The sequence below is a fragment of the Nocardia asteroides genome (assembly GCF_900637185.1).
GTDB classification, from domain to species: Bacteria; Actinomycetota; Actinomycetes; order Mycobacteriales; family Mycobacteriaceae; genus Nocardia; species Nocardia asteroides.
This window is the reverse complement of record NZ_LR134352.1, coordinates 3,187,898-3,417,624: the sequence shown is the minus strand read 5'-3', so window position 1 is coordinate 3,417,624 and position 229,727 is coordinate 3,187,898. Positions and strand designations below refer to the sequence as shown.

Here is a 229,727-nt window from a genome sequence, read left to right as displayed (position 1 = left end):
CCACCCTCGAGATCGACGACCTGGCGTCGGGCCTGCTCGGCTTCTGATCCCGCGCCTCAGGAAAGGACCAGCCATGAACGCTCCCGATCCCCGCCGCGACGATCGTTTCCCCGACGACGCGCGCACCACCCGTGCCCACGCGGGCGAGTCCATCGAGGACACCCGCAACTGGCCGGGACTCATCCTCATCGCCCTCGGGCTCATCCTGGTCGGCCTCACCCTGACCGCCGCGGGCTACGGCTTCGGCGGCTGGGCGGCGATCGCCGCGACACTGGCCGCGGTGTCGCTGCTCGGCGGTGTGCTGATCGTGTTCGCCGAGCATCGCCGGGTCAAGGCGAAGGAAGGCCGCGAGCTGACCGACCCGCGGGGGCACTGAGAATCAGCCGCAGCCCTCCAGCGTCGCGGCGGCCAGTTCGTCGACCACGTCGCCGATGTCGTGGCGGGACCGCAGGGCGGTGAGTTGCCTGCGGGCACCGTTGCCGCGCTCGATCAGCGCCGCGATCGCCTCCGCCACGAAGGCGTCGTCCCCGGCGGTCACCAGGGCGGGTTCGATCGTGCGGACGAGCTGGGCCAGCAGTTCCCGGTGCGGGACCACCCGACCGTCGGTGAGGTCGACGCCGTTGCCGTCCAGGCCCGAATGCGCGGCATTCCAATAGGCGGCGCGCAGTACCTCGCCGGTCACCGGTGCGGCCGGTTGGCCGTCGGCGATCGCGTGCAGACCGGTGTCGACGATGCCGCGGATCAACGCGGCCAGCAGCGCCGACTCCTCGGCGGTGGCGGGCACGTCGCTGACCCGGATCTCCACCGTGGGAAACGACTCCGACAGTCGGACGTCCCAGTACACCATCTTGTTGTCCAGGATGCTGCCGCTGGCGCGCATCATCGCCACGATCGACTCGTAGTCCTCCAGCGAGGAGAAATACGGCGGCGGGCCCGCGCTGGGCCACCGCCGCCACATGATGCTGCGCCAGCTCGCGTAGCCGGTGGGCGTGCCCTGGTAGACCGCCGAGTTGGCGGTGGTGGCCAGCAGGACCGGCAGCCAGGGGCGCACATGATTGGACACCAGTACCGCGGTCTCCCGATCGGGCACCCCGACGTGCACGTGACAACCGCACAGGCCCTGTTCGTGGGCGAGCATGCCGAAGGTGCGCGCGATGCGCTGATAGCGCGGGGTCGCGGTGACCGGGTAGCCCTGCGGGACGGTCGGCGGGACGGCGACCGCGAGCAGCCGCGCGCCGTGCTCGAGCGCGCATTCGGCGACCCGGCGCCGGGACGTGCGCAGTTCGGTCAGCAGCTCGCCGATGTCGGAGTGCACGCCGGTGCTGGTCTCCACCTGACAGCTGGTCAGTTCCAGCTGCAGATCGAGTCCCGCGCGCCGCGCGGTCGCGGCGACCTGGGTGTTCTTCGGCGCCGGCGCGCCGGAGTCGGGGTCGGTCAACAGGAATTCCTCTTCGACACCGACAGTCAGCCCGTGCCTGCTCACAGCCCCGCCTCCTTACCGAGCCGTCACCGCGCAGGGAGTATTCCCCGGATTCCGCACCAGACTCACCCTACGCCGAATTGATTGCGCCGCCGCGGTACGGGCATACGCCGGACAAGACCATATCGGCGGAGCGCAAGGAGTATTCGCGATGCGAAATCGACTGCTCGACCACCGGGGCCCGCGATGCGCGTGATCCGCGCACCCGGGGTGTATCGACCCCAGGCCGACACCTGGATGCTGTGTCGCGCCCTCCGTGAACTGGCACCGGCGCACGGTGCGCGTGTCCTGGACGCGTGCGCAGGCACCGGGGCGCTGACCGTCGCCGCGGCCGCGGCCGGCGCGCACAGTCTCACCGCGATCGACCTGTCCCGGCGGGCCTTGCTGTCGACGTGGCTGAACTGCCGGCTGCGCGGCATCGCGGTGGATCTGCTGCACGGCGACTTCTCCGCCGCGCTGCACCTGCCGCGTTTCGACCTGGTGCTGGCCAACCCGCCCTATGTGCCCGCGGCCGCGTCCCGGCCGCGCGGCGCGGCGCTGGCCTGGGACGCCGGACCGGACGGGCGCAGCGTGCTCGACCGGCTCTGCGCGACCCTGCCCGATCTGCTCACCGAGCGCGGGGTGGGCCTGATCGTGCACTCCGCGATCAGCGACCCCGACCGGAGCCTGACCCAGCTGCGCGAGCGCGGGGTCGACGCCCAGGTGGTCGCCACGGGCACGGTGCCGTTCGGGCCCGTGCTCCGCGCCCGCGCCGGATGGCTCACCGGGCAGGGCTATCTCGCGCCCGGGCAACGTGACGAGGAATTGGTGGTGATCCGTGTCGACCGAACAGTGTCCCCCGTCGTCGGCGACCGGCGCTGATCCGCGCCGGGTCGTGCTGGTGGACGGCGGTCCGGCCCTCATCGACGGTCCCGTCGACCTGGTGACCGCCGACGGGACCGTGCTGCACTGCGACCGGTTCCGGGTGGCGCTGTGCCTGTGCCGCCGCTCGTCGATCTACCCCCTCTGCGACACCAGCCACCGGCGCAGGCACCGCCGTCGAGAGGAGACGTCATGAGCCACGCCGCCGTCGTCGCGCCACGCCGCGCGCTGCCGGTCCCCCGCGGCGACCTGTCGGCCGCGATCGTCGACGTGCTGGCCGGCACGCCCGGGGCGGCCGTGCCGGCCGGCACCGGCCTCGACCCCTACGGCGAAGACCTGCTCCTGGCCCTGCACACCTGCTACGAGCTGCACTATCAGGGCTTCGCCGGGGTCGACGAGGACTGGGAGTGGGATCCGGACCTGCTGCGGCTGCGCGCGGGCCTGGAGCGGGATCTGCTGGCGGCCCTGCGCGCCGACGTGCCCGGGGGCGACGATGTCACCGCCGAACTCGACCAGCTGCTCGAACCCGGCGACGACTCCGCGGGCATCGCCGGTTTCCTCGCCGACCGCGGCAGCGCGGACCACCTGCGCGAGTACTTCGTCCACCGCTCGATCTATCACCACATCGAGGCCGACCCCTACGCGTGGGTGATCCCCCGCCTGCGCGGGACGGCGAAGGCGGCGCTGGTGGCCGTGGAGTTCGACGAGTTCGGCGGCGGTCGCGGCGACCGGGTCCACGCGCAGCTGTACGCGGACCTGCTGGCAGGCGCCGGACTGGATCCGGGCTATCTGCACTATCTCGACCACGTGCCCGCGCCGATGCTGGCGCTGGTGGACATGATGTCGCTGTTCGGGCTGCACCGCGGTCTGCGCGCGGCCTCGGTGGGGCATTTCGCCTCGGTGGAGATCACCTCGTCGCCGGCCTCGCGCCGCCTCGCCGACATCACCGCCACCCTGCTGCCGCATCCCGCGTGTGCCGGCTTCTACCGCGAGCACGTCGAGGCCGACGCGGTGCACGAGCAGGTCATGCGCCGGGACGTGCTCGCCGAGGTGCTCGCGGCCGAACCCGAGGCGGCGGCCGACATCGTTTTCGGGATCCAGGCGACGAATCTGCTCGAGCAACGGTTCTCCGACCAGGTGCTGAGCTGCTGGGACACCGGGCGCTCCTCGCTGCTGCGGCCGCTGGGTCGGTCCGGGGACCTGGTCGCCTCCTCGATCGAGGGATAGCGGCCGAACAGCGGGCTCACCCTCGCCGTCACTGCACTGCCGGCTCCTCGCCCAGTGCCTGTTCGCGCAGGGAGCTCAGGGTGCGCGCCAGGATCCGGGAGATCTGCATCTGGGAGACCCCGAGCCGCCGGGCGATCTGGCTCTGCGTCATGTTCTCGTAGAACCGCATGATCAGAACCCGCCGGTCCGTGCTCGGCAGCGCGGCGATCAGCGGCCGCACCGCGTCGGCGTCCTCGGTGAGCTCGTAGCACGGCTCGTCGGCCCCGAGCGTGTCGGTGATCGGCTGGCTGGCGTTGTCACGATCGTCCTCGGTGATCCCGTCGATCGAGTTGGTCTGATACCCGTTGCTCGCCACCAGCGTGCGGGTGACCTCGAGCAGGTCCACGTCCAGTTCGGTCGCCAGTTCCTGCGCGTTGGGCAGGCGGCCCAGCCGCTGCGACAGTTCCTCGGTGGCCGGTCCGATCCGCAACTGGAGTTCCTTGAGCCGGCGCGGGACGTGCACGGCCCAGGTGTGGTCGCGGAAATGCCTGCGCACCTCGCCCATGATGGTGGGGATCGCGAAGGACAGGAACGAATAGCCCCGGGTCACGTCGTATCGGTCGACGGCCAGGACGAGCCCGACCCGGGCCGTCTGCTCCAGATCGTCGAACTGCTCGCCGCGACCGGTGAACTTGCGGGCGATGTGATCGGCCAGCGGTAGGCACAGCCCGATCACCTCGGCCCGGATGGTCTCGTGATGTGGATCGTCCGGCGGGAGTGCCCGCAACTTCTCGAACCACGGTTCGATGTTGTCGTAGCTGTCACCGCGGGATTGGGACCGCCGTGCGGTCGAATGATCTGCTGTTGCTGTTTCCCCTGTCATCGCCACGTGCCTCGCTTCCGGGCGTTGTCGGATGTCCTTCGGGTACCCAGCGCCGACTCGGCTATGTGTGGGCTTCGCGGATTCTCAGGAAGCGGCGCGCCGGATCCAGCCGAATTCGACGGTCGTCGGGTAGCCGCCGCGGAAGGGGTCGAAGTCGCCGTAGCGGGTGCTCAGCGCGTCGGTCAGGGTGGCCACGACATGCCAGCCGAAGGCGTCCTCGTCGATGGCGTCCGGCGTGGCGGCCAGCGTGCTGACGCGGGCGCCGAGCGCGCCGTCCCGGCCGGTGAAGGCGCAGTCGATCAGCGAATCCGGGGTCGCGATCAGCACCAGGGCGGTCACCACCTCGTCCAGCGCCAGCAGCAGATCGGTGACCTCGTCGAGCGCGAATCCCTCGACGAGCAGGACGGTTTCGGCGAGCGCGTGCGCCATGGTCAACTGGTCCAGTTCCGCCGGGATCTGAAATCCGACGGTCCGTGATCGCGGCACGATTTCGCGTTGCTCGTCCTGCACGCCGCCTCCTCATGCACCTGCACCGAATGGCCGAAGGGTACTCGGCCGCCGGCTCACTTCGGGTCGTTGCCGGTCGACTCCGGTTGATCCGGTGGTTGCTTGCCGCGCCTGCGGAACAGCAGCACCACCGCGACGACACAGACCAGAGCGACGATCGCAAGGAGTTCCATATCCGGCGCGTACCCCGGCCGCTCGTGGCCAATCGGTGTTTGCCGAACGGATAACGCGGTAGTCGCACCGGGACGGCAGTCGTCGATACGGAGGGATTCGCTCATGGGATTTCCCGAACAACAGCAGAAAGTGCCGGGTATCCAGGCACAGATGTCACCGGTCCCCGATTGCGGGGAACACAGCTACCGCGGCTCGGGGAAATTGACCGGTAAGGCGGCGATCGTCACCGGCGCCGACAGCGGGATCGGCCGCGCGGTGGCGATCGCGTTCGCCCGCGAGGGCGCCGACGTGCTGATCTCCTATCTCGACGAGGACGAGGACGCTCAGGAGGTGGCCCGCTGGGTGACCGAGGCCGGGCGCCGGGCGGTCCTGGCACCCGGCGATCTGTCCGACCCGGCGCACTGCCGGGCGCTGGTGGCGCGGGCGGTCGAGGAATTCGGCACCATCGACGTGCTGGTGAGCAATGCCGCTTATCAGATGACGCACACCGACCTGGACGAGATCAGCGACGAGGAATTCGATTACACCTTCGCGGTGAATGTCGGTGCCTATTTCCGGCTCGTCAAGGCGGCGCTGCCGCATATGCGACCCGGGTCCTCGATCATCGGCAGTTCGTCGGTGAATTCCGATATGCCCAATCCGACGCTGGCGCCGTACGCGGCGACCAAGGCCGCCATCGCGAATCTGTCGGCCAGCCTGGCCCAGCTGCTGGGTGAGAAGGGCATCCGGGTGAACAGCGTCGCGCCCGGCCCGATCTGGACACCGCTGATCCCGTCCACCATGCCACCGGAGAAGGTGGCCGATTTCGGTGACAACGTGCCGCTGGGCCGGGCCGGTCAGCCCGCCGAACTCGCGGCCGCCTACGTGCTGCTCGCGGCCGACGACGGCAGCTACATCTCCGGTGCCCGGCTGGCGGTCACCGGCGGCAAACCCATCCTCTGAGCCTCTCGAAGGGATACGACCCATGACCGACAACGAGGTGCCCGCGGAATTCACCCGCCCGTCCGAACCGCCCGACGAGAACCCGGACCGGCCCTGCGAACAGGCGGGTCCCGGCCCCGATCAGGAGGGGCCGGCGCTGCGCGGGCCGACCGGAGCGCCGATCCCCGGTGACGCGAGTCTGCGCGCCCAGCAGGGCGGCGCCCTGACCACCGCGCAGGGACTCGGTGTCGCCGACACCGACCACGCGCTGAAGGCGGGCCCGCGCGGGCCGGTGCTGCTGCAGGACATCCACCTGCGCGAGAAGATCACCCACTTCGACCACGAGCGCATTCCGGAGCGGGTCGTGCACGCGCGCGGCGCGGGCGCGCACGGCGTCTTCGTCGCCACCGGCGCCGCCGCCTCGCTGACCCGGGCCCGGTTCCTCGCCGCCGACGCCAGGACGCCGGTGTTCGTGCGCTTCTCCACCGTGCTCGGCTCGCGCGGTTCGGCCGACACCGTCCGCGACACCCGCGGCTTCGCGGTGAAGTTCTACACCGACGAGGGCGTCTACGACCTGGTGGGCAACAACATCCCGGTCTTCTTCATCCAGGAGGCGGTGAAGTTCCCCGACATCATCCACGCCGGAAAACCGCAGCAGGACAGGGAGATTCCGCAGGCGCAGTCGGCCCACGACACGTTCTGGGACTTCGTCACCCTGCACACCGAGGCGACCGCGCACACCTTCTGGAGCATGTCGGACCGGGCGTTGCCGCGCTCGCTGCGGATGATGGAGGGCTTCGGCATCCACACCTTCCGCCTGGTCGCCGCCGACGGGACCACCTCGCTGGTGAAGTTCCACTGGAAGCCCCGGCTCGGCGTGCATTCGATGCTGTGGGAGGAAACCCAGCTCACCGCGGGCTTCGACCCCGACTTCCATCGCCGGGACCTGGCCGACACGATCGAGGCGGGCATCGCGCCGGAATGGGATCTGGGCATCCAGGTCTTCCCGGACACCCCCGAGCATCTGTTCGAGGGCATCGATCTGCTGGATCCGACCAAGATCGTGCCCGAGGAGATCGCGCCGGTCCAGGTGATCGGCACGCTGCGGCTCACCGCGAATCCGGTGAACTTCTTCGCCGAGACCGAACAGGTCGCGTTCTGCCCGAGTCACCTGGTGCCCGGCATCGAGGTCACCGACGATCCGCTGTTGCAGGGCCGGTTGTTCTCCTACCTCGACACCCAGATCAGCAGGCTCGGCGGCCCCAATTTCGCCCAGCTGCCGATCAATACACCGCACACCGCGGTGAACGACATGTTCCGCGACGGCATGCACCAGACCGCCGTGCATCCGGGAATCGGTCCCTACAAACCGAATTCGACCGCGGGCGGCTGTCCCTTCGCGGCGAGCATGGCCGGCGAGGCCTATGTCGAGTCGCCGACGCCGATCCCGCCGCCCACCGCCAAGCTGCGGACCTCGGCGAACAGCCCCGAGGCGGTGTCCTTCGCCGATCACTACTCGCAGCCGCGCATGTTCTACCGCAGCCTCACCCCCGGTGAGCGGCAGCATCTGGCCGACGCGTTCGCCTTCGAACTCGGCAAGTGCACCGACACCACGATCCGGGAACGCGGCCTGCAGATGCTGGCCAATGTCGACGAGCCGCTGGCCGACTACGTCGCCGAACAGCTCGGGCTCACCGCGCCCGCGCCGAACGCCGACCGGGTCGATCTCGCGCCGAGTCCCGCGCTGTCGCAGCGGCAGGGAACCTTCCCCGTCGACGGCCGGACCGTGGCCGTGCTGATCGACGACACCGCCACCGCCGCGGCGGTCGGCGAGGTGATCGCGGCGCTCACCGAGGCCCGGGTGCGGCCGCTGCTGGTCGCCGCGCGCGGCGGTGTCGTCGAGGACGACGCGGACCTGATGGTGGACCGCACCTTCGCCACCATGCGCTCGGTCGAATTCGACGGCCTGATCCTGCTGGGCGGCCCGATCGACCCCCGGGTCGATCTGCTGGTCGAGGAGATGTGGCGGCACGGCAAGGCGATCGCGGCGGTCGGCACCGCGGCGTCGGTCCTGCAGCGCACCGGCGTCGACGCGGAGGCCCCCGGTGTGACGGTGGCCGATGCGGACGCGGCCACCACGGGCGTGCTCACCGATCTGGCACAGCACCGTGCCTGGGAGCGGATCGAGGCGGCGTCCTGAACCCGGGAAAGTCCCGCGGCCCCCGTTTCGGGGCCGCGGGGGCGGGCATCACGGGGATGTGGGGATCGGCCGACCGGATGCATACGGCGCCGATGTTTCCACTCGTTTCGGAAGCCGGCGTCGACACCGGCACACCGCGGGCGCGAGCCGAGGCGCACGGCCGCGACGCCAACGGCGTCGTCGCGGCAGGCGCGCCCGGCTCGCACCGCGGACCCGAAGATTGGGAGGCCCACCGATGAGTACCGAGATCGGCGACCAGATCCTGGCGCGCCTGCGGGATTGGGGCGTGGACCAGGTCTTCGGTTATCCCGGCGACGGGATCGGCGGCCTGATCGCGGCGTTCGGCCGGGCGGACGCGCCGGTCTTCGTCCAGACCAGGCACGAGGAGATGGCCGCGTTCGCCGCCACCGGCTACGCGAAGTTCAGCGACCGGATCGGGGTGTGCGCCGCCACGTCGGGACCGGGCGCTATCCACCTGCTCAACGGTCTGTACGACGCGAAACTCGATCATGTGCCGGTGCTGGCCCTGGTCGGGCAGACGGCCCGGTCTGCGCGCGGGCTGGACTATCAGCAGGAGGTGGACCTGCAGAGCCTGTTCAAAGACGTCGCCTCCGCCTTCCTGGTGGAGGTCGACGTCGCCGAACAGCTGCCCGCCGCCGTGGATCGCGCGATCCGCACGGCGCTGGCGCGGCGGGCGCCGACCGTGGTCATCGTGCCCGCGGACCTGCAACACGAACAGTCCCATCCGCCCGCCGCGGTGCCGGGCCAGGCGGTGCCGAGTCCGCCCGGCACCGACAGCACCTCCTCGCTGCTCCCGCCCGACGAGGAGATCGCGCGGGCCGCGGCGATCCTCGACGCCACCTACCGGCCAGCCATCCTGATCGGGCAGGGCGCGCGCGGTGCCGCCGCCGAGATCGTCGCGCTGGCCGACCGGCTCGGCGCGGGCGTGGCCAAAGCACTGCTCGGCAAGGACGTGCTGCCCGACGATCTGCCGTTCGTGACCGGCTCGATCGGGCTGCTCGGGACCCGGCCGAGCTACGAGCTGATGCGCGACTGCGACGTGCTGCTGATCGTCGGCTCGAACTTCCCGTACGCGCAGTTCCTGCCGGAACCGGGCCGGGCCAGGGCGATCCAGATCGACGTCGACGGATCCCGGATCGGCATGCGCTACCCCACCGAGGTCAACCTGATCGGCGACGCGGCGACCACGGTGGCCGCGCTCACCACCCTCGTCTCGGACCGGCGTGATCCCAGCTGGCGCGACCAGATCGAGACGAACGTCGCGGCCTGGTGGGACACGCTGGGCCGGCAGGCGATGCTCGACGCCGACCCGGTCAACCCGCTGCGGGTGGTGTGGGAACTGTCCGATCGACTGCCCGACAACGCGATCGTGACCGCCGATTCGGGCTCCTCCACCACCTGGTACGCGCGCTGTCTGCGGCTGCGTCACGGCATGCGGGCCTCGCTGTCGGGCACGCTGGCCTCGATGGGGTCGGCGGTGCCGTACGCGATCGGCGCGAAGTTCGCGCACCCGGACCGGCCGGTGGTGGCGCTGGTCGGCGACGGCGCCATGCAGATGAACGGGCTCGCCGAACTGCTCACCATCCGCCGGTACGCGGCCCGCTGGGCCGACCGGCGGCTGGTGGTGTGCGTGTTCCACAACAACGACCTCAACCAGGTCACCTGGGAACTGCGGGCTATGTCCGGATCACCGAAAGTTCCTGCCTCGCAAGATCTTCCGGATATCTCCTACGCCGCGGTCGCGCGCGAGGCCGGCCTCGGCGGCGAGACCGTGCTCGACCCCGCCCGGCTCGGCCCGGCCTGGGACGCGGCCCTGCGCGCGGACGGGCCGGTCCTGCTCGATGTGCACTGCGACCCCGGTATTCCGCCCATTCCCCCCCACGTCACCCGTGATCAGCTCGGCCACACCGCCCAGGCGCTGCTGCACGGCGACCCGGAGGCCTGGCACCTGGTCCGCCAGGGTGTCCGCGCCAAGGCACAGGAATTCCTGCGCTGACCCGACCTCAGGAAGGTGATCACCATGCCCGTCGAACTCACCCAACCGCCGCCGCAGCCCCCGTTCCCGCCGGGACCCGACCCCGATCCGGTCCCGCCCCAGCCCAGCGACCCGGTGCCGACCCCACCGGATCCGAACCCGAATCCGGAACCGTTCCCGCCGGTACCGACGCCGAAGCCGCCGCTGCCGGGTCCGTCGGCACAGCAGCACTAGTCCGTCCGAGGAGGTCGACCGCAATGGACCACAGCTCCGCCCCCCTGCTCGCCGCCGTCGCCGAATATCACGCGCTCGGCCGCTACGGTTTCACCCCGCCCGGACATCGGCAGGGCCGCGGCGTCGACGACCGGGTGCTCAGCGCCCTGGGCGCCGACGCCTTCCGCAGCGACATCCTGGCCGCGCCCGGCCTGGACGACCGGCTGGCCCGCCACGGGGTGCTCACCGAGGCCGAGGAGCTGATGGCCGACGCCGTCGGCGCCGACGCCGCGTTCTTCTCCACCTGCGGCAGCTCGCTGTCGGTGAAGGCGGCCATGATGGCCGTCGCCGGGCACGACGGCGGCCTGCTGGTGGCCAGGGACAGCCACAAATCCATCGTGGCCGGGCTGATCTTCTCCGGGGTGCGGCCGTACTGGATCTCCCCGCGCTGGGACGCCGAGCGGCACTTCTCGCATCCGCCGTCACCGGAGGAGGTCGAGCAGGCCTGGCGCGAGCATCCCGACGCGGCGGGGGCGCTGATCGTCAGCCCCAGCCCGTACGGCACCTGCGCCGACATCAGGGGTATCGCGCAGGTCTGTCATGCCAGGGGCAAGCCGCTCATCGTCGACGAGGCCTGGGGCGCGCACCTGCCCTTCCACGAGAAGCTGCCGACCTGGGCCATGGACGTGGGCGCCGACGTGTGTGTGGTGAGCGTGCACAAGATGGGCATGGGCTTCGAACAGGGCTCGGTGTTCCACCTGCAGGGCGACCTGGTGGACCCGGTCCACCTGCGCAGCTGCGCCGACCTGCTGATGACCACCAGCCCCAACGTGCTGATCTACGCCGCCCTCGACGGCTGGCGCAGGCAGATGGTCGAATTCGGCCACGACCTGCTCGACGGCGCGCTGAGCGCGGCCCGGCGGGCCAGGGCGGGGCTGTCGGAGATCAACGGCCTCACCGTCATGCACGACGAGCTGCTCGGCGTGGAAGCCTCCCACGATCTGGACATGCTGCAGGTACTGGTCGACGTCTCCGCCACCGGCGCGAGCGGCTACGACGCCGCGGACTGGCTGCGCGCGCACCGCAACATCGACCTCGGTCTCAGCGATCATCGCCGGGTGCTGGCCACGGTGTCCACCGCCGACGACGGCCTCACCGTGGACGGGCTCGTCGACGCGCTCGCGCTGTGGCGAGCCGGGCTCGGCGACCCGACGCCGCCGCGGATCAGCCTGCCCACTCCCGAGGACCTGCAACAGGAGTCGGTGATGCTGCCGCGTGACGCGTTCTTCGGGCCGTCCGAGGTGGTGCCCGTCGACAAGGCCGCCGGCCGGATCGCCGCCGAACAGCTCACCCCGTACCCGCCCGGCATCCCCGTGGTGGTCCCGGGTGAACGGATCGGCGCGGCGGTCGTCGACTATCTGCGCACCGGCATCGCCGCGGGCCTGAACGTGCCCGACGCCGACGACCCCCGGCTGCACACCCTGCGCGTCGTCCGCGAGAACTGACCTCCCGAAAGGAATTCCCCATGGCCACACGGCTGCACGCGCTCGCCCTGGTCTGCTCGCTGAAAGCATCCCCCGCCGCGTCGAGCAGTGCGCTGATCGCCGATCAGGTGCTCGCCGAGCTGGCCACCCACGACGTGGACGGCCGCTCGGTGCGGATCGCCGACTTCGACATCAGACCGGGGGTGAGTGTCGACGAGGGCGACGGCGACCAGTGGCCCGACATCCGGCGCAGCGTCCTCGACGCCGACATCGTGCTGCTCGCGACCCCCACCTGGATGGGTCACCTGTCCTCGGTCGCGCAACGCGTTCTCGAACGGCTCGACGCCGAACTGTCCACCACCGACAGCGCGGGCAGGCCCGCCCTGTTCGGCAAGGTCGGCATCGCCGCCATCGTCGGCAACGAGGACGGCGCGCACAAGATCGCCGCCGACACCTTCCAAGCCTTCGACGACATCGGTTTCACCATCCCCGCCCAGGGTTGCACCTACTGGAACGGGGAGGCGATGGGCGGCGTCGACTACAACGACCTCCCCGAGACACCGGACGCGGTCCGCGCGGCGACCGCGACGATGGCGGCCAATGCCGCCCATCTCGCGAATCTGCTGCGCGCGCAGAACTATCCGGTGCCGTGATCGGCGGGCGGGTCCTCGTGCGCGGTGAGCAGGACGTGGTCGAGGCGGGTGCGCAGGCCCACGTCGGCGCCGCCGACCGTGGGCAGGGCGCCCACCACCCGTTCGGCGATCGTCCGTAGTTTGACGTTGGTCTCCTGGGAGCGCCAGCGCAGCACCCGGAACGCCTGGTCGGCGTCGATCGCGTAGGCGACCATCAGCGCGCCCTTGGCCTGCTCGATCACCACCCGCGCCTCGAGCAGGGTGGGCAAGGCGGCGTCGATGGCCTCGCGCCGGTATTCGGCGGCGGTCCCGGACACGTCGATGTAGTAGCCCTCGGTGCCGATCACCGTCCCGTCCGCGTCCGTGATGTGCTCGGAGACGACGAGCACGTCACGCAGGCGGCCCGCGGTGTCGATGATCCGGTGATGGCTGGAGAAGGTGGCGCCGTGGTCCATCGAGGTGAGCACCTCGGCGACCCGGTCCCGGTCGTCGGGATGCTTGTGCGACAGCAACATGGCGGTGGTCGGCACCGTGCCGGGCGGATAGCCGTGCATGGCCGCGACTTCGTCGGACCATTCCCAGCGGTGCGTCGCGAACAGGTAGCGGAACCGGCCGACCGCGAGGGTGTCGCCCATACCGATCACCTGCCCGACCAGCGCACGCCCGGCGGTCGACGTGTCGTTCTGTTCGGTCATGCCCATGATTATTCACCGCCGCGGTGACGGCCACGCGCCTGGTTGAAACCGCGCGGAACGGCTATGGCCGGAATACCAGAGTCCTCGCCGATCCGCCGGAAAGCAGGTGGTCATCATGGCCGGTCGCACTACGCACGGCGCGACGATGCCGTCCGACATCACGAGCCGGATCTCCCTGTTCGACCGCTTCGCCACGGCGGCCAGCGCCTTCGCGTCCAAGGCGTGGTTCTTCGCCGCCTGCCTGGCCATGGTGCTGCTGTGGGCGCCGTCGGTGTTCCTGTTCCCCAGCGTCGACACCTGGCAGCTGGTGATCAACACCGCGACCACGATCGTCACCTTCCTGCTGGTCGCCCTGCTGCAGAACACCCAGGCCCGCTCCGACGAGGCGCTGCAGCAGAAGCTCAACGCCATCGCCGAAGGCCTGCACGGACTGATGACCAAGCTCGCCGCCGACTATCCGGGCCTGGACGACGAGCGGACCGAACTCGCCGACGCGGTCGGCCTCGAGGACCGCGAAGGCAGCGGCTGACCGCCCGTGATTGAGCGTTTCGGGCGGGGGTAGTGCGATCATGTGGCCGCTTCGGCGCCCACGTGATCGCACGCTTCGGCGAAAGGTGGTCCGCGATGAGCGCCGGCATCGACCAGCTGCTGCACACCCTGACGTTGGTGGTCAACACCTTGCACGACAAGGGGGTCCGGTTCGCGGTGGGTGGTGGTTGCGCGGTCTGGGCCCGCGGCGGGCCCGAGTCCGATCACGACGTCGACGTCTTCGTGCGCCCGGAGGACGCGGCGGCGGCCAGGACGGCACTGGTGGGCGCCGGGCTCCGGGCCGCCGACCCGGTGGAGAACTGGCTGACCAAGGCCTACCACGGCGACATCCTCGTCGACATCATCTTCCGCACCAACCACCGCACCGTCGACGACGCCCTGCTGGCGCGCGCCGAGGTGATGCGCGTCGGCCCGGCGGTCGCGCCGGTCCTGACCGGCACCGACCTGATGGTCGACAAGCTGATGGTGCTCGACGCGCATCGCCTCGACCTCACCGCGCTGCTGGCCGCGGCCAGAGCGCTGCGCGAGCAGGTCGACTGGGCGCAGGTGCGCCGCGAGTGCGCCGGATCCCCGTACGCCCGGGCGTTCCTGAGCCTGGTCGCCGACCTCGGCATCCACGAACCGCTCGCCGCGGCCGTGCCCGCGCCGCACGAACCGCCGCAATATCTCGTCGCGAATCTGCGCCGCGCGTTCGCCGAGGATCCGCGCACCGCGACGATGGGCGTGCACGTGACCCTGCGCGGCGAGGTGCTGGTGCTGACCGGCGAGGTCGGCGACGAACAGAGCAGGGAGGCGCTGGAAACGGTGCTGCGGGAACGGGTCGGGTCGCTGCGGGTGCACAACGACGTCCGGGTCAACCGGCCGGGCGCGCCCACGACCCCGGAAGTGCTGAGGTGATGACCACCATGCGGATCGCCGCCGTCGGAGACGTGCATCTGAGCGCCGACTGCCGGGGCAGGCTGCGCCCGCAGCTCGCCGATCTGGCCGAGCACGCGGACGTACTGCTGCTGGCCGGTGACCTCACCCGCGTCGGCACCATGGACGAGGCCAAGACCGTCGCCGCGGAATTCGGCGAGCTGGACGTCCCGGTCGTCGCCGTGCTCGGCAACCACGACTATCACAGCGACCAGGCCGAGAAGATGACCGAGCTGCTCACCGAACACGGCATCACCGTGCTGGAAGGCTCGGCCGTCGCCTTCACCATCGGCGACCGGACCCTGGGCATCGCCGGCACCAAGGGCTTCGGCGGCGGCTTCGCCGGCAAGTGCGCGAGCGCCTTCGGCGAACCGCAGATGCGCGAGTTCGCCGAGCACTCCGTCGAGCTGGCCGACCGGTTGCGGACGGCGCTGAGCGAACTGCGCACCGACGTGACGGTCGCGCTGACGCACTACTCGCCGGTGTCGGACACCCTGCACGGCGAGCCACCCGAGATCTATCCGTTCCTCGGGTCCTACCTGCTGGGCGAGGCGATCGACGCGTGCGGCGCCGACCTGGCGATCCACGGGCACGCGCACGCGGGCACCGAACGCGGCACCACCCCGGGCGGGATCCGGGTGCGCAATGTGGCGCAGCCGGTGATCGGCACGGAGTACGCCGTCTACGATCTCGCGCCGCGGGACCTGGTGTTTCCGGGTGCCGCGACCGGGTAAACGCCCGGAGAACGAGACCCGATCCGAGACGAGGAGGTATCGGTCATGCCGCAGCAGGCGTGGAGCGACAAGCGCGAACGGCAGTACAAGCACATCAAGGAGTCGCAGGAGGAACGCGGCGTCGGCGAGGACAGGGCCGAGGAGATCGCCGCGCGCACCGTCAACAAGGAACGGGCCCGCAAGGGCGAGTCGAAGACCTCGAGCAAGCTGTCCCGGACGGACATGTCCTCGGGTAAGCGCGGCGGTCAGCGCGCGCACCGCAAGGGACCGCGTGGCCTGACCCGCGACCAGCTCTACGAAGAGGCCAAGGATCGCAATATCGAGGGCCGCTCGAAGATGAACAAGAAGCAGCTCGCGCACGCGCTCGGCAAGGACTGAGCGCGCGCCTTCACAGCTTGCGCACGCCGCGCACCACCGCCGCGAAGGAAGCCGACGTGCGCATCCCCGTGCTCAGCCGGGGATGGCAACCGCCGAGATCGACCAGCACCGGATAGCTGAGGCCGTGGTCGCGGCGCTCGGCGAGCTGGTCGAGCACCTCGGCGGGAGTACCCGCCAGGAGGTAGTCGCGCAGCAGGCCAAGGGGCGCGCGTCGCCCGTGGGCCAGCGCGGTGGCCTCGTCGATGGTCTGCGGCAGGATGTCCTGCGCGCCCGTGAACGCCGGCCCCATCGGATGCTCGACGCCGTGCTTCGCCCAGGTCTGCGCCGAGGCCGTCAGGGCGTAGGCGCGAACCGCCGCCGAGTCGAGGATCTCCTCGACGATCGCGGGCGTGCGGGCGGTGACCACGAACAGCCAGGCGGCCGCGCGTACCGACGCCGGGTCGCGCCCGGCGTCGGCGGCGACGCCTCGGATGGTGTCGAGTTTGGCGCGGTAGTCGGCCGGGGTGGTCGTGAAGGCGGGCATCCACGCGTCGGCGTAGCGGCCGGTGATCCGCAGCATCCGCGGGCCGTGCGCGCCCATCCACAGCTCCGGCCGGGTTCCTCGATACGGCGGCAGCGCGAACACCGCGTCCCGCAGCGGGAAGAACTCCGAATCGCGGGAGATCGGCTCGCCGTGCGAATCCCACAGTGCCCGGATCGTCGCGATCGCCTCTTCGAATCGCGCCACCGGGCGCTGCCAGTCGACACCGTAGGGCGCGTTGTTCTCCCGTTCGCCCGGCCCGATCCCGAGAATCGCGCGCCCCCGGGTGAGCAGGTGCAGGGTCGCGGCGGCCTGCGCGGTGACCGCCGGATGCCTGCGGCCGGTGTCGGTGACACCCACGCCCAAGCGGAGCCCGCGCCATCGGTTCTTGGCCGCGGCGTAGCCGAGCATCGTCCACGGTTCGAAATAGGCGTCGGCATGCGGAACGACCCTGGCCCCGCCGAGGTGCGCGGGCCGCCAGATCGAGGCCGGGAACAGGCCGATCAGATGGTCGACGGTCCACAGTGAATCGGCGCCGGTCATGGCCGCGAGGACGCGCGCGTTGCGCTGCGTGAAGTCCGGTATCCCCCGGCTGCGCAGGCTCGGGTCGGCGATCCCGGCCCGCATGCCGCCGCGCGTGCGCCTCACCGCGCCGCGCCCGGGGTGATCGTCTGCCGTTCGGTCATCGCGCACCCTTCTCCGGCCGGACCGAGCAGGAATGCCTCCCCGAGCAGTGTCCTCCCGATCACCGGCGAAAGCCAGGGGCACCGACGCGACCGCCCACCCCGGAATACCGGGGTGGGCGGTCGGGTGCCGGGCGGAACTACGTGGTCAGGCCCGTCTCGATGGCCGAGATGATGCGCGGGCGCAGGTCGGTGACGCTGACGATGGCGTCCACCGAACCGACCTCGACGGCGCGCTGGATGTTGTGCACGCGGTCGAACTCCGCGGCCACATCGCCCAGCTTCTCCGCGCGCACCGACGAACGGACCTCGTCGAGTTCAGCGGTGAGGGTCGCGCGGTCGGTGCCGACCGCGTTCGCGGCCTGGGTCTCCAGGTCACGCACGCGCGGGTCGGCCGCGGTCCGGGAGTTGACCTCGCCGGCGAAGACCACCGCGGCGGCGGGCGCGCCACCGAGCACCGAGGCGAACGAGCCCTCGAGCGCGAGCACGGTCATGTTCGGGTTCAGCGCCTTCGAGAACACCACGAACGCGCCGCCGTGGTACCGCGAGATCACGGTGAACACGATCGGGCCCTCGAAGTTGACGATGGCACGGCCGATCTCGGCGCCGTACTCGAGCTGCAGCTTGCGCATCGACTCCGGCGAACCGTCGAACCCGGACAGGTTCGCCAGCACCACCAGCGGACGGTTGCCGCTGGCCGCGTTGATGGCCCGCGCCGCCTTCTTCGACGACCGCGGGAACAAGGTGCCCGCGGTGTAGGTGTCGGGACCGTCGGTGGCCGGGAAGCCCCGACGCGGCACACTGCGCGACTCGATGCCGAGCAGGCACACCGGGATGCCGCCCAGGTGCGCGTCCTGCACGACCGCGGTCTCGGCGTCGGCCATGCCCGCCCAGCGCTCCAGCACCGGGTGGTCCTGGTCGGCCAGCGCCCGCATCACCGTGCGGATGTCGAAGGGCTTCTTGCGATCCGGGTTCGCCGACGCGGAGAAGATCTCCCCGACGGTGGCGAAGGTGCTGTCGGCCAGCACATGCGGGAACGAGGAGATGTCGCGGTCGACCGGGTCGACGGTCCGCGACCGGCGCGGCGCCTGTTCGCCGGGGGCGACGTAGGTGTGGTCGTAGTGCGCCATCAGCACGTCGCGCGCGGCGGGCAGGTTCGGCGCCCAGTACTGCGCCTGGCCGTTGGGGCCCATCACGCGGTCGTAGCCGCCGATGCCGAAGTTGTCCTCGGCCGACACGCCGCCGGAGAAGTCCAGCGACTGCTTGCCGGTGAGCACCATCGCCGACTCCGGGGTCATCACCAGCACGCCCTTGGTGTGCATGAGCATGGTGGCCTCGGCGTTCCAGTACGGCTGGGCGCCGACGTTGATGCCAGCCACGACGATGTTGATCTCGCCGCCGTCCTGGGTGAATTCGACGATCCGCTTGAGCGCGGCCGCCACCCAGTCCATGTTCTCGGTGCCCGACTCCATCGAGATCCGCGCGCCCGAGGACAGCGCGTACCACTCCAGCGGCACCTGCAGGCGCTGGGCCAGGTCGAGCGCGGCGATCACGCGACGGCACTCCGGCTCCGACAGCGCGCCCAGCGACTTGGTCGGGTCGCCGAGCAGCAGCACGCGGGTGACACCCTCGGGATACTGCGCGGTGGGGGTGGACACCACACCGGCCACGATGGCCGCGGTGTTGCGGCCCTTGGGCCGGTCGACCGGGACCAGGGTGTGCTCGGCGTCGAGGTCGTACTCGGCGAAATCGCCCAGCATGCCGGTGAGCTCGTACGGGTAGACGGTGTTGCGGCCCGCGGCGCGCAGCACCTTCTGCCGGTACTCGTCGAGCGGCTCGACCGGCTCGTCGGTGAGCTCGCCGACGGTCACGTCGGAGCCGCCGGTGGCGCCGAAGGCGATCCGGACGCCCACCTTGGTGAGTTCCCCGGTGCGCTGGTCACGCTGCCGCGCGATGAGCAGGATCTCCTCCAGCCCGGCGCCGGCCGCGGTGGGCAGCACGTGCCCGCCGATGGTGGCGAGTTCCTCGCTGGTGACATCCATCGGCGGCCAGATGTACATCACGATGCGGTTGGTGTTGAGCCGCTTGGCCGACGGGCGCCGCGACTGGGCCCGGCGGATCGAGTCGACGCAGGTGGCGATGGCGCTCTCCGCGGTGGGCAGCGCGACGAGCCTGCCGTCCTGATCGCGCAGTGCCGCCAGGTCGCGGACCTGGGCGAAGGCGATGAGGCGGTCGTCGGAGGGGTTGCCCTTGGCGACGCAGCGGAACAGGTAGACCTCGTCGTCCGAGGACGGCAGGCGGGTGAGGTCGAACTTGTGCAGCCGCTCCATCTGCATCCGCTGCGCGATGTAGGGGTGCAGGCCGCGGATCAGCCGCTCCTCGGCCATGCCGGTGGCCGACGGGCGGAAGGTGAAGTGGTGGTGCATGACCGCGCCGTTGCTGCCCGCCACGGTGGCCGTGATCCGGTGCACCTGCTGGGGCAGCACCAGCCCGCCCAGGACCTCCTGCAGCGCCGCGGCCATGGCGTCGGAGTCCTCCGGCTGGGCTTCCCAGCCGAGATAGATGTCGGCGTCGATCGAGACGGCGCCCGCCGCCAGTTCGGCGAGGCCGCGCAGCACGGTGTCGAGCTGGTCGAAACTCACCGCGGCCGAGACCAGGCTGGCGCCGTCGCGCTCGGCGACCACGAAGCTGGTGCCGCCGACCTGCTCGGTGTGCACGCCGGTGAGGCCCTTGTTGCCGTAGTAGCGGCGGGTCAGGACCTCGAGCAGGACCGAGTGGTCGGGCTTGCCGCGGTCGAGCCGCTGTCCGAGCAGCCGCACCAGCGGTTCGGTGCTGCGCACCATGTCGGCGACGCGGTCGGCGCGGTCGGCGGCGGCCGGGTTCGCGTCCAGGTAGGTGAGGTGCTTGCGGACGTTGGTGTAGACGCGGGCGCGGTTGCGGCGCAGCAGCGGCTGGCCGTACCAGCCGTAGACCAGGCCGCGAGTGAGGTCGGCGATGACCGGGAAACGCACCTGGGTGGCCGCGACCAGACGCTCCAGCGCCAAGCCGACGGGCTCGCGCAGCACCTGGTCGGGCATCGGCTCGCGCAGCCATTCGCGCAGCAGCGTGGTGACGACCTCGACGGTGTCGGCCGGGCGCTGCTGGGCGAGGAAGACGCGGAAGACCGCGGCTTCCAGTTCCGGCGTGCGGTCCAGCTCGGTGACGCCGTAGTGGCCCAGCGCCTGGGACAGCTTGGCCTGGTAGGACTCCGGCAGTCCGGCCCGCTCCACGTCCAGGCTCTGCAGGTAGGTGTGGAAGTACTCGCGGGCGCTGTGCACGTGGCCCTGGCCGGGCTCGTCGTCGGCCGGGCGGTTGTGGCTCAGCTCGGCGAGGTCGGCGAAGACCTGGATCAGTTCCAGTTCCTCGGCCAGCGGCCGGTGGTCGGCGGCGACCGAGTCGCGGCGGGCCGCGAGGTAGTCGTCGAGGACGCGTCGGTCGTCGTGCGGGTCGACGTCGAAGCCGAGCAGCAGGCTGCGCAGATCCTGCAGGCCACGCTCGAGCCGCTGGTGCGGCTGCAGGCCGGCGGGCGCGCCGGGCAGGTCCAGTTCGACGGTGCTCGCGGTCTCGGTCTCGGCCGCGTCGTCGTCCTCGGCGATCGGTTCCAGGCGCAGCAGCGGCGCGCCGGTCTCGACCTGGGTGCCGACCGAGACCGAGCATTCCTTGAGCCGGGCGCGGAACGGCGCGCGCAGCACCGTCTCCATCTTCATCGACTCCAGCACCAGCACCGCGGCACCGGCCTCGACCTCGGCACCGACCTCGAGCGGGGTGCCGACCACCAGCGCGGGCGCGGGCGAACGGACGACGCCGCCCTCGTCGCGGCTGATCCGGTGGGTCACGCCGTCGACGTCGACGAGGTGGGTGGGGCCGTGGGTGCCGGTGATCAGCCGGTACCTGATGCCGTTGACGACGAGCTGGCCGGTGTGGCTGTCGAACCGCTCGAGGTCGACGTCGGCGGTGGTCAGCTCACCCGCGGCCTCGATGCCGACGCGGAACCGGTGCGCGCCGATGCGAGCCACCCGGACGCGGTAGCTCGCGCCGCGCAGCTTGAGGTCGAGCGGTCGCCCGCTCTCGTGCTGCACCTGCGGGCGGCCGCCGGAGGCGGTGGACAGCAGCCGGTACTGCTCGGCGCGCTCGTCCTCTTCGTAGGCGTCGATCGCGGCCGCGGCGAGCGCGACGGCGGAGTGCTGGTGGGTGACCAGGCGGCCTTCGCCGCGCACCCGGTCGATCCAGCCGGTGTCGGCGCTGGCGTCGATGACCTCGGGCTGGTCGAGCAGGTCGAGCACGAAGCTCTTGTTGGTGGCGCCGCCCTCGATCACGACGCGGGTCTGCGCCATGGCCCGGCGCAGGCGGCCCAGCGCCTCGTTGCGGTCACGGCCGTAGGCGATGATCTTGGCGATCATCGAGTCGAAGTCGGCGGGGATGGTGTCGCCCTCGCTGACGCCGGTGTCCACGCGGATGCCGGGGCCCGCGGGCAGGTCGAGGCGCACGATGCGGCCGGCGGCGGGCGCGAAGTCGCGGTCGGGGTCCTCGGCGTTGAGCCGGGCCTCGATGGCGTGGCCGCGCTCGACCGGCGGCTCACCGGTGAGCTTGTGCCCGGAGGCCACCGACAGCTGCGCGTGCACGAGGTCGAAACCGGTGGTGGTCTCGGTGATCGGGTGCTCCACCTGCAGCCGGGTGTTCACCTCGAGGAAGGCGAACAGCTGCTCGCCCGGGTGGTACAGGAACTCGACCGTGGCCGCGCCACAGTAGCCGACCGCCACCGCGAGCCGCTCGGCCGAGGCCTTCAGGTCGGCGGTCTGCTCGGCGCTGAGCACCGGCGAGGCCGACTCCTCGATGACCTTCTGGTTGCGGCGCTGCACCGAGCAGTCGCGCACGCCCAGCGCCCACGCGGTGCCCTGGCCGTCGGCGATGACCTGCACTTCGACGTGCCGGGCGCCGGTGACCAGGCGCTCCAGGAACACGACGCCGCTGCCGAAGGCGCGGGCGGCTTCCTGGCGGGTGCGCTCGTAGGCGTCGACCAGTTCGGCCTCGTTGGTGATCACGCGGATACCGCGGCCGCCGCCACCGGCGGTCGCCTTGAGCATCAGCGGGTAGCCGATCTCGGTCGCGGCGGTGATGGCGTCCTCGACGGTGTCGACCGCGCCGCGGCTCCACGGCGCGACGGGCACGCCGACTTCCTCGGCGAGCAGCTTGGCGCCGATCTTGTCGCCGAGCTTGCGCATGGCGTCGGCGCTCGGGCCGATGAAGGTGACACCGATGTGCTCGCACAGTTCGGCGAACGCGGGGTCCTCGGCGACGAAGCCCCAGCCGACCCAGGCCGCGTCGGCCTTGGTCGCGACCAGAGCCTGCTCGAGCACCTTCAGGTCGAGGTAGGGGCGCGCCGATGCCGGACCGAGGTCGTAGGCGATATCGGCCGCCCGCACGAACGTGGCGTTTCGGTCGACATCGGTGTACAGGGCGACCGTCTCGATCGGTAGCCCGGTCGCGGCTGCCAGATCACGAACGGCGTGGATGAGCCGCATGGCGGCCTCTCCCCTGTTGACGATGGCGATGCGGCTGAACACTCGCCGACTCCTTTCCATTACCAAGGACGTGGCCCGGACGGATACGAATTCGAACTCCGGTTCCAGGGCAGTCTGCACCTGTCTTGGTTATATGGGAACAGCGTCAGAGGGTTACCGGCACGTATAGGAGAATTTCGCCCGCTCGCGCCGGGGAAGGTGGAGTAGTCACGGGCCGATCCCGAGGTCCCTGCGGCCTTGTTCGACGATGGTGTGCGTGAAGTCCTCGGCCTCGGCGGCCATCTGTTCGACCGCGGTGACCAGCGACGGGCCGTCGCGCCGCAGATCGTCCACGCTCGTGCCGGGTTCAGCGAGATTCCGCCGGACGAACGGCTGCAGATGATCGGTGAGGAACTTCGTGACGGTTCCGCCGAATTCGTCGATCGCCCCCGCGAGCTCTTCCGTGCCGACCAGCTCCGCCCCGGTCATCGCCCGCCCGAAGCGCATCCATCGCTCCCCGAACAAATCGGCCACCTGCGCGCGGATCTCCTCCACGTCGGGAATCGACTGGTTCAGTTCCCCGATCAGCGCGCCGAGACCATAGACGTAGGCGGTCAGCGCGGCCACGAGTTCGGTGTAGGCCGCCTGCCTGTTGTCGCGCAGCATCTGGACGGCTTCGACCCGCTGCGTGCGGTCGAGCTGATGCTGACTCACGTAGATGGCCGATCCGGCCGAGACCCCGCTGGAGATGACCGCCGCGCACAGGGCCGCGATCAGCGCGTACCGGCCGTTGCGGGTGGCCGTCCTGACCTCGCGTTCGAGGTCTGCCGTCGACCGGGGGCTGTCTTCGCTCGCGTCGTCGTGTGGCGTTGTCGTCGCTGTGTCCGTCATCGGCCTCGCCGATCCTCGTCCCGAGCTGGATGTCCGCCGTAACCGGCGGCTGTGCCCAGTCTCGCCGGGCGAGGCGGCGCGGGCCGAGCGTAGTGAACTACTCGCCTCCGGGCCGAGGCGCACGGCGACAGCGCGGATTCACGGCCGTGGCATTCCGGACAGGCCGATGGCTCGGGGCTTGCCTTGACCTCGGCGTCAATCCCTAGCGTGCCGGTGACAGGGGCGGGACTGCCCCGGTGACGAAGGGAGAGAGCATGAGCGAGGTTGTCGGCGCGGTGAGCGATGCGACGTTCGCGACGGCGGTACTCGCCGCGGAAGGGCCGGTGCTCGTGGAGTTCACGGCCACGTGGTGCCCGCCGTGCAAGATGATCGAGCCGGTGCTCGACGACATCGCGCGCGCGGAGACCGGCCTGCGGATCGTGCGGCTCGATGTGGACGCCAATCCCCGGACCACCGCCGACTACGCGGTGCTGTCGATGCCGACGCTGATGCTGTTCCGCGACGGCGCGCCGGTGCGGACGCTCGTCGGCGCGCGATCCAAGCGGCGTCTGCTGGACGAACTGTCCGGCGCGTACTGAGCCGACACCCCTGGGCCGACCGTGCGCCGACCGGCCCGGGGGTGCGGGTCAGCGCTCCGGTTCCGAACGGATGGCTACGGCGCCGGGCCCGCCGTCCGCGGGCACCGGGCGAGCCGCCGCCCGCGAAGCGGCCACCGCGACGATCAGCGCGCCGGGAATCGCAGGATGCGGTCGTCGCCGTCGCGGATGTCGCCGCGGCCGTCGGTGTTCGAGGTGGTCAGCCAGAGCGCGCCGTCCGGCGCCACGGCCACGGTCCGCAATCGCCCGTACGAATTGTCCAGGAACGCTACCGGATTCGACGCGTGACCCTCGGACAGCGTTGCCGTCCACAGTCTTTCGCCGCGCAGTGCGGCCAGATACAGCGTGTCGCCCGAGATGGCCAGACCCGACGGCGAGGCTTCGGCGGTGGACCAGGTGAGCAGCGGGTCGGCATAACCCCGCTCCGCGCCCCCGGCTCCCTCGACGACGGGCCACCCGTAGTTGCGCCCCGGCTCGACGAGATTGACCTCGTCCCACCGGTTCTGGCCGAACTCGGCGGCGAACAACCGGCCCGTGCCGTCCCATGCGAGGCCCTGCACATTACGGTGGCCGAGGCTGAACACCGGGGATCCGGGGACCGGATTGCCCGGCGCGGGCGCGCCGTCGGGGGTGAGGCGCAGGATCTTGCCGTTGGGACTCGCGGGGTCCTGGGAGCGCGCGGTGTCCCCCGCGTCGCCGGTGCCGGCGTAGAGCATCCCGTCGGGTCCGAACGCGATCCGGCCACCGTTGTGGTTGCCCGCCTTCGCGATGCCGGCGAACACGACCTGGGCCGGTTCCCCCGGCCGCACCCGGACGATCCGGTTGTCCTCGGCCGCGGTGTGATACGCGTAGACCCACGGGTTCTCGGCGTGGTCCGCGGCGACGGCGAGGCCGAGCAGTCCGCCCTCACCGCGCGCGGCGACCCCGGGCACCTCCGCGAACGGCTCCGGTGCGCGCCCCGCCGCGACCCGCAGGATGCGGCCCGAATCCCGCTCGGCCACCAGGGCCGTGCCGTCGGGCAGGAAGGCCAGTCCCCAGGGGACGTCGAGGCCGCGCGCGATCTCCTCGGGCGCGCCCAGATCGGGCAGGCCTGCCGGGCTGCTCGCCGCGGTGGACGTCGCGATCGGCGGCCGCGGTCCCTCCTCGCGCGCGCACGCGGTCGCCACGCTCGCCGCGAGGGCGATCAGCAGCGCACCCAGCCGGGTACGGGACGTCGGCATGCCCCCATCGTGTCAGATCAGTTTGGACAGCTGATCGCGATCGGAGGCGTCGAGTTTGATGCAGGCCCGGTAGATGTGGCCCTCCACGGTCCGCACCGAGACGCACAGCCGCTCGGCGATGGCCCGGTTGGACAGCCCGCGCCCGATGAGCGCGGCGATCTCCCGTTCCCGTTCGGTGATGGGCAGCGGGCGGGCGGCCGCCGTGATCGCCGGCGAGCCGGCCCCGTCGCAGCGGGCCGCCAGCGCCACCGCGCGGGCCGCCGCCTCCGCGCTGGGCCTGCGCCGGCCGGCGTGATCGAAGATCGGGACCGCCTGGGCGGCGGCGTCGGCGGCGGCCAGCAGCATGCCCAGGTTCTCGAATTCCACGCTGACGGCGGCCAGCGCGGCGGTGTCGGAGTGCGCCAGCGCCGCGGCGTGCCGGGCGTAGATCGCCGCGGCGGGCCCCTGCAGGCGGGTGGCGACGGCCGCGAGCCGGGGCGCCAGCGTGCGGTCGCCGAAGCGGGTCGCGTGGTGCAGCGCCTCGGCCTCCTGCGCGAACTGGCCGGTGCGGTGCGCGAGGTCGGCGGCCTTGCGCGCCAGGTCGATGGCGGCGTGCTGACTGTGTTCGGCGGCGGCCACCCAGGCGCGCGCGATGAGCCGCTGTGGCTCGTGCAGCGCCATGTAGGGCCCGCTGTGCTCCTCGGCATCGGCGAGCACCCGTTCGGCCTGGTCCGCCTCACCCAGGGCCGCGTACGCACGTGCCAGGACCAGCCGGGCGGGCAGCTGCCAGGGCAGCGTGTTCTCGGCGTTGAGGGCGGCCAGCGCTTGCTCGAAGGCGGCGATCGCAGCCCGGAAGCGGCCGCGACAGGTCGCCACCACCCCGATCGCGATGCGGGCGATCGCCCAGCCGACGAACTGCCCGGCCGAGGAGAACTCCCGGTACTCCGAGGCGCGCTGTTCGGCCTGGTCGAGCTCACCGATCATCGTCAGCGCCAGCACGTCCCCGTAGCGCACCATCACCCGGACGATGCCGTCGGTGGATTTCTGTTCGGCCCTGATCCGGGCCGCGATGGCGCCGACCTCGGCGCCGCGGCCGACGTAGGGCAGCGCGAGCCCGAGCGCGAACGCCGCGAAGTCGACGGCCTGGCGGGGCGAGTTCGGGTCGGCGATCACCCGCTCGGACTCCGCGACCCCGACGTCGAGCCGGTTCTCGTGCACCGCCATGGCCGCCCGGAAGGCGTCGACGGTCAGCCGGGCCGCCGGATGCTGCACCCGGGCCACCAGCAGGTCGATGAGTTCATGGCCGCGCGCCACGTCACCGAGCGACCAGAACTGCAGCGACGCGCGCAACAGCCCCCACTGCACCAGCTGCAACTGGTCGAGGCGGTCCGGATCGAACCGGGCCAGGATCTCGTCGGCCTCCTGCGGTCTGCCCTGCCACAGCAGCGCCCGCGCGAGCAGTTCGGCCGCCCGCAGGCCACCGCAGCGCTCGCAGGCCGCGCGCGCGAGCCGTTCACCGAGCGGCAGGTTCGCCAGGGCGACGGCGTCCTTGGCGGCGTTGATCAGCAGCACGATGTCGATCGGCTGGTCGCTGTCGACGCACAGCTGCGCCAACCGGATCCGGTCCGCCGGGGTGTCGAGGCTGCGATCGCGCAGGGTCTCGACGATGCGGCCACGCCGCTTGCGGGCCGCCGCGGTGCCTGCCCGTCGGCGGATCACCTCGCCCAGCAGCGGATGACTGAATCGCACGTCGACGGCGGGTCCGTGCCTGCACACCCGGATCAGGCCGGTGAGCTCGGCGGCGTCGACGGCCTCGACGCCCACCAGCTCGGTGAGGATGTCGATGTCGAGCGGTTCGTAGACGGCCAGCATCCGCAGCGCGGACAGCACCGGCTCGCCCGCCCTGGCGAGGCGCTCGTCGAGCAGATCGACCAGCCCCGACGGCACCGCGGTGGGCCCGCGCAGCTGCCACACCCCGTGCACGTCGGTGAGCGTGCGCGCCTCCACGGCGCCCTCGACCATGTTGCGCAGGAACAGCGGATTGCCGCCGGAGGACTCCCACATCACATCGGCGCTGAGTCCCTCGAGCGTGCCGCCGAGGACGGTCTCGACGAGGGCGACGCACTGGCGCTTGGTCAGCGGTTCCAGTTCGACCCGTTCGAGGAACCCGTCCTTCCACAGTGAGGTGATCGCGTCGGGAACCGGTTCCCCGCTCCGGACCGTGGCCACGATGCGGGCGCTGCGGTCGACGGCGATCTGGTGCACCAGGGTCGCGGACAGGGTGTCGAGCAGATGGGCGTCGTCGACGCCGATCACGGTGCCGGGCCGGTCGAGCATGTTCTCCCGCGCCGAATGCAGCAGGGCGAGCGGGTCACGGGAGGCCGAGGCGGCGATCCAGGGGGCGAACGCGCCCAGCGGAATCGCCTGGGACGACGCGGTACAGGCCACCCAGCGCACCGGCGCGGGCAGCTGCGAGCCGACCAGCCGCGCCAGGGTGGTCTTACCGATTCCGGCGGCGCCGACGAGCACGACACCACCGGCGCCACCGTTCGTCAAAGCGGCACGGACGGCGTCGTATTCGACGGGGCGATCCAGCAGTCGCCACAGTTCGCCCATGCACCAAAATTCTAGTTCCCGCCCGCCTCCCTCACAACGAACCTGAGCGGTGGTCATGATGGCAGTTCGGTCGCGTCCCGTGGTTCCAGCCGCGGCGCGTTGTTCACGTCGTGCCGGTAGTTGCTCGACGCCTCGTACACCCGCTTCTTGAGCCGGTTGATCGAGCCGAGCGGGCGATGCGCGTCCAGTCCCCGCCAGGAGTTGAACGAGAGCACGTCGTCACCGTAGGCGCGGCGTTGCGGGGTGTAGGGGTCCTGGATGTCGAACCGGATGGTCGCGATGGTGACGTGCGCGGATTCCGGTTCCGGCCAGGGCACCGTCGCGTCCTCGATCGGCATGGTGCCGCTGTCGGTGCACAGCTGGGCGCGCAGCTCGTAGGTGGCGCTGTGCGCGGCGAAGAAGTCGACGACCAGATCCTGGTGCGCGTTCACCCCCGCGTCCGGGCTCACCGGCTGACCCTGCAGCGCAACCACTTCCGGCGACACCGGCGCGTAGAGCAGCTTGGCGACGTAGTCGCCGTGCCGCAACGGCGCCGAACTGTAGAAGGTCTCACCGAGGATGTGGGTGTTGGGCGCGACGAAGACGCCCAGGTTGTCCGGCACCTGCTTGCCGATCCGGCGCAGCACGTGCTTGTCCACGGCCGCCACGAGGTCGCTGCCCGCCTGCAGCACCGGGTCGGGCAGCCGGGCCAGCACCCAGGCCGTGGGCATGCCGCGGGTGAGGTAGGCGTGCGCGTCGGCGAACAGGAACTCGCGGTGGGTGACCATGATGAAGTCCTGGGTGGTGGCGTCGTCGTCGGGCAGCGCCCGCGGCCCCTCCACCCCCAGTACCTTGATGCCGAGTCCGCGCACACCGCGCAGCTGGTCGCTGCGGATCACCCCGGACGTGCTCGACAGCCGGGCGATGATCGGATACGTCTTCGGGGTGGCGAACATGCCCTGGGCCAGTTCGGCGGGCAGGCCCGCGGGCACGGTCAGTTCGCCGCGCAGGATGCCGTGGCTCTTGGCGTGCGCGTCGCGCAGTCCGCGCTTGTATTTGCGGTAGGCGCGTTCGTTGTTGTCGCGCAGGACCGCGATGATCTTGTCGATGTCGCGCTCCTCGTCGGGGCGCGGCTGTTCCAGGTCCTCACGGAAACGCAGGTATGTCATCGCGGTGCCCTCCACGGCGCGAACGGGTTCGCGACGCCGCGCAGCGCGGGCGCCAGCGTCGGGAAGTGGCGCAGCAGCACGCTGCGCATGGAGTTGTCCCGCACCCAGGCCATGCCCGCTTCGGTGTAGATCTCGGGGCGGAAGTCGGTGGTGAAGAACCGGTCGGCCGACAGGCGGCGCGAGGCCATCAGCACGAACACGCGGAACGCGGTGTCGCTGAAGCCGAATCCCGGTGGTTTGGGTTCGGCGTAGAGGCCGATCATCAGGTCGACGGCGTCGACGTCGCCGTAGATGCGCGCCAGTTCCCCGGCCCAGTCCGGATTGTCGGTCAGCTGCTCGAAGGAGGTCACCGGAGGCAGCCGGAGCTGACGCCGGAAGTCGTTGTAGCGCGGCACGCCCCGCTCCCTGACCCGCAGGATGTCGACGGTGGCGAGGTCGAGCAGCGGGTGTCCGGGGCGGTCCAGCTCTTGCAGATGACGCGGGTAGTTGTGCAGCGTCAGCGCGCCGGGGTGAGCCCGCCCGAAGGAGTAGAACAGGGTGTCCATGGGCGTCTCGGCGAGCCGCTCCCGGATGTGCACGACGCCCAGGTCGGGAAAGGGATGCTCGGCCAGCACCCGGTCGTCGGCGAGGCTGCGTACGACGAGGGTGTCGGGGACGAGCGGGTGCATCCGGTAGACCGAGACGAACTCCTCGGTCAGCGAGTACGGCACGCCGCTGTCGTCGGTGGCCGACCCCGGGATGCCGCACAGCACCTCGTTGTCGACGAGTCTGCCGAAGCGGCGCGCGATCCGCTCGCCGAGCACGCCGAACCAGTTGGCGCGCATGGCCGCGACGGTGGTGGGGTGCGCGATGATGCCCGGGGTCCAGTCGACGGTGTGGATCTTCGCGATCAGCGCCGCGTTGATCAGCCGGGCGGTGTCGTAGAGCTGCTGGTCGTCGAGGTCGGGGTAGCGGCGCGCGAGGCGGCGGCAGATCGCGTTGTGCTCGCGCAGGAACAGCGAGTGCAGCAGCGCCAGCCCGACCCAGGCGTTGGCGGCCGCGTCCGAGAGCGCCAGCAGGCTCTCCGCGTCCAGCGGCGGCAGGCCCAGTTCGTCGACGACGAGTTCACCGTTCTTGCCCGACCGCAGCGCCGCCGCGAATTCCGGTGTGCTGCCGTAGATCTGGGAGGCGTCCCACCAGTGCGAGTCCTCGGTGACATAGGTCGGCGGATCGCCGGGCGCCGCACCGGGGACGGTGGCGGTGCGCGGGATCGTCATCGGCCGTTCCGGCCACGGGTCGCGCGCGTCCAGGGTCACCCGGAACGGTGCGGTCTCGGTCTTGCCGTGGCTGAACCAGTCGTGCACCTCGAACTGGATCCAGGCCGCGGCCAGCAGATTCAGCGTCGTGGCGGGCACGAACCGGTCGCGCGCGAGCAGTACGCTGCTGATCAGGCGCGGGTTGGGCGTCATGATCCGGTCGGCGTCCTCGGGGAAGGTGCCCGCGAGGGCGACATTGCGGCCGAAGCGGCAGCCGACCGAGCCGGTGCGCGGATCGTCGAGGCTGTTGTAGGACCCGTCGACGGTGCGGGCGGCCCGGTGCGCGCCGGTCTCGTCCGGCGGGAGCGGCTCGCCCGGATGTCGTCCGGTGTCGAAGAGATTCTCCGCGCGCAACCGGCTGCGCAGACCGACCAGCACGGCCAGGCCGAGCGGGGTCGGTAGGCGGAACCAGCCGAAGCGCCGGTCCAGGGCCTCGGCGGCGGCGACCGCGAGGCGGGCGACCGGTGACCGGTGCGGTGACGACGGGGACGGACTCGGGTGTGCCTCGACCATCGGGAAACCTCCACGTAGCTGGCTCGAACCGCGGCGTACGAGAACTGGTCGAAGATCAGTTTCCGCCCCGCCCCCGGCGGTGTCACGAGTAGTGGACTACGTCAGGCCACGCCCGGATAACGATCGGCGTACCCGCCTCGTCCGGCAATCGAGTAGCGAATTACGCGCGTCCCGGGGCGGGTGCGTGGGTAACCCTGCAGAGGTGACTACTCCGATCGACATCAAGGTCAATCTCGACGGCGATCTCGTCGACGCCCAGGCCCGCCTCGGGTGCACCAACGCCGCCGCGGTGGGCCGCGACGTCTGGTTCGCCGAGCCCCGGCTGCCCGGCGTGGGCGGCCCGCCGACGCTGCTGGCCGACCGCATCGCCATCCGGCTGCGCAGCGGCGACCACGACGACGTCACCGTCACGCTGCGGCCCTGTCTGCCCGCCCAGCTGGTGGGGCGCTGGGCGGCGCCGTTCACCGACGAGGGGGTTCGCTACCGGATAGCCGGGGATTGGTGCGGTGGCAGGCGGGAACTGTCGGCCGCCGTGCGCAGCAGCCGCCCGCCCGGCACCCTGCGGGTCGCGGCACTGCGCGGCGAGGATCTGACCGAGGTGCTGGATTCGGCGCAGCGCCAGTTCCTGGTGAGCTGCACCCCGCCGGGGGTGGCGGTCGACCACCTGCGCGCGGTGGGCCCCATCGCCGCGACGGCATGGACCGGCGTCGTGCTCGGCGACTTCACCGTCGACGCCGAACGCTGGGCCGTCGGCGGCCTCGACCTGTTCGATCTGTCGCTGACCGTGGCGCCGGCGCCCGGCGAGCCCGCCGAGGCTCTGCGGGCGCGCGCGCTGGTCACGCAGCAGCGGCTGCACGACGCGGTACGCGCGCACGGCCTGGCCGTCGCGACCGAGCTGACCAAGACCGAACAGGTGCTCACGGCGTCGGCGATGGCCGGCCCGGCGTGGAGCGAATGACTACGACCGCGGGGCCACGAGCGGCGGTGGCCGGTCCTGGTCTCCGTTGGACTCCGGCGCCCCCGTGGCCGCCTCGTCGTCGAGGAGTTCGGCGAACGGCGGGTCCGCCAGTGCCCGCGTGGTCACATCGTGGCCCAGCGCCCGATAGGCCTCGAAGTCCCATTCGCTGTAGAGCTGGTCGCCGGTGGAGGTGTAGGGGAAGTCGGGGTGGGTGGTGCTGTAGTTCTCCACGTCCCAGCTGAGCCCGCCGATGAGCTGGGAGCGCAGGTAGTAGATGGTGGTCGTCGTGCCGTCGAGATGGGTGGCCACGCCGCGGGTCCAGGCCTGGGCAGCCCGTTTCCGGTCGCCCCGCGAGATCGGGCGCAGGTCGACGCAGATCTCGATGCAGTGGTCCATGCGCGCGGTCGCGATGGCCTCGGCCAGCGCGCAGAACCGGTCGTCGGGGCTGCCGCTGGCGTCGAGCACCAGCACCGCGGCCGGGCGGCGGCGCAGCGCCTCGACGAGGCCGAGATTGTCGTAGTGGCCGCCGTCGGTGACATAGAGCCACCGGTCGTAGAGCGACGGATTGCCGAACGCCTCGCGCAGCAGCCGGTAGGGCCCCGGCTTGTCCGCCCAGCTCCACACCGCCGGGATCTTCGCCCCGACCCGGCCCTGCGGCACCGGCTGCCAGTACGGGTTCGGCAGCCACACCCCGAGTCGCGCGTTGAGCAGCGCGAGCAGGATGCGGACCGGGCGGGTGCGCGCGCTCTCGCGGCCGGTGAGCGGGCTGAACGCGGCGCCGCTGATGGCCATGGCCGCGGGCACGGTCACGTCGCGGTACCGGAAGTCGGCCTGCCGCTCGTAGGTCGCGGTGACGCGGCGCCCGTCCTGGGTGAGCGCGCGGTCGCCCACCACCCCGATCCGGTCCGGATCGAAGATGAACGGCACACAGCCGCGGCGGGTGGGCACGAACGCGTCGTCGTCGGCGTTCGCGGCGGCCGCGATGACCAGGCGTGGTCCGCCGTCGACCGGCCGCCCGTACTCGGAGTACCGCAGCGGGGTGCTGTACGGCAGCGGCACCGCCTGCCGGGACCGTGGATCCTTCTCCACGAGAAAGGCTTTCGACAGCGCTTCGCGGTAGTAGGTGTGCAGCGAGGTGCGGTTGGCGTCGGTGAACAGCTTGATCGCGATCGCGATGCCGATGAGCCACCAGGCCAGCGTCCAGTTCGAGCGCGCGGCCGGTTCGGTGGCGAAGACGGTGGTCCAGCGCAGCAGCAGCACCACGACCACCGCGACGATGAGCGCGCTGCCCAGCCACGGCGCGATCTGCTTGCGCACCAGCTGCCGGATCCGGCCGGTCCAGCCGCCGGATTCGGTGCCGGCGTGCAGCCCCTTCCAGGCCGAGCGCCCGAGCCCGATCAGCGCCAGCAGGGTCGCGCCGAAGGCGACGGTGCCGCGCCCACCCGGGTCGACGAGTCCGCCGACGAGAGTGGCCAGCGCGCCGTTGCGTTCCTGCGCCCGGCTCAGCCAGTACAGCGCGATGGGCACACCGACGAGCAGCAGCGCGAGCGGGACGCCGATGCCCAGCAGCAGCCGCGACGCCTTGGTGAAGATGTTGCGCATCCGGTCGGGCACCATCGTCAGCCGGTCCCACGCCTTCTCCACCACGAACGCGGCCAGCGCGAGCACGAACGGGCCCAGCGCGATCGCGAGGTACCAGTAGCCGCCCGCGGGGACCAGGTGCAGGTGCAGGGTGTCGCCGGTGCGGGTGAGCATGTCGATGTCGTCGAGCAGCCAGCCCAGCCACCACGACACCGCCACCAGCGAGATGCCGATCAGGGTGGCGTTCACCGCGATGCCGTACAGCAGCGAGAACACGGCCCGGAACTTGTCGGTGCCGCGCGGCATGAGATACCGCGTGCGCCGGCGCAGATAGGCCAGTTCGGTGGAGTCCAGCGAGTAGGGGCGGTCGGGGAAGGTGCGTCCCACGATGTGCATGGCCGCGGCGATGTAGCCGCCGCCGCTCACCCCGACGACCGCGCCGGCGCTCTGGTACCGGCCGCGGTCACGCAGCACCTGCAACGCGCCCAGGCAGAACGAGGCCGACCGGATGCCGCCGCCCGAGCAGCAGATGATCAGCCCGTCACGGTCGGCCGGGGCGGCGGTGGTCTCGGCGTAGTGGGCCTGCGACGGATGTTCGCCGGCCAGCCGGTTCCTGGTGCCGAAATACCAGATGGCGGCGGTGACGACCAGCGCGAGCAGCAGGAAGCCGAGGTGCAGACCGGCCTGGACGCGCAACAGGGTGACGGTGGCGCCGGTGCAGGAGGGCGGCTCGGCACGCAGCCGCAGCGCCAGCAGCAGGTCGGCCACGCCGTCGATCACCGAGAGCAGCAGCGAGCACGCGAAGACCTGCCGGGCGAACCTGGCGTACTTGCGGTCCAGGCGCAGCGAATAGATGTAGACGTAGTACCGGTAGGTCGCGGTGGGCGCCGCCAGCGCCATCATGGCGCCGACCAGCAGCCCGAGCAGCCCGGCCGTGTGGCATTCCTGCGGCGTGCGCACGCCGAGCGGGAACGCCATCGTCGCCTGCACCGCCACCAGGAAGACCACGATCCCGGTGGTGGCCGCGAAGACCCGGCCACGCCCGACCTGTTCGATGGTCGCCAGGCCGGAGGTGACGTGGTCCCCACTCGCCCGCACGGGCGAGCCGGCGTGCTGCTCTGCCGCGGTCATGTACCGACGATACGGTCGCGTGGCGACGCCGACACGCGTAGTGCGCTACCCGGATCGCAGACCGATCGGTCGACTGTGACGATCATGAAGTTGTGCGGCGGGCCGAGTCGTGCCCGGGGTCCGGATCCCCTGATCGCGACGCCGTTGTCGCGAAGTCCGGCTCGGCCGGTGCGGTGAATTCCACGGATCCATCGTCGCGCGAATGCCACGGCAGCGAACGAGTAAGGCACTACCCCACCTGGACCGCCGGGCCCCGCGAGTGGAGTAGTCGACCACGCTATCGAGATGTCCACCGCCGCCGCAGGATCGAGGTGCGCCGGATCGCCCGGCCCAACTGATCGGTCATCCCGGACGGAGACGAGGACATGAGTGGATATTCCCTGCACATCGGACTGAACCGGGTCGATCCCGCCGCCTATCACGGCTGGGACGGCGCGCTGGCCGGCTGCGTCAACGACGCCGAGGCCATGGCCGCCCTCGCGGCCGCGCAGGGCTTCGCCGCCCCGCGGGTCCTGCTCGACGCGGCGGCGACCTCGTTCGCGATCATCGGCGAGATCGCCCGGCTGGCCAGGACGGCGCGGGCGGGCGATCTGGTGCTGATCAGCTACTCCGGCCACGGCGCCCAGACTCCGGACGTGGACGGCGAGGAGGACGACCGCCAGGACGAGACCTGGGTGGCGTTCGACCGCCAGATCGTCGACGACGAGCTGTACCGGATGTGGTCGCGGTTCGCGGCGGGCGTGCGGGTCGTGGTGTGCTCGGACAGCTGCCACAGCGGCACCGTCACCCGCGACGCGTTCACCCGCGAGGCCAGAACCGCGATCGCCGGCCTGGCCGAGGCGGGCGCGGACGGCCTCGGCACGGTCGTCCACGGCAGCGCCAAGGCCATGCCGCTGGACGTACAGGCCGAGGACAACAAGCGCCGCGCCCAGCTGTATTCGTTCGTCCAGGAGCTGAGCGGGCCGCAGTCACGCGCGGTGCTCGAGGCGGGTGTCGTGCTGCTGTCGGGCTGCCAGGATTCGCAGCTGTCCTACGACGGGCCGGGCCACGGGCAGTTCACCGGCGCTCTGCTCGAGGTGTGGGACGACGGCGCGTTCACCGGCGGCTACGCGCAGTTCCATCGCCGGATCATGGCGATCATGCCGCCGGACCAGGTGCCGAACCTGTTCACCCTCCATGCCGACGCCGCGTTCCTCGACCAGCGCCCGTTCACCCCGTGAGCGGCACGCGAGGCGGGGACGGTGACACCGTCCCCGCCTCGCCGCTGTCGGCTCAGCCGGCCGCGGCCTGCCCGATCGTCGCCGCCACCGCCGCGTGGGCGAGATATTCGGGGATGTCGTGCGCGCGCTCCTTGGGGTTGTCGACCGGGAGTTCGCGCAGGTCCGGGCCCCAGGTGGGACGCAGTGGGCAGCCGATGGCGATCGGATCGCCGGCGTACCAGGTGTTGAGCCAGTCGCCGACGCGGTCGGGCCTGCGCGGGCCGCCGGCGAGCAGCTTGGTGTGCACGGCATCCAGGCCCAGCGGGCTGCCCGCGGTGACCAGCAGCCGGACCGTCACCTCCCGGGGCAGCTGGGTGAGCAGGTCCATGGCCACCACGGTGCCGAGGCTGTGACTGACCAGGATCAGCTCGCCGCTGGTCGGCATGTCGGTCAGGACGGTGTCCAGCACGCTCTTGCGGACCTGCTCGTCGTCGAGGTAGGCGGCGACGTCCTTGAAGATCGCGCCGATCAGCAGCGAGTCGAGGCCGCTGCGCGCGGCGATCCAGCCCAGCTGATCGCGCACCCGGCCCAGCACGACCGAGCCGAAGGCGAAGCCCTCCTCGGTGGGCAGTGCGGCGGGCAGGCTCTCGGCGCTGGGCATGCCCGCGCGCTGGGCGGCTTCGGCCACCAGGTTCTCGTAGAGCGCCGACCCGGTGTCGACGACCGCTTCGCGCGCCCCGAGTCCGGCGACGAGCTGGTTGCCGTAGTACGGGAAGTGGATGTCGGCGGGATCCATCGGCGGCAGCCCGGCCAGGGTCAAGCCCTTGTTCAGGCCCGCCGTCCAGGTGCGGCGCAGCTCGACGGGGTCGCGGTTCTGCTGGCCGCGCCCGTGCAGGAAGACCACGCTGCGGCGGCCACCGAACGCCGTCGGCCTGCCGGTCACGCCACGCGCGACGCTCTCGGCGGCCGGGACCGGCACGGGCGCAGGCGCGGCGACGACGATCGTCTCGACCGGCGCGGGCGCGCTCAGGCCCGCCGCCGCGCCGAGTTCGTCGAGCAGCGACCGCTGGGCCGGTGCGAAGGCGCGGGAGCCGAGATCGCGCAGCAGCACGCTCACCCGGACACCCTCGTTGGCGATCCAGCAGATCGCGTCGTCGCCGTCGCCGGTCTGCCACAGCTTGCCGTCCTTGCGCAGGACCCCGCCCTCGGCGTCCTTCTTCGGCACGCCGGCGTGGTGCAGCGCGACGATCTCCCACTGGTCGTTGAAGACCGGTGAACCGGAGTTCCCCGGCTCGGTGTCGGAGGTGTAGTGCAGGAACTCGTCGAGTTGCAGGTCGAGCCGGTTGTCGCGGATCGAGATCTCCTTGAGCCTGCCCAGCGGATGCCCGATGACGTTCATCGCCTCGCCGATGACGATCTTGCCCGGCTCGGCGATCAGCGGATTCCAGCCGAAGCTCGCGCCGGGCGCGAGTCCGTCCGCCCCGTCCGCCACCCGCACCAGGGTGTAGTCGAGATGCTTGGACGTGACGAAGAAGTCGTGCGGGGCGAGCCGGAAGCGCACGGTCGGAGTGGGAACGTTGTCGATGCCCGCCTCGGCGGCGAACTCGACGACCACCGACTCGGCCCGGTCCACGGTGGGCAGCACGTGGTTGTTGGTGAGCAGCAGGTGCGGTGACACCAGCGACCCCGTGCCCATCGGCACCTCACGGCCGTTGTGCGCCAGCGAGATCCGCGCCACCGCGGCGGCCGCGCGGGTGCCGCGGGTCAGGAAGTTGACCGCCTGCAGGTCGTTGGCGAAGCCGATCACCCGTTCCAGCGCGCCGATGCTGTCGAGCGGGTCCTGCCTGCCCAGTTCGATCACCGCCTGGGCGGGCACTTCGCCGGTGCCGAGCAGACGGTCGGCGCGGGCGATGATCTGCTCCTGGGTGTCGACGACGTCGGACTCGGTCGCCTCGCGCCGGCGCTGGACCTCGTCGCGCGCGCGGGCGCTGGCGGCGAAGCGGCGCGACGCGGCGTCCATCTGTTCACGCCATGCGGCGGTGCGGGTTTCGCTTTCGGTATCCATGGGTCACCTCGCCCGGAGAAGGATGCAGCTGGTGTGCTCAGCGTGGGCGCCCGCCCCGGTGCCTGACACGAGTAGCCGACCACTCGAATTCCGGTCAGGCACCGGGTGCGGTGACTACCGCTCCCACCACGAGGTGGAGATCCGTCCGTCGTTGGCGGTGACGAACACGTCGAGCTCACCCGCCGTGCGGGCCACAGCCGCCACCGGTCCGCCGGCGGGGAAGACGCCGCCGATGTTCCGCCACCGGTTCCCGATCCCGGACCAGTCCGAGCCCGCCTGCCACCACGACGTGTACACCCGCCCGTCGTTGCCGGTGACGAACAGGTCGAGGTTGTCGCGGGTGCGCGCCACGGCGGCGACCCGGGCGCCCGGCGGGAAGACGCCGCCGATGTTGCGCCATCGGTTCCCGATGCCCGACCAGTCGCTGCCCTGCTGCCACCAGGAGGTGTAGACGCAGCCGTCGTTGCCGGTGATGAACAGGTCCAGATGATCGGGCCCGCGGGCGACCACCGTCACCGGCGCGCCTGCCGGGAAGACGCCGCCGATACCGCGCCAGCGGTCCCCGATACCGGACCAGTCCGTCCCCGCCTGCCACCACGAGGTGTACACCCGCCCGTCGTTGCCGGTGACGAACAGATCCAGATTGTCCGCCGTCCTGGCCACCGCCGCGACAGCCGCGCGCGTCGGGAACACCCCACCGATGTTCCGCCACCGGTCCCCGATCCCGGACCAGTCCGACCCCGCGTGCCACCACGACGTGTACACCCGCCCGTCGTTGCCCGTGACGAACAGATCCAGATGATCGGACCGGCGCGCGGTCACGGAAACCTGTGCGGTGCGCGGGAATACGCCACCGATGTTCCGCCACCGATCCCCGATCCCGGACCAGTCCGCACCCGCCTGCCACCACGACGTGTACACCCGCCCGTCGTTGCCGACGGTGAACAGGTCGAGGTTGTCCGCGGTGCGCGCCACCGGGGCGACCGTGGCGCCGGCCGGGAAGACGCCGCCGATGTTCCGCCACCGGTCGCCGATTCCCGACCATTCCGTCCCGGCGTGCCACCACGACGTGTACACCCGGCCGTCGTTGCCGGTGACGAACAGGTCCAGGTGGTCGGTGCGCCGCGCGGTCGCCGACACCGGCGCGGTGCGGGGGAAGACCCCGCCGATGTTCCGCCAGCGGTCGCCGACGCCGGACCAGTCGGGGTAGATGGCGTGCGCGGCGGCGACGTCGCCCGCCGAGAGCGCCGTGCGCTGGCCCATGGTGACGCCGGGCGGCAGCGCGACGCGCGGCACGATGGTGTCCTGGCCGGTGGTGCTGAAAGCCGTTGCCGGGTAATGCATGATCGACCCGAAGTCGTAGCCGCCGACATCGTCACCGTCGGTGACGTGCTGGGCGAAATTGTGCCGGTCCCCCGCGCTCACCTGGGCCAGGCGCACTTCGACGAACCGTTCCCGGTCCTCCCGGCTCTGCTCGTGCCAGAGCCCGATCGCGTGCCCCATCTCGTGCACCACGGTGCCGGTGGGCGCGGAGCCGGTGAGCTCGATCGTCTGCATGCCGCCCTGCCTGCCCACCGGCGAGCGGCTGGCGGTGCTCGGCACGAACCGGATGTAGTCGCCGTGCACCGGGGTGCGCGGCACGAACCGCAGCCGGGTGCGTGAATTCCAGTGTGCCACCGCGTCGTTGACCCGCTGCTTGCCCGGCAGCGCCGGATCGACCTCGTAGGGGATCACCGCGTTCGGCCAGCGGAAGTTCGCGCCGGTGATGGCGATGCCCTCCGCGCCCTGCCGCGCCGCGATCTCGTCCAGGGTCCCCAGCACGATGTCGCCTTCGAAGACGGCGAGATCGTCCACGATCGCGTAGGTGACCTCGCGCAGGCCGTGGGTGGCGGTGGGTATCGGGGTCGTGCCCGCGCCGGTGCCGGAGCGGAATTCGCCGGTGTCGTCGGTCCCGGTCGCGACCGGGGCGGTGTCGTCGATGATCATGGGCCGCGCTTCCTGTCCGTCCGCGGTGCCGCGCACACGCGGAGATCGGTGGTCTGTGCGGGAAGTTTCGACCCGGTGGCCGCGGCGGGGCACGCGTAGCGCGCTACCCGATGACGGCCGGCCTACACCGGGCGCACGGGAATGACCACATCGGTCACCGCGCCGTCGGCGGGTACCGGAATCGCCTGCGTGGACACCAGATCCCCGGGGGCGAGCACGCCGTCGCCGGCGCGGTCCACGTGAGCGGCCAGGCCAAGCCCGGTCCCGGCCGGCGCGCGCAACGTGAACGGGATGCGGGCGCCGGGCCCGATCGCGACCTCGCGGGCGATCATTTCGGCCACCAGCGGAGCCGGGCCGTCGGCATAGGTGACATCGCGCAGTTCGACGGCGATCCGCGCCGTCGTCACCGGACACTCCGGTCCCAGCACGACGACACCGCTGATCCGGCGCTCGCGGACGGCCATACCTCGAGGGTAGGCCCGCCTCAGACCGCCGCGCCGGACCCGAACCGCTGCTCGGCCAGCTCGGCGGAATCGGTGCCGAGGGCGTGGCCGATCGACTCCCAGGACGTGCCCGTCGCGCGGACGAAGCGGACGGCCTCGACCAGCCGCTGCCGGGCGGACTCGGAGTCCTGCCAGGCCAGCAGCACCGGCATCAGCGCCTGCATCTCGGCCCGGTGGCACTCCCAGTCGTCGAGCACCACGCCGGTGAGGACGGGGTCGAGGGGGCCGCCCGGGCAGTAGAGCCGCCGGTCGGTGGGCGCGTGACCGAGCGGGTGCGTGGAGCGCCACCAGGGGCGTCCGCGCCATCGGCCGCACGAGCAGTGCGCCCGCCAGCCGATCGCGGTGGTGCTGTCGTCGGCGACGACGTCGACGACCCATCCGTGGTGACACTCGAACACAGCGTTCATACCGACTCCGATGTCGTCCGACCGACTGGTGTGTGGGACTGATCTTCCCAGGTATTCACCTTCGGTGGCGCGGCGGCCGAGCGCAACCTCCGTCCCGCGATATTGGGAGCACTCACATATTCGCTGGTCCGGGCATGGAGCCGGGCCGCCACCGGAGTCCGGTCACGGCCCGGCGGGGCTCAACGCAGCGTCACCGTGGTGGGCAGCGAGGCGAAACCGCGATTGTTGGAGGAGTGGATCCGCACCAGATTGTCGGTATCGATCTCGTAGTCGGCGACCGCGGCCACGATCTCCTGCAACGCCACCCGCATCTCCAGCTGCGCCAGGTTCATGCCGAGGCAGTGGTGGCGGCCCGCGCCGAAAGCCAGCGACGCGCCGGTGTCGCGGTCGAGATCGAAGACGTCGGGGTTCTCGAAGACGGTCTCGTCGCGATGGGCCGCCCCGGTCAGCAGCAGGATCCGCGACTGCGCGGGGATCTCGACCCCGTGCAGTTCGACCGGGACCGTGGTGGTGCGCAGCTGGCCCTGGGTGGCCGGGTCGTAGCGCATCGACTCGGCGATCCAGTCGTCGACGCGGCCGTCGAAGGCGGCGCGGCGCTGGTCCGGATGCAGCGCGGCGGTGTGCCAGGCGTTGCCCAGCGACAGCATCACCGTCTCGATGCCCGCGCCGATCAGCAGGATCAGCACGCCGACGATCTCCTCCGGCGTCAGCCGGTCGTCGCCGTCGGCCGCGTCGAGCAGACCGGAGAGCAGGTCGTCGCCGCGCTCCCGGCTCTTCGCGATGGTCAGCTCGGTGTAGTACCCGATGAGCGCGCCGATCGCCTGCACGGCCTCCGGGCGCAGATCGGTCGACTCCGCGTCGGTGTACATGATCTCCATGCCGAGCTTGCGCAGCAGTTCCCGATCCTGTTCGGGCACACCGACCAGCTCGGCGATCACGTCGGTCGGGAAGGGGCCGGCGAAGTCGGCGATCAGGTCGAAGCTGCCGCGTTCCAGCAGCGGCGCCAGCGTGCGCCGGGCGATCTCGCGCAGCCGCGACTCCATGGTCTGCACCCGGCGCTGGGTGAACGCGCGCACCACCAGCTCCCGCATCCGGGTGTGCTTGGGCGGGTCCATGGCCACGAAGGAGAAGAACTGCTCGGCCTGCGGGCCCCAGAACGCCGGCTCCATCCGCAGCCCGTTGGCACTGGAGAAACGGTCCGAGTCGCGCAGCGCCGCCTTCACGTCGGCGTGCCGCGACAGCGCCCAGAAGTCGTCGGTGTCGTTGCGGTAGACGGGGGCTTCGGTGCGCAACCTGGCATAGTACGGATACGGATCGGCATGGACAGCGAAGTCGTAGGGGCTGAACTGCAGGGGCATGGCCGTGCCTTTCGCGGCGGCGGGACAAGCCAACGCCACCACCGGTCTCGAGTCGTCGGGCTGACAGGGACGACCGTAGTCGAGAGAAAGGAAGTGCGCCGTGGACTTCGAAGCGGCTGCTGACCGTGTGGATGTCACCAAGCCACACCCGGCCCGCCGGTACGACTACTGGCTGGGCGGCAGTGCCCACTTCGAAGCGGATCGCAAGTCGGCCGACGCGGTCGCCGCGGCGTTCCCGTCGATTCATTTCGCCGTCCTGGAGAACCGCAGTTTCCTGCGCCGCGCCATCCCGTACCTGGTCGACACCGCGGGCATCCGCCAGTTCCTCGACATCGGCACCGGGCTCCCGACGGCGGGCAACGTGCACGAGATCGCCCAGGACCGCGCGCCGGAATCGCGCGTGGTCTACGTCGACAACGACCCGATCGTGCTCTATCACGCCCGCGACCTGCTCGACAGCTCCCCCGAGGGCGCCACGGCCTACATCGACGCCGACCTGCGCGAGCCCGCCTCGATCCTGGAACACCCCGCGCTGCGCGGCACCCTCGATCTCGACCGGCCCGTCGCCCTCATGCTCTGCGCGGTCCTGCATTTCCTCCCCGACGAGATGCACCCCTACGACGTGGTCGCCGAGCTGTGCGCCGCCCTGCCCCCTGGCAGCTACCTCACCATGACCCACGCCACCGACGACCATCTCTCCGCCGAGGACCTCGAGGCCATCGTGGCCGCCAACGAACGCAGCGGTGTCCCCTTCCGACTACGCTCCACCGCCGAATTCACCCGCTTCTTCGAGGGCCTGGACCTCGTCTCCCCCGGCATCACCTCGGTCATCGACTGGCGTCCCACCACCTGGCGCCCCCACCCCCGCAAGGAAGCCGTCTCCATGCTCTGCGGCGTAGCCCGCATCCCCTGATTCCCCGCAGCCCGAAGCACCCGACGGCCACATCACCAGCACCCTCGTAAACCCTTCCGTCCCAAGAGGAATGGCGATCCCACTCTGTCCAGGGGCGGCAATGTGCCGGTCGCCACGACCACCGTAACGGCGGAACTCGAGTGGGGATCCGCGGCACCCGAGTGGCACCGTGCGCATCGAGGAGCCGGCCACAGGCCGCGCCAGGATCGAGCTGACGCTCGGGGCGATCGAGCCGGCTGTCGACCGGATCGTGATCACCGGCTCGGTGGATACCGGCGCCTTCCCCGACGTCCCCGATCTTCAGCTGACCGTCCGTGACCCGGAACGCGCGCCGATCACCGTGGAGCTGTCCGGACTGGAACCTGTCTCCGCCATCGTCTTCGGTGAGTTCTATCGGCGCGGCGGAGGATGGAAATTCCGCAATGTCGCCCAGGGATGGAGCAGCGGATTGCGCGGTCTCGCCGAGGAATTCGGCGTCAGCGTGGACGACGACCCCGTTCCGGCGGCAGCGGCCGAGACACCGTCGGCCGCACCGGCACATCGTGCGGGCGCACCCGCGGCCCGGCCCGCCGACTGGTACGCCGACGCGACCGATCCCGCGCTGCTGCGCTGGTGGGACGGGGAACGCTGGTCGGGCGACACCTCCCCCGTCGTTCCCGCCGCGTCCGGGCTGTGCGGACGCTGCGCCCGCCCGCTGCGCACACACCATTTCGGTGGCGTCGCGCCTTGTCGCTGGTGCGAGACCGACGTCCACGGATTCCTGCGGAGCTGGCACGATCAGGCGTGGCAGGTACTCACCACCGACGGCCCGCAGGGGCATGCCTGGGAGGGCCTGTGGACCGCCCTGCGCTACCAACGCATCGATCTCACGACCGGCCGGGCAGTCATGCGGCCCCTCGCGGTGGCCTTTCTCGAACGCGTGGTGGCGTTCGCCTTTGCCGACGACGAGATCGAGCAGGACGAACTCGACAATTTCCACCGTTTCTCGTCGATTCTGCAGGCGGCGGCCGATCTCGGTCCCGCAGCCGCGCACATCATGAAGCTGCGGGAGCGGATGGAGCGTGGGCGGGCGCTCACCCGGGTTCGCGGTGGTGACCTGCCGCGGGAATCGCGAAGCAACCTGCACCTCGAGCCGGACGAGATTCTCTACCTCGACGTCGAGGCGACGCAGATCAAGTACCTGGCCAGTGGTCCTCGCCGCACGCCGGGGCGGCTGATCGGCAGCAGCAAGAAGCTGCGGTTCGTCGGGTCTGGTACGGGCGCCGAACTCCAGTGGGCGAAGGTCGTCTCCGTGGCATGCGAGTACGAGACCGTCGTCGTCTCGGCCACCACAGCGCGCGGCGGTGGCAGCTACGGCGTACGGGACGCCGAATATGTGGCCGCGGTACTCGAAGGGGCGCTGCGCGTCGCCAAGCGGCTGGTCCTCGCCCCCGGTCAGCGCGATACCCGCTCGATTCCGCAACATGTGAAAGCCGAGGTCTGGCAACGTGACGGCGGTCGATGCTGCCAGTGCGACGATGCGCACTACCTCGAGTTCGATCACATCATCCCGATCAGCCAGGGCGGGGCGACCAGCGCCGCCAACCTTCAGATCCTCTGTCGGCGATGCAATCTCGAGAAGGGCGCTCGAATCTAAGGGGCGTTCGCCGCGGACTGGACGCGCTCGAGGCGGGCGGGGACGTGTTTGTGCCACGGGGTGCCTGCGAAGGCGTCTTTGTGGGTGGTGCTGGTGAGTTCGTTGGGGGCGATGCCGGTGGTGGTGGTGCCGTCGGGGTGGGGGAAGTCGAGGCCGTGGCCGTTGGGGAGGGCGATGTTGCCGGGGCGCATCATGTCGCTGATCTCGACGGTGACGGTCGCGGCGCCGGTCGCGGTGACCAGGCGAGCCGGGTCCCCGTCGGACAGGCCCGCCGTCGCGGCGTCGGCGGCGCTGACGCGCAGGTGGCCCTCGCGGTCACGGCGGCGCCAGTCGGGATTGCGGAAGATGGTGTTCGCGGTGAAGGAGCGGCGTTCGCCCGCCGCCAGGACAAGCGGGAATTCCGGCGTGGTCCACTGCGTCCGGGCCGTGGGAAGGGCACGGACCTCGGCGAGCAGCGTGTCGACGTCGAGGGTGAAGCGGCGGTCCGCGCGCTTGACGTACTGCCACACGTCGTCCCAGGTGTCGTCGGTGAACACCACCCCCGTCGGCGACGCCACGATGGCGTCGAACAGCTTGTTGCCCGGGGTCAGCCCGCGCCCGGTGAAGCCGGCGCGCCCCACCGCCTTCGGGTTCGACAGCGCGCACAGCTGACTGACACCCCACAGCACCGCCGCGCCGCGCACGGCGGGATCCAGTGTGGCGCCGAGGGTTTCGTACAGCAGGAACGGCACGACCTTCGCCAGGCCGGGATCGGCGGCCACCGTCGCGAGGAAGGTCGCGCCGAAGGTGTCCCGCCCGGTCTCGGCCGCGCGCCGCAACCGGGTGATCGTCGCGTCGTCGACGACCCGCAGCCTGCGCAGCAGCCGCGCGTAGATCTCCGGCTCGGACAGCGTGCCCTGCAACGGCTCGAGCAGCGGCTTACGCAGGTGGAAGACATTGCGGGGGAACTCGAAATTGAAGAACGTGGCCTCGGGCTTCTCGAACTGGCTCGCCGCGGGCAGCACGTAGTCGGCTTGGCGCGCGGTCTCGGTGAAGGCCACGTCGATCACCACCGACAACTCGGTGGCGCGCATGGCGTCACGGAACCGCCCCGAGTCCGGCAGTGAGTGCGCGGGATTGGAGGAGTCGATCCACAAGGCGCGGAAGCGGTTCGGATGATCGGTGAGGATCTCGTCGGCGATGGAGTTGCAGGGTACGAGCCCGCCGATGATCTTCGCCCCGGTGACCGGCGTGACCCGGTTACCGCCCCCACCCCCGCCTCCGCCGAGCAGCCCGCCCGCCAGCGGCACCACCGCGTCGAGCAGCGCGGAGGCGCCCGCTTCGACACCGGGGCGCAGCGCGTCCACCCGGGCCAGCGCGGGCAGCGCGGCGCCCACGGTCGCCGCCGCCGCGGTGACGGTGCGGGCGAGCACCCGCTTGCGCAGCCGGGCCGCCCCGCTCGACCGTCGGCGCGGAGCACCGGATCCACCGCCCGACCCACCGGCCAGCAGCGCGAACGACGAGTGCAGGAACATCGTCCCCGGCCGCCCGAAATTGCCGGTCACGATCCACAGCAGCTTGTTCAGGTACGAGACCAGCGTGGAGTTGGGCGCCTGCTGGATGCCGAGGTCCTCGTACACGCACACGCTCGCGGCGGCGGCGATCCGCCGGGCGGCGGCCCTGATCCGGTCCACGTCGACGCCGCTGATGGTGGCGAAGGCGGGAATGTCGATGTCGCGGAACGCGGTCCGCACTTCGTCGTAGCCCGCGGTGTGCGCGGTGAGGAACTCGGCGTCGACCAGATCCTCCTGGATGATCACCGCGACCAGCGCGGCCATCAGCCAGGCATCGCGACCGGGCGCGACCTGCAGGTGGAAATCGGCCATGGCCGCGGTCTCGCTGACCCGCGGGTCGATCACCACCATCGACCGCGCCGGATCGGCCGCGACCTCCTTGAGCACCGGCCGGGCGCGCGGGAAACTGTGCGACTGCCACGGGTTCTTGCCGACGAACACCAGCACCTCGGCATGCTCGAAATCGCCCTTGGTGTGCCCACCGTAGAGGCGCCCGTCCACCCAGATCTCGCCGGTCTTCTCCTGCGCCAGCGCGTTCGAGTGATACACCGATCCGAGCGCGCCGCGCAGCGCGAGCGCGTTGGCCGAGCCCAGGTGGTTGCCCTGTCCGCCGCCGCCGTAGAAGAAGATCGACTCGCCACCGTGCGCGGCGCGCAGCGCGACCAGCCGCGCGGTGATCTCGTCGAGCGCTGTGTCCCAGTCGATTTCGCGGTAGGTGCCGTCGGGCTGCCGCTTCAGCGGGCTGGTGAGGCGGTGGGGCCCGTTCTGGTAGAGGTCGAGGCGCATGGCCTTCTCGCAGGTGTATCCCGCCGACGCCGGATGCGATTTGTCGCCACGGATCTTGGCGAAGCGGCGCCCGTCGAGCTCGACGGTGATGCCGCAGTTGCACTCACACAGGACACACGCGGTCGCCTTCGGCTGCGTTTCCACCATGGGACATCCTTCGCCGCGGTGGCGACCTCGCCGCCACACCGAGTAGTATGCTAGGCAACATAGCATAATGGTGGCCGCCTACGATGACTGTTGCCAGTCACCGAAACCCGAAGGAGTGCACGCGCCGTGGGAGCCCGCACCAACACCCGGCAGAAGATGCTCTACAGCGCGGTGGAACTCCTGCGCGAGCGGGGCGCCGCGGGGGTGACGGTGGATGCCGTCCTGGCCCGCAGCGGGGCGCCGCGCGGATCGGTCTATCACCACTTCCCCGGCGGGCGGGCGCAGATCATGACCGAGTCGCTCACCTTGGCCGGCGACGCGATCGGCGCCATCATCGACGAGGCGGCCACCCAGGGCCCGGACCGGGCGATCCAGCGCATCGGCGAGTTCTGGACCGCGATCCTGCACGACTCCGATTTCGACGCGGGCTGCCCGGTGGTCTCGGTGGCGGTGGGCGGCGCCCCCGACGACCGGCATCTGCAACCCGGCATCGCGGAGATCTTCGACCGCTGGCGGCAGGCACTCACCACCACGCTCACCGCCGAGGGCGTCGAGCCCGCGCGCGCGGGGCGGCTGGCCACGATGGCGATCGCGTCGGTGGAGGGCGCGGTCATCCTGTGCCGGGTGCAGCGGACCACCCGGCCGCTCGACGACGTCATCGCCGAACTGGCGACCCTGCTCGGCACCGCGACCGCACGCTAGGCCGCAATCACCCGCGGTGGTGGCGGCTCTCGTACGCGCGACGCTCGGCCTCGGCGCGCTCGCGCTCGGCCGCGTCGGCCAGTTCCGGATCGAATCCGTGGCTCACCAGGCGATGCCGCCGGTACACGTAGACCAGCGCGACGGTGAAGTAGATCAGCGGGATGTAGAGCAGCGCGATCATCGACAGCCCCATCCACAGCGGCCCGGGGACCAGCAGGAACAGGCACAGCACCGGGAGCACGGGCAGCAGGAAGCGCATGAGGTAGCGGCGGGTGGCGCCGGGGCCGGTCAGGTCGGCCAGGACCCAGTCGCGCATCGACGGCGGCAGGGTGCCGCCGGTGACGTAGCGGATGCGCTGCCAGAGGTTGGGGGTGGTGGCGGTCATGCGAGCTCCCTCGTCTGCGATGCGCGTCGCGCGGCCGCGTTGACCCGGCCGAGGACGTCGCGTAGTTCTTCCAGGTCGGCCAGGCTCACCCCGAGACGCGAAACCACCGCGGGCGGGATCTTCTCGGCCTCGGCGCGCAGCGCGCGCCCGGCCGGCGTCAGGTCGATGTGCAGGGTGCGCTCGTCGTGCGGGTCGCGGCGGCGCGTGATCAGGCCGGCCGATTCGAGCCGTTTGAGCAGCGGCGACAGTGTCGCCGAGTCCAGCTGGATCGCCTCGGCGACCGCTTTCACCGACATCGGCGCCTCCCCCCACAGCGCCAGCATCACCAGGTATTGCGGATGCGTGAGCCCGAGGGGTTCGAGCAGCGGGCGGTAGACCGCCAGCACCGAGCGGTTGGCCACCGCCAGGGCGAAACACACCTGCCGATCCAGCCGCAGCGGGTCGTCGAGTTCCTGCACGTCCACACCGTCCCTTCGTCCGCACACCATTAAACCACTAATAGTTAGTGCGTTAACTATTAGTGGCGTCACAGTCGCGGCGCGGGCGGTCAGTCCTCGTCGACGAGCGGCTCCCCGGCGGCGGCCCGGCGCACCTTCTCGCGGCCGTTCTCCTCCTCGGTGCGACCCCGCCGCCAGTAGCCGGTGAAGGTGATCGCGCGCTTGTCGACACCCCGGTCGCGCACGAGATGCCTGCGGGTCAACTTCACCAGCTCGGCTTCGCCGGAGATCCAGGAATACGGTGCGCCGCTGGGGAATTCGGCCGCGCAGACGGCCTCGACCACCGCCTCGCCATGCGGACGCGGGCCGCGGTGCACCCAGTGGATCCGCACGTCGGTGCCGGTCGCGAAGTGCTGCTCGTCCGCAGGTCCGGCGACCTCGAGGAACACGCGCGCGGGAACGGCGGGATCGAGGCGCTCGAGGATGGCCCCGATCGCCGGGATCGCGGTCTCGTCGCCCACGAGCAACTGCCAGGCCGTGTCCGGCCGCGGTGCGTAGAGCGACCGTGGTGGGCAGAGCAGGCCGATCTCGTCGCCGGGCGCGGCGGTCGAGGCCCAGTCGGACGCGGGGCCCGCGTGATCGGGATGCAGCGCGAAATCGATGTCCAGTTCGCCGAGCTCGGGCCGTCGCGCCCGGATGGTGTAGGTGCGCATCGGCGGCCGGACGTCGTCGGGCATGGCCAGATACCGCTGGTACCAGCTCATGACGTCGGCGTCGGCCGCGGGCGCAGGCGGCACGTCGGGGCGCCGTTTGCCCGGCAGCGGGAAGAACAGCTTCGTGTATTGGTCAGGGCCCGCGTCGGCGAACGCGGCGGGGTCGGGGCAGGTGAGGGTGATCCGGACCATCCGGGACGTCAACCGCACGGCGCGGCTGACCCGCAGCGGCGCGTAGGCCATGGTCGGGCGTTGCACAGTCGGGCTTGCCATTAGGCAAGGCTAACCTATCCGATCGGCCGGGTCAGCTGTCGACGGCGAGACCGGCGATGAGCTGCTCGATCACGGCGCGCACGGCGGCCATGTCGGCGACGTCGTCGTCGGAATTCGCCAGGAACTGCGCGGCCTCGTCGAGCGCGCCGACGACGATCAGCGCGAGCGGCCGCACCGGCTGGGTCCGCACCCGTCCCGCGGCCATCGCGCCGGACAGGGCGTTCTCGACCAGGCCGATGGTGTGGCGCAGTTCGATCTCGCGCCACCGGCTCCAGCCCAGCACCGCGGGCGCGTCCAGCAGGGCGATCCGGCGCACCTCGGGCGCGGTCGAGGCCTGCAACCAGGCCAGGCAGCCGACGATCAGGCTCGCGATCGGGTCCGCGGCCCTGGCCGCACCCACCGCGCTCGCGATCACCTGCACCAGGTCGCGCTCCAGATCCTCGAAGACCGCCTCGAACAGGTCGCGCTTCTCGCTGAACTGGTGATAGAGCGCGCCCCGGCTGACCCCGGCCGCCTCGGCCACCGCGATGGTGCTCACCGCGCCGTATCCGTTGCGCCCGAACAACTCCCGACCGGCGCGGATCACCGCGGCCCGGGTCGAGGCCGAGCGTTCGGCTTGGGTGCGGCGATCAGGATTCATACCGACTGCGAAGTCTAGGGCAGGACCGGCCCCGCTTCCGCCGAGGGCCGTTCGGCCCTTGACCGCGCCACCGCGACCGAGGAACATACAGTCATCCTGTTTGTATCTACGAAGGGCTGCAGGCCATGTCCGATGCCACCAAGGATCTGTTCGAGCGCTATCACGCCTGCTGGGCCGATCGCGACCCCGACCGGATCGCCGCCCTGCACACTCCCGATTCGGTCTTCCACCTGCACTCCGGCGGCGCGCCCGCGCACGGGCCCGCCGAGATCCGCACCGCCGCGGCGGAAACCTTCGCCCTGGTCCCGGATCTGACCTTCACGCTGGTGAACCTGCGCGTCGGCGAGGACTTCTGGGTGGTGCAGTGGACCCTGTCGGGCACCTCGGTCACCGGCGGCGCCGTGGCTGTCGACATCGCCGACGTGGTGTTCGTCGAGAACGGCGCGGTCAAGGCGAAGCACACCTATGTGGACGGGGTGGCGATGCAGGCGGCGCTGACCGCGCCCGCGGTCACCGGCTGAGCGCCGGACGCGCTCAGTCCAGGCAGAACTCGTTGCCCTCGGGGTCGGCCAGCACCAGGAAACCCAGGCTCATCGGCGGTTCGGGTTCGAAGCGGCGCAGCCGGGTGGCGCCGAGGGCGACCAGCCGCGCGCACTCGGCCTCGAGTGCCGCCATCCGCTCCTCCCCCGCCAGCCCGGGCGCGGCCCGCACGTCGAGGTGGACCCGGTTCTTGACCACCTTGTCCTCGGGTACCTGCTGGAAGAACACCCGGGGGCCGTGGCCGTCGGGGTCTTCGATGGCCGAGCGGGTGTTGCGCTGATCCGCGGGCACGCCGACCCGGGCGAGGAACTCGTCCCAGGCGGCCAGCGGATCGGCGCCCGCGGGCAGTTCCACGCCCGGCGGGCCGGGGTGGACGTAGCCGAGGACGTCGCGCCAGAAGGTCGACAGGGCGCGGGGGTCGTGCGCGTCGAAGGTGATCTGGACGTGGCGGCTCATCGTGGACGTCCTCTCGCGTGGTCGATCGCGGACAGGATGGCGGTGGTCACGGTCTCGGGCGCCTCCACCATCACGAGGTGCCCCGCGTCCTCGACGATGATGGCACGCACCGGGTGCAGGGTCTGGTCCAGCGTGGCGCCCGCCCGGGCCGACAGCACCCGGTTGCGGCCGCCCCAGACGGTGGTGATCGGCGGGAAGTCCGGCGGCGGCACGAAGCTGTCCAGCTCGGCCAGACGCGGGATCTGGCGGGAGATCGCGGCGGTCACCATCAGCCTGCGGCGTTCGGTCCAGCGGGTGCGCAGGTCCGCGACGACGTCCCGGGTGTGCGCGCCGCCCGCCCCGAGTTGTTCGGTGACGATGAGACCGGCCAGCGGGCCGGGGATCCGCACCGCCGACAGCAGCGAGTCGATGCGCAGGTGCCTGCCCAGCTGCGCGGCCCAGCCGGTCCGGGTCGGGCGCAGCGTGTTCGGGGTGAGCGGACTGCTGAGCACCAGCGAGCGCACGAGCTCGGGGTGGGCGCGGGCGAACAGCAGTGACAGCGCGCTGCCGAAACAGTGCCCGACCAGGGTCACCTCGCGCAGGTCCAGTTCCTGGAACACCGTCTCGACCATGGCGAGATAGTTCTCCAGGGTGTAGCCGTCGTCGGGGGCGTCGGAGTCGCCGTAGCCGATGAGGTCGATCGCGACGACGCGGTGCGCGTGCCGCAGGTCGTCGACCTGGTTGCGCCAGATGGACCGGTCGCCGCCGAGGTTGTGCAGGAAGACGACCGGTGGGCCCGAGCCCGCCTCGTCGTAGGCGATCGCGGTGCCGCGAAAATCCAGCTGTCGCATCGTCGGATGCCTCCTTCTCGGCCGGGGCCTCGTCGCCCGTGACCGCACCACACCGTTGTGGTACAGCCACGGTATCCGACGGCCGCGACGGCTCACGCGCGTTCCGGCATGGCGGTCGTCGCGACCGCCAGGATCAGGGCGACCACCGCGACGGCCGCCATCATGGTGATGCTGCCGCCGAGGGTGTGCGATGCGAAGAACGCCGTGGTCAGCACGGTCAGGCCGACCGCGTTGCCGACCTGTTCGACGGTCGGCAGCACCCCGGAGGCCTCGGCCATCCGGTCCCCGTCGAGCCCGGCGAGCATGAGGGGCTGCAACTGGACCCCGAACAGGCCGACCCCGAACCCCGCGAGGAACACCGGGCCCACGGTCAGCCACGGGTTCACCGCGCCCGCGGTGAGGGTCAGGTAGATCGCGCCGGCCGCCATACAGCCGCCGTAGAGCGCGATGCCGGCCGCCATGGCACGGACACCCCAGCGCGCCACCAGGATCAGCGAACTCGCGGCGCCGGTGCCGGCGCCGAGCGCGAACAGCGTCATCACCAGCCCGGTGACCAGCGGCGAGTAGCCGAGCACGTCCTGCAGGGTGACGGAGGCGGCGAAGACGAAGGCGGTGAACAGCCCGAAGAACGCCCCGACCAGCACCGCACCGAGCCGGAAGCCGGGGTCGGCGAACAGGTCCAGGCGCAGCAGCGGATCGGTGCCGCGCCGCGCGCGTGCGCGCTGCTGGACCACGAACAGCGCCGTCACCGCGAGTCCGGCGCAGGCGCAGACGATCAACTCGGCGCGCCAGCCGCGCTGCTGGATCTCGGTGAGCGCGGCGATCAGCGCGAACAGCCCGCAGGCCGAGAGAGCCGCGCCGCCGAGGTCCAGGCGTTGGCGCCGTTCGGGTTTCGGCGCCGCGAGGAAGCGCCAGGCCAGCGCGAACGCGACCGCCCCGACAGGCAGATTGATCAGGAACACCGACCGCCAACCCCAGCCACCGAGGTCCAGGGTGAGCAGGACACCGCCCACGATCGGGCCGAGCATCCCCGCGAATCCGGCGACCGCGCCGTAGAGCGCGAACACCAGCGGATGCCGCCCACGCGGGAAACTCGCGGTCAGGATGGCGATCGTCTGCGCGGCCATGCCCGCGCCCGCGGCGCCCTGGACGACCCGGGCCAGCACCAGTTCGGTGGCGCTTCCGGCGAGGCCGCACCACACCGAGGCGGCGGTGAAGGCCAGCACCGAGGCCAGGAACATCGTCCGCCTGCCGACCATCGCGCCGATGCGCGCCGCGGTGAGCAGCGTGCAGGCGAAGGCGAGCGAGTACGCCGAGATCACCAGCAGCTGCGCCGACCGCGAGGCGCGCAGGTCGGCGGTCAGCTCCGGCAGCGCGGTGTTGACGATGGTCACGTCGATCATCTGCAGGAACACCGCCAGCGCGCAGGCCGCGAACGACACCCACGCGGCGAGGTCGGCCCGGACCGCGGTGACGACGCTCGCGACGGCGGCGGGCGCGTCGACCCGGCTCACGGCCGCAGCTCCAGCACCGCGCGCTGCGCGGTGAGCGAGAGCTGGGTCGGGAAGCTCAGCCGCACCAGCCGGTGCGGGGCCGCCTCCTCGAAGTGCGCGACGAACGGCGGCAGCACCGTGCCGATCACCTTGTCCAGCAACGCGTTCACCTGTCCGAACCCGGGCCGCAACCGCACCTGCCAGCACGGCACCGCGCCGGTGGCCAGCTCGACCGTCGTCCGCTTCTCCACCCGCGCGACCAGCGGCCAGCACACCGAGAACGCCAGCCATACCTCGATCGTCTCGGTGAGGCCCTCGGCGAAGGCCAGACCGCGCAGCAGCGTCAGCCCGCCGGCGACGGGCATCACGTCGGCGGGGAACGGCCCGGGCACGCCGCCGAACGGCAGGTGCACGGTGTCGACGAAGTTCGCCTCCTCCCGCGAGACCACGGTCGTGCCCGAGCGGGTCTCGGCCCGGTACCGCTCGGCCCGCAACCGCCCGCCGACGCGGCCGAAGCGCTGCTCGATGGTGAGGGTCAGCGGCGGGTGGCCGGACCCGGGCCTGGCCTCCAGCAGGGTGCGGTAGCCGCCCTTCTCCCGGGTGACCACGTGGGTCAGTTCGATGCCGTGCGGCTGCCCGGCCAGGCCGACGGTGTAGACCGATTTCTCGCCGTCGGGAATGAACGGATCACGAAAGACGGTGTGCACGAAGACTCCTCGGGTCAGCAGGGGTGCGCGGCGATGGCGGCGAACATCGCCGCCACCGTGGTGAGATAGCGCTCCACCGAGGCGTGCGCGACGGCGGTGCCGGGATAGATGACGCTCAGCGAGGTGCCCGAGGGCAGGCGGTTGATCCAGATGAGGACCTCCTCGGAGGCGGCCCGGTTGGCGAAGACACCGGCGCCGACCTCGTCGAAGAGTTCGTGGCCGAGGAAGTCGCGGGCGTCGACGAACGAGATCATCGGTGTCACCCACCCGGGTTCGGCCTTGATCTCGGAGTCCGCGGGTAGCAGCTCGAGCACCCGGTGAAACGAGGTGGGCGCCAGGCGGAGCCCGTTCTCGTAGGCACGCTGGGCCAGGGTCAGCACCCGCGGGATCGTCGTTCGGGCGCCGAGCGGGAACGCCACGGGCACCAGCGTGACGTACCAGCCGACCGACACCGCCTCCGCCGCCGTGGTTCTCGTGCTGATCGGCGTCATGCCGAAGTAGTAGTCGGCCCCGGTGAGTTCGCGTTCGGCCAGCGCCGCCGCGGCGAAGGCGCCCCCGGCGAATTCGGCGCCGTAGGCCCGGCAGACCTGTTCGAACCGATCACCGGCCTCGGGATCGAGCAGGGTGATGCCGCGGTGCGCGCTGCGGTGGTAGCCGTCGGTGCGCCTGCCGAGGTCGAGCGGGAACGCCGGGAGCCGGTTGTCGTTGCCGCGCACCAGTTCCAGCCACTTGCGCACGCCGGGCGAGGTGAGGGTGAGCCGATCGCTGTGCGCGCGTTCGGCGACGCAGTAGTCCAGGTAGCTCGCGGCCCGTGGCGGCGGCTCCGCCTCACCCCACAACTCGGCGGCGTAGAGCTGGGCGAAGTCCGAGGCGGACAGGTACTGGCCGAGTCCGTCGGTGTGCAGGTGGTCGACGGCGAGGTAGACGGTGGTCGCGTCGCCGTGCTCGATCGCGCCGAAGGTGAAGCAGTCCCACTGGAACGGGCCGGGCGTGGTCTTCTCGACATGGCTGCGGATGGCGGCCGGGTCGTCGACGCGGCCGTAGTCGATCGGCGCGAACTCCACCGCGTCGGCCGGGACCAGGTGCCTGCGCACGGTGCCGTCGGGTCCGATGGCGAACCAGGTGCGAAAGGTGTCGTGGCGCAGCAGGAATGCCGTGATCACCCGGGTCATGGTGTCGCGGTCCAGGTTCGCGGCCGGGATGCGCGCGGTGACCAGGCACAGGCCCGAGAAGCGGAAGTCCGCGCCGGAGTGCCGGTCCGCCTGCCGCAGGTACTGCTCCTGTTGCAGCGACGGCGGGGCCGGATGGACCGGCGCCGCCGCCGCGCGCGCCAGCGAGTGCGGGGTGGCGACCCAGGTCACCAGTCTGCCCGGTGCGGGCTCCCATTCGTCGATCAGTCCGAAGTCGACCACAGCGTCACCCCGTCGTACTCAGCGCGCCAGCGCCATCGACGCCTCGCCCACCGCTGCCGCCGGGTCGTCCGGCTCGGTGTGCGACGGGTCCGGAAGTGGCTGGGCGGCAGCCGGTTCGGAGGCGAGCACGAGTTCGGCGACCTTCGGCCCGGCCTGTTCCAGGCTGAACGAGCGGCCCATCTGCAGCGACATCAGATCGATGCCGAGGGTCTTGGTGACCCGGGCGCCCAGTTCCACCGCCATCAGCGAGTCCAGGCCCAGTTCGGGCACCGGGATCGTCATGTCGATGGATTCCACCGGCACGCCCATCACCACCGCCAGTTCGTCGGCCATCTTGCGGGCGATGTACGGGCCGCGCTTGGTGTCGTCCATGGCGGCCAGTTCCGCGCGGAGCCGGGCGAGTTCGGAGGTGTCCTTGGCGGCCGCCTTGGCCAGGGCGACGGTGCGGCCGGTACGGGTGAGCTGGGGGAAGGTGCCGGTGAGCTTGGCCCAGTCGGTGGGGATGATGGCGGCGCGGATGGCGCCGAGGCGCAGGGTCTGCTCCAGATAGGCGGTGGCGTCGGCCATGTCGATCGGCCCGAAGCCCACCAGGTCGAGGTATTTCTCGGCGGTCTCGTCGGCGGCCATGCCACCGGTCGCGCCGGACAGGTGTCCCCAGCCGACACACAGCGCCCGCTCCCCCGCCCTGGTCCACTCCTCGGCGAGGGCCTCGACGGCGAGATTGGCCGCGCAGTAGTTGTACTGGCCGTAGATGCCGTACATCGAGCCGCCGGAGGAGCACAGGACGAACATGTCCAGGGTGATGCCCGCGTCGCGGATCGCGTCGTGCACCAGCCGCGCGCCGTGGACCTTCGGCCGATAGACGAGGTCGAGCTGGTCGAACGTCATCTTGCCGATGTTGTTGTCGGCCACCGCGCCCGCCGCGTGGAAGACCCCGCGCAGCGGGTGCTCGGCACCGTGCGCTCTGGCCACCACCCCGGCCACGGCGGCGTCGTCGGCGATGTCGGCGAGTTCCTCGATCACCTCGACGCCGAGGGTCCGCCAGGCGGCCAGCTGGTCGCGGGCGGCGTCGGTGGTCGCGCCGCGCCGCCCGACCAGCACCAGTCTGCGCGCACCGCGCAGGGTCAGCCAGCGGCCGATGGCCAGGCCGAACCCACCGAACCCACCGGTGATCAGATAGGTCGCGGCGCTGTCGATCTCGACGTCGGGCAGCTGCGGCCGCACCGCGGGTTCGGGGGTGTCCACCCGGACGGCGATGCGGGCGGGCCGCGAGGAGCGCAGCGTCTCCTCGAACGCCTTGCCCACCTCCTCGGTGCCGAACAGCTGGTACGGCAGCGGGGTGTAGGTGCCCTCGGTGACCTTCTCGAACACCCGCTCCAGCAGCCGGGCCAGGCGCTGCGGCCGCACGGCGACCAGCCGGTCCAGGTCCATCGAGTAGTAGGCCAGGTTCTTGTCGAACACGGCCAGTTCCAGCAGGCCGCCGGTGTAGATGTCGGCCTTGCCGACCTCGACGATGCGCCCGAATTCGGCGGCGGCGTGGAAGTTCTGGCGCAGGATCTCCCCCGGCGCGCTGCTGACGATCACCTCGGCGCCGGCGCCGCCGGTCAGTGCCAGCACGTCGTCGACGAAGTTGAGCGAGCGCGAGTTCACCGCGTGATCGGCACCGGCGGCCAGGATGTGCGCCCGGCGTTCCGGGGTGCTCGCGGTGCCGATGATGCGCGCGCCCTGCGCCTTGGCCACCTGGATGGCCGCCGTACCGACCCCGCCCGCCGCGCCGTGGATGAGCACGGTCTCCCCCGGTTGCAGCTTGGCCAGGTCCAGCAGCGCGTACTCCGCGGTGCCGAAGGCGATGGTGCTGGTGCAGTGGCCGGGATCGGTGTCCGCGGGCAGGGCGACGACGAGCTGACGGTCGACCACGGCGAAGCGGCGCATCATGCCCTTGGCCGCCACCGCGACCAGCGCGCCCACCGCGACGTCGTCGACGCCGTCACCCACCCGCACGACGGTGCCGACGCCCTCCATGCCCGGAACGGTGCCGAAGTAGGTCGGCGCGAGTTCGCGTTCGCCGAGCAATCCGATGATCTTGAGCGGGTCCTTGTAGTTCAGCCCGATGACCTGCATTCGGACCTCGACCTCGCCGGGTCCCGGCGCCGGGCGATCACACTGCCGCCACCCCACCTGCGAGAGCAGGCGGGTGCGCGGCACGTCGAGGGCGAAGTTCGCCTCGGGGTCGGTGAGCGGCTCGGCGGTGTCGAGTTCCGCGAGCCGGTCGGGCAGCGGCTTGGTCACCACCGGCGCCCATCGTGTCCCGGCGCGCAGCAGCACTTCGTCGCAGTTGTCGTAGGAGAACGCGCCGGGTACCGCGAGTTCGGTGACGAGGTCGGCGATCGGGGTGCCGGGTTCGGTGTCGATCAGCCGCCACCGCAGCGGTGTCTGCTCGTTGAGCAGGACCCGGCGGGCACCGGCCAGCGCGGCGTGCCGCGGGTCGGGCGCGCTCGGGCTGTCGGGCAGGGTGAAGGCGCGGCGGGTCACCAGGGTGACGTGGACGGCGCCGGTGCCGAACACCGAGCGCGGGCCGGTCTCGCCCTCGGCGGGCGGTTCGGCGAATTCCGCCACCGCGACGGCGATCCGCTTGAGCGCCCACAGGGCGGCGAGATCGTCGGGCACCGCGCCGGCGACCACACAGACGTGCAGCCGCGTCGCCGTGCCCGCGGCCGCGTCCAGCCGGGTTCGCAGTCCGGCTTCGAGGTCGGGGTCCTCCGGGTGCGCGACGTACACCTGCGCGCCGGGGATGGCCGCGGCCAGTTCGACGGCGGTCTCGGTGTCGCCGAGCTCCACGACGACCGTCGCCGCCGGGCCGGCGTCGGTGAGCGCCGCGAGGTCGATCGGTTCGAGTTCGGTCATCGTGTCGGCGTAGTAGAAGTCGGCCATCCGGTGCAGCGGATCGTCGCCGGGTTTCAGCGCGCCGATCTGCAGGCCGGTCAGCCGGGCGATCAGGCGCCGGTCGCCGTCGAGCAGATCGACGTCGGCGCGCAGGCGCGCGCCGACGTCGCGGCGGGCGACGACCGTGACGGTCTCGGGCAGCTCGGCGAGCAGGCGCACGGCGGCCACCCCGACCGGCACCATCACGCCCTCGGTGATGCGGTCGTCGGCGAACAGCATGGCCGCGCACTGCATGGCCGCGTCGACGACGGCGGGGTGGGCCAGATGCCCGGAGCCCGCGGCGATGCCGCCGTCGACGGTCGCCACCACCACGTCCGCGCCGACGCGCACCGAGGTCACCCGGCGGAACGACGGGCCGTACTGCAGGCCCGCCGCGGCCAGCCCGGCGTAGAACAGCTCCGGATCGACGTCGATGCCCACCTCGATCTCGGGCACCGCCACGGTCGTCTGTTCGTAACCGCCGGTCAGGGTGCGCCCCGAAGCGTGCACCGTCCACGCCGTCCCGGTCGCGCTGCGCGAGCGCAGCAGGAAACGTCCGCTGGCCTCCTCGATGCTCAGCGCCACGAGCGGCACATCGGGCGCGCCCATGATCAGCGGCGCGACGAACCGGACCTGTTCCAGCGCGACCTGTTTCACGCCCAGCCGGGACGCGGTGGCGCTGAGGGCGGCGTCGAGGTAGGCCGCGCCCGGCATGATCTTGACCCCGTTGACGACATGGTCGGCCAGCCACGGCAGCAGTTCGGTGCCGACCTGGAGCAGCCATTCCGGCCTGCCCTCCACATCGGGGTCGCCCAGCATCGCGTACCCGTCGGGCGTGCCGAGGCGGGCCTGCTCGAACAGCGGCAGCGCGGCGTGCAGGCGGGTCCGCTGCCAGGGGTAGCGCGGCAGCGGCAGATGCGGGGTCACCGGCCGGTCGGCGGGGAACAGCGCCGCGCGATCCAGCACACCGGCGGCGTGCAGCCCGATGAGGGTGCGCCGCAGGCTGTCCTGGTCGGCCTGCTCACGGTCCAGGGTGGGGACGGTGGTCCCGACGACGTCGGCGTCGACCAGCGCCTCGCGGATATTGCCCGACAACACCGGATGCGGACCGACCTCCACGATGACCCGGCTGCCCGCGGCGAGCAGGCGCCCGACGGCGGCGGCGAACCGCACGGGCTGGCGCACATTGGACCACCAGTACTCCGCGTCCCAGTCGCCCTCGGTGACCAACTCGCCGGTCACCGTCGAGTACAGCGGCACGGTGGGCTGTCGCGGCGTGAGATCGGCCAGCACCGCGCGCAGTTCGTCTTCGATCGGGTCCATCAGCCGGCTGTGGTAGGGCACCTCGACGCGCAGCCTGCGCGCGAAAACGCCGTCCTCGGTGAGCCTTTCGGCCAGGTCGTCGAGCCGGTCGACCGCACCGGACAGGGTGACCGCGGCCGGGCTGTTCACGGCGGCGATGTCGACGTGCGGATCGCCGGCGACCAGCGCCTCGGCCTGGTCCGGCGGGGTGCCGACCGCGAGCATGCCGCCGGTCCCCGCGGTGCTCGCCTGCAGGCGGGCGCGGTGGTAGGCCACCCGGACCGCGTCCCGCAGCGTCAGCATGCCGCTGACATAGGCGGCCGACACCTCGCCGACGCTGTGCCCGACGACGGCGGCGGGGGTGATGCCGTACTCGGCGAGTTCGGCGACCAGCCCCACCTGGATCAGGAAGTTGGCCGGCTGGGCGACTTCGGTTCTGCCGATACGGGATTCGGCTTCCGGGCGCAGCAGTTCGGCGATGATCGACCAGCCGGCGACGGCGCGGAACTCCGCGTCGATCCGGTGCGCGGTCTCGGCGAACACCCCGCCCGCGCCGAGCAGGTCCCGGCCCATCCGCCAGTGCTGCGGGCCCATCCCCGAGAACACGAACACCGGCTCGGCCGCCGCGGAGACCACGGTGCGCGCCGCGTCGCGGCCCTCCCCCGCCGCGTAGCCGCGCAGGTCACGGATCAGGTCCTCGGTGCTGTCCCCGAGCAGCACGCCGGTGCGGAACGGATGGTGCGCCATCCGGGTCCAGGCGGCCTCGGCCAGGTGGTCCGGGTCGGCGCCCGCGGTGAGGAGATCGGCGAAGCGGCCCGCCAGCGCCCGCGCCGCCCCGGTGCCGCGCGCCGAGATGGGCAGGATGCCGAGGTGCCGGTGCGGCGCGGACGGTGCCTGCTGCCCGGTGAACTCGGCGAGGATGGCGTGCGCGTTGGTGCCGCCGTAGCCGAATCCGTTGACCGCCACCGACATCGGTCCGGCGTCGGCGGCCAGCGGTTCGGCCGCGGTCTGGACGTGCAGGCCGAGATCGGCGAAGGGGATGTCCGGGTTCGGGGTGTCGAGCCAGCCCTGCGGCGGCAGGGTGCGGTGGCTGATCGCGAGCGCGGCCTTGATCACGCTCGCCACCCCGGCCGCCGCCTCGGTGTGCCCGATGGTCGCCTTCACCGAACCGACTCCCACGGAGCCGATCCGTCCCGACGCGGCGCCGAAAACCCTTCCCAGCGCGCGCAATTCGACCGGATCGCCGACGAGGGTGCCGGTGCCGTGCGCCTCCAGGTAGGTGATCGCGCTCGGGGCCAGGCCCGAGCGGGCGCACACGGTGCGGGCCAGCGCTTCCTGGGAGTCGGCGTTGGGCACGGTGATGGCGGTGGTGCGGCCGTCCTGGTTCGAGCCGGTGGCCTTGACGACCGCGTAGATCCGGTCGCCGTCGGCCACCGCGTCGTCGAGCCGCTTGAGCGCCACCATGCCCGCGCCCTCGCCGCGGCCGTAACCGTCGGCGGCGGCGTCGAAGGACTTGCAGCGGCCGTCGGTGGCCAGGAAACCGCCCTTGCACATCAGGACGAAGGTCTCCGGCTGCAACATCACGTTGACCCCGCCCGCCAGCGCCACCCGGCAGTCGTCGTTCGCCAGCGCCTGGCAGGCCAGGTGGAACGCGACCAGCGAGGACGAGCACGCGGTGTCGACGGTGATGGCGGGGCCGACCAGGTTGAGCGCGTAGGCGATCCGGTTCGACAGCATGGTGTAGGAGGCGCTGGCCGGGGTGTGCATGTCGGTGTGGAACAGCGCGGGCCCCACCACCCCGATCACCGACTGGTCCACGACGAACCCGCCGACGTACACCCCCACCTGCGCGCCCGCCGCGCCGCCGGCGATGCCCGCGTCGTCGAGCGCCTCCCAGGTGACCTCGAGCAGCAGCCGCTGCTGCGGGTCGAGCACCGTGGCCTCGCGCGGGGAGATGCCGAAGAAATCGGGGTCGAACTCCCACGGATCGGTGGTCAGGAAGGCGCCACGTTTGGTGTAGGCGCGGCCTGGGGTGCGTGGTTCCGGATCGTAGTAGCGGCGGTAATCCCACCGGTCCGCCGGAATATCGACGACGCCGTCCCGTTTGTCGACGACGAAATCCCAGAAAGATTCCGGTGAATCGATGCCGCCCGCGAATCGGCACCCGATCCCTACGATGGCAATATCCGACACGAATTCCTCCCGGCGTCCCAGTCCGTTGCCGCGATCACCCTCCGGCGACCGCCGCTGCCCAACGTAGGAGGACGCCGTCGCGCCGACGGCGCGAATTGCGACGTCTGGAAACTCCGACGGGTGTTTCCGGAAACTGTTGTGACGCTGCCCAAATGCCGTTCGACGGGCTGCTCCGGCACCGCCGGGTAATAGTCACAACGCCGTTCCGGAATTCATTGTGATCGGCCGGAACCTTGCCGTTTCGCCGTCGCGGTGCGCCCCCGATGCTGCCATCTTCGCCTGGACGCGCACCGTGATCCGGTGCGCCCAGCCGCAGACGACAGGTGGGAGGCGTGCGTGTTCGCCGAGTTGACGCAGTGGGCCGAGGTGGTGGTGCGGCGCCGCTATCTGGTGATCGTGGTGACGGTGGCCGGTCTGCTCGCACTGGGCGGGTACGGACTCGGCCTCGGCGAGCGGTTGAGTTCTGCCGGCTGGGACGATCCGTCGTCGGAATCGGTGCGCGCGGCGGAATTACGCGACCGGACGTTCGGGCGTGATCACAGCGGCGACCTCATTCTGTTGTTCCACGCCCCGGCGGGAAAGACGATCGACGATCCGGAATTCGCCGGCCGGGTGGTCACACAGCTCGATGCCCTGCCGCACCGGTTTCCGGACCGGATATCCAAGATCAACGGCGCGTATTGGCCGACGGCCACCGGCCTGGCGCTGCCGGATATCTTCGGTTCCACCGACCGCGCGCACGCGTTCGCCTCCGTCGCCGTCGCCGGTTCGGACGCGACGACACAGCTGCGGAATTACCGCGCGGTGGCGGACGAATTGGTCTTTCCCGGTCTCGATGTGGAGGTCGCGGGCGGGCAGCCGGTGGCCGCCGCCCTCACCGACACCATGGCCCACGATCAGCGGCGGGTGGAGCTGATCGCGGTGCCCGCGGTGGCGGTGCTGCTGTTCTTCCTCTTCGGCGGGGTCGTGGCCGCGGCGCTGCCGTTGCTCGTCGGCGGGCTCACCGTGCTCGGCGCGTGGGGGCTGCTGCGTGTGCTCACCCTGGTGACCGAGGTGAATTCCTTCGTCTCCCCGGTGGTGTCGATGATCGGGCTCGGCCTGGCCATCGACTACGGGCTGTTCGTGCTGAGCCGGTTCCGGGAGGAGCTCGCCGCCGGGCACGAGGTCGAGGCGGCGGTGCGCCGGGCGGTGGCGACGGCGGGACGCACCGTGCTGTTCTCGGCGACCATCGTCGCCGTGGCGGCCGCGGCCATCCTGGTGTTCCCGCAGGGATTCCTGCGCTCGTTCGCCTACGGCGCCATCATCACCATCTCCCTGGCCGCGCTGACCTCGGTCACCCTGCTGCCCGCCCTGCTCGCGGTACTCGGACGGCGGGTCGACCGGTTCGGCGTCGACTGGTTCCGCCGGGTTCCCCCGCCGGAACAGGTGGCCGCGAACCGGTGGGGCCGGATCGCCGGGGCGGCGATGAAACGACCGCTCGCGGTGGCGATTCCGATCTGTATCGGCCTGTTGCTGCTGATCCTGCCGATGCGGGAGCTGGCCTTCGGCTCGATCAGTGAGCGGTTCCTGCCGCCGCAGCATCCGCAACGGGTGGCGCAGCAGCATTTCGACGCGCTGTTCCCGCTGCGCCGGATCGACCCGGTCGATCTGGTCGTGGTCACCTTCGACGCCCGGGCGGCCGACACCGTGCTGGCTACCGCCAATTCCGCGCCCGGTCTGGCCGCGCCGTTCCCCGCGCTGTTGCGCTCGCCGTTCCAGCCGCAGGTGCTCACCACCCAGACGGTGCTCACGCGGTCCGCGGACGCCGCGGCGACCATCGACTTCCTGCGCTCGATGCCGGTACCCGGCGGGACGACGCTGCTGGTGGGCGGTCAGCCCGCGGTCGAGCAGGACAGCATCGACGCGCTGGTCGCCCGGTTGCCATGGATGATCGCGCTGGTCTTCCTCGCCACCACCGTGCTGCTCGCGCTCACCTTCGGATCGCTGATCCTGCCGTTGCAGGCCGCCGCGCTCAATCTGCTCGGACTCGGCGCCACCCTCGGCATCCTCACCTGGATCTTCGTCGGCGGGCACGGCGCGGAGCTGATCGGTTTCACCCCGCAACCGATCATGGCGCTGATCCTGGTGGTGATCGTGTCGGTGATCTACGGCCTGTCCACCGACTACGAGGTGTTCCTGCTGTCGCGCATCGTCGAGGCCCGCGCGCACGGCGCCACCACCACGGCGGCCGCGCGCGACGGCGTGGCCCGCACCGGCCGGATCATCACCGCGGCCGCGCTGATCCTGCTGGTCGTCACCGGCGCCTTCGCCTGGTCGGACCTGCTGATGATGCAGTACATCGCCTTCGGCCTCGTCACGGCGCTGCTGATCGACGCCACCGTCCTGCGCGTACTGCTGGTCCCGGCGACCATGGCCCTGCTCGGCGAATCCTGCTGGTGGGCGCCCGCGTGGCTGACCCGTCTGCACCGCACCCGACACCTCCCGGAGACGCCATGACCCACCGAGCCCCGGTACCGGACGTGCGTCCGGCCCCGCCCGCCGAACTGCCACCGTTCGCCTGGCGGGAGGTGACGGTCGTCGTCGCGGTCGCGGCCACGCTGTTCCTGCTGCGGCTGGACCGCTACCGGATCGGTGGCGACGAACTGTATTTCGTCGCCGCGGGGCACCGCCCCTCGGTGAGCTACGCCGATCAGGGCGCGGTGGTTCCGCTGCTGGCCGCGCTGGCCGATCACCTCGCTCCCGGATCGACCACGATGCTGCGCCTGCCCGCGGTGCTGTGCACGCTGGCGGCGGTGGTGCTCAGTGCCGTGCTCGCCCGGGAGTTCGGTGGCGGCAGACTGCCGCAGACGGTGGCGGCGCTCGCCTACGCGACCACGCCGCTGGCCGTGATGCAGTCGGCGATGCTCAGCACCTTCGCCCTCGACGTCACCCTCACGGCCGTGGTCGCGTGGCTGCTGATCCGGTGGGTGCGGACCCGCGCCGATTCGCTGCTGGTGGCGGCCGGGCTGGTGGCGGCGCTGGACTTCCACGTCAAATGGCTGATCCCGATCGTGTGGGCGGGCCTGACCCTCGGCGTGCTGCTGTTCGGTCCGCGCGCGATGTTGCGCCGCCCGGCCTGGTGGCTCGGGTCCGCGCTACTGCTGGGCGCGGCCGTTCCGGTGCTGTGGTGGCAGCACGAGCGCGGCTGGCCGCAGGTGTCGATGGGTGCCGTCGTGCGCGCCGAACAGCTCGCCACCGCGAGCCCGATCATGGTGCCGTGGACGATGATCCAGATCACGGGTGCCCTGGGCGTGCTGCTGCTGGTGGGGATGTGGGGTGGGCTGCGCTCGCCACGCCTGCGGCCCTACTACTTCCTGATCCCGATGATCGCGCTCGGGCTGGGCGGGGTGGCGCTCGGCGGGCTGCGGCCCTACTTCGTGGCGGGCGCGTTTCCCGGACTCTTCGCCGCGGGCGCGGTCCATCTGACCGAAGTCGGGCTCGCCCGGCGCGGCCGGATCGCGGGCGGACTGCTCACCGGCATCGCCGCCGCGACCTGCCTGGTCCTGGTCCTGGCGCTGCCGCTGCCGCAGTCCCGGCTGACCCGGCCCACCGACGACTACGCCGACAACGACGCGCGCAGCAAGTATTTCGGCCAGGGCGGCTGGTCCGAACTGGTGTCCACGGTGGACGGCGCGTACCGCGCACTGCCGGCCGAGGGCCGAAACGGGCTCGTCCTGGTCACCCAGAACTATTGGCAGGCAGCGGCTTTGGAGTACTTCGGCCCCGCGCGGGGCCTGCCCGCCGTGTACAGCCCGAATCGCGGGTACGGCTATTTCGCCGCGCCGCCGGACGACACCGGCGCCGTCCTGTACGTCGGCGTGGACCACCCGGGGGTGGTGCTCGGCGTCGCGTGCGCGGACACCACGATGCTCGCCCGGATCGACGAACCACTCGGCCACCCCGGGGTGAATCGCGCTGTCGGGGTGTGGCTGTGCCGCACACCGCACGTCACCTGGGCGGCGCTGTGGCCGGCACTGCGCACGCTCGGGTTCGTCGACGGGACCGCGCGACCGGCGCGGTGACTCACCGGGTGAGCGCCGCCGCCAGCATCGGCCACGAGCGGTGCAGGTCCTGCTCCCAGTAGCCCCAGGAATGGGTGCCGCTGGGACGCAGGTCGAAGGTCGCCGGAATGTCGAGCTCCCGCAACCGGTCTCGCAGTTGCAGGGTGCAGCGATAGGCCACCGCGTCCAGGACGCCGCCGATGAGCAGCTGGTCGGCCAGCTTCACCGGATTGCCCCGCACATCCGGCCCGTCCAGGGTGTCCAGCGAGCCGGGCCAGCCGTTGCCGGTGGCCACATAGACCTCGGTGCCGCGTAGTTCGGCCGCCCGCAGGTAGGGGTCGTTGGCGCGCCAGCGCGGATCGCTCGGCGGGCCCCACATGTTCAGCGGATTGCCCTGGCGCCCGATCACCACGGCGTCGACCAGCGCCTGCCCGCTCGCGTCGCTGGTGCGCACGCACCCGCTGTAGGCGGCGACCGCGCGGAACAGTCCCGGCGCCTCGATGGCCAGCTGGAACACCGCCGCGCTCGCCATCGACAGCCCGGCCACCGCGTTCACCCCCGTGGTGCGGAACGCGGAGTCGAGCACCGGCGGCAGCTCGCGAGTGAGGAAGGTGGTCCAGCGGTGCCGCCCGAGCCGGGGATCGTCGCTGTGCCAATCGGTATAGAAGCTCGCACCGCCGCCGACCGGCATCACGACATTGACCTGCTTGTCCGCGAAGAAGGTGCGCACGTCGGTCTTGGTGAGCCAGTTGCTGCCGTCGGTCCAGTCGCCGGTGTCGGTGCCGCCGTCGACACCGTTGAGCAGGTACAGCGTGGGCGCGGGCCGCGAGCTGTCCGGCGCGGGCAGCACCTGCACGGTGATCGGCCGGTTCATCGACTCGGAGTGCACCGCGATGTCGACGAGCCTGCCCGGACCTTGCCGCGCGCTCACCAGCCGCGACCCGTTGGCGGCGGGCCGGGCGTCGGTCACCGCGCGCGTGGGCATGGGGGCGGCCGGGTCGTCCTCGGGCGCCGCGGCGGCGGTGCCACCGGCGACGGCCAGCACCGCGACCACCGGCGGCACCACCATCCGCGCCGCCCAGCCGCGCAGTCGCGCGGCGATCTCGATCTCCATACGGCACCTCGTCATCGGCTGCGAGAACGGCGATTCGCCGCAACGGTAGGACCCCGGACCCGGTCGCCCGGCACGGTTTCCGCGCAGTCTGGGCACCGCCCAGAACGGCCGGGGACGCGCTGGTGCCCCGCACAGTCCCGGCCGCCGCCGAAAAACTGAGCGTCGCCTTCCGAAATGTCCACCCGCGCCGCGCATCCACGCGAGTGAATTCACATTTCCGCAGGTGAGACGCTCAGAACCGCAGTCCGGGCACGGTTTCAAAGAGGAGTAGAAGGTGAGCAGTCGCTCAACCTACAGTCGTGGCAACAGTGAACACGGAGGAGTCAACGATGACGATCCAGCTGGACCGCCCGGCGACCGCGCGACCGATGCGCGAGACCCGGACACACACCGGACAATTCGTCGGCCGGCGTGCCGACACCACCGCCCGCCGGACCCCGCCCGCCGAGCACGCCGCCGTATCGCGGCAGTGCCTGGCCACCGTGCGCGCGCTGCTGGACGGCGACGACGAGGTCACCGTCCTGAACCAGCTCGCCGTCGCCGCCGCGGGCTGGGCCCACGACGAGATCCCGATCGACACCGTGCTGCACGCCATCCACGACGGACTGCGCCAGGCGCTGGACCGCACCGCGGTGCCGCGCGATCGCGCCGGTCTGCGCGACGAGTTCCGCCGCGCCGTGGTCGCCTCCGACCGGATGTGCGCCACCGCGACCAAGGCCTACATCCGCGAGCACCGCGAGGTCGCGGGCACCCGGCACACCGCCGTGCACGCGGTGGCCTCGGCGCTGCTGGCCGGCACGCCCGCCGGTCTCCTGGCCCGCGATCGCGGCATCGTCGTCGCCGAGTCGTATTCGGTGCTGGCGCTGTGGATCCACGAGCACCCCGACGGGCGCGACGCCCGGATGGACGCCACCGTCGTGGCCCGCCGCGCGCTGCGCCGCGTGCAGGCCGCGCTGGCCCAGCACTGCGGTGACCAGGCGCTCGCGCTGCTCTCGGTCGACGGCGGCACCCTGCTGATCCCGGCCCAGCGCCCGCCCGAGGCCGAGCTCGACGCGCTCGTCGGCGCCCTCGCCCGCGCGGCCCGCGCCGACATCACCGCGGCCCTGGTCCCCGCGCGCACCGAGGAGATCCCGGCGGCGGCCCAGCGGGCCCACGAACTGCTGGACATGGTGGAGCGGCTCGACTGGGCGCCCGGTCTCTACCGGTTCACCGATCTCGCCCTGGAATACCAGCTGACCCGCCCCGGACCGGGCCGCGCGACGCTGGGAGAACTGCTGCGCCCCTTGGACGCTCATCCCGAGCTGTACGAGACGCTGCGGGTGCACATCGCCAACAACATGAACCGTCAGCACACGGCGCGGCTGCTGCACATCCACACCAACACCGTCGACTACCGGCTGCGCCGGGTCGCCCAGCTCACCGGGCTGGACCCGACGCAGGGGTCCGGGCTCTGGCAGCTGCGCTCGGCGATGATCGCGCGCAGTGTCGACACCCGGCCGCCACGCACCGGCAGGCCGTCGGCTCAGACCGGCAGCAGCCCGTCGGCGACCAGCTGATCGCGGATCGTCTCGGCCAGTGCCGCCGCCAGCGGGTCCAGCGGCGTCACCGGCAGGGGTAGCCCGTCCTCGATACGGGCTTGGATCAGCGCGTGCGCGAGCACCAGGAACTCGGTGGAGCGGACGGTGCCCCACGTGCGCACCACGATCGACCGGGTCAGCGCCGTCGGGCGGACCGCCCGGCGGCGCCAGCGCTGCAGGTCGGTGAAGACCGCCGCGAACAGCCGCTGCTCGGCGGCGGTGTACTCGGCCCCGCGGCGTTCGGCGATCAGCTCGGCGGGCACCCGCGAATACAGGTGAGCGCACAGCACCGCGTGGCGCGCGTCCTCGCGCGCGGTCCGGCGCAAACGGGCGACCGTCTCCGGGGTCGGGAGCTGCGTGCCGTGCAGGTCACGCCAGGTGGCGCGCAGCTCGGCGAGCAGGGTGGCTTCGGCGGCGCGGATCCGGGCGGTGAGGTCGGCGGCCTCGGCGTCGACACGCGCGTGGCGTCGCGCCGGCGTCGACGCGGAAACCTCGCGGCCCAGCCAGTTCTCGTGGATTCGCGACACCTCCGACCAGACATAGAGGTCGATGTCGCGACGCGCGACACGCGGCGCGCAGCCCTGCGCGGTGGTCTCGAGGTGGTCGTCACCCGGTGTGTTCATTGCGATTCCCCAGTACTGCGATGGTGCGCGGACATGTCGCCCGCCCCTCCCACGATCGGCCCGCTCCCCCGCGCCCGCCCGCACAACGCCGCAACGCTGTGCGCACTCACAGCCCGACGGGCCGATTCGGCGGGCCTGTTTGTCCGGCGGCACCGCGCACCCGATCCCACCGGGGCGTCCGCGTCCGGGTGGTAGTTTCGATTGCCTGCATGTAGCTGGTGGCCGAGAGCGTGCGGCGAGGAGGTGGTCTGCCGACATGTCACCCGGAATCGCCGCGCGCTGGGCGGCGCGGCTGCGCGATCTCGCTCCGGGCACGGTCGCGCCGGATCAGCTCGCGTCGTTCCTGGAACCCTGGGCGGATCGGCTGCGCGCCACCCTCGCGACCCCGACGCCGGATCCCGAGGTCGCCGTGGGGGCCGCCACCGCCCTCTACCGCCTCGGCTGTACCGACCCGGCGGCCATCGCCCGGTCCATGCCGCCGCTGCGGGAGCTGAGCGAGACAGCGGGCGCCGATGCCGCGGCGTTCGGCACCGTCGCGGGCGGCTTCGGCGAGGGTTTCGCGCGCGCCGCCACCGCGACGGCACCGGCCACCGAGGGCCTGGAGGCGGCCTTCCGGCACGCCTCCATCGCCATCTCCATCGGCGACGCCAACGGCAACATCATCAACGCCAATCCCGCCTTCGAACGGCTCACCGGCAAGTCGCTGGCCGAACTCCAGGGCACCTCCGGATTCGACCTGGCCGATATCGACGTGCACAGCGCCAGGGAGATGGTGCACGGCGGGCTGGAACGCTCCGAGACCGGCACGGTCCGCATCGAGAGCGAGTTCCAGCGCCCCGACGGCACCGACGGCTGGGCGACCTGGACGGTGACCCGGTGCGTCTCCGCCTCCGGCACCCTCTACCTGCTCGGTTTCGGCGAGGACACCACCGAGCACCGCACCACCACCGACCTGCTGCACTGGCAGGCCCACCACGATCCGCTGACCGCCCTGGCCAACCGCAGGCAACTGCGCGCCCGGCTCGACGCCTTGATCGACGAGGCCGGGCCGGCCGACCGGGCCGCGATCTGCGCGCTGGACCTGGACGGTTTCAAGGACATCAACGACGCGTACGGCCACACCGTGGGCGACAGCCTGCTCATCGAGGTCACCGCGCGCCTGCAGGCGTGCCTGGATCCCGAGACCGATCTGCTGGCCCGGATCGGCGGCGACGAGTTCATCGTGGTGCTGCCCCCGCCCGCCGACGAGGCGGGCGTGGAGGGTGTCGTCGACCTGCTCCGCGCCGCCGTGGCAGCGCCCTTCCGGGTGGCCGAGCACGATATCCGGATCACCATCAGCCTCGGTGCGATCGTGTCGCATCTGACCGGCGGCACGCCGCGGGAACTGCTCACCGCGGCCGACAACTGCCTCTACGCGGCGAAGGGGCTGGGCAAGAATCGCTGGATCCTGCGCCGCTGGGACCCGGTACCCAGCGGATCCTGATCAGCAGCCTCCCCAGAGGTGGTGCGGCGCAACAGGTCTGCGGGATCCGTCCGCCACACCACCGCCGGGAACTCTACCAATAATGTTGCACAGCAACATAATTCAACCGAACCCTAGGGGTTCATCGCATACACTCCGGCCTGCGCCCGCGCCTCGGCCAGCACTCGCTCGAACCGGGACCGATCCACCGCGGGCCTGCGCACCAGGTCCAGTGCCCGGCGCTGCTGGGCCGGCGTGGCGGTCGGCTTGTTGTGCAGGGCCACCGCGTTCGCGGAGAACGCGCGCACGAATCCGTCGAAGATCTGGTCGAGCACCGCCGGGTCGGTGCCCTCGATGCGCGCCTGCTCCAGGATCAGCTGAGCGTAGGGCACGGCGGTGAACAACTCACCCACCGCGAACAGGAAGTCCACGTCGGCGCGCTGGGCGGGCGTCGGCGCCGCGGCGGCCAGCAGCCCCTGCAGCGCGCGGACCTGCTCGAGGAACACCGCGACATTGGGCACCTGCCGGAAGTCCTCGAACACCGGCAGCCAGTCGGCGAACCGGATGCGCCCCAGCCCGCTGCTCGGGCCCTGCCGGAACAGGAACTCGTCGTCGGCGGCGTCGCGCCGGGTGGGCACGGGAGCGTAACCGGCACTGGCGAATTCGGCGCGCAGCGGCTTCACGACGGCGCCCAGGCGCGGCGCCAGTTTGCGACTGGTCCAGCTCAGCGCGCCGGTGACCGCCCGCGCGGCACCGGCCGGGGCGACGGCCGCACCCGGAATCGACTGCAGCGCGGCCAGTCCCGCGTCGGCGGGATGGAACATGTAGTTGGCCATGAACTTCAGCGACAGCGCCATGTTCACGTGCACGGTGCCCTCGAGCCGGGGCAGGCCGAACATGGCGGTCATCGCGATCGGGAAGTACATGTCGTTCTCGAAGCCGCGCGCGGCGATCACGTCGGCGAGATCTTCGATGACGCGCTGGCCCTGCCGGGTCACCGACATCTTCTCGATGGCGTTGAACAGCAGGTAGCGGCGATCGTCCGGCGCGGCCGAGCGCATGTAGTCGATCGCGCGCTCGCTGTAGAGCTTCATCGCCACGATCCGTGCGTAGGAATCGGCGATCAGCGAGCGAACCTGCGGGAACTCGGTCACCCGATGCCCGAACAGGATCCGGTTCTCGGCGTGGTCGATCGCCTCGTAGAAGGCGTGCTCACAGGCGCCCACCGCGCCGAACCCGAGGTTGAACTTGCCCACGTTCACGGTGTTCATCGCCGCGTGGAAGGCGTCCTCGCCGCGGTGCAGGATGTCCTCCTCGGCGACCGGATAGTTGTCCAGATCGAAGGCCGCGACATAGATCTGGCTGTTGACCACATTGCGGCGCAGCTTGTACGCCGCGTGCTGGCTGTCGGCGACGAAGAACAGATACCCCTCGTAATCGGCTGTCGTCGGCTTGGCGGTCAGCGCCTTGGCACTGTCGATGATCGGCTTGTCGGAGCGGCGGGCGAACACCGAGACCATCGAGGCCAGGTTGCCGTTGCCGATGTAGTGCTTGCCGCCGGTGGCGGTGTAGCCGCCGCCGGGCTGCGGGTCGACGATCATGTCGGTGGAGTACACGTCGGCGCCGTGCTCCTTCTCCGACAGGCCGAAGGCGAAGATCTCGCCGGAGTCGAGCTGGGCGGCAGCCTTCCGCTTGGCGGCGCTGTTGCCGCTCTGCCAGATCGGGCCGAGCCCGAGGATGGTGACCTGCCAGACGTACCAGTAGGTCATCCCGTAGAAGCCGAGGATCTGGCTCAGCATGGCGTTGCGGGCGGTGTCCCAGCGCTTGTCCGGGTCGCCGCCCGCCTCCGCGGCCGGCGTGAGGAAGGTCGCGAACAGCCGTTCCCGTTTGGCGAAGTCCAGGAAATCCGCGGGCCAGACGCGCTCGTTGTCGTCCTGGATCAGCCGGGTCTTGCCGCGCTGCTCGAACCAGTCGACGACCGCGCGCAGCAGCCTGCGGGTCTCGGTGTCGAACTGGGCGAAATCGCAGGTCTTCGGGTTGAACAGGGCCTGAGGCATCGTCGCTCCTCGTCCGGGTGTCCGGCGACGCCGGACGTTTCATACATGAATGTAGCATTTTTCTACAAGCATGTAGGAAGTAGGTCCGGGTTGCTATCGTGGTCGGATGGGTAGCGATTCGGCCGTGCGGCGGCGAGCACGAGCGGCACATCTCGGGCCGGAGCGCCGGCGGCCGCAGGTGCTCGACGCCGCGCTGTCCATCGCCGCCGAGGAGGGCATCGCGGCGGTCACCATGGGCGCCGTGGCCGATCACATGGCGGTGACCAGGCCCGTCGTCTACGCCTGCTTCCCCGACCGGGTCCAGCTGATCGACGCGCTGATCGAGCGCGAGGAGGCCTTCCTCATCTCGGGTGTGCTCGATGTGCTCCCGCCGCGCACGACCGACGCCGACGAGACGGTCTTCGTCGAGGGCTTCCGCGCCCTGCTGCACAAGGTGGCGGGCCGTCCTTCGGCCTGGCGCCTGCTCTACGGCAATCCCGATCCGGCGGTCGCCGGCTCGTTCGGGCGCGGCCGGAGCCTGGCGGTCGCGCGCTGCACCGAACTGCTGCGCCCGACCCTGCACGCCTGGGGCGTCACCGACGCCGAACGCAAGCTCCCCGCCCTGGTGGAGCTGTGGGTCTCGGCGGGCGAGGGCGCGGTGCGCACCCTGTTCGCCGACGGGTCCGCATGGGACCCCGACGACCTCGGCGAGTTCGTCGGGGCCGCGGTCTATCGCGCCATGCGCGCCGCCTGAGCGCCGCTATCCGGCGTCGGCCGCGGTCCACGCGGCGATCCGCCGGCCGATCTCGGTGACCGGCGGGTCGCCGTAGAGCCATTCCCTGGCCAGCCGGTGCCAGTTGTTGGTGGCCTCGATCTGGCCGAGCGCGGTGAGCGTGAACAGGTCGGTGCGCCGGGAGAACACGTGCTCGGGCGGCAACAGCAGGTGCCGCACGTGCCGGTGCTCGGCGGCCCGCGGATCGGTGGCGAGCACGACGGCGCTGGTCGCGATCTCCGGGGTGACGGTGACGTCCTCGTCGAGCAGATGCCAGCCGGTCACCGACCACACGTACTCGAGGCATTCCTGCGGGCCGACCGCCGAGGCGCGGTCGACGATGCCCTGGCCGGCCCACAACCGGTACACCTCCTCGGCGTCGTAGTCGGCGGCCGCGCACAGCACCTGCCGCTCCAGCTCCAGGTGCTCGCGATCGATCCGGTGATAGAGCCCGAAGTCGACGAACCCGACCCGGCCGTCGTCGGCCAGGATGATGTTGCCCGGATGCGGATCGGCGCAGTACTCGCCGTCGACGAACATGCCCGAGATGTAGAAGCGGTAGACCAGCTCGCCGATGCGATCGCGCTCGGCCGGGGGCAGGTCCCGGATCTGCTGCAGCGACCGGCCTTCCACGAACTCGGTGACCAGCACGTTGTCGGTGCAGAACTCACCGATGCTGTCGGGGACCAGGATCAGCGGATGATCGCGATAGCGCTGCGCGACCCGGTGCTGGTTGCGCGCTTCGCGCCGGTAGTCCAGCTCGGCGGTGATGTTCCTGGCGATCTCCTCGAGCACATCGCTGTCGCCCGCGGTGGGCAGGAACGCCTTCCACAGCCCGCTGAAGAACTGCAGATTGCGCATGTCGGCGTGCACCGCCCGGTCGACGCCGGGGTACTTCACCTTCACCGCGACGACCCGGCCGTCGTGCAACCGCGCCCGGTAGACCTGCCCGATCGACGCCGAGGCCACCGGTTCCGGATCGAACTCGGCGAACACCGTGGTCAGCCGGCCCAGGTCGCCCTCGATCACGGCCCGCATCTCGGCGAAGGGCACCTGCGGCGCGCTGTCTAGCAGTTCGGCCAGCTTGGTCCGGAACATCTCCCGGTACTGATCGGGGATCAGCTCCAGATCCAGGACCGTGGCCATCTGGCCCAGTTTCATCGCCGCGCCCTTCATGCCACCGAGCACGGTGACGATCTGCTGGGCGGTGCGCATCGAGGATTTCTGCGCCAGCACCGAGCGCGCCTGTTCGGTGCGCCCGATCATCGCGAGCCGGGTACCCACCCCGCGCGCCGCCTGCCCGGCGGCCAGTCTGCCCAGCCGCGTTCCCCGCGACACCCGGCCCGTCGGTACCCGCTTGTCTGCCACGTTCTCTCCTCTACGCCGGCGACCGCGTCGCGACTTCGGCTGCCAGCCAGGTGCCCATCATGCGCGAGGTCATCGCGATGGCGTCGGCCCGTTCGGCATCGGACACCTGTTCGGCCGCGGCCCGGACCACGGCGGCGAACCCGGTATTGATGAACACGAAGGCGACCGTGTCCAGGTAGCGGTCGTCGGCCGGGCCGAGGCCCTGGATCAGCACGACCTTGACGATCAACCGCAGCCGCTGCTCGAACTGCGGCAGCCCGGTGCTGTAGAACTGCACGCCCCCGATCAGCGCCCGCAGCAGCGCCGAGTTGGCCGTCAGGATGCCGCTGAAGACGCCGAGGATCTCGCCGACGATCCCGGTGCAGTACTCGACCGACGCGTCGACCCGCGCCCCCGAGAACTCGAAGGCCCGCGCGGTGAACCCGCGTTCCAGGTCCGCCAGCAGCCGGTCGAGCAGTTCGTCGACGATCACCGACCGGTCGGCGAAGTAGCGGTACAGCGTGCCGATGCTGACCCCGGCCTCGGCGGCGATGCGATTGGTCGAGATCTGGGCGACCCCGTGCGAGCCGAACAGCTCGGCCGCGGTGTCGAGGATGTGATCCCGCGTCTCCTTCGCCCGGTCCTGTGAGGGCCTGCGTCGCGCCTGATTCGGCTGCTTCCGTCGGTAGGTGGCCTTGGGCGGCACCGGAACCTCCAAACATTGCGCCCGTGAGCTTGCAGCGCTCCCCACAATAGGAGAACCCGGCCACCCGCGGACCGGGTCCGCGGGGCCGATGACGGCGGCACTGTTGCACGTGACAGAACCGGCGGGCCGGTGTGGTGAGTTCGTCCAACCACCTGTGACGATCCGCGTCACCGGATCGCCGGGCTCCTAGTGTCGGGGCGTGGTGGAGCAGAGCGCCGAGGACGGCCGGTTCGATGTGGATGTGCTGGTCGTCGGTTCCGGTTTCGGCGGCAGCGTCACGGCGCTGCGGCTGGTGGAGAAGGGATACCGGGTCACCGTCGTGGAGGCGGGCCGCCGCTTCGCCGACGCCGACTTCGCCACCACGAACTGGGATCTGCGCCGCTATCTGTGGGCGCCGCGGCTGGGCTGCTTCGGGATCCAGCGCATCCACCGGTTGCGCGACTGCTTCATCCTGGCCGGCGCCGGGGTCGGCGGCGGCTCGCTGAACTACGCCAACACCCTCTACCGGCCGGGTCCGGCGTTCTTCGGCGACCGGCAGTGGGCAGGCATCACCGACTGGTCGGCCGAACTCGGCCCGCACTACGACCAGGCACGGCGGATGCTCGGCGTCGTCACCAATCCGCACCTCACCCCGGCCGACACCGTCATCCGGGCGGTGGCCGAGGACATGGGCGTCGGCGACACCTTCGTCCCCACCCCCGTGGGCGTCTACTTCGGCGAACCGGGACGCACGGTCGCCGATCCGTACTTCGGCGGCGCCGGTCCCGAGCGCACCGGCTGTGTCGAGTGCGGGGAATGCATGACCGGCTGCCGCCACGGCGCGAAGAACACGCTGGTCAAGAACTATCTCGGGCTCGCCGAACGGGCCGGGGCCCAGGTGCTGGCGCTGACCACGGTGACCGCGATCCGGCCGCAGCCGGACGGCAGCTGGCTGGTCGACACCCGGCGCACCGGCGCGTGGACGCGACCCCGGCGCGCCACCCTGTCGGCCCGGCACGTGGTGCTGGCCGCGGGCACCTGGGGTACCCAGAACCTGCTGTTCCGGATGCGCGACACCGGGGTGCTGCCCGGCCTCTCGGATCGCCTGGGCGTGCTGACCCGCACGAACTCCGAAGCCATCCTCGGCGCGGGCCGCACCACCGTGGACCCCGAGCGTGATCTCACCGCGGGCGTGGCGATCACGTCCTCGTTCCACCCGACGCCCGACACCCACATCGAGCCGGTGCGCTACGGCAAGGGTTCCAACGCCATGGGCCTGCTGCAGACCTATCTGGTGGACGGCGGTCACCGGCTGCCCCGGTGGCTGCGCGTGCTCGGCACCGCGGCCCGGCATCCGATCCTGACGCCCCGGCTGCTGCGTACCGGGCGCTGGAGCGAGCGGACCCTGATCCTGCTGGTGATGCAGAGCCTGGACAACTCGATCACCACCTACACCCGCCGCGGCCTGTTCGGCCGCCGGTTCACCAGCCGACAGGGCTACGGCGAACCCAATCCGGCCTGGATCCCGGCGGGTCACGAGGCCACCCGCCGGGTCGCCGACGCGCTCGGCGCCACCGCGGGCAGCACCTGGCCCGACGTGTTCGGCGTGCCGGTCACCGCGCATTTCATCGGCGGCTGCGTGATCGGCGCCGACGCCACCACCGGGGTGGTCGACCCCTTCCACCGGGTGCACGGCTACCCGAGCCTGAGCATCGTCGACGGGTCGGCCATCTCCGCCAATCTGGGGGTCAACCCCTCGCTCACCATCGCCGCCCAGGCCGAGCGGGCGGCCTCGCTGTGGCCCAACAAGGGTGAGGCCGATCCGCGCCCGGCCGCCGGTGACCCGTACCGCCGGATCGCGCCGGTGGCGCCCCGGAACCCGGTGGTCCCCGCCGCCGCCCCGGGCGCGCTGCGCCTGCCGATCTGGCCGGCCGGGTGAATAGCGGCCCACACCAAGCTCTTTCGACGCGGCGGCGCGGGCACTGCTAGGGTGTCCGGGATCGCCGGATAGCGCAGGTTAGCGAGCTCGGGCAGGAACCGGGCTCGGACACGTTCGTCTCGAATGGTGCAGCGGTACAACCACTTCGAATATCGGACCCGGTGACGCGGCTCGTCGGAGGGACCGGCGGGGTGCCGGCCACATGGTTCTTCGGTCGGTGACGACGAAGGAACCGATGACGCCGACACTCGCGGTCTTCCTGTTCTGTATCGCCACTCTCGTCCTGCTGGGCGCGGTCACGGTCGCGGTGCTGGCGCTGCGCAACGAACGCCGGCTGCGCAGGCGCCTGGATCGGGCCGAGCGCGCGCTCTACGCCACCGAGGAGGCGATGACCCGGCTCACCGAGCTCACCCTGCCCCGGATCAGTGACGCGGTCCGCCAGCACCTGGAACCCGAGATCACCGCGGAAGTGCCCGCCGTCCTGCAGGATTCACCGTTCGCGCAGAAGGTCGCCCGGATCGCGCTGACCCACGCCGCCGACCTGAGCCAGCTCCGGCACGAGACCGAACTCGCGACCGAGGCCGCCTGCGCGGAGCGGGCCGCCGCGCAGATCGAGGCCGCCGAAGCGGCCGCGCGCGCCCAGGTGGCCGCCGACGCGCGGGCCGCGACCAACAGCGCGGTGCGCGCGTTCGGCACCACCGTGGTGAGCCTGGGCGCCGACGTCGGGCAGGTGGTGAGCACCGCGCTGCGGGAGAACCGCAACGACGAGGTCTACGCCGTGCTCAGCCGGATCGACCACACGGTGCAGCAGATGATCCGGCAGGCCCAGTCCTATGTGATCGTCTCCGGCGGCCTGCCGGGCAGGCGCTGGCCGCAGCAGACCGTGGGCGAGGTGGTCCGCGGCGCCACCAGCCGGGTGCGCGACTACCTGCGCGTCCAGGTGGGCCATTGCGAACAGGTCGTCGTCAGCCGGGCGGTCGAGCCGCTGGTGCACACCGTGGCCACCCTGCTCGACAACGCGCTGCGCTACTCGCCGCCGTCCTCGTTCGTCGACATCTCCTTTCAGCAAGGCCATCACGGCGTCACCCTGATCATCGACGACGCGGGCGTGCGCATGAGCCAGGAGCAGATGGAGGAGGCGCGCCAGATCCTGTCCGGCGAACGCGCGGTGGACATCAACACGCTGGGCCCCTCGCCCCGGGTGGGCTTCCCCGGTGTCGCGGCGCTGGCCCGCCGCTACGGGTTCGCCGCCTATGTCGACGGACCCAACATCTACGGCGGTACCAGGGCGATGGTCTTCATCCCGGCCGCGCTGCTGGTCGCGACGACCGAACCGGTCGCCCCCGAGCCGGAGCTCCCGGCCGCGGAACCGCCCGCGCGCGAACTGCTCCCGGCCGAGCCCGTGGCCGCGGAGACGACCGGCAGGCACCGGCCCGCGATCGCCCTCGCCGAGCCCGACCCCGATCCCGCCGAGTTCGACCGCACCACCGGCGGGCTCCCCAAGCGCAGACGTCGGCAGGTGGCCCCGGCCGACGACCGCGCGGACACCGCCGAACAACCGGGCAGGCCCGAACTCGCCGCCGCCTGGCACAGCGGTTCCCGGCACGGTCGCGCCGCGGCCGCGCATTCGACGGAAGGACAGGACATCCGATGAGCACTCCGATCGCCGACAGCGCCAATCGCCTCGCCTGGTTGCTCGACGACCTCGACCTGGCCGGAGTCCGCTTCGCGGTCCTGCTCTCCGACGACGGCCTGCGGCTGGCCCACTCCGCGGGCATCTCCCGCGACGACGCCGAGCGCTTCGCCGCCGCCGCCTCGGGTCTGCGGTCGCTGGGCAAGGCGCTCGGCGAGTTCTGCGGCGCGCCCGGAAACGCGGTGCGCCAGAACATGACCGAATACGACGACGGCATGGTGCTGATCACCGCGGCCGGCCCGAGCAGCCTGCTCGGGGTCGCGACCACCAGTGACGTCGACGTCGCCCTGGTCGCGCACCGGATGAACGAACTGGCCGCGCGGGTGGGACGCGAACTCGGGACGGCACCGCGCCGCGGCGACCGGAACCACGCGTGAACATCGCCGACGCCCTGTCCGTACCGAGAGGAGAACACGCAGTGCCACTGGATGTCCCGCTCGATCTCGAACCCACGCGTTGCCCCGTGTCACCGGATTCCCGGGACGGGCAGGAACGGGTGCCGCTGTACTCGGAGCAGTTCGCCGCCGACCCGCAGAGCGCCTACCGCGACATGCGGCACCGCTACGGCTCGCTGGTCCCGGTCGACCTGGTCCCCGGTGTCCCCGCGACCCTGGTGATCGGCTACCGCACCGCCGTGCAGATCCTCAACGACCCCGACCACTTCCCCGCCGATCCGCGCATGTGGCAGCGCGACATTCCCGCCGACTGCCCCGTGCTGCCGATGATGTGCTACCGCCCCAACGCGATCCGCACCAGCGGGACCGAGCACATGCGCTACCGTCAGGTCACCGTGGCGGGCCTCGCCGGTGTCGACCTGTACCGGCTGCACCGCACGGTGGAGCAGATCGCCATGCCGGTGATCAACGGGTTCTGCACCGACGGCACCGCGGATCTGCTGAGCCAGTACGCCTTTCCGGTGATCTTCGCGACCATCAACGCCATGCTCGGGGTGCCCGACGAGATCGGCGGCCGGGTCGCCACCGGCATGGCGCAGATGTTCGAGGGCGGCGACACCGCGGTGCGGGGCGCGCAGATGCTCGAGACCGCGCTCTACGACCTGGTCGCGCTCAAGCGGCAGGCCCCGGGCGACGACGTCACCACCCGGCTGGTGCAGCACCCCCAGCAGCTCGGCGACGAGGAGCTGATGAATCAGCTGCTCACCATGTACGGCGCCGGAATCGAGCCCACGCTCAACCTGATCCTCAACACGGTCCGGCTGATGCTCACCGACCATCGTTTCGCGGGCAGCCTGCTCGGTGGCAGCCTGTCCACCCGCGACGCCCTCGACGAGGTGCTCTACACCGACCCGCCGATGGCCAACTTCTGCACCACGTATCCACGCCAGCCGATCCTGGTCGACGATGTGTGGCTGCCCGCGAACCAGCCGGTGCTGATCAGCATGGCGGCCTGCAACAACGATCCCACGATCGGCTCCGGCGACTTCCTGGACAATCGCGCGCACCTGGCCTGGAGCACGGGCCCGCACGGCTGCCCGGCGAAGTCGCCCGCCTACCTGATCGCCCAGGAGGTGATCGACCAGCTGCTCGACGCGCTGCCGGAACTGGAGCTGGCGGTGCCGGAGGCCGAATTGGTCTGGCGCCCTGGCCCGTTCCACCGCGCGCTGGCCGCGCTGCCGGTGCGGTTCCCGAAGACACCGCCGCTGGCGATGCCGACCCGCTGAACCATGCGGTCCCTGCTCCGCCGAGCAGGGACCGCGTCCGGTCACGCGCCGCGCAGGTGAACCGGCAGGTGCTGGTGGCCGTTGGAGATGAAGCTGGGCACCGAGCCCAGTTCGGACTCGGGCACCGCGAAGCTCATCGCCGGGAAGCGCTCGAACAGCGCGGGCAGCGAGACCAGGGCCTCGAGCCGGGCCAGCGGAGCGCCGAGGCAGTGGTGCGCGCCGTACCCGAAGGCCATGTGCGACTTGTTCGCCCGGGTGGGATCGAACTCGTCGGCGGTCTCGCCGTGCAGTTTCGGATCGCGGCTGGTGCCCGCGTAACTGGCCAGGATCGCCTCGCCCTGCGCGATGCGGACGCCGTCGATCTCGATGTCGGACACCGCGTACCGCAGCGGCAGATGCGCCACCGGCGACTCGAAACGCAACGTCTCCTCGACCAGGTCGGCCCAGGTGATCGCGCCCGAACGCACCTGGTCCAGCACGGCGGGCCGGGTCAGCAGCGCGGTGATGGCCTGGTCGAGCAGGTTGACGGTGGTCTCGTGCCCGGCCGAGATCACCAGCAGCAGGGTGCCGATGAGCTCTTCCTCGGTGAGCGTGCCGCCCTCGTCCTCGTCGCGCTGGGAGATCAGCAGGCTGGTCATGTCGTCACCGGGCTGTTCGCGGCGCAGCGCGACCAGTTCGCCCAGGATCCGGTACATCTCCAGGTAGTTCGCCTGCGACTGCTCCGGGGTGAGGGTGGTGTCGAAGATGCCGTCGACACAGGTGCGCAGGCCGGGGCCGAGCGATTCGGGCACGCCCATCAGCTCGGAGATGACCTGGATCGGCAGCGGATAGGCGAACAGCTCGCGCAGGTCGACGGCCTCCCCCGCCGGGGTGCGCTCCAGTGCGTCCAGCAGGTCGGCGGTGATCCGCTCCACCTGGGCGCGCATGGCCTCGGTGCGGCGCGCGGTGAACGCGGGCGCCACCAGCCTGCGTAGTCTGCGGTGGTCGGCGCCGTAGGCGGTGAACATGTTGGCCACCGCCACCCACAGGTACAGCGGCCAGTCCGGCGGGATCTCCCCCGCGACGAACGGCGGCCAGTGCTGGGCGGCGTCCTTGGAGACCCGGGGGTCGATCAGCAGTTTCTCCAGCAGGGCCGCGTCGGTGATCGACCACGCCTGCACGCCACCGGGCAGTTCCACCAGCGCGGCGGGCCCCTGTTCCCGGATGCGGGCGATCTCGCCCTGGATGTCCTTCCCCGTCGTATCGATTACCAACCGACTCGTTACCGATTCCACCATGAACCTCTCGATCACCGGGTGTTTCCCCGACCCCAGCACCGGCGGCCGAATCGAAACATACTGCTGGACTGGATCTTCCGACCCGCCCAGCGATGGTACCGGTCACACTCCGCCGTCGCAGGGAGTCCGGACGCGACCCGACGGGTCAAGCGACCGGCGCCCGGTCCCGCACGTAGGCGACGACATCGGCCGCGGCGGTCACCGCCGCGCTGTCGGCCGCACCCGCGCGCAGCCGCTCCAGCGCCTCGTCCAGGCGTGGCCCCTGCCCCTGCGCGGCCAGCAGGATCGCGATCGCTTCCCGGGTCGCGAGATCCGGGTCCGGCACGGCCAGCAACTCGTCCAGGTAGCGGTCCGGCTCCAGCAGGCGCAGTGCCCGGCGCGCGCAGGCGTGCACGCGACGGGGCAGATCGGCCCGCAGCGCGTCCAGATCGGCCTGCCGTACCTGTTGCCCTTCCTGCGCCGGATCTGTTCCCAGAGACCATGATTCGGCGCCCTCTGCGCCGATCTCGCGCGTTTCGACGAGCCCGGGCCCGGTCGCTTCCGCGAGCGGCGGGTGGGCACGGCCGTGCCGGGCGGCGCGCCACTGCTGGAATTCCCACCAGGCGATGGGAGTGGCGGCGGCCGCCAGCCCGAAGCGCGCCACCTGCTGCCCGTCGGTCCAGGTGCGCTGTATCCGGTCGCGGCCGACGACGGCCACCCCGTCCGGCGTCACCCGCGCCCAGCGCGGATCGGCGCCGTCGAAGCCGTAGGGCTGCAACAGCTTTCCGATATCGCGTGTCAACCGGCGTAGCGCCGGGTCCAATCCGACCATCCCGGCAGGTTATCCGCACCCACCGACAACCCCCCGTGGCCCGGTCGGTCTAGGAGGCCTCCTCCACGAGCTGGGCGTCCTCGGCGCGATGAACCCGCAGGGTGAACCGGAACCCGCAGGAGCTCTCCAGCGACGACGAGCGACGATCGGCGGCGGGCACGCTGCGCACATCGATGCCGACATCGATGTCCTCGAGCCCGGCACCGAAGCGTTCGGCCATCCAGAATTCGGTGTGCCAGGCGGTCCGCCCGGCCAGCACGTCCCCCGGCTCGGCCTGGAAATCGGCGCGGCGCACACAGATCGGGGTGTGGCCGTCGGAGTCCGGCGCCAGGTACAGCACGACCGGCCCGTGCATCGCGATGAGCAGTTGCAGCACGTGCCTGGCGTCGTCGCCGGCTTCCACCGCACGGTGACGATGGCTCGGCGGCCGGAGGTGGGGTTGTCGATCGCGGTGTCCTGCCCCGGCGTGGTTCGCCATGAGGTGTTCTCCTTGCAAGATCTCGGGGGGTATCGGTTCGCCAGACACTATCGGTGCGCAAGGTTGGTCCAGGGTTGGTGCCCGTCGAATCTTGCGAAGGCACAACCACTTCGGCGGAAACCGGACACCGCCGGACGCGGGCCCCGGACGGGCGGATCCCAAGGGATCGGGGACGAGACCGCCGACGGCCCGGCTCCCCCGGCCGGTCGCGGCTTTTCCTCGGGTGACAAATCCGGTGGCGCCGGTTTTGTTTGCGAGACAAAGGATGCGGCGTGGGACACACATTCCGGCGTCGACAATTTCGTGAGGTCCCTCACTCCGAACCCTCGGCGACCCGAGTCGGAAACCTCGGAAAAACGAGCCGGAGCCGATTGCCGAAAGTTGGCCGTACACCGTAAAGCACGGCATCTTCAGTGCTTGTCAGCAGTTTTCTCACGATAGCCGAGTCGCATGAATTTCCGGACTGACCGCCCCGTTCCGGTGCCGGGTGAACGCCCGGTGACGCCTCGGATCGCTTCCGGCCGAGGGGTTTCTCTCGGGTAATGTCCTGCGCACCGACGGTCGGCAAAACATCCCAGGCGTACGGACAGACCTTGGAGGAGTTCACGTGTTGCATTCACGTTTCGAATCGATCGGCGCATATCTTCCGTCGAATATCGTCTCGACCGCGGAATTGATTTCGCGTCTGAAAGTACCGCCCTCGTTCGATCTGGAGAAGATCACCGGGATCAAGGAGCGCCGGGTCCGCGACACCGGACCGGACGGCCTGCGGGATTCCTTCGCGCTGGCCATGGCGGCCGCCCAGGACTGCCTGAGCCGGTCCCGCTACGCCGCGGGGGAATTGGACGTGATCATCTCCTGTTCGATCACGCGCAGCAATCAGGGCACCCGCATGTACATGGAGCCCTCCTTCGCCTCGACGATCGCCCAGGCCCTCGGCGCCGACGCCGCGATCACCTTCGACGTGTCCAATGCCTGCGCGGGCATGCTCACCGGCACCTACCTGCTCGACCGGATGATCCGGTCCGGAGTGGTGCGCAACGGCATGGTGGTCAGCGGTGAGTCGATCACCCCGATCGCCGACACCGCGGTGAACGAGATCTCGGAGAAGTACGACCTGCAGTTCGCGTCGCTGTCGGTGGGCGACTCGGGCTGCGCGGTGGTGCTCGACCAGGCGGTCGACGAGGCCGACATGATCCATTACGTCGAATTGTTCACCGCCGCCGAGCATTCGCACCTGTGCCTGGGCATGCCCAGTGACAAGTCCGCCGGTGTCGCGCTGTACACCGACAACCGCAAGATGCACAACGAGGCGCGTTTCCTGCTGTGGCCGGACGCCCAGGGTGATTTCCTGGCCGAGCGCGGGCGCAGTTTCGCCGACGAGAATTTCGACTACATCATCCACCACCAGTTCGGCGCGGCCGCCGTGCCGTACATCAACGGAGTGGCTGCCCGCGAGTTCGGCGCGCCGATCCCGCCGGATCTCAATGTGATCGAAAAATACGGAAATACTTCGACGACTTCGCATTTCATCGTGCTGCACGACCAGCTCACCGAGGACAACATCGCCGCGGGGTCGAAGTTGCTCATGGTGCCCGCGGCCTCCGGTGTGGTCGCCGGCTTCCTGTCCACCACCATCTCTTCGCTGAAGGTCTGAGGTTCGTCATGGGCGTGCGTATCCAAGCAACCGGCACCGGCGCGGCGGCCGGCACCCACAGCGTCGTCGAGCACAGCGGCCTGGCGGCCCGGCAGTGCGTGCAGCGGGCCGGGATCCGGCCCGACCAGGTGGGCGTGCTGATCAACACCGGGATCTTCCGCGATTCCAACACCGTGGAGCCCGCGGTGTCGGCGCTGATCCAGAAGGCGGCCGGGATCGGGCTCGACTACACGAAGGACGACCGGCGGACCTTCTCGTTCGACCTGATGAACGGCGCGGTCGGCGTGCTCAACGCCGTGCAGGTGGCGGGGTCGGTGCTGACCACCCGCGGCACCGAGTACGTGCTGGTGGTCGCCGGCGACACCCATCCCTCGCTGACCCGCGCCACGGCCGACGCCGAGTTCCCCTTCGCCACCTCCGGTGCCGCCCTGCTGCTGACCAGGGACGAGGGTCCCGAGGGCTTCGGCCCGGTGCACCTGGCGCGGTCCACCGGCAGCCCGGCCGAGGCGGCCTATGTCGACACCGCGACCATGGGCACGATCGGCCGCTCGCTGATGACGGTGGAACGCGACGACGATTTCGAGGACCGGATCCTGACGGTGGCGATCGACGCCGCCCGCGCGGCCCTGGACGAGGCGGGCGCCGACCCGGCGGGCACGGCCCTGATCGCCTCCACCCCGACACCGCATTTCCCCAAGAAGCTCGCCGATGCCCTCGGACTCCCCCAGGATGCCATCCGCACCCCGGACCTGACCGACGGTGATCCGCACACCGCCGCGCTGCCGCTGGCCTACGACCGCGCGCTCGCCGAGCAGACGCTGACCGGCTACACCCGGGTGCTGTTCGTGGCCGCGGGCGCTGGTCCGTCCGCGGGCGCCGCCGTCTACCGCCTGCCGGAGCGCACCGCGTGACGACGGCGACCTACTGGCGGACCGTCGACGAGTTCCGGCGGCTCGCCGCCGCGGAACCGGACCGGCCCGCGGTGATCTACCCCGACGGGCAGACCCAGGCCGGGCTGCCGGACTACCGCCGGATCACCTATCGCGAACTCGACGACTGGTCCGACGCGATCGCCCAGCGGCTCACCGAGTCCGGCGTCGGCAGCGGCACCCGCACCATCGTGCTGGTGCTGCCGAGTCCGGAGCTGTACGCGATCCTGTTCGCGCTGTTGAAGATCGGCGCGGTACCGGTGGTGATCGACCCCGGGATGGGCGTGCGCCGCATGGTGCACTGCCTGCGCGCGGTCGAGGCGGAGGCGTTCATCGGTATCCCGCAGGCGCACGCGCTGCGGGTGCTGTTCGCGCGCAGCTTCCGTGGCGTGCGCACCACGCTCACGGTGGGCCGCCGCTGGTTCTGGGGCGGCCCCACCCTGGCCGGCTGGGGCCGCACCCCGGCCGGGGCGCTGCCGCCGCGGGAGCCCGCCGCGTCCGACGACGTGCTGATCATCGGATTCACCACCGGCAGTACGGGTCCGGCGAAGGCGGTGGAACTCACCCACGGCAATCTCGCGGCCATGGTCGAGCAGGTGCACGCCGCGCGTGGTGGCACCGCGCCGGAGGCGTCGCTGATCACCCTGCCGCTGGTGGGCGTGCTCGACCTGCTGCTCGGGTCGCGATGTGTGCTCCCGCCGCTCATTCCGAGCAAGGTGGGGTCCACCGATCCGGCGCACGTGGTCGACGCGATCGAACGGTTCGGCGTCCGTACCCTGTTCGCCTCCCCCGCCCTGCTGATCCCGCTGCTCGAGCACCTGCGCGCGCATCCGGCCCCGCTCGCCACGCTGGCGGAGATCTTCTCCGGTGGCGCGCCGGTCCCGGACTGGTGTGTGGCCGGGCTGCGCGAGGTGCTGCGGCCCGACGCGCGGGTCTACGCCGGCTACGGGTCCACCGAGGCGCTGCCCATGTCGACGATCGAATCCAGGGAACTGCTGGACGGTCTCGTCGATCGGGCCCGCCGCGGCGACGGCACCTGCATCGGCAGGCCGGCCGACCGCGTCGAGGTGCGGCTGGTCGGTATCACCGACGACCCGATACCGGACTGGGCCGGCGCGACCACGCCCACCGGCGATCGTGCGGTGGGCGAGATCGTCGTCGCCGGACCGAATGTGAGCACCCGGTACTACTGGCCGGCGGCGGCGAACGCGGCGGGCAAGATCCGCGAGGGTGACCGCGTCTGGCATCGCACCGGCGATCTGGGCTGGATCGACGAGCAGGGCCGGATCTGGTTCTGCGGCCGCAAGAGCCAGCGGGTCACCACCGCGCGCGGACCGATGTTCACGGTGCAGGTGGAGCAGGTGTTCAACACCGTCGCCGGGGTGGCGCGCACCGCGCTCGTCGGGGTCGGCGCGGCCGGTGCGCAACGGCCGGTGCTGTGCGTCGAGCTGGAGCCGGGGGCCGACGAGTCCGCGGTGCTGACCCGGGTGCGTACCAAGGCGACCGAATTCGCGACGGTCGCGCCGATCGCCGCGTTCCTGGCGCATCCGCGTTTCCCCGTCGACATCCGGCACAACGCCAAGATCGGGCGTGAGGAGCTCGCCCGCTGGGCGGCGAAGAATCTGGAGACCCGCCGATGAAGATCCTCGTCACCGGCGCGTCCGGTTTCCTCGGCGGCGCGCTCGTGCGCGCGCTGGTCGCCGACGGCACCCACGACGTGTCGATTCTGGTGCGGCCCACCAGTGTGCTCGACGACCTCGGCCCGGCCCTGGACCAGGTGACGGTCGTGCACGGCGACCTCACCGACGGCGCGTCGCTCGAGCGCGCCGCCACCGGCGTCGACGTGGTGATCCACAGCGCCGCCCGGGTCGACGAGCGCGGCACCAGGGCGCGGTTCTGGGCGGAGAACGTGCGGGCCACCGAACTGCTGCTGGCGGCGGCCCGCCGCGGCGGCGCGTCGCGGTTCGTGTTCGTCTCCAGTCCCAGCGCGCTGATGGACCGCGACGGCGGCGACCAGCGCGACGTCGACGAGTCGCTGCCCTACCCGCGCCGCTATCTCAACTTCTATTCCGAGACCAAGGCCGCCGCCGAACGCGCGGTCCTGGCCGCGAACGCCCCCGGATTCACCACGGTGGCGCTGCGGCCACGGGCGATCTGGGGTGCGGGTGACCGGTCGGGGCCGATCGTGCGGCTGCTCGGGCGGACGGCGGCGGGCTCGCTGCCGGATCTGTCCGGGGGCCGCACGGTGGAGGCGTCGCTGTGTCACGTGGACAACATCGTGCACGCGTGCCGGCTGGCCGTCACCGCGGACACGCCAGGGGGCCGGGCCTACTTCGTCGCCGATGCCGAGAAGACCGATGTGTGGGGATTTCTCGGTGCGGTCGCGACCCGCCTCGGCTACGAGCCGCCGACCCGGCGGCCGAATCCGCGGGTCGTCGCGGCGGCGGTCGCGGTCCTGGAGACGGTGTGGCGCATCCCGGCCGTGGCCGACCGCTGGTCACCGCCGCTGTCGCGCTACGCGGTGGCCCTGATGACCCGCACCGCCACCTATGACACCGGCGCGGCCCGGCGCGATCTCGGCTACACCCCGGTCACCGATCGCGACACCGGCCTGGCCGAGTTCCTCGGCTGGCTCGACGGGGTGGGCGGTGTCGAGACACTGACCCGGCACCTGCGCTGACCATCCTCGACCTCCCGGAGGCAATCATGCACGGCAGCAGCACCTTTCGCCGTCCCATCACGACGACCGAGCGCATGTACTTCCCCATGCGCGAGCTGGCGCCGCCGTTCCTCATGCAGCTGGTTATCCCCGGCGACGGCGAGATCGACCCCGAACGGCTGCGTCGCGCGGTCACCACGGCCGCGGCCGTGACACCGGGCGCGCGGCTGGTGCGCCGGGGCGCGGACTGGATCGACAGCGGCACCGCGCCCGCCGTCCGGGTGGCGCTGGGCCACACACCGCAGGGGCCGGCGCTCGAGCTGGATCCGGTGCTGACCAGCCCGATCGGGCCGACCCCGGACACCACCGTCGAGGTGCTGCTGCTCACCGGCGACCCGGTGACGCTCGTCTTCCGGGTGTTCCACGGCGTGATGGACGGCATGGGCATGGTGCTGTGGGCCACCAATGTACTGCGGGCGCTGCGCGGCGAGGATCCGGTCCCGCAGCCGGATCCGATCGCCGATCAGGAACTCGTGGCGCGGATCGGCGCGCCCGGCCGTCCGGCCGCGATGGTCCCGCGCTATCGCAGCGCGGTCGGGCGCGGCAGGCAGCGCCGCGGCGAGGCCAGGCACCTGATGCGGCACCGGCGGATCGCGGCGGCCGGGCCGGGCGCGCTGGCCCGGGTGTGCGCGCTGCTGGCCGCGGAGACGCCGGGCACCTCGCGCATCATGATGCCGGTGGACCTGCGCAGGCACGATCCGGCGCTGCGCTCGACCGCCAATCTCGCGCTGCCGCTGTTCCTCGATCTCGCACCGGGAACGGACTGGACCGCGGTCAAGGAGCGGATCAAGACCGGTCTGCGGGAACGGCGCGAGCTGAACCAGCTGGCCAACACCAAGATCACCCTGGTGCCCGATCCGGTCAATCGCGGTGTCCTGCACACCACGAACTGGCTCGGGGCCCGCTTCGGCCGGAACCTGGCCTCGGCCACCGTGTCGCATATGGGCCGGTTCACCGCCGACGAACTGGCGGTACCCGGTTTCCGGCCGACGGGGCTGTACGTCCTGCCCCAGCACAGTGTCGCCATGCCGCTGCTGTTCGGCCTCACCGAATTCGACGGCCACACCCACCTGACGGTCTCGGCCCGCAACGGTGACGGCATCGAAGCCCGGCTGGAGGCGCTGCTGGACCGGATCACCGACCTGCTGGAATCGGTACCGGCCGAAGAGAATTCGGCGGATTCCCGGCGATGACGGTGCTCGCTCGCCTCGTGCTCGCGCGCCCGCGCGCGGTCCTCGCGGTCGCCGGGGTGTTCGTGGCGCTGTGCGCCGTGTTCGGCGCCGATGTCGCCGGGCGCCTCAGCGCGGGCGGTTTCGCCGACCCCGGCAGCGAATCGGCGCTGGTCGATCGCACGGTCACCGAGCACTTCGGCCCGCAGAGCCCGGATGTGGTGGCGCTCTACACCGCGCCGGAGGGGCGCACGATCGACGAGATCGCGCCGCAGGTGGCGGCGGCCGTGGACCGGATCGATCCCGCGCTGCTGGCCCGGCCGGTGCAGAGCTACTGGAACAGCGTGATCCCGCTGCGGAACTACCTGGTGTCGGCCGATCGGCGCCAGGCCGTGGCGGTGGTGTTCACCGCGGGCGACGAGACCGCGCGCATCGCCGCCTATCCCGCGATCGCCGACGCGCTGCGGGTGCCCGGCGTCGAGACCCGGCTGTCCGGCTACAGCGCCCTCAACGCCGAGATCGTCACCCGGTCGCAGCGGGATCTCGTGGTGGCCGAGTCGATTTCGCTGCCGGTGACCCTGGTGCTGCTGGTGCTGGTGTTCGGCGGACTGCTCGCCGGAGCGCTGCCCGTGCTGGTCGGCGGGATGGCGGTGGCCGCGTCGCTGGGCGTGGTCCGGCTGCTCACCGAGATGACCGAGGTGACCACCTTCGCGGTGAACATCGCCTCGCTGCTCGGGCTCGGCATGGCCATCGACTACGGGCTGTTCCTGGTCACCCGGTTCCGCGAGGAGTACGCGCGCCACGGCGATATCGGCCGGGCCGTCGAGCGCACCTACGCCACCGCCGGACGCACCGTGGCGGTGTCGGCGGTGCTGCTGATGTGCGCCTTCGCCGGCACGTTCGTCTTCCCGCAGGCGGTGCTGCGCTCACTCGGCATCGGTTCGGTCGCCGCGGTGGCGCTGGCCGCCGCCCTGTCGCTGACCGTGCTGCCCGCCCTGCTCACGCTGTTCGGTGCGCGTATCGGCCGCACGAAGTCGTCCGCGGACCGGGGCGAGCGCTTCTGGACGCGGGTGGTCGAGGCGGTGCAGCGGCGCCCCGGTGTCGTCGCGGTGGCGGTCGGTGCCGTGTTGCTGGTCCTGGCCGCACCGGTCACCGGCATCGCGCTCGGCGACATCGACCAGCGCGCCCTGCCGCCCGACAGCGAGATGCGCCGCACCGCCGACGAACTCACCGCGAACTTCCCCGCCGCGGCCAGCGGCGCGACCGTGCTCCTGCGCGGGCTGGACGGAACCCCACCCTCGGCCGCCGCGATCGAGGACATCCTCGACGGCGTCGACGGAGTGCCGGGGGTGCGGGACGCGGTGCAGATCGGGCGGACCGACGACATCGTCGTCGTGCACGTGTTCCTGACCGCCGCCGACCGCAGTGCCGACGCGACCGCGGCCGTGCACGCCATCCGGGCGCTCGAACCGCCCGCGTCGACGGTGGTCACCGTCGGTGGAGACACCGCGGCGACCGTCGACACGGTGGACTCGACGGTCGGGCGGATGCCGCTCATGATCGCGGTGATGGTGCTGGCGACCATGGTGCTGCTGACCGTGGCGTTCCGCTCGATCATGTTGCCGCTCAAGGCCGTTGTGCTGGCCTTCCTGAGTCTGGCGGCGACCTTCGGGATCATGACCGTCGTCTTCTACCACGGGTTCCTGGCGGGTCCGCTGGGGATCACGGCCGGTCCGATCCCGGCCGGCATGCTGGTGCTGATCATCGCGGTCGTGTTCGGCCTGTCCACCGACTACGAGGTGTTCCTGCTCTCGCGGATGGCCGAGGCCCATCGCGCCGGTGCCGACACCGCCACCGCCGTGCGCCTCGGAACGGTGCGCACAGCCCGGGTCATCACCGCCGCGGCGGTCCTGCTGGTGGTCGTCACCGGCGCGTTCGCGCTCTCCCCGCTGACGCCCATGCGGTTCCTCGGCCTCGGCATGATCGTGGCCCTGGTGCTGGACGCGACGCTGGTGCGAATGCTGCTGGTGCCCGCCGTGGTGCAGCTGATGGGACCCGCGAACTGGTGGCTGCCCTTCCGGGCGCGGACCGGCCCGGCGCCGTCACCGCGAGAGAAGGTCGGGCAGCTCGTCGAGTGAGCCGATGACGTGGATGCCGCCGCGGATGTCGCGGCGGTCCCGCGTGTTCGCCCGGTCGAGCCAGCACGACCGCAGCCCGGCGCCGGCCGCGCCGAGGGCGTCCAGGTCGTAGTTGTCGCCCACGTAGGCGACTTCGTGCGGCGCGAGCCCCAGCCCGGCACACCCGGCGAGGAAGATGCTCGGATCCGGCTTGGCGGCACCGTGTTCCTCGCTGCAGATGAACACCTCGCCGAAATAGGACAGCAGGCCGACCGCTTCGAGCTTGCCGCGCTGCGGCGGGATCGCCGAGTTCGACACGATGCCGAGCCGGTACCCCGCGGCCAGCTTCCGCAGCACCGGCTCGGCGTCGGGGAAGGCCGCCCAGGCGGCCCGGCGGTGCGCGGTGTATCCGGCGAACCAGGTCGCCGCGTCAGGCGCGATGACCGCTGCCGGCTCGATCCCCCGCAGATGGGCCACGAACCGGCGGGCCCGGGACTGCTGCTGCTCGGTGAACGACAGTTCCCCGGTGACGAACCGGTGGTACTCGGTCGCGGTGATGTCGCGCCACAGCGCGACCGCCGCCGCGGGCTCGCTGAACCGGCCGAGGTCACCGTCGGCCCGCAGCTGGGCCAGCAGCCCGGTCGCCTCGGACGCGGAGTAGTCGAACAGGGTGTCGTCGACATCGAACAGCACACCACGAATCCCCATGCGTACCTCCTGCCTGCTCCGTCCGAGCATCGCACACGGATGCCAGGACGGGAGCGGGCGGCGTCGCGGCTCAGCCGAACACGTAGTCGCTCAGGGCGAAATGCCCACTGCGCCAGGCGGCTTCGAGGGTGGAGGCAGGGCGCAGCGGGACGTCACCGTGTTTGTCGAAGTAGTAGCTGTTGGCGGTGGCGCAGCTGTCCTGCCAGAACACCTGTCCACCACGGCGGGCGAGCATCTCCCGGAAGTAGCGGTCGTTGGCCGATTCGCTCACCTCGATGCGGTCGGCGTCGGTGTCGCGGGCGTGGCGCAGGCAGCGCAGGATGTGCCGGGTCTGGTTCTCGATCAGGGTGAAGTAGGAGGCGCCGTTGTAGCCGTAGGGGCCGATGATGGAGAAGAAGTTCGGGAAGCCGGGGACGCTCACGCCTTCGTAGGCCTGCAGCCGGTTCTCGTCCCACCAGGTCTCCAGATCGCGGCCGCCGACCCCGTGCAGGTCGTAGGTCGGCATATTGCCCGACTCCATCACCTTGAAGCCCGTCGCCAGGATCAGCACGTCGGCGTGATGCTCGACACCCGCCGCGGTGCGCACGCCGGTGGCGGTGACCTCGGCGATGGCGGCGGTCTCCAGTGTCACGTTGGAGCGGTTGAAGGTCGCCAGGTAGTCGTTGGAGAAGCTGGGCCGTTTGCAGCCCAGCGCGTAGTTCGGGGTCAGCGCGGCGCGCACCGCCGGGTCCTTCACCTGGCGGCGCAGATGGGCCAGGCCCGCGCGTTCGCCGATGGCCGCGGTCGGCAGGGATCGGTGATAGTGGGCGGCCAGCGGGAAGGTGAACTCGACGTAGGTCTGGCTGACCAGCCGGGTCAGCGTCCGCCCGCCGGGGACCTTCAACGCCACCCGCGCCGCGAGCGGCAGGGGCAGATCGGGCCGGGGCAGACACCAGATCGGCGTGCGCTGGAACACCGTCAGGTGCGCGACATCCGGTGCGATCTCGGGGATCACCTGGACCGCCGAGGCACCGGTGCCGATGATCGCGACCCGCTTGCCCCGCAGGTCCTGGTCGTGATCCCAGCGGGAGGTGTGCATGGTGAGGCCGGCGAAGTCCTCGATACCGGCGATGTCGGGCAGTTTCGGCCGGGTCAGTACGCCGGTCGCGCTGATCACGAAGCGTGCGGTGATGGTGCCGCCGTCACCGGTGCGCAGCACCCAGTGCCTGCCCCGCTCGTCGAAGTCGGCGCCCAGCACCGTCACGCCGAACCGGATGCGTGGGCGCAGTTCGTATTTGTCCACGCAGGATTCGGCGTAGGCCTTGAGCTCGCGGCCCGGCGCGTACACCCGCGACCAGTCGGTGCGCTGCTCGAAGGAGAACTGGTAGCTGAAGGACGGGATGTCCACGGCGACACCGGGATAGGTGTTCCAGTGCCAGGTCCCGCCGACGCCGTCGGCTTCGTCGACGATCAGGAAGTCGTCGAACCCGGCCTGGCGCAGCGCGATCGCCGCGCCGATGCCGGAGAACCCGGCCCCGACGATGACGATCTCGTGGTCGATTCCGGTGCTGGTCATGCGATCTCCTCGATCCTGGACGCGGTGAAGGCGGCGGGGGCCGGACGGGTGTGGCCGCGCCTGCCGACCGTGCGGACGACGCGGGTGGCGTCTTCGGCGTGGACGATGACGTCGACCCGGTGCTCGATGCCGTCGACCGTACGGATGCCGGCGGGCACCAGTCGCGCGATCGGCCAGGTCACCAGGGTGCAGTGCGGCAGGCGCAACGTCCGGTAGTAGCTGCCGTGCACCGCGACACCGGCGGACGCGTCAGGGGTGAGGCGGTGCCGCAACCACGAATCCCGCACCTGGACACGGAGATTGAGCAGCGCGGCCGATCGCACCAGCCGTTGCGGCAGCCGGCGCAGCGTCGCCGTGGGCACCGGACCGCGCGGCAGGATCCACACCGCGTCGGTCTGGAACACCGTCACCCGGGCGGCCTCGGCGGCGATGCCGGGCAGCAGCCGCGCCGCCGCGGCCCCGCTGCCGACGATCGCCACCCGCAGCCCGGTGAACTCGCGGCGCGGCCGGAATTCCGCGTAGCGCACCTCCCGGCCCGCGAAGCCGGTGCTCATTTCGCCACCGGTTCATAGGTGAGCTCGTCCGACCAGGACGGCCTGCGCCCCAGCACCCGCACCGGAAAACGGTCGATGCAGGCGTTGGACACGTCGGCCAGCAGCTGGAACGGCTGACGCCGGTGGATCGTGGCCTTCCCGTGCATCTTCACCACGTGATACAGCGGGATCCGCCGGATCGCCGGACTGCGCTCGCCGACGTTCTCGTAGCGGCGCACCGCCTGCCACAGCTTCTCCTCGTCGAGCCCGAGGGCGATGATGTTGGTCGACATCCGCGACAGCAGTGGCGCGTAGAGCAGCGCCCCGAGCACGAACGACGGGCGCACCGCGAATCCGGCCGTCTCGATGGCCATCCGGCGCAGCGGGCCCGCGCCGAGCTGCTCGAGCACCTGGAAACCGACGGCCAGGTGGCGGGACTCGTCGCTGTTGATGTGCCGGAACACCTCGTGGCACACCGGGTCCTCGACCTCGTCGAGCAGGAATTTCACCAGGGCGCCGTCCAGCGCGGTCTCCAGCGACGGGATCACCGTGCCCAGCACCGGCAGCGTCAGCTGGTCGGCGTAGCGGTCGAGCCAGCTGATCACGAGGCGGATGTTCTTGTTGGGCACCGGCATCGCGTCGTCGTCGAGCATGCCCCAGCGCCGCATCAGCGCGAGTTCGGCATTGGCATGCTTCTGCTCCTCGGCGTGGAAGTACCGGTAGATCTCGCGCAGTGGGCCCGGTGGCGCCTGGTGGACCAGGGCGGCGAAGCCGCGGGCGCCGACGTGTTCGATCCACACCAGATCCGCCATGAAGGTGGCCAGCCGGGGCCGTTGCTCGTCGGTGATGGTGTCGGCGCCCGGTGCGTCCCAGTCGATGTCGGCCAGCGCCCACTGGCGGGCGCGCACCGTGGCGAGCATGTCGGGATAGGCGAACGTCATTGTTCGATCTCCTTCGGTGTGAACGGATCAGCGCACGACCCGCTCCAGCAGGCCCGCCGAACGGGTGTAGGTGGCAGGCATCCATCGTTTGGCCTGCCACAGCACTTTGGCCTCGAGCTGCGGAACCACGTACAGCTCACCGCGATCCACGGCGTCGAGGGTGGCGCGGGCGATCCCGGCGGGCGCGCGGCCGGTCCAGCGCAACAGCAGGCCGCCGAGCCGTTCGGCCGTGTCGTCCAGGGGCGCATCGGCCTGCAGGATATTGGTTTTCACCCCGGTCGGGCACAGCACCGTGACGCCGACGCCGGTGCCGGCCAGCTCGGCCGCGATGGTCTCCGAGAGCGCGAGCACGCCCGCCTTGCTGACGTTGTAGGCCGCCATCCGTGGCGCCGCGCCGAAGGCGGCCGCCGAGGCGACGTTGACCAGGGCGCCGCGACCGGCTTCCCGCAGGATCGGCGCGAAGACGTGACAGCCGTGGATCACGCCCCACAGGTTCACCCTGAGCGTGCGGTGCCAGTCGTCGAGGGCGAACTCGCCGACCACCGGCCCACCCGCGCCGATGCCCGCGTTGTTGACCACGACGGTGGGTGACCCGCCGAACCAGTCCCGCGCGGTCGTGGCCAGCCGAGTCACCTCGTCGATCGCGGTCACGTCGCAGATTGTCCCGGTCGCCTTGCCGCCCGCGGCCTCGACCAGCGCGGCGGTCTCGTCGGCGCGATCGGGATCGATGTCGGAACACACGACGCGGCCGCCGCGCCTGCCCAGTTCCAGCGCGAACGCGCGGCCGATGCCGCTGCCCGCGCCGGTCACCACGGCATCGGCGTTCGTGGTCCGGCGATGTCCGCCGAAGGGAAACAGTCGCATGGCAACTCCCGGGGTCGACCCGGCGAGGCTCGAATTGGTGGCATCTGCCACCATTGGCCGCACCTGACACCAATTAGGCTCGCGGCGGAGTACTTTGTCAACCATGGATGTGCGCGCACCGGCCCGGACCTGGGGCGGACTCACCGCCGATCAGCGCAGAGCGCAGCGCCGCGAGAGCCTCGTCGACGCCGCGCTCGAGATCTGGATCGACAACGGCTGGGCCGCGGTGACCATGCGCGGCGTCTGCCAGCGCACCTCGCTCAACGACCGCTACTTCTACGAGCACTTCAGCGACCGCGACGACCTGCTGACCGCGGTGTGGGACGAAGTCTGCGCCGAAGTGTTCGTCGACCTGGCCACGGTGATCGCCGAGCACGCCGACCGCGCCCCGCTCGAGATCATGCGGGCCACCATCGCCCACGCCGTGGCGTTGCAGGCCGACCCGCGTGGCCGCGCCCGCATCCTGCTCGCCGACCACGCCGGTAGCGCCGTGCTGGAGCAACGGCGCAAGACCATGCTCACCGACGCCACCGACCTGCTCATCGCCGCCGCCCGCCCCTACCTGCGCCCCGGCGTGGACGAGACCACCATCCGGATGAGCACCCTGATCGGCATCGGCGGCTTCATCGAACTGCTCTCGGCCTGGCGCACCGGCGTCCTCGACGTCACCGCGGACCGCATCGTCGACCACACCAGCGCCGTCGCCGCCCAGCTCGGCGCCACATTCCTCCCCCCGGAAGTCATCGGCGAGCCCTGAGCACGCTCACAAATATTCCTTGACATGAATATTCCATTCGTGGAATTCTTCTGGTCATGGAAGAGGTCGCGTCGGCGCTCGGGGATCACGCCCGGTGGCGCATCGTGGAGTTGCTCGCCGAGCGACCACGCTCGGTCGGCGAACTGGCCGAGCTGACCGGATTGCGGCAACCGCAGACCACCAAGCATCTGCAGACCCTGGCCAAAGCCGGTCTGGTGACGGTGTTCCCGCTCGGCCAGCGTCGCGTCTACGCGCTCGAGACCGCGCCGCTGACCCAACTGGAACGACACCTACGCCGACTGATCGACGCAGCGGCGGCGAACGCGGACGAGCGCGATGTGGTCGAGCGCTACCGGGCCGCCATCGAAGCGGAATCTGCGATGGCGGAACAGAACCGATGGGCCGACGGCCGCAGGTTCGAATTCGAGCGGACCCTGGCGGCGGCACGCGAGATCGTCTGGCGGCACTGGGTCGACGCCGATCTGCTCGGCAGCTGGCTGGCTCCGCCGTCCATGACCATCACCGACTGCGGTCTCGAACCGGTGCCCGGCGGCCGAGCGGTGCTCGACTATCGCGATCCGGAGGGGCGGCACTACCACTCGGCCGGAACCGTCCGCGCCGCAACGGAACCCGAGCACCTCGCGTTCGACCTGTCGGTGCTCGACGCGGACGGCGCGGTGTCGTTCACCGGCCGCTACGACCTGGCTCTCGACATCGTCGCCGACGGCACCCGCCTGCGACTCACCCTCACCATCACCGACACCGCGGTCGAGGCCGTCCCCTATATCGCGGGGATCGGCACCGGCTGGGGACAGGTGCTCGACAACCTCGCCGCCATCACCGAAGGGATTTCCCGCTCATGACCGCACGCCTCGTCACCGCCAATATCGCTCTTACCCTCGACGGGCGCTACCACGGTCCCGGCGGACCTACCGACGCGGGCGCGATCGTCCGCTACGCGACCACCAAGGTGGCGCGCGACCACCTCACCCGCATCTGGGAGAACGCGACCACCGCGGTACTCGGCCGACGCAATGCCGAAGGGTTCCTCGGCTATTGGCCGTCGGTCGCCGCCGACGAGAGCGCCGACCCGCGCGACCGCGGCTACGCGCGCTGGCTGACCGACGTCGACAAGGTGGTGCTGTCGACCACGCTCACCGAGGCACCGTGGGAACGCACGCGCGTCGTCGACGCGCCCGCCGCCGAGGTCGTCGCCGACCTGCGCGCCACCGACGGCGGCGAGATCCTCGTCAACACCAGCCCCAGTGTCATCAAGGATCTGCTCGCCGCGGACCTCGTCGACCGCCTCTACCTGCTGATCTGCCCGGAGATCGCGGGCGGCGGCGCACGCCTGTTCGACGACGGACTGCCCGGCACCCGCTGGACCGTCACCCGGAACGAGGTCGGCGAGCTGGGCGAGATCGCGCTGGTCTACGACCGCGCCCGCTGACCCGACGCGCCGCTCACGGCGTGGACATCGCGCTCACGCCGAGTTCGCGCAGGGCGCCGATCAGGAAGGTGTCGACGGCGTCGGTGCGTTCCAGCTGGACGAGGTGGCCCGCGTCGAGGACCTCGACGACGCTGCGCAGGTCGGTGACGTTCGCCCGCAGGGTCGCCAGGGGGTCGCGGCCGCTGAAGCCCTCCATGTCGGGGTCGTTGGCGCCGTAGAGGAAGTAGGTGGGAACCTCCACCTTCGCACCGGCAAGGGCCTCGGTCAGCGCCCAGTTGCGGTCCAGGTTGCGGTACCAGTTGAGGCCGCCGGTGAAGCCGGTGCGCTCGAATTCCGTGGCCAGGGTGTCGAATTCGGACTCCGACAGCCATGTCCACGGCATCGCGGGCGCCTGCGGGAGGACGTCGAGGTAGCCGAGGCCGGGCGGGTTCTTCCAGGTGTCGAGGTAGTGGTAGTCGCCGGAGAGCGAGTAGTACACGCGGGCCAGGAATTCGCGGGGCCGGGCCGCGAGCTCGGCGTCGGCGACGCCGGGTTCCTGGAAGTAGGCCAGGTGCAGGAAGTGCCGCTGCGCTGCCTTGGTCCAGAACTCCGACGGCGCGCGCGGCGGTCGCGGCGAGAACGGATTGTTCAGCACCGCAACGGCTTCCACCCGTTCGGGCGCGCGCAACGCCAGCTCCCAGACGAGCTGGGCGCCGAAGTCGAGGCCGACGAACACCGCCGTCGCCGCGCCGATGTCGTCGAGCAGCGCCAGCAGATCACCGATCACCGCCTCGTTCGTATAGGCCGCGACATCGGCGGGCGCCTCGGTGCGCCCGTATCCGCGCAGATCGGGCGCGATCGCCCGGAATCCGGCGGCGGAGACGGCGGCGAGCTGGCGATGCCACACGAACCCGGTGTGCGGGAAGCCGTGGCAGAACACCACCGGATACCCCTGCCCCTGCTCGGTGATGTGCATCCGGACCTCGCCGGTGTCCAGGAATCGATGGGTCAGCTCCACTACCGTCTCCGTTTCTAGAACGTGTTCCTATTTTGACGGTAGTGTCTGGAGGTCATGAGCGGAACACCCAAGATTCTGGCCGGCCGGGTCGCGGTGGTGACCGGAGCCAGTCGCGGCATCGGCAAGGGCATCGCCCTCGAGCTGGGCGCGGCCGGGGCCACCGTGTACGTCACCGGCCGCACCACCACCCCGGGCCGGCTGCCCGGCACGGTGCACGCCACCGCCGAGGAGATCACCGCCGCGGGCGGGACCGGTGTGGCCGTGGTGTGCGACCACACCGACGACGCCGCGGTCGAGAAGCTGTTCGCGCGGGTCCGCGACGAGCAGGGTCGGCTCGACGTGCTGGTCAACAATGTCTACAACGCCCCCGCCGCAGGCCGCTGGCTGGGCCGCAAGTTCTGGGACGTCCCGCCGAAGGCCTGGGACGAGACGTTCGACATCGGCGTGCGCTCGCACTACGTGGCGAGCGTGTTCGCCGCGCCGTTGCTGATCGAGGCGGCCGGGCTGATCGTGAACGTGTCCTCGCCCGGCGCTCAGCGCTACTCGCACAATGCCGTCTACGGCGTCGCCAAGACGGCGCTGGACCGGCTCACCGCCGATTTCGCGCACGACCTGGACGGCACCGGCGTGACCGCGGTGTCGATCTGGCCCGGGATCGTCAACACCGAACTGCTGCAGATGGTTCCGGCCGACGCGAACGGCAGGCGCGAGGTCACCCTGCCCGGCGAGGGAACCTTCGACCTCGACGCCGCCGAGACGCCCGCCTTCCCCGGCCGCGCGGTCGTGGCCCTGGCGGCCGATCCCGACCGGCTGACCCGCACCGGCGCCGCCTGGAAGGTCGCCGACCTGGCCGAGGCCTACGGCTTCACCGACGTCGACGGCCGGGTGCCCCGCGTGGGCTGAGCCGACAGCGGACCCTGGATTTAGGTGAGACAGTGCGTTACAGTTACATCAGGGCGCGCCCCGCTCGACGGTGAGCCCCGTGACGATGGAGAGAAACAATGACGTTCTCGAAGACCGCTGCCGCCGATCCGGACTACGCCGACACCCTGCTGACCCTGTCCGAGGGTTCGGTCCACCGCCGTTTCGATCCCTTCCTCGACATCGACTGGGACGCACCGGAATTCCGGATCGACCGCGATGACCCGCGCTGGGTGCTCTCGGCCGAGCTGGACCCGCTCGGCGCCACCGCCTGGTATCAGGGCCTGCCGCTGGAACGCCGGATCGAGATCGGGCGCTGGCGACAGGCCAACGCCGCGAAGGTGGGACTCGCGTTCGAATCCATCCTCATCCGCGGGATGATGCAGTACGCCATGGCCCTGCCCAACGGCTCCCCCGAGTTCCGCTACTGCCTCCACGAGATGACCGAGGAGTGCAACCACATCCAGATGTTCCAGGAGCTGGTCAACCGGATCGGCGACGACGTGCCGGGGATGCGGCCGCTGTTCCGGGTCGCCTCGCCGTTCATCGGCGTCGCGGGCGGCTACTTCTGGGCCATCCTGTTCATCGGCATCCTCGGCGGCGAGGAGCCGATCGACCACTATCAGAAGGCGCTGATCAGGTCGGGGAGCGCGACCCAGCCCACGCTGCTGCGGATCATGGAGATCCACATCGCGGAGGAGGCGCGCCACATCTCCTTCGCCAACGAGTTCCTGCGCAACCACGTGGCCAGGATGAATCCGGTGAGCACCGCGGTGTGCGCGGTGGCCTTCCCGATCGCCATGCGCTGGCTCGCCGACGAGCTGGTGAAGCCGTCGAAGTCGTTCGCCACCAAATTCGACATCCCCGACGAGGTGTTCAAGGACGCGTTCTGGCGCAGCCCCACCTCGCGCCGGATTCTGAGCGGCTTCTTCGGCGACATGCGCGGCCTCGCCGACGACCTCGGGCTGCTGAACCCGGTGACCCGGCCGCTGTGGAAGCTGCTGAAGATCGACGGCGGCCGGGCCCGCTACCGCAGCGAACCCGACCGCCGGACGAGTTGACCCGCTAGGCGCCGTAGCCGTCGGTGCCCGCGCGCGACAGCACGATCGTGGGCACCACCGCGCGGGCCGACAGCCGGAACACCGAGTCGACCAGCTCGACCACGTCGTTCACCGTGAGCATCTGCTCCGGCGGAATCCGGTCGTGGATCCAGGCGCTCATCTCGGTGTCGACGTAGCCGGGCGCGATCGCGGTGGCGGTGACCCCGTTGGCCGACTCCTCGACATTGAGCGTGGCCAGCAGCGAGATCACCGCCGCCTTGGCCGCGCCGTACACCGCCAGGCCCGCTTCGGCATACACCCCGCTGATCGACGACAGCGCGACCACTTTCGCGCCGTGCGCCGGATCGGCGGCGGCGCCTGCCCGCAACATCGGCAGGGCACCCTGGATCAATTGCAGCGGTGCGCGCAGGTTCACCGCGATCGTCTTGTCGAACCGGCGCATGGAGGCCTCGGCGAGCGGTCCCGCGGTGCCGACCCCGGCATTGAGGATGAGCCCGGACAAGCTGGTGAACCGTTCGGCGTGCGCCGCGAGCACCCGCTCGACGCCCGCTTCGTCGGCCATGTCGGCGGCGACGGCCACCACCTCACCCGCGCCGAGCGCACGCAGTTCGGCCGCCACCGCCTCCAGCCGCTCGGCATCGCGCGCGGTGATGGTGAGCGAATACCGCTGCCGGGCAAGGCATTCGGCGATGCCGCGGCCGATCCCCCGCGACGCGCCACTGATCAGGGCTGTCCTCGTCACGTGTGTGCTCCCTTCAGCGCGCGCAGTCCCGCGGCCATGAATTCGGGGGTGGCTTCGGCGGCGCGTTCGGCCGCGGCGCCCGCGCCCGAGCCGCGCAGGGCGCGATGGGTGATGCCCTCGCCGATGATGCCGAGCTTGAAGTTGGCGAGCGCGAGATAGAAACCCCAGTCGCCGAGGTCGCGCCCCGACGCCGTGGCGTAGGCCTGGGCGAGGTCGTCCGCCGAGGGGATGCGGTCGCTGGTCCAGGCCGCCGACGATCCGAGCACCACGTCGAAGATCGGCGAGCGGTACACGCACATCAGCGCCGCGTCGGTGAGCGGATCACCGAGGGTCGACATCTCCCAGTCGACCACCGCCCGCACCCGGCCGGGATCGCGCGCGTCGAGGATGGTGTTGTCGATGCGGAAGTCGCCGTGCACGATCGAGCCCGCCGACCGCGCCGGGATGCGCGCGGACAGCGCGGCGTGCAGGGTCGGCACATCGGCCAGGTCGCGGGTCTTCACCCGATCCCATTGCGACGCCCACAGATTCACCTGCCGCTCGACGAAACCGGCCGGGCGCCCGAACTTCTCCAGCCCCACCGCCGCCGCGTCGACCGCGTGCAGCCGGGCGAGCACGTCGACCAGCTCGGTGACGCTCGCCTCGACCTGCGCGTCGGTGAGCACGGCCAGTTCGTCGCGGTCGCGGATGACCAGGCCGTCGATGTATTCGACGACGGTCATCGGCGCACCGAGCGCGGTGCCCTGCTCGTCGAACGCGACGGTCCGCGCGACCGGGACCTCCGAGTTCTGCAGGGCCGCGGTGACGGTGAACTCGCGCGCCATGTCGTGCGCCGAGGGCGTGAGCCCGGCTACCGGTGGACGGCGCACCACCCAGCGGGTGACGTCGTCGGCGGCGACGAAGGTCAGATTCGAGCGGCCGCCGCTGATCAGGTCGACCCGCAGCTCGCCGCGGACCTCCACCCCCCGCGCGCGCAGGAACCGCGCCAGCGCGGCGACATCCATTCCGGGCAGGGTCATTCGCCGGCCTTCCGCGCTCGCACGGCCGCGCTCACCGCGCGCTTGGCGATGGCCCACCGGTGCACCTCGGAGGGTCCGTCGTAGATCCGGAAGGGCCGGACCTCGCGCGAGAGCCGGGCCAGCGGCAGGTCGGCGGCGACACCGAGGCCACCGCACATCTGCATGCTCCGGTCGATGATCCGGAAGATCGCCTCGGCGGCAAAGGTCTTCGCGATCGAGGTGGAGTTCGCGGCGGACTCACCGCGATCGAGTTCCCAGCAGGCGCGCAGCAGCAGCGCGCGGGTGGCGGCGATATCGATCTCGTTGTCGGCGATCATCGCCTGGATCATGCCGAGATCGCCCAGCCTGCCACCGAATCCGCGCCGCTCGGCAACCCGGTCCACCGCCACGTCGTGTCCGCGGCGGGCGGCGCCGAGCCAGCGCATCACGTGCGTCATCCGCGCGGGACCGAGCCGGACCTGCGCGTATTCGAAGCCGCGGTCGACCGCGCCGAGCACCGCCTCCGCGGGGACGAGCAGGTCCTCGAAGAAGACCTCGCAGTGGCCGCCGATCATCGAGCGGTCCAGGGTGTCGATGTGCCTGCCCACCCGGAGGCCGGGGGTGTCGGCGGGCGCGAGGAACATCGTCGCGCCGCCGCGGTCACCCGGTTCGCCGGAGGTGCGGGCCATGATGATGAAGAAGCCGGCACCGTCGGCGCCGGTGATGAAAGCCTTGCGGCCGTTGATCCGCCAGCCGCCGTCGGCGCGCTCGGCCCGCGTGGTCAGCGCCGACGGGTCCGAGCCCGCGCCGGGCGCCGGTTCGGTCATCGCGAACGCCGAGCGCAGGTCGCCGCGGGCGAGCGGGGCGAGGTACTGCTCCTTCTGCGCCGGGTCGGCGATGTGGGCGAGCATGTGGACATTGCCCTCGTCCGGGGCCGCGATGTTCAGCGCGGTGGGGCCGAACAGCGAGTATCCGGCTTCCTCGAAGACGGGGGCGCGGTCGGTCATGCCGAGGCCGAGGCCGCCGTATTCGACCGGCGCGTGCGGGGCGAAGACGCCCTCCTCGCGGGCCGCCTTCTGCAGGTCGACGCGCAGGGCGTCACCACCGGCGGCGGCGATGTCGCCGTCGTTGGCGTCGTCGATCGGCAGTACCCGGTCGCGGATGAACTCCCGGGTGCGCTCGACCAGGTGCTGCACCTCGGGGGGATGGGACAGGTCGATCGCCACGGCGTCGCTCCTCACTGCGCTTGCCGAACGTTCGCTCGGCTGTGAACACAGTCGACAGTGGCACGTGCGCGCATTACCTGTCAATCATCCGGCTCGACAACGGTCAATTTGTTCAGCTATCCTGAACATCGTGAACACGACCGAAGGCGACTCCGCCACCCTCGGCGCTCGGCTGCGGGAAGCGCGGACCGCGGCCGGCCTCTCGCTGCGGGAGGTCGCGCGGCGCATCGAGGTCAGCCCGGCCACGCTCAGCGCCGTGGAGACCGGCAAGACCGGTGTCTCCGTGCCGCGACTGCGGCGGCTGGCGGCCGAACTCCGCGTGCCGACGCCGTGGTTGCTCGGCGAGCAGCCGGTGCCGCCGCCTCGCGCCGGCACCGTGCACGCCCCCGCCGGCGAACCGGCCGTGGCCTGGCGGGCGTTCCCGCCACTGGAGATCGATCCCGTCCTCGCGGCCGCCATCGACTCCTTCGTCGAGACCGGGTATCACGGCGCCACCATGCGCTCGATCGCCCTGCGCGCCGGCATGAGCGTGCCCGGCGTCTACCACCACTACCGTGACAAGCAGGACCTGCTCGTGCGGGCCCTCGACCTCACCATGGACGAGCTGCACCGGCGGATCGCGGCGGCCCGCGCGGAGGCGCGCACCGGGCGCGAGCGGGTGACGCGGGTCGTGGAAGCACTGGCACTGTTCCACACCCACCGCCGCGAGCTCGCCTTCATCGGCGCCAGCGAGATGCGCAGCCTCGAACCCGCGAATCGGCGCCGGATCGCGGCGTCCCGCAACGAGATCCAGTATCTGCTCGACGCCGACATCGACGCCGCGCTCACCGAGGCGGGCCGCGGCACCGAGCACGCGCGCGCCGCGGGTCGCGCCATCGCCACGATGTGCACCGCTCTGCCGCAATGGTTCCGGCTCGACGGCCCGGCCACGCCCGAGCAGATCGCCACCGACTACGCCGGGTTCGCCCTCGGACTGCTCGGCATCGCGCACTGAATTCCCCTGTGCCGCTTGATCAGCGCGGCGGCCACAGCGCCTCGGCGAGGCTGGTGCGGCCCGCCCCGAAGAACTCGGGGCGGGCCCTTCCCCATGCACCATGCGGCGCCGCCACGTCGCACGGCACGGTCCATGGTAGACGCGACAACCTCAACTCTCCCGGCACCACACCCGAACCAACCCGAACAAGATCAGGTATTCCCGCTCCCCCGCGCTTCTCCCGACGGGAACGTAGCGCGCGAACCGCCTGGATCGTCGGGATACGGGCTGCCCGGCGAGTGCTCGTCGAGGACCAGGCTCATCTCGATCGAGTCCCACAGTTCGCCGTTGCCGCGGCGCCAGTGCCTGCGGCGACGACCCTCGACGACGAACCCCGCTCCTTCGTAGAGGCGCCGGGCGGCGCCGTTGTGCGGCCAGACCTCGAGGTCGATCTTGTGCGCATCGTGCTCGCGCGCCCAGTCCACACACGCGGCGAGCAGGCGACGGCCCAGTCCCCGGCCGCGGTACTGCGACACCAGCGCCATCGCGAAGTGCGCATGGCCGTGCCGTATCTCGACGCGGGCGAAGCCGACGACCAGCTCGCCGTCGACGGCCACCAGGGTGTGCGCGCCCGCGGTGGCGCCCCGCGCGGATTCGCGCCAGCGGGCACGTCGTTCGTCGTCGACCGGCAGTTCGGTGCCGATCCAGCGGCCCTCGGCCGCGACGGACTCGAACGCGGCGACGAAGCCGTCGGCGTCGCGGGGTTCGATCGGGCGCACGTCGATCACCGGATCGAGCGTACCGACGCGCCGGCCGGTCGAGCGGCCGGCGCTGTCCGGGCCCGGCGCGCGTCAGCCGGGAGTGGATCCCTGCGCGGCGAACCACGCGAGATAGTCGGCGGTGACGGTGCGCAGGCGGGTCGCCGGCCAGTCGGCGGGGGCTAGGTCGGCGGGCAGGACCGGGTCGGTGGTGAGGTGGTCCAGGCCCGCGCAGATCGCGGCGAAACGGGCGGTGGGGTCCGGGGTTTCGATGGCGGCGAGCAGGGCGTGGCCGCGCGCGGACCAGTCGGCCAGTGGCCACAGCCGGGCGATCAGGTCGGCGGGCTCCTCGACGGGCCGGGTGCGCAGCCGGATGACGGCGTCGTCGAGATCGGCGGGCCAGGGCCGTTCCAGGTTGGCCGGGCGCATCCACACGCCCTCACGCAGTTCGGCCAGGCGCAGCGACAGCAGGCGCGCGCGCAGGGTCGCCCGCTCGGCGGCGGGGCGGCCGACCGCGGTGACGACGACCTGCTCCCAGTCACCGGTCCACGCACAGGTCCGCGGCGCGGTCAGTTCGGTGCGGCGGGCGCGCAGCGACGGGGTGAGGGTGTACGCGCGGTTCTCGCGGACCAGATCACCGGCGGCGACCATGCGGGAGACCGCGACCCGGACGGTCGATTCCGGGTAGCCGACGGTGGTGGTCGCGGCACAGATCTCGCGCGCGGTCATCGTCGGCGAGTCGGCGGCGATGAGGATGCGGACCAGCGCCGAACGGGCCGACACCGGGCGCACGTCGGTATCGGGGCCGGTCATGGGGGGTCGCACGGATCGAGTCTACATATTTCACTATTGCCACGACCGTTTTGGATATGTAACGTTCCGGGCAACCATCGCCTCGCCGGCGTCCCCGACCACAAGGAGCTCACCCATGACCGGTACCCACGAACTGGCCGGGCGCACGATGATCATGTCCGGTGGCAGCCGCGGCATCGGCCTGGCGATCGCGGTCGCCGCCGCGCGCCAGGGCGCCAATGTCGTGCTGCTCGCCAAGACCGACGTGCCCGATCCGCGACTGCCCGGCACCATCCACACCGCCGCCGCCGAGATCGAGGCCGCGGGCGGCAAGGCGCTGGCCGTGGTGGGCGACGTGCGTGACGAGGCCTCGGTCGAGAACGCGGTGAACCGCGCGGTGGAACGGTTCGGCGGCATCGACTACTGCGTGAACAACGCCTCGGCGATCGCGCTGGCCCCCACCGAGGAACTGCCGATCAAGCGCTTCGACCTGATGCAGCAGATCCAGATCCGCGGCACCTACCTGCTCACCCGCGCCGCCCTGCCGCACCTGCGCCGCAGCGAGAACGCGCACATCCTGAGCCTGTCGCCGCCGGTCAACCTCGCCCCGCGCTGGCTCGGCGAGCACCCCGCCTACATGGTGGCCAAGTACGGGATGTCGCTGCTCACGCTGGGCTGGGCGGCCGAGTACGCCGAGCACGGTGTCGCCGCGAACTGCCTGTGGCCCGAGACCCTGATCGCGACCGCCGCGGTGCAGAACCTGCTCGGCGGCGACGACGCCATCGCCAAGGCCCGCACGCCCGAGATCGTGGCCGACGCGGCCGTGGCCATCCTGCGCCGCGACGCCCGCACGACCACCGGCAACAGCTTCCTCGACGTCGACGTGCTGGCGACCGAGGGCGTCACCGACCTGTCCGGTTACGGCGGCTCGGGCGACCTCGAGTACGACATCTTCGTCGACCCGCCGCAGGCCTGACCGGGCGCGCTGGATCAGCTCTCCGCGACAGCGGTGATCTGATCCAGCGACACCCCCTTCGTCTCGGGCACCCGCCGGTAGCAGAACACCAGCGAGAGCGCCGAGATCACCGCGAAGACGGCGAACATGGTGGACGCGCCCCACAGCTCGCCCAAGGGCGGGAAGACCAGCGACACCACGAAATTGCCCGCCCAGATCAGGAATGTCGTGATGCTCATCGCCGTCGCGCGGATCGGGGCGGGGAAGATCTCCGACAGCAACAGCCAGGTCGGCACGCCGACGCCCACCTGGAACGACGAGATGTAGACGATCATCAGCGCCAGCAGGACAGAGCCGGTGGCGGTGTTCTGCGGCATCCGCTCGACCACCGCCATGCCGGTGAGCGCGACCACCATGACCGACAGGCCGATGAACATCAGCGGCCGCCTGCCGATCCGGTCGATCAGGCTCATGCCGATCACGACACCGATCACCGCGCCGATCCCGATGCCGATCGACGAGGTGATCGCCGCGTTGTCCCCCATGCCCGCCTGGGCGAGCGTGGACGGCGCGTAATAGATGACGGTGTTGACACCGACGAATTGCTGAATGAGCGCCAGCCCCACCCCGGTGACGAACAGCGCGCGCACTTTCGGTTTACGCAATTGGTCGCGCAGGCTGTCCTTGACGGCGACATCGGCCGCCTCGGTGCGCTCGATATCCCGGATCGTCGGTTCGACATTCTCCGGAAAATACGACCGCTGCAGCACTTTCCTGGCCTCGTCCTCGCGCCCCTTTTTCAGGTACCACCGTGGTGAATCCGGCATGAAATACATGCCGAGCACCAGCGCCGCGGCGGGAATCGCGGCCATCGCCAGCATCAACCGCCAATTTCCGGTCGGCGCCAGCAGCGCGTTGACGATATAGGCGAGCAGCTGACCGCTGGCGATCATCAGGCTGTTCATCGAGACGAGCCTGCCGCGATAGGTGGGCGGGGCGATCTCGGAGACATACATCGGCACCACCAGCGAGGCGGTGCCGACCGCGACACCGAGGACGAGCCGGGTGACGACCATGACCGTCGCGTCCGGTGCCAGCGCCTGCGCCAGCGCGCCGACGAAGAACAGCCCGCCTGCCAGCAGCAATGTCACTCGCCGGCCCCATCGGTCGGCCATCCAGCCGCCGGTGATCGACCCGATGGCCGCGCCGATCAGCAGCGAACTGGTGACGATGCCGACCTGCGCCTGGGTCAGCGCGAAATCCGGCGTGAGATAGACCAGCACCCCGGAGATGACGCCGGTGTCGTAGCCGAACAGCGCGCCGCCGAGCGCCGCGATGATCACGACGGTCAGCACGAATTTCTTGATCGTGGCCCGCATGGCGGCCCGCTCGGGCGTATCGGCCGTGCCGGGCGGTTCGGTCACCGGGGAAACCACTACTTTGCCGGTGTCGTCCTGGACCGTGTTCGGGATCCGCGCGGGTGAATCGGGCATATCCACACCTCCGCCAGCAGGAGTCGGTCGATTCCTGCACTGTAATGGAGTGCGCGAAGTATCCGGAAGCCCGAAAACCGCCGTGCGAATTCCGCACGGCGGCCGAGCTATGGCGAATTACCGCCGATGCAGGGAACGGACGGTGGCCGCGCCCCACAGCGCCAGCCATCCCGCGGCGCCCAGGTAGAGGAGGTAGGCGAGGCCGACCAGTTCGGCCCCGTAATCACCCACCCATTCCCCCACCCGCAGCAGCCCGGCCAGGCCCAGCCCGAGCAGGATCAGCCCGAGGATCAACCCGGGCATCGCCAGCGGCGCGTTCCAGGAGTCGGCCGACGCGGCCGTGACCCGACGGTCACGATCGGTAACTGACAGATTGCTGTTGGGTTCGAAGTAGATGCTGCTCATTTCTTCCAGACCCCTTCCGGACGGCCGCCCCGACACGGCCGGTAGGTGATCCATACCGGATCCTCCGAGGTCCGCCCCGCCGGAGCGGGCGGACGGCGCGTTCGTGACCCCTGATCGGCGTCGACCTGGTCGTTGATCACAAACGGTTAACGTTCAGCAATTACGAGCGTGCCAGCTCCGGTCGACGAAAGACAGATGATGTGATCTGCGTCACATCGAACGTGTATTCGACACGATTCGATAACGTACGTTACATTCCCGGCAAACACCCCGTGGAACTGGCGATATCCACGAACAACTGGACGTTTGCTCAACGTCCCGACATCACTGTGATTTATCGAACCGTTACGGCTCTGACGTGCGAAAACGACCGATAACGGCCGCGCGACCCGACCGCGACCGAGTCGGGACCCAGGGCGCCGGTCCGGATCAGCCCGGCACCGGAACCGACACGCCCGGAACAGCTTTGGCGACGATCCGGCCGCGAAATCGTGCCGACCCGCCCCGGTTCTCCTACGATGGGCGACGGTACACACCGGCACTGCGTGAGGGGTCGACGATGAGCGACAACGCGAATGTGATCGACCAGTCCAGTCCGAGCATCGCCAGGGTCTACGACTATCTCCTCGGCGGCAAGGACAACTACGAGGTAGACCGCGCGGTGGGCGACCATTTCAAGGTCAACCTCCCCGGCTCGGTGGCGATCGCCACCAGCAACCGCCAGGCCCTGACCCGCGCCGTGCGCGAGATGGCCGAGGCGGGCGTGACCCAGTTCGTGGACTTCGGCAGCGGCCTGCCCACCGCCGACAATGTGCATCAGGTGGCCCAGCGGGTGCATCCGGGCGCCCGCGTGGTCTATCTCGACAACGACCCCATCGTGCTGGCCCACGGCCGCGCGCTGCTGGCGACCGACGACAACACCACCGTCGTGCAGGCCGACGTGCGCGATTTCGCCGGCATCCGCGACGACGCCGAGGTCAACCGGCTCATCGACTTCGACCAGCCGGTGGGACTGATCTTCAGCGCGATCCTGCACCACCTCAACGACGACGAGGACCCACGCGCGGTCGTCGAATACTGGACCGGGCAGATCCCGGTCGGCAGCAGCGTGTTCATCTCGCACTTCCGCTCCGGCGACAACGCCGAGACCCGTCAGGCCGAGGCCATGCTGCAGTCCACCTTCGGTCGCGGCCGCTGGCGCACCGACGCCGAGATCGCCGCGCTCTTCGGCGACCTGCGACTACGCGAACCCGGCGTGGCCGCGGCCGCGCGCTGGCACCAGGACGCGACGGACGGCCTCTCCCTCGTCGACGCGCCCGACCGTGAGTTGTCGGTGTGGGAGGAACTCATCGTGGCGGCCATCGCCGACAAGCGCTAGGGCGGTTCGTCCGGCTCGGCGACGAGACGAAATTTCCGGGCACGACATCTCGTCTGTTCGAGCGGGTGAACGCGTCACGTTCGGCTATCGTCCATCTAGTTTTTTTCGATGCTGCTGGATCGTTCGTGTCGCTTCGCCGTCATCACGTGCCGCGTGAGATCCACGCCTCGTGCTTTCGGCGACCCTCAACAGACGAAGGACGCCGGTCACCATGCCCGCACCCGTTATCCTCGACGGCCGCATCGCACGGCTGGAACCCCTTGCACCCCATCACGTTCCCGGTCTGGTCGCGGCCGCCGCGGCCCTGGACGGCACGGCCGGGTTCACCATCGTCCCGCACGGTGAGCAGGAGGCGCGCACCTACGTCTTCCAGGCCGAGGCCGCGCAGCTGGCGGGGACGGCGTTGGCCTTCGCGATCGTCCTGGTGGACGACGAATGCGTGGTCGGCGCCACCAGATTCACCCGGCTCGACTACTGGCAGGGGCCACTGACCTGGCCGTTGTCGGCCGAACCCGCCACCGTCGCGCCCGACCGGGCCATTCCCGACGCCGTCGAGATCGGCAACACCTGGCTCACGCCCGCGGTCCGGGGCGGGGTGGTCAATCTCGAATCCAAGCTGCTGATGCTCACCCACGCCTTCGACAGCTGGGGTGTCCGCCGGGTGACGCTGCGCGCCGATGCCCGCAACCTGCGGTCCCGGGCCGCGATCGAACGCCTCGGCGCGGTGAGCGACGGTGTGCGCCGGGCACATTCGCGCGGGCTCGACGGCGCGGTCCGGACACCGCCTTCTACTCGATCCTGCACGACGAGTGGGCGGGCGTGCGGGCGCGGATCACCGAGCAGCTGACCGCGCGGACGGCGATGCGACGGGCCCCGCTGATCCCGGCCACCGCCGAAGCCCTGCGGCCGCTGGCCTTCCCGATCGGCTGAGCCGGGTCAGACCCGCACGGACTCGATCCGGTCGGCGACGATGTCGGCGAGCTCGTGCGGGCGCTCCTCGGGCACCCAGTGCGAGGCGCCTTCCAGCACCACCAGCCGGTAGTCGCCGGTGACGTACTTCCCGGTCAGCTCGGCGCCACGGCGATTCAGCGCCGAGTCACCGGTGCTCCAGACATGGGTCACCGGCACCCGCACCGGCGCCGAGATGACGCGCTGCCCGAGCAGCGGAATGGCCCGGTACCAGTTCAGGGCACCGGGCAGCGCCCCGGTGTCAACGATCTCCCGGCGCACCCGGCCGATCGCCTCGGCCGACATCCCGGTGCCGGCCAGCACCCGGTCGAACAGCTGCGGCCGGGCCGACAGCAGCCGCTCGGGCAGCACCGGGAGCTGGAACAGCCCCATGTAGTACGAGCGGGCGAGCTGGTCACTGCTGACCATCGAGGCCCGGAACGCCGCCGGATGCGGGACCGACACGGTCACCAGCGTGCGGACCAGATCGGGCCGGGCCGCGGCGAGCGACCAGGCGACCATGGCGCCCCAGTCGTGCCCGACCAGATGCACCGGCCCCCGGTCGATCTCGCGGATCAGCGCGACCACGTCCTCGACCAGCTCGGGAATCCGGTAGGCGAGGCGACCGCGCGGCCGGGCGCCCGGCGAGTAGCCGCGCTGGTTGGGCGCCAGCGTGCGGTATCCGCGGGCGTTGAGCAGCTCGGTGACGTCGCGCAGCGAGCTCGCGGTCTGCGGGAAGCCGTGCAGCGCAACGACGACCGGGCCGTCGACCGGGCCCGAGTCCACCACGTCGAACGTGAGTCCGGCGCGGGTGTAGGAGGTCGATCGTGTGCTCACAGCGGCTCCCCGGCTCGGCGACGGAATTGACTGATCGGTAAATTACTCCCGGTTCAGTTCACCGTCAACACCGCCTCACCGCCCGGTGCCGCCGTGCACCACGGCGACCTCGCTGCCGCCGAGGTCGAAGGCCCGGTGCAGCACGCGCACCGCCGCGTCCAGGTCGGTGTCGCGGACCAGCACCGAGATCCGGATCTGCGAGGTGGCGATGAGATCCAGGTTGATCCCGGCCTCGGCCAGCGCCTCACAGAAGGTCGCGGTGACGCCGGGATGATTCTTCATCCCGGCGCCGATCAGCGAGACCTTGCCCACCCGGTCGTCGTAGCGGACGTCGGTGAAACCGATCTCGGCGCGCCGCGCGCGCAGCAGCGCCACCGCCCTGGCGCCGTCGGCCGAGGGCAGGGTGAAGGTGATGTCGGTGCGGCCGGTGCCGGTGTTCTGCACGACCATGTCGATGCCGACCTCGGCGTCGGCGACGGTCCGGAACACCTTGGCGGCGTAGCCCGGTTCGTCGGGCAGTCCGACCACGGTCACCTTGGCCTCGCCGCGGTCGTGCGCGACGCCGGTCAGCACCGCCTGGTCGGCGGGGATGTCGGCCATCGATCCGAAGACGGTGGTGCCGATCGCGTCGGTGTAGGACGAGCGCACATGAACCGGAACGTGGTAGCGGCGCGCGTATTCGACACAGCGCAGCATCAGTACCTTCGAGCCGCAGGCCGCCATCTCCAGCATCTCTTCGTAGGAGATCTGGTCGAGTTTCTGCGCGTCCGGCACGATCCGCGGGTCGGCGGTGAACACGCCGTCGACATCGGTGTAGATCTCACAGACATCGGCCTGCAACGCCGCCGCCAGGGCGACCGCGGTGGTGTCGGAGCCACCGCGCCCCAGGGTGGTGACGTCCTGGCTGTCCTGGCTGACACCCTGAAAGCCCGCCACCAGCACCACTTCCCCGTCGTCGAGAGCCCGGCGCACCCGGTCCGGGTCGACCTGGATGATCTTGGCGTTGCCGTGCGCGCCGGTGGTGATCACCCCGGCCTGTGAGCCGGTGAACGAGCGCGCCTCCGCGCCGAGCGCGTGGATCGCCATGGCCACCAGGGCATTCGAGATACGTTCACCCGAGGTGAGCAGCATGTCCATCTCCCGCGGCGGCGGCGCGGGCGCCACCTGGCCCGCCAGGTCGAGCAGCTCGTCGGTGGTGTCGCCCATGGCCGAGCAGACCACCACCACGTCGTGACCCTGCTTCTTGGTCTCCACGATCCGCTCGGCGACCCGCCGGATCCGCTCCGCGCTCGCCACCGACGATCCGCCGAATTTCTGCACAACCAGGGCCATTCCTCGTCCTCTCCCCTGCTCGCCCCACGGTGCTCCGCGGGGTGACCCCTCCGAGTATCCCGGGATTTCTGGCACGGCTGTCCTGTTTGGTGGTGAAAACGGCTGCCGCCGAGCCGATTCGGCCGCGATACTGGCTGGACGGGGGTGGCATCGGTTCGGTCGTCCCCGGCTCGGCAGTGCTCGGCGGAGAGGCGAATTCCCATGACCGGTCAGCTCGTTCGTTCCCCGCGACCCCGCTTCGGGGTCGCCGTCCTCGGCACCGGAGCCCTCGCGACGGAGGTCGGGCGCATCCTGCGCGACACGCGCGGCGACTTGCGGGAACGCGCCGGCGCGGAGCTGACCCTCGACGAGCGGGGCGAGCTGGTGGTCGACGCGACCGAGCGGGCCGACGCGGTGACGGCGGTCCTCGACGCGCTGCGCGCGGGCCGGTCGGTGATCTCGGCGAACGCCGCGCTGATCGCCGAGCACGGCCCCCGGCTGGCCGCGGCCGCCGAACAGTACGGCGCGGACCTGTGTTTCGAAGCGGCGGTGGCGGGCGGGGTTCCGGTGGTGCGGCCGCTGACCCAGTCGCTGTCCGGGGACCGGGTCCAGCAGGTGCTCGGTGTCTTCCCGCCCGAGCACAGCGGGCAGGCGGCCGCGCAGGCGGCGATCCTGGCGACCCTGGCGTTCCACACCCGGGTGGAGGTCGGCGACGTCCACTTCGAGGAGTCCGGTCCCGCCGCCGCGGCCGATCTCGCCGCCGCCGCTGCCCTCGGCCTGCGCCTGCGCACGCTGACCGTGTGCGCCCGGGTGGGCGACGGGCCCGAAGACGGTGGCAAGGAACAGATCTCGGTCCGGGTCCATCCCGCGCTGCTGCCCGCGACCGACCCGCTCGCCCAGGTCGAGGCGCCGTCCAGCGCGGTGGCCATCGACGCGGCCGGCGCGGGCAGGCTGATGTTCTACGGCAGCGGGGTGCCGACCGCCACCGCGTCGGCCCTGCTCGGCGACCTGATCACCGCCGCGCGCAACCGCGTCCACGGCGGTCGCGCCCCGCGCGCCTCCTATTACGCCGAGCTGCCCGTCGCGCCGATCGGCGACACCCCTACCCGCTACTACCTGAACCTGCGGGTCACCGATCATGCCGGGGCGCTGTCGCAGGTCGCCGCCGTCTTCGCGGGTCACGGTGTCGGCATCGCCCGGGTCCGGCAGCTGCTCGACGAGAGCGAGGCCCACCTCGTGGTACTCACCCACACCGCGCCCGAGTCGGCACTCACCGACACCGTCGACACGCTGAGCGAAACCCCGTGTGTGCGTGCGGTGTCGACCCGGTGGCGGATCGAGGGCACGCCCGTGCCCACCGCCTGACCGGGGTTCGTTCCCGATCAGCGGGAGAAACCGCGGGCGGCGGCTCCGGCGCGGTCGTACCGTGATCGCCATGACGGCAACCCCCGACGAGCTGGCGCGCCACCTCGCGCGAACGGCGGCGATCGAGTCGATCACCGCGCTCAAGCACCGCTACTTCCGCGCCTGCGACGCCAAGGATCCCCAGGGGTTCCGCGACTGCTTCGTCGCGGAGGGCTCGGCCCTGGACTACGGCGAGCTGGGCGCGATGGACGCCGACGGCATGGCCGCGCTGTTCGCGAAGATCGCCCTGCACAAGGTGGACGGCAAGCACGCCATCCTCGACATGCACCACGGCGTGCATCCCGACATCACCGTGCACGCGGACGGCACCGCGAGCGGCCGCTGGACGCTGCGGTTCCGGCAGGTCAACCTGATCGAGCGCACCGAGACGGTCGCCACCGGCGAATACACCGACGAGTACCGGCTCGAGGACGGCAGCTGGAAGATCGCGACCTGTGTCTTCGACCGGCAGTGGGCGATCACCCGGCCACTCGACGACGCCACCCGGATCGCGGAGTAGGGGCGCCGATGTCGAAGATCGCACTGGTCACCGGCGCCAGCCGGGGCGTGGGCAAGGGCATCGCGCTGGCGCTCGGCGCCGCCGGGTGGACCGTCTACCTGACCGGCCGGGGCAGCGCCGGGGACGGCGGACCGCTGGAGACGGCCGCCGCCGAGGTGAGCGCCCGCGGCGGGACCGGCATCGCCGTGCACTGCGATCACCGTGACGACGCGCAGATCGCCGCGGTGTTCGCCCGGATCGATGCCGAGCAGGCCGGCCTGGACCTGCTGGTCAACAACGTGTGGGCCAATCCCGACGGCTTCGCCGGTTTCAGCGATCCGTTCTGGCGGCGCCCGGTCGACGATTGGGACACGTTGATCGGGGTCGGGTTGCGCGCGCACTATGTCGCCTCGGTCGAGGCGGCACGGCGGATGGTGCCGCGCGGCAGCGGCCTGATCGTCAACATCTCCTCCTTCGGCACCCGCGGCTACCTGCACTCGGTGCTGTACGGCATGTCGAAGGCGGGCTTGGACAAGATGGCCGCCGATATGGCGGTGGAACTGCGCGACACCGGGGTCACCACCTTGTCGCTGTGGCCCGGCATCGTCCGCACCGAGCAGGTCCTGGCCATGGGCGTCGAGGACATCGAGGGCTTTCCCATCGCCGGCGCGGAGTCCCCCGAATTCGTCGGGCGCGTGGTCGTGGCCCTGGCCACCGACCCCGACGTCGCCGCGCGCGGCGGCGCCACCCTGATCACCGCCGAGACCGCCGTCGAGTACGGCATCACCGATCTCGACGGCAACCAGCCGGTCTCGCACCGCGCGGCCTTCGGCGGCGGCGCGCTGTTCGGCGTCCGCTGACCGAACATGCGGTCGTTCACTCGCCGCGACGCGCCTCGGTGGGCTCGTAGCGGCGGGTGAAGTCGAGAATCCGCGCGGTGACCAGGTCCGGAATCTGGTGGAAGATGCCGTGTCCGGCGCCGGCGAACACCTCGATCTCGGGAGCGGGGACGTAGGCGCGCAGCCGCTGTCGGGCGAGGGCGGTGTCGACGACCAGCGACTCCGAGCCGAACAGCCACAGGGTCGGCACGGTGAGCGTCGTCAGCCGCTCGTCGGTGAACATCTTCGGAAAGCCGATCGCGGGCGCGTAGCCGAGCGAGGCTTTGACACCGGCGAATTCGGCGTCGCTCAGCGTGACGCCGGGATTGAGCCAGGCGTTCATCTTGCGCAGGTTCTTGTCGGTGGGCCGGGCGCCGACCTTGATCATCGTCCACAGCACGCTCCACTTGATCTTGGTCAAGGTGCCGCCCGGCTCGATCACGGTCAGGCTCGCCAGCCTGCGCTGCTGCTCGGTGCCGATCACCATCGCCTGCCAGCCGCCCTGGGAGTAGCCGACCAGGTGCACCCGGTCCAGGCCGAGGCCGTCGAGCAGGTCACCGAACCAGGTGCCGAAGTTCTCCTCGGTGAACGGGGCGGTCTGCACACTGAGCCCGGGGACGCCGAGCATCTCGGGCAGGTAGACGACGCGGTCGCGCCCGAGGTCCTCGAGCACATGGTTCCAGGCCAGGCTGTTGGCGCCGAGGGAGTGCAGCAGCACGAGCGGAACCCCTTCTCCGCGACCGGCTTTGCGCACCCGGGTCGTTCCGAACGACGTGGTGATGTCGGTCGTCGTGGTCGGTACCGGCAGCTCTCGCTCCAGCGCGCGATAGGCCCGCAGATACTCCTCGCGCGCCTTGTCGTTCTTGAACTTCCCGATCTCACCGCGCCACCGTCGCGGATTCGGGCGCGCGCCTGCACGCGGCGCTCGCGGCGCTGGGGCCGGACGCGGGCCCGCGCGACATCGTCCGCACGGTGCTGCTCGGCCTCCTGCCAGTGGACGAGCCGAGCAGGCAGAACGCGGTGATCCTCGGCATCTTCCACGCGGCCACTCTGACCGGCCCCGATCTGGAATCGGCCGACACCGTCGAGACACCGAACTACATCGTCGACGCGGTGGCCGCCCAGCTACGCGCGCTGCGCGGCGCGAGCGCCGACGACCAGGTGATCACGGCCGATGCCGAGGTGATCCTGCTCGCCATCGCCGGGCTGGCCCAGGGAATGCTCACCAACGACGACTTCGCCGCTCGCGCAACGCGACTCGTCGATCATCTACTCGATCGCGTACTGAGCCCGCCGGACCCGGCTACAGACTGAACGCCACCGAGCGCAGGATCAGCGCGACGATGAACACCACGGTGAAGGCCAGGTCCAGAGCCGATCCGCCGAGGCGCACCGGGGGCAGGACCCGGCGGACGGGCGCCAGCACCGGCTCCGTGGCGGCGTACACCACCGACCGCACCTTGCCCGCCCACGGTGGCAGCTTGCCGAGCAGATCGGCCCAGTCCAGCACCATCCGGACGAGCAGCAACACGATGAACACCGTCAGCAGGTAGCCGACCACGGTTCCGATGAGACTCATGACAGCCGATTATCGGCCCTGGATCGCGCGGCGGCACGCAGATGCGGCCGCCCAGGCGATTCCACCGATGATCACCCCGCGGGCACCGGACGTCCTCGCGCCGCGATCTTCACGATCAGCGCGGCGAGCAGAGCAACGGTAGGCAGCGCGTACCAGACGTTTTCGGGAATGCGGCCGCCGTTGCTCACGGTGAACAGCACCCAGATGAACCAGCTTCCCACCGTCTGGATCAGCTGCCAGCGGGCAGACCCGAGCCGGTCGACGATGCGATCGAACGAGGCCACGGTCAGGACCGCGATGACGAGATAGCCGAGTCCCCCGCCGACGAACGAACTCCCGTCCGCGAGCGAGTCGAAGGTCTCGGGATCGGTCCGGGCCAGCGTGACGATCGCCGCGAGATGGACACCGTGCGACATCGCGAAGGACAGACCGAGATACCGTCGGTTGCGCGCCAGCCACCGGGCCGGTTCGCCGGGCCACAGCGCGAGCACCGAGGTCGCGACGAACGCGGCGAGGAACAGTAAGAGACGGCGGCGCGACGGAATATCTTGTCGCGCAGGGTTCTACGGAAAGAACGCGGGCCCCGGAGCAGACAGCTCCGGGGCCCGCGCCGGGTCGATCTACTTCTTGCGTTCCTTCTTCTCGCGCACGCGCACCGAGATGCGCACGGGCGAGCCGTCGAAACCGAATTCCTCGCGCAGGCGGCGTTCCAGGAAGCGGCGGTAGCCCGCCTCGAGGAAACCGGTGGTGAACAGCACGAAGGTCGGCGGGCGGGTGCTCGCCTGGGTGGCGAACAGGACGCGGGGCTGGCGGCCACCGCGCATCGGCGGCGGGGTGGCCGCGATGACTTCCTTGAGCCAGGTGTTGAGGCGGCCGGTGGAGATGCGCTTGTCCCAGGACTCGAGCGCGGTCTCCATCTGCGGCACCAGCTTGGCCACCGCGCGCCCGGTGTGGGCGGAGATGTTGACGCGCTGGGCCCACGGCACCCGCACCAGATCGCGGTCGATCTCGCGCTCGAGCATGTAGCGGCGGTCCTCGTCGACCAGGTCCCACTTGTTGAACGCCAGCACCAGCGCGCGACCGGAGTCGGCGACCAGGCTGATCACCCGCAGGTCCTGCTCGGTGATCGGCACCGAGGCGTCGATCAGCATGATCGCGACCTCGGAGGCCTCCAGCGCCGACTTGGTGCGCAGCGAGGCGTAGAACTCGGTGCCCGAGGCGTTGGACACCTTGCGGCGCAGACCGGCGGTGTCGACGAACTTCCAGATCTTGCCGCCGAGTTCGACGAGCGAGTCGACCGGGTCGACCGTGGTGCCCGCGACATCGTGGACCACCGAACGCTCGTCGCCGGCCAGCTTGTTCAGCAGGCTCGACTTGCCGACGTTCGGCTTGCCGACCAGCGCCACGCGCCGCGGCCCGGCGGCGCCGGTGCCCTCGCGCGGGGTCTCCGGCAGGGCGGTGAGCACGTCGTCGAGCAGGTCGCCGGTGCCGCGGCCGTGCGCGGCCGAGACCATGCGCGGCTCACCGAGACCCAGCGACCACAGGCTGGCCGCCTCGAGTTCGACCTTCTGGTCGTCGACCTTGTTGGCCACCAGGATCACCGGGATCTTGGAGCGACGCAGCTTGCGCACCGCCGCCTCGTCGGTGGCGGTGGCGCCGACGGTCGCGTCGACGACGAGCAGGATCGCGTCGGCGGTCTCCATCGCCACCTCGGCCTGGCGGGCCACATGCTGCTGCAGGCCCTTGGCGTCGGGCTCCCAGCCGCCGGTGTCCTGCACCAGGAATCGGCGCCCGGCCCAGCTGGCCTCGTAGGAGATGCGGTCGCGGGTGACGCCGGGGATGTCCTCGACGACGGCCTCACGGCGGCCGAGGATCCGGTTCACCAGGGTCGACTTGCCCACGTTCGGGCGGCCGACGACGGCGACGGTCGGCATCGCGAGATGCTCGCCGTCCTCGTGCTCACCTTCGAGATCGGCGATCTCCCAATCGGTTTCGTCGCTCCACGTGCCGTCTCCGACCAGTACCTCTTCGTCGATCATCGCGACCCTCCTGTCGTGGCCGAAAGCTGCTGGGCCACCACGCGGTAGAGCTCGTCGATGGTCTCGTCCATCGTCAGGTCGCTGGTGTCGACGAGCACCGCGTCGGCTGCGGGGCGCAGCGGCGACACCGTGCGGGTGGAGTCGAGGGTGTCGCGGCGCTGCACGTCGGCCAGCACGGCCGCGTAGTCGTCGCCGCGGCCCTCGCGGATGTTCTGGGCGTTGCGCCGCTGGGCGCGGGCCTCCGCGGAGGCGGTGAGGTAGATCTTGGCGTCGGCGCCGGTGAGCACGACGGTGCCGATGTCGCGGCCCTCCACGACGATTCGGCCCGCCATGGCGGCGATCTCCCGCTGCAGCGACACGAGCTGCTCACGCACCTGCGCCACGGCGGACACCGCGGACACGGCCTTGGTGACCGCGTCGCCGCGGATCTCGGCCGAGACGTCCTCGCCGTCGAGCTCGATCACCTCGTGGCCGGGGTCGGTGCCGATCGAGAGCGGCAGCGCCGCGACGGTGTCGGCGATGGCGGCCGCGTCGGCGAGGTCGACGCCCGCGCGCAGCACGCGCAGGGTCGCCACCCGGTACATGGCGCCGGTGTCGAGGTAGCGGGCACCCAGGCGGGTGGCCAGCCGGCGCGACACACTGGACTTGCCGGTGCCCGACGGACCGTCCATCGCGACGACGAGCGTGCCCGCGCCGGTCATCCGGTCACCCGCCAGCTCCACCGAGAAATCCACTCCGTTCACAGCTGCACCGCCTCGTAGAGTTTGCCGATCTCGTCACGGCCGAGCACGCGCAGCGTGCCGGGACGCTGGTCGCCCAGCGCCACCGGGCCGAGGTGGGTCCGCACCAGCCGGATGACCGGGTGGCCGACCTCGTCGAGGAGCCTGCGCACGATGTGCTTACGGCCCTCGTGCAGCACGAGCTTGACCAGCGAGCGGCCCTCGTGCGCCTCCAGCAGCATGAACTTGTCGACCTTGGCCGGGCCGTCCTCGAGCTCGACGCCGTCGCGCAGGCGCTTGCCGATCAGCCGGTAGTTCACCTCGCCCTGCACGGTGGCCAGGTAGGTCTTGGGCACCTCGAACGACGGGTGCATCAGGCGGTGCGCCATCTCGCCGTCGTTGGTGAGCAGCAGCAGCCCCTCGGTGTCGGCGTCCAGACGCCCCACGTGGAACAGGCGCTGACCGGCGGCGATCCGCTCGGCGACGATGTCGCCGACGCAGGGTCGGCCCAGGTCGTCGGACATGGTGGACTGCCAGCCCTTGGGCTTGTTCAGCACCAGGTGGACCAGTTCGTCGCGGACCACCACGCGGGTGCCGTCGACGCGCACGACCGCGTTCTCCGGATCCACCCGCAGGCCCTGCTCGCGCACGATCCGGCCGTCGACCTCGACGCGACCGGCGGCGATCATCTCCTCGGCGGCGCGGCGCGAGGCCACACCCGCCTTGGCGAGCACCTTCTGCAGGCGTTCGCCCTCACCCCAGGGCAGCTTCGCCGGGCCCTCGGTGTTCTCGGCGTTCTGGTGCCGGGCCGGCTTGGCGTTGTTCAGGATCGTCGGCGCGACGACCTTGCGCTGCGGCTTGGCCGTCTTGGTCTTCCGGGCGGGCGCCTGCGAGGTGGCCGGGCGAGCGGTACCGCCCGCGCGGGGCGCGCCGCCGCGCTGACCACCGGTGCCGGTGCCGCGGGGGTAGCCACGCTCGTCGTCGGTGCGCTGGTAGCCGCCGGAGCCGGTGCCACGGCGACCCGCGCCGTCACGCTGGAAGCCACCGGCGGAGGTACCGCGACGACCGCCGGACTCGCTGTCGCGCTGGAACCCGCCGGCCGAGCTACCCCGGCGTCCGCCGAATTCGCTGTCGCGCTGGAAGCCACCCGCGGAGGTGCCGCGGCGGCCGCTGTCGCGCTGGAAGCCACCTGCGCTCGCGCCGCGGCGGCCGGGGGCCTCGCCGCGGGTTCCGCCCTGCCCGGTGCGCGCGGTGCCGCCGCGGGGAGCCGCGGTCCGGTTCGCGCCGCTACGGGGCTGGTCGGTGCGTTTTCTTCGATCCGGTGTGCCATCTCGGCGAGCGGAATTATTCATCTGTCCTGTCAATCGTCGGTGCCGAGGTCCATGTCGGACTCGGCCGGTTTCTGCAGCCTGGTGAACCGTGGATCGGTCTCCAGGCTCTCGCTGATCTCGTCGATCAGGTCGACGCCGGGAAGCAGCGGCGCCAGCGGTGGCAGGTCGCCGAGGGAGGCGAGCCCGATCCGTTCGAGGAACAACTCGGTGGTGCGGTACAGCGTGCCGTTGGTGTCGGAGTCCTGACCCGCTTCCGTGATCAGGCCTCTGGCCAGCAGTGTGCGCATCACTCCGTCGACGTTCACCCCGCGGACCGCGCTGACCCTGGTCCGGGTCACCGGCTGGCGGTAGGCGATCACCGCCAAGGTCTCCAAGGCGGCCCGGGTGAGCTTCGTCCGGGCCCCGTCGAGCAGTACACGCTCGACATAGGGCGCGTACTCCTGTCGAGTATAGAAGCGCCAGCCGTCGCCGACGAAACGCAGGTCGATGCCGCTGCCCCGGGCGGTCAGCTCCGCCGACATCGTCCGCAGCGTGGCCTGGACCCGCTCCGCGGTGTCGTCCAGCGCCGCGGCCAGCTGTTCTACCGGCGCGGGAGCGTCGACGACGAGCAGCATCGCCTCGAGCGCCGCGCGCAATTCGGCCTCGTCCAACGGCTCGGACGTGAACTCCGCCACTGTCTCGGTCATGCTGCGCCTCCTCGGCTGATCGCGGCCGCCGCGTGGTCGACCGCCGCCGGGCTCGGGGTGATCATCCGTAGTCCTCCTCGAACGTCAACGCCGCGGCCTCGGCGTCGGGATCCAGTTCGCCGAGCCAGCTCACGGCCAGCGGACCGAGCGGATCGGGCTGGTCGAAGGCGATGGTCTTGCCGCGGTACAACTCGAGCAACGCCAGGAATCGGGCGACGATCTCCACCGGCACCGTGCAGTCCTCGACCAGTTCGGCGAAGGTGGTCCAGCCGCCGGGACCGCGTTCCTTGAGCCGGGCCAGCACCAGTTCGGCCTGCTCGGCCACCGAGATGGTGTGCATGTGCAGGTGCGCCAGCCCCACCTGGGCCACCGGGCGCGGCCGGAACGCGGCCGCCGCGATCTGCGCGAAGGCGGCGATGTCCACGCCCAGGGTCACCTCGGGCAGCAGTCCCTCGAACTGTTCCTCGAGCGCGACCGAACGCGGGTACCGGCGCAGCGCGGCGGCTTCCAGTTCGGCGAGCAGTTCGGCGACCTGCTTGAACGCGCGGTACTGCAGGAGCCGGGCGAACAGCAGGTCACGGGCGTCGAGCAGTTCCAGGTCGTCGGCGTCGGTCATCTCCCCCGACGGCAGCAGCCGGGCCGCCTTGAGGTCGAGCAGGGTCGCGGCGACGACGAGGAATTCGGTGGTCTGGTCGAGGATCTTGTCGGCGCGCAGCTTGGTGTTCCCGGCGAGTTCGGCGGTCAGCGCCTTGGTGTAGGCGATGAACTCGTCGGTGACCTGATGCAGCGCCACCTCGGTGACGTCCAGCTTGCGCGAGCTGATCAGCTGCAGCAGCAGGTCGAACGGCCCTTCGAAGTTCTTCAGCCGCAGGTGGAAACCGGTGTTCTCGGCGGCGGGAGCCGCGTGTTCGGGAGCCTCGTGCACCTCGGGTACTGCGTCGATCACCGGCCAGACCGGTGGATGACTTCGCGTGCCATCGCCCGATACGACTCGGCGCCCGCCGATTTCGGCGCCCACGTGGTGATCGGCTCGCCCGCGACGCTGGCGTCGGGAAAGCGCACGGTGCGCGAGATGGCGGTGTCGTAGACGAGGTCACCGAAGACCTCGACCACACGCGACATCACCTGGCGGGAATGCAGCAGCCGGGAGTCGAACATGGTGACCACGATGCCGTACAGGCTCAGGCGCGGGTTGAGCCGGTCGCGCACCTTCTCGACGGTGTCGTTGAGCAGCGCCAGGCCACGCAGCGAGAAATACTCGCACTCCATCGGGATGATCACCCCGTCGGAGCAGGCCAGCGCGTTGACGGTGAGCAGCCCGAGCGAGGGCTGGCAGTCGATGAGGATGTAGTCGTATCGATCGCGCACCGCCGCGAGCGCCCGGCCCAGGGACTGTTCCCGGCCCACCTCGTTGACCAGCTGGATCTCGGCCGCGGACAGATCGATGTTGCTGGGCAGCAGGTCCATGCCCTCGACCTTGGTGGTCTGCAGCACGTCGTCGACGGTGGCCTTGCCGCCGATCAGCAGGTTGTGCACGGTGAGGTCGAGGTCGTGGTGGGCCACTCCGAGACCGGCCGAGAGCGCGCCCTGCGGATCGAGGTCGACGAGCAGCACGCGGCGGCCGTATTCGGCCAGCGCGGCACCGAGATTGATGGTCGAGGTGGTCTTGCCGACCCCGCCCTTCTGGTTGCACATGGCCACCACGAGCGCGTCACCGTGACGCTGCACCTGCGGCGGCTCGGGTACCAGTCGCAGCGGGCGCCCGGTCGGGCCCATCTCGACGGCCTCGGCGACCTCGTCCGGTCCACCGTCCCACGGTGTTTCCGCTGTCGTCACGATCCGCTGCTCCTTATACGTTTCCTACCGGTAACCCCTGTCGAGGGTAGCGAGGCCGCTTCGGACCCGGACTCGCTTTCGTACGGTCCAGCTGTGGGGTAGACGCTACCGCTCGGACCGGTGAGGTACAGCATGGCAACGCCGGGCGTGTTCGCACGATACCCGCCGGGCGCTCCGGCGCGGTGCCGGTTCACCTGGCTCGCGGATGCGCGGTCGCCCATACTTCGCGCAGCGTGCTCACCGTCACCAGGGTGTAGATCTGGGTGGTCGTCACCGAGGCGTGGCCGAGCAGTTCCTGCACCACGCGCACGTCGGCGCCGCCGTCGAGCAGGTGCGTGGCGAAGGAGTGCCGCAGGGTGTGCGGTGACACCGCGGCTCCGATCCCGGCCCGTTCGGCCGCGGTCTGCAGCACCTGCCAGGCGCTCTGCCGCGACAGCCTGCCGCCGCGCGCGTTGAGGAACAGCGCACCGGCCGAACCCTTTCCGCTCGCGGCCAGCGTCGGCCGACCGCGCACCAGGTAGGCGTCGACGGCGGCGAGCGCGGGCCGCCCGATCGGGACGAGCCGCTGTTTGCCGCCCTTGCCGCGCAGCACCACACAGCGCTGCTCGGCGTCGATGTCGTCGACGTCGAGCCCGACCATCTCGGAGATGCGCGCGCCGGTGGAGTACAGCAGTTCCAGCAGCGCCCGGTCCCGCAGACCGCGAGGTCCGCCGTCGGCCCCGCCCGCGTCACCCTCGCCGCCGGCCGCTTCCAGCAGCCGCAGCACCTGGTCGTAGGGCAGCGCCTTGGGCAGTCGCCGCCCCGGCGCGGGCGGTTTCACCGCGTGCGCCACATCGGTGTCGGTGATGCCTTCGGCGGCGGCGAAGCGATGTAACCCACGCACTGCGATCAGGGCCCTGGCCACCGACCCCGCGGCCAGCGGCGGATGATCCTCGCCGCCTGCCCGCAATGCCATCGTGAACTCCGCGACATCGCCCTGGGCGACCGCGCCCAGACTCGCGATGCCGCGGCCGTCGAGGAAGTTCCGGTAGCGGGCCAGGTCACGCCGGTAGGCGCCGAGCGTGTTGCGCGCGGCTCCGCGCTCGACCGTCAGGTGGTCGAGGTAGGCGTCGATCTCCCGCGCCAGCACGCCCGGAACCCGGCTAGTCCCTGTCGACCGGGCAGGTCGGTAACGCGCTCACGCCGGTGCGTCCGGTGCCGCGGCCTCGGCGGCCTTGCGCCGCAGGAACGCGGTCGGCTGACCCGGCCACGGCGCGTCGGCGGGCCGCATCGCCACCCCGCTCGCCACCGCCGCGGCGTAGGCGAGGACGCCCGCGACCGCGGTCGCGTTCACGATCTCCCCGGCCAGCGCCGCCCGGACCGCCTCGGCGACCGGCATCCGCACCAGCTCCAGATCGGCTTCCTCGTGCTCGGGATCGGGCCGATCGGTCGGCGTGAGCCCGGTCGCGAAGAACACCCGCAGCGCCTCGTCGGTGAACCCCGGCGACAGCGCCACGTCCACCAGCACCGCCCACTCGGCGGCGGCCAAGCCCGTCTCCTCGGCCAGCTCGCGCTTGGCCGCGGTGAGCGGGTCCTCGCCGTCGATGTCGAGCAGCCCGGCGGGCAGTTCCAGCAGCCGGGTACCGATCGGATGCCGGTACTGGCGGATCAGCACCACATTGCCGTCGTCGTCGAGCGCCAGCACCGCGACCGCGCCGTGGTGCTCGACGACCTCGCGCTCGGCGATCCGCCCGTCCGGCATCGCGACCTGGTCCTGGCGCAGGGCCACGATCGCGCCGCTGTAGAGCACCCGGCTGGCGACCGTCTCGAAGGTGTGACTACCGGGCTGGCTCACGTCGCTGCTCTCTCTCAGAGATCCGCGGCCTGCTCCGCGAGCTCTTCCTCCGGGAAGTCTACTGGAAGGCGTTCGGCCAGTTTGTATTTCAGCGCCGCGTTGATCAGCGCGGCGAACAGCGGATGCGGCCGGGTGGGACGGCTCTTGAGCTCCGGATGCGCCTGGGTGGCGACGAAGAACGGATGCACCGAGGCCGGGTACTCCACGAACTCGACCAGGTGGCCGTCGGGCGAGGTGCCCGAGAACACGAGCCCGCTCTTGGCGATGGCGTCGCGGTAGGCGTTGTTCACCTCGTAGCGGTGCCGGTGCCGCTCGGAGACGTTCTCGGAGCCGTACGCCTGCGCGACGACCGAGCCCTTCTTCAGCGTCGCCGGGTAGGCGCCCAGGCGCATGGTGCCGCCGAGATCGGCGTCACCGGCCACGACGTCTTCCTGGTCGGCCATGGTCGAGATGACCGGGTTCTTCGTGTCGGGCTCGAACTCCGCGGAGTTGGCGTCGTCGATGCCCACCGAGCGCGCCGCCTCGATGACCACGCACTGCAGACCCAGGCACAGACCCAGCAGCGGGATGCCCCGGTGGCGGGCGTAGCGGATGGCGCCGAGCTTGCCCTCGATGCCGCGGATGCCGAACCCGCCGGGGATCAGCACGGCGTCGACGTCGCGCAGCGCGGCCTGCGCGCCCGCTTCGGTCTCGCACTCGTCGGAGGGCACCCAGCGGATGTGCACCTTGGACCGGTGGGCGAAGCCGCCCGCGCGCAGCGCCTCGGTGACCGACAGGTAGGCGTCGGGCAGGTCGACGTACTTGCCGACCAGCGCCACCTCGACGGTCTCGCGCGGGGTGTGCACGCGATCGAGCAGGTCGCCCCACACGGTCCAGTCCACATCGCGGAAGGGCAGGCCGAGCTTGCGCACCACGTAGGCGTCGAGGCCCTCGCTGTGCAGCACCTTCGGGATGTCGTAGATCGACGGCGCGTCCGGGGTGGAGATGCAGGCCTCCACGTCGACGTCGCACATCAGCGCGATCTTGTTCTTGAGACCCTGGGGCACCTCGCGGTCGCACCGCAGGATCAGCGCGTCGGGCTGGATACCGATGTTGCGCAGCGCCGCCACCGAGTGCTGGGTCGGCTTGGTCTTGAGCTCGCCCGAGGGGGCGAGGTAGGGCACCAGCGACACGTGCAGGAAGAACACGTTGTCGCGGCCCACGTCGTGCCGGATCTGGCGCGCCGCCTCGAGGAACGGCTGCGACTCGATATCGCCGACGGTGCCACCGATCTCGGTGATCACCACGTCGGGCACGTGGCCCTGGAGATCGGGGCCCTGCATCGCCATGATGCGGTTCTTGATCTCGTCGGTGATGTGCGGGATCACCTGGACCGTGTCGCCCAGGTACTCACCGCGGCGCTCCTTGGCGATGACCGTCGAATAGATCTGCCCGGTGGTGACGTTGGCGTCCTTGGACAGGTCGCGATCGAGGAAGCGCTCGTAGTGGCCGACGTCCAGGTCGGTCTCGGCGCCGTCCTCGGTGACGAACACCTCGCCGTGCTGGAACGGGTTCATGGTGCCCGGATCGACGTTGAGATACGGGTCGAGCTTCTGCATCGTCACCCGCATACCGCGCGCGGTCAGCAACTGACCGAGGCTGGAGGCGGTGAGACCCTTACCCAAAGAGGAGGCGACGCCACCGCTCACGAAGATGTGCTTGGTGGCATTTCGAGCCTGATTCCGTGTTTGACCCACGGAACTCCAGCCTAGCAGGAGCCCGCCTGTCCGCGTATTTAGCGGGTCGTTAGCGGCGGGGCGTGTTGGCCCTCGGGCCGGCGGTGCCGCGGTCGGTGAGTGCCGGGCGAACCCGGCGAGTTACCCCTGTACTCCGGAGATCGGTTGCCTCGGCGGCCGGTCACGATGACTGTCAGCGGGGCATGGCGACCATCGTCAGGGCGGTCGCCGTCGAGCCGGTGCCGTAGCGGCCCGCGCCGCCGGAGAGCTGCTCGGTGAAGGCGAGAGCTGTTGTGACCCTGCCTATTTCGCGATCCACATTGTCGACCGTGGTGACCGTGGTCGCCAGCGGCGCCTGCGCCCGCACATGGGCGATGGCGGCGTTGCCCTCGGCGGCGCCCGCCCGGCCCGCGAGCACGGTGCCCGCGGCGCGCGCCCGGACCGCGCCGGTGAAGCGGGCGATAGTCGCGCCCTGTCCGGTGTCGGATGCGACACCGTTGCCGGTGACGACGACGGCGAGTTGCGCGGGTCGCACCGGGGTGTCGCCGTAGGCGAGGAAGCCGCCACCGCGCAGGGTCTCCAGGACCAGCGCGAGTTCGGGCCCGGTGCTGCGCGGCTGCTGGGTGGCCGGGTCGACGAGCAGGGTCAGCCCGAGCAGATCGCCCGCCATGCTGCCCTGGTCGACGGCGCCGGTCCGCAGCTGCGCGCCGGCCGGGACGATATTGGTCAGCGCCGAGCGCATCCGGTCGCCCTCCCCCGCGTCGACGAACGCGTCGGTCAGTGCGAGCCGGCCGGTCACCGCGGCGCCCGCGGTCTCGAGCGCGCGGCTCACGCCGTCGATGTCGCCCGGGTCGGCGTCGGGCGTCGTGAAGACGACGACGCTGCGGTCGGCGAGGGTGCCGCCGAGCAGGCGGCCCGCCGAGCCGGCGATGAAGCGGTCGGCCGCGTCGAGCTGGGCGCTGAGCTGCTCGTTGCGGGCGGTCAGGGTGTCGACCTGGCCGCGCAGATCGTCGGTGTCCGAACGCAGTCCCGACAGCATGTCGGCGGCCAGTGTCTGCGAGCCGAGCACCACCCCGATGGCCAGGGCGAGGAAGATCGCCGCGATCGAGATGGCGTGTTGACGCAACGAGATCACAGCAGACCACGCACCCACAGCACGAAGCGGTTCCAGTACTCGATCGCCCAGTCCAGCAGCTCGGACCCGTTGTGCGAGGCCAGGATCACCACCACGATCGCGACCAGCGCGGCCAGCACCACCAGCGCCAGCGCGGCACCGGAGGAGCGCTGCCGGTACAGCGTGGAGACCGCCTTCGCGTCGACCAGTTTCGCGCCGACCTTGAGCCGGGTCAGGAAGGTGGCCGGATTGCTGTCGCGGCGACCGCGATCGAAGAAGTCCTCCAGCGACGCGGGGGCGCCGGCCAGCACGATCAGCGACGCGCCGTGGTGGTCGGCGAGCATGAGCGCCAGATCGGTCGGCGAGCCCGACGACGGGAAGGTCGTCGCGCCGATGCCCAGGTCCTGGATCCGTTCGAGGCCCTTGGCGTGGCCGTCGGTGTCGGCGGGCAGGATCATCTCCGCGCCGGACCGCAGTGTCTCCGTGCTGATCTCGTCGGGGTCGCCGACGATCAGGTCGGGCTTGTACTTGAGCTTGCGCAGCGTATCGGCGCCGCGGCCGACGCCGATCAGGATCGGCGCGTACTCCTTGATGAACGGCTTGAGCTTCTGTAGCTCCTCGAGGTGCCCCGACCCGTCGGCCACCACGACCACGTGCCGGTTGCGCAGCTCCAGCTCGATGTCGGGCACGCCGATGCCGTCGATCAGCAGCGCGCTCTCGGTGCGGACGAACTCTGTCGTGTTACCGGCGAAGGCGTCGAGGTGGTCGGCCAGGCCGTTGCGCGCCTCGATCATCCGGTCGGCGATGGCCGACTCGTCGAACTCGATGCCCTCGACGAGGACCTCGGGTTCCTTCTTGACCAGCTTGTCGGCGTAGACGATGCCCTCGTCGATGCGGACCTTGGCGCCGTCCTTGATCTTGCCGAAGGCGTCGGAGGAGACGGTGTCCATGAGCACGATCCCGTTGGCCACCAGCACTTCCGGCCCCAGGTTCGGGTAGCGCCCCGAGATCGAGGGCGAGGTGTTGATCACCGCGACGACACCGGCCTCGACCAACCGGTCGGCGGTGTGGCGGTCCAGGTCGGTCTCGTCGAGGACGACCACGTCCCCCGGACCGACCCGCCGCAGCAGTCGCCGGGTGTTGCGATCCACCCGGGCGATCCCGGTGACACCGGGCAGCGTTTCCGTGTTCCTGGACAGCAGCGCCGGCATCTTCATGTGGCCGATGATGCGGCCAAACCCTCAACCTTTGGTGGAGGCGCGCCGAATCACCGGTCACATTCGTCGACGCGCAGCAACCGGTCAGCATCGGGTTTTCGGGGGCGCGTGACCCTGCCCGCGACCACCGCCCACACGTAACCCGTTGGCGCGAAAGAACTTTCCCGATCGGCGCCGGTACCGGCCGTGAGCGGGACGAACCGGCCGTCTCACTCCGCGGCACCCAAGCGCGCAGGTCCGCTGTCACCTCACCTCCGCTCGCGGGCAACCGGTCCAGGGCCGCGGTGAGCCACGCGGCGGAGTAACCACCCAGCGCCGCGGCGCGCTCGCCGTTCTCCGAGGTGACAGCGGCCAGGTCGGACCGGCGCCGGCAACTACCCGTATGCTGCGGGTCACAGATAATTCGGACAGGAGACATCCATGCCCCGCAGCACCGTCGAGACGGTTTTCGACGCACCCCGCGACATCGTCTACCGCCTCTTCACCGAGCGTGAGGCCGTCAGCCCGTACCTGCCGGTCCAGGTCAAGCTGATCAAGCAGGGTGATCCGGTCACCGGTGTCGGCGCGCAGCACCTGCTGGGCTTCGGCAAGGCGGGCGTCACCGAGGAGATCACCGCGCTGGTCCCCGGCGAGCGGATGGAGTACAAGATCGTCAAGGGCGCCCCGGTCAAGCGCCACGTCGGCATCGTCACCTTCGCCGACACCAGCTCGGGCGGCACCCGCGTGGTCTACACCATGGAGTCCGAGCCCTCGCTGCCCGTGCCCGCGCCGGTGCTCGAGTTCGGCCTGCGTCAGCTGACCAACCAGCTCATCGGTGGCGTGCGCAAGGCCCTGCGCTGACCTGACCCATCGGAGTGCCCGGGTGCGTGATCACCACCCGGGCACTCGGCTCAGGCCGGTGCGCGTTCGGCGCGCGCGGTCTCGAGCAGTTCCTCCGCGTGCGCGCGGCCGGTCTCGGTGTCGTCGAGGCCCGCGAGCATGCGCGCCAGCTCCACCACCCGCTCCTCGTCGGTCAGCGTGCGGACGCCGCTGTCCACCTTGCCCTTGCCGTCATCGGACTTGTCGACCACCAGATGGGTGTCGGCGAAGGCCGCCACCTGCGGCAGGTGGGTCACCACGATGACCTGATGGGTGCGCGCCAGCCGGGCCAGCCGCTTGCCGATCTCCACCGCGGCCCGGCCGCCGACCCCGGCGTCGACCTCGTCGAACACCATGGTGGCGCCGTGATCCGAACCGGCCAGCACCACTTCCAGCGCCAGCATCACCCGGGACAGCTCACCACCGGAGGCACTCTTGCTCAGCGGCAGCGACTGCGCGCCGGAATGCGCGGAGAGCCGGAACTCCACCTCGTCCACACCGGCGGATCCCGCGTGCAGCGACGCACCGTCGATCTCGATCGGTGCCGAGTCCTGCGCGCTCGCCGGCATCGGCCGCACCTGCACCTCGAGCCGGGCCTTGCCCATCGCCAGGCCGGCCAGCTGGCACTGACCGCGGTCGCGAGCTTGCCCGCCGCCTTCGCCCTGGCCGCGCTGAGCTTGCGGGCCGACTCGCGCACCTTGCCCGCCGCGGTCTCCACCTCACCGGCCAGTTTGGCCAGCGCGTCCTCGGACACGTCGAGCGAATCCAGTCGCGCCCGCGACTCGTCGGCCCACGCGATCACCCCGTCGATGTCGGGGGCGTACTTGCGGGTGAGCGATTTCAGTTCGGCCTGACGGGTGAGCATCGAGTCGAGCGCGCCGGGATCCGACGGCAGCTCCGAGAGGTAACCGCTCAGTTCGGTGGCCACGTCGACGACGACCGCGATGGCCTCACCCAGCCGCGGCGCCAAGGCGGTCAGCCCTGGATCGTCGGCGGAATCCAGCCGTGCCCTGGCGCCACCGAGCAGATCGAGCACACCGCCACCGTCGACGGGAGCGTCGGCGGGGCCGGACAGCGCCTCGTGCGCGCCGACGGCCGCCTCGCGCAACGAATCCAGATCGCTGAGCCTGCGGATCTCGGCGACGAGCCGAACGTCCTCACCGGGTTCCGGTGCGATGCCGTCGATCTCGGTGAGCGAGTGCTTGAGCCGGTCGGCCTCGAGCGCCAGCTCCCTGCTGCGCGCGGTCCGCTCCAGCAGTTCGGACCTGGCATCGAGCCACGACCGGCGATGCACCTGATATTTGCGCAGCAGCCCGGCGACGCCGTCGCCCGCGAACTGGTCGAGCGCGGCGAGCTGCTGTTCCGGGCGCTGCAGACGTAACTGGTCGTTCTGCCCGTGCACGGTCAGCAGCCGCGAGGTGAACTCCCCGAGCACCGCGGCGGGCACACCGCGCCCGCCCAGGTGGGCCCGGGAACGCCCGTCGCTGTTGACGGTGCGGACCGCGATCACGCTGCCGTCCTCGTCGGCTTCGGCCGCCGCGGACTCCAATACCTCGCCGACGGCCGCCCGCGCGGTGTCGTTGATGTCGTCGATCACGAACCGGCCCTCGACCACCGCCTTCGCCGCGCCGAGCCGCACCCGGCCCGCGTCGGCGCGTGCCCCGCTGAGCAGGTGCAGACTGGTGACCACCATGGTCTTGCCCGCACCGGTCTCGCCGGTGAGCACCGTCAGCCCCGCGTGGAACTGCGCGGTGGCCGTCGAGATGACGCCTAGTCCGTCAATCCTGATCTCTGTCAGCATCGCGGCTGTTCTCCGTTCGCTGTCTACCCCGCCAGCCGGTGACCGGCAGCCGGAACTTGCGCACCATCCGGTCGGCGAAGGGCGCGGAATCCAGCCGCACCCAGCGCACCGGCCGTTCGCCACGGACCACTTCGGCGCGACCGCCCCGGGGCAGGGCCAGGGTGCGCCTGCCGTCGAGGAACACGATCGCGTCGTGCCCGGTCGCCACCGTCTCCACCGCGATCAGCGATTCCGGGCTGGTCACCAGCGGCCGCGCGAACAGGGCGTGCGCGTTGCTCGGGATGACCAGCATCGCCTCGAGTTCCGGCCACACCACCGGCCCGCCCGCCGAGAACGCGTACGCGGTCGACCCGGTGGGTGTCGCGATGAGGATCCCGTCGCAGCCGAACGCCGACACCGGCCGCCCGTCGACCTCGAGCACCACCTCCAGCACGCCCATCCGCTGCGCGTTCTCGAGACTGGCCTCGTTGAGCGCCCAGCCGCGTTCGACGACGGTGTCGTCGACCCGGACGGTGACGTCGATGGTCATCCGGTCTTCCACACGGTAGTCCCGGTCGACAACCTGGGCCAGCGCCTCGTCGAGATGCTCGGCCTCGGCCTCGGTGAGGAAACCGATGCGGCCCAGGTTGATTCCGAGTACCGGCACCCCGCTGGGCCTGCCGAGTTCGGCCGCCCGCAGGAAGGTGCCGTCGCCGCCGAGGGCGAGCACCATCTCGCAGCCGATGGCCGCGGACGGGCTGTGCGGCACCACCCGCACCGGGTACCCGGCGGGTTCGTCCTCGAATCGGGTGCTGTCGGCCTCGTCGGCCAGCACCCGCAGGCAGATGCCGGCCTCGGCGAAGATCTTCGCGACCCGGTGCGCGGTCTCGATGATCTCCGCGCGTCCGGGATGGGCGACGAGCAGGATCTCCCTGCCGTCGTCGTGGGTGTTCACTGCGGACCCTCCTCGACCGCGCGCGCGACCAGCGCCTCGACCTCTGCGGCGTCGTAGTCGAACGGACCGACCTTGCGCAGCCACAGGAAATACTCCACATTGCCCGAGGGCCCCGGTAGCGGACTGGCCACCACGCCCCGGGTCTGCAGACCGAGGGCACCCGCCGCGGCGGCCACCTCCCGCACCACCTCGGCGCGCAACGCCGGATCACGCACCACGCCACCGGAGCCGACCCGTTCCTTGCCGACCTCGAACTGCGGCTTCACCATCGGCAGCAGATCGGCGCCGTCGGCCGCGCAGGCCGCCAGTGCGGGCAGGACCAGGTTCAGCGAGATGAACGACAGGTCGCCCACCACGGATTCGACCGGGCCACCGATGGTTTCGGGGGTGATGTTGCGGACGTTGGTGCGGTCGTACACCTGCACCCGGTCGTCGTTCTGCAGCCGCCAGATCAGCTGGCCGTAGCCGACGTCGACCGCGGCGACCTCTTTCGCGCCCCGCGACAGCAGCACATCGGTGAACCCACCGGTGGACGCGCCCGCGTCCAGACACCGCTTACCGGCGACGCTCAGCCCCTGCGGTTCGAACGCTTCCAGCGCCCCGAGCAGTTTGTGCGCGCCCCGCGAGGCCCACGACACCTCGTCGGGTTCCTCGCGCACGATCAGCGGAGTTCCCGCTTCGACCGCCGTCGCCGGTTTCACGGCCACGGTGCCCGCGATCAGGACGCGGCCCGCGCTGATCAGCTCGACCGCGTGGTCGCGCGACCGCGCCAATCCGCGGCGCACCAGTTCGGCGTCCACCCGCGCTCGCCTGGCCACCTCAGATCTTGTCCACGGTCGCGAGCGCCTCCACCAGCACCTCGTGCGCCTGCTCGAGAATGCGCGCGCGACGGGTGATGTCGGCGCCGGTCTCGGTGCTCTCCGCGGGACCGGTCACCGTGCGGGCCGGGCCGAGTTCGGCGAGCAGCGCGTCGACCTCGGCGGTGATCCGGTTCGGGTCGGCCGGTTCGGGCCGCGCCTGACCACCCGGCAGGTGACTACCGGGCAGGGGCATCCCTGGACGGGGTGGCTGTGGCGCGCCGGGCGGCGGCGAACTCGGAGTACTCATCGTGCCGTCAACGCTATCGGATTTCCGAATCGGCCGCGCGCACCCGTACCGCCCGGCCCGGGTACTGTCCCAACAGCTCCGCGACCTGCGCCGGAGCCACCGCGTCCGGCACGACGTCGGCATTGAGCGCGTCGAGGGAGGTGGCGATGAAGGTGGGCACCTGCGCAGGCGGCGCGAGGCGGACCTCTTCGAGCGTGCTGACCCCGGTCAGCACGAGCAGCGAGTCGAGGCCGAGTCCGTTGGCGCCCTCGATGTCGGTGTCGAGCCGGTCGCCCACCACCAATGCGTTGCGGGTACCGGACCGTTCGAGCGCGTCCTCCATCAGCGGCGCGTACGGCTTGCCCGCGACGAGCGGTTCCCGATCGGAGGCGGTCCGCAGCGCGGCGACCATCGATCCGTTGCCCGGTGCGAGGCCGCGCTCGTTCGGCAGGGTGCGGTCGGTGTTGGCCGCCACCCACAGCGCGCCGGTGCGCAGCGCGTACGCGGCTTCGGCGAGGTCGGGCCACGCGGTGGCGGGTGAGTGCCCCTGCACCACGGCCTCGGGCGGCGTCTCCCCGAAGCGCCGAATCGGGACCAGGCCCACCGCGTCGATCTCCGCGGCCAGGTCGTCGGTGCCGACGACCAGTACCCGGGCGCCGGGATTCAGCCGATGGGCCAGCATCCTGGCCGCGGCCTGGGCACTGGTCACCACGTCGTCGTCAGTGGCCGGGTAGCCGAGATCCACCAGATGCCCGGCGACCGCACCAGGCCCACGGGCGGCGTTGTTGGTGACATAGACCAGCCGCTGCGCCGAATCACCGTCGGGCGCCAGCGCTTTCGGCGCGCCGTCGATCACCTCGGGACCGCGGTACAGCGTCCCGTCCAGGTCGAGCAGCAAAGCCTCGTATCCATCGCGTAGCCGGTTCACACACCCTCACTCCGTCGTCACTGCCGGGCCGAGCACCTTCGTCGACCTTAGGCGAGACCACCGACAGCTTCGCCGCCGCCGAATCGCACTCGCCCTCTTCATGATCGAGCATGACCGCGCCGCTCGTGCGCGGTGTGCCCGCTTTCGAGGCCCGCCCTCGCGCGCGTCGCCCGCTGCCGTATTCCGTCCGCCACAACGCAGAAGGCCGGGAACCGATGCGGTTCCCGGCCTGCGCACGGTCGTGGTTACGCGTCGCCGGTGAGTTCCGCGGCGCGGTCCTCGGCGTCGGTCTCCCCGTCGAGATCGGCGGCGGCCGCGTTGAGGAACCACTGCAGGCCGTCGTCGGTGCGACCGGCCGCGACCAGCGCGTCGGCGTAGGCGTAGAACAGGCGCGCGGCGGCCGAGCCGGTACGCGCCGGATCCAGATCGGGCGTCTGCAGGGTCACCACGGCCTGGTCGAACTGGCCCAGGTCCATGCGGGCGCCCGCGACCACGATCCGCAGTTCGGTGGCCTCGTCCCCGGTGAGCCGCTGGGCCTCCTCGCTGCGGCCGAGCTCGATGGCCCGCTCGGGCCTGCCCAGGCCGCGCTCGCAGTCGGCCATCACGGCCAGCAGCCCCGAGCCGCCCGACATGCGTCGCGCGGTCCGCAGCTCCGAGAGCGCCTCGGCCCATTCCTCGGCGTGGTAGGCCACCACGCCCGCGGTCTCGCGGACCACGGCGATGCGGCCGGCCCGCTGCCGGGCGGCCCTGGCGTGCGCCAGCGCCAGGCGCGGGTCGTCCTCGAGCAGCTCGACGGCCATCACCATGTGCCGCGCGACGGTCTCGGCATTGTTCTTGTCCAGGCTCAGCAGGTCGCGGCGCACCGCCGGATCGAGATCGGAGGCCTGCACGTCTTCCGGCAGGTCCGGCTCGTCCGGGCGGGCGGCCCGCCGATCGGTGGCCCGGCCGCCCACAGCCCTGGCACCTTCGCCGCCACGCCTGCGCTCGTCACGGTCATCGCCGCCGCGCTCGTAGCGGGAGTCGCTCCCACGGTCGTCAGTGCGACGCCCGTCGCGGTCGTCGGCATCACGGCCGGAGCCAGAGTCGCCCGCGTGGTCGTCGGCGCCACTGTCGCGATCGTCGGCGCCACGCCGTGCGCCGGAGTCGGCAGTACGGGCATCGAACTCGCTATCGGCTTCGTCCGCCGGGCCGGCGGTACCAGCGGGCTCGTCCACGTCGTCCGCTGCGGCCACCCGCGCTACCTCGTCCGAGGACTCGGCGCGCTCGATGTCCGAAGCGGTGTCGTCGGACTGCGCAGTGGACGCGGCCGTGGACTTGTCGTCCGCCGAGGACTCGGCCGACTCGCTGTCGGTGGCCTCGATGTCGTCGGCTTCCGCGGCGGCCGAGGAGACGACGCCGAGGACATCGCCTTCGCGCTCGCGCCGCTTCTCCCGGTAGGTGCCGTCCAGCGGCTCACCGTTCTCGTCGACGTAGCGGGTCTTGCCCGCGTCGCCGCCACGCTTGAAGCCACCGCGTCCGCGATCGTCGTCACGGCGGGCACCACGATCGTCGTCGCGGCGCTGGTAGCCGCCGCGATCGGAGCCTTCACCCTTGCGGTAGCCACCGCGCGAACGGTCACTGTCGTCACGGCGCTGGTACCCGCCACGGTCGCCGCGATCCGATCCGCTGCGCGAACGGTCGTCGCCTTCACCACGCCGGAAGCCGCCACGCGAACGGTCGTCGCTGTCACCGCGCCGGAAGCCGCCACGATCGGACCCGCCACGCGAGCGGTCGTCGCCCTCGCTGCGCCGGAAACCGCCACGATCGTCACCGCGCGAGCGGTCGTCGCCCTCGCTGCGCCGGAAACCGCCACGCGAGCGGTCGTCGCCTTCGTTCCGGCGGAAACCACCGCGATCGGAGCGCGAGCGGTCGTCATTGTCACGGCGGAAGCCACCGCGATCGCCGGAGCCGCCACGGCCCGCGTCGTCACGACGCTGGTACCCACCACGGTCACCGCTGTCACGACGGAAGCCGCCACGCTCGCCGCCACGGTCGGACCCGCCGCGCGAACGGTCGTCGCCTTCGTTCCTGCGGAAGCCGGAGCCACCGCGGGGACGGTCGTCGTTGTCGCGCCGGTAGCCGCCGCGGTCACCACGGTCGTAGCCGCCGCGCGAACGGTCGTCGCCCTCGCCGCGCCGGAAGCCACCACGGTCACCGCCACGGGGCCGATCGTCGTCATTACGCCGATATCCGCCACGATCGCCACCGCGGTCGAAACCGCCTGCGGGACGGCCGGATTCGTCCCGGCGGAAACCGGAGCCACTACGGGGACGGTCGTCGTTGTCGCGGCGGAAACCGCCACGCTCGCCGGAGCCGCCACGGCCCGCGTCGTCACGACGCTGGTACCCACCACGGTCACCGCTGTCACGACGGAAACCACCGCGATCGTCATCGCGGCGCTGGTAACCACCGCGGCCGGCGTCGTCACGGCGTTCGTAGCCACCACGCGAGCGGTCGTCGTTGTCGCGGCGGAAGCCGCCACGATCGCCGGAGCCGCCACGGCCCGCGTCGTCACGACGCTGGTACCCACCGCGCTCGCCGCTGTCGCGCCGGAAACCGCCGCGGTCACCGCCGCGATCGTCGCGGTTGTAGCCGCCGCGCTGTTCCGAGCGATCGGATCCGCCACGGCCACCGCGATTGTCGTCGTTGCGACGGAAGCCGCCGCCTTCGCCACGTCCGCCGCCACGGAAGTCACCCTGGCCACCGCGGGGGCGGTCGGTCGGTTCGCCGCGCCGGCCGAAGCCGCGGGCGTCACCGTCCCGGCGGAAAGGCTTCCGTCCGTCGTTGTGTTCCGACACGGCGATCCCTTTCTAGATTCCCCGACGTCGGGGAGTGTTGTCGTGGCCCCGCCTACAAGAATTCAACCACGGGCGGACAACGGGGCATCGTCCGCCTGGCGAGCAGGGACTGTAACCAGTCCACAAACGCCGATAGGGGACCCAGAATCTGGGTCCCCTATCGCGAAGGATGTTCCGGCGGTGTCCTACTCTCCCACACCCTGTCGAGTGCAGTACCATCGGCGCAGGTGGCCTTAGCTTCCGGGTTCGGAATGGGACCGGGCGTTTCCCCACCGCTATAACCGCCGTAACACTATGAAACTAGACAGCGCTCCCCACAAAGTAGGTTTGCTGCAGTGTCTGTTGTTTCAGATACCGCACAGTGGACGCGTAACACCTTCGTAGTAAGCCCTCGGCCTATTAGTACCAGTCACCTACACCAGTTACCTGGCTTCCAGTTCCGGCCTATCAACCCCATGGTCTGTAGGGGGCCTTAACCCATCAAGTGGGAGAGAAACCTCATCTTGGAACAGGCTTCCCGCTTAGATGCTTTCAGCGGTTATCCCTTCCGAACGTAGCCAACCAGCAGTGCTCCTGGCGGAACAACTGGCACACCAGAGGTTCGTCCGTCCCGGTCCTCTCGTACTAGGGACAGCCTTCCTCAAGTTTCTAACGCGCGCGGCGGATAGAGACCGAACTGTCTCACGACGTTCTAAACCCAGCTCGCGTGCCGCTTTAATGGGCGAACAGCCCAACCCTTGGGACCTACTCCAGCCCCAGGATGCGACGAGCCGACATCGAGGTGCCAAACCATCCCGTCGATATGGACTCTTGGGGAAGATCAGCCTGTTATCCCCGGGGTACCTTTTATCCGTTGAGCGACACCGCTTCCACTTGCCGGTGCCGGATCACTAGTCCCGACTTTCGTCCCTGCTCGAGCTGTCACTCTCACAGTCAAGCTCCCTTGTGCACTTGCACTCGACACCTGATTGCCAACCAGGCTGAGGGAACCTTTGGGCGCCTCCGTTACATTTTGGGAGGCAACCGCCCCAGTTAAACTACCCACCAGGCACTGTCCCTGAACCAGATCATGGTCCGAGGTTAGAAGTCCAATACGATCAGAGTGGTATTTCAACGACGACTCCACCTGAACTGGCGTCCAAGCTTCACAGTCTCCCACCTATCCTACACAAACCGTACCGAACACCAATACCAAGCTATAGTGAAGGTCCCGGGGTCTTTTCGTCCTGCCGCGCGTAACGAGCATCTTTACTCGTAATGCAATTTCGCCGAGTCTGTGGTTGAGACAGCAGAGAAGTCGTTACGCCATTCGTGCAGGTCGGAACTTACCCGACAAGGAATTTCGCTACCTTAGGATGGTTATAGTTACCACCGCCGTTTACCGGGGCTTAAATTCTCAGCTTCGCGCCGAAGCGCTAACCGGTCCTCTTAACCTTCCGGCACCGGGCAGGCGTCAGTCCGTATACATCGTCTTACGACTTCGCACGGACCTGTGTTTTTAGTAAACAGTCGCTTCTCTCTGGTCTCTGCGACCCCACCCAGCTCAGAGTGCAAGACTCGTCACCAGGCGTGGTCCCCCTTCTCCCGAAGTTACGGGGGCATTTTGCCGAGTTCCTTAACCACAGTTCTCTCGATCGCCTTAGTATTCTCTACCTGACCACCTGTGTCGGTTTGGGGTACGGGCCGTGTACCAACTCACTAGAGGCTTTTCTCGGCAGCATAGGATCACTGAATTCACCACAACGGCTACGCATCACCTCTCAGGCTACATGCAACACGGATTTGCCTATGTTGCGCCCTACAGGCTTACACCAGGTATTCCATCACCTGGCCCAGCTACCTTCCTGCGTCACCCCATCGCTTGACTACTACAGCCAGGGTCTCGTGCAGCAATTCTCCCTCTCACCCGAAGGCTCGATAAGAAAACATTTGGACGATTAGCACAACTGATTCGCCATTGGGCGCGGATACACGGGTACGGGAATATCAACCCGTTGTCCATCGACTACGCCTGTCGGCCTCGCCTTAGGTCCCGACTCACCCTGGGCGGATTAACCTGGCCCAGGAACCCTTGGTCATTCGGCGGACGAGTTTCTCACTCGTCTTTCGCTACTCATGCCTGCATTCTCACTCCCGTGGCCTCCACAGCTGGATCACTCCGCTGCTTCCACGGCCACAGGACGCTCCCCTACCCATCCACACACCTGGCACTTTTAAGGGTGCAGGCTAATGTGTGAATGCCGCGGCTTCGGCGGTGTACTTGAGCCCCGCTACATTGTCGGCGCAGGATCACTTGACCAGTGAGCTATTACGCACTCTTTCAAGGGTGGCTGCTTCTAAGCCAACCTCCTGGTTGTCTAAGCGACCCCACATCCTTTTCCACTTAGTACACGCTTAGGGGCCTTAGCCGGCGATCTGGGCTGTTTCCCTCTCGACTACGAAGCTTATCCCCCGCAGTCTCACTGCCACGCTCTCACACACCGGCATTCGGAGTTTGGCTGACTTCGGTAAGCTTGTGGGCCCCCTAGGCCATCCAGTAGCTCTACCTCCGGCGTGAAACACGTGACGCTGCACCTAAATGCATTTCGGGGAGAACCAGCTATCACGGAGTTTGATTGGCCTTTCACCCCTACCCACAGCTCATCCCCTCAGTTTTCAACCTAAGTGGGTTCGGGCCTCCACGACGTCTTACCGTCGCTTCACCCTGGCCATGGGTAGATCACTCCGCTTCGGGTCCATAATGTGCGACTAAAGGGCGCCCTATTCGGACTCGCTTTCGCTACGGCTACCCCACACGGGTTAACCTCGCCACACACCGATGACTCGCAGGCTCATTCTTCAAAAGGCACGCCATCACCCCACTGCAAGCAGAGGGCTCTGACGGATTGTAAGCGCACGGTTTCAGGTACTATTTCACTCCCCTCCCGGGGTACTTTTCACCTTTCCCTCACGGTACTAGTCCGCTATCGGTCACCAGGGAGTATTCAGGCTTACCGGGTGGTCCCGGCAGATTCACAGCAGATTTCACGGGCCCGCTGCTACTCGGGTATCACTCACGAGAGCCAACATGTTTTCGTCTACCGGACTATCACCGTCTATGGCAGGCCGTTCCAGACCACTTCGACTAACACATTGGTTTCTAACTCTCGCTTGATCCGGCAGAATCAAGAAGAATGACCCCACAACACCCCAAACGCAACCCCTGCCGGGTATCACACGCTTGAGGTTTAGCCTCATCCGCTTTCGCTCGCCACTACTCACGGAATCACTGTTGTTTTCTCTTCCTGTGGGTACTGAGATGTTTCACTTCCCCACGTTCCCTCCACACACCCTATATATTCAGATGCGGGTAACACGACATCACTCGTGCTGGGTTTCCCCATTCGGAAATCCTCGGATCTCAGCTCGGTTGACAGCTCCCCGAGGCTTATCGCAGCCTCCTACGTCCTTCATCGGCTCCTGGTGCCAAGGCATCCACCGTACGCTCTTAAACACTTACTAACAAAGATGCTCGCGTCCACTGTGCAGTTCTCAAACAACACACCCGAAGAAGTCTAATTTCCCAGACCAACTCGACCTAAACCGGCCGGCGGTATCGAGGAGAACCCCTTCGGATCGTTCTTGCCTGGAAAGAAACACTCGCGTGTTCTTTCAGGACCCAATAGTGTGTCGGTATACCCATCGCGAACTCGGACTTTACCGAGCTCGTATGCGATGAAAGTTGTCAGTGTTCCACCCATGAGCAACTGCGGCTCCACGAATGGGAGCTCAAACAGCCTCTGCCAGAACAAGATCCATCCTCTGATGGTTTGCCTGGAGAATGCTCCTTAGAAAGGAGGTGATCCAGCCGCACCTTCCGGTACGGCTACCTTGTTACGACTTCGTCCCAATCGCCGATCCCACCTTCGACGGCTCCCTCCACAAGGGTTAGGCCACCGGCTTCGGGTGTTACCGACTTTCATGACGTGACGGGCGGTGTGTACAAGGCCCGGGAACGTATTCACCGCAGCGTTGCTGATCTGCGATTACTAGCGACTCCAACTTCACGGGGTCGAGTTGCAGACCCCGATCCGAACTGAGACCGGCTTTAAGGGATTCGCTCCACCTCACGGTATCGCAGCCCTCTGTACCGGCCATTGTAGCATGTGTGAAGCCCTGGACATAAGGGGCATGATGACTTGACGTCGTCCCCACCTTCCTCCGAGTTGACCCCGGCAGTCTCTCACGAGTCCCCGCCATTACGCGCTGGCAACATAAGATAAGGGTTGCGCTCGTTGCGGGACTTAACCCAACATCTCACGACACGAGCTGACGACAGCCATGCACCACCTGTACACCGACCACAAGGGGGCCTACATCTCTGCAGGTTTCCGGTGTATGTCAAACCCAGGTAAGGTTCTTCGCGTTGCATCGAATTAATCCACATGCTCCGCCGCTTGTGCGGGCCCCCGTCAATTCCTTTGAGTTTTAGCCTTGCGGCCGTACTCCCCAGGCGGGGTACTTAATGCGTTAGCTACGGCACGGATCCCGTGGAAGGAAACCCACACCTAGTACCCACCGTTTACGGCGTGGACTACCAGGGTATCTAATCCTGTTCGCTACCCACGCTTTCGCTTCTCAGCGTCAGTTACTTCCCAGAGACCCGCCTTCGCCACCGGTGTTCCTCCTGATATCTGCGCATTTCACCGCTACACCAGGAATTCCAGTCTCCCCTGAAGTACTCTAGTCCGCCCGTATCGCCCGCAAGCTTGGGGTTGAGCCCCAAGTTTTCACGAACGACGCGACGAACCGCCTACAAGCTCTTTACGCCCAGTAATTCCGGACAACGCTCGCACCCTACGTATTACCGCGGCTGCTGGCACGTAGTTGGCCGGTGCTTCTTCTACAGGTACCGTCACTTGCGCTTCGTCCCTGTCGAAAGAGGTTTACAACCCGAAGGCCGTCATCCCTCACGCGGCGTCGCTGCATCAGGCTTCCGCCCATTGTGCAATATTCCCCACTGCTGCCTCCCGTAGGAGTCTGGGCCGTGTCTCAGTCCCAGTGTGGCCGGTCGCCCTCTCAGGCCGGCTACCCGTCGTCGCCTTGGTAGGCCATTACCCCACCAACAAGCTGATAGGCCGCGGGCCCATCTCGTACCGATAAATCTTTCCACCCTCAGACATGCATCCGAAGGTCATATCCGGTATTAGACCCAGTTTCCCAGGCTTATCCCGAAGTACGAGGCAGATCACCCACGTGTTACTCACCCGTTCGCCGCTCGTGTACCCCGAAGGGCCTTACCGCTCGACTTGCATGTGTTAAGCACGCCGCCAGCGTTCGTCCTGAGCCAGGATCAAACTCTCCGTTGAAGACTCTCAACCACACCCCGAAGGATGTAATCAGAAATATCTAACTAGAGTCCGAAAACCTAGCAAAACCGAACACCAGCAAAAGTTTGCTGACATTCACAATGTCCACTCCTCAACCGGGGGGTATGAGAAGCGGAGCCAATAATAATTGGCACTGACATTCATCGACACACTATTGAGTTCTCAAAGAACACACGCACAAGCGGAATCATCGGATCTTGTCCGAATCTCCTGCAGGGCAACTGTTCCAGCCTAACCGAGCTCCCAGACGAAGTCAATCCAGATCTGGTCACACAGTTGAGGCAACGTCAGGCGCTTCCCCGTCCTACCGCGTTTTCCCTCGCCCCGCCGATCCTCTGGACCAGCGTCTCAGCTCCGGGTTGGTGTCCGTGTCGCTCTGACTTCCACTAAGTTACGCGCCGGATAACGCTGCGTCAAATCGCCTGGAGAGCAGGGGATCTGCGCAGGTCAGCGGGACGCGACCGGCGCAGGCGCTGGCCTGAATCACACGGATGTGATTCAGGCCTCCGCCATGCGATCAGGCTATCCGGCGCACGCCGGCCATGTTCTTCTTGCCGCGGCGCAGCACCAACCATTCGCCGTGCAGGTAGTCGGCGTCGGACGGGGTCCAGTCGATGTCGCCGACGCGCTCGTTGTTCACCGAGGCGCCGCCCTCGTTGACCACGCGCCGGGCCGCTCCCCTGCTCTCGGCCAGGCCGGAGGCGACGAGCAGGTCGACGATCGTGTTCGGTTCACCGGGGACGACCTCGGCGACCTTGCCGTCGATCGCGGTCTCCCGCAGGGCCGCGCCGAGTGTCGACGCGGGCAGATCGCGCAGCTCGCCGCGACCGAACAGCGCCTGGCTGGCCAGTTCGACCGCATGGGTCTCGGCTTCGCCGTGCACCAGCGTGGTCATCTCGGCGGCGAGACGCTTCTGTGCTTCACGGGCGAACGGGCGTTCGGCGGTGGCCTGTTCGAGCGCGTCGAGTTCCTCCCTGCTCAGGAAGGTGAACCAGCGCAGGTAGCGCACGACATCGGCGTCGGCGGTGTTCACGAAGTACTGGTACCAGGCGTAGGGGCTGGTCAGTTCCGGGTCGAGCCACAGGCTGCCGCCGCCGGTGGACTTGCCGAACTTCTTGCCGTCGGCCGAGGTCACCAGCGGGACGGTGAGGGCGTGCACGTGCGCGCCGTCGACACGGCGGTTCAGCTCGACGCCGGCGATGATGTTGCCCCACTGGTCGGAGCCGCCGACCTGCAAGGTGCAGCCGTATTCGCGGCGCAGCTGCAGGTAGTCGTTGGCCTGCAGCAGCATGTAGCTGAACTCGGTGTAGGAGATGCCCTCGCCTTCGAGGCGGCGCTTGACGGTGTCGCGGGCCAGCATCACGTTGACCGAGAAGTGCTTGCCGATATCGCGCAGGAAGTCGACGGTGGACAGCGAGCCGGTCCAGTCCATGTTGTTCGCGATCACCGCGCCGGTGGGCGAATCGTCGAGGTCGACGAAACGCTCGAGCTGGGAGCGGATGCGCTGCGCCCATTCGGCGACGGTGTCGGTGGAGTTCATGGTGCGCTCGCCGACATCGCGCGGGTCGCCGATCAGGCCGGTGGCACCCCCGGCGAGGACGATGGGCCGGTGACCGGCGCGCTGGAAACGCTTGAGCGCGAGCAGCGGAACGAGATGACCCGCGTGCAGACTCGCCGCGGTCGGGTCGAAGCCGGCATACAGGGTCAGCGGCGCGGCGGCGGCCGCCGCCCGCAGCTCGTCCAGGTCGGTGGACTGCGCGATCAGGCCGCGCCAGGTCAGTTCGTCGAAGATGTCGCCGGTCACGGTGCTCCATCTTTCCGTATTCGTTCCACCGCCCGCGCGCAGGCCGGGCGGTGGAACGAACGCGGGCCGCTCAGACGCGGGCCCGGGTCACCCAGGCGGCGAGGTCGGCGTGCACGGTGTCGCGGTCGACCTCGTTGAGTACCTCGTGGCGCGCGCCGGGGTAGATCCGGTAGGTGAGGTCGGTCAGGCCGGCGTCGCGGTAGCGCTGGACGAGCAGATCGGACAGACGGGTGCTGTCGTTGAGCGGGTCGCGGTCGCCCACCATCACGTAGACCGGCAGGTCGGTGCGCACCGTGCCGGGGTCGGCCAGCCGCTGGTACGCGGTGGCGGCGAGCAGCGCCATATTGGTCTCGTCGATCGCGAAGCCGCACCAGGGATCGGCGATGTAGGCGTCGACCTGCGCTTCGTCGCTGCTGATCCAGTCGGCGTCGGTGCGGGTGGGCTGGAAGGCGGCGTTGAAGAAGGCGGTGAGGTCGCCGCCCGCGGCCATGATGTTGTCGAACAGGCCGTCCACCGCCGTCGACCCACACAGCACGACCTCGTCGACGAGAGCGGAGTGGTCGAGGATGTACTGCTGCACGGCGAAGGAACCGAGGCTGTGGCCGAACAGCGTGAGCGGCAGTCCGGGGTGGCGGTCGCGCAGCAGACCGGTCAGCGTGACCAGGTCGGCGACGAGCAGGTTCCAGCCGTCGGGCCCGAGCTGACCCGGTTCGGAGAACATGCTGTAGCCGTGGCCGCGATGGTCGGGCGCGTAGACGGCGTAACCGAGCCCGGCCAGCATGGTGGCCAGATGGCTGTAGCGGTCGGAGTGCTCGCCCATGCCGTGCGCGATCTGCACGACGCCCACCGGTTCCGCGGCCGTCGGTAGCCAGGAGCGGACATGGATCGTGATGTCGTCACTGCTGGTGAAGGTGAGCACGCAAACTCCTGCGAACGGCGTCGGGCATGTGGACATCGATCGTCGCACCGCAACCCGCCCGTCTCCCATAGGATTCGCCAACGAGTTCCGCGCCGGGACCTTGTGTCCGCGGACAACCCCACCGTCGCCCGCGGACGCCGAAAATCGCCGGACCCGGAGGTCCGGCGATGGTCAGCGTGGCCGGGGTGTCACCGGACCAGCGACCAGACGGTGGCGCGGCGCTCGTAAGCGATCCAGGCGAAGATCGCGGCCAGCACCAGCGGGAAGATCGCCATCGACGGCGCGTCGGCGATGAAGGCCTGGGTCGCGGCGGCGAGCACGGTCAGGACGGACAGCCCGGCCGCGGCGAGGGCGCTGACCCGCGGGACCATCAGGCCGATGCCGCCCGCCACCTCGACGACGCCGATGAAGATGAGCAGGCCCAGCGGGATGGTCAGGTTCTCGGGGGCGTTGTCCATCAGCATGTTCGGGATGACGAGCTTCGGGCCGCCCGAGGCGATGATGAAGAACAGGCCGAGCACCACCTGCAGGGTCCACAGCACCCGGTTGCGGATCTTGCCGGGGCGGTAGGCGGTGGTGGAGAGGTTCGCGGAAGTGGCGGTGGTGGTGGTCATTTCTCGTCCTTCGGTCGGTGGCGCTCGGTGGGTAGCGCGTTCAACAGATAGGACGGACCGTCACCCGGGAACTCATCGCTGTCCGTGAAGATTTTTTCCGACGCTGTTCACAGCACCGGGCCCGGCGCCCGTGGACTGCGCCGATAGACCGAGACAGCGGGCGACGCGGGGAGCCAGAATCGCCATGCCACCTCGGCAGCGAGGCTGACGCCGACCCGGGGACCGGTGGCGATATCCGCCGGTGACACAGGGGGATTCAGTTCGATATGCACGCCGGAGAAGGGATCGAACAGTTCGGTTCCGTAGTCGGACAGGCTGATGCCGAGCGCACTGCCCACATTGCCGGGGCCGCGGGCCAGGTCGGCGTCCTTGCGGGCGGCGGGTCTGCGCTCGCGGGCGAGGTCGAGCCCGTCGGTCACCTCGCCGGCCCGCACCAGCACCGCCCCGGCGATACCGTCGAAACCGGTGGTCACGTTGACGCACAGGTGGATTCCGTACGAGCGGTAGACATACAGGCGCCCGGCGGGCCCGAACATCACCGCGTTGCGGGCGGTCGGTCCCGGCCAGGAGTGCGCGGCGGGATCGGGCCACGGGCCCGCCGGGTCACTGCCGTAGGCCTCGACCTCGACGACGCGCAGCGACACCGGGCCCGCGGTGAGAGTCGCGCCGAGCAGTCTGCGCGCGGCGGTGGGTGGGTCGACGGCCAGTTCCTGAGCGGACACGACCGCCATTGTGTCCCATCGCCGCGCGCGAGCCGGTCAGGCGTAGACGCTGTGGTGGCCTGCCCGCAGGATCCGCCGGTCGTCGGCGATGACGGCCGCGTAGGCGACTGCCACCAGCGCGGCGAGCTGCGCCCACGCCATGGTGTAGACCCCGATCGGGGTGGTCGCGGCGACCACGGCGGCACCGAGCAGCCTGCTGCGCGCGCCGGTCAGCCGCAGCGTGGCGCGGAACCAGGCCTGCCCGGCGAAGTACAGCGCGACACCGCCGGACAGCGCGGCCGCCGCGCCCCAGCCCACCGGCTCGCCGCCGTGCGCGATGCTCAGCGCGATACCGGCCGAGGTGAGGATGACGCCGATCAGCATCGGGTAGTAGGCGTAGTCGTAGGCCACGAGCGCGGGCCGGACCCGCTCCCCCGCGGGCCGGGCGGCCAGCGCGTGCTCGCCGCGTTCGTCGTCGAACCCGAAGTAGGCCCACCACAGCACGTACGCCAGGGCGAGGCCGAGGGCGACCATCGCCATCAGCGCGACGGTGATCGGTTCGTCGGCCAGGCCGACACCGAGGGCGACGATGGACTCGCCGAGCGCGACGATGATCACCAGCCCGTGCCGCTCGCAGAAGTGCGAGGCCCGGACGACGAAGCCGCCCGCGTCGACCAGGTAGGGACTGAGCACCTGCACCGCGAACGCCGCCGCCCACAGCAGATACTGCACCGGCGGATGGGTGAATCCGCCGCCGAGCACCAGCGCCGCCGACAACGCGTTGAGCGGCCCGATCCGCCGGATCGCCAGACCGGCCGACGCGCCGCCGGCCGAGGCGAACATGGCCGTGTGGATCGCAGTCACCAGCGCGTACCCGACACCGAACGCGATACCGGTGCCGTGGAAGGCATCCGGCACCGCCAGCGCGAGGACGAAGAACGCGGACATGCCGACGAGCAGCCAGGTCCGGCGGGCGGAACTGTTCGGCGCGACCTCGTTGGTGAGCCACACGTATCCGCCGTACATCCACCAGATCACCCCGAACATCAGCGCCACCTGCAGCAGCGCCTCCCAGCCGGGGTGATGGACGAAGACATGGGTGAGCTGGGTGATGGTGAAGACGAAGACGAGGTCGAAGAACAGTTCGAGGGTGGAGACCCGGACCTGCCCGCCGTCGGGGCTCGGTGCCGGAGATGTATCTGTCACCGGCGAATAGTAGGTCGGGTGTCCATCGCGCGCTCAGCCCAGCAGTTCGGTGCCGCGGTACAGGCCGGTCAGCTTGCCGGGGTTGACCTGGAAGCGCAGGTTGTGGATGCGGCCGTCGACGAGGTCGTAGGTGAAGGCGGCGCCGGGGTTGCCCGCGATCGAAGCGAGCGCGCCGAGTTCGCCGTTGATCTCGGCGCCGCTGAGTTCGATTCCGGCCGAGGCGGGTTTGGCCAGCACGCCCAGGATCCAGCGGGCGACGTGGTCGGGGCCGTGCAGCGGTCTGCGGGCCGCGGTGACGACGCCGCCGCCGTCGGACCAGCAGGTGACGTCGGGAGCGAGCAGGTCCATCAGCGCGTTGAGGTCGCCGCCCGCGCAGGCGGCCATGAACTGGTCGGTGATGTGGGCGCGGGCGGCTTTGTCGGTGTCGAACCGGGGGCGGCGCGACTGCACGTGGTTCTTGGCGCGGTGCGCGATCTGGCGCACGCTCGCCTCGGTGCGGTCGAGCGCGGCGGCGATCTCGGCGTGCGTGTAACCGAACACCTCGCGCAGCAGGAAGACCGCGCGTTCGACGGGGGTCAGGGTTTCCAGGACCACCAGCATGGCGGTGGAGACGGTGTCGGCCAAGGCGGTGTCCTCCGCGATGTCGGGTGAGGTCAGCACCGGTTCGGGCAGCCACGGCCCGACGTAGCGTTCGCGGGTCACCTGGGCGGAGGTGAGCCGGTTCAGCGCCAGATTGGTGACGGTGCGGACCAGGTAGGCCTTCGGGTGGGCGACGGCGGCGTGGTCGGTGCCGTGCCATTTGAGCCAGGCGTCCTGCAGGATGTCCTCGGCGTCGGTGACCGTGCCGAGCATCCGATAGGCGGTCGAGAACAGCAGTCGGCGGTGCTCGAGAAAGGGGTCCTGATCCGGCATGTGGTCAACCATGACGCATGGTCCGTCGAGTCGCCTTGCCGCCCTTGGACAGCTGGACGCTCACGGCCATCTTCCGGCTCATCTTGAACGAGGGCACCGGGCTGCTGCTGACCAGCTCCTTGTAGGTCCGCGCGGCCCAGCCGGTCAGGTAGAACCGGCCGGGAGTGTCGTCCGCCTTGGTGAACTGGATGACGGCGTCGCGGCGGCCCAGGCTCACCGGCTGGTGGAAGTAGCCGAAACGGAAGGGCCGCACCCGCTTGCCGCGCAGGTCGGCGGCGATGGTGTCGGCGGTGTAGGCGGCGGTGGGCAGCCCGCTCTGGCAGGTGCCGTGGACGGTGCCCCAGGCCTGGCGGATCGCGGCCGCGTCGCCGATGGCGTGAATCGTGGTATGTGACACCGACTTCAGGGTCGGGTCCACCACGATGAGGCCGCGCGCGTCGGTCTCGATGCCCGCCTCGGCCGCCAGTGCCGCGACGCGGACACCGCTGGTCCACAGGGTGAGGTCGGCGTCGACGCGGGTGCCGTCGGCGAGTTCGACCGCGTCGGGCAGGACCTTGGTGACGCGCACTCCCACCCGGCGGACGATGCCGAGCCGATCCAGCACCGTGTTCAGGTGGGCACGGGCCTTGTCGCCCATCATCGCGCCGGGTTCGGTCGCGCTGATCAGGGTGACGCGCAGGTCGGGGTGGCTTTCGGCGATCTCGGCGGCGGCTTCGATCCCGGTGAGACCGCCGCCGCAGACGGTCACCGTGCCGTGGGTGGCGGCGAGTGCGGTGAGCCGGCCGGCGAATTCGTGGGCCAGGCGGGGGTCGTTCAACGTCCAGGCATGGTCGGCGACGCCGGGGACGGCGGTGGTGTCGGTGAAACTGCCCAGGGCGTAGACCAGTTCGTCGTAGTCGAGGACACCGGCGCTGTCGACATGGACTCGCCGCGCGTCGGGGTCGATGGCGGTGGCCCGGCCCTGCACGAAGCCGATTCCGGTGCCGTCGAGCAGCGCCGGGATGTGGTGGTTCGCCAGTTCCTGCCCGGCGGCGATCTGGTGCAGGCGCAGCCGCTCGGTGAACCGCGCCGAGGGATTGACCAGGGTGATCCGGACGTCGAGCTTGCGCGTGCGGTGGGCGAGCCGGATCGCGGCGAGCATGCCCGTGTAGCCGGCGCCGAGGACGACGATGCGGTGCGGGGTGGTGTTCATGGCGGTGCTCCTTCTCGATGGGTTGTGGATGGGACAAACGACCGCGCCGGAACGTGACACCCGGCGTATGTGACCCGCGTCACAGCATGGAACGGGTGTCCGGAAACCGGTGCCGAGCTGCGTCAATTCACCACCGTCAGGGTGCGGACCAGGGTCAGATGGGGGACGCTTCCCGATGCGCGGGCCCGGACGCGGTTCCTACCGTCGGGACATGGCTTCCCCTTCACGCCCCGGCAGGCTGCGCCGGGTACTGCTCGGCGCGGGCGCGCTCGCCCTCACCCTGGTGCTCGCGATCGCGGGCCTGGTGACCTGGACCTGGGCCGGGGCCGACGTCTCGACTGTCGGCAGCACGGATTTCGCGCGACCGCTGGCGATCCCGCCGCAGGCGGACTCGACGGCCGCACCCGACGGCACCCGCGTCTTCGATCTCGACATGCGTTCCGGCACCACCGAATTCGAGCCGGGCCGGGCCACCGAGACGTGGGGCTTCAACGGCAGCTACCTCGGCCCGACCCTCCGGGCCGCGCGCGGCGAGCGGGTCCGGGTCCGGGTGCGCAACCAGTTGCCCGAAGCGTCCACGGTGCACTGGCACGGCATGCATCTGCCCGCCGCCATGGACGGCGGACCGCACCAGATGGTCGACCCCGGCGCCACCTGGACGCCGGAATGGACCGTGGCACAACCGGCGTCGACGCTCTGGTATCACCCGCATCCGCACGGCGCCACCGAGGACCACGTGCGCCGCGGACTGGCGGGCATGTTCCTGATCGACGATCCGGCCGCCGCGGCGCTGCCGCTGCCCGACACCTATGGCGTCGACGACATCCCGGTGATCGTGCAGGACATGCGGTTGCGCGGCGACCGCTTCGACGGCAGCCACGCGGTCTTCCGCGACATCGGTTTCCTCGGTGACCGCATCCTGGTCAACGGCACCCTCGCGCCGTATCAGGAGGTCGGCGACGAGCTGGTCCGGCTGCGGCTGCTCAACGCCTCGACGGCCCGGATCTACAACTTCGCCTTCCGTGACAGCAAGCGGTTCTCGCTGATCGCCTCCGACGGTGGACTGCTCGAACGCCCCGAAACCCTGACCGCCGTGCAGCTTTCACCGGGCGAGCGGGCCGAGATCGTGGTGCGGATGCGGCCGGGCGAGCGCTCGGTGCTGCGCAGCGAGCGGCTCGACGCGGGCCTGGACTTCTGGTCCAACCGGTTCTCCGGCGGCGACGACCGGTTCGACATCCTGGAACTCCGGGCCGCCGCGACCCTGCGCCCCTCGCCGGAGCTGCCCGCCGCGCTGGTCCCACCGTCGACACCGGACGGCGCCGACGCTACGGTGCAGCGCGCCTTCGATCTCACCCTGGCCGGTATCAACGGCGCCGCGATGGCGATGGACCGCATCGACGCGACCGTCACGCGCGGGACGACCGAGAAGTGGGTGGTGCGCAACGTCGACGGGATGCCGCACAACTTCCACGTCCACGACGTGCAGTTCCGGGTTCTCGACTACGCGGGCGGTCCGCCACCGCCCGCGCTGACCGGCCCGAAGGACACCGTCTTCCTGGCCCCCGGCACCACCGCGACGCTGGCACTGCGCTTCGACGGGCCCGCCGATCCGGCGACGCCGTACATGTATCACTGCCACCTGCTCTGGCACGAGGACGTGGGGATGATGGGCCAGTTCGTGGTCGTCGAGCCAGGTCAGCAGGCATCGACACCCCCGAGACACGCGCATTGACCCTTGCCGTGCCGACCGGGTCGCGCTAAATTCATCACGTAGTGAATTCAACACTCGATGAATTGAGGCGACCATGTCGCACCCCGCTCCGCCGCCGGTCGCCGTCCAGGTCGACGGCCTCACCGTCCAGCGCGGCAAACGCACCGTTCTGCACGGGCTCACCCTCGACATTCCGCGCGGCTCGATCACCGGCCTGCTCGGCCCGTCGGGCTGCGGCAAAACCACCTTGATGCGCAGCATCGTCGGCACCCAGATCGTCGAATCGGGCAGCGTCACCGTGCTCGGTGAACCCGCGGGCAGCGCCGGGCTGCGGCGCCGGGTCGGCTATGTCACCCAGGCGCCGAGCATCTACGCCGACATCAGCGTCCGCGACAACGTCGCCTACTACGCCGCGCTCTACGGTCGCGACCGCGACGACGTCGATTCCGCGCTCGCGGGCGTTGGCCTGCTCGACCACGCCGGCCAGCTCGGCGACCAGCTCTCCGGCGGCCAGAAGACCCGGGCCTCGCTGGCGTGCGCGCTGGTCGGCAAGCCGGAACTGCTGGTGCTCGACGAACCGACCGTCGGTCTGGACCCGGTGCTGCGGGTCGAATTGTGGAAGCAGTTCCGCGAATTGGCCGCGGCGGGCACCACCCTGCTCGTGTCGAGTCACGTGATGGACGAGGCCGACCACTGCGACCGGCTGCTGCTCATGCGCGAGGGCAGACTGCTCGCCCAGCTCAGTCCCGACGAACTGCGCGCACGGACCGACGAGCAGAACCTCGAGAACGCCTTCCTCACGCTGATCACGATGGGAGAGCGCGCATGATCACCACCCTGCGCCCCTACACCTCCACCACCGGCCGGATCCTGCGGCAGCTGCGCAACGACCACCGCACCGTCGCGATGATCCTGGTGGTGCCCGCCCTGCTGATGACGCTGCTGTACTTCATCTACCAGGACGCGCCGCAGGCGCCCCACGCGCCGCTGACCATCTTCGATCGCGTCGGCATCACCATGCTGGGCATCCTGCCGTTCATCGTGATGTTCCTGATCACGGCCATCGCCATGCAGCGTGAACGCACCTCCGGCACGCTGGAACGGCTGCTCACCACGCCGTTGAGCAAGCTCGATCTGCTCGCCGGCTACGGCAGCGCGTTCTCGCTGGCCGCCGCGGCCCAGGCGGCGGTGGCGTGCCTGGTGTCGTTCTGGCTGCTCGGCATGCAGGCCGCGGGCAATCCGGGCTGGGTGATGCTGATCGCCATGGTCGACGCGGTGTGCGGAGTGGCGCTGGGCCTGCTGGCCAGCGCGTTCGCCCGCACCGAGTTCCAGGCGGTGCAGTTCATGCCGGTGATCGTGGCGCCGCAGATCTTCCTGTGCGGGCTGCTGGTGCCGCGCGACCGGCTGCCCGGCTGGCTGGAGGCGATCAGCAATGTGATGCCGTTGAGTTACGCGGTGGACGCGCTGCAGCAGGTGTCGGTGTCGCCGGAACCCACCGCGACGATGTGGCGCGACATCGCGGTGGTCGCCGGGTTCGCGATCGTGGCCCTGTGCCTGGGTGCGGCTACCCTGCGTCGACGGACCCCGTAGCGGACGAGGAGAGCGGACGGACATGAGTGACGGCGAATCCGATTCGGGCACAGCCAGATCCGGGCGCACCGGACGCAGGCCCGGCAACACCGACACCAGGGCGGCGATCCTGGCGGCGGCCCGGGTCCGGTTCGCCGACACCGGTTTCGACAAGACCTCGATCCGGGCGATCGCCGGGGACGCCGAGGTGGATCCCGCTCTCGTGCACCACTATTTCGGCACCAAACAGCAGTTGTTCGCGGCAGCGGTGGAGTTCCCCGTCGATCCCGAGGCCACGCTCGGCGCCGTGGATCGCGCGCCGCTCGACGAACTGGGCGCGACGATCGTGCGCGCGGTGGTCGGCGTGTGGGACTCCCCCGCCGGGCCGGGGATCGTCGCGATGGTGCGCAGCATATTCGCGGGTGGCGAAATGAGCCTGGCCCGGTCGTTCCTGCTCCAGGTGGTGCTGGAGCGGGTGCGGCTGCGCATCGCCACGCCGGCCGACGACGGCCGGGCGCGGGTGTCGCTGGCGGCCGCGCAGATGATCGGGGTGCTCACCGCCCGCAAGATCGTCGGCATCGAACCGCTGGCATCGATGCCGATCGATCAGGTCGTAGCCACGGTCGGTCCGTCGGTGCAGCGCTACCTGACCGGCGAGATCGATACCGGCACAGGGTGATTCAGCGGGCGCGCACGTGCACGATCGCGGGCGGGATGTCGCGCAGCACCGGCAGCGCGCCGAACAGCGGCAGGCTCGCGGCCAGCGGACCGTGCGAGGGACCGTAGGAACTCACCGTCACGGTGTCGACGGCCGAGGTCCAGGACCGCAGCAGCGCGGTGATCTTGCTCCGTTCGACGCCCCACGGCATCGGCGGTGCGGTGTAGTCCGGGGTCTTGCGGAAGCCGCGCACGGTCTTGCGGGAGAACCACGGCGGGATGGTGTCGAACATCAGCTCGACGCCGGGGAACCGTTCCAGGATGGCGGTGACCAGGCGGCGCACGTCGGCGGGCTCGAAGTACATGAGCAGCCCCTGCGCCGTGACGAAGACGCCGCGCGCGGCGTCGACGTGGTCGAGCCAGGTCAGGTCGAGCGCGCTGATCGGTAGGTGGGCGCAGCGCTCGGTGGGCGGCAGATACCGGCCGCGGATCGCGATGGCGTCCGGCACGTCGACGCACAACCAGCGCACCACGCCGTCGTCGCAGCGCTGGAACTGGGTTTCCAGCCCGGCGGCGAGCTCGACCACCGCGCCGCCGGGGTGGGCGGCCAGCCAGGGCCGCAGCGCGGCGTCGAAGCGCGCGGAGCGCACGGCGTGGGTGCCGTCGGGTGCGCCGAAGGTGCGCGCATAGTCGAAATCGATGGTGTCGTAGAGGCGTTCGCAGTCCGGGTCGGTGAGGACCGCGTCGGGTCGCTTCACCTCGGAACCGCGGTTGTGCAGGGTCCAGAGCATGGTCAGCGGGACACCGCTCAGGGTTACGTCGTCGGACATCGAAGACACCTCTTCCGGTCGCCGGACGGTCGGCGTCACCACCGCATCCGGCGGTGACTGAGGTAACCCTAACTCGCCCGTGACCGTTGTGGGGAGCTATGTCCCGGGCGGGAGCCAGCGGTCGGCGGGTTCGGGCGGGCGGTGGTGGGCGAGGTGCATGAGCAGGGTGGGCAGGGACGGGTGGGCGTCGTCGGCGCGGACCACGATCGACCACGGGTAGCAGGGGGTCGGGCCGGTGAGATCGATGCGGCGCAGCGTGGGGCGGGAGCCGGGGTCGATCCGGGTGTCGACGCTGATCAGGGTCGCCAGGCGGGGGTCGGCGGTGAGGGAGTCGAGCAGGTCCTCCATGCCGAAGTTGGGGCCCGCGCGGTCGATGTCGAGGGTGAAGGCGGCGGTCAGGTCGCGGTAGTAGGCGTCCCACTCGGTGCCCGCCACCAGGCCCGGCATCCACAGCGGCACCGTCCGCAGCTCGGCGGTGCGCAGCGAATGCCGTTCGGCGAGAGGGTGTTCCGCGCCGACGAGGAGTTGCAGTGGTTCGTCGTAGACGCGGTGGGCGGTGACGGTATCCGGGAGTGCCGCGGTCGCGGGCACCGAGAGCAGGGCGGCGTCGATCTCGCCGTCGGCGACGGCGCGCACGGCCGCGTCGCCGCGCAGGGTGACGATATCCAGGGGCACGGCGGGGTGGGCGTGATGGAACCGCTGGAGCAGGGCGGCCGAGCCGACCCGGGTCGCGATGACGTCGACCCGCAGCGGACGCGGACGCAGGGCGGCTTCCGCGCGGCGGCAGGCCAGCAGGATGTCGCGGGCGTGCGGCAGCAGCGCGTGTCCGGCCGGGGTCAGCTCGGCACCGTGCGGGGTCCGCCGGAACAGCTGCGCGCCGTGCGTGTTCTCCAGGGCCGCAATCCGTTTGGACACGGCCTGCTGGGTGATGCGCAGTTCGGCGGCCGCCTCCTGGAACTGGCCGGTGTCGGCGACGGCGACAAAGGTCGCGACGGCTCGGAAATCCACGGTTTCCCACCCTAGGCGCGGCCACCGACAAGGCCGCACAACCGCTGGTTGTCCGCATCGCGGGGTGCGTTGTTTGATCACCGGGGGCACACGGTGTTTCGGTGTCGGGCATGCGTAGCACCGCCGTCACGGCGCCCCGGCTCGGTCCCGACTTCACCCGTCTGTGGGCCTCGTTCGGGATCAGCACCCTCGGCAGCCGGATCGCGCTCGACTCGTTCGCCCTGCTCGCGGTCACCCAGCTGGGCGTGGGTGCGGTCGGGGTGGCGGCGCTGGCCGCGATCGCGCCCGCCGCGGGGGCGCTGCTGGCGGCACCGCTGGGCGGCTGGGCCGAGTCCGCGCCGAAACGGGCGGTGCTGATCGGCGCGGACCTGGTGCGGTGCGGGCTGCTGGCGAGTGTGGGAGTCGCCTGGTTCGCGGGCGTGCTCGGCTACGCGCAGCTGGTGCTGGTCGCCGCGCTCACCGCGGCGGCGACCATCGTGTTCACCGCCGCGCGCGGCGCGCTGCTCCGAGCCGTGGTGCCGTCCGACCTGTTGCTCCCGGCCAACAGCAGGCTCGAGGCGACCCAGTGGGCGGTGACCGCGACCGGCCCGCCGGCCGGCGGGGTGCTGCTCGGGGTGTTCGGGCCGGCGATCACCGTCGTGCTCGACGCGCTCAGCTACCTCGGCTCGGCGTGGGCGCTGGGCCGGATCCGTACTCGCGCGGTCACACCGGACGCCGCGCCGGATGCGGGCGGTGCCGGCGTCGGCTGGCGGATCATCCTCGCCGATCCGGCCCTGCGCTGGCTGTGTATGAACACCTGCCTGGTCAACGGGCTGATCATGGGCTCGGCGCCGGTGCTGACGGTGCTGCTGATCCGCGATCTCGGATTCGCCACCTGGCAGTACGGCGTGATGCTGGGCCTGCCGTGTCTCGGCGGACTCGCGGCCACGCGGCTGACCGGACCGCTGGTGCGGCGGTTCGGCACCTCGGCCGTGCTGCGCGGCGCCGGTGTCGCGCGGGTCGCCTGGTCGGCCGGCCTGGCGTGGACGCCGGCGGGACCGGCCGGGATGGTGCTGGTCCTGGCCGTACAGACCGCGATCGTCGCGTCGATGGCGGTGTTCACGCCGGTGTTCGCGACCTATCGGCTCGAACGCGTCGACCGGGCGGTCACCACGCGCGTGCTGACCGCGTGGACGGTCACCGGCAGCGCGGTCGTCGCGGTGATCACGGTGGCGGTCGGGGTGCTCGCGCAGCTGACGGACGCGCGGACGGCACTGGCGGTCACCGGGCTCGGATTGCTCGCCAGCGCCGCGGCGTTGTTCGCGGTACCGCTCAGGACTGGGCGGTGAAGAACTCGTGTTCGGCCTCGCCGACATCGCGGGCCTCGTCGACCAGCAGCACCGGGATGCCGTTGTCGATCGGGTAGGCGCGGCGCAGACGCGGGTTGTAGAGCACGCTGGCGTCGGCCTCGGTGCGCACCAGCTGCAGCGGGCCCTTGTCCTGCGGGCAGGCCAGCAGGCCGAGCAAGGTTGCGTCGATGGTGGATTCGTGCGCCATGCCCCTAACCTACCGCGCCCGCCGGAACGAGATGTAGCGGTGCCCGAAGAAGCTGAGCACCGCGACCAGTCCCATCACGACCACCGACGCGGGCGCCGCCGGGAAACCCAGCGCGGTCACGGCCACTTCCACCAGGATCACGTTCAGGATCAGGCCGCCCGCGTTCACTCCGCAGAAGGCGACGAAATCGCGCAGCACGTGCCCGCGGACCCGGAACACCAGCGTCCGGTGCAGCACGAACGCGACGACCGTGCTCACCGCGTAGGCCAGCACCACCGCCAGGCCGGGCCTGCCGTCGCCGAGCACGCCCAGCCAGAACACAGCGAGCGCCATGCCGAGCAGGGTGTTGAACCCGCCGACGATGGCGAAGGCCAGCTCCTGGCGTTTCACGATTCGCAGCAGCGGGCCCGGCGTCTCCAGCACCCCGCCCGCCGGTACCGCCTCGGTGGTCATCGCACCGCGTCCGCGAGTTCGGCGTCGTCGTCGGGGATCGACTCCGCGTCGGGGGCCTGCTGCTCGTCCTCGGGCTTGCGCCCGCGCAGGTACAGCCACTGGAACAGGCCGAGGCCAAGCAGGCCGAGGACGATGGCGGCGCCGCCGATCTTCCAGCCCGGCGGACGCCAGGTCAGCTCCAGGTCGCCGTTGCGGGTGCCCGCGGGGATGTCGACCGCGACGAAACTCTTCGCCACGACCTTGAACGGCACGTCCTTGCCGTCGATGCTCACCCGGTAGCCCGGCCAGCCCAGGCGGGCGAACACCACCCGGCCACCGTTCTCCGAACTGACCCGCACCCGGCTGGTGGTGTCGGACTCCGACACCGAGACCGCGGTGCCGCCCTCGACCGCCGAGACGCGGCCGTTGCGGGTGGAGATCAGGCCGTCCTCGCGTTCGAGCACCGCGATGTACTTCTCGTGGCCCGGATAGTCGACCCACTTCCAGCCCGCGGGGGCTTCCTGAGCGCGGGCGTCCGGGTAGAGCGCGCGCTGCAGGACGACCCGGTCGACGTTCATCAGGTCGACGATCGTCTTCCCGGTCGACGGCTCCACCGCGAACGCGCGCCGGTAGGCGTCGGGGCAGACGCTGGTGTCCCAGCGCATGCAGAGCATGTCGCCGAACCAGTAGTGCCCGTTGGGGGTGTAGCCGCTGACGTAGGTGAGTTCGAGGTCCTTGGCGTAGTTGCCGAAGACCAGCGAGCCGTAGGCGCCGTCGAGGGTGCGCTCCCCCGGCTGGATCAGCGCGCGGTCACCCAGTTGCAGGGTGGTGCCCGCGAAGTCGGGGAACGCCGCCATGGCCGCGGCGCGGTCGCCGGGCAGGTTCCAGCTCATCGGTGTCGGCTGCGCGCGGTCGACCTGGAAGTACGCGATCGGGAACACCGCCACGATCGCCAGCGCGACCGCCGCCGTGGTGCCCCGGTGCACCGCCAGCCACACCACCCCGGCGCCGAGCGCGGCCAGGACCAGCGCGGCGACCACATGGGTCACCCAGTTGTGCGGGTCGGCCGAGAACGACCGCACCCACAGCAGCCCGATCAGCACCGCGCCGGCGATACCGCGCGAGCGCCAGTCCTTGAACGTGGCGAACCGGCCCAGCAGCACGCACACCAGCAGCAGCAGACCCAGCGCCACCATCGGCAGCACGCGGGCGGGCCAGCGCAGCGGGCCGATGGTGCCGGGGCCCGCGGTCCACATCAGCGCCGCGATCGCGAACAGACCGAGACCGCTGAGCTCGCGCCAGGCGGCCCGCGCCTTGCCCCAGTCGACGAAGGCCAGGGCCGGGATCAGGAACCAGGCGATGTAGACCACCGGCAGCGGCTGCACATAGCCCCACCAGGAGGTGAAGGCGGGCAGTGTGGAGGGCAGACTGGCGTTCAGCGATTCCGACCACGGCACCGTGAGGAATTGGTCGTTGTTGATCTGGGCGGTGCCGCGCCAGGTCACCTTGGCCGACAGCATGCTGGGCAGGTAGGTCGCGAGGCCGGCCAGCGCGGCCAGCCCGGACACCGCCAGCAGCCGCAGCGGGGGCCGCCAGGCCTTCTGGTAGATCAGCTCGCCCACCGCGACCGCGCCGATCATCAGGCCGGCTTCGACGGCGGGGAAGATGTACTGCACCGAGATGGCCAGGTACAGGTACACGAACACCGAGATCGGCCCGCAGTAGCCGACCCGCTCCCCGGCGGGCTGCCGCTGCGCCAGCAGTTGTGGCCCACGGGCGTAGCGGATGCCCGACGCCCACGCGTGCGCCATCCACGCGGTGCCGGTGAAGGCGGTCATCCAGCTGGCCTCGTCGAAGAACAGCAGCCAGCCGGTGAACGGGATCGACACACCCGCCAGCGCCGCCCACTGCACCTTCGAGCCGTAGGCCAGACAGATCCGGTAGACGCCGAGCCCGAGGATGATCGCGAAGATCAGCTTCACCACGGTCGCGTACAGCACCAGGTTGTCCACCGAGGGCGCGATCAGATCGATCAGCAGCTGCGGCGGATTCAGCAGGCCGGCTTCCTCGATCGAGTAGTTGCCCGCCATCCAGTGCTCGGGCACCATCACCGGCAGATCGCCGTCGCGCAGCCGCCTGCCGAGCATCACCCACAGCGGCACGTACTGCGATTCGGTGTCGTCGGTGTAGAAGTGCCTGGCATTGGCCAGCAGAACCGCGCCATAGCCCGCGATCACTCCGAGGGAGGTGATCAAGCCCCACAGGTACACGGCACGACGGGGAGGGGTTCTACTTTCCACCACGAGGACCAGACCCTACAGGCAACCGGCCGCATCGGCACCGCCGCACGCCCACATCGCCCGGCCGCCCCGAGTGGCCGCCGAGCAGCCGAGATCCGCACCACGAGCCGCCATATCCCGATGTTAAAGTGCGCACACCGCTGGCACTCCCGCACCTTGACCCGAAAGTCGACGATGCCGATTCCTTCCGCCCCTTCGTCCCGTCCCGGTGCCGTGCTGCGCGCCGGTGCGCCCGACCGCGACGGGTCGGGCCCGGTGCATTCGGTGTCGGTGGTCGTCCCGGTGTACCGCGGCGAGGAGACGATCGCGGCGCTGGTCACCGAGCTGGACCGGCTGACCGGCCCGTCCACCACGGCGTCGGGCGCGCGGTTCGCGGTCGAGGAGATCATCCTCGTGCACGACAACGGCCCCGACCGCTCCGATGTGGTGCTGCAGGAACTCGCGCGCACCTACCCGCAGGTGCGGCCGGTGTGGCTGAGCCGCAACTTCGGCCAGGACGCGGCGACCATCGCGGGCATGGCCGCGGCGCGCGGCGACTGGATCGTCACCATGGACGAGGACGGCCAGCACGATCCGGCCTTCGTCGGCGATTTCCTCGACGCGGCGCTGGCCTCGCGCGCCGACCTGGTCTACTCCAAGCCCACCAACACCCGCCCGCACGGTTTCCTGCGCAACCTCACCTCGCGCGGCGCGAAGATCGTGCTGGCGACGGTGTTCGCGTTCCCGGACTCGACGCGGTTCGAGAGTTTCCGGCTGATCCGCGGCGACATCGGGCGTCAGCTGGCCGAGGTCGCCGCCAACGGCGTCTACCTCGACGTGGCGCTGACCTGGGTGGTCGGCAACGCGGTGCAGGTGCCGGTGGTGTTGCGCGCCGAGGGCAGGGACGAATCCGGCTACAACTACCGGCGGCTGTTCTCGCTGTTCTGGAAGATGGTGCTGTGCAGCGGCACCCGGGGCCTGCGGCTGGTGAGCATGCTCGGGGTGACCCTCGCGCTGGCCGGGGTGATCATGGCCGGGGTGGTGATCGTGCAGGCGCTCACCCAGGACAACCACGATCCCGAGGGCTGGGCGTCGATCATCGTCGTGCTGCTGCTGTGCTCGGGGGCGATCCTGTTCTCGCTCGGCCTGATCGCCGAGTATCTCGGTGTGGCGCTGCACATCCTGGTGGGCAAGCCGCTGTACCTGACCGTCGAGACCCCCACCCCGCGCCCGGATACGATGCTTGCGCCGGTCGGGAACCATCGAGTCGACGCCGCGGTGCCGGCGGCCGCGACGGAGAAGGGTCACCACGAGTGAACGACCGCATCATCTTCAGCAGGCCGTTCCGCGCCGCCGCCGAGCGCGCCAACCTGATGACCGTGCTCGATTCCGATCACAGCCACGGCGACGGTCAATTCACCAAGTCGGCCACCGCGAAGATCAAGGCCATCACCGGCGCCGCCCACACGCTGCTCACCACCTCGTGCACGCACGCGCTCGAGCTGGGCGCGCTGCTGCTCGAGCTGGGCCCCGAGGACGAGGTGATCGTCCCGAGTTTCGCGTTCACCTCCGCGGCGACCGCGATGGCGCTGCGCGGGTCGACGTGCGTGTTCGTCGACATCGACGACAGCACCGGCAACATCGATCCGGCGGCCGCGGCGGCCGCGATCACCGATCGCACCAAGGCGATCGTCGTGATGCACTACGGCGGGGTGGCCGCCGACATGGAACCGCTGCTGGCGCTGGCCGCCCAGCACGGTGTCGCGATCATCGAGGACAACGCGCACGGCCTGGGCGGTACCTGGCGGGGCAGGCAACTGGGCACCATCGGCACGCTGGGCACCCAGAGCTTCCACGACACCAAGAACGTGCACTGCGGTGAGGGCGGCGCGCTGCTGTTGTCCGACGAGATCCTGATGGGCCGCGCGGAGATCATGCGGGAGAAGGGCACCGACCGTGCCCGCTTCCTGCGCGGCCAGGTCGACAAGTACTCCTGGCAGGACATCGGCTCGAGCTACCTGCCCAGCGAACTCAACGCCGCGGTGCTGGACGCGCAGCTGGCCGAGTTCGACACCATCCAGCGGCAGCGCCATCGCGTGTGGGACACCTACGCCGCCGCGCTGCCGGAGTGGGCCGCCCGCAACGACGTGCGCCCGATGACGGTGCCCGCCGACCGCGGTCACACCGCGCACCTGTTCTACCTGCGGATGCCCACCGAGGACAGCCGCGACGGCATCATCGCCCACCTCGCCGAGCGCGGCATCGTGGCACCGTTCCACTACATCCCGCTGGACTCGAGCCCGGCGGGCCTCAAGTACGGCCGCACGCCGGTCCCGTGCACCCGGTCGGCGAACTTCTCGGCCACGATCGTGCGCCTGCCGCTGTGGCCGTTGCTGTCGGAGGACCAGCTGACCCGCGTCGTCGACGCGGTCACCGCCTACCGGGTCTAGCCCACCACACCGTCACCGGACGAAGCGCGGGTTGCCCGCAGGCGACCCGCGCTTCGCCGGCTACTCGCCGCCGAACAGCGTGGCGGCCGCGGCGTCGGTGAGCACCTCGTAGGTGTCGGTGTCGCGGTTGTAGATCCAGGTGTCCGGGCCCGCCTTGGGCAGGCCCGCCGCCTGGACCGCGGTGGCCGAGGGCCGGAAGCTGGTGCTGCGCGGGATCTCGTCGACGACGTAGACCAGGTCGGGACGCTGGTTCTTCGCCAGCGCCCGCATCGCCTCGGTGACGTCACCCGGCTCGATCCGGAACCCGCTGCGCACGCTCAGCGCGGCCGCGGCGAGCGTGCCCGACGGCGTCGTCAGCCCGTAGGCGACCTCCATGTCGACGGGGGTGATGTCGTTGAGGACGTCCACGATGGGCTGGGTGAACACCGGGCCGCGCGCCGTGCGGATGACGGTGTCGCGCCGGTCGACCAGCCAGTAGTCGCCGTCGCCGTCGCGGCGGAACAGGTTCTCCGTCGGCCACCACGCGTCCCCGGCGCGGAACACCCCGCGCAGCCCGCCGTCGGACAGGTCGCCGCCGTCGACCGACCGGCCGAGCAGCAGTCCCGGTTCGTTGTCGGCGCATCGCCGCGCGAACCCGTCGTCACCGACCAGGATCTGCTCGGTGACCGGGTCGTAGGCGACCAGTTCCACCTGCGCGGTCCCCGGCACCGGCCGGCCCTTGGAGCCGATCTTGGTGCCGGGCACGTTGGCCAGCACCACGTCGCCGTCGATCGAGGCGTAGAACTCGAGCACGCGGGCCGGGGTGAACTGCTCGAGGGTGCGCCGCCACAGCCCCGCGGGCATGCCGGAGCCGATGAACAGCCGGATCGGGTGGTTGTGCCCGGCCGGGAAGACCTGCGCGTCGAGCAGGTCGCGCAGCATCGTCCAGGTGTAGGTGACCACGGTGACGCCGTACCGGTGCACCTCCTCGGCGAAGCGGCCGGGCTCCATGTCCATCGGCCGGGCCAGCGCGATCCGGCTGCCGCCGGCGATCGCGCCGCCCAGGCTCACCAGCAGGCCGGACGAATGATGCAGCGGCGCAAGGCAGTACACGGTGTCGCGGCGGTCGAGGTCGGCCGCGCTGGCGGTACCGAACGCCGACAGCGCCCACCGGTGGTTGGTGATGTGCTTGGCCTCGAGCCGGTCACCGGTCCCGATGACGAGGATGAACGCGAGCTCGCGCGCCAGGCCGGGGTTGGGCCGGAACCACGCGGGCACCCGCACCTTCGACGGATCGATCTGCTCGAGGTCGATCACCCGGTCACCGGTCGGCACCGACAGCTGCCGGGTGTCGCCGCCGCCGAGGACCAGCACCCGCGCCCCGGTGGCCGCGGCCAGCCGCAGATTCTCCGGGTCGGTGATCAGCGTCTGCACGCCGGTCAGCTCCATCGCGCGGTCCAGCTCGGCACCCGGCGCGAGCAACACCGCGACCGCGCCGAGGCGCGAGAGCGCGGCGACCGCGGCCAGCGCGCTGGGCCGGGTCTCCATGACCACGCCGATCCGGGTGGCCGGGCGCACGCCCACCGAGATGAGCCCGCGCACCACATTGTCGATGCGCACCTCGACCGCGGCATTGGTGTGCACCCGGTCGTCGAAGAGGAACAGATCCTTCTGCGGCGCCCGCTTGGCGTGCTCGCCGAGCAGCTTGCCCAGCGAGATCCGGGTGTGCGGCTGGATCATGCCCAGCCGGGTCAGGCGCGGCAGGGCCCGCGCGGCCTCGCCGGCGATCTCGACCGACCCGCGAATCGTGTTGCCCGCGATGCCTTCCAGCACCTTGCCCACCCCCGCGCCCGCCTCGGCCAGCGAGGCCGCGGTGTGCACCATCCGGGTGGCGGCCGTGCGGGGCGCGTTGCTGGGCACGTGCTCCTGCATGGGCGTGATCTGCTCGGGCAACGTGCCGTTGCCCTCCATCCAGGTGACCCAGTCGCGCACCATCGGCCAGGTGTGGTTGGTGGCCATCGATCCGGCGACCAGACCGAAATGCCCGGCCACCAGGCTCGCTTCGTACACCTCGGCATTGGGCGCGGCGCGCACGATGCCCCGCACCGCGGCGGGCTGGCCGATGTCGTCGACCTCGCCGACGAAGGCCAGGATCGGGCACTTCAGCTCGGCGAGGGAGATGGGATGATCGCGGATCACGAAGCCGCCGAGCATCATCCGGTTGTGCGCGACGAACTGCTTGAGCAGGTCGGCCACCGCCGGACCCGAATAGCCCACCCAGCCGTCGCTGTTGAGGAAGCGGCGCTGCCTTTCCTTGGGAAGCAACGCTTCCCGGTCGTGCAGCTGCAACAGGAAGTCGATCCGGGACTTGGCGGTCTTGACCGGGTCGAGCATCTGGAACCCGATGCGCACCATCGATTCGGTGATGGGCAGCCGGTGCATCACGTGATCGGCCAGGAAGTCGGCGACCTCGGACACCATGCCGTAGGGCAGGCCGAACGGCATGCCCGCGACGATGTCGACCGGGCTGCCGAAGGTGACGATGGAGGCGACGCCCTTGCCGTACCGGTAGGCGGTGGTCTGGTAGGCGAACATGCCGCCCTGCGAGTAGCCCATCAGGTGCACCTGGGAACCGGTGGCCTCGCAGACGGTGTCGATGGCCGAGTTCACCGCGAGCACGTGGTCGGCCAGGTCGCGCTCCCAGCCGCCCTCCTCGGTCGCGGGCGAGCCGAAATCGACCACCCAGCAGTCGATTCCGCTCGCGTGCAGGATCCCGACGGCGCCGCCTGCCGCGTTCACGTCCCAGATGTCGGCGTTCACCATCAGCGGCGGCACCAGCAGCGCCACCGGACGGCCCGCGGCCGTGTCGTCGGGGAAGTAGTGGCGCAATCGGTACATGCGTCTGCGCTCGACGACCTCGAACGGCGAGGACTCGACATCGTGCGCCAATCCGCCGAAGCGGATCACCTCCAGCCCGTTCTGCGCGGTCGCCAGCAACCGCTGCATCGAACCGACCACACCTTTTGGACTGATATCCACCATTCCCACCTGGCCTACCCTGCTGAAAGTGACACACCTCACACACCCCGATGTGCTCATATGAGCTAACCACACCGGACCTCCATTATGTGTCGGCTGTGACAGGCCGCATGTTGCGGCGATTCCGGTCACAACGCGCCGGTCAAGGCCCCATCACGTTCAGGTAGACGCTGTCGAACGGTTCGCTGCTCACGCTGAGGTCGCCGCGGAAGGGATAGTCCAGGGCGGCGATCAGGAAGATCATCGCGCCGAGGAAGAAGGCGAACAGCCCGCCGAGCACCAGATGGGCCTGTTTGCCCAGGATGAACAGGCACAGCAACACCAGGTTCACCGCCCCGCCGACCAGGATGGTCCACCAGAGCACGTCGGGGATGCCGCCCTTGGTGGCATTGATCCGGTGCCTGCGATCGGAGTCGAACCGGGCGAACTGGTCGATGGTGGCCGCGTGCACGATCTCCTCGGCGCTGGTCGCCGGGCGGAACTCGAGCAGATGGCCCTGGAACCGGGTGACCAGCGCGGTGCCGCCCATCGGTTCCTCGCCCCGCTGCAGCGCGGGCCAGACCACGTCGAGCACGTCGCGGGTGTAGGCGGTGAGGTCGTCGCGCAGCAGTTGCCGGGACGGCTCGGGGTAGGCGCTCACCTCGCGATAGAGGGTGCCGATCGCGGCGGCCTCGTCGGCGACCCGGCTCTGCGCGAGGTCGTAGGACTCGTAGGTGGCGGCCGCGATCAGCCCGAGCAGCAGCCCGTAGAACACCCCGCCGACGGTGAGCACCATCGTGACGGTCTCGTTCCACCCGTTCTCGGGGCCGAAGGCACGCTGGACCGCCTGTCTGGAGAGCAGGATCGCGGTCACCGTCAACCCCACGGCGGTGCCGGTGATGAGGAGGAAGTCCAGCCAGATCGGAAGCTCGTATATCCAGGTGAACATGCTTCGACGATAACGACGGCCCCGCCCATTCCGGTGCCCATCCACGATTCATCCCAGGACATTCGCGATCCCGCAATCGACTCCGGCGCAACGGATCTCCCGGTCACAGCCATGTTTTCCCGAATACCGTGCAGACCTCCGCTCCGACCACCTACCATCGGTGTCGTCCGGAACGCACTGACACGCTACAGATTTCGTGTACCACCGTTTCACAAGCCCGGTTTCATCCGCGCAGGACCATTCGCACGTTCGCACCGTTACCCACCCCCAGCCTGTCGCGCATCGTCGCGCCGCACAGGCCGATCGGCCGTGCCGATTTACGTCTCGAGGTGAGGAACTCCATGACCATCGAAATGCCGCTGCCCACAGACAATTCCGTCCGCAAGAGCCTCAGTACCGACGCCGCCCAGCGGCTCGCGCACACCACCAAGTCCGAACCGCAGATGCAGGGCATCAGCTCCCGCTGGCTGTCCCGCGCGCTGCCGTGGGTGCAGGTCGCGGGTGGTGTCTACCGTGTCAACCGCCGGCTCACGCACACCGTCGGCAACGGCGAGGTCGAGTTCGTCGTCGACGGCTCGCGGGCCCGGGTCATTCCGCAGGAATTGCGCGAACTGCCCCCGCTGCGCGATATCGAGGACGACTCGCTGCTGCGCCCGCTCGCCGACAATTTCGTGCAATACGACCTCGATCCGGGCAGCGTCGTCGCCGAATTCGGCAACCCCATGGATCAGGTGATTCTCGTCGTGCACGGCAAGCTCGTCCGGCTGGGCTCCGGCGAATACGGGGAGCCCACCAAACTCGGCATGCTATCCGGCGGCGACTATTACGGCGAGGACATGCTCGTCGAGCCGTCGTCGATCTGGCCGGACACCGTGAAAACCGTCACCAGGACCACCATTCTCTGCCTTTCCAGGCAGTCGTTCGAACAATTCCTGGACAACAATCCCGACCTCGCCCGAATTCGCACGGACGAGGCCCGGACCCCGGCCCGGAGCCAGAATTCCAAGGGCGAGGCCGATATCGAGATCGCCTCCGGCCACTCCGGTGAGCCCCTGCTCGAGGGCACCTTCGTCGACTACGACGCCAGCCCCCGCCAGTACGAGCTGAGCCTGGCGCAGAGCGTGCTGCGCATCCACACCCGCGTCGCCGATCTGTTCAACGACCCGATGAACCAGGTCGACCAGCAGCTGCGGCTGACCGTCGAGGCGCTCTACGAACGTCGCGAGCACGACCTGGTGAACAATCCGGAATTCGGCCTGCTGCACAACTGCGACCTCAAACAGCGCATCACCACCGAATCCGGCCCGCCGACCCCGGACGACATGGACGAGTTGCTGAGCATGCGCCGCGGCACCAAATTCTTCCTGGCGCACCCCAAGGCGATCGCCGCGTTCGGTCGCGAATGTTCGCGGCGCGGACTGTATCCCGATCCGGTGGAGTTCCAGGGACACCGGGTGCCCGGCTGGCGCGGCGTGCCGATCCTGCCGTGCGGCAAGATCCCGGTGAGCGGCACCCAGACCACCTCGATCATGGCGATGCGTATCGGGGAGAAGGACCAGGGCGTGGTCGGCCTGCATCAGACCGGGATCCCGGACGAGTACGAGCCGAGCCTGAATGTGCGGTTCAAGCAGATCGACGACCAATCGATCATGTCGTACCTGGTGAGCTGCTACTACTCGGCCGCGGTCCTGGTCCCCGACGCGCTCGGCGTACTCGACGACGTGCTCGTCGCGCGCCGGGCCGACTGACCGGGGCGCGCCGTGTCGATCCTCACCAGGGCGGCGGCGCCGCGCGCGAGCACCGAGCTCGCCGCCACCGTGGCCGCCCTGCTGCACGACGCGACCGCACCCGCGACCCTGTTCCCCCGTCTCGGCACCTCGGCGTCGACACTCCCCCGGCCGGTCTCGCCGCAGCCCGCGGTCCGGATCGCGCCGATGCGGCTGCCCGGCCCGACCGGCGTCGGCACCTCGGGGCTGTGGCGGTCCCCCGCCGACTCCGCGCCGCAAAGTACCGCGCCGCAAAGTACCGCGCCGCAACGGATTCCGACGCTGTACTGCCCGCCGCCCGAACGCGACGATCCCGCCCTGGCCGAAGCCGTCAACGTCGGCTTGCTGACCTGGGCCGCCGAGATCGGGCTCTACGAGGGCAGGCTCGACGAGCTCGGCAAGGCCGACTTCGGCCGCCTGATCATGCTCGCCCACCCCGACTGCGACGACCCCGATCTGCTGCTCGGCGCCGCGAAATGCGCGGTCGCCGAATGGTCGGTCGACGACTACTACTGCGAGGAGGACGCCCCTGGCGACACCGCACCCGACGGCACCCCGTCCAGCGCCGCCGCCGAACTCGGGCCCCGGCTCGAACTCGCCGCCGCCGCCATGGACCCGGCGCATCTGCCCGCCCGGTACGCACCCCGGCTCGAGCTGGCCATGCAGGCCGACCCGATCCTGCGCGCGTTCCGCACCTCGTTCGCGCACCTGGCCGGCTACGCGAGCCCGGCGCAGCTGGCGCGGTTACGCACCGAGATCGCGGGCTGGTTCATCGCGCTCGGCGCCGAGGCGGGCTGGCGCACCGCCGACCGCATGCCCCCGGTCTGGGAATACCTGACCAACCGGCAACCGCACAGTTTCCTGCCCTGCATGGCACCCATCGACGTGGTCGGCGGCTACGAACTCGGCGCCCCCGACTACACCGAACCCGCCGTGCGCCGGGTCGTCACCACCGCGGCGCTGGCCGCGCAGATGGTGAACGACCTGTATTCCATGGCGCGCGAGGACCTTTCGAACGGCCGGGAGTTCAACCTGCCCACGGTCCTCGCCGCCGAGGAAGGGTGCAGCCGCGCCGACGCGGTAGTGCGGACCGCGCAGATCCACGACGAACTGATGCACCGATTCGAACGCGAGGCCGCCCCGCTGGCCGCCGCGGGCTCACCCGAGCTGCGCCGCTTCCTGGCCGGCCTGTGGGCCTGGATGGGCGGCAATCGCGCCTGGCACGCCGACAGCAGGCGCTACCACGATATCGCTCCAGGAGAGGACGACCGATGACCATCGCGAACCCCCGCACCGACAGCTCCGTCCTGCGCACCACCTACCAGCGCTCCGTCGCGGCCTATTGGAACGACAATCCCAACGACGACCGCGTGAACACCAAGCTGGGCGAGGTCGACGGTCTCTACCACCACCACTACGGCATCGGCGCTCCCGACTGGTCGGTCATCGAGGGTCCCGAAGAGACCAGGCAGGACCGCATCGTGCGGGAGCTGCACCGGCTCGAGACCGCGCAGGCCGACTTCCTGCTCGACAACCTCGGTCCCATCCAGCCGGGCGATCGGCTCGTCGACGGTGGGTCCGGCCGCGGCGGCACCAGCTTCATGGCCGCCGAGCGCTTCGGCTGCCAGGTCGACGGCGTCTCCATCTCGGAGTATCAGGTGGGCTTCGCCAACGATCAGGCGCGCAGCCGCGGCGTCACCGACAAGGTCACCTTCCACTTCCGCAACATGCTCGACACCGGGTTCCCGGACGAGTCGATCCGCGGGATCTGGACCAACGAGACCACCATGTACGTGGACCTGTTCGACCTGTTCGACGAGTTCTCCCGGCTGCTGGAGCCCGGCGGGCGGTACGTGTGCATCACCGGCTGCTCCAACGACGTCACCGGCGGCAAGTCCGCGTCGGTGAGCTGGATCGACGCGCACTACGGCTGCATGATCCACCCGCGCAGCGAGTACTTCCGGGCCCTGTCCGACAACGGCCTGATCCCCACCACGGTCGTCGACCTGACTCCCGACACCATCCCGTACTGGGATCTGCGCACCCATTCCGAGCTCGCCACCGGCGTCGAGCAGCCCTTCCTCACCGCCTACCGCGAGGGGAGCTTCCAGTACCTGCTGATCGTCGCCGATAAGGTAGCCAGGTGACCGAACAGCTCGCCGAACCGTCGATCGACCGCGAAGCCCTGCCCGTGGAGCTGGTCGACGACGACGGTGTCGCGATCGGAGCGTGCTCGGTGGCCGATGCCCATCGGCCACCGGGCACGCTCCACCGCGCGTTCTCGGTGCTGCTGTTCGACCGGAACGGCCACGTGCTGATCCAGCAGCGCGCGGCGGTGAAGACGCGCTTCCCGCTGCAGTGGGCCAACACCTGCTGTGGTCATCCGGCGCCGGGCCAGCCGGTGACCGAGGCCGCCGCGATCCGCCTCGACGAGGAGCTCGGCCTCGCCGCCGGCCTCACCGAGGTGGGCACCTTCCGCTACCGGGCGGGCGACGCGACGACCGGGCGGGTCGAGCACGAATTCGACCACGTCCTCATCGGCACGGCGGGCGACCTGCCGCCGAGCCCGGACCCGGCCGAGGTCGCCACCTGGGCGTGGGTGGCGCCGTCGACCCTGCGCGCGGCCATGGCCGACCATCCGTCGGACTACACGCCGTGGCTGGCCGAGGTGCTCGACATCGCGGAACGCGGCCACACCGCGGGCCGGGCCTGACCCCCGGCCCTCCTTGCGATTCTTTCTCCCACCGGAAACCGACCAGACCCGAGGAGGGCTATCCGGTTCGATGCGCATATCTATATCTGTCCATGTGTAATGTTCTTGGTGAACTCACAGGCTCGCCACAGTCGCAGACCAGGCCGGACCCCGACCCTGGACAGGGAACGGTTCCACCGACGCGAGTGAGGTAGCGATGGTCGAGGTCGAGATCAACGACGACACGGTGACGGTCCATGTGCTCGGCGGACATCGCCTGCTCGCCCTGCGCCAGCAGGTCGTGATCGACCGGGCCGCCATCACCGGCATCACCCCCGCCGAAGTGGACCTGCGTCCGCCGTGGGTCCGCGCGCCCGGCACCTTCATCCCCGGCGTCATCGCCGCGGGTGTCTACCGCGGCAAGGGCCGGAAAGAGTTCTGGGACACCACCTTCGACGGCAACGCGGTGCGGATCGACTTGGACGGGCCCGATTTCACCCGCCTCGTCGTTGACGTCGACGATCTCGACACCGTGCTGCGCGCCCTGACGGCCGAGCCCGTCGGCGTCTGACGGCGCTCAGGTTCCGAACGGGGCCAGCAGGCCGGTGTAGGTCTTGGCGGGGGGCGTCGCGTACTCCCCCCGCCCCGATTTGCGCAGCCCGAGCGTGAGCAACGACTGCACGGTCAGCGTCGCGGCCGCGACCCCGTCGACCACCGGCACCCCGATCTCGCGGCCGATGTGCGCGCACAGCTCGGCCATGCCGGCACAGCCGAGCACCACGGCGTCGGAGCCGTCGGCCTCGACCGCGGCTCGGCACGTCTCGGTGACGATCTTGCGCGCGTCCGGATCAGACTCCAGGGCGAGTACCGGCAGTTCACACGCGTGGATGCCGCGGCAGAAGCGGGTCATACCGTAGCGTTCGGCCAGGTCGGCAGCCCGTCCGGTGGTGCGACCCAGGGTCGTGACGACGCTGAATCCCCGGCCCAGATGACTCGCGGTCCGCATGGCGGCCTCGGCGATCCCGAGCACCGGCCCCGCGGCCAGTTCCCTGGCCGCGTCCACCCCGGGATCGCCGAAGCAGGCGATCACATAGCCGTCCACGCCGTCGGCCTCGCCGCGGCGGATGGCCGCCAGCAGTCCCGGCACGCTCAGTGCCTCGTCGTAGTGACTCTCGATCGAGACGGGCCCGGTCTCGGAGGTGACCGCGTCGAGCAGGGTGTCCGGGCCTGCTACAGCCAGGGCACACCGCTCGATCGTCTCGGTCATCGCCCGCGTGGTGTTCGGGTTGACGACCCGGATGCGCATCAGGCACCGACCTCCGCGTCAGCCGCCCCGCGCAGAACCGGGGTCAGCAGGTAGTAGACGACGAAGCCGAGCCCGCAGCCGATGAACCAGCTGTACTGGGCGGCGGTGTGCATGCCGGGCAGGCTGTTGGCCAGCACCGGGAACACCGCGACGAGCGCGCCGACCACGGTCGCCGCGACCGCGGCGGGGTGATAGCCCTTGCGATACCAGTAGGTGCCCTGCTCGGACATGGTGAACAGATCGTCGACGATCACCTTCTGCTTGCGCACCAGGTAGTAGTCGCAGATCAGCACGCCGAACAGCGGACCGATGAAGGCGCCGAGCACTTCCAGCGTGTAATGGATCACGTCGGGATTGTTGTAGAGATTCCAGGGCGTGATGAGCACCGAACCGACCGCGGCGATCATGCCGCCGGCGCGCCAGCTGATCCGCTGCGGGCTCACGTTCGAGAAATCGAACGCGGGCGAGATGAAGTTGGCGACGATATTGATGCCGATGGTGGCGATGGTGAAGGTCAGCGCGCCGAGCACGATCGCGAACGTGGAATCGATCCGGGCCACCGTGGCGACCGGATCGGTGATCAATTCACCGTAGACCGGCACCGTCAGCGACGCGGTGATCACCACCAGCAGCGAGAACACCAGGAAATTCACCGGGAGACCGAGCAGATTACCGGTGCGCACGGCCTGAAAGCTTTTGCCGTAGCGGGAGAAATCGCCGAAATTCAGCATCGGCCCGGAGAAGTAGGACACCACGAGCGCGATGGCGCCGAGCATCACCGGCACCGACGCCCAGCCGGTGTAGGTCACCTCGCCCAGATTCAGATCGATCGCGCCCCAGCCCGCTTTCGCGATCAGATATCCGCACAGTACGAACATCACGACATAGACCGCCGGACCACAGAAGTCGATGAATCGGCGGATCGAATCCATCCCGCGCCAGAAGACGCAGGCCTGCACCACCCACAGCAGCAGATAGCTGCCCCAGCCGAGCAGCGATAGGCCGAGGAACCCGTAGTCGGCGGTCACCGCGTAGGGCGCCAGGCCCGGAAACAGTTTCACCAGCACCACATCCAGCGCCGCGGAGGCGAGGAAGGTCTGGATGCCGTACCAGGCCACCGCGATCAGACCGCGGATGATCGCCGGGATATTGGCGCCGAGCACCCCGAAAGCGCTGCGGCAGATCACCGGATAGGGCACGCCGGTCACCTGGCTCGGCTTGGCCACCAGATTGCAGAAGAAATAGACGATGGTGATACCGATCAGCAAGGCCGCCAGTACCTGCCAGCTGGCCAGACCGAGCGCGAAAAGACTTCCCGCCGTGACATATCCGCCGACGCTGTGCACGTCCGACATCCAGAACGCGAAGATGTTGTAGGTGCCCCAGCTCTGTTTGCGCAGCGGCGCCAGTTCCTCATTCGTCAGCCGCGGATCGTAGGCGGGCGGATCACCGGCGGGAACGCCCGCCGACGAGGTGATGGTATCGGTCATGGTCGTTCCCGTCCGAAGGTGAATCTGCTTCGCTGACGGTAAGTATCGGCAGTTTCCCGGCCATTTCCCGGTGATTTCCCGCCTATTGCGCGGAAGATATATCTTCCGGCGCGAGCAGTCCGGTCCCGGTCGGCAGGGTCGCGATCACCGTTTCCAGCCTGCGGTGATGTTCGTCGGCGGCGCTCAGCAGCCGGTCCACGTCGCGGGCCAGGAAGGCGTCGAGCATCGCGAGGTGATCGGCGTGTAGTCGTTCCCGGTCGCCGCGGTCGATGTGCACCATGGATTGCACGGGTTCGGTGATGTTCCAGGCGGATTCGAGCATGTGCAGCAGCCGGAACATCCGCGACGGCCGGGTCAGCGCGACGTGGAAACTGCGTGACCGGCGCTGATAGGCCTCGGGATCGTCGTCCAGGATCGCCCGCTCGAGCAGTTCGTGGACCGAGAGCAGATGCGCGCGTTCGGCCGCGTCGGCCTGGGTGGCGGCCGCGGCCAGCGACGCGGTCTCCAGGGTGTCGCGCACGATGTACATCTCGCGCAGCTCGCGCGCGGTGAGCTGGGCCACCCGGTATCCGCGCTGCGGCCGATGGGTCACCAGACCCTCCCCGATCAGCGTCTTGAGCGCCTCGCGGACCGGAATGTGACTCACCCCGAACAGCACCGCGACCTCGCGCAGCGGGATCTCGGTGCACGGCGGTACCGCGCCGTCGAGGATCACCCGGCGCAGTTCGCCGAGGATCACCTGGGGACGGCCTGGCTCGTCCACCACGAGCCTCGCGAGCAGCGCCGATCGTCGTCTCGGGGGCATGTTCTCATGCTATGGACGCGGTATTGCGGGCACAGGCCGCTGTGTGACGGTCAGGAAACGATCACCGTACCGGCCGGTACCGAATGCGGAATGGCATGCTCGGATGATGGGAGTTTCGACAACGCAGTCGGTGGATCGCCGTTTCGTCAGCCTGGTCACCATGTTCGACCGGCTGTTCCGCAGGCCCTCGCACGGCGGCGGCGCGCTGTGCGTGTACCTGCACGGCGAACCGGTGGTGGATGTGTGGGCCGGGTACGCGAGCCCCGGTGTGCCGTGGGCCGCCGACACCGTGGCGCTGGCCTTCTCCACCGGAAAAGGCGTGGCGTCCACGGTGATCCATCAGCTGGCCGAGCGCGGACAGCTCGACTACGACACCGCCGTGGCCGAGTACTGGCCCGAGTTCGCCGCGGCCGGCAAATCCCACATCACGGTGCGCGACGTGCTGACCCACCGCGCGGGCCTGCACCGGCTGCGCGGCCTGCTGCCCGGACCGGTCGAGCGTTTCCTCGACGACGACGCCGTCACCGGGGCGCTGGCCGCGGCCGCACCCGACCCGCGGCACGCGATCACCAGCGGTTATCACGGGATCAGCTACGGACATCTGGCCGCGGAACTGGTGCGCCGGGTGACCGGGCGCGATTTCGTCGACGTCGTCCGGACCGAGCTGGCCGAACCGCTCGGCGCCGAGGAACTGTGGTTCCGCGTGCCCAAGGAGGAACGGCACCGGATCGCCACCACCTTCCCCCGGCTGCGGGCGGCGGGCATGGACTGGGATCGGGGATCGGACCTGCTCACCCGCACCCGGTACGCGGCCGCCGCGGAGACCACCCCGCGCGGTTTCGCCGACCTCATCGTCGACCCGCGCGTGCACGATTCGGTGATGCCGGGCGTGAACGGGGTGTTCTCGGCGCGGGCACTGGCCCGGGTCTACGGCGCCCTCGCCAACGGCGGGGAACTCGACGGCGCCCGCGTGCTCGAACCAGGAACGATCCGCCGCGCCGCGACCCGCCAGGTCTTCACGCCCGACTATGTCCTGGCCTTCCGCATCCCCTGGGCGCTCGGTTTCCACGGTGTGCCGATGAAACCGTCCAAGGCCGACCCGATCTCGGCCTTCGGCCATTTCGGCCTCGGCGGCTCCGGCGCGTTCGCCGATCCCGAGACCGGGATGTCGCTGGCCTTCGTCACCAACCGGCTCGGCGGCAAGCTCACCCCGCTCGGCGACGCCCGCCTGACCCGGCTGGGCACCCACGCCCACAACCTCGCCAAGGCGGCCCGGCCGAGCTGAGCCCCACCCACCGCAGCGCGTGGTGATCCCCGAACGCGGGCGCCGGGGCTGGCACGATGTGGCGCATGGAGACCGTCGGGATCGATCGGATCGAGGCGGCCGCGCGATTGCTGGCACCGGTGATCCGGCGCACGCCGACCGTGGGGTCGCGGGTGCTGTCGGAGCGGGTCGGAACCCAGGTCCTGCTCAAATGCGAGAACCTGCAGCGCACCGGCTCGTTCAAACCGCGCGGCGCCTACAACCGGATCGCGCATCTGCCCGCCGCCGAGCGGGCCCGCGGCGTCGTCGCGGCCAGCGCGGGCAATCACGCGCAGGGTGTGGCCTGGTCGGCGGCCGAACTCGGCATCACCTCGACGGTGTTCATGCCGGTCGGCGCGTCGCTGCCCAAGCTGGTCGCGACCAGGGCCTACGGCGCCGAAGTCCACCAGGTGGGCGACACCATCGACGAATCCTTGTCGGCCGCGCAGGAATTCGCCGACCGGACCGGCGCGACGCTGATCCACCCGTTCGATCACCCCGACATCGTCGCGGGGCAGGCGACGGTGGCGCTGGAGATCCTGGAGCAGGTCCCCGACGTGGGCACCGTGGTCGTGCCGACCGGGGGTGGCGGGTTGCTCGCCGGTGTCGTCGTCGCGCTGCGCGCGCTGGCGCCGCACGTCGAGGTGATCGGAGTGCAGGCGGCCGAAGCGGCGGCCTGGCCCGATTCGCTGGCGGCGGGCAAGCCGGTGCGGGTCCCGCGCATGGCCACCATGGCCGACGGCATCGCGGTGGGGCTGCCGGGCGCCGTGCCGTTCGCGCACGTCGCCGAGCATGTGCGAGAGATCGTCACCGTCGACGAGGACGCGCTGTCCAAGGCGCTGCTGCTGTGCCTGGAGCGGGCCAAGCTCGTGGTCGAGCCCGCCGGCGCGGCCGGGGTGGCCGCCTTGCTCACCTCGACCTTGCGCGAGCGCGCCCTGCCCGGCCCGGTGGTGACCATCCTGACCGGCGGCAATATCGACCCGCTGCTGCTGACCCGGGTGATCGGGCACGGCCTCAGCGCGGCGGGCCGCTACCTGGCGATGCGGGTGACGATCGCCGACCGGCCGGGCGCGCTGTCGGCCCTGCTCGGTGTCGCAGGCCGGGCCGGGGCCAGCGTGGTCGACATCGTGCACTCGCGCACCGGCATGTGGCTCGCGGTCGACGAGGTCGAGGTGTCGCTCACCGTCGAGACGCGCGGGCCCGCCCATCGCGACGACGTCCTGGCCGCCCTGCGGGACGCGGGTTTCCGGGTGCACGCGGAACTGTGACGCACCGAAGTCAGTGCGCGCCACCGAGTTCCAGCGCGAGCACGCCCAGGATCACCAGCCCGATCCCGCCGACCTGGACGAGGGTGAGCCGCTCCCCCAGGAACAGCACACCGATAGTGGCGATCGCGGCGACCCCGACCGCCGACCAGATCCCGTAGGCCACCCCGATCGACATCCCGCGCCGCAAGGCCTGCGAGAGGAAGAAGAACGCCGCGCAGTACCCGACGACCACGACGATCGAGGGCACCAGCTTGGTGAATCCGTCGGACAGCTTCAGCGACACCGTCGCGGTGACCTCGGTGGCGATGGCGAGCGCCAGGTACAGCAATGTCATGGCCGCAGGGTAACCACCGTCGCCGCGAACCGCTTTCAGCGCAGCCAGGCGCGGGCGTCCGCTGCGGACGCGCGCACCTCGTCGAGCTGTTCGGCGACGCGGACCCCGGCGGTGCCGCCACGGGCGTTGCGCGAGGCGATGGAACCCGCGACGGTGAGCACCTCGCGGACCCCGCCGGTCAGGGCCGGGTCGACGGCGGCGAACTCGGCGTCGGTCAGTTCGTCCAGACCCACCCCGCGCGCCTCCGCGGCCCGCACGCACGCTCCGGCCGCTTCGTGTGCCACCCGGAACGGAACACCTTGGCGCACCATCCATTCCGCGATGTCGGTGGCGAGGGTGAAACCGGCGGGGGCGAGTTCGGCCATCCGGTCGGTGTGGAAGGTGAGGGTGCCGACCAGGCCCGCGATGGCGGGCAGCAGCAGCTCGAGCTGGGCGACCGAGTCGAACAGGGGTTCCTTGTCCTCCTGCAGATCCCGGTTGTAGGCCAGCGGCTGTGCCTTGAGGGTGGCCAGCAGGCCGGTCAGGTTGCCGATCAGGCGACCCGCCTTGCCGCGGGTGAGCTCGGAGACGTCGGGGTTCTTCTTCTGCGGCATGATCGACGACCCGGTCGACCAGGCGTCGGCGAGGGTGACGTACCCGAATTCCGGCGTGCTCCAGATGATGACCTCTTCGGCCATCCGGCTCAGGTCGACCCCGATCATGGCCAGCACGAAGGCGGCCTCGGCGGCGAAGTCCCGCGAGGAGGTCGCGTCGATCGAGTTGGCCGCCGACGCGGTGAAATCGAGTTCCGCGGCGATCTGCTCGGGGTCCAGGCCCAGCGAGGAACCGGCCAGCGCGCCCGAACCGTACGGCGAGATCGCGGCGCGCTTGTCGAAGTCGCGCAGGCGTTCCAGGTCACGCAGCAGCGGGTGGGCGTGCGCGAGCAGGTGATGAGCCAGCAGCACCGGCTGCGCGGCCTGCAGGTGGGTCTTGCCCGGCATCACCGCGTCCGGGTGCGCGGCGGCCTGGGCGACGAGCGCGTCGACCACGTCGAGCACGCCGGCCGCGACGCGGCGCACCCCGTCACGCAGCCACATCCGGAACAGGGTGGCCACCTGGTCGTTGCGTGAGCGGCCCGCCCGCAGGCGACCGCCGAGCTCGGTGCCGACCCGTTCGATCAGGCCGCGCTCGAGCGCGCCGTGCACGTCCTCGTCGGACTCGGCGGGGCCGAACGCGCCCGAGGCCACGTCGGCGGCGAGGGCGTCGAGGCCGGCGAGCATGCCGGACAGGTCGGTCTCCGACAGCAGACCCGCCTTGTGCAGCACGCGGGCGTGCGCCTTGGACGCGCGGATGTCATAGGGAGCCAGCGCCCAGTCGAAGTGGGTCGACTTGCTCAGCGCCGCCATCGCCTCGGCCGGGCCGGACGCGAATCGCCCACCCCAGAGGGCACCTTCGTTGGTTCCACTATGGGTCATCGTGTGCCCTCTCCTGGGTGTCGGCGGTTACGGCGCGGAACGGCTGCCGCGCACGGACCGGCAACCGCATCGAGCCTACGGTCGGCGCCTGATCCAGCGCGAACATGGGTAACTCACCGGGTACGCCCAGAACAGGCGTAGCGCTTCAGGTGAGCCCGATAGGAATAGCGGCCGCCTCCCCACGACCGGCAAAAGTCGCGGAGAGGCGGGCGAGCCCTGCTTACTTCTGGTTCAGGTCGCGGCGGGCGGCGACCTTCGAGGACAGGCCGTGGATCTGCACGAAGCCCTTGGCCAGCGACTGGTCGAAGGTGTCGCCCTCGTCGTAGGTGGCCAGGTTGAAGTCGTAGAGCGACTGCTCGGAGCGGCGGCCGTTGACCACGGCCGAACCACCGTGCAGCACCATCCGGATGTCGCCGGAGACGTGCTGCTGGGTGTCCTGCACGAAGGCGTCCAGGGCGCGCTTGAGCGGGGAGAACCACAGGCCGTCGTAGGCCAGCTCGCCCCAGCGGGCCTCGACCTGGCGCTTGTAGCGGCCCAGCTCACGCTCGATGGTGACGTTCTCCAGCGCCTGGTGCGCGGTGATCAGCGCGATGGCGCCCGGCGCCTCGTAGATCTCGCGGCTCTTGATGCCGACGAGGCGGTCCTCGACCATGTCGAGCCGGCCGACGCCCTGGCGACCGGCGCGGGTGTTCATCTCCTCGATGGCCTGCAGCACGCTGACAGGACGGCCGTCGATGGCGACCGGCACGCCCTTCTCGAAGGTGATGATGACCTCGTCGGGCGCCTCGAAGTTCACCGTCGGGTCGGCGGTGTAGTCGTAGACGTCCTTGGTCGGGGCGTTCCACAGGTCCTCGAGGAAGCCGGTCTCGACGGCACGGCCCCACACGTTCTGGTCGATGGAGAACGGCGACTTCTTGGTGACGTTGATCGGCAGGTTGTTCTGCTCGGCGAAGGCGATGGCCTTCTCACGGGTCCAGGCGTAGTCGCGGACCGGGGCGATGACCTCCAGGTCGGGCGCCAGCGCGCCGATGCCGACCTCGAAGCGGACCTGGTCGTTGCCCTTGCCGGTGCAGCCGTGCGAGACGGTGGTGGCGTTGTGGAACTTGGCGGCCTCCACCAGGTGCTTGACGATCAGCGGGCGGCTGATGGCCGAGACCAGCGGGTACTGGCCCATGTACATGGCGTTGGCCTGGATGGTGGGCAGGCAGTACTCGTCGGCGAACTCGTCGCGCGCGTCGACCACGATGGCCTCCACGGCGCCGCAGTCCAGCGCGCGCTGGCGCACCACGTTCATGTCCTCGCCGCCCTGGCCCAGGTCGATGGCCACGGCCACCACCTCGGCACCGGTCTCCTTCGCGATCCAGCTGATGGCGACGGAGGTGTCCAGCCCACCGGAGTAGGCGAGTACGACGCGATCGGACATGTCTGTTGTGCTCCTCGAAGTGTGGATGTCATCTGCACGGGCTGCCTCGAGCAGTATGAATGCTCGGGCCGCCGGTCGGCTCGCGCCGTTGCTGCAAATGATTATGCACGATGATGCAATCTCATTCATACCCGGGGGTAGTGATCCGGCGGCGCGACCCCGGAAATCGGCCGCCACCTGCGATGACGACACCCAGCAACTTGGCAGCAAGTGGCTTCTGTGAGACGCTGGTCACATCAGCTACCCATCGGTCGGGGTCGAGGAGTCGACATGCAGCAGCTACGGGATTTCGCGCAGCAGAACTACGACCTGATCGGGGCCGTGGTCATCGGGCTCGGCAACCTGGGGTTGTCGGTCGCCAAGACGGTCATCGATCTCGGCACCCCGATTCTCCAGGGCTTTTTCGCCTGATCCGCCGTCCGATCACCACAGGGAGCACACCATGGCCGACGTGATTCTGCAGTTCCTGTCCGACCACTACGAATCCGGTGCCACCGCCGGGCTGCACGTCGGTCGCGTGCTGTTCGACCTGAGCGCGCCGCTGGCGCTCGCCATCCTGAATTTCCTCAACTCCTGACCGGAGCTCCACCGCGAGGTCCTTCCGTATGGCACGCTGGGAGAGCACTATTCGGCTCGCCAACACGTGAGGACGAACAATGCTCCACTACATCGCACAGGAATTCTCCACCCTCGGCAACGGCGTCCTCGACGTCGGACGAGCGCTGGTCGCCCTGGTCCAGGACATCATCGATGTCGCCACCCCGAACGGACAGGGCGGCGCGGGCGGCGGGGACTACCCCTTCAACTGACCCGGCGTGGGGTCCCGCCGATGAACGGGCCACGCCGCTAGTCTCGCCCGCATGGCCGCCGACGACGTGCAGCTCCGCGCAGGCACCGCGACACTCACGATCGCGCCGGACGACGGCGGCGCGCTGCACAGCCTGACCGTGGACGGCATCGAGCTGCTGCGGCAGGACCCCGGCACCGGCTGTTTCGTCATGGCGCCGTGGGCGGGCAGGCTCGGGTACGGCACGTTCGCCGTCGGGGGCCACACCTACCGGATGCCGATCGACAATCCGCCGCACGCCATCCACGGCACCGCCCGGCACGGCAACTGGGACGTCATCGCGGCCGGTCCGGCCGAGGCCACGGTGCGGCACCGGCTGACCGGCCCCTGGCCGTTCGCCGGCACGGTCACCCAGACGTTCGCGCTCACCGCGTCCGGCCTCGGCTTGCGCATGCGCATCGTCACCGACCGGGATCCCTTTCCCGCACAGGGCGGTTGGCATCCGTGGTTCCTGCGCGAGGTCGCTCCGGCGACCGGGCCGGTCGAGCTCGACTTCGATCCCGCGTGGCAATACGAGCGCGGACCCGATTACCTGCCCACCGGCAGGCACATCCCGCCGACGCCACCACCCTGGGACGACTGCTTCGGCATGCCCGACGGCGTCCGCGCCAGGCTGACCTGGCCGGATTTCCTGGAACTCACCGTGACGAGCCCGGTCACCGATGTCGTCGTCTGGACCCTGCCCGAGGAATCGCTGTCGGTGGAAGCCCAGTCCGGGCCGCCCGACGGCCTGAATTCCGCGCCCCGCCTGGTCACCCCCGAAGCACCGCTCGACATCGCGGTCGACTGGACCTGGCGGCGGCTCACCCAGATCTGAGCCACACCTGGAGTCCACCGGCACGCTGGATGTGTCGGCGGCGGTTACCGTGGCCCGGTGCCGATCACCTTCGCCCATCCCGCCGCGGTGTTGCCGTTCGGGCGGTATCTGCCGATGGGCGCGCTCGTGGCCGGGGCACTCGCGCCCGATGTCGGGTACTACCTGCCGATTCCGGTCGACGTGAACACCCACTCGCTCACCGGGCTGCTCGGCGTGGATCTGGTGCTGGGGCTCGCCCTGCTGCTCGGCTTCCGGTTCTCCGCCGGGCCCGCGGCAGCGCTGTTCCCCTATCGCGTCGCCTTACCCGTGCCACTCGTCACCCGCCCTTCGGCGGACGCGCCGGCCGACGGTGTCGACCGTTCCGCATCCCGCAGCACGGGGCGTTCGGCCGGCTCGAGCCGTCACCGCATCAGGCTTCCCCCGAGGCGCTCGGCCGCAGGATCGTGGTGCGGTATGGGGGCGATCGTGGTCGCGATCTGGGTCGGTGCGGCTACCCATCTCGCGTGGGATTCCTGCACGCAGACAGCCGGTTTCGTCGTGCGGCACTGGGCCGCGTTGCGAGCGCCGGTCATCGGACCGCATCGGGTCTACAACGTTGTGGGCTACGTGTCGTCCGTGCTCGGGTCTCTCGTCCTCGCCTGGTATGTGGTGCGGCACGCCCGGCGGGAATCCACCGTGCGGTCGCTGTTCCCGCGGCGATCGGTGCTGGTGATCCTGTGCGCTGCAACGGCTCTCGGCGCCACCATCGCCGTCGACGACCCCGTCACCCGGACCAGCGCCTACGACCTGGTGCGGCACACGATCGTCGGCGCAGCCCAGGGTCTGGGCTGCGCCTGGACGATCTATGCGGTCCTCTGGCACGTCACTACGGCAGGCTCACGGCGTCGCGCGCCGACTGCGGAAGGTCAGGGCGACGACGAAGGTCAGGGCCGCGATACAGGCGGCGGCGCCGAACGCGGCGGTCATGCCGCCGACCAGGGCGTGCGTGGGTGAACCGCCCGCGTCCCTGGCCGCGGTGCCGAAGACCGTCACCAGGATCGCCAGACCCAGCGCACCGCCGGTCTGCTGCATCGTCTGCAACGCGCCGCCCGCCGCGCCCGCCTCGTCCGGCGACACCGTGGACATGATGATCACGTTCAGCGGCGAGAAGGCCAGCCCGATACCGCAGCCCATCGCCACCATGGCGACGAACAGCAGCGGAAAGTACCCGCTGTCGGCCGAGAGCCGGGTCAGCAGGACGAGTCCGGTGACCATGGCGACGGTGCCGGTGACCGTCACCGGTTTCGGCCCGAACCGGGCCAGCAGCCGGGGAATGAGCCGGATCATCGCGAACATCAGTGCCGCCGTCGGCAGGAACGCGAATCCCGTTGCCAGCGCGCTCATCCCGCGCACATCCTGCAAGTACTGGGTGAGGAAGAAGAACATCGACATGCCCGCGGCGGGCCCGAGGAACATGTTCGCGTAGGCGGCCGCCCGATTGCGGTCGGCGAACAGGTGCAGGGGCAGCAGCGGTTGCGGCGCACGGAGTTCGATCGCCACGAACGCCACCAGCAGCGCCGCGCCCACCGCGAGCGAGATGTCGGTGCCCGGCGCGCCCCAGCCGTCCGAGGCCGCGCTGATGAAGCCGTAGACGAGCGCGGCCACTCCGGCGGTCGCGGTGACCGCGCCGGGCAGGTCGAGGCGGGCGGCGCGACGTGGCGCCTCGGGCAGCCAGCGCAGCGCCAGCACCACGATGACCAGCCCGAACGGCACATTGATGAACAGCACCGACCGCCAGCCGACCCATTCGGTCAGCAGTCCGCCGACGATGAGACCGATCGCGAATCCGGCACTGGACATGCCCGAGAACAGCGCGAGCACCCGGATCCGGGCCTTCGGTTCGGTGAACGTGGTGGTCAGCAGCGCCAGGGTGTTGGGCGCCGCCATCGCGCCACCGATGCCCTGCAGGACCCGCGCCGCCAGCAGCCAGCCCGCCGAGGGCGCCAGCCCGCCCGCCAGCGAGGCCAGGGTGAACAGCATCGTGCCCGCCACGAACAGCGTGCGCCTGCCGAACAGATCACCGGCGCGGCCGCCGAGCAGCAGCAGACCGCCGAAGACGAGCGTGTAGGAATTCATCACCCAGGCCAGGCCGGTGGCACTGAACGCCAGGTCGGTGCGGATCCGTGGCAGCGCCACGTTCATCACCGTGACATCGAGAATGATCATCAGCTGACAGGTCAGCAGGGTGAACAGGACGATCCCCGGCCGAGCCCGGCCGACCGGGGCTTTCGCCGCGAGTGTGGTTGTCAAGGAAGCTCCATACCACCGTCGCGGCCGATGCGCGCCGACGCGCGCCGCAACTACGAGCGCATCATCGAATGCGCGCGTGAGGCTTTCGCCGAACACGGCACCGACGCGCCCCTCGACGACATCGCCCGGCGCGCCGGCGTCGGCCCCGGCACCCTGTACCGGCACTTCCCGAACCGCACGGCCCTCATGGAAGCGGTGTATCGCGCCAATATCGAGTCACTGGCCGCCCGCGCCGCCGAACACCGCGCCGCGCTGGCGCCGCTGCCCGCGTTCGAAGCCTGGTTCACCGACCTCGTCGCCTACATCCTCGAGAAGCACGGCCTGGCCACCACGCTCAAGGCCGCGATCGACCGCAGCTCCGAGACGTTCGCCGTGTGCTCGGGACTGCTGGCCGAGGCGGCGGGCAGCGTGCTCGGCCCGGTCCAGGAGGCCGGCATCGTCCGCCCGGAGGTGAGCCCACGCGACATCCTGCGCCTGGGCCACGGCATCGGCGCCGGATGCCAGGCCGCCGCCGACTCGGCTCCCCTGCTCACCGAGATCGCCCTGGCGGGACTGCGCGTGCCACCACGCGCCGGCGCCTGACCGCCCGGGCATGATGGACGGATGCGGATCAGCGTCACCGGGCACATGAACCTCACCCCCGCCACCGAAACCGCGGTGCGCGAGGCGATCTCGGCGCTACTCGCCGATCTCCCCGACCTCGTCGGCATCTCCTGCCTGGCCCGGGGCGCGGATTCGCTGTTCGCCGAGGAGATCCTGGCCGCGGGCGGACGGCTCGAGGTGGTCCTCCCCTCCCGCGACTACCGCACGGCCCAGGTGAAACCCGACCACGCCGCCCAGTTCGACACCCTCCTCGCCCAGGCCCACGCCGTCCACGTCATGGACTTCGACCACGCGGGCAAGGCCGCCTACGAAGCCGCCAACCACCTCCTGCTCACCGACTGCGACCGCCTCGTCGCGGTCTGGGACGGCGACGCGGGCCAACGCGGCGGCACCGCGTCGGTCGTCGAATCCGCCCGCACGCAAGGCCTCCCGGTCGACATCATCTGGCCGCCCGGCTCAGCCAGGGAGTAGCGTCCAGCAGGCCCGCTGCGACCACGCAGACTCAACCACGCACTCGACGAATTCCCGCCGCGAAATCGTCGAGCGCGGTGAGTATTCCGTCCGCCTGCCACACACGATTGCGCGCGCGCTGCGAAACCTCGCGCAGCACTCCGGATTCCACCAGACGATCGATGGCCCGCTGCGCGGCGACCCCGCTGATGCCGAAAGACTCCGTGACATAGGTGCTGTTCACCACGGGCTGCGCGATGAGCCGATCGATCAGTCTCCATGCCGCGGAGTCCGCGCGCGCGGTCGTCTGTTCGCGATAGGCGGCACGGACGGCGCGCAGTTCGTCGACGAGCCCGCGGCCGCTGCCGATGGCGTAGAAGGTCGCGTCGACGAACTGGCGGACGATCGGTTCGGGATCGCCGGATCGATACCGGGTCAAGGCGTCGAAGTAGCTGCCGGTGTTCACCAGCAGACCGGCCGAGATCGGCACGGTGATATGCCTGGTCAGCTGGCGGCCGCTCAGCATCGCGTGGACGAGTGCGCGGCCCGTTCGCCCGTTACCGTCGGTGAACGGGTGAATGGTCTCGAATTGCGCGTGGGCGAGTGCGGTGTGCGCCAGCGCGGGCACATCGGTGCGGTCGATGAACCGGATCAAATCGGCGATGGCGGGCGGGACTCGATCATGGTGCGGTGGAACGAAATCGGCCAGATGCGGGCCGAGGTTGCTCCCGCCGATCCACACCTGCTGGTCGCGCCAGCGTCCGGCCTGGGTGGGATCCGACTCACCGAGCAGTGCGCGGTGCATCGCCAGGATCGAATCGACATCGACTGCCCGGCCGAGGTCGAGAGCCGCTTCCATGGCGCGGACATTGGCGGTGACGATGCGCGCGTTCCTGTTGGTGTGCTCACCGATCTCCGCCAGGGCGAGTTGCCGAGCGCCCACGGTGAGGTTCTCGATCTGTGAGGACGCGGAACTCTCGGTGCGCAGCAGCACGGACGTCATCGGCCCGAGTTCACAGTCGGTGCCGAGTTCGGCGGACAGGTGCGCGTCGAATCGCACCAGCTCCTGCGCGGCCTCGTCGGCCTCGGCCAGCAGGCCGACGGGCAGTGCCACCGGTTGCTCGGCGATGTCGGACAGCACCGCGGCGGAGTAGGGTCCCGCGTGCCTGCGCAGCTGGGTCCGCGACACATACGTATCGCGCACCACCCACGGGTGCTGCTCGTATCGAACGGCGGGCCACCTGGCCGGATCGTTCGTCATCAGCTCATCTTACCTACGCTTGGCCCATTAGCGTTAACCAAGCATCGACGTTACTTAACTTTATGAATCTATCGTTGGGTAAGCGATGCTGTTGCCGACCCTCGTGAGTTCAGGCCAGACTCTCGATTTTGGCGGCGAGTTCGGCGCCGGTGAGGGGTTCGCGGGCGATGACGGCGATGGTGTCGTCGCCGGCGATGGTGCCGACGATGTAGGGCAGGGCGGCGCGGTCGAGGGCGCTGGCCAGGAAGTGGGCGGCGCCGGGTGGGGTGCGCAGGACGGCGAGGTTGCCGCTGGCGTCGGTGGAGACCAGCAGGTCGCCGAGGAGTTTGGACAGGCGGCCGGTGCCGCCGGTGACGCCGCGCACGGGGCTGCCGTCCTCGGGGACCACGTAGACGCCCGCGCCACCGTCGGCGGCGCGCAGCTTCACCGCGCCGAGCTCGTCGAGGTCACGCGACAGGGTGGCCTGGGTGGTCTCGATGCCCTCGGCGGCGAGCAGGGTGGCCAGCTCGGTCTGGCTGCGGACCGCGTGCGCGGTCAGCAGTTCGACGATGCGGGACTGACGGCCGGCGCGGGTGCGGGCGATCGCGGGCGAGCCCTTCTCGGGCGCGCTCATCGCTCGGCTCCCACGCCGGCCCCGGTTCGCGGTCTCACGCGGCGGCTTTCGCCAGCAGCCAGACCAGCAGCGCCTTCTGCGCGTGCAGGCGGTTCTCGGCCTCGTCCCAGACCACGCTGTGCGGGCCGTCGAGCACCTCGTCGGTGATCTCCTCACCGCGATGCGCCGGCAGACAGTGCATCACGATGACGTCCGGATCGGCCGCGGCGAGCAGCTCCTCGTTGACCTGGAACGGGCGGAACGGGCCGACGCGGTCGAGACCGTCGTTCTCCTGCCCCATCGAGGTCCAGGTGTCGGTCACCAGCACGTCGGCGCCCTGCGCGCCGGCCACCGGATCGTTGGTGACCCGCACCGTCGCGCCGGTCTCGGCGGCCCGCTTGGCGGCGGCTTCGAGGATCCACGGCAGCGGCTCGAACCCGGCCGGCGCGGCCACGGTGACGTTGATGCCCGCGGTGACCCCGCCCAGCAGCAGCGAGTGCGCCATGTTGTTGGCGCCGTCGCCGAAGTAGGTGAGGTTCAGCCCGGTGAGCGAACCCTTGCGCTCGCTGATCGTCTGCAGATCGGCGAGCACCTGGCACGGATGGAACTCGTTGGACAGCGCGTTCACCACCGGCACGGTCGCGGTGGTCGACATCTCGTCGAGGCGGGACTGCTCGAAGGTCCGCCACACGATGGCGTCGACATAGCGTGACAGCACGCTGCCGGTGTCGCCGAGGGTTTCCTCGCGACCCAGCTGGGTGTCGCGGCCGTCGACGACGACGGCGTGCCCACCGAGCTGGGCGATGCCGAGCTCGAAGGAGAACCGGGTGCGGGTGGAGTTCTTCTCGAAGATCACCCCGACGCCGCGCGGGCCGTCCAGCGGCCGGTGCGCGAACGGGTCCTTCTTCAATTCCGCGGCGATGGCGAGGATTTCGGCCTGCTCGGCCTGGGTCACGTCGTCGTCGCGCAGGAAGTGGCGCAGGGTCACTTGCTGGCTCCCTTCGCATCGGCGGCGGCCTTGTCGAGGATCTCGGGCAGGTCGGCGACGAAATTGTCGGCCTGGGTTTCGGTGAGCACCAGCGGCGGCGCCAACCGGATCACATCGGGCTTGGCGGGATTCACGAGATACCCGGCCTCACGCGCCCGCGCGTCCACCTGCGCGGAGATGTCGTTCTTGAGCACGATGCCGATGAGCAGACCCGCGCCCCGCACATGATCGATCTCGGGATGCTCGAGCAGCGCGATGCCGTCGCTGAGCTTCTTGCCGACCCACTCCACGTGGGAGAGCAGATCTTCGGCGTCGATCGTGCGCAGCACCGCCAGCGCCGCCGCGGCGCAGACGGGGTTGCCGCCGAAGGTGGTGCCGTGCAGGCCGGGGGTGAGCAGTTCCGCGGCCCGGCCCTGCGCCAGCACGGCGCCGATCGGCAGGCCACCGCCCAGGCCCTTGGCCAGGGTGATCGCGTCGGGCACGATGCCCGCCGCCTGGTGCGCGAAAAACGTTCCGGTGCGGCCGATTCCGGTCTGCACCTCGTCGAGGATGAGCAGCGCGCCCGCCCGCGAGGTGATCTCGCGCGCCCGGGCCAGGTAGTCGAACGGCGGGACGACCACACCGCTCTCCCCCATCATCGGTTCCAGGAACACCGCGGCGGTGTCGGTGTCGACGACGGCTTCCAGCGCGGCGGCGTCACCGTAGGGCACGTGCACGACGCCGGGCGGCATCGGCTCGAACGGCGCCCGCTTGGCCGGCTGACCGGTGAGCGCGAGCGCGCCCATGGTCCGGCCGTGGAAGGCCTCCTCGGCCGCGACGATCTTGGTGCGGCCGGTGAGCCGGGCCATCTTGAACGCGGCCTCGTTGGCCTCGGTGCCGGAGTTGCAGAAGAACGCCTTGCCCTCGCCGTCGCCGAAGTGCGCGAGCAGCTTCTCGGCCAGCTCGATCACCGGTTCGCTGGCGTACAGGTTCGACACGTGGCCGAGGGTGCCCAGCTGCTGGGTGACCGCCTCCAGGATCGCGGGATGGGCGTGGCCCAGGCTGTTCACCGCGATGCCGCCGAGGAAGTCGATGTAGCGCTTGCCGTCGGCGTCGTAGAGCACCGCGCCCGCGCCGCGCGCCAGCGCGACCTTGGGGGTGCCGTAGTTGTTCATCATCGCGGCCGACCACCGCTGCTGCAGCTTCTCTACTTCACTCATGCGGTCACCATCGTTCCGATTCCTTCTCCGGTGAACAACTCCAGGAGTACCGAATGCGGCACCCTGCCGTCGATCACGTGGGCGCTGGGGACCCCACCCCGCACCGCCCGCAGGCACGCTTCCATCTTCGGCACCATGCCCGCATCCAGGCGTGGCAGCAACTCCGCCAGCGCCGTCGCGTCGATCTCGCTGGTCAGCGAGGAGCGGTCCGGCCAGTTGGTGTAGAGGCCCTCGACGTCGGTGAGGACGACGAGCTTCTCCGCGCCGATCCCCTCCGCCAGCGCCGCGGCGGCGGTGTCGGCGTTGATGTTGTGGACGACGCCGTCGGCATCGGGGGCGATGGTCGAGACCACCGGGATGCGGCCCGCGTCGATCAGGTCCAGCACGGCGCCCGGGTTCACCTCGGTGACGTCGCCGACCAGGCCGATGTCGGTGGCGACGCCGTCCACGGTGACGGTGCGCCGGGTCGCGGTGAACAGGTGCGCGTCCTCACCGGAGATACCGACCGCGTAGGGGCCGTGCGCGTTGATCAGCCCGACGAGCTCGCGGCCGACCTGGCCGAACAGCACCATCCGCACCACGTCCATCACCTCGGGCGTGGTGACCCGGAAGCCGCCGCGGAACTCGCCTGCCATGCCGAGTTTCTTCAGCATGGCGTTGATCTGCGGGCCTCCGCCGTGCACGACCACCGGGTGCACGCCGACGGTGCGCAGGAACGCCATGTCGGCGGCGAAAGCGGCCTTGAGTCCGTCGTCGATCATGGCGTTGCCGCCGTACTTCACCACGACGACCTTGTCCCGGAACTTCTGCAGCCACGGCAGCGCGCCGGCCAGCACGTGCGCCTTGTCCAGCGCCGAAAGGTCCTGCACCACATCGCCGCTCATGAGCTGTACGCCGAGTTCTCTTCGACGTAGGCGTGCGAGAGGTCGGTGGTGCGCACCATCGCGGTGCCCTCGCCCACGTGCAGTTCGATCAGCACCGCGATATCGGCGCCGGACAGGTCGACCTCGCGGGCGCCGGGCGCGCCGACACTGTCGACACAGACCGGATTGCCGTTGAACGACACCGCGATCCGGTCGGGGTTCAGCGTGATCGGGGCGATACCGACGGCGGCCAGTACCCGGCCCCAGTTCGGGTCGGAACCGAACAGCGCGGTCTTGACCAGGCTGTCGCGGGCCACGGCGCGGGCGGCGATCAGCGCCTCGTCCTCGGAGGCGGCGCCGGTGACGGTGACGGTGACCCGCTTGGTGACGCCCTCGGCGTCGGCCATCAGCTGGGCAGCCAGGTCGTCGCACACGGTGAAGACCGCGGCGTCCAGGTCGTCCTGCGAGGGGGCGACGCCGCTGGCGCCGTTGGCCAGCAGCAGCACCGTGTCGTTGGTGGAGCAGGAGCCGTCGACGTCGAGCCGGTCGAAGGTGTACTTGGTGGCCTTGCGCAGCGCCCGGTCGAGCTGCTCGGGGGTGGCCACGGCGTCGGTGGTGAGCACGACGAGCATGGTGGCCAGCGAGGGGGCGAGCATGCCCGCGCCCTTGGCCATGCCGCCGACGTTCCACTTGTCCTCGTGGTGGAAGGCCGATTCCTTCGGCACGGTGTCGGTGGTCATGATGGCGTGGGCGGCGTCGGAGCCGCCGGACATGCCGCCGCCCATCTCGTGCACGATCTCGGTGACGGCGGGGATCAGCTTGTCCATCGGCAGCCGGTCGCCGATGAGGCCGGTGGAACAGACCGCGATCTCGCCCGCGCCGGTCTCGGTGCCCCAATTGCTCAGTGCCGCGGCGAGTTCCTCGGCGGTCTTGTGGGTGTCCTGGAAGCCGCCGGGGCCGGTGCAGGCATTCGCGCCGCCCGAGTTCAGGATGACCGCGCGCACGCGACCCGACTTCAGCACCTGCTGCGACCACAGCACCGGCGCGGCCTTGACCTGGTTGCTGGTGAACACCCCGGCGGCCGCGTATTCGGGGCCCTCGTTGAGGACCAGCGCCAGGTCGGGCTTGCCGCTGGCCTTGATGCCCGCCGCGATACCGGCGGCGCGGAAGCCGAGCGGGGCGGTGACGCCCTGGGTGTGGATCAGGTTGCCGTGGTCCGTCGCATGCGGATCAGGGGTCGTCACGGTGCCACTCCTACGGTGGAAAGTCCTGCGGTCTCGTCGAATCCGACGGCCAGGTTCATCGATTGCACCGCGGCGCCCGCGGTGCCCTTGGTCAGGTTGTCGATCGCGCCGATCACCACGAGCAGGCCCGCGTCGCTGTCGACGGCGACCTGCAGGGTGATGGCGTTGGAGCCGAGGACCGAACCGGTCTGCGGCAGTACGCCTTCGGGCAGCAGATGTATGAAAGGCTCGTCGCCGTAGGCCTTCTCGTAGACGGCCCGCGCCTCGGCGGCGTCCACCTTCACCGGGGCGGTGCAGGTGGCCAGGATGCCGCGCGGCATCGGCGCCAGCACGGGGGTGAACGACACCGCCACGTCGACCCCGCCGACGGCCTTCAGGTTCTGCGCGATCTCGGGGGTGTGCCGGTGCGCGCCGGCGATGCTGTAGGCGCGCACACTGCCCATCACCTCGGACCCGAGCAGGCCGACATCGAGCTTGCGGCCCGCGCCCGAGGTGCCGCTCACGGCGACGACGTTGACGGTCGGCTCGATGATGCCCGCGGCGACGGCGGGCGCGAGCGCCACGCTGGACACGGTCGGGTAGCAGCCGGGCACGGCGATCCGCCGCGCGCCGGTGAGCGCGGCCCGGCCACCGGGCAGCTCGGGCAGGCCGTAGGGCCAGCTGCCCGCGTGCGCGCTGCCGTAGTACTTCTCCCAGGCGGCGGGATCGGTGAGCCGGAAGTCGGCGCCGCAGTCGATGACGACCGTGGACTCGGGCAGGGCCTGGGCGATGGCGCCGGACTGGCCGTGCGGCAGGCCGAGGAACACGATGTCGTGCCCGGCCAGGACCTCGGGGGTGGTCTCCTGCAGGACCCGGTCGGCCAGCGGCAGCAGATGCGGCTGCAGCGCGCCCAGGGCGGTGCCTGCGTTGGATCCCGCGGTCAGCGCCCCGATCTCGAGGCGCCCGGATCGGTATTCGGGGTGGGCCAGCAGCAGACGCAACACTTCGCCACCGGCGTAACCACTCGCACCGGCAACCGCCACCCGCAACGCGGGTCCTCCCGACGAATCAACCATGTGATGATTATGCACGACTATGCAAGCTCATTCATGGGCAGGTGTGGTCGCGGCCGGTGCCCTGCTCCCGATCAGCCGCGCTACCAGCGGAAACAGCAGTACGGTCGTGGCGCCGGCGGCGACCAGCACCGAGGCGGTGTCGGCGGTCATCAGCTCGGTCGACACCGCGACCTGGGTGACGGCGACGATGATCGGCAGCCCGGTGGCCGCGAACAGCGCCAGCTGGGCGCGCTCGTGCGGTGACTCCAGGTTGCGCCCGTGCGGCACGAACCGTTCGCTCAACCACACCGGCAGGCCCCGCGCGACCGCGATGGCGGCCACGAACGACACCCACAGCAAGGGCCGCTCGGCGACGGCGGCCAGGTCGATCGCCATGCCGGAGACCACGAAGAACACCGGGATCAGCAGTCCGTAGCCGATGGTCTCGAGCTGTTCGTCGACGCGCGGATGGCCTGCCGCGATGAGCCGGCGCAGCACCATGCCCGCGGCGAAGGCGCCGAGCACCACGTCGAGGTCGAAGCGTTCGGCCACCACCATCAGCACCAGCAGCAACAGGATCGAGCCCCGCACGGGCAGCTGGGACGTGCCGCCGTCCATCCGGGCCAGGGCCGCCCCGAGGTCGGGGATGCGCCCGAACAGCCGCAGCGGAATCAGCCCGACCAGCGGGGCCGCGACCACGAACAGCGCCAGCACCACCAGCGCGGCGCCGACATTGCGGCTGCTCAGCAGCAGCGACATGGCCACGATGGGCCCCAGTTCACCCACCGCGCCGTGCGCGAGGACCGCGCGCCCCAGCGGGGTGTCGAGCAGGCCGGCCTGTTTGACGATCGGCAGCAGCGTGCCCAGCGCGGTGGAGGTCATCGCGATGGCGACGGCGATGTGGTTGGTGGTGGACTCGCCGCTCGCCAGCACGGCGACCAGTCCGAAGGCGAAGATCAGCCCGGCCAGCCACACCAGCCAGGCCACCCGCCCCGACCGGCCACCGAGCAGTTTCGGATCCAGCTCGTAGCCCGCCAGCAGGAACAGCATGCCGAGGCCGAGTTCCTTGATCAGGTCGACCCCGCCCTCGGCGGTGGCCCAGCCGAGCGCGAACGGCCCCAGCAGCGTGCCCGCCACCAGCAGGATCACCACGTCCGGCACGAACCCGCGCAGCGCCCGCGACAGCAGCGGAGCGAGCACGGCGACCAGCGCGATCCAGAACAGCGACACGATCGGCGACGGGTCCTCCCCCGCGGCGGAAGCGAGCAGCTCCATGCGCCTCATCGTGACACAGCGATTCCGCCGATCCGGGACACCTCGCGGCGATCGGACGAGAATCGGCGACGGGTGTCGATTTCACCGTCGTGCGCGCCAAGGACGGCGACGTGCTGATCACCGACGGGCCCTACGCGGAGGGCACCGAGCACATCGGCGGCTTCGCCCTCATCCAGGCTGCCGATCTGGACGAGGCGACGGAATGGGCGGGCAGGCTGTCCGCCGTGCTGACCCTGCCGATCGAGGTGCGGCCGGTGGCGCACGGCTGAATGGACGCCACGGTGATCGAGGCGGTCTTCGCCGAGCACTACGGCCGCGCGGTCACCTCGCTGATCCGCGTCTTCGGCGACATCGGTCTCGCCGAGGACGCGGTGCAGGAGGCGTTCGCCGCGGCGGTGCTGCGCTGGCCGGTCGACGGGGTGCCGCCGAGCCCGGCCGGGTGGATCATCACGACCGCGCGCAACCGGGCGGTCGACCGGCTGCGGCGGGAAGCCACCCGGTCCGGCCGGCACGCCGAAGCCGCGCTTGCGTCGACGGGGATGCCCTCGTGCCGCTGGCCGAGCAGGACCGGTCCCGCTGGGACTCCGACCTGATCGCCGAAGGCCGGGCACTGGTCCGAGAATGCCTGCGGCGCAACACACCCGGCCCCTACCAGATCCAAGCCGCGATCAATGCCGTACACACCGACGGCACCGCCACCGACTGGCCCCAGATCCTCACCCTCTACGACCACCTCTACACCCTCACCCCCACTCCCGTGGTCGCCCTGCACCGCACGGTCGCCGTCGCCGAAGTCCACGGCCCCGCCGCCGCCCTCCACGACCTGGCCGCCATCGACCTCCCCGGCCATCACCTCTACCACGCCGTCCACGCCGACCTCCTCCGCCGCATCGGCCGCACCGCCGATGCCGCGGCGGCCTACGACACCGCGATCTCCTTGGCTACCAACGACATCGAACGCGCCCATCTCCAACGTCACCGAGCCACGCTCGGCCACTAGTCTTCGTCGATGTGACCGTTCTCGCCCCTCGCGACCGCATCTTCGTGAATCTGAAACACCACCTGGTGGACTACGCCCGGCGATGGATCCACATCAATCCGTTCGAACTGACCGCACCGGACGCCACCGAGGCGGAGATCATTGCAGCCGTGATGAATTCGGCACCCTACCGTGACGGCCACATCGGCTCCGGGCCTGATCCGAACGGCACAATCCACGGCCCGTTCCGGATCGAATGCCTGACGGTCACCGATTACGAACCGATGGAATCGGCAGCGGCCGTCGCGCTGTTCGATCGATGGCTCGATATCGACACCGACACGTCGACCGAATTCACCGCGATCCTGCGCGAGGTCGTCTACCGACGGCTGCGCACCGCGGACAGCGTGTATTTCCTGCGGGATCTCGGCGACGACGCGCTGTGCGACCACGGCCGGGTCCACAACGAGTTCAACGAGTTCCTCACTGTCGACCGCACCCGCCGCGAAGTGGCGCTCATCCTCGCGAGCGACGACTAGTGTTCTTCCGAAACGCACTGTTGCCCTAGGCCGCCCACCCAGAACAGGCCGTCGCCCTCGACAGCCAGCTGGGCTGTGTCGGGGAAGTCGTTGAAACTATTTTGCAGCGGGCGATCCAGGAGCCCGACCCCATGCGCGGACAGTGGGTGGGGCATACAACCATCGCTGCTCGTCTTCCAGCTCGGCCTGTGCGTCGGCGATGACCTCGTGGGAGACCCCGAGCGCTACCAAGGTTTCGTGGACCTGTGTCCAGGTGAGGTTCCACATGCGCGCCACCGGCGAACCGCCGCGAAACAAAGGGATCTGAGCATCGGCTTGGACGTCGACGAGCCCCAGCGCCGCCAAATGCGTGGGTAAGTTCCGGGCCCAGGCCTGGTTCGCACCCGCGGTCTCGGTCGAGCGCGCAAAGGCTCGCCAGACCTCCCCGAATGCGCCCGGCATTTCATCGAGGACGCCGAGCCCGTCGCCTTCCTCGAGCAACAGCACGCCGCCGGGCGCCAGCGCCCGGGCCAGGCGCTCTAGAACGATGTCTCTGTGGGCAATGTGTAGCAGCACGAATCGCGTGTGGACGAAATCGAATACGCCGTTGGGGAGTTCGTCATGGACCAGGTCGATGCGGGCGACTTCGCCGCCACAGTCTGGCAAGTCCGTCAGGTGGCGTGGGTCAGCGTCCACGGCGAGCACTCGACCGCCTGGCAATGTGGCACTGCAGAGCCATCGCGCGAACGAGCCGCCGCCGGCCCCGGCCTCCAGGCATCGCCATCCCGCACCCACGCCCAGTCGCTGAGCAAGCGCGATGCTTTCCGGGTCATAGGCGGCACCCAGCAATGCAAGGCGTTCGTTGGCGAAATCCCATTCGTTCGGCAGGGTGTAGTACGGATCCTGTGGCACAGAGGCTGGCGACGACCCCGTCATGCCCCGACCCTAAGCGGAGTGATCCCGACCGAAGCAGGGATCAAGCCGGTTCACGAGGCCGAGTGATCGAATCCACAACGACGGCAGGCCGGCTGCTGGCGACGGCGTCGGGACCGCTACCAGGTGGTGCCGGCGTACAGTTCGCCGATCAGTGCGATCACACGCTCGGTGCGCGGGTCGAGCACAGCTGCCCAGTAGATGTCGCGGGGCCCGCAGCACGCGGCCGCCCCCGGCATGACCACTGCACGAACTCCTAGCCGCCCAGCTCGGTCTGGGCAATGCCCGCGACCGCGGTCGCCGAGGAAGCGGCCGGTGTGCCCTCGCCCCCACACGAGCGAGTCGGCGGCGCGGCCGTTGAGAAGGGGCACTTCGCCCGACCGCGCAGTTGGAGACGCAGCCGAACAGCGGTGTCGCCGCAGGGGTCTACCATCGCTTCGAGCCCTACCCGCAGTTGCTGCGGGACTGAGTGTTGACGGCCGGACCGCCCCAGAGCACCGCGATGTGCTGGGTAGGCGGCGAGACTGATGTAGGCATGGGCAGCGCTACCCTCGCGACGGAGGAGGACCTGATGGCACTCGACTACGTCGTCGCCGTCGCAACAGCTCGAAGCGTGTCGGAAATTGCCGCGCTGGTGACCTCGATCTGCCCCTCAGGGGAAATTTTTGATCGGGCGACCGGTGACAGCCTCATCGATGGCATTTCGGTTGAACGGGGGTTGTATCTTCGCGTAGGCGCTGCCCGATCTCGAGCCTGGGGAAACCCCGTAGAGGAGCAATTCGGATTCAAGCCGACAGTGTCGATCTTCTTCAGAGTGAATAAAACCGAAAGCCTGGATGCCCAAGTCGACGATATGCTGTACATCGCAACCGAACTACTCTCGGCAACATCCGACGACATGATCGTATATTTCTTGGAATCCGGCGATGTTTGGGCGATTCGCCGTGCGGGCAGCCTCGAACTGAATTCAGCCGCCTTTATATGGACACCTGAGCGCATCGAAATGGTGCGCCAACCGTATGCCCCCATGTCGTACGCTCTATGAAGCGACCACTCGAGGGCCAGCGTCGCTTCGTCGGGTTGATCACCGCACGGAAGTCGACAGAAGGGACGCCCGGTGATCGGCCCGCACGCGTCATGGCGACGACACCACCGCTGCGGTCGACGCGCCGGCTGGTCGACGGGGCGGTGATCGAGCTCGATCTGCGGCATCCGGGGCTGGGTTTCGGGGCAGGCCCGCACCGGTGCCCGGGTGGCGACCACGCGTTGGCGATCGCGAGCGGTGTTCTGGAATCACAGAGGAGCCACTAGATGTCATTTCATGCCCTGCACGCGGGCGACACCCCGCTGATCCTGCCCAACGCTTGGGATTTCACCTCGGGCGCACTACTCGCCGACGCCGGCTTTCCGGCGATCGCCACCACCAGTCTCGGTGTCGCTGCCGCGGCGGGCATTCCGGACGGCAGAGCGGCCTCCGGAGCGGAAACCTTCGCTCTCGCAGCGAAACTGGTGCGCTTGCCGGTGCCGGTGAGTGTGGATGTCGAGGCCGGGTTTGCGGACGACCCCGCCGAAGTCGCGGATTTCGTCGCCCGGCTGGGCGCGCTCGGCGTCGCCGGGATCAATATCGAGGACGGGCGCGGTAACACCGCGCTGGCCGCGCCGCAGGAGCAGGCCGAGTTGATCCGGGTCGTCAAGGAGCGTGTGCCCGGGATGTTCGTCAACGCGCGGGTCGACACCTATTGGTTCGGGATGGATCGAGAGTCGACGGTGCGGCGGGCCCAGCTGTACACGGCGGCGGGCGCCGACGGGCTGTTCGTTCCCGGGGTGACCGATCCCGCGACCGTGTCCACGCTCGTGGCCGCGACCCCGCTGCCGCTGAACACGTTGTACGCACCGGCCGGACCCGATATCGACACCCTCGCGGCGCTGGGAGTGCGCCGGATCAGTACCGGATCGGCCCTGTACCGGGCGGCGCTCGGCGCCGCGGTGGGCCTGGCCCGGACACTGCGCGGCGAGACCGGCGACCTGTCGGACGCGCCCGACTATCGCCGGATCCAGGCCGTGCTCGACCGGTAGCCTCAGTCCTTGCGCACCACGCGCTCCCCCGCGCCGGGCTTCCACACGGTGATGTCGAGATGATCGTCATCGACCTCGACGGTGGAGGCGCCGGTCAGGTCGGCCACGTAGAAATGGTCGAACTTCTCGCCGCGGATGTCGAAACCGCTGTCGTCGAACAACTTCTGGGCGAAGCGGGCGTGCACGGTCTCGTCCCGCAGATCGGTGACGGTTCCGAACAGTTTGGCGTCACCGTCGGTGACCTTGGTGTCGACCGTGGCGGTGTGCAGGCAGAAGCGGGGATCGCGGGCGAGGTCGTCGAACTTCCTGGTGTTGGGCATGCCGGCCAGCACCAGCATGCCCTCGAAGATCGCCGGCTCGATCGGGCTGATGCGCGGCGACCCGTCGGCCCGGACGGTGCCGAGCAGGCACAGGTTGCCCGTGGCCTGGTGCCGGCGCAGGAACAGGGCGGAGATGCGCGGGGCTTCCTCGGTGAACGTGCTCCATGTCGTCATGACCGCAACCCTACGACCGAACCTGGACATCTCCTGTCAGGTTTTCCGGCTAGTCTCGCGGCTATGCGAGCGAGCAGACTGGTGCAGCTGCTGCTCCTGCTGCAGGCCAACGGCGGGGCGACCGCGACCGAGCTGGCACGGGAGCTGGAGGTGTCGGTGCGCACCGTGTACCGCGACGTGGAGGCACTCTCGACGGCGGGCGTGCCGGTGTACTGCGAACCCGGACGCGGCGGCGGCGTGCGGCTGATCGACGGCTATCGCACCCGCCTCACCGGCCTGACCTCCGAGGAGGCCGACGCGGTGCTGCTGGCCGGGCTGCCCGGCGCGGCGGCCGACCTCGGGCTGGGCACCGTCCTGGCCACCGCGCAGCTGAAGATGCTCGCCGCCCTGCCCCGCGAACTGCGCGGCCGGGCCACCCGCATCGCCGAACGCGTCCACATCGACATGCCGGGCTGGTTCCACCGCCCCGACGACACCCCCGCACTCGCGACCGTCGCCGACGCGCTGTGGCGGGACCGGCGCCTGGCGATCAGCTATCGCCGCCGCGACCGGACCGTGGACCGGACGATCGACCCGCTCGGCCTGGTCATGAAGGCGGGCACCTGGTACCTGGTCGCGCGCGAGGGCGCCGACCTGCGGTCCTACCGTGCGGGCCGCATCGTCACCGCCGAACCGACCGGTGAAACCTTCACCCGGCCTGCGGATTTCGATCTGGCCGCGCACTGGTCGACGGCGGCGGCCGACTTCGCCCGCTCCATGCTGCGGGTGCGGGCGCGGTGCCGTATCGCGTCCACGCACCTGAGTCTGCTGCGCCTGTCGAACGATCCGGCCGCGGTGCGGGAAGCGCTGGCCTCGGCGGGACCACCGGATGCGCAGGGCTGGGTGGACATCACCGTCCCCTCGGAGTCGTTCGAGGTCCTCGCGCACGCTCTGCTCCCCCTCGGCGAGCACGTCGAGGTACTCGGCCCGCCGGAACTGCGCGCCACGATGGCGGCGACCGCGGCGGCGATGTACGAGCGCTATCACCCGCCGACCTGAGCGCCGCGGCGATGGACGAGCGATACCACCCGTCAAGCTGGCCACGGCGGCGACGTACGAGCGCTTTCACCCATCGAGCTAATCGCCGTCGGCGGCGGTCAGCATGGCCAGTCGAGCACCTGCGCGAGCGCTCGCATCGGAACAGCGGCCGGTGTGAGCCGTAAGGCGTTGTCCCGCAAGACAACCAGCGGCGCGGCGGAGAGCTGGGCGACCGTGCCGATCCGCGCCGACCTGGCGGCGATCATCTGCGTCCGTGGCCGCCGCTCCCGGTCGTAGCGCGCGAGCCCGCCGGGTTCGCCCGCCAGCCGGGCCAGCACCACCGCGTCTTCCAATGCCTGGCAGCCGCCCTGGCCGAGGTTCGGCGTCATCGCGTGCGCCGCGTCGCCGATCAGCGCGACGCGACCCGCCGTATAGGTAGGCAGGGCGGGCAGTTCGTAGATGTCGTTGTGCAGCACCGTGTCCGGGTCGGCGGCGGCGAGCAGGGCGGGCACCGGATCGTGCCAGTCGGCGAAGCGCGCGCGGACCTCGGCGAACGAGCCGGGAGCGCCCTCGGGCGCGTTGTAGACGGCGAAGCAGTAGGTGCGGCCGTCGGCGAGCGGCGCGATCCCGAAACGCGCACCGCGGCACCAGGTTTCGCCGAATTCGGTGAGCGGCTCGGCGAGATCGACGACCGCGCGCCACGCGGTGTAGCCGGCGTACCGGGCCGGAATCTCGCCGCACACCGCGCGCCGGACCACGCTGCGGAGTCCGTCCGCACCGACAACCAAGTCCGCGCTCGACGCCGTCGCCGTTGGCCGGACAGCCCCGTCGAAGTCCACGCCCGCCGCTTGCCGGACCGTTTCCCCCGAGTCCGCGCCCGACGCCCCTGCCGAGTGCCGAACCGTCCCGTCCGAGTCCACGCCCGACGCCTCCGCCACCCGCCGAACCCTCCCGTCCGAGTCCACGCCCGACGCTTCTGCCGTATGCCGGACCGTCCCGTCGGGGTCCACATCCGTCACGGTGACTCCGGTGCGCACCACGTCGTCAGGCAGGGCCGACCGCAGGATGTCGAGCAGGGCCGCGCGGTGGATCACTACCGGCGCGCCGAACCGCGCGCGCAGGGTGGCGATGTCGGTGCGGGAGAGCCATCGGCCCCGCGCGTCGCGGATTCCCGCCGACGCGTCCTCGACCGCCTGCGCCCGGATGGCGGCGCCGACGCCGAGCGCGTCGAGCGCTCGCAAGGCGTTGGACCACAGCGAGATTCCCGCGCCGACCTCGGTGAGCTCCGGCGCCCGTTCCAGCACCCGCACCTCCCAGCCGCGCCGGGTGAGCCCCAGCGCGGTGGCCAGCCCGCCGATTCCGCCACCGACGACGATTGCTGTGGACATCGCGTTCTCCCTCTTCGCAGGTACCGGCCGACCGTACTACCGCTGTAGTGAATGACACTACCAATGTAGTACGAGTCACTACGGGCGTAGTATCGCGGGGTGTCCACCAAACGCGACCAGATCCTCGACGCCGCGATCGAGCTACTCGGCACCCGGGGACCGCGCGCGCTGACCCACCGCGCGGCCGACGAGGCCGCCGGTGTCCCCCTCGGCTCGACCTCGAACTACTTCCGCACCCGCGAAGCCCTGCTGATCGGCCTGGCCGAACGGCTCGAACAGCGCGACCACACCGACTGGGCGAGCCTCAACCACGTCCCCGGCCCGGCCACCACCGAGCAGCTGGTCGAGGGGCTGGCCCGGTTCGTCGTGCATGCCACCGGTGTCGATCGCGCGCGCACGCTGGCCAGATTCGCGCTGTTCAGCGAGGCGCAGACGATGCCGGCGCTGCTGGCGTCGTTGCATCGCGGCCATCGCAGGCTGCGCGACTGGGCGATCGGACTGGCCGCGCAGGCCGGGCTCGGCGCCGCCGACACCACGATCGTGATCGACTACCTCGACGGTCTGGTGGTGCATCGGCTCGGCGGCGCGGGGACCGAGACCGATCCCCGCGCCGCCCTCGGCCGCCTGGTCGCCGCGCTGACCGTCAGCTGACGAGCGCGAACAGCACCGCCGCCACCGCGAAACTCACCACCGACAGCACGGTTTCGAGCACGGTCCAGGTCTGCAGCGTCTGCTTCACCGTCATGTTGAAGTACTTGGCGATGATCCAGAAGCCGCCGTCGTTGACATGGCTGGCGATGATCGACCCCGCCGCGATGGCCATGGCGATCAGCGCGATCGACATCTGCGAGTAGCCGTGCTCGGTCACCAGCGGGGCGACGATGCCGCCGGTGGTCACGATGGCCACGGTGGCCGAGCCCTGCGCGACCCGCAGCCCACAGCTGATCAGGTAGGACAGCACGATCACCGGCAGCCCCGCGGCGGACATGGTGTCGGCCAGCGCGGTGCCGATCCCGGTGGCGGAGATGACCTTGCCGAAGAAGGCGCCCGCGCCGACCACCAGCAGCACCATGCCGACCGGCTTGAGCGATTCGGCGGTGATGGTGCTCAGTTCCTGCACTGTGGACCCACGCCGGATACCCAGCAGATAGAACGCCACCAGCACGGTGATCAGCAACGCCACCGCGGGCGTGCCGAAGAAGGTGAGCACCTGCAGCAGGGCCGAATCCTCGTCCAGCAGCTGGTATCCGAAGGTGGCGCCGAGGATGAGCACCAGCGGGATGGCGATGATCGAGCCGATCAGGGCCACCGACGGCGGCGAGGTCTTCGTGACGACGGCGGTGCCGCCGGACCCCTCGGGAGCATCGGCGTCGGTGCCGAGACCGCCGCCCGACCCCGCGGGCTCGAGCGGCACGAACTCGGCGGGCACCTCGACCTGGACGCGCTTGCCGATCCAGGTGCCCCACACGATGCCCGCGGCGATGAATCCCGGTATGCCACAGACGAATCCCATAATGATGAGCCAGCCCAGGCTCACCCCGAGCAGGCCGCCGAGCGCGACCGGGCCGGGGTGCGGCGGCAGGAACGCGTGCGTCATCGACAGGCCGGCCAGCATCGGCATGGCGTAGAGCACCAGCGAGCGCCCACCGCGTTTGGCCGCCACGTAGACCAGCGGCGCGAGCACGAAGATGCCGATGTCGAAGAACACGGGGATGCCGAAGATCAGGCCGAGCAGGCCCATCGCGACGGGGGCGCCCTTCTCGCCGAAGGTGCGCAGCAGCCGGTCGGTGAGCACGTCGGCGCCGCCGGAGCGTTCCAGGATCGCGCCGAGCACGGTGCCGAGCCCGATGATCACCGCGATGTGGCCGAGGATGCCGCCGAAGCCGGTTTCCAGCAGGGACTCACCGGCTTTCAGCGGGGTGCCGACGATCTGGGCGACCGGTAGCCCGGCGGCCAGCGCCAGCAGCAGGCCGGTCAGCAGCAGCGCGACGAAGGGCTCGAGTTTGATCTTGATGATGGCGATGAGTAGCACGGCGATCGCGAGACCGCACAGCACCAGCAACCCGGGGGTGGTGGTGCGCAACCAGTCGACAGTGGCGCCCATGGGATACCTCTCAATCAAGCGAATGGACGAAGCGTGCGGCCCGCGAGCCGATGTGGGACCAGCGCGCGTTCGCGACGTCCTGGGGCGCGACCACCTCGGTGCCCGCGGTGACGGCGAACGCGCCCGCCCGCAGGAAATCGCGGGCGTTGCGGGCGTTGACACCGCCGGAGGGAATGAGGAACACGTGCGGGAAGGGGCCGAGCAGGTCCTTCAGATAGTCCGGGCCGAGGGCGCGGGCGGGGAAGATCTTCACCGCCGCGGCGCCGAGTTCGACCGCGGTCAGCACCTCCGACGGGGTGAGGGCGCCCATGATCACCGGAACCTGTTGCTCGACAGCCACTTCGGCGACTTCGGGTCGCAGTGCGGGCGTCACCAGGAACCGGGCGCCCACCTCGATCGCGGCCTCGGCCTGCGCGCGGGTGGTCACAGTGCCCACCCCGACCACGGCCGTGCTCACCGCCGACGCCTTCGCGACCGCGTCGAGCACCCCCAGGGTGGTGAAGGTCAGTTCGACCGCACGGATCCCGTTGCCCGCCAGCGCTTCCGCGAGCGCGACGGGGTCGGGGATCTCGGGCGCGCGAACCACGGTGAGCGCGCGGTCGGCGCGGATCACCGCCAGCGCCTCGGACGACGAGCCGGCCAGCGGGTTCATCGGGTCTCCTCTCGCGTGGGGTCCAGCCGCAGCGCGCGCCCGGCGCGCACGCCGGTGGGCACTGCGTCCTCGACGGCGAAGGCGCCGTTGACCAGCACGTGCTGGATGCCGCGCGCCTGCTGCTGCGGATGGTCGAAGGTCGCGGTGTCGTGGATCGTGGCCGGGTCGAAGACGACCAGGTCGGCGGCGTATCCGGTGCGCACCAGGCCGCGTTCGGCCAGTCGCAGCCGCGCGGCCGGGCGGCCGGTGAGGTGGTGCACGCAGTCCTCGAGCTCGAGGACGCCCAGCTCGCGGACATAGCGCGACAGGTAGCGCGGGAAGGTGCCCCAGGCGCGAGGATGCGGCCGGGCGCCGACCAGCAGGCCGTCGCTGCCGCCCATGTGGCCGGGGTCGACCATGATCGCGCGCACGTTGTCCTCGTGGCCCACGTGCTGCAGGATCGTCGTCGCGAGCTGGTCGCGGCGCAGCAGGTCGAAGAACACCTCGACCGGCTCTTGCCCACTGTCCCCGGCGATCTCGGCGACGGTGCGGCCCACGTGCCCGGACAGCGCGTCGTCGCCGACGCCGCTGATCTGGATGGTCTCCCATTCGACGGTGACGCCGTGGCAGCCGTCGGAGCCGGTGACGTTCACGTTCGCGGCGATCCTGGCGCGCTCGGCGGGGTCGTCGAGCCGGGCCAGCGCGGCGTCGGGTCCGCCCGACATGGCCCAGCTGGGCAGCAGCGCCGACAGGGTGGTCGAGCCGGGCAGGTAGGGGTAGGTGTCGAGGGTGACGTCGCAGCCGTCGGCGCGCGCCCGTGCGATCAGGGCGAGCAATTCCGGTGCGCGGCCGCGATTCACGCCGAAGTTCATGGTGGCGTGGGTGAGGTGCAGGGCGCAGCCGGTGGCCTTCGCCAGCCCGAGCATCTCCGCGTAGGCCTCGAGCGCGCCCGCGCCGTAGGAGCGGGTGTGCGGGGCGTAGAACCCGCCGTAGGAGGCGACGACCGCGCACAACGCGGCCAGTTCGCCGGTGTCGGCGTACATGCCGGGGGTGTAGGTGAGGCCGCTGGACATGCCGACCGCGCCCTCGTCGAGGCCCTGGGCGAGCAGCGCGCACATCCGGTCGATCTCGGCGGTGGTGGCCGGGCGCCGTTCGCTGCCGACGGCCATCAGCCGCAGGGTGCCCTGCGGGACCAGGTAGGCGGCGTTGGGGGTGATGCCCGCGTCGAGCCGGTCCAGATACTGCCCGACGGTGCGCCAGGAGAAGTCGAGGTCGGACGGGTTGCCGTTCCAGCCCGCGATCTGCTTGCGCACCACCGCGAGCGCGGCGTCGTCGATCGGCGCGTAGGACAGCCCGTCCTGGCCGATCACCTCCGTCGTCACCCCCTGGGTGATCTTCGGGAGGTGGTCCGGGTGGGTGAGCAGGTGCAGGTCAGAATGCGCGTGCATGTCGACGAATCCGGGCGCGAGCACCGAACCGGGCCGCACCGGAACAACTCTCGCGTCGACATCGAGCGAGCGGGCCGGGGCGATGTCGGCGATCCGGCCCGCGCGCAGGAGGACGTCGCCGCGGCGGCGCGGGGCGCCGGTGCCGTCGACGATGTCGATGTCGCGAAACAGCAAGTCGGTCATGGTTGTCCGTCAGAAGTAGGTGTGGATCAGGTCGACCACGCGAGGCCGCGCCGCGGCGGCGCTGTCGAGCACCGGGATGCGCCGCCACTTGTCGAAGGCCGTGCACGGGTGCGACAGGCCGAGCCGCACGATGCTGCCCACCGGCAGATCGGCGGCGTCGGCGCCGGGCAGCCGCAGGAAGGCGTGCTGATCGTTGAGGGCGGTCACCTCGGCGCCCGCGGGCAGCGGGTCGCCGCCGACGACGAGCTGGGGCACCGGTAGACCCTCGTCGAACGGGAAGTCGCGTTTGCCGCCGTCGAGCAGGGCCAGTTCCGGCTCGGGCCGCGAGACCACGCGCGCCCAGCCGTGCATGGCCGCGCGCAGGCCCGGTTCCACCGCCGGGGCGGTGAGCGGGGAGATGCCGGCGTAGAAGCCGTCGTCGTGGACGAGATAGGCGCCGCTGCGCAGCACGACCGTGGTGGTCGCGTCGGCCAGCCGGGCGAGCTCGCCGACGACGAGTTCGGGATAGGCGCTGCCCCCGGCGGTGACGATCGCCGGACCGGCGTAGGCCCCGGACGCGGCGAGTTCGGTGTGCAGGGCGGCGAGTTCGGCCAGGTAGCCGCGCACCGCGGCGACACCGGCGGCGCTGCGGTCGTGGGCCAGCGCGCCTTCGTATCCCGAGACGCCCGCGAGCGTGAGCCGGTCACTGTCGGCCAGTGCGGCGGCGACCGCCAGCGCCTCGGCACGGGTGCGCGCCCCGGTGCGCCCGTGCGGGCCGCCGAGTTCGACCAGCACCCGGACACGCGGGCCGGGCGGCGTGTCGCGCAGGATCTTGTCCATCAGGTCGACGGTGGCGACGCTGTCGGCCCAGCAGTAGCACTCGAAGCCGGTGTCGCGCGCGGATTCCGTGGCGACCCAGGCCAATCCGGCCGGATCGACCAGGGTGTTGGCGAGCATGATCCGCCCCACGCCGAACGAGCGGGCCAGCTGCGCCTGCCAGCCGGTGGCCAGGGTGATCGCCCACGAACCGGCGACGAGCTGGTCGCGCCACAGCTGCGGCGCCATGGTGGTCTTGCCGTGCGGCGCCAGGGCGACTCCGGCGGCGGCGGTCCACTCCGCCATCAGCGCGATATTGGCGTCGAGCAGGCCGCGATCGAGGGTGAGCAGCGGGGTCTGCCAGGCGGCCAGGTCGGGCGCAGCGGCGAGATAGTCGCGCACGGTGCGCCCCCACGCGGCGGGCGGCACGCTCTTGTCGTGCGGTCCGAGTACCGCGTCGGCGAGCGCGTCCACGACGGCGTTGTCGATCGTCACAGCATCCCTTTCCGTCGACCGGCCCTGGCGCATCCAGGTCCGCTCGGTCATACCGGGTTGACATTGCATAATGTGCAACGCTGGTTGCACTGAATGTTTCTGCTCGTTATTGTGCATCCAGGAGGCAGTGACCGCAACCACGAAAGGCCGGACAAGGTGATGCAGGCAACATCGGCGCCGCCCCGGGCGGTCACCGTGGGCGAGGGCCTGGCGGTGCTCGTCGCCCGGCCGGGACCGCTCGAGCAGTCGGCGCAGTTCGACCGTGGCGCCGGCGGCGCCGAGGCGAATGTGGCGACCGTGCTCACCCAGCTCGGTGTCGACGCGGCCTGGCTCTCACGGGTCGGCGACGACGGCTTCGGCCGCTACCTCACGACGCAGCTGGCCGCCCAGGGCGTCGACGTCGGGGCGGTGGCGGTCGACCCGACGCGGCCCACCGGGGTCTATGTCAAGGAACGGGGCAGCGGGTCGGGCGCCGCGCACGATCTGCCCACCCACGCCAGTCGCATGCACTATTACCGCGCGGGCTCCGCGGCCAGCGCGCTGTCGCCCGCCGACCTCGCCTCCCGCGCCGCGGCCGCGCTGCTCGACGGGACGGACCTGGTGCATGTCACCGGGATCACCGTGGCGCTGTCGGCGTCGGCGAATCAGCTGACCCGCACCCTGCTCGCCCTGCCGCGCCGGGGCAGACTCGTCAGCTTCGACCTGAATTACCGTCCGGCACTGTGGGGTTCACGAATCGACCGGGCCGCCGACGAACTCGCCGCGCACGTGCGCGGCGCGGACGTGGCGCTGCTCGGCGCCGACGAGGCCGCCGAGATCTTCGGCACCGGCGACCCGGCGGCGCTGCGCGCGCTGTTCCCCGAACCCGCCCAGCTGATCGTCAAGAACGACCGGCACAGCGTCACCGGATTCGACGGCGACACCGTCGTCGAGGTTCCCGCGCTGGGGCTCACCGTCACCGAACGCATCGGCGCGGGCGACGCGTTCGCCGGCGGCTACCTCGCGGCCCTGCTGCACGGCGCCGACCCGCGCACCCGGCTGCGCTACGGCCACCTGTGCGCCGCCGCCACGCTCACCGCCACCGGCGATGTCGCGAAAATCCCTCCGGTACAGGACATTCGACGCCTGGCGGCGCTGCCGGAGACCGACTGGGCCGGGCTGCGCTACCCGGACACGCTGGATGGGACGATCGGGCCATGAGTCAAAGCGTGTCGCGCGCCCTGTCCATTCTCCTCGCGCTCGGCGAGGATTCGCAGTCCCTCGACGAGCTGGCCGTACGGCTCGGGGTGCACAAGTCGACGGTGCTGCGGCTGTTGCAGACCATGCAGGCCGAACGGTTCGTGGTCCGCGACGCCGCGCACCGGTATTCGCTGGGCACCCGCATGTTCGAACTGGCCAGTCACGCGCTGGAGAACCGCGACGTCCGCACCGTCGCACGGCCGCATCTGAGCGCGCTCGGCGCCGCCACCGGGCAGACGGTGCACCTGGCCGCCTACGAATCCGGCGACGCGGTCTACATCGACAAGGTCGACGCCGAACAGGCGGTGCGCATGTATTCCCGGATCGGCCGTCCCGCGCCGCTGCACTGCACCGCCGTCGGCAAGGTCCTGGTGGCCGCGCTGCCCCGGGCCGAGTGGGCGGCGGTCGCCGCGCGCCTGGACTACCACCCCTTCACCACCCGCACCCTGCGTGGTCCCGAGCAGTACCTGGCCGAACTGGACCGGGTCGCCGCCCAGGGCTTCGCCGAGGACCACGAGGAACACGAGAGCTTCGTCAACTGCATCGGCGTGCCGGTACGCGACGGCATCGGCGCCGTGGTGGCCGCCGTCTCGGTCTCGGTGCCCGACGTGCTGCTCGACCACGAGCAGGTGCTGGCACTGTTGCCCCAGGTCAGAGCCACCGCCGAGGCCATCTCCACCGAGCTCGGCTGGGACCCCCGCCGAGCCGTCCCCCCGAGGAAAGGCTGAATTCCATGCCCGCCGAGAAGATCGCCGTGCGCACCACCGACGCGCCCGCGCCCGCCCACACGTTCTCCCAGGGCGTGCGCAAGGGCCCGTTCGTCCAGGTCTCGGGCCAGGGCCCGGTCGACCCGCACACGAACGAGTACCTGTACCCGGGCGATGTGGCCGCCCAGACCACCCGCACGCTGCTGAACGTGAAGGCGATCGTCGAGGCGGCGGGCGCGAGCTTCGACGATGTGGTGATGCTGCGGGTCTACCTCACCGAGCGCGAGCATTTCGCCGTCATGAACGAGGCGTATGGTGAATTCGTCACCGAGCACACCTCCCATGGCGTGCTCCCGTCGCGCACCACCGTGTTCACCGGCCTGCCCCGCGCGGAGATGCTGGTGGAGATCGACGCGTTCGCCGTCGTAACGGACTGAGCCACAACGTTTCCGGCGATGTCCGGGACATCGGCGACGCACCCGTGTTGTGATGGGGCCCGCCCCGGACCGGGGCTGCTCCACCGTTCTACCCCGAGGATCGCCGTATGTTCGCCAAGACCGCCCGCCCGTTCGCCGTCGCCGCGCTCGCCCTGTCCGTCACCGCCCTCGGCGCCGGTACCGCTTCGGCGGCCACCGCTCAGCCGGTCGTCGGCTCGGTCGCCGTCTGCGCCAGCATCCCGGTGGGCCCGATCAGCATCAGCGTCTGCCTCTAGCCGCTAGCCCGAGTTGCGCAGGGCGGTGGCCAGGCCGTTCATGGTGAGCAGGATGCCCCGCTTCACCAGTTCGGAGTCGTCACCGCCGCGCAGCCTGCGCAGCAGATCCACCTGGAGCTGGTTCAGCGGCTCCAAGTAGGGGAAGCGGTTGTGGATGGACTCGGCCAGCGACGGGTTGTCGCTGAGCAGTTCGTCGTGGCCGGTGACCGCTTCGTACATGCGGATGGTGCGGGTGTGTTCGTCGCGGATCATCCCGAAGATCTGGGCGCGCAGGGCCGCGTCCTCCACCAGGTCGGCGTAGCGCGCGGCGATGTCGAGGTCGCTCTTGGCCATCACCTGGGCCAGGTTCGACAGCACCGTGCGGAAGAACGGCCAGCGCCGGTACAGCTCGGTGAGCCGGGCCAGCCGGGCGGGGTCACCGCCCACCCAGTCCTCGAGCGCGGTGCCGGTGCCGTACCAGCCGGGCAGCATCACCCGCGCCTGACTCCACGCCATCACCCACGGGATGGCGCGCAGATCCGACACCGAGTTGGTGGGCTTGCGCGAGGCCGGACGGCTGCCGATGTTCAAGTCGCCGACCTCGGCCACCGGGGTGGACTGCCGGAAGTACTCGACGAAACCCGGGGTGTCGTGCACCAGGTGCGCGTAGGCGGCCCTGGCGCGGGCGGCCAGGTCGTCGAGCAGTTCGTAGGCCGGTTCGGCGTCGTCGCCGAGGCCTTCCACATCCAGCAGGGTCGATTCCAGCGTGCCTGCGATCAGTGATTCCAGATTGCGGTGTGCCGCACCCTGTTCGGAGTATTTCGCGGCAATCACCTCACCCTGCTCGGTGAGCCGCAGCGACCCGCGCACCGCGCCGGCGGGCTGGGCCAGGATGGCGTCGTAGCTGCGACCACCGCCGCGACCGACGGTGCCGCCGCGACCGTGGAACAGCCGCAACCGGATTCCCGCCTTCGCGGCCACCTCCACCAGTTCCAGTTCGGCCCGGTACAGCGCCCAGTTGGCGGCCAGGTACCCGCCGTCCTTGTTGGAGTCGGAGTAGCCCAGCATCACCTCCTGCCGCATGCCCGCGGCCGCCACGAGGTCGCGGTACACCGGAACCTCCAGCACCGCGGCCAAAGTCGTGGCGCCCGCCCGCAGGTCCTCGATGGTCTCGAACAGCGGGACGATGCCGACGGGACTGCGCGGCGCGCCCGCGGCGGTGCCGGGATCGAGGATGCCCGCCTCTTTGAGCAGCAGGGCCGCCTCGAGCATGTCACTGACCGAGGTGCACATGCTGATGATGTAGTTCGGGACGGCCGCGGCGCCGAAGGTGTCGACGACCTCCTTGGCCGCGCGTAGCACGCCCAGTTCCTTGGTGGCCAGGTCACTGAGCTGCGCGTGCGGGCCGAGCAGCGGCCTGCGGATGCGCAGCTCGTTCGCGAGCAGCTCGACGCGTTCGTCCTCGGTCAGGCTCGGATAGTCAGGATGCACGCCCGACCAGGCCAGCAGTTCGGTGACGACCTGCTCGTGCACCTCCGAGTTCTGCCGCATGTCCAGGCCCTGCAGATGGAAACCGAAGGTCTCGATCGCGTGGCGCAGGGCGGCGAGGCGGTCGTCGGCCAGCAGCGCGTCACCGCTGGCGCGCAGCGAGGCGTCGATCGCGTCGAGGTCGTCGAGGACCGACTGCGGGGTGGGGTACGGCACGGCCGTGGTGGCCAGGCCGTTCTCCGGGAGATCACCCAGCGCCCGTGCGGCGGTGGCGCTGAGGCGGGCCCGGATCGCGTGCAGCGCACGGCGATACGGCTCGTCGGCGAAGACCGCGGGATCGGGGTAACCCGCCTCGGCCAGCGCCGCCACCGCCGGGGTCACCGGCACCAGCCGCGCCGACTGCGACAGCGACTTCTCCAGCTCCACCAGATCGTCGAGGTACCGCCCGAACGCGTAGGCGGCGGCCTGCTCGGCGGCGGTGTGCACGACTTCGGCTGTCACGAAGGGATTTCCGTCGCGGTCGCCGCCGATCCAGGAGCCGGGGCGCAGGATCGGGCGCGGCAGCAGCTCCACCTCGGGCCAGCGCGACCGCAGGGCGGCGCGCACCTGGGCGTTGATCGCCGGGATCACGTCGTAGAGGGTGAGGTCGTAGTAGCGCAGGCCCACCGAGATCTCGTCCTGGATCCGCAAGCGCGCCAACCGGATCAGCGCGGTGCGCCACAGGGTGAGCACTTCGCGGCGGATCCGCAGCTCGGAGTCGCCGAAGCCGGGGTCGCCCGGTTCCAGCCTGCGGCGCAGCCGCATCAGCTCGGTGATCTTGGCCTGCACGTCGAACACGGTGCGCCTGCGCGTCTCGGTGGGATGCGCGGTGATCACCGGCGAGACGAGCGCGTCGGTGAGCAGGTCGGCGACCGTCGCGCCGTCGAGCGCGGCCGCGTCCAGCTTGGCGTAGGTGGCCGCGAGGGAGGAGTCCTGCGGCGGCTCGCCCGCCGACACGTGCGCGGCGCGGCGGCGGTCGCGCTGGATGTCCTCGGCGAGATTGGCCAGCAGCACGAAATAGCTGAAGGCCCGGATCAGTGGGATCGCGACCTCGGTGGGCGTGCCGTCGAGCATGTCGGCGACGGCGCTGCGCTCGACCTCCTCGCGGCGCACCCGGAACGCCTCGATGCGTACCCGCTCGATCAAGTCGAAGACCTCGGGGCCCTCGTGATCGCGGATGGTGTCGCCCAGGATGCCGCCGAGGAACCGGATGTCCTCGCGCAGCGGCCGGGTCGCTTCCTGCTCCTGCACGTGCCGCGATTCGCCCATGGAAAGACAGTATTGCGGCGGCCCGTCGGACGCGACCCGGCGACGCGCCGCCGTGCTACAGCTGCCGGATCACCCGCGCCGGGTTGCCCGCCGCGAACACCCGGTCCGGCAGGTCGCGGGTGACCACGCTGCCCGCGCCGACCACCACGTCGTCACCGATGGTCACCCCGGGGCACACGATGACGCCGCCACCGAACCAGGCGTTGTTCCCGATCCGGATCGGGGCCGCCGACTCCCACCGCTGCCTGCGCCGCTCGTGATCGTCCATCGGGTGCAGCGCGGTGAGCAGCTGGCAGCGAGGGCCGATGGAGCAGTCGTCGCCGATCACGATCGGCGCGCAGTCGAGCAGGATCGCGTCGTAGTTGAGAAAGCTGTTGGCCCCGATCTCGATCAGGTACCCGTAGTCGCACTGGAACCGCGGCATGATCCACGACCCGTCGCCGAGCTTGCCCAGCAACGTGCCGAGCAGCTCGGTCCTGCGGCCGGTCTCGTCGGGGCCGGTGCGGTTGAACTCGTCGCAGAGCTGTTGCGCTCGTTGCCGTTCGGCCACCAGCTCCGGATCGCTGTCCCGGTACAACTCCCCCGCCAGCATCCGCTGCTTCTGTTCTCCCATGCCGGCGAGTCTAGGAGCGGAAACACCGTTGCCTCCCGATCGTCGCGTGGATACCGTTGATCGTCATGGTGTCGATGACGCATCTGGCCTCCTTCGCGGGGCTGGCGTTCCTGCTGGTGGTGGTGCCGGGACCGAGTGTGCTCTTCACGATCAGCCGGGCGCTCACGGTGGGCAGGCGGGCGGCGGTGCTGACCGTGGTCGGCAATTCAGCCGGGGTGTATGTGCAGGTCATCGCGGTGGCCGTAGGCCTGGGCACGCTCGTCGCCACGTCGGTGGCGGTGTTCACCGCGGTGAAACTGATCGGCGCGGGCTACCTGGTCTATCTCGGCGTGCAGGCGATCCGGCATCGCGGTGACCTGGCCGCGGCGCTACGGCCGGGTCACGTGGCGGCGGGCTACTCCACCCTCGCGGTGCTGCGCGACGGTTTCGTCTTCGGTTTCGCGAATCCGAAGACCATCGTCTTCCTGGCGGCGCTGCTGCCGCAGTTCGTCGACCCGGCGCGCGGTGGGGTGCCGCAGCAGATGCTGGTGCTCGGCATCTGTATCCCGCTGTTCGGGTTGATCTTCGATACGCTCTGGGCGCTCGCGGCCGATTCCGTGCGCGGCTGGCTCGCCCGTACGCCTCGCCGCATGGCCGCGGTCGGCGGCACCGGCGGCCTGGTGATGATCGGGCTGGGCACCTCGCTGGCCTTCACCGGGGGCAAGGACTGACCACCGTGCATGCCGCGCCCGCGGCGTGAAAGTAGGGTCGGGGTGTGACAGCAGCGCGGACCCGACACAACTACACCGGTACCTCGGTCGCCGAACGGCAGGTCGAGCGGCGGGCGCTGTTCATCGAGGCCGGGCTGACCGTGTTCGCGGAGAAGTCCTACGCCAACAGTTCGCTGACCGACGTGTGCGCGGCGGCGGGACTGTCCCGGCGGCAGTTCTACGAGCAGTTCGCGGGGCGCGAGGAACTCCTGGTCGCGGTCTACGACACGGTCCAGGGCAAGGCCAGGGCGGCGGTGGCCGAAGCGCTGGCGACGGCGGGCACCGATGATCTGCGCACGCTCATCGACGCCGCGGTGCGCGCCTACACCAGGGCGATCACCGCCGATATCCGCTCCGCCACCGTGGCTTTCGTGGAGATCGTCGGGGTCAACGCCGAGATCGAGGCCCATCGCGCGCAGGTCAGGGATCAGTGGGGCGAGGTGGTCGCCGCGATCGCGCAGGGGCGCGAGGGTGTGCGGACCCCGCCCGGCGGCTGGCGGGTCGCGATGGCGGCCTTCATCGGCGCCGTCAACGGCGCGGTACACCAGTGGAGCCTGGACGACCCCCGACCGCCCGTCGACGACCTCGTCGACGTGTTCACCACCCTGCTCAACGCCCTGACCGAGGCGGAGCCCCCGGCTCGCTGATTGCGATCTGCGCCACACCCGTGCCATAGTATCCGTCATTGAGACGAAGGCGTCTCAATTCACGTGAGGACTGTGCGCGATGAGATCTCCCCTCGCTCTGCGATGGTTCGCCCTGGTGACGGGCGTACTCGCGGCGGCAACGGTGGTGGTGGCCGGCCCGGTCGCCGCCGAACCGGCGGTGACACCGGCTCCGGTGATCCCCCTGCCGCCCGAGCTCGACCCGGGCTTCTACCTGCCGCCCGCCGACGTGGTGGCAGCGACGGCCCCGGGCGCGATCATCGCGGCCCGTCAGGTGCGGATCGCCGATTTCGGGCTGTTGCCGGTGGACGTGGACGCCTGGCAGGTGTCGTATCGCTCCAACAACAGCCGCGACGAGGCCATCCCGGCCGTCGCCACGCTGATCAAGCCGCGCGGCCAGGCGCCCGCGCCGCGCAAGCTGCTGTCGGTGCAGCTGGCCGAGGACTCGACCGCCGGCTACTGCGCGCCGTCCTATGCGCTGCAACATCTTTCGGTGGCCCCGGTGGCGGGCCAGGTCGTCGTCCCCGCCGAATTCCTGTTCGCCCAGGCCGCGCTGGCGCAGGGCTGGGCCGTAGTCGTGCCCGACCATCAGGGCCCGAACTCGGCGTACGCGGCCGGGCCGCTGGCGGGCCGGATCACCCTCGACGGCATCCGTGCGGCGACCTCGTTCGCCCCGCTCGAAGCAGGACCGGACGCGCCGGTCGGGCTCTACGGCTACTCCGGCGGATCGATCGCGACGGGCCACGCCGCCGAACTGAAGGCTTCCTACGCGCCCGAGCTGAACATCGTGGGCGCGGCCGAGGGCGGTGTCGGTGCCGATCTGGGCGCCGCGCTGAGCATGGCGAACAACCAGGCCACCTCGGGGCTGGTGTTCGCCGCGGTCCTCGGACTCACCCGCGAGTACCCCGATTTCGCCGCGTATCTCGAGCAGCGGCTCGACCCGGTCGGCAAGACCCTGTCGACGCTCAAGGCCCCGCTGTGCGTGCAGTACCAGTCGGCGTTGCTGCCGTTCCTGAACCTGACCGGCATGATCGGATCCGACGGTAATCCGCTCGACGATTCCCCCGTGGCGGCCATGCTCGACGACACCCGCATGGGCAAGTCGGTCCCCGACATGCCGCTGTTCGTCTGGCATTCGGCCTGGGACGAGATCCTGCCGCTGTCGGCTACGAACACCCTGGTCGACACCTACTGCCGCGACCCGCGGACCTCGCTCACCTACACCCGCGACCACGCCAGTGAGCACATCGTCGCCGAGGTGGTCGGCGGTCCCGCCGCGCTGCTGTGGCTGCGCGAACGGCTCGACGGCGTGCCGGCCCCCACGGGCTGCACCACCTCCGACGCGGGCACCATGGCCGCGACGCCGGGCGCCCTGGCGTTCCTAGGCGACTCGCTCGCCGCGAAGTTCGCCAGCCTGTTCGGCGTGCCGCTGGGTTCCCGCTGAACCCGCTGCCGGGGTGCGCTCGGGCCGCCCCGGCAGCGGCGTCCTCGCCGAATCCTCCTGACAGGGGCCCGCATCCGTGATCGACCTCAACCCGGCGATACATATTGACGTTCGATGTTGATTTGTATCATACTTCGCCGGGTTCACCGATCATGAGCAGGAGGTTCCCGTTGACCGACAACGCACGGGCCGCACTGGAGTTACTTCGCGACGCGGATCAGTTCAAGTGGTATGTCATTCCGCTCTTACTCCTGGTCATCTACGTGTACTCGGTCGAGGTCGAGCGACGGAACTGGAACGTGCTCTTCGCCGGGCTCGCGCTGTGGGGCATGGACTGGTTCAACGAGATCTGGAACGCGCTGGTCTTCCATGTCACCGAGCGGGCGCCGGTCTGGGCGGCGAGCGGACCCACCGCGTATCAGATCCTGATCGGGCTCAATATCGAGATCTGCTTCATGTTCGCGATCATGGGTATCGCGGCGGCGAAGATGCTGCCGCCCAAGGAGACCCGGATCTTCGGCCTGCCGAACCGGCCCGTGCTGATCGCGGCGAATTCGGCGGCGGCGGTGGGCGTCGAGGTGCTGCTGAACAAGGCGGGCGTGCTCACCTGGGACTGGTCCTGGTGGCAGCCGGGCTTCCCGTTCCTCATCTGGATCATCGGTTACGTGCCGTTCTTCGCGGCCTGCTTCTACGTCCACGACCTGGTCGGTGTGCGTCGCAAGGCGATCGTGGTCGGGGCGATTTTCGCGATCGACGCGCTCGCCCTGATCGGCTTCGGCGCGGCGGGGTGGCTGTGAGGGCCGGGCGCCGCGGGGCGCTGATCGCGGCCGCCGGGCTGACGCTCGCCGGGCTGAGCGCGCCGACCGTCACCGCTGACCCGGCCTGCCTGCCCATCGGCACCGTCGGCACGCCGGAGGTGACAGTCGACGAATCGACCGCGGGCCTGGAGTCGTTCGCCCCGGCGCCGATCGCGCTGCCCGAGCAGGTCTACCTGCGCGGCACCACCGAATCGTTCAACCGGCGCTGGACCTTCGCCACCCGCGACGGCGAGGTCTACGTCAAAGAGGCCGCCGCCCTGGGTGGTTGGCGCACCGTCGCGCTGCCCGGTTGCCTCGCCGGCACCATCGCCGGTGTCTCCGCGGACGACGACGAAGTGATGCTGATCGACCGCGACGGCCGCTTCGTCACGATGGATCACGCGCTCAGCGCCCCGAAGGACTGGAACTGGAGCAGCCGCTACGGCACCCCGCTGTGGACCGGACCCGGCAACACCCTCCCGCCGGGCGCGCTCAGCTGGTCGTGGTCGGTGTTGTCGCCCAACGAGGATCACGTCTGGACCGACACCGCGGGCAACGAGCATCCCGTCGGCGGCGCGAAGGTGTCGCACGTGTTCGCGCTGACCCACGGCGGGCAGCGGATCCAGTACGTCGACCCGTGGCTGCCGGTGGATCACAGCTACGAGATGGGGCTGCCGTTCGGCGGCAGGTTCCAGGCCGTCGCGCTGTCGACCAGTGCCTCGACCTCGCTGATCGTCAACCGGTACGGCGACTTCTACACGCGCCTCTACGATTTCGACATCTCCGGCGCGGACAAGGTGTTCTTCCGCTACTCCTACCAGGATCAGCGCGGCCTCCCCGAGGCGCCGGACATGCTGGCCGAGCGCGTCGACAGCCGCTACGCCGCCATCCAGCTGCCCGCGCCGGACTGGGTCGCCCAGCCGAAGGTGCCCGGCGAGATCACCGACCGCCTCTCGATCCACCGCACCGGGCCCGGCTCGGCCGCCAGGGAACTGCGCGTCGAAGGCCGTGACGGGGGCCGGACCGGGTTCTGGCGCAAGACCATCACCGACCCCGCCTGGACCTTCGTCGCCACCGGGCAGCCGCTCACCGGTGCGGCGCTGGAGAATTCGCCGGCCGACCGCTCGCGCGACACCCTCGGCCCGGTCTCACCGTACGACTATCGCGGCACCTCGCCCCAGGGTTGGACCGCCGCCATCCGCGCCTTCGACCCGGCGGTGTCCCCTACTCCGCTGCGCGTCGAATTCCCGGACGGAACGGCTGTGGACCTGGTCCTGCACACCGTCGACGGGTTGCGCCAGACACCGCAGCAGCCGGGGCTCACCGGGCAACCGCGCGTCTTCGACGGCACCGTCGAGGTGCCGGCGCGGCTACTCGACACGCTGGACGCTCAGCCGTCCGCGGTTCGCGATTTCGTCCGGAACACGCTGGGCGGCAACCGCTTCACCGACACCTCGATCGACGTCACCGACAGCCGTTTCCACCTCGCGCTCGGTGACCTCACCCTGCGCCGGGAGTGATCAGCTCACCTCCCGGTGCCGGGGCTGGACGCGATGGAGCAGGACCTGTTCGAGCAGGGCGACCAGCACATCGCGCACGGAGTCGCGGTCGCGGGCGTCGCAGTCCAGGACCGGGATCCAGTCGTCGAGACCGAGCGCCTCGCCGACCTCGGCGAGGTCGAAGCGGGGCGCCCCGTCGAAGCGGTTGACCACCACGACGAACGGGGTGTCGTGCTCCTCGAAGTAGTCCAGGACGGGGTAGCAGTCCTCGACCCGCTCGGTGTCGACCACGATGACCGCGCCGAGGGCGCCGTCGACCAGGTCGTCCCAGAGGAACACGAAGCGGTCCTGGCCGGGTGTCCCGAACAGGTACAGGATCAGCGACCGGTCGAGGGTGATACGGCCGAAGTCCAGCGCGACGGTGGTATCGGTCTTCGCGCCGCGGTGACCTGGGTCGTCGACTCCGATCGACACCTCGGTCATCGACGCCTCGGTGACCAGCGGCTCGATCTCGGAGATGGCCCCGATGAAGGTGGTCTTGCCGACGCCGAAACCGCCGCTCACCACGATCTTCACCGACGACGGCATGGTCGGCGCGGTACGGAATTCAGAGTGCCCGGACAAGATCCCTGATCCTCTCGATGGCGGCGGTAGACAGTTCCGGCGCGTCCCGGACACCGACGTGTCCGGCCGCCACCAGGTCGCTGACGATCACCTTGGCGATGCCGACCGGAATCCGCAGGGCGGCACCGATTTCGGCGATGGAATGCGGTCGCAGGCACAACCGCACGACGGATCGTTCCTCGAACCGCAGCGGGGCCGACAGCGCCGACGGCGGCGCCAGGACGAGGGTTTCGATACGCAGGCCGTCCAGGACCGGGACGGTGCGGCCCGCGGTGATCACGAACGGGCGCACGAAGCGATCGGCGGCGGAATCGGGATCTCTCATCTGCGCAACGACTCGCGCAGTTCCCCGATCAGCATCGGGTCGAGCAGGGCGCCCGCGCGGTCGGCCAGCACCGCCATCTCGTAGCCGACCAGTCCCACATCGCAGCCGCCGTCGGCGATCACGCCGAGGCAGCTGCCGTCGCCGAGCGCCGAGACCAGCAGGAAGCCGCGCTTCATCTCGATCATGATCAGTTTCAGGCCGTCGAAGTCGTAACTGCGCGAGGCGCTGCGGGCGAGGCTGGACAGGCCCGACACCATGGCGGCCAGCCGGTCGGCGCCGGCCCGCTCCAGGCCGTCGGACATGGCGATGAGCAGCCCGTCGGAGGAGACGGCGACGGTGTCACGCACGCCGTCGGTGTCGCGGACGAAATTGCCGAGCAGCCAGTTGAAGGTGTGCGGGTCGGCGGTCGGGAGGTGGGTGGTCACCGGGGCTCCTGGGGTCGGGTCAGTGCGTCGGATCGGGGGCGGGACGGGCGACGCCACCGCGTTCGTGGCCGGTACGGAAGGAAGACAACATGCTGCGCGTCTGCTCGGGGGTGCGATCGGCGGCCGGTGCGCGCTCCTGCCCTGCCGCCGGGTCGCGGCGGGGCCGCTCGGGCGATCCGGTGACCCTGGTCCGCTTGCTGCGCTTGACGAGACCGTTGCGCGTGCGCTCGACGGCGGGTACGAGCGGCTCCACCGGGGTGCCGCTCGCGGGCAGCGGATCGGCCGCCGCGACGCCGTCGGTCACCGAACTCGCTGTGCTGCTGAGGAACTGCGCGTAGACCGACCTGCCGGGGGCTTCGTCCACGCCGGCGCCGGACAGCGGACGGACGTGCCGCGCCGAACTGACGGCACCGGCTCGCCCGTTCGTGGCGTGCGAGCGAGCCCGCGCGTCCACGGTGTCGTCGGCGGACCTCCCGCGCACGTCCGCGCCATGTCCATGACGCTCGCTGTATTCCGTCACCGGTCGGCCCGCACCGCCGGACGGCTCCACCGGACTCGCCGAGCGATCGGACCGCAGCGTGCGGTCGCCGGACGGCGGCACCGAACGCACCGCACCACCGGGCCGCATCCTGCCGTCGCCGGAAGGACCTGCCGAGAGCACCGCACCACGAGCACCCGCCGCGCCGTCACCGGACAGCGCCGCCGACCGCACCGCACCATCGGCACCGGCCGCGTCATCGGCGGATGATCCCGCCGACCGCGCCGCACCGGCCCGGTCGGGACGTTCGCTCGCCGGTTCCGTCGCGGGCGTGACCGTCTCGTCGGCCAGGAGGCTCGACGGCAGGAGCAGGCGGGCGACGATGCCGCTGACCGGGGAGGTGGCGAGTTCCACGTCGATACCGAGGCGGCCTGCCAGGCGGCCGACGACGTAGTGCCCGAGATAGCGGGTGGAGGCGACGATGAAGTCCTGCTCGCCGCGCAGGCGGGCGTTGGCCTCGGCGAGCTGCTCGGCGGGCATGCCGACGCCGTGGTCGACGACGGCGAGCAGATAGCCACCGGCCACCGCGCGCCCGTAGATCTCCACCTCGAGGTCGGGCGGGGAGAAAGCCAGCCCGTTCTCGATGAGTTCGGCCAGCGCGTGGGCGAGTTCGCTGACCACGGCGCCGGTGATCGCGACGTCGTCGACCCGGCGCAGCACCACCCGGCGGTAGTCGTCGACCTCGGACAGGCCCGCGCGGATGACATCGGTCAGCGCGATCGGCTCGGCCCAGCGGCGCGGATTGGCCTCGCCCACGAGCACCAGCAGGCTTTCAGCATTGCGCCGCATCCGGGTGGCCAGATGATCGAGTTCGAACAGGTTCGACAGTGCCTTCGGATCGAGTTCCTCGCGTTCGAACTCACTGATCAGGCCGAGCTGCCTGCGCACCAGATTCTGGTTGCGCCGGGCCAGGTTCGCCATTGACTCGGTGGTGTTGCGCCGCACCAGCGCCTGCTCGGAGGCCAGCTCGAACGCGGTGGTCTGCACCCGGTCCAACGCGCCGGCGACGGCCGCGATCTCGGCGCTCGCTCCCGGTGGCGTGCGCACCGGCGCGGGTGGTTCCGGCCGGGCGTCGGCATCGCCGCGCCACGCCGCGATCACCTCGGGCAAGCGGTGCGAGGCCACCTCGTCGGCCTCGGTGGCCAGTCGCGCCAGCGGTCGCACGATGGCGCGCACGCTCGCGATCACCAGTGCGACCTCGGCGGCGATCGCCAGCAGCGCGGCCAGCGCGAAGCCGGCCAGGATCAGCGCGGCGGTGCGGCGCAGATCGGTGGCGCGGTCACGCACGTCGGCGCCGACGGCCTGCTGCACGGCGCGCTGACCGTCGATGACCTCGGTCATCCGCGCCCACCAGTCCGCCGGGTCGACCGGCTGCGCGAGCGGGCCCGCGGTCGAGGCGATCGCGATGTTCTCCGAATCGCCTGCCCGCACCGCGTTCTCGGTGGCCAGGACGGCGGCGAGGCGGTCGCGCTGGGCCGGGGTCGCCTCGCGGTCGAACTGGCCGAGCGCCGCGGTGCGGGCGGCACGGATGTCCAGGAATTGCACGTACTCCCCCGGCGCGAACTCGCCCGCGACGAACACCCCGTTGAGGAAGCCGCGTTCGCGCGCGGTGTGTTCCTTGGCGTCGCCGAGCGCGTAGAGGGCTTGCAGACCGTGCCGCACCGCCGGATCGCGGGCCTGGTCGAGCCCCAACGCGAGCCGGTTCACCGCGTCGACGCTGTCGGAGTAGAACTGGAAGGCTGCCTGCCGCGACACCGCGCGGGTATCGATCCGCGACCGGAGCGCGGGCAGATCCGAGAGCTGCCCCAGGGCCGACCGCACCTGGGCCGCGCCCGGCGGATCGGCCGCCACGAGGTCGGCGAGGGTGCGCAGCGCCGCGTCGGTGCCGTCGCGCTGCTCGGTGACCGGTTGCCGCAGGCGCGGGTCGCCGCCGAGCAGGCCGTTGCTCAAGCCTCGTTCGCGCTGTACCTGGTGCACCAGGTCCTGGGCGGCCAGCGCCACCGTCACCGCGTCCACGGTCTCGCCGCTGCGCCGGAACGCGCCGATCTGGGCCGACATCGTCAGCCCGAGCAGCCCGAGCACCAGGACCAGCGACACCGCCAGGATCCGGGCGAGCCTGCCCGCGATGGTGCGCGGCCGGATCAGCCCGCCGCGCACGGCCCGCCGACGGAAAAGTGAACGCACCACCTGCTCCTCTGACACACCGCCGGGTGGAATTCCCGGCGGCTCACCGAAAGTCAGGTGTCAACTTGCACCGCGTACACCGCACGGTCAATCCGGGACGGTGTAAGAAAGGATTTCGTGCGCTGATCTCAACATGCCGGAAATCAACGGGGGTTTCTGTATCCGAAACCTCACAGCCGCCACGGCAAGTGCGTGACCGGCCGGTTCTTCGCTCGATATAGAGCACCGGGCGAGTGGCGTGAGCCCGCACACAATTCGCCGGAATTGCGCACAGGTCGTCGAACGATAGCGACTCGGACCGAATTCCCGGCGAATTCCGGGAATTCGGTACGGAACGCGTGGCTACTCGCCGCCGAGAATGCCGAGGACCTGCTCGGAGAAGAAGAACGGCTCGAGCCGCTCGCGGATGAGCTCGGCCAGGACACCGTTGCGCTTGGCCGACTCGATCACGGCGGGGCCGTAGCGCAGGATCTCGGCGCCGATGTCCTCGGCGCCGATCCCGAGCTCGGGCAGCATCGACGACAGCGTGTGGTCGCGGTAGCGGGTGTAGAACACCTCGACACACTCGCGCACCAGCATCCCGAAGTATTCCTTCTCCCTGGTCGTCACCGCGATCTCGTAGCAGATCTGGACCAGTTCGTTGAGGTCCTTCTGGGTCAGGTACTCGCGCAGGCCCGCCACCGGCTCGTCGGCGTGCAGGTCCCAGAACTCCATGGCCGCCGAGTGCACCGGCGCGTCGCGCAGCATGTCGCGGATGGCGTTGTTGGTGCGCTTGAGCGCGAACAGCGCGCCCTTGCCCGCCAGGTCACCGACGAAGGTGCTGTCGGCGACCTTCTTGGCCCGGTTGGCCGCGGACTGGCCCAGCGACATCAGCGAGGAGACGCCCGGGATCTTCTCGGCGCGTTCGCGATTGGCCTGCATGAAGTCACCGATCAGCTTGTCCACGAAGCGGGCGGCCACGGTGGCCACCAGCGGGCTCTCGGTGAGCCGGTCCAGAATGCGCTCCTGGGCCTGGTGCATGCCGAAGATCTTCTCCAGCAGCGCTTCCACCGGCTCCCGGTCGACGACGTCGCCGAGGGTGTACTCGGTGTTGGACGCGATGTGGTCGTAGATGGCGTCGGCGAAGATGCCGACGGTGTCGGCGATGACGGGGCTGCCACCGATCCGGTCGAAGACGGTGGCCACGGTCTGTTCACCCTGTTCGAGCGAGACGACGTCGCCGAAGACGATCGTGTCGCCGACGGCCAGCACCGCGGCCACGTCGCGCGCGATCACCTCGGCGAACCGGTCGCCGGTCACCTCACCGAGCAGGTAGTCCACCTGCGCGTCGAGCAGTCGTTCGGCGATCTGGCGCGCCTGTGTCATCTGGGTCCACCCATCACGGTCGTTGCTCGGCGGGGAGACCTCTCGGCTACTGGTCGTCGGCGCCGGAATCGGTGCCCTGCATCGATTTCCGGATCTGCGCCAGACGCTCGCGCGCGGCTTTCTCCCGCGCCTCCCACTGGTCGTCGGCACTGCGACCCGCGGGGGTCTGCCGGTCGAGCTCACCCATCCCCTGCGCGGTGCCGAAGCGCCGCTCGACCTTATCGCGAACCGCGTCGAATGTCGGCACTCCGGAAGTGGAATAGCCGCCGGTCGCAGTGGGTGTGGCCGTCCCCGGCACGCCATGCGGTACCGGCGGTACCGGCAATGTGGCCCCGACCTGGTCGGATGCGACGGGCACCACATCGGCGTCCAGGACCTCGGTGTCCAGAGTCACAGGGGAGCCGGTCTCGGCATGACCGGTTTCGGCCTGGGCGAGCGCGGCGGCGACAGCGCCGAGCCCCGGCCTGCCTGCCACGGCGGCGCGCAGCACCGCCACCAGTTCGTGGTCCGGCAGCGCGGCGAGGCGGCCGAGGATCTCGCTGGTTTCGCTCATACCGCCAGGCTACGCAGGCAGGAAGGTCGCCGACCACTCCGTGATCCGCTGCGGCCAGCGCGGGCCGAGCGCGTCGATGACGTCGTTGTGCCCGGCCCCGGGCACGATGACCAGCTCCTTCGGCTCCCGCGCCGCCGCGTACAGCCGTTCGGCGTGCCGCAGCGGGAGCAGTTCGTCGCGGTCGCCGTGGAACATCAGCACCGGGACGCCGAGCCCGGCGATCCGGCGGAGGTTCGGGTACGCGTCCGGGATGAGCGGCGCGGGCAGGAACGGATACACCGAGCGGGCCGCGGCACGCATACTGCTGAACGTCGACATCAGGATCATCCCCGCGGGCGGATGCTCGGTGGCCAGTTCCAGCAGCACTCCACCACCGAGCGACTTGCCCAGATACAGCACCCGCGCCGGGTCGACGCCGGGCTGGTCGAGCAGCGCGGCGCGGACCGCGCGGGCGTCGAGGTAGGTGCCCTGCTCCGCCGGCGCGCCGGTGCTGTGCCCGAACCCGCGGTAGTCGAAGGCGAGCACATCGAAACCGGCCCGGACCAGCAACGCGATGATCGGGACTCGGTCGCCGATGGTGCCCGCGTTGCCGTGGGCGTAGAGGATGTGGCCGCGCGGGCGCTCGGCGCGCACGAACCAGCCGTGCAGGTCGATGCCGTCGGCGGTGCGCATCGTGAGGTCGCGGTAGTCCAGGCCGAGGGCGGCCGGAGTCTCGGCGACGTGCTTGTCCGGGTGGTAGACGAGTGCGTTCAGCACCCGGGTCGCGGGATGCCGCATCACTTGCCCCGTCCCGCCTGGAAACCGAAATCCCACCCGTAGAGCCGGGCGATCTCCACGACACCACCGCCGGGCTGACCCGCGGGCGGCCGGACGAAGGCACCCTCCCGCCGGACCACCAGCTCGCCGTTCACGTTCTCCAGCACGGCGAGGACGGCGTCGCGGGAATTGTCGGTGCACCCGTCGAGGGTCATCTCGATCGGCGCGGAGTGCACCGGGTGCAGGGTGACGGTGGCGTGCACCCCGCGGAAGTCGCTCGCGCCGTCGTAGATCGAGGCGAAGACCAGGATCCGGCGGAAGAACCGCGTGTAGTCGAGATTGATCGACAGGTTCTCGCCGGTGACGCTGGCGCCGGTGCGGTCGTCCTGGTCGAGATGGATGAACGGGGGCTCGTAGAGCGCGCCGAATCGCCGGTCCAGCGCCCGCACCGACCCGATCGCGCCGTTGACCAGCTCGAAGAAGCAGCACAAGTCGAGGTCGATGTTCTTGCCGCGCAGCTTGCCGAACAGGCGGCCGGTCGCGGCCATCGAGGTCCAGTTGAGGTTCACCCGCATGACGCCGCCGGTGGCGCCGTGCTTGGTCAGCGAGACCGAGGGCGACTCCTTGGTCAGCGAGACCTTGCCGAGGTCGACCGGTGGCGGGGCCGGATGCGGTGGCACCGGTTGCGGGTACGGCGGTTGCGGCGGTGTCGGCATCACCGGGATGAACGGCTGGGTCGGCGGCGCGGGGTGCGGGACCGGCGCGAACGGCTGGGTCGGTGGCGCGGGCGGCGGGGCGGGCCGCACCGGAATCGGCGCCGGCGCGGGCGGCGGCGGCGCGTCGTCGACGGTGATACCGAAATCGGTTGCCAGCCCGGCCAATCCGGAATCATAGCCCTGGCCGACCGCACGGAACTTCCACGCGCCCTGGCGGCGATACAGCTCGCCGAGGACGAAGGCGGTCTCGGTGGTGGCGCCGGTGCTGTCGAAGCGCGCGAGCTCGGCGCCGGTCGCCGCGTCGAGGATCCGGATGTAGAGCCCGTGGAACTGGCCGAAGGTGCCGCCGTCGGCGGAGGCGGCGAGCACGATCCGCTCGATCTGCGGTTCCACCTGGGTCAGGTTCACCGACAGCCGGTCGACGACGGTGTGGCCCTGCTGTTTTCCGTCGTGCCGGACCGCGCCCGAGGGATGCGTGGCCTGGTTGTAGAAGACGAAATCGTCGTCGGAACGCACTGTCGTCCCGGCGAGCAGCAGCGCCGAGGCGTCGGCGTCGGGCACCCCCGGCCCCGACCGCCAACCCAGCTCGACGCGGACCGCGGCAGCGGGCACCACGACATTGGCGCCTTTCATCATCGACACGCCTGCCAACCTAGCCCGCCCCCGTTCCGTGGGCCCGAGCCGCCCACCCGGCCCGGCCGGGTGGGGCGTGCCGTCACCGGCCGCCGGGTTTGCCGAATTCCTCGATCAGCACGGGATATTGCTCGCCACCGTGTCCGGCGACGATCGCGCGTTCGGCCATCGACCGGATCAGCATGGGCAGTTCGGCGTTCACGCCGAGCGCCTCGCATTCCGCGACGAGGTGGGTCATCGACTCGATCTCGGTGGCCAGGGCCGACACCTCCGCCGGATAGCTGCCCTGGTCGATCTGGGTGGCGTAGCCGGGCAGCCATTCGGCCACTCCGGCGGCCATGCGCTGCGCGAACGGGGCGAAGGTGGCGGCGTCGACGCCGGCGGTCCGCAGCATCGCGGTCCCCTGCAACCAGGCGTTGAGCACACTCCACATCATGGCGAGTCCGGCCACGTCGTACAGCGCGGCCAGCCCGTGATCGGCACCGAGATGGGTGACGGTACCCAGCGCGGCCAGGGTCGCCGCGTTGGCGTCGAAGTCGGCGCGGTCGCCGCTGTGCAGGAGCACCGCGTCGGCGGTGCCGATCGCCGACGGGATCGCCATCACCGCGCCGTCGAGGTAGCGCGCGCCGCGCTGCTCGGCCCAGCGCGCGGCGGCCCTGGCCTGGGCCGAATCGCCCGAGGTCAGGTTGACCAGGGTGACGCCGCGCAGGTCGGCCGGGTCGAGCACGTCGTGCATCGCGGGATAGTCGGTGAGGCAGACGACGGTCAGCGGGCTCGCGGCGAGCGCGTCGGCCACGCTGGGCGCCCGCCGCGCGCCGGCGGCGACCA

General features: G+C 70.5%; 205 protein-coding genes, 3 rRNA genes and 3 pseudogenes (2 of these 211 running past the window's edge). 88 read left to right on the top strand and 123 right to left on the bottom strand.

All coding sequences use genetic code 11. The features are described 5' to 3' along the window. Together EL493_RS16010 and EL493_RS16005 are read left to right on the top strand one after the other, a co-directional pair. A protein-coding gene (locus EL493_RS16010; protein WP_019050389.1) for a hypothetical protein crosses the window boundary here: on the top strand, nt 1-47 show its final stretch. It extends 361 nt beyond the left edge of the window; only the last 47 of its 408 coding nucleotides appear in the window; the start codon falls outside the window, past its left edge; it ends in the stop codon at nt 45-47. A gap of 26 nt (nt 48-73) precedes the next feature. Beyond that, nucleotides 74-376 carry a hypothetical protein gene (locus tag EL493_RS16005; RefSeq protein WP_019050388.1) on the top strand — a complete coding sequence of 101 codons (303 nt, stop codon included), beginning with the start codon at nt 74-76 and terminating at the stop codon, nt 374-376. A 3-nt stretch (nt 377-379) separates the two neighbouring features. Here EL493_RS16005 and EL493_RS16000 read toward each other — a convergent pair whose 3' ends face one another. Beyond that, a complete protein-coding gene (locus EL493_RS16000; protein ID WP_019050387.1) occupies nt 380-1,483 on the bottom strand; it encodes a carboxylate-amine ligase in 1,104 nt (367 codons plus the stop codon). A gap of 183 nt (nt 1,484-1,666) precedes the next feature. Here EL493_RS16000 and EL493_RS15995 point away from each other — a divergent pair, with 183 nt between their 5' ends. From EL493_RS15995 to EL493_RS15985, 3 genes are read left to right on the top strand one after another with little or no spacing between them, the layout of a single operon-like run. Next, the gene (locus tag EL493_RS15995; protein ID WP_019050386.1) at nt 1,667-2,341 is read left to right on the top strand and encodes a HemK2/MTQ2 family protein methyltransferase; all 675 of its coding nucleotides are present in this window, start codon (nt 1,667-1,669) and stop codon (nt 2,339-2,341) included. Next, nucleotides 2,298-2,537: a CDGSH iron-sulfur domain-containing protein gene (locus EL493_RS15990; protein WP_030203123.1), complete on the top strand. Its 240-nt coding sequence runs from the start codon at nt 2,298-2,300 to the stop codon at nt 2,535-2,537. The genes EL493_RS15995 and EL493_RS15990 overlap by 44 nt, the downstream gene beginning before the upstream one ends. Then, a complete protein-coding gene (locus tag EL493_RS15985; protein ID WP_019050384.1) occupies nt 2,534-3,568 on the top strand; it encodes an iron-containing redox enzyme family protein in 1,035 nt (344 codons plus the stop codon). The genes EL493_RS15990 and EL493_RS15985 overlap by 4 nt, the downstream gene beginning before the upstream one ends. Before the next feature lie 28 nt (nt 3,569-3,596). Here the strand turns inward: EL493_RS15985 and EL493_RS15980 are convergent, their stop codons facing one another. The 3 genes from EL493_RS15980 to EL493_RS15970 all read right to left on the bottom strand — a co-directional run bounded on the left by EL493_RS15980 (nt 3,597) and on the right by EL493_RS15970 (nt 5,215). Beyond that, nucleotides 3,597-4,430: a SigB/SigF/SigG family RNA polymerase sigma factor gene (locus EL493_RS15980; RefSeq protein WP_051719560.1), complete on the bottom strand. Its 834-nt coding sequence runs from the start codon at nt 4,428-4,430 to the stop codon at nt 3,597-3,599. A gap of 84 nt (nt 4,431-4,514) precedes the next feature. After that, entirely contained in the window at nt 4,515-4,940 is a 426-nt protein-coding gene (locus EL493_RS15975; RefSeq protein WP_019050382.1) for an ATP-binding protein, read from the bottom strand. Between the two features lie 53 nt (nt 4,941-4,993). Beyond that, nucleotides 4,994-5,215: a hypothetical protein gene (locus tag EL493_RS15970; protein WP_022565724.1), complete on the bottom strand. Its 222-nt coding sequence runs from the start codon at nt 5,213-5,215 to the stop codon at nt 4,994-4,996. Here EL493_RS15970 and EL493_RS15965 point away from each other — a divergent pair. The 6 genes from EL493_RS15965 to EL493_RS15940 all read left to right on the top strand — a co-directional run bounded on the left by EL493_RS15965 (nt 5,214) and on the right by EL493_RS15940 (nt 12,578). Continuing rightward, nucleotides 5,214-6,053: a glucose 1-dehydrogenase gene (locus EL493_RS15965; protein ID WP_019050380.1), complete on the top strand. Its 840-nt coding sequence runs from the start codon at nt 5,214-5,216 to the stop codon at nt 6,051-6,053. The genes EL493_RS15970 and EL493_RS15965 overlap by 2 nt on opposite strands. A 22-nt stretch (nt 6,054-6,075) precedes the next feature. Next, complete coding sequence (locus EL493_RS15960) at nt 6,076-8,232, top strand: catalase (RefSeq protein ID WP_019050379.1); 2,157 nt, start codon at nt 6,076-6,078, stop codon at nt 8,230-8,232. Nucleotides 8,233-8,467: 235 nt separating this feature from the next. Further along, nucleotides 8,468-10,249 carry a thiamine pyrophosphate-requiring protein gene (locus tag EL493_RS15955; protein ID WP_019050378.1) on the top strand — a complete coding sequence of 594 codons (1,782 nt, stop codon included), beginning with the start codon at nt 8,468-8,470 and terminating at the stop codon, nt 10,247-10,249. Nucleotides 10,250-10,273: 24 nt separating this feature from the next. After that, a complete protein-coding gene (locus tag EL493_RS15950; protein ID WP_022565725.1) occupies nt 10,274-10,462 on the top strand; it encodes a hypothetical protein in 189 nt (62 codons plus the stop codon). 23 nt (nt 10,463-10,485) lie between these two features. Beyond that, complete coding sequence (locus EL493_RS15945; RefSeq protein WP_019050376.1) at nt 10,486-11,946, top strand: aminotransferase class I/II-fold pyridoxal phosphate-dependent enzyme; 1,461 nt, start codon at nt 10,486-10,488, stop codon at nt 11,944-11,946. A 20-nt stretch (nt 11,947-11,966) separates the two neighbouring features. Then, a complete protein-coding gene (locus EL493_RS15940) occupies nt 11,967-12,578 on the top strand; it encodes a flavodoxin family protein (RefSeq protein ID WP_019050375.1) in 612 nt (203 codons plus the stop codon). On the opposite strand, the gene EL493_RS15935 is transcribed toward EL493_RS15940, so the two are convergent. Continuing rightward, nucleotides 12,563-13,252, bottom strand: a complete 690-nt coding sequence (locus tag EL493_RS15935) for a PAS and ANTAR domain-containing protein (RefSeq protein ID WP_019050374.1) — start codon at nt 13,250-13,252, stop codon at nt 12,563-12,565. The genes EL493_RS15940 and EL493_RS15935 overlap by 16 nt on opposite strands. Nucleotides 13,253-13,367: 115 nt before the next feature. Here EL493_RS15935 and EL493_RS15930 point away from each other — a divergent pair, with 115 nt between their 5' ends. From EL493_RS15930 to EL493_RS15915, 4 genes are all read left to right on the top strand, one after another. Then, nucleotides 13,368-13,781 carry a low affinity iron permease family protein gene (locus EL493_RS15930; protein WP_022565727.1) on the top strand — a complete coding sequence of 138 codons (414 nt, stop codon included), beginning with the start codon at nt 13,368-13,370 and terminating at the stop codon, nt 13,779-13,781. A 95-nt stretch (nt 13,782-13,876) separates the two neighbouring features. Further along, entirely contained in the window at nt 13,877-14,698 is an 822-nt protein-coding gene (locus tag EL493_RS15925) for a nucleotidyltransferase family protein (protein ID WP_019050372.1), read from the top strand. Between the two features lie 8 nt (nt 14,699-14,706). Next, nucleotides 14,707-15,450, top strand: a complete 744-nt coding sequence (locus EL493_RS15920) for a metallophosphoesterase family protein (protein WP_030203129.1) — start codon at nt 14,707-14,709, stop codon at nt 15,448-15,450. Between the two features lie 45 nt (nt 15,451-15,495). Further along, nucleotides 15,496-15,828, top strand: a complete 333-nt coding sequence (locus tag EL493_RS15915; RefSeq protein WP_019050370.1) for a hypothetical protein — start codon at nt 15,496-15,498, stop codon at nt 15,826-15,828. A 10-nt stretch (nt 15,829-15,838) separates the two neighbouring features. On the opposite strand, the gene EL493_RS15910 is transcribed toward EL493_RS15915, so the two are convergent. The 3 genes from EL493_RS15910 to EL493_RS15900 form a co-directional block, all read right to left on the bottom strand. Continuing rightward, nucleotides 15,839-16,975, bottom strand: a complete 1,137-nt coding sequence (locus EL493_RS15910) for an LLM class flavin-dependent oxidoreductase (RefSeq protein ID WP_022565728.1) — start codon at nt 16,973-16,975, stop codon at nt 15,839-15,841. 196 nt (nt 16,976-17,171) lie between these two features. Then, a complete protein-coding gene (locus EL493_RS15905; RefSeq protein ID WP_019050368.1) occupies nt 17,172-22,634 on the bottom strand; it encodes an ATP-binding protein in 5,463 nt (1,820 codons plus the stop codon). A 165-nt stretch (nt 22,635-22,799) separates the two neighbouring features. Next, nucleotides 22,800-23,462, bottom strand: coding sequence for a hypothetical protein (locus tag EL493_RS15900; protein WP_019050367.1), 663 nt, complete (start codon nt 23,460-23,462; stop codon nt 22,800-22,802). A gap of 254 nt (nt 23,463-23,716) precedes the next feature. Here EL493_RS15900 and EL493_RS15895 point away from each other — a divergent pair, with 254 nt between their 5' ends. Further along, nucleotides 23,717-24,040, top strand: coding sequence for a thioredoxin family protein (locus tag EL493_RS15895; protein WP_019050366.1), 324 nt, complete (start codon nt 23,717-23,719; stop codon nt 24,038-24,040). A gap of 143 nt (nt 24,041-24,183) precedes the next feature. On the opposite strand, the gene EL493_RS15890 is transcribed toward EL493_RS15895, so the two are convergent. Genes EL493_RS15890 through EL493_RS15875 form a run of 4 tightly spaced genes read right to left on the bottom strand, consistent with a single transcriptional unit; the run spans nt 24,184 to nt 30,829 of the window. Beyond that, nucleotides 24,184-25,278 carry a PQQ-dependent sugar dehydrogenase gene (locus EL493_RS15890; RefSeq protein ID WP_019050365.1) on the bottom strand — a complete coding sequence of 365 codons (1,095 nt, stop codon included), beginning with the start codon at nt 25,276-25,278 and terminating at the stop codon, nt 24,184-24,186. Between the two features lie 12 nt (nt 25,279-25,290). Continuing rightward, on the bottom strand, nt 25,291-27,873 hold the full coding sequence (locus tag EL493_RS15885) for a helix-turn-helix transcriptional regulator (protein WP_019050364.1): 2,583 nt from the start codon (nt 27,871-27,873) through the stop codon (nt 25,291-25,293). A gap of 53 nt (nt 27,874-27,926) precedes the next feature. After that, entirely contained in the window at nt 27,927-29,021 is a 1,095-nt protein-coding gene (locus EL493_RS15880) for a catalase family protein (RefSeq protein WP_022565730.1), read from the bottom strand. Further along, nucleotides 29,018-30,829 carry a peroxidase family protein gene (locus EL493_RS15875; protein WP_019050362.1) on the bottom strand — a complete coding sequence of 604 codons (1,812 nt, stop codon included), beginning with the start codon at nt 30,827-30,829 and terminating at the stop codon, nt 29,018-29,020. The genes EL493_RS15880 and EL493_RS15875 overlap by 4 nt, the downstream gene beginning before the upstream one ends. A 202-nt stretch (nt 30,830-31,031) precedes the next feature. Here EL493_RS15875 and EL493_RS15870 point away from each other — a divergent pair, with 202 nt between their 5' ends. Further along, nucleotides 31,032-31,787, top strand: a complete 756-nt coding sequence (locus tag EL493_RS15870; protein WP_019050361.1) for a hypothetical protein — start codon at nt 31,032-31,034, stop codon at nt 31,785-31,787. On the opposite strand, the gene EL493_RS15865 is transcribed toward EL493_RS15870, so the two are convergent. Next, nucleotides 31,788-34,499, bottom strand: coding sequence for a hypothetical protein (locus EL493_RS15865; protein ID WP_019050360.1), 2,712 nt, complete (start codon nt 34,497-34,499; stop codon nt 31,788-31,790). Between the two features lie 365 nt (nt 34,500-34,864). On the opposite strand from EL493_RS15865, the gene EL493_RS15860 reads away from it, so the two are divergent. Beyond that, nucleotides 34,865-35,719 (top strand): caspase family protein, encoded by an 855-nt coding sequence (locus EL493_RS15860; protein ID WP_019050359.1) that lies wholly within the window; start codon nt 34,865-34,867, stop codon nt 35,717-35,719. Between the two features lie 52 nt (nt 35,720-35,771). On the opposite strand, the gene EL493_RS15855 is transcribed toward EL493_RS15860, so the two are convergent. The 5 genes from EL493_RS15855 to EL493_RS15835 form a co-directional block, all read right to left on the bottom strand. Beyond that, nucleotides 35,772-37,763 (bottom strand): trypsin-like serine peptidase, encoded by a 1,992-nt coding sequence (locus EL493_RS15855; protein WP_022565731.1) that lies wholly within the window; start codon nt 37,761-37,763, stop codon nt 35,772-35,774. Nucleotides 37,764-37,877: 114 nt separating this feature from the next. Beyond that, complete coding sequence (locus EL493_RS15850; RefSeq protein WP_126405722.1) at nt 37,878-39,749, bottom strand: M12 family metallopeptidase; 1,872 nt, start codon at nt 39,747-39,749, stop codon at nt 37,878-37,880. Between the two features lie 122 nt (nt 39,750-39,871). Next, complete coding sequence (locus tag EL493_RS15845; protein WP_019046609.1) at nt 39,872-40,213, bottom strand: hypothetical protein; 342 nt, start codon at nt 40,211-40,213, stop codon at nt 39,872-39,874. Nucleotides 40,214-40,233: 20 nt separating this feature from the next. Continuing rightward, complete coding sequence (locus tag EL493_RS15840) at nt 40,234-40,659, bottom strand: hypothetical protein (protein ID WP_019046608.1); 426 nt, start codon at nt 40,657-40,659, stop codon at nt 40,234-40,236. A gap of 179 nt (nt 40,660-40,838) precedes the next feature. Further along, nucleotides 40,839-42,017, bottom strand: a complete 1,179-nt coding sequence (locus EL493_RS15835) for a cytochrome P450 (RefSeq protein WP_019046607.1) — start codon at nt 42,015-42,017, stop codon at nt 40,839-40,841. Nucleotides 42,018-42,117: 100 nt separating this feature from the next. Between EL493_RS15835 and EL493_RS15830 the strand changes: the two genes are divergently transcribed. Both EL493_RS15830 and EL493_RS15825 read left to right on the top strand, forming a co-directional pair. Beyond that, a complete protein-coding gene (locus tag EL493_RS15830; RefSeq protein ID WP_022565755.1) occupies nt 42,118-42,930 on the top strand; it encodes an SAM-dependent methyltransferase in 813 nt (270 codons plus the stop codon). A 169-nt stretch (nt 42,931-43,099) separates the two neighbouring features. Beyond that, a complete protein-coding gene (locus tag EL493_RS15825) occupies nt 43,100-44,566 on the top strand; it encodes a TerD family protein (RefSeq protein WP_019046605.1) in 1,467 nt (488 codons plus the stop codon). On the opposite strand, the gene EL493_RS15820 is transcribed toward EL493_RS15825, so the two are convergent. Beyond that, the gene (locus tag EL493_RS15820) at nt 44,563-47,052 is read right to left on the bottom strand and encodes a molybdopterin-dependent oxidoreductase (RefSeq protein ID WP_019046604.1); all 2,490 of its coding nucleotides are present in this window, start codon (nt 47,050-47,052) and stop codon (nt 44,563-44,565) included. The genes EL493_RS15825 and EL493_RS15820 overlap by 4 nt on opposite strands. 126 nt (nt 47,053-47,178) lie before the next feature. Between EL493_RS15820 and EL493_RS15815 the strand changes: the two genes are divergently transcribed. Beyond that, nucleotides 47,179-47,754, top strand: coding sequence for a TetR/AcrR family transcriptional regulator (locus EL493_RS15815; RefSeq protein WP_019046603.1), 576 nt, complete (start codon nt 47,179-47,181; stop codon nt 47,752-47,754). Between the two features lie 7 nt (nt 47,755-47,761). Here EL493_RS15815 and EL493_RS15810 read toward each other — a convergent pair whose 3' ends face one another. Genes EL493_RS15810 through EL493_RS33560 form a run of 4 tightly spaced genes read right to left on the bottom strand, consistent with a single transcriptional unit; the run spans nt 47,762 to nt 50,202 of the window. After that, entirely contained in the window at nt 47,762-48,139 is a 378-nt protein-coding gene (locus tag EL493_RS15810; RefSeq protein WP_019046602.1) for a DUF5313 family protein, read from the bottom strand. Then, complete coding sequence (locus EL493_RS15805; RefSeq protein ID WP_051719554.1) at nt 48,136-48,627, bottom strand: MarR family winged helix-turn-helix transcriptional regulator; 492 nt, start codon at nt 48,625-48,627, stop codon at nt 48,136-48,138. The genes EL493_RS15810 and EL493_RS15805 overlap by 4 nt, the downstream gene beginning before the upstream one ends. Before the next feature lie 59 nt (nt 48,628-48,686). After that, entirely contained in the window at nt 48,687-49,562 is an 876-nt protein-coding gene (locus tag EL493_RS15800; RefSeq protein WP_030203153.1) for a siderophore-interacting protein, read from the bottom strand. 31 nt (nt 49,563-49,593) lie between these two features. Next, the gene (locus EL493_RS33560; RefSeq protein WP_019046599.1) at nt 49,594-50,202 is read right to left on the bottom strand and encodes a TetR/AcrR family transcriptional regulator; all 609 of its coding nucleotides are present in this window, start codon (nt 50,200-50,202) and stop codon (nt 49,594-49,596) included. Nucleotides 50,203-50,327: 125 nt separating this feature from the next. Between EL493_RS33560 and EL493_RS15790 the strand changes: the two genes are divergently transcribed. Next, nucleotides 50,328-50,723, top strand: coding sequence for a nuclear transport factor 2 family protein (locus tag EL493_RS15790; RefSeq protein WP_019046598.1), 396 nt, complete (start codon nt 50,328-50,330; stop codon nt 50,721-50,723). Between the two features lie 13 nt (nt 50,724-50,736). Here the strand turns inward: EL493_RS15790 and EL493_RS15785 are convergent, their stop codons facing one another. The 6 genes from EL493_RS15785 to EL493_RS15760 form a co-directional block, all read right to left on the bottom strand. Beyond that, complete coding sequence (locus tag EL493_RS15785; RefSeq protein ID WP_030203157.1) at nt 50,737-51,198, bottom strand: VOC family protein; 462 nt, start codon at nt 51,196-51,198, stop codon at nt 50,737-50,739. Next, the gene (locus EL493_RS15780) at nt 51,195-52,028 is read right to left on the bottom strand and encodes an alpha/beta fold hydrolase (protein ID WP_019046596.1); all 834 of its coding nucleotides are present in this window, start codon (nt 52,026-52,028) and stop codon (nt 51,195-51,197) included. The genes EL493_RS15785 and EL493_RS15780 overlap by 4 nt, the downstream gene beginning before the upstream one ends. 92 nt (nt 52,029-52,120) lie before the next feature. Then, the gene (locus tag EL493_RS15775; protein ID WP_019046595.1) at nt 52,121-53,542 is read right to left on the bottom strand and encodes an MFS transporter; all 1,422 of its coding nucleotides are present in this window, start codon (nt 53,540-53,542) and stop codon (nt 52,121-52,123) included. Beyond that, nucleotides 53,539-54,228 (bottom strand): DUF3108 domain-containing protein, encoded by a 690-nt coding sequence (locus EL493_RS15770; protein WP_019046594.1) that lies wholly within the window; start codon nt 54,226-54,228, stop codon nt 53,539-53,541. The genes EL493_RS15775 and EL493_RS15770 overlap by 4 nt, the downstream gene beginning before the upstream one ends. A gap of 14 nt (nt 54,229-54,242) precedes the next feature. Continuing rightward, nucleotides 54,243-55,640 carry a condensation domain-containing protein gene (locus tag EL493_RS15765; RefSeq protein ID WP_019046593.1) on the bottom strand — a complete coding sequence of 466 codons (1,398 nt, stop codon included), beginning with the start codon at nt 55,638-55,640 and terminating at the stop codon, nt 54,243-54,245. Nucleotides 55,641-55,658: 18 nt separating this feature from the next. Further along, nucleotides 55,659-62,057, bottom strand: a complete 6,399-nt coding sequence (locus EL493_RS15760; RefSeq protein WP_019046592.1) for a type I polyketide synthase — start codon at nt 62,055-62,057, stop codon at nt 55,659-55,661. Nucleotides 62,058-62,393: 336 nt separating this feature from the next. Here EL493_RS15760 and EL493_RS15755 point away from each other — a divergent pair, with 336 nt between their 5' ends. Then, entirely contained in the window at nt 62,394-64,553 is a 2,160-nt protein-coding gene (locus EL493_RS15755) for an MMPL family transporter (protein ID WP_019046591.1), read from the top strand. Beyond that, nucleotides 64,550-66,118 carry a glycosyltransferase family 39 protein gene (locus EL493_RS15750; protein ID WP_022565753.1) on the top strand — a complete coding sequence of 523 codons (1,569 nt, stop codon included), beginning with the start codon at nt 64,550-64,552 and terminating at the stop codon, nt 66,116-66,118. The genes EL493_RS15755 and EL493_RS15750 overlap by 4 nt, the downstream gene beginning before the upstream one ends. A 1-nt stretch (nt 66,119) precedes the next feature. Here EL493_RS15750 and EL493_RS15745 read toward each other — a convergent pair whose 3' ends face one another. Further along, the gene (locus EL493_RS15745) at nt 66,120-67,211 is read right to left on the bottom strand and encodes an alpha/beta hydrolase (protein ID WP_019046589.1); all 1,092 of its coding nucleotides are present in this window, start codon (nt 67,209-67,211) and stop codon (nt 66,120-66,122) included. Nucleotides 67,212-67,540: 329 nt separating this feature from the next. Between EL493_RS15745 and EL493_RS15740 the strand changes: the two genes are divergently transcribed. Continuing rightward, on the top strand, nt 67,541-68,767 hold the full coding sequence (locus EL493_RS15740; protein WP_019046588.1) for a PucR family transcriptional regulator: 1,227 nt from the start codon (nt 67,541-67,543) through the stop codon (nt 68,765-68,767). Here the strand turns inward: EL493_RS15740 and EL493_RS15735 are convergent. Further along, on the bottom strand, nt 68,734-69,411 hold the full coding sequence (locus tag EL493_RS15735; RefSeq protein ID WP_019046587.1) for a hypothetical protein: 678 nt from the start codon (nt 69,409-69,411) through the stop codon (nt 68,734-68,736). The two genes, EL493_RS15740 and EL493_RS15735, sit on opposite strands and share 34 nt — an antisense overlap. Nucleotides 69,412-69,667: 256 nt before the next feature. On the opposite strand from EL493_RS15735, the gene EL493_RS15730 reads away from it, so the two are divergent. Continuing rightward, the gene (locus EL493_RS15730; protein ID WP_019046586.1) at nt 69,668-70,894 is read left to right on the top strand and encodes a sensor domain-containing diguanylate cyclase; all 1,227 of its coding nucleotides are present in this window, start codon (nt 69,668-69,670) and stop codon (nt 70,892-70,894) included. Between the two features lie 113 nt (nt 70,895-71,007). Here EL493_RS15730 and EL493_RS15725 read toward each other — a convergent pair whose 3' ends face one another. Further along, nucleotides 71,008-72,930 carry an acyl-CoA dehydrogenase gene (locus EL493_RS15725; RefSeq protein WP_019046585.1) on the bottom strand — a complete coding sequence of 641 codons (1,923 nt, stop codon included), beginning with the start codon at nt 72,928-72,930 and terminating at the stop codon, nt 71,008-71,010. Nucleotides 72,931-73,036: 106 nt separating this feature from the next. On the opposite strand from EL493_RS15725, the gene EL493_RS15720 reads away from it, so the two are divergent. Continuing rightward, nucleotides 73,037-73,663, top strand: coding sequence for a TetR/AcrR family transcriptional regulator (locus EL493_RS15720; protein ID WP_030203167.1), 627 nt, complete (start codon nt 73,037-73,039; stop codon nt 73,661-73,663). Nucleotides 73,664-73,669: 6 nt separating this feature from the next. Here EL493_RS15720 and EL493_RS15715 read toward each other — a convergent pair whose 3' ends face one another. Then, on the bottom strand, nt 73,670-75,049 hold the full coding sequence (locus EL493_RS15715; RefSeq protein ID WP_022565752.1) for an ABC1 kinase family protein: 1,380 nt from the start codon (nt 75,047-75,049) through the stop codon (nt 73,670-73,672). Nucleotides 75,050-75,059: 10 nt separating this feature from the next. Beyond that, a complete protein-coding gene (locus tag EL493_RS15710; RefSeq protein WP_019046582.1) occupies nt 75,060-75,734 on the bottom strand; it encodes a TetR/AcrR family transcriptional regulator in 675 nt (224 codons plus the stop codon). A 199-nt stretch (nt 75,735-75,933) separates the two neighbouring features. On the opposite strand from EL493_RS15710, the gene EL493_RS15705 reads away from it, so the two are divergent. The 4 genes from EL493_RS15705 (at nt 75,934) to EL493_RS15690 (ending at nt 81,026) form a co-directional block, all read left to right on the top strand. Beyond that, nucleotides 75,934-77,652, top strand: a complete 1,719-nt coding sequence (locus EL493_RS15705; RefSeq protein ID WP_019046581.1) for an FAD-dependent oxidoreductase — start codon at nt 75,934-75,936, stop codon at nt 77,650-77,652. Between the two features lie 235 nt (nt 77,653-77,887). Further along, complete coding sequence (locus EL493_RS15700; RefSeq protein ID WP_019046580.1) at nt 77,888-79,306, top strand: ATP-binding protein; 1,419 nt, start codon at nt 77,888-77,890, stop codon at nt 79,304-79,306. After that, complete coding sequence (locus EL493_RS15695; RefSeq protein WP_019046579.1) at nt 79,303-79,722, top strand: roadblock/LC7 domain-containing protein; 420 nt, start codon at nt 79,303-79,305, stop codon at nt 79,720-79,722. Before EL493_RS15700 ends, EL493_RS15695 begins: the two co-directional genes overlap by 4 nt. 86 nt (nt 79,723-79,808) lie before the next feature. After that, entirely contained in the window at nt 79,809-81,026 is a 1,218-nt protein-coding gene (locus EL493_RS15690; RefSeq protein ID WP_019046578.1) for a cytochrome P450, read from the top strand. A 41-nt stretch (nt 81,027-81,067) separates the two neighbouring features. Here EL493_RS15690 and EL493_RS15685 read toward each other — a convergent pair whose 3' ends face one another. The 3 genes from EL493_RS15685 to EL493_RS32370 all read right to left on the bottom strand — a co-directional run bounded on the left by EL493_RS15685 (nt 81,068) and on the right by EL493_RS32370 (nt 83,517). Then, the gene (locus tag EL493_RS15685) at nt 81,068-82,303 is read right to left on the bottom strand and encodes a cytochrome P450 family protein (protein WP_030203174.1); all 1,236 of its coding nucleotides are present in this window, start codon (nt 82,301-82,303) and stop codon (nt 81,068-81,070) included. Nucleotides 82,304-82,448: 145 nt separating this feature from the next. Next, nucleotides 82,449-83,114, bottom strand: a complete 666-nt coding sequence (locus EL493_RS15680; RefSeq protein WP_019046576.1) for a hypothetical protein — start codon at nt 83,112-83,114, stop codon at nt 82,449-82,451. Nucleotides 83,115-83,163: 49 nt separating this feature from the next. Then, nucleotides 83,164-83,517: a DUF779 domain-containing protein gene (locus EL493_RS32370; RefSeq protein WP_019046575.1), complete on the bottom strand. Its 354-nt coding sequence runs from the start codon at nt 83,515-83,517 to the stop codon at nt 83,164-83,166. A 682-nt stretch (nt 83,518-84,199) separates the two neighbouring features. Here EL493_RS32370 and EL493_RS15670 point away from each other — a divergent pair. From EL493_RS15670 to EL493_RS15645, 6 genes are read left to right on the top strand one after another with little or no spacing between them, the layout of a single operon-like run. After that, nucleotides 84,200-85,249 carry a 3-oxoacyl-ACP synthase III family protein gene (locus tag EL493_RS15670; protein WP_019046574.1) on the top strand — a complete coding sequence of 350 codons (1,050 nt, stop codon included), beginning with the start codon at nt 84,200-84,202 and terminating at the stop codon, nt 85,247-85,249. A gap of 8 nt (nt 85,250-85,257) precedes the next feature. Beyond that, nucleotides 85,258-86,160: a beta-ketoacyl-[acyl-carrier-protein] synthase family protein gene (locus EL493_RS15665; protein ID WP_019046573.1), complete on the top strand. Its 903-nt coding sequence runs from the start codon at nt 85,258-85,260 to the stop codon at nt 86,158-86,160. Further along, the gene (locus EL493_RS15660) at nt 86,157-87,818 is read left to right on the top strand and encodes a fatty acid CoA ligase family protein (protein ID WP_019046572.1); all 1,662 of its coding nucleotides are present in this window, start codon (nt 86,157-86,159) and stop codon (nt 87,816-87,818) included. Before EL493_RS15665 ends, EL493_RS15660 begins: the two co-directional genes overlap by 4 nt. After that, nucleotides 87,815-88,858, top strand: coding sequence for an NAD-dependent epimerase/dehydratase family protein (locus tag EL493_RS15655; protein WP_019046571.1), 1,044 nt, complete (start codon nt 87,815-87,817; stop codon nt 88,856-88,858). The genes EL493_RS15660 and EL493_RS15655 overlap by 4 nt, the downstream gene beginning before the upstream one ends. A gap of 26 nt (nt 88,859-88,884) precedes the next feature. Continuing rightward, complete coding sequence (locus tag EL493_RS15650) at nt 88,885-90,090, top strand: hypothetical protein (RefSeq protein ID WP_019046570.1); 1,206 nt, start codon at nt 88,885-88,887, stop codon at nt 90,088-90,090. Further along, a complete protein-coding gene (locus tag EL493_RS15645; RefSeq protein WP_019046569.1) occupies nt 90,087-92,204 on the top strand; it encodes an MMPL family transporter in 2,118 nt (705 codons plus the stop codon). Before EL493_RS15650 ends, EL493_RS15645 begins: the two co-directional genes overlap by 4 nt. On the opposite strand, the gene EL493_RS15640 is transcribed toward EL493_RS15645, so the two are convergent. The 5 genes from EL493_RS15640 to EL493_RS15620 all read right to left on the bottom strand — a co-directional run bounded on the left by EL493_RS15640 (nt 92,169) and on the right by EL493_RS15620 (nt 96,784). Continuing rightward, nucleotides 92,169-92,891, bottom strand: coding sequence for an HAD family hydrolase (locus EL493_RS15640; protein WP_019046568.1), 723 nt, complete (start codon nt 92,889-92,891; stop codon nt 92,169-92,171). The two genes, EL493_RS15645 and EL493_RS15640, sit on opposite strands and share 36 nt — an antisense overlap. 70 nt (nt 92,892-92,961) lie before the next feature. Beyond that, a complete protein-coding gene (locus EL493_RS15635) occupies nt 92,962-94,446 on the bottom strand; it encodes a flavin-containing monooxygenase (protein WP_019046567.1) in 1,485 nt (494 codons plus the stop codon). Continuing rightward, complete coding sequence (locus tag EL493_RS15630; protein ID WP_019046566.1) at nt 94,443-95,000, bottom strand: NAD(P)/FAD-dependent oxidoreductase; 558 nt, start codon at nt 94,998-95,000, stop codon at nt 94,443-94,445. The genes EL493_RS15635 and EL493_RS15630 overlap by 4 nt, the downstream gene beginning before the upstream one ends. Next, nucleotides 94,997-95,920, bottom strand: coding sequence for a hypothetical protein (locus EL493_RS15625; protein WP_019046565.1), 924 nt, complete (start codon nt 95,918-95,920; stop codon nt 94,997-94,999). The genes EL493_RS15630 and EL493_RS15625 overlap by 4 nt, the downstream gene beginning before the upstream one ends. Before the next feature lie 27 nt (nt 95,921-95,947). Further along, entirely contained in the window at nt 95,948-96,784 is an 837-nt protein-coding gene (locus tag EL493_RS15620) for an SDR family NAD(P)-dependent oxidoreductase (protein ID WP_019046564.1), read from the bottom strand. Between the two features lie 103 nt (nt 96,785-96,887). On the opposite strand from EL493_RS15620, the gene EL493_RS15615 reads away from it, so the two are divergent. Genes EL493_RS15615 through EL493_RS15605 form a run of 3 tightly spaced genes read left to right on the top strand, consistent with a single transcriptional unit; the run spans nt 96,888 to nt 98,991 of the window. Next, nucleotides 96,888-97,541: a TetR/AcrR family transcriptional regulator gene (locus tag EL493_RS15615; protein WP_019046563.1), complete on the top strand. Its 654-nt coding sequence runs from the start codon at nt 96,888-96,890 to the stop codon at nt 97,539-97,541. Between the two features lie 56 nt (nt 97,542-97,597). Continuing rightward, the gene (locus EL493_RS15610) at nt 97,598-98,404 is read left to right on the top strand and encodes a metalloregulator ArsR/SmtB family transcription factor (protein ID WP_019046562.1); all 807 of its coding nucleotides are present in this window, start codon (nt 97,598-97,600) and stop codon (nt 98,402-98,404) included. After that, nucleotides 98,401-98,991, top strand: coding sequence for a dihydrofolate reductase family protein (locus EL493_RS15605; protein WP_019046561.1), 591 nt, complete (start codon nt 98,401-98,403; stop codon nt 98,989-98,991). Before EL493_RS15610 ends, EL493_RS15605 begins: the two co-directional genes overlap by 4 nt. Before the next feature lie 13 nt (nt 98,992-99,004). On the opposite strand, the gene EL493_RS15600 is transcribed toward EL493_RS15605, so the two are convergent. Next, nucleotides 99,005-99,946, bottom strand: coding sequence for an alpha/beta hydrolase (locus EL493_RS15600; protein WP_051719564.1), 942 nt, complete (start codon nt 99,944-99,946; stop codon nt 99,005-99,007). A 96-nt stretch (nt 99,947-100,042) separates the two neighbouring features. Between EL493_RS15600 and EL493_RS15595 the strand changes: the two genes are divergently transcribed. Next, nucleotides 100,043-100,891, top strand: coding sequence for an SDR family NAD(P)-dependent oxidoreductase (locus EL493_RS15595; RefSeq protein WP_019046559.1), 849 nt, complete (start codon nt 100,043-100,045; stop codon nt 100,889-100,891). Between the two features lie 98 nt (nt 100,892-100,989). After that, on the top strand, nt 100,990-101,970 hold the full coding sequence (locus EL493_RS15590) for an AurF N-oxygenase family protein (RefSeq protein WP_019046558.1): 981 nt from the start codon (nt 100,990-100,992) through the stop codon (nt 101,968-101,970). A gap of 4 nt (nt 101,971-101,974) precedes the next feature. Here EL493_RS15590 and EL493_RS15585 read toward each other — a convergent pair whose 3' ends face one another. Genes EL493_RS15585 through EL493_RS15575 form a run of 3 tightly spaced genes read right to left on the bottom strand, consistent with a single transcriptional unit; the run spans nt 101,975 to nt 104,936 of the window. Next, the gene (locus EL493_RS15585; RefSeq protein WP_019046557.1) at nt 101,975-102,712 is read right to left on the bottom strand and encodes an SDR family NAD(P)-dependent oxidoreductase; all 738 of its coding nucleotides are present in this window, start codon (nt 102,710-102,712) and stop codon (nt 101,975-101,977) included. Continuing rightward, nucleotides 102,709-103,731 carry a phosphotransferase family protein gene (locus tag EL493_RS15580; RefSeq protein WP_022565747.1) on the bottom strand — a complete coding sequence of 341 codons (1,023 nt, stop codon included), beginning with the start codon at nt 103,729-103,731 and terminating at the stop codon, nt 102,709-102,711. The genes EL493_RS15585 and EL493_RS15580 overlap by 4 nt, the downstream gene beginning before the upstream one ends. Beyond that, nucleotides 103,728-104,936 carry an acyl-CoA dehydrogenase family protein gene (locus EL493_RS15575; protein ID WP_019046555.1) on the bottom strand — a complete coding sequence of 403 codons (1,209 nt, stop codon included), beginning with the start codon at nt 104,934-104,936 and terminating at the stop codon, nt 103,728-103,730. Before EL493_RS15575 ends, EL493_RS15580 begins: the two co-directional genes overlap by 4 nt. Nucleotides 104,937-105,066: 130 nt before the next feature. Here EL493_RS15575 and EL493_RS15570 point away from each other — a divergent pair, with 130 nt between their 5' ends. Beyond that, the gene (locus EL493_RS15570) at nt 105,067-105,930 is read left to right on the top strand and encodes a TetR family transcriptional regulator (RefSeq protein ID WP_019046554.1); all 864 of its coding nucleotides are present in this window, start codon (nt 105,067-105,069) and stop codon (nt 105,928-105,930) included. Between the two features lie 191 nt (nt 105,931-106,121). Here EL493_RS15570 and EL493_RS15565 read toward each other — a convergent pair whose 3' ends face one another. Both EL493_RS15565 and EL493_RS15560 read right to left on the bottom strand, forming a co-directional pair. Continuing rightward, complete coding sequence (locus EL493_RS15565; RefSeq protein ID WP_019046553.1) at nt 106,122-106,697, bottom strand: GNAT family N-acetyltransferase; 576 nt, start codon at nt 106,695-106,697, stop codon at nt 106,122-106,124. Between the two features lie 63 nt (nt 106,698-106,760). Further along, nucleotides 106,761-107,492 (bottom strand): PaaX domain-containing protein, C- domain protein, encoded by a 732-nt coding sequence (locus EL493_RS15560; RefSeq protein ID WP_197724372.1) that lies wholly within the window; start codon nt 107,490-107,492, stop codon nt 106,761-106,763. A gap of 103 nt (nt 107,493-107,595) precedes the next feature. Between EL493_RS15560 and EL493_RS15555 the strand changes: the two genes are divergently transcribed. After that, entirely contained in the window at nt 107,596-108,435 is an 840-nt protein-coding gene (locus tag EL493_RS15555) for an SDR family oxidoreductase (protein WP_019046551.1), read from the top strand. 14 nt (nt 108,436-108,449) lie between these two features. Here EL493_RS15555 and EL493_RS15550 read toward each other — a convergent pair whose 3' ends face one another. After that, nucleotides 108,450-109,907, bottom strand: coding sequence for a sugar porter family MFS transporter (locus tag EL493_RS15550; RefSeq protein WP_019046550.1), 1,458 nt, complete (start codon nt 109,905-109,907; stop codon nt 108,450-108,452). Nucleotides 109,908-110,024: 117 nt separating this feature from the next. After that, a complete protein-coding gene (locus EL493_RS15545; RefSeq protein WP_019046549.1) occupies nt 110,025-110,312 on the bottom strand; it encodes a hypothetical protein in 288 nt (95 codons plus the stop codon). 559 nt (nt 110,313-110,871) lie between these two features. On the opposite strand from EL493_RS15545, the gene EL493_RS15540 reads away from it, so the two are divergent. Together EL493_RS15540 and EL493_RS15535 are read left to right on the top strand one after the other, a co-directional pair. Then, nucleotides 110,872-111,690 (top strand): SAM-dependent methyltransferase, encoded by an 819-nt coding sequence (locus EL493_RS15540; RefSeq protein WP_019046548.1) that lies wholly within the window; start codon nt 110,872-110,874, stop codon nt 111,688-111,690. Nucleotides 111,691-111,901: 211 nt separating this feature from the next. Beyond that, entirely contained in the window at nt 111,902-112,537 is a 636-nt protein-coding gene (locus tag EL493_RS15535) for a GNAT family N-acetyltransferase (RefSeq protein ID WP_022565746.1), read from the top strand. A gap of 89 nt (nt 112,538-112,626) precedes the next feature. Here EL493_RS15535 and EL493_RS15530 read toward each other — a convergent pair whose 3' ends face one another. Together EL493_RS15530 and EL493_RS15525 are read right to left on the bottom strand one after the other, a co-directional pair. After that, nucleotides 112,627-113,475: an alpha/beta fold hydrolase gene (locus tag EL493_RS15530; protein ID WP_019046546.1), complete on the bottom strand. Its 849-nt coding sequence runs from the start codon at nt 113,473-113,475 to the stop codon at nt 112,627-112,629. 75 nt (nt 113,476-113,550) lie between these two features. Further along, a complete protein-coding gene (locus tag EL493_RS15525) occupies nt 113,551-114,807 on the bottom strand; it encodes an aspartate kinase (RefSeq protein ID WP_019046545.1) in 1,257 nt (418 codons plus the stop codon). A gap of 201 nt (nt 114,808-115,008) precedes the next feature. Between EL493_RS15525 and EL493_RS15520 the strand changes: the two genes are divergently transcribed. From EL493_RS15520 to EL493_RS15510, 3 genes are all read left to right on the top strand, one after another. Then, complete coding sequence (locus EL493_RS15520) at nt 115,009-116,151, top strand: ACT domain-containing protein (protein WP_019046544.1); 1,143 nt, start codon at nt 115,009-115,011, stop codon at nt 116,149-116,151. 70 nt (nt 116,152-116,221) lie between these two features. Continuing rightward, complete coding sequence (locus EL493_RS15515) at nt 116,222-116,710, top strand: nuclear transport factor 2 family protein (RefSeq protein WP_022565745.1); 489 nt, start codon at nt 116,222-116,224, stop codon at nt 116,708-116,710. A gap of 8 nt (nt 116,711-116,718) precedes the next feature. After that, nucleotides 116,719-117,549: an SDR family NAD(P)-dependent oxidoreductase gene (locus EL493_RS15510; protein ID WP_019046542.1), complete on the top strand. Its 831-nt coding sequence runs from the start codon at nt 116,719-116,721 to the stop codon at nt 117,547-117,549. Nucleotides 117,550-117,565: 16 nt separating this feature from the next. Here EL493_RS15510 and EL493_RS15505 read toward each other — a convergent pair whose 3' ends face one another. After that, nucleotides 117,566-118,285: an alpha/beta fold hydrolase gene (locus EL493_RS15505; protein ID WP_019046541.1), complete on the bottom strand. Its 720-nt coding sequence runs from the start codon at nt 118,283-118,285 to the stop codon at nt 117,566-117,568. 254 nt (nt 118,286-118,539) lie between these two features. On the opposite strand from EL493_RS15505, the gene EL493_RS32365 reads away from it, so the two are divergent. After that, nucleotides 118,540-118,881: a hypothetical protein gene (locus EL493_RS32365; RefSeq protein WP_019046540.1), complete on the top strand. Its 342-nt coding sequence runs from the start codon at nt 118,540-118,542 to the stop codon at nt 118,879-118,881. Here the strand turns inward: EL493_RS32365 and EL493_RS15495 are convergent. From EL493_RS15495 to steA, 13 genes are all read right to left on the bottom strand, one after another. After that, nucleotides 118,871-119,146 (bottom strand): YggT family protein, encoded by a 276-nt coding sequence (locus tag EL493_RS15495; protein ID WP_019046539.1) that lies wholly within the window; start codon nt 119,144-119,146, stop codon nt 118,871-118,873. The two genes, EL493_RS32365 and EL493_RS15495, sit on opposite strands and share 11 nt — an antisense overlap. Nucleotides 119,147-119,217: 71 nt before the next feature. Continuing rightward, entirely contained in the window at nt 119,218-119,637 is a 420-nt protein-coding gene (locus EL493_RS15490) for a hypothetical protein (protein ID WP_019046538.1), read from the bottom strand. A 129-nt stretch (nt 119,638-119,766) separates the two neighbouring features. Then, on the bottom strand, nt 119,767-121,185 hold the full coding sequence (der, locus tag EL493_RS15485; protein WP_019046537.1) for a ribosome biogenesis GTPase Der: 1,419 nt from the start codon (nt 121,183-121,185) through the stop codon (nt 119,767-119,769). Beyond that, a complete protein-coding gene (cmk, locus tag EL493_RS15480; RefSeq protein WP_030203196.1) occupies nt 121,182-121,886 on the bottom strand; it encodes a (d)CMP kinase in 705 nt (234 codons plus the stop codon). Before cmk ends, der begins: the two co-directional genes overlap by 4 nt. A gap of 38 nt (nt 121,887-121,924) precedes the next feature. Continuing rightward, a complete protein-coding gene (locus tag EL493_RS33130) occupies nt 121,925-123,256 on the bottom strand; it encodes a pseudouridine synthase (protein ID WP_019046535.1) in 1,332 nt (443 codons plus the stop codon). A gap of 8 nt (nt 123,257-123,264) precedes the next feature. Then, nucleotides 123,265-123,921, bottom strand: coding sequence for an SMC-Scp complex subunit ScpB (gene scpB / locus EL493_RS15470; protein ID WP_019046534.1), 657 nt, complete (start codon nt 123,919-123,921; stop codon nt 123,265-123,267). Nucleotides 123,922-123,982: 61 nt separating this feature from the next. Beyond that, nucleotides 123,983-124,867 carry a segregation and condensation protein A gene (locus tag EL493_RS15465; protein ID WP_019046533.1) on the bottom strand — a complete coding sequence of 295 codons (885 nt, stop codon included), beginning with the start codon at nt 124,865-124,867 and terminating at the stop codon, nt 123,983-123,985. Further along, nucleotides 124,864-125,697: a ParA family protein gene (locus EL493_RS15460; RefSeq protein ID WP_197724390.1), complete on the bottom strand. Its 834-nt coding sequence runs from the start codon at nt 125,695-125,697 to the stop codon at nt 124,864-124,866. The genes EL493_RS15465 and EL493_RS15460 overlap by 4 nt, the downstream gene beginning before the upstream one ends. A 250-nt stretch (nt 125,698-125,947) precedes the next feature. Continuing rightward, complete coding sequence (gene xerD / locus EL493_RS15455; RefSeq protein WP_019046531.1) at nt 125,948-126,886, bottom strand: site-specific tyrosine recombinase XerD; 939 nt, start codon at nt 126,884-126,886, stop codon at nt 125,948-125,950. A 48-nt stretch (nt 126,887-126,934) separates the two neighbouring features. Beyond that, nucleotides 126,935-127,591: an NUDIX domain-containing protein gene (locus EL493_RS15450; RefSeq protein ID WP_022565742.1), complete on the bottom strand. Its 657-nt coding sequence runs from the start codon at nt 127,589-127,591 to the stop codon at nt 126,935-126,937. Nucleotides 127,592-127,605: 14 nt separating this feature from the next. Further along, complete coding sequence (locus EL493_RS15445) at nt 127,606-129,327, bottom strand: CTP synthase (protein WP_022565741.1); 1,722 nt, start codon at nt 129,325-129,327, stop codon at nt 127,606-127,608. Between the two features lie 172 nt (nt 129,328-129,499). Then, a complete protein-coding gene (locus EL493_RS15440) occupies nt 129,500-130,441 on the bottom strand; it encodes a copper transporter (RefSeq protein WP_019046528.1) in 942 nt (313 codons plus the stop codon). Continuing rightward, the gene (gene steA / locus EL493_RS15435; RefSeq protein WP_019046527.1) at nt 130,438-131,637 is read right to left on the bottom strand and encodes a putative cytokinetic ring protein SteA; all 1,200 of its coding nucleotides are present in this window, start codon (nt 131,635-131,637) and stop codon (nt 130,438-130,440) included. The genes EL493_RS15440 and steA overlap by 4 nt, the downstream gene beginning before the upstream one ends. Before the next feature lie 420 nt (nt 131,638-132,057). On the opposite strand from steA, the gene EL493_RS15430 reads away from it, so the two are divergent. Continuing rightward, complete coding sequence (locus tag EL493_RS15430; RefSeq protein ID WP_019046526.1) at nt 132,058-132,477, top strand: SRPBCC family protein; 420 nt, start codon at nt 132,058-132,060, stop codon at nt 132,475-132,477. 50 nt (nt 132,478-132,527) lie between these two features. On the opposite strand, the pseudogene recN reads toward EL493_RS15430, so the two are convergent. The 16 genes and pseudogenes from recN to EL493_RS15345 form a co-directional block, all read right to left on the bottom strand. Continuing rightward, nucleotides 132,528-134,296: pseudogene (gene recN / locus EL493_RS15425) on the bottom strand (DNA repair protein RecN). Continuing rightward, nucleotides 134,274-135,230: an NAD kinase gene (locus EL493_RS15420; RefSeq protein WP_019046524.1), complete on the bottom strand. Its 957-nt coding sequence runs from the start codon at nt 135,228-135,230 to the stop codon at nt 134,274-134,276. Before EL493_RS15420 ends, recN begins: the two are co-directional and overlap by 23 nt. Continuing rightward, complete coding sequence (locus EL493_RS15415; RefSeq protein ID WP_030203204.1) at nt 135,227-136,048, bottom strand: TlyA family RNA methyltransferase; 822 nt, start codon at nt 136,046-136,048, stop codon at nt 135,227-135,229. Before EL493_RS15415 ends, EL493_RS15420 begins: the two co-directional genes overlap by 4 nt. 1 nt (nt 136,049) lies before the next feature. Continuing rightward, the gene (locus EL493_RS15410; protein ID WP_074965564.1) at nt 136,050-136,337 is read right to left on the bottom strand and encodes a hypothetical protein; all 288 of its coding nucleotides are present in this window, start codon (nt 136,335-136,337) and stop codon (nt 136,050-136,052) included. Between the two features lie 13 nt (nt 136,338-136,350). Then, nucleotides 136,351-137,244 (bottom strand): HAD-IIA family hydrolase, encoded by an 894-nt coding sequence (locus EL493_RS15405; RefSeq protein ID WP_022565738.1) that lies wholly within the window; start codon nt 137,242-137,244, stop codon nt 136,351-136,353. Nucleotides 137,245-137,489: 245 nt separating this feature from the next. After that, nucleotides 137,490-138,335 (bottom strand): annotated as a pseudogene (locus tag EL493_RS15400) (hypothetical protein); the annotation flags it as partial. Between the two features lie 1,918 nt (nt 138,336-140,253). After that, nucleotides 140,254-140,370, bottom strand: a 5S ribosomal RNA gene (gene rrf / locus EL493_RS15390). Between the two features lie 90 nt (nt 140,371-140,460). Continuing rightward, nucleotides 140,461-143,582: ribosomal RNA gene (locus EL493_RS15385) — 23S ribosomal RNA — on the bottom strand. A 330-nt stretch (nt 143,583-143,912) separates the two neighbouring features. After that, nucleotides 143,913-145,429 (bottom strand): 16S ribosomal RNA (locus tag EL493_RS15380). The 16S, 23S and 5S rRNA genes sit together here, the layout of an rRNA operon. A 538-nt stretch (nt 145,430-145,967) precedes the next feature. Then, nucleotides 145,968-147,254: a tyrosine--tRNA ligase gene (gene tyrS, locus EL493_RS15375; protein WP_019046519.1), complete on the bottom strand. Its 1,287-nt coding sequence runs from the start codon at nt 147,252-147,254 to the stop codon at nt 145,968-145,970. Nucleotides 147,255-147,324: 70 nt separating this feature from the next. After that, nucleotides 147,325-148,173 (bottom strand): alpha/beta fold hydrolase, encoded by an 849-nt coding sequence (locus EL493_RS15370; protein ID WP_019046518.1) that lies wholly within the window; start codon nt 148,171-148,173, stop codon nt 147,325-147,327. Between the two features lie 188 nt (nt 148,174-148,361). Beyond that, nucleotides 148,362-148,787 (bottom strand): DoxX family protein, encoded by a 426-nt coding sequence (locus EL493_RS15365; protein ID WP_019046517.1) that lies wholly within the window; start codon nt 148,785-148,787, stop codon nt 148,362-148,364. A 107-nt stretch (nt 148,788-148,894) separates the two neighbouring features. After that, the gene (locus EL493_RS15360; RefSeq protein ID WP_019046516.1) at nt 148,895-149,518 is read right to left on the bottom strand and encodes a DNA-3-methyladenine glycosylase; all 624 of its coding nucleotides are present in this window, start codon (nt 149,516-149,518) and stop codon (nt 148,895-148,897) included. A 27-nt stretch (nt 149,519-149,545) separates the two neighbouring features. Continuing rightward, nucleotides 149,546-150,694: a low temperature requirement protein A gene (locus EL493_RS15355; RefSeq protein WP_019046515.1), complete on the bottom strand. Its 1,149-nt coding sequence runs from the start codon at nt 150,692-150,694 to the stop codon at nt 149,546-149,548. Nucleotides 150,695-150,727: 33 nt separating this feature from the next. Further along, nucleotides 150,728-151,606: an RNA polymerase sigma-70 factor gene (locus EL493_RS15350; protein WP_019046514.1), complete on the bottom strand. Its 879-nt coding sequence runs from the start codon at nt 151,604-151,606 to the stop codon at nt 150,728-150,730. 4 nt (nt 151,607-151,610) lie between these two features. After that, entirely contained in the window at nt 151,611-152,798 is a 1,188-nt protein-coding gene (locus EL493_RS15345) for an NAD(P)/FAD-dependent oxidoreductase (RefSeq protein WP_019046513.1), read from the bottom strand. Nucleotides 152,799-153,009: 211 nt separating this feature from the next. Here EL493_RS15345 and EL493_RS15340 point away from each other — a divergent pair, with 211 nt between their 5' ends. The 4 genes from EL493_RS15340 (at nt 153,010) to EL493_RS15325 (ending at nt 156,757) form a co-directional block, all read left to right on the top strand. Continuing rightward, nucleotides 153,010-154,530, top strand: coding sequence for a multicopper oxidase family protein (locus EL493_RS15340; protein WP_019046512.1), 1,521 nt, complete (start codon nt 153,010-153,012; stop codon nt 154,528-154,530). Nucleotides 154,531-154,603: 73 nt separating this feature from the next. Continuing rightward, nucleotides 154,604-155,338, top strand: coding sequence for an ABC transporter ATP-binding protein (locus EL493_RS15335; protein WP_019046511.1), 735 nt, complete (start codon nt 154,604-154,606; stop codon nt 155,336-155,338). Next, nucleotides 155,335-156,099: an ABC transporter permease gene (locus EL493_RS15330; RefSeq protein ID WP_019046510.1), complete on the top strand. Its 765-nt coding sequence runs from the start codon at nt 155,335-155,337 to the stop codon at nt 156,097-156,099. The genes EL493_RS15335 and EL493_RS15330 overlap by 4 nt, the downstream gene beginning before the upstream one ends. Nucleotides 156,100-156,121: 22 nt before the next feature. Then, entirely contained in the window at nt 156,122-156,757 is a 636-nt protein-coding gene (locus tag EL493_RS15325) for a TetR/AcrR family transcriptional regulator (RefSeq protein WP_019046509.1), read from the top strand. Nucleotide 156,758: 1 nt separating this feature from the next. Here EL493_RS15325 and EL493_RS15320 read toward each other — a convergent pair whose 3' ends face one another. Next, nucleotides 156,759-157,565, bottom strand: coding sequence for a class I SAM-dependent methyltransferase (locus EL493_RS15320; RefSeq protein WP_019046508.1), 807 nt, complete (start codon nt 157,563-157,565; stop codon nt 156,759-156,761). A 96-nt stretch (nt 157,566-157,661) separates the two neighbouring features. Further along, entirely contained in the window at nt 157,662-158,573 is a 912-nt protein-coding gene (locus EL493_RS15315) for a LysR family transcriptional regulator (RefSeq protein ID WP_019046507.1), read from the bottom strand. 110 nt (nt 158,574-158,683) lie between these two features. Between EL493_RS15315 and EL493_RS15310 the strand changes: the two genes are divergently transcribed. Then, complete coding sequence (locus EL493_RS15310) at nt 158,684-159,901, top strand: MFS transporter (protein WP_019046506.1); 1,218 nt, start codon at nt 158,684-158,686, stop codon at nt 159,899-159,901. Here EL493_RS15310 and EL493_RS15305 read toward each other — a convergent pair. The 3 genes from EL493_RS15305 to EL493_RS15295 are packed head-to-tail and all read right to left on the bottom strand — an operon-like array spanning nt 159,885 to nt 162,811. After that, a complete protein-coding gene (locus EL493_RS15305; RefSeq protein ID WP_019046505.1) occupies nt 159,885-160,109 on the bottom strand; it encodes a Trm112 family protein in 225 nt (74 codons plus the stop codon). The two genes, EL493_RS15310 and EL493_RS15305, sit on opposite strands and share 17 nt — an antisense overlap. A 9-nt stretch (nt 160,110-160,118) precedes the next feature. Beyond that, entirely contained in the window at nt 160,119-160,562 is a 444-nt protein-coding gene (locus EL493_RS15300; protein WP_019046504.1) for a GtrA family protein, read from the bottom strand. Further along, complete coding sequence (locus EL493_RS15295; protein ID WP_019046503.1) at nt 160,559-162,811, bottom strand: membrane protein; 2,253 nt, start codon at nt 162,809-162,811, stop codon at nt 160,559-160,561. Before EL493_RS15295 ends, EL493_RS15300 begins: the two co-directional genes overlap by 4 nt. A gap of 285 nt (nt 162,812-163,096) precedes the next feature. On the opposite strand from EL493_RS15295, the gene EL493_RS15290 reads away from it, so the two are divergent. Next, complete coding sequence (locus tag EL493_RS15290) at nt 163,097-164,137, top strand: glycosyltransferase (protein ID WP_051719610.1); 1,041 nt, start codon at nt 163,097-163,099, stop codon at nt 164,135-164,137. A gap of 56 nt (nt 164,138-164,193) precedes the next feature. Further along, nucleotides 164,194-165,270: a dTDP-4-amino-4,6-dideoxygalactose transaminase gene (rffA, locus tag EL493_RS15285; RefSeq protein ID WP_232017326.1), complete on the top strand. Its 1,077-nt coding sequence runs from the start codon at nt 164,194-164,196 to the stop codon at nt 165,268-165,270. A gap of 60 nt (nt 165,271-165,330) precedes the next feature. Here the strand turns inward: rffA and EL493_RS15280 are convergent, their stop codons facing one another. Both EL493_RS15280 and EL493_RS15275 read right to left on the bottom strand, forming a co-directional pair. Then, on the bottom strand, nt 165,331-168,291 hold the full coding sequence (locus tag EL493_RS15280) for an AMP-binding protein (protein WP_022567344.1): 2,961 nt from the start codon (nt 168,289-168,291) through the stop codon (nt 165,331-165,333). 139 nt (nt 168,292-168,430) lie between these two features. Continuing rightward, on the bottom strand, nt 168,431-169,216 hold the full coding sequence (locus EL493_RS15275) for a bestrophin-like domain (RefSeq protein ID WP_019046499.1): 786 nt from the start codon (nt 169,214-169,216) through the stop codon (nt 168,431-168,433). Nucleotides 169,217-169,557: 341 nt separating this feature from the next. On the opposite strand from EL493_RS15275, the gene EL493_RS15270 reads away from it, so the two are divergent. From EL493_RS15270 to EL493_RS15250, 5 genes are all read left to right on the top strand, one after another. After that, nucleotides 169,558-170,964, top strand: a complete 1,407-nt coding sequence (locus tag EL493_RS15270) for a family 2B encapsulin nanocompartment shell protein (protein WP_019046498.1) — start codon at nt 169,558-169,560, stop codon at nt 170,962-170,964. A gap of 12 nt (nt 170,965-170,976) precedes the next feature. After that, the gene (locus EL493_RS15265) at nt 170,977-172,257 is read left to right on the top strand and encodes a family 2 encapsulin nanocompartment cargo protein terpene cyclase (protein ID WP_019046497.1); all 1,281 of its coding nucleotides are present in this window, start codon (nt 170,977-170,979) and stop codon (nt 172,255-172,257) included. Continuing rightward, complete coding sequence (locus EL493_RS15260) at nt 172,254-173,129, top strand: geranyl diphosphate 2-C-methyltransferase (RefSeq protein WP_019046496.1); 876 nt, start codon at nt 172,254-172,256, stop codon at nt 173,127-173,129. Before EL493_RS15265 ends, EL493_RS15260 begins: the two co-directional genes overlap by 4 nt. Then, nucleotides 173,126-173,695, top strand: a complete 570-nt coding sequence (idi, locus tag EL493_RS15255) for an isopentenyl-diphosphate Delta-isomerase (protein WP_019046495.1) — start codon at nt 173,126-173,128, stop codon at nt 173,693-173,695. The genes EL493_RS15260 and idi overlap by 4 nt, the downstream gene beginning before the upstream one ends. 196 nt (nt 173,696-173,891) lie before the next feature. After that, on the top strand, nt 173,892-174,245 hold the full coding sequence (locus EL493_RS15250) for a hypothetical protein (RefSeq protein WP_019046494.1): 354 nt from the start codon (nt 173,892-173,894) through the stop codon (nt 174,243-174,245). A 6-nt stretch (nt 174,246-174,251) separates the two neighbouring features. Here the strand turns inward: EL493_RS15250 and EL493_RS15245 are convergent, their stop codons facing one another. The 3 genes from EL493_RS15245 to EL493_RS15235 form a co-directional block, all read right to left on the bottom strand. After that, nucleotides 174,252-174,980: an aspartate/glutamate racemase family protein gene (locus tag EL493_RS15245; protein ID WP_019046493.1), complete on the bottom strand. Its 729-nt coding sequence runs from the start codon at nt 174,978-174,980 to the stop codon at nt 174,252-174,254. Next, entirely contained in the window at nt 174,980-176,470 is a 1,491-nt protein-coding gene (locus tag EL493_RS15240) for an NCS1 family nucleobase:cation symporter-1 (RefSeq protein WP_019046492.1), read from the bottom strand. Before EL493_RS15240 ends, EL493_RS15245 begins: the two co-directional genes overlap by 1 nt. Before the next feature lie 82 nt (nt 176,471-176,552). Beyond that, a complete protein-coding gene (locus EL493_RS15235) occupies nt 176,553-177,275 on the bottom strand; it encodes a GntR family transcriptional regulator (RefSeq protein ID WP_030203934.1) in 723 nt (240 codons plus the stop codon). A gap of 130 nt (nt 177,276-177,405) precedes the next feature. On the opposite strand from EL493_RS15235, the gene EL493_RS15230 reads away from it, so the two are divergent. Then, entirely contained in the window at nt 177,406-178,560 is a 1,155-nt protein-coding gene (locus EL493_RS15230; RefSeq protein ID WP_019046490.1) for a serine hydrolase domain-containing protein, read from the top strand. 56 nt (nt 178,561-178,616) lie between these two features. Next, nucleotides 178,617-179,846, top strand: coding sequence for a threonine ammonia-lyase (ilvA, locus tag EL493_RS15225; RefSeq protein WP_019046489.1), 1,230 nt, complete (start codon nt 178,617-178,619; stop codon nt 179,844-179,846). Between the two features lie 10 nt (nt 179,847-179,856). Here ilvA and EL493_RS15220 read toward each other — a convergent pair whose 3' ends face one another. From EL493_RS15220 to EL493_RS15210, 3 genes are all read right to left on the bottom strand, one after another. Continuing rightward, nucleotides 179,857-180,180, bottom strand: coding sequence for a DMT family transporter (locus EL493_RS15220; protein ID WP_019046488.1), 324 nt, complete (start codon nt 180,178-180,180; stop codon nt 179,857-179,859). A gap of 35 nt (nt 180,181-180,215) precedes the next feature. Next, entirely contained in the window at nt 180,216-181,634 is a 1,419-nt protein-coding gene (argH, locus tag EL493_RS15215) for an argininosuccinate lyase (RefSeq protein ID WP_022567342.1), read from the bottom strand. A 220-nt stretch (nt 181,635-181,854) separates the two neighbouring features. Further along, nucleotides 181,855-183,057 (bottom strand): argininosuccinate synthase, encoded by a 1,203-nt coding sequence (locus EL493_RS15210; RefSeq protein ID WP_019046486.1) that lies wholly within the window; start codon nt 183,055-183,057, stop codon nt 181,855-181,857. A 270-nt stretch (nt 183,058-183,327) separates the two neighbouring features. On the opposite strand from EL493_RS15210, the gene EL493_RS32360 reads away from it, so the two are divergent. The 5 genes from EL493_RS32360 (at nt 183,328) to EL493_RS15200 (ending at nt 185,714) form a co-directional block, all read left to right on the top strand. Further along, nucleotides 183,328-183,468, top strand: coding sequence for a hypothetical protein (locus tag EL493_RS32360; RefSeq protein ID WP_019046485.1), 141 nt, complete (start codon nt 183,328-183,330; stop codon nt 183,466-183,468). 31 nt (nt 183,469-183,499) lie between these two features. Continuing rightward, nucleotides 183,500-183,634, top strand: coding sequence for a hypothetical protein (locus EL493_RS33555; protein ID WP_019046484.1), 135 nt, complete (start codon nt 183,500-183,502; stop codon nt 183,632-183,634). 79 nt (nt 183,635-183,713) lie between these two features. Beyond that, complete coding sequence (locus tag EL493_RS32355; RefSeq protein ID WP_019046483.1) at nt 183,714-183,866, top strand: hypothetical protein; 153 nt, start codon at nt 183,714-183,716, stop codon at nt 183,864-183,866. A 51-nt stretch (nt 183,867-183,917) separates the two neighbouring features. Further along, on the top strand, nt 183,918-184,721 hold the full coding sequence (locus EL493_RS15205; protein ID WP_019046482.1) for an aldose epimerase family protein: 804 nt from the start codon (nt 183,918-183,920) through the stop codon (nt 184,719-184,721). A 57-nt stretch (nt 184,722-184,778) separates the two neighbouring features. Further along, nucleotides 184,779-185,714, top strand: a complete 936-nt coding sequence (locus EL493_RS15200; RefSeq protein ID WP_019046481.1) for a DUF4184 family protein — start codon at nt 184,779-184,781, stop codon at nt 185,712-185,714. On the opposite strand, the gene EL493_RS15195 is transcribed toward EL493_RS15200, so the two are convergent. Next, nucleotides 185,598-187,010, bottom strand: a complete 1,413-nt coding sequence (locus tag EL493_RS15195; RefSeq protein WP_019046480.1) for an MFS transporter — start codon at nt 187,008-187,010, stop codon at nt 185,598-185,600. The two genes, EL493_RS15200 and EL493_RS15195, sit on opposite strands and share 117 nt — an antisense overlap. 27 nt (nt 187,011-187,037) lie before the next feature. On the opposite strand from EL493_RS15195, the gene EL493_RS15190 reads away from it, so the two are divergent. Together EL493_RS15190 and EL493_RS15185 are read left to right on the top strand one after the other, a co-directional pair. Further along, nucleotides 187,038-187,592 carry a TetR/AcrR family transcriptional regulator gene (locus EL493_RS15190; protein WP_019046479.1) on the top strand — a complete coding sequence of 185 codons (555 nt, stop codon included), beginning with the start codon at nt 187,038-187,040 and terminating at the stop codon, nt 187,590-187,592. A 21-nt stretch (nt 187,593-187,613) separates the two neighbouring features. Next, nucleotides 187,614-188,084 (top strand): hypothetical protein, encoded by a 471-nt coding sequence (locus tag EL493_RS15185; RefSeq protein ID WP_019046478.1) that lies wholly within the window; start codon nt 187,614-187,616, stop codon nt 188,082-188,084. Nucleotides 188,085-188,115: 31 nt separating this feature from the next. Here the strand turns inward: EL493_RS15185 and EL493_RS15180 are convergent, their stop codons facing one another. The 8 genes from EL493_RS15180 to EL493_RS15145 all read right to left on the bottom strand — a co-directional run bounded on the left by EL493_RS15180 (nt 188,116) and on the right by EL493_RS15145 (nt 196,519). After that, a complete protein-coding gene (locus EL493_RS15180) occupies nt 188,116-189,324 on the bottom strand; it encodes a Fic family protein (protein ID WP_030203925.1) in 1,209 nt (402 codons plus the stop codon). 109 nt (nt 189,325-189,433) lie between these two features. Next, the gene (locus EL493_RS15175; protein WP_019046476.1) at nt 189,434-189,937 is read right to left on the bottom strand and encodes an arginine repressor; all 504 of its coding nucleotides are present in this window, start codon (nt 189,935-189,937) and stop codon (nt 189,434-189,436) included. A 34-nt stretch (nt 189,938-189,971) separates the two neighbouring features. Beyond that, nucleotides 189,972-190,904 carry an ornithine carbamoyltransferase gene (gene argF / locus EL493_RS15170; protein ID WP_019046475.1) on the bottom strand — a complete coding sequence of 311 codons (933 nt, stop codon included), beginning with the start codon at nt 190,902-190,904 and terminating at the stop codon, nt 189,972-189,974. Next, nucleotides 190,901-192,103 (bottom strand): acetylornithine transaminase, encoded by a 1,203-nt coding sequence (locus tag EL493_RS15165; RefSeq protein WP_019046474.1) that lies wholly within the window; start codon nt 192,101-192,103, stop codon nt 190,901-190,903. The genes argF and EL493_RS15165 overlap by 4 nt, the downstream gene beginning before the upstream one ends. Continuing rightward, entirely contained in the window at nt 192,100-192,987 is an 888-nt protein-coding gene (gene argB, locus EL493_RS15160) for an acetylglutamate kinase (protein ID WP_019046473.1), read from the bottom strand. The genes EL493_RS15165 and argB overlap by 4 nt, the downstream gene beginning before the upstream one ends. Next, the gene (gene argJ / locus EL493_RS15155; protein ID WP_019046472.1) at nt 192,984-194,210 is read right to left on the bottom strand and encodes a bifunctional glutamate N-acetyltransferase/amino-acid acetyltransferase ArgJ; all 1,227 of its coding nucleotides are present in this window, start codon (nt 194,208-194,210) and stop codon (nt 192,984-192,986) included. Before argJ ends, argB begins: the two co-directional genes overlap by 4 nt. Continuing rightward, entirely contained in the window at nt 194,207-195,265 is a 1,059-nt protein-coding gene (gene argC / locus EL493_RS15150; protein WP_030203923.1) for an N-acetyl-gamma-glutamyl-phosphate reductase, read from the bottom strand. Before argC ends, argJ begins: the two co-directional genes overlap by 4 nt. Nucleotides 195,266-195,292: 27 nt before the next feature. Beyond that, entirely contained in the window at nt 195,293-196,519 is a 1,227-nt protein-coding gene (locus tag EL493_RS15145; protein ID WP_019046470.1) for a cation:proton antiporter, read from the bottom strand. Nucleotides 196,520-196,608: 89 nt separating this feature from the next. Here EL493_RS15145 and EL493_RS15140 point away from each other — a divergent pair, with 89 nt between their 5' ends. From EL493_RS15140 to EL493_RS15130, 3 genes and pseudogenes are all read left to right on the top strand, one after another. Next, nucleotides 196,609-196,788 (top strand): YciI family protein, encoded by a 180-nt coding sequence (locus EL493_RS15140; protein WP_019046469.1) that lies wholly within the window; start codon nt 196,609-196,611, stop codon nt 196,786-196,788. Continuing rightward, nucleotides 196,789-197,519 (top strand): annotated as a pseudogene (locus EL493_RS15135) (RNA polymerase sigma factor). Nucleotides 197,520-197,530: 11 nt separating this feature from the next. Next, nucleotides 197,531-198,037: a hypothetical protein gene (locus tag EL493_RS15130; protein ID WP_019046468.1), complete on the top strand. Its 507-nt coding sequence runs from the start codon at nt 197,531-197,533 to the stop codon at nt 198,035-198,037. A gap of 96 nt (nt 198,038-198,133) precedes the next feature. Here EL493_RS15130 and EL493_RS15125 read toward each other — a convergent pair whose 3' ends face one another. Both EL493_RS15125 and EL493_RS33550 read right to left on the bottom strand, forming a co-directional pair. Then, entirely contained in the window at nt 198,134-198,952 is an 819-nt protein-coding gene (locus EL493_RS15125; protein ID WP_081723267.1) for a class I SAM-dependent methyltransferase, read from the bottom strand. A 116-nt stretch (nt 198,953-199,068) separates the two neighbouring features. Then, nucleotides 199,069-199,194, bottom strand: a complete 126-nt coding sequence (locus tag EL493_RS33550) for a hypothetical protein (protein ID WP_019046466.1) — start codon at nt 199,192-199,194, stop codon at nt 199,069-199,071. 326 nt (nt 199,195-199,520) lie between these two features. Between EL493_RS33550 and EL493_RS15120 the strand changes: the two genes are divergently transcribed. Together EL493_RS15120 and EL493_RS15115 are read left to right on the top strand one after the other, a co-directional pair. After that, complete coding sequence (locus EL493_RS15120; protein ID WP_126405715.1) at nt 199,521-199,994, top strand: SitI3 family protein; 474 nt, start codon at nt 199,521-199,523, stop codon at nt 199,992-199,994. 266 nt (nt 199,995-200,260) lie between these two features. After that, the gene (locus EL493_RS15115; RefSeq protein ID WP_019046463.1) at nt 200,261-201,025 is read left to right on the top strand and encodes an isocitrate lyase/PEP mutase family protein; all 765 of its coding nucleotides are present in this window, start codon (nt 200,261-200,263) and stop codon (nt 201,023-201,025) included. Between the two features lie 2 nt (nt 201,026-201,027). On the opposite strand, the gene EL493_RS15110 is transcribed toward EL493_RS15115, so the two are convergent. Beyond that, entirely contained in the window at nt 201,028-201,519 is a 492-nt protein-coding gene (locus tag EL493_RS15110) for a pyridoxamine 5'-phosphate oxidase family protein (protein WP_019046462.1), read from the bottom strand. A gap of 63 nt (nt 201,520-201,582) precedes the next feature. Here EL493_RS15110 and EL493_RS15105 point away from each other — a divergent pair, with 63 nt between their 5' ends. Beyond that, a complete protein-coding gene (locus tag EL493_RS15105; RefSeq protein WP_030203905.1) occupies nt 201,583-202,557 on the top strand; it encodes a helix-turn-helix transcriptional regulator in 975 nt (324 codons plus the stop codon). Nucleotides 202,558-202,655: 98 nt separating this feature from the next. On the opposite strand, the gene EL493_RS15100 is transcribed toward EL493_RS15105, so the two are convergent. Beyond that, nucleotides 202,656-203,924: an FAD-dependent monooxygenase gene (locus tag EL493_RS15100; RefSeq protein WP_019046460.1), complete on the bottom strand. Its 1,269-nt coding sequence runs from the start codon at nt 203,922-203,924 to the stop codon at nt 202,656-202,658. A 99-nt stretch (nt 203,925-204,023) separates the two neighbouring features. On the opposite strand from EL493_RS15100, the gene EL493_RS15095 reads away from it, so the two are divergent. Beyond that, nucleotides 204,024-204,575, top strand: a complete 552-nt coding sequence (locus tag EL493_RS15095; protein ID WP_019046459.1) for a TetR/AcrR family transcriptional regulator — start codon at nt 204,024-204,026, stop codon at nt 204,573-204,575. Here the strand turns inward: EL493_RS15095 and EL493_RS15090 are convergent. Genes EL493_RS15090 through EL493_RS15075 form a run of 4 tightly spaced genes read right to left on the bottom strand, consistent with a single transcriptional unit; the run spans nt 204,568 to nt 209,613 of the window. Beyond that, complete coding sequence (locus tag EL493_RS15090) at nt 204,568-206,028, bottom strand: GntP family permease (RefSeq protein WP_019046458.1); 1,461 nt, start codon at nt 206,026-206,028, stop codon at nt 204,568-204,570. The two genes, EL493_RS15095 and EL493_RS15090, sit on opposite strands and share 8 nt — an antisense overlap. A 10-nt stretch (nt 206,029-206,038) precedes the next feature. Next, nucleotides 206,039-206,680: a bifunctional 4-hydroxy-2-oxoglutarate aldolase/2-dehydro-3-deoxy-phosphogluconate aldolase gene (locus EL493_RS15085; protein ID WP_019046457.1), complete on the bottom strand. Its 642-nt coding sequence runs from the start codon at nt 206,678-206,680 to the stop codon at nt 206,039-206,041. After that, on the bottom strand, nt 206,677-208,290 hold the full coding sequence (locus EL493_RS15080; RefSeq protein WP_019046456.1) for an N-acyl-D-amino-acid deacylase family protein: 1,614 nt from the start codon (nt 208,288-208,290) through the stop codon (nt 206,677-206,679). Before EL493_RS15080 ends, EL493_RS15085 begins: the two co-directional genes overlap by 4 nt. A gap of 9 nt (nt 208,291-208,299) precedes the next feature. Beyond that, complete coding sequence (locus EL493_RS15075; protein ID WP_051719609.1) at nt 208,300-209,613, bottom strand: type III PLP-dependent enzyme domain-containing protein; 1,314 nt, start codon at nt 209,611-209,613, stop codon at nt 208,300-208,302. 126 nt (nt 209,614-209,739) lie between these two features. On the opposite strand from EL493_RS15075, the gene EL493_RS15070 reads away from it, so the two are divergent. The 4 genes from EL493_RS15070 to EL493_RS32350 all read left to right on the top strand — a co-directional run bounded on the left by EL493_RS15070 (nt 209,740) and on the right by EL493_RS32350 (nt 212,238). Then, nucleotides 209,740-210,780 carry a sugar kinase gene (locus tag EL493_RS15070; protein WP_022567334.1) on the top strand — a complete coding sequence of 347 codons (1,041 nt, stop codon included), beginning with the start codon at nt 209,740-209,742 and terminating at the stop codon, nt 210,778-210,780. Continuing rightward, on the top strand, nt 210,777-211,547 hold the full coding sequence (locus tag EL493_RS15065) for an IclR family transcriptional regulator (RefSeq protein ID WP_022567333.1): 771 nt from the start codon (nt 210,777-210,779) through the stop codon (nt 211,545-211,547). The genes EL493_RS15070 and EL493_RS15065 overlap by 4 nt, the downstream gene beginning before the upstream one ends. 5 nt (nt 211,548-211,552) lie before the next feature. Then, on the top strand, nt 211,553-211,963 hold the full coding sequence (locus tag EL493_RS15060; RefSeq protein ID WP_019046452.1) for a RidA family protein: 411 nt from the start codon (nt 211,553-211,555) through the stop codon (nt 211,961-211,963). A 107-nt stretch (nt 211,964-212,070) separates the two neighbouring features. Continuing rightward, nucleotides 212,071-212,238: a hypothetical protein gene (locus EL493_RS32350; protein WP_019046451.1), complete on the top strand. Its 168-nt coding sequence runs from the start codon at nt 212,071-212,073 to the stop codon at nt 212,236-212,238. 3 nt (nt 212,239-212,241) lie between these two features. Here the strand turns inward: EL493_RS32350 and ppc are convergent, their stop codons facing one another. Beyond that, nucleotides 212,242-215,013, bottom strand: a complete 2,772-nt coding sequence (gene ppc / locus EL493_RS15055) for a phosphoenolpyruvate carboxylase (protein WP_019046450.1) — start codon at nt 215,011-215,013, stop codon at nt 212,242-212,244. Between the two features lie 55 nt (nt 215,014-215,068). Beyond that, nucleotides 215,069-215,626: a sugar O-acetyltransferase gene (locus EL493_RS15050; RefSeq protein WP_019046449.1), complete on the bottom strand. Its 558-nt coding sequence runs from the start codon at nt 215,624-215,626 to the stop codon at nt 215,069-215,071. Between the two features lie 65 nt (nt 215,627-215,691). Here EL493_RS15050 and EL493_RS15045 point away from each other — a divergent pair, with 65 nt between their 5' ends. The 5 genes from EL493_RS15045 to EL493_RS15025 all read left to right on the top strand — a co-directional run bounded on the left by EL493_RS15045 (nt 215,692) and on the right by EL493_RS15025 (nt 220,801). Next, nucleotides 215,692-216,336: a LysE family translocator gene (locus EL493_RS15045; protein ID WP_030203902.1), complete on the top strand. Its 645-nt coding sequence runs from the start codon at nt 215,692-215,694 to the stop codon at nt 216,334-216,336. A gap of 44 nt (nt 216,337-216,380) precedes the next feature. After that, nucleotides 216,381-217,022: a TetR/AcrR family transcriptional regulator gene (locus tag EL493_RS15040; RefSeq protein WP_019046447.1), complete on the top strand. Its 642-nt coding sequence runs from the start codon at nt 216,381-216,383 to the stop codon at nt 217,020-217,022. 79 nt (nt 217,023-217,101) lie between these two features. After that, nucleotides 217,102-218,484: a lipase family protein gene (locus tag EL493_RS15035; protein ID WP_022567332.1), complete on the top strand. Its 1,383-nt coding sequence runs from the start codon at nt 217,102-217,104 to the stop codon at nt 218,482-218,484. A gap of 170 nt (nt 218,485-218,654) precedes the next feature. Further along, nucleotides 218,655-219,281: a hypothetical protein gene (locus EL493_RS15030; RefSeq protein WP_030203899.1), complete on the top strand. Its 627-nt coding sequence runs from the start codon at nt 218,655-218,657 to the stop codon at nt 219,279-219,281. Beyond that, the gene (locus EL493_RS15025) at nt 219,278-220,801 is read left to right on the top strand and encodes a hypothetical protein (protein ID WP_126405713.1); all 1,524 of its coding nucleotides are present in this window, start codon (nt 219,278-219,280) and stop codon (nt 220,799-220,801) included. Before EL493_RS15030 ends, EL493_RS15025 begins: the two co-directional genes overlap by 4 nt. Here the strand turns inward: EL493_RS15025 and EL493_RS15020 are convergent, their stop codons facing one another. The 9 genes from EL493_RS15020 to EL493_RS14980 all read right to left on the bottom strand — a co-directional run. Further along, nucleotides 220,802-221,368, bottom strand: coding sequence for a GTP-binding protein (locus EL493_RS15020; RefSeq protein WP_019046443.1), 567 nt, complete (start codon nt 221,366-221,368; stop codon nt 220,802-220,804). Nucleotides 221,369-221,387: 19 nt separating this feature from the next. Continuing rightward, nucleotides 221,388-221,729, bottom strand: a complete 342-nt coding sequence (locus EL493_RS15015; RefSeq protein WP_019046442.1) for a DUF742 domain-containing protein — start codon at nt 221,727-221,729, stop codon at nt 221,388-221,390. Continuing rightward, nucleotides 221,726-222,154, bottom strand: coding sequence for a roadblock/LC7 domain-containing protein (locus EL493_RS15010; RefSeq protein WP_019046441.1), 429 nt, complete (start codon nt 222,152-222,154; stop codon nt 221,726-221,728). The genes EL493_RS15015 and EL493_RS15010 overlap by 4 nt, the downstream gene beginning before the upstream one ends. Nucleotides 222,155-222,173: 19 nt before the next feature. Beyond that, on the bottom strand, nt 222,174-224,876 hold the full coding sequence (locus EL493_RS15005) for a sensor histidine kinase (protein ID WP_022566601.1): 2,703 nt from the start codon (nt 224,874-224,876) through the stop codon (nt 222,174-222,176). 342 nt (nt 224,877-225,218) lie between these two features. Further along, a complete protein-coding gene (locus EL493_RS15000) occupies nt 225,219-226,241 on the bottom strand; it encodes a hypothetical protein (RefSeq protein WP_019046439.1) in 1,023 nt (340 codons plus the stop codon). Between the two features lie 46 nt (nt 226,242-226,287). Beyond that, on the bottom strand, nt 226,288-226,794 hold the full coding sequence (locus EL493_RS14995; protein WP_019046438.1) for a hypothetical protein: 507 nt from the start codon (nt 226,792-226,794) through the stop codon (nt 226,288-226,290). A 9-nt stretch (nt 226,795-226,803) separates the two neighbouring features. Next, a complete protein-coding gene (locus EL493_RS14990) occupies nt 226,804-227,571 on the bottom strand; it encodes an alpha/beta hydrolase (protein WP_019046437.1) in 768 nt (255 codons plus the stop codon). Beyond that, entirely contained in the window at nt 227,571-228,902 is a 1,332-nt protein-coding gene (locus EL493_RS33545; protein ID WP_030203887.1) for a TerD family protein, read from the bottom strand. Before EL493_RS33545 ends, EL493_RS14990 begins: the two co-directional genes overlap by 1 nt. Nucleotides 228,903-228,981: 79 nt before the next feature. Continuing rightward, a protein-coding gene (locus EL493_RS14980; RefSeq protein ID WP_019046435.1) for an NAD(P)-dependent oxidoreductase crosses the window boundary here: on the bottom strand, nt 228,982-229,727 show its 3' portion. 133 nt of this gene lie beyond the right edge of the window; the window shows 746 of its 879 coding nt (coding positions 134-879); the start codon falls outside the window, past its right edge; the stop codon is at nt 228,982-228,984.

What these genes read in the sequence shown, in the direction of transcription:
- EL493_RS15880 (WP_022565730.1), bottom strand. Translation starts at nt 29,021, where the DNA reads ATGACATACCTGCGTTTCCGTGAGGACCTGGAACAGCCGCGCCCCGAC.
- EL493_RS33560 (WP_019046599.1), bottom strand. Translation starts at nt 50,202, where the DNA reads ATGAATCCTGATCGCCGCACCCAAGCCGAACGCTCGGCCTCGACCCGG.
- EL493_RS15600 (WP_051719564.1), bottom strand. Translation starts at nt 99,946, where the DNA reads ATGCACATCACCGAGCAGGGGCAGGGGTATCCGGTGGTGTTCTGCCAC.
- EL493_RS15460 (WP_197724390.1), bottom strand. Translation starts at nt 125,697, where the DNA reads ATGGGCCCGACCGGGCGCCCGCTGCGACTGGTACCCGAGCCGCCGCAG.
- EL493_RS15545 (WP_019046549.1), bottom strand. Translation starts at nt 110,312, where the DNA reads ATGAGCAGCATCTACTTCGAACCCAACAGCAATCTGTCAGTTACCGAT.
- EL493_RS15335 (WP_019046511.1), top strand. Translation starts at nt 154,604, where the DNA reads ATGTCGCACCCCGCTCCGCCGCCGGTCGCCGTCCAGGTCGACGGCCTC.
- ilvA (WP_019046489.1), top strand. Translation starts at nt 178,617, where the DNA reads ATGTGGCGCATGGAGACCGTCGGGATCGATCGGATCGAGGCGGCCGCG.
- EL493_RS15645 (WP_019046569.1), top strand. Translation starts at nt 90,087, where the DNA reads ATGACGGTGCTCGCTCGCCTCGTGCTCGCGCGCCCGCGCGCGGTCCTC.
- EL493_RS15090 (WP_019046458.1), bottom strand. Translation starts at nt 206,028, where the DNA reads ATGGGCGCCACTGTCGACTGGTTGCGCACCACCACCCCCGGGTTGCTG.
- EL493_RS15280 (WP_022567344.1), bottom strand. Translation starts at nt 168,291, where the DNA reads ATGGTGGATATCAGTCCAAAAGGTGTGGTCGGTTCGATGCAGCGGTTG.
- EL493_RS15115 (WP_019046463.1), top strand. Translation starts at nt 200,261, where the DNA reads ATGTCATTTCATGCCCTGCACGCGGGCGACACCCCGCTGATCCTGCCC.
- EL493_RS15305 (WP_019046505.1), bottom strand. Translation starts at nt 160,109, where the DNA reads ATGGCGCACGAATCCACCATCGACGCAACCTTGCTCGGCCTGCTGGCC.
- EL493_RS15105 (WP_030203905.1), top strand. Translation starts at nt 201,583, where the DNA reads ATGCGAGCGAGCAGACTGGTGCAGCTGCTGCTCCTGCTGCAGGCCAAC.
- EL493_RS33555 (WP_019046484.1), top strand. Translation starts at nt 183,500, where the DNA reads ATGGCCGACGTGATTCTGCAGTTCCTGTCCGACCACTACGAATCCGGT.
- EL493_RS15330 (WP_019046510.1), top strand. Translation starts at nt 155,335, where the DNA reads ATGATCACCACCCTGCGCCCCTACACCTCCACCACCGGCCGGATCCTG.
- EL493_RS15635 (WP_019046567.1), bottom strand. Translation starts at nt 94,446, where the DNA reads ATGACCAGCACCGGAATCGACCACGAGATCGTCATCGTCGGGGCCGGG.
- EL493_RS15070 (WP_022567334.1), top strand. Translation starts at nt 209,740, where the DNA reads ATGCAGGCAACATCGGCGCCGCCCCGGGCGGTCACCGTGGGCGAGGGC.
- EL493_RS15860 (WP_019050359.1), top strand. Translation starts at nt 34,865, where the DNA reads ATGAGTGGATATTCCCTGCACATCGGACTGAACCGGGTCGATCCCGCC.
- EL493_RS15920 (WP_030203129.1), top strand. Translation starts at nt 14,707, where the DNA reads ATGCGGATCGCCGCCGTCGGAGACGTGCATCTGAGCGCCGACTGCCGG.
- EL493_RS15640 (WP_019046568.1), bottom strand. Translation starts at nt 92,891, where the DNA reads ATGGGGATTCGTGGTGTGCTGTTCGATGTCGACGACACCCTGTTCGAC.
- EL493_RS14990 (WP_019046437.1), bottom strand. Translation starts at nt 227,571, where the DNA reads ATGCGGCATCCCGCGACCCGGGTGCTGAACGCACTCGTCTACCACCCG.
- EL493_RS15595 (WP_019046559.1), top strand. Translation starts at nt 100,043, where the DNA reads ATGAGCGGAACACCCAAGATTCTGGCCGGCCGGGTCGCGGTGGTGACC.
- EL493_RS15310 (WP_019046506.1), top strand. Translation starts at nt 158,684, where the DNA reads ATGCGTAGCACCGCCGTCACGGCGCCCCGGCTCGGTCCCGACTTCACC.
- argC (WP_030203923.1), bottom strand. Translation starts at nt 195,265, where the DNA reads ATGGTTGATTCGTCGGGAGGACCCGCGTTGCGGGTGGCGGTTGCCGGT.
- EL493_RS15210 (WP_019046486.1), bottom strand. Translation starts at nt 183,057, where the DNA reads ATGTCCGATCGCGTCGTACTCGCCTACTCCGGTGGGCTGGACACCTCC.
- EL493_RS15910 (WP_022565728.1), bottom strand. Translation starts at nt 16,975, where the DNA reads ATGCGGGCCGGGATCGCCGACCCGAGCCTGCGCAGCCGGGGGATACCG.
- EL493_RS33130 (WP_019046535.1), bottom strand. Translation starts at nt 123,256, where the DNA reads ATGAATAATTCCGCTCGCCGAGATGGCACACCGGATCGAAGAAAACGC.
- EL493_RS15555 (WP_019046551.1), top strand. Translation starts at nt 107,596, where the DNA reads ATGACCGGTACCCACGAACTGGCCGGGCGCACGATGATCATGTCCGGT.
- EL493_RS15510 (WP_019046542.1), top strand. Translation starts at nt 116,719, where the DNA reads ATGTCGAAGATCGCACTGGTCACCGGCGCCAGCCGGGGCGTGGGCAAG.
- EL493_RS15900 (WP_019050367.1), bottom strand. Translation starts at nt 23,462, where the DNA reads ATGACGGACACAGCGACGACAACGCCACACGACGACGCGAGCGAAGAC.
- EL493_RS15300 (WP_019046504.1), bottom strand. Translation starts at nt 160,562, where the DNA reads ATGACCACCGAGGCGGTACCGGCGGGCGGGGTGCTGGAGACGCCGGGC.
- steA (WP_019046527.1), bottom strand. Translation starts at nt 131,637, where the DNA reads ATGAAGATGCCGGCGCTGCTGTCCAGGAACACGGAAACGCTGCCCGGT.
- EL493_RS15745 (WP_019046589.1), bottom strand. Translation starts at nt 67,211, where the DNA reads ATGGAGATCGAGATCGCCGCGCGACTGCGCGGCTGGGCGGCGCGGATG.
- EL493_RS15580 (WP_022565747.1), bottom strand. Translation starts at nt 103,731, where the DNA reads ATGACCCTGCCCGGAATGGATGTCGCCGCGCTGGCGCGGTTCCTGCGC.
- EL493_RS15525 (WP_019046545.1), bottom strand. Translation starts at nt 114,807, where the DNA reads ATGGCCCTGGTTGTGCAGAAATTCGGCGGATCGTCGGTGGCGAGCGCG.
- EL493_RS15915 (WP_019050370.1), top strand. Translation starts at nt 15,496, where the DNA reads ATGCCGCAGCAGGCGTGGAGCGACAAGCGCGAACGGCAGTACAAGCAC.
- EL493_RS15970 (WP_022565724.1), bottom strand. Translation starts at nt 5,215, where the DNA reads ATGAGCGAATCCCTCCGTATCGACGACTGCCGTCCCGGTGCGACTACC.
- EL493_RS32350 (WP_019046451.1), top strand. Translation starts at nt 212,071, where the DNA reads ATGTTCGCCAAGACCGCCCGCCCGTTCGCCGTCGCCGCGCTCGCCCTG.
- EL493_RS15840 (WP_019046608.1), bottom strand. Translation starts at nt 40,659, where the DNA reads ATGAACGCTGTGTTCGAGTGTCACCACGGATGGGTCGTCGACGTCGTC.
- EL493_RS15655 (WP_019046571.1), top strand. Translation starts at nt 87,815, where the DNA reads ATGAAGATCCTCGTCACCGGCGCGTCCGGTTTCCTCGGCGGCGCGCTC.
- EL493_RS15360 (WP_019046516.1), bottom strand. Translation starts at nt 149,518, where the DNA reads ATGGCGGTCGTGTCCGCTCAGGAACTGGCCGTCGACCCACCCACCGCC.
- EL493_RS15995 (WP_019050386.1), top strand. Translation starts at nt 1,667, where the DNA reads ATGCGCGTGATCCGCGCACCCGGGGTGTATCGACCCCAGGCCGACACC.
- EL493_RS15850 (WP_126405722.1), bottom strand. Translation starts at nt 39,749, where the DNA reads ATGATCATCGACGACACCGCCCCGGTCGCGACCGGGACCGACGACACC.
- argB (WP_019046473.1), bottom strand. Translation starts at nt 192,987, where the DNA reads ATGAGCGGCGATGTGGTGCAGGACCTTTCGGCGCTGGACAAGGCGCAC.
- EL493_RS16005 (WP_019050388.1), top strand. Translation starts at nt 74, where the DNA reads ATGAACGCTCCCGATCCCCGCCGCGACGATCGTTTCCCCGACGACGCG.
- EL493_RS15665 (WP_019046573.1), top strand. Translation starts at nt 85,258, where the DNA reads ATGGGCGTGCGTATCCAAGCAACCGGCACCGGCGCGGCGGCCGGCACC.
- EL493_RS15895 (WP_019050366.1), top strand. Translation starts at nt 23,717, where the DNA reads ATGAGCGAGGTTGTCGGCGCGGTGAGCGATGCGACGTTCGCGACGGCG.
- EL493_RS15925 (WP_019050372.1), top strand. Translation starts at nt 13,877, where the DNA reads ATGAGCGCCGGCATCGACCAGCTGCTGCACACCCTGACGTTGGTGGTC.
- EL493_RS15410 (WP_074965564.1), bottom strand. Translation starts at nt 136,337, where the DNA reads ATGAGTACTCCGAGTTCGCCGCCGCCCGGCGCGCCACAGCCACCCCGT.
- EL493_RS15735 (WP_019046587.1), bottom strand. Translation starts at nt 69,411, where the DNA reads ATGAACACACCGGGTGACGACCACCTCGAGACCACCGCGCAGGGCTGC.
- EL493_RS15045 (WP_030203902.1), top strand. Translation starts at nt 215,692, where the DNA reads ATGGTGTCGATGACGCATCTGGCCTCCTTCGCGGGGCTGGCGTTCCTG.
- EL493_RS33545 (WP_030203887.1), bottom strand. Translation starts at nt 228,902, where the DNA reads ATGATGAAAGGCGCCAATGTCGTGGTGCCCGCTGCCGCGGTCCGCGTC.
- EL493_RS15960 (WP_019050379.1), top strand. Translation starts at nt 6,076, where the DNA reads ATGACCGACAACGAGGTGCCCGCGGAATTCACCCGCCCGTCCGAACCG.
- EL493_RS15495 (WP_019046539.1), bottom strand. Translation starts at nt 119,146, where the DNA reads ATGAGTCTCATCGGAACCGTGGTCGGCTACCTGCTGACGGTGTTCATC.
- EL493_RS15520 (WP_019046544.1), top strand. Translation starts at nt 115,009, where the DNA reads ATGACCGGTCAGCTCGTTCGTTCCCCGCGACCCCGCTTCGGGGTCGCC.
- EL493_RS15085 (WP_019046457.1), bottom strand. Translation starts at nt 206,680, where the DNA reads ATGAACCCGCTGGCCGGCTCGTCGTCCGAGGCGCTGGCGGTGATCCGC.
- cmk (WP_030203196.1), bottom strand. Translation starts at nt 121,886, where the DNA reads ATGACCGGCGCGGGCACGCTCGTCGTCGCGATGGACGGTCCGTCGGGC.
- EL493_RS15270 (WP_019046498.1), top strand. Translation starts at nt 169,558, where the DNA reads ATGACCATCGAAATGCCGCTGCCCACAGACAATTCCGTCCGCAAGAGC.
- EL493_RS15325 (WP_019046509.1), top strand. Translation starts at nt 156,122, where the DNA reads ATGAGTGACGGCGAATCCGATTCGGGCACAGCCAGATCCGGGCGCACC.
- EL493_RS15730 (WP_019046586.1), top strand. Translation starts at nt 69,668, where the DNA reads ATGTCACCCGGAATCGCCGCGCGCTGGGCGGCGCGGCTGCGCGATCTC.
- EL493_RS15125 (WP_081723267.1), bottom strand. Translation starts at nt 198,952, where the DNA reads ATGACGGGGTCGTCGCCAGCCTCTGTGCCACAGGATCCGTACTACACC.
- EL493_RS15820 (WP_019046604.1), bottom strand. Translation starts at nt 47,052, where the DNA reads ATGGTGGAAACGCAGCCGAAGGCGACCGCGTGTGTCCTGTGTGAGTGC.
- EL493_RS15250 (WP_019046494.1), top strand. Translation starts at nt 173,892, where the DNA reads ATGGTCGAGGTCGAGATCAACGACGACACGGTGACGGTCCATGTGCTC.
- EL493_RS15340 (WP_019046512.1), top strand. Translation starts at nt 153,010, where the DNA reads ATGGCTTCCCCTTCACGCCCCGGCAGGCTGCGCCGGGTACTGCTCGGC.
- EL493_RS15965 (WP_019050380.1), top strand. Translation starts at nt 5,214, where the DNA reads ATGGGATTTCCCGAACAACAGCAGAAAGTGCCGGGTATCCAGGCACAG.
- EL493_RS15345 (WP_019046513.1), bottom strand. Translation starts at nt 152,798, where the DNA reads ATGAACACCACCCCGCACCGCATCGTCGTCCTCGGCGCCGGCTACACG.
- EL493_RS15235 (WP_030203934.1), bottom strand. Translation starts at nt 177,275, where the DNA reads ATGCCCCCGAGACGACGATCGGCGCTGCTCGCGAGGCTCGTGGTGGAC.
- EL493_RS15050 (WP_019046449.1), bottom strand. Translation starts at nt 215,626, where the DNA reads ATGGGAGAACAGAAGCAGCGGATGCTGGCGGGGGAGTTGTACCGGGAC.
- EL493_RS15035 (WP_022567332.1), top strand. Translation starts at nt 217,102, where the DNA reads ATGAGATCTCCCCTCGCTCTGCGATGGTTCGCCCTGGTGACGGGCGTA.
- EL493_RS15205 (WP_019046482.1), top strand. Translation starts at nt 183,918, where the DNA reads ATGGCCGCCGACGACGTGCAGCTCCGCGCAGGCACCGCGACACTCACG.
- EL493_RS32360 (WP_019046485.1), top strand. Translation starts at nt 183,328, where the DNA reads ATGCAGCAGCTACGGGATTTCGCGCAGCAGAACTACGACCTGATCGGG.
- EL493_RS15245 (WP_019046493.1), bottom strand. Translation starts at nt 174,980, where the DNA reads ATGCGCATCCGGGTCGTCAACCCGAACACCACGCGGGCGATGACCGAG.
- EL493_RS15175 (WP_019046476.1), bottom strand. Translation starts at nt 189,937, where the DNA reads ATGAGCGCGCCCGAGAAGGGCTCGCCCGCGATCGCCCGCACCCGCGCC.
- EL493_RS15015 (WP_019046442.1), bottom strand. Translation starts at nt 221,729, where the DNA reads ATGAGAGATCCCGATTCCGCCGCCGATCGCTTCGTGCGCCCGTTCGTG.
- argH (WP_022567342.1), bottom strand. Translation starts at nt 181,634, where the DNA reads ATGACCCATAGTGGAACCAACGAAGGTGCCCTCTGGGGTGGGCGATTC.
- EL493_RS15945 (WP_019050376.1), top strand. Translation starts at nt 10,486, where the DNA reads ATGGACCACAGCTCCGCCCCCCTGCTCGCCGCCGTCGCCGAATATCAC.
- EL493_RS15065 (WP_022567333.1), top strand. Translation starts at nt 210,777, where the DNA reads ATGAGTCAAAGCGTGTCGCGCGCCCTGTCCATTCTCCTCGCGCTCGGC.
- EL493_RS15060 (WP_019046452.1), top strand. Translation starts at nt 211,553, where the DNA reads ATGCCCGCCGAGAAGATCGCCGTGCGCACCACCGACGCGCCCGCGCCC.
- EL493_RS15890 (WP_019050365.1), bottom strand. Translation starts at nt 25,278, where the DNA reads ATGCCGACGTCCCGTACCCGGCTGGGTGCGCTGCTGATCGCCCTCGCG.
- EL493_RS15275 (WP_019046499.1), bottom strand. Translation starts at nt 169,216, where the DNA reads ATGTTCACCTGGATATACGAGCTTCCGATCTGGCTGGACTTCCTCCTC.
- EL493_RS15790 (WP_019046598.1), top strand. Translation starts at nt 50,328, where the DNA reads ATGTCCGATGCCACCAAGGATCTGTTCGAGCGCTATCACGCCTGCTGG.
- EL493_RS15260 (WP_019046496.1), top strand. Translation starts at nt 172,254, where the DNA reads ATGACCATCGCGAACCCCCGCACCGACAGCTCCGTCCTGCGCACCACC.
- EL493_RS32355 (WP_019046483.1), top strand. Translation starts at nt 183,714, where the DNA reads ATGCTCCACTACATCGCACAGGAATTCTCCACCCTCGGCAACGGCGTC.
- EL493_RS15190 (WP_019046479.1), top strand. Translation starts at nt 187,038, where the DNA reads ATGCGCGCCGACGCGCGCCGCAACTACGAGCGCATCATCGAATGCGCG.
- rffA (WP_232017326.1), top strand. Translation starts at nt 164,194, where the DNA reads ATGACCGTGCTCGATTCCGATCACAGCCACGGCGACGGTCAATTCACC.
- EL493_RS15725 (WP_019046585.1), bottom strand. Translation starts at nt 72,930, where the DNA reads ATGCCTCAGGCCCTGTTCAACCCGAAGACCTGCGATTTCGCCCAGTTC.
- EL493_RS15550 (WP_019046550.1), bottom strand. Translation starts at nt 109,907, where the DNA reads ATGCCCGATTCACCCGCGCGGATCCCGAACACGGTCCAGGACGACACC.
- EL493_RS15610 (WP_019046562.1), top strand. Translation starts at nt 97,598, where the DNA reads ATGGAAGAGGTCGCGTCGGCGCTCGGGGATCACGCCCGGTGGCGCATC.
- EL493_RS15805 (WP_051719554.1), bottom strand. Translation starts at nt 48,627, where the DNA reads ATGGTGTGCGGACGAAGGGACGGTGTGGACGTGCAGGAACTCGACGAC.
- EL493_RS15620 (WP_019046564.1), bottom strand. Translation starts at nt 96,784, where the DNA reads ATGCGACTGTTTCCCTTCGGCGGACATCGCCGGACCACGAACGCCGAT.
- EL493_RS15020 (WP_019046443.1), bottom strand. Translation starts at nt 221,368, where the DNA reads ATGCCGTCGTCGGTGAAGATCGTGGTGAGCGGCGGTTTCGGCGTCGGC.
- EL493_RS15955 (WP_019050378.1), top strand. Translation starts at nt 8,468, where the DNA reads ATGAGTACCGAGATCGGCGACCAGATCCTGGCGCGCCTGCGGGATTGG.
- EL493_RS15365 (WP_019046517.1), bottom strand. Translation starts at nt 148,787, where the DNA reads ATGACCACCACCACCGCCACTTCCGCGAACCTCTCCACCACCGCCTAC.
- EL493_RS15110 (WP_019046462.1), bottom strand. Translation starts at nt 201,519, where the DNA reads ATGACGACATGGAGCACGTTCACCGAGGAAGCCCCGCGCATCTCCGCC.
- EL493_RS15625 (WP_019046565.1), bottom strand. Translation starts at nt 95,920, where the DNA reads ATGACGTTCGCCTATCCCGACATGCTCGCCACGGTGCGCGCCCGCCAG.
- EL493_RS15780 (WP_019046596.1), bottom strand. Translation starts at nt 52,028, where the DNA reads ATGCGACAGCTGGATTTTCGCGGCACCGCGATCGCCTACGACGAGGCG.
- EL493_RS15855 (WP_022565731.1), bottom strand. Translation starts at nt 37,763, where the DNA reads ATGGATACCGAAAGCGAAACCCGCACCGCCGCATGGCGTGAACAGATG.
- EL493_RS15630 (WP_019046566.1), bottom strand. Translation starts at nt 95,000, where the DNA reads ATGAGCACCGGCTTCGCGGGCCGGGAGGTGCGCTACGCGGAATTCCGG.
- EL493_RS15080 (WP_019046456.1), bottom strand. Translation starts at nt 208,290, where the DNA reads ATGACCGACTTGCTGTTTCGCGACATCGACATCGTCGACGGCACCGGC.
- EL493_RS15615 (WP_019046563.1), top strand. Translation starts at nt 96,888, where the DNA reads ATGGATGTGCGCGCACCGGCCCGGACCTGGGGCGGACTCACCGCCGAT.
- EL493_RS15535 (WP_022565746.1), top strand. Translation starts at nt 111,902, where the DNA reads ATGCCCGCACCCGTTATCCTCGACGGCCGCATCGCACGGCTGGAACCC.
- EL493_RS15120 (WP_126405715.1), top strand. Translation starts at nt 199,521, where the DNA reads ATGGCACTCGACTACGTCGTCGCCGTCGCAACAGCTCGAAGCGTGTCG.
- EL493_RS15845 (WP_019046609.1), bottom strand. Translation starts at nt 40,213, where the DNA reads ATGGCCGTCCGCGAGCGCCGGATCAGCGGTGTCGTCGTGCTGGGACCG.
- EL493_RS15980 (WP_051719560.1), bottom strand. Translation starts at nt 4,430, where the DNA reads ATGACAGGGGAAACAGCAACAGCAGATCATTCGACCGCACGGCGGTCC.
- EL493_RS15000 (WP_019046439.1), bottom strand. Translation starts at nt 226,241, where the DNA reads ATGACACAGGCGCGCCAGATCGCCGAACGACTGCTCGACGCGCAGGTG.
- EL493_RS15810 (WP_019046602.1), bottom strand. Translation starts at nt 48,139, where the DNA reads ATGACCGCCACCACCCCCAACCTCTGGCAGCGCATCCGCTACGTCACC.
- EL493_RS15785 (WP_030203157.1), bottom strand. Translation starts at nt 51,198, where the DNA reads ATGAGCCGCCACGTCCAGATCACCTTCGACGCGCACGACCCCCGCGCC.
- EL493_RS15605 (WP_019046561.1), top strand. Translation starts at nt 98,401, where the DNA reads ATGACCGCACGCCTCGTCACCGCCAATATCGCTCTTACCCTCGACGGG.
- EL493_RS15835 (WP_019046607.1), bottom strand. Translation starts at nt 42,017, where the DNA reads ATGCCCCTGCAGTTCAGCCCCTACGACTTCGCTGTCCATGCCGATCCG.
- EL493_RS15100 (WP_019046460.1), bottom strand. Translation starts at nt 203,924, where the DNA reads ATGTCCACAGCAATCGTCGTCGGTGGCGGAATCGGCGGGCTGGCCACC.
- der (WP_019046537.1), bottom strand. Translation starts at nt 121,185, where the DNA reads ATGATCGACGAAGAGGTACTGGTCGGAGACGGCACGTGGAGCGACGAA.
- EL493_RS15950 (WP_022565725.1), top strand. Translation starts at nt 10,274, where the DNA reads ATGCCCGTCGAACTCACCCAACCGCCGCCGCAGCCCCCGTTCCCGCCG.
- EL493_RS15165 (WP_019046474.1), bottom strand. Translation starts at nt 192,103, where the DNA reads ATGAGTGAAGTAGAGAAGCTGCAGCAGCGGTGGTCGGCCGCGATGATG.
- EL493_RS15720 (WP_030203167.1), top strand. Translation starts at nt 73,037, where the DNA reads ATGGGTAGCGATTCGGCCGTGCGGCGGCGAGCACGAGCGGCACATCTC.
- EL493_RS15145 (WP_019046470.1), bottom strand. Translation starts at nt 196,519, where the DNA reads ATGGAGCTGCTCGCTTCCGCCGCGGGGGAGGACCCGTCGCCGATCGTG.
- EL493_RS15540 (WP_019046548.1), top strand. Translation starts at nt 110,872, where the DNA reads ATGAGCGACAACGCGAATGTGATCGACCAGTCCAGTCCGAGCATCGCC.
- EL493_RS15220 (WP_019046488.1), bottom strand. Translation starts at nt 180,180, where the DNA reads ATGACATTGCTGTACCTGGCGCTCGCCATCGCCACCGAGGTCACCGCG.
- EL493_RS15430 (WP_019046526.1), top strand. Translation starts at nt 132,058, where the DNA reads ATGCCCCGCAGCACCGTCGAGACGGTTTTCGACGCACCCCGCGACATC.
- EL493_RS15650 (WP_019046570.1), top strand. Translation starts at nt 88,885, where the DNA reads ATGCACGGCAGCAGCACCTTTCGCCGTCCCATCACGACGACCGAGCGC.
- EL493_RS15075 (WP_051719609.1), bottom strand. Translation starts at nt 209,613, where the DNA reads ATGCGCCAGGGCCGGTCGACGGAAAGGGATGCTGTGACGATCGACAAC.
- EL493_RS15885 (WP_019050364.1), bottom strand. Translation starts at nt 27,873, where the DNA reads ATGGGCGAACTGTGGCGACTGCTGGATCGCCCCGTCGAATACGACGCC.
- EL493_RS15700 (WP_019046580.1), top strand. Translation starts at nt 77,888, where the DNA reads ATGACGCCGACACTCGCGGTCTTCCTGTTCTGTATCGCCACTCTCGTC.
- EL493_RS15865 (WP_019050360.1), bottom strand. Translation starts at nt 34,499, where the DNA reads ATGACCGCGGCAGAGCAGCACGCCGGCTCGCCCGTGCGGGCGAGTGGG.
- scpB (WP_019046534.1), bottom strand. Translation starts at nt 123,921, where the DNA reads ATGACCGAGACAGTGGCGGAGTTCACGTCCGAGCCGTTGGACGAGGCC.
- EL493_RS15940 (WP_019050375.1), top strand. Translation starts at nt 11,967, where the DNA reads ATGGCCACACGGCTGCACGCGCTCGCCCTGGTCTGCTCGCTGAAAGCA.
- EL493_RS14995 (WP_019046438.1), bottom strand. Translation starts at nt 226,794, where the DNA reads ATGAGCGAAACCAGCGAGATCCTCGGCCGCCTCGCCGCGCTGCCGGAC.
- EL493_RS15800 (WP_030203153.1), bottom strand. Translation starts at nt 49,562, where the DNA reads ATGGCAAGCCCGACTGTGCAACGCCCGACCATGGCCTACGCGCCGCTG.
- EL493_RS15740 (WP_019046588.1), top strand. Translation starts at nt 67,541, where the DNA reads ATGACGATCCAGCTGGACCGCCCGGCGACCGCGCGACCGATGCGCGAG.
- EL493_RS15875 (WP_019050362.1), bottom strand. Translation starts at nt 30,829, where the DNA reads ATGGTCGAGGCACACCCGAGTCCGTCCCCGTCGTCACCGCACCGGTCA.
- EL493_RS15750 (WP_022565753.1), top strand. Translation starts at nt 64,550, where the DNA reads ATGACCCACCGAGCCCCGGTACCGGACGTGCGTCCGGCCCCGCCCGCC.
- EL493_RS15185 (WP_019046478.1), top strand. Translation starts at nt 187,614, where the DNA reads ATGCGGATCAGCGTCACCGGGCACATGAACCTCACCCCCGCCACCGAA.
- ppc (WP_019046450.1), bottom strand. Translation starts at nt 215,013, where the DNA reads ATGGGCGAATCGCGGCACGTGCAGGAGCAGGAAGCGACCCGGCCGCTG.
- EL493_RS15695 (WP_019046579.1), top strand. Translation starts at nt 79,303, where the DNA reads ATGAGCACTCCGATCGCCGACAGCGCCAATCGCCTCGCCTGGTTGCTC.
- EL493_RS15935 (WP_019050374.1), bottom strand. Translation starts at nt 13,252, where the DNA reads ATGACCGAACAGAACGACACGTCGACCGCCGGGCGTGCGCTGGTCGGG.
- EL493_RS15350 (WP_019046514.1), bottom strand. Translation starts at nt 151,606, where the DNA reads ATGCCGGATCAGGACCCCTTTCTCGAGCACCGCCGACTGCTGTTCTCG.
- EL493_RS15680 (WP_019046576.1), bottom strand. Translation starts at nt 83,114, where the DNA reads ATGGTCGGATTGGACCCGGCGCTACGCCGGTTGACACGCGATATCGGA.
- EL493_RS15985 (WP_019050384.1), top strand. Translation starts at nt 2,534, where the DNA reads ATGAGCCACGCCGCCGTCGTCGCGCCACGCCGCGCGCTGCCGGTCCCC.
- EL493_RS15590 (WP_019046558.1), top strand. Translation starts at nt 100,990, where the DNA reads ATGACGTTCTCGAAGACCGCTGCCGCCGATCCGGACTACGCCGACACC.
- EL493_RS15930 (WP_022565727.1), top strand. Translation starts at nt 13,368, where the DNA reads ATGGCCGGTCGCACTACGCACGGCGCGACGATGCCGTCCGACATCACG.
- EL493_RS15240 (WP_019046492.1), bottom strand. Translation starts at nt 176,470, where the DNA reads ATGACCGATACCATCACCTCGTCGGCGGGCGTTCCCGCCGGTGATCCG.
- EL493_RS15320 (WP_019046508.1), bottom strand. Translation starts at nt 157,565, where the DNA reads ATGTCCGACGACGTAACCCTGAGCGGTGTCCCGCTGACCATGCTCTGG.
- EL493_RS15180 (WP_030203925.1), bottom strand. Translation starts at nt 189,324, where the DNA reads ATGACGAACGATCCGGCCAGGTGGCCCGCCGTTCGATACGAGCAGCAC.
- EL493_RS15515 (WP_022565745.1), top strand. Translation starts at nt 116,222, where the DNA reads ATGACGGCAACCCCCGACGAGCTGGCGCGCCACCTCGCGCGAACGGCG.
- EL493_RS15685 (WP_030203174.1), bottom strand. Translation starts at nt 82,303, where the DNA reads ATGGTGGAATCGGTAACGAGTCGGTTGGTAATCGATACGACGGGGAAG.